Source organism: Streptomyces ardesiacus (assembly GCF_003112575.1).
GTDB classification, from domain to species: Bacteria; Actinomycetota; Actinomycetes; order Streptomycetales; family Streptomycetaceae; genus Streptomyces; species Streptomyces ardesiacus.
This window is the reverse complement of the sequence record NZ_BEWC01000001.1, coordinates 227,427-458,112: the sequence shown is the minus strand read 5'-3', so window position 1 is coordinate 458,112 and position 230,686 is coordinate 227,427. Positions and strand designations below refer to the sequence as shown.

Genomic DNA, 230,686 nt, shown 5'->3' with positions numbered 1-230,686 from the left:
AAGCGCATCAAGAACGTCGTCAACGTCGGCATCGGCGGCTCGGACCTGGGCCCCGCGATGGCCTACGAGGCGCTGCGGGCCTTCACCGACCGCTCGCTCACGGTCCGCTTCGTCTCCAACGTGGACGGCGCCGACCTGCACGAGGCGGTCCGCGACCTCGACCCCGCCGAGACGCTGTTCGTCATCGCCTCCAAGACCTTCACCACCATCGAGACGATCACCAACGCCACCTCGGCGCGCTCGTGGCTGCTGGCCGGTCTCGGGGGCGACGAGAAGGCCGTGGCCAAGCACTTCGTGGCGCTGTCGACCAACGCCGAGAAGGTCGCGGACTTCGGCATCGACACGGCCAACATGTTCGAGTTCTGGGACTGGGTCGGCGGCCGGTACTCGTTCGACTCGGCCATCGGCCTGTCCCTGATGATCGCCATCGGCCCGGACCGCTTCCGCGAGATGCTCGACGGCTTCCGCATCGTCGACGAACACTTCCGCAACGCCGAGGCCCCGGCCAACGCACCGCTGATCCTCGGCCTGCTCGGCGTCTGGTACGGCGACTTCCTGGGCGCGCAGTCCCACGCGGTGCTGCCGTACTCGCACTACCTGTCGAAGTTCACGGCGTACCTCCAGCAGCTCGACATGGAGTCCAACGGCAAGTCGGTGGACCGCGAGGGCAATGCGGTGCACTGGCAGACCGGGCCGGTGGTCTGGGGGACGCCCGGCACCAACGGGCAGCACGCCTACTACCAGTTGATCCACCAGGGCACGAAGCTGATCCCGGCGGACTTCATCGGCTTCGCGCGGCCCGTGGACGAACTGGGCGACGGGCTCAAGGCCCAGCACGACCTGCTGATGGCCAACTTCTTCGCGCAGACCCAGGCCCTCGCCTTCGGCAAGACCCCCGACGAGGTGCGCGCCGAAGGGGTGCCCGAGGAACTGGTCCCGCACAAGACCTTCCGCGGCAACCACCCCACCACCACCGTCCTGGCCGCCGAGCTGACCCCGTCCGTCCTCGGCCAGCTCATCGCGCTCTACGAACACAAGGTGTTCGTCCAGGGCGCGATCTGGAACATCGACTCCTTCGACCAGTGGGGCGTCGAGCTCGGCAAGGTGCTCGCCAAGCGCGTCGAACCGGCCCTCACCGAGGGCGCCGACGTGCCCGGCCTCGATCCGTCCACGGCCGCGCTGGTGGCCGCCTACCGTGAACTGAAGGAAGTGCGCTGACATGCAGATCGGTCTTGTGGGTCTCGGCAAGATGGGCGGCAACATGCGCGAGCGTCTGCGCAACGCCGGCCACACCGTCGTCGGATACGACACCAATCCCGAGCGGGCCGACGTGGACAGTCTGGTCGAGCTGGTCGACCGCCTGGAGCGGCCGCGCGCGGTCTGGGTGATGGTCCCGGCCGGCGCCGCCACCCAGCACGTCGTCGACCAGCTGGCGACGCTGCTCAAGCCCGGTGACACCGTCATCGACGGCGGCAACTCGCGCTGGACGGACGACGAGAAGCACGCCGCGGAGCTGGGCAAGCGCGGCATCAACTTCGTCGACGCGGGCGTCTCGGGCGGCGTGTGGGGTCTGAAGAACGGTTACGCGCTGATGGTCGGCGGCGAGAAGGAGCACGTCGACGACCTCAAGCCGATCTTCGACGCCCTCAAGCCCGACGGCCCCTACGGCTACGTCCACGCGGGCAAGGTCGGTGCCGGGCACTTCTCCAAGATGGTCCACAACGGCATCGAGTACGCCATGATGCAGGCCTACGCCGAGGGCTGGGAGCTGCTGGAGAAGGTCGACTCCGTGGACAACGTCCGCGAGGTCTTCCGCTCCTGGCAGGAGGGCACGGTGATCCGCTCCTGGCTCCTCGACCTCGCGGTCAACGCCCTGGACGAGGACCAGCACCTCGAGAAGCTGCGCGGTTACGCCGACGACTCCGGCGAGGGACGCTGGACGGTGGAGGCGGCGATCGACAACGCCGTGCCGCTGCCCGCGATCACGGCCTCCCTCTTCGCGCGGTTCGCGTCCCGGCAGGACGACTCGCCGCAGATGAAGATGATCGCCGCGCTGCGCAACCAGTTCGGCGGCCACGCCGTGGAGTCGGCCAAGAAGTAGGCGGCGCCCGAAGCGCGTCCACGTGATCGGCCGGCGTCAGGCCGCGGCCCTCCCCGGTGGGGTCCGACGGCCCGGCGCCGGCCGATCCGTGTCGCCGTCCTCCCCCCCCTCGTCCGTCATGTTCCACGTCTCGTCGCGGGTCCTGTACGTGTCCTGTCGCAGGTCCTGATCCCCACGCGCCCGGGTTCCGAGGGCGCGTGCGCGGGGTATGCCAGAACCGCCCCGAAGGACGATCAAGGAGAACGATGGCGATGCCACCCCTGCGACAGGAGGTCGACGCGGGCGCGGCCGGGCTGGACCCCGAGGCGCTGGACCGGCTCGACGGGCACTTCGCCCGGCAGGTCGACGCGGGCCTGTTGCCCGGATTCCTCGTCGCGGTCGCGCGCGGCGGCCGGGTCGCCCATCTGACCGTGCACGGAATGCGGGACGTCGCGGCCGGGCTCCCGGTGACGGCCGACACGCTGTGGCGGATCTACTCCATGACCAAACCGGTCACCTCCGTGGCCGTGCTGATGCTGGTGGAGGAGGGACGGCTGGCGCTGGACGACCCGGTGGACCGGTACCTTCCGGCCTTCGCGGAGCCCCGGGTGTACGTCGAGGGCACCGGGGAGGACGTCGTCACCCGCCCGGCCGCCGGTCCGGTCCGCGTCCGGCACCTGATGACCCACACGGCCGGGCTGACGTTCGGCTTCTACCACGCCCACCCCGTCGACGCGCTGTACCGGGCGGCCGGTGTCGAGTCGTCCGTGCTGCCGGGCGCCGGCCTGGCCGAGACGGTCGACCTGTACGCGCGGCTGCCCCTGCAGTTCGAGCCGGGCACCCGGTGGAACTACTCGGTGGCCAGCAACGTGCTGGGACGGCTCGTGGAGGTGGTGTCCGGGCAGCCGCTGGACGTGTTCTGCGCCGGGCGGATCTTCGGGCCGCTCGGCATGACGGACACCGGGTTCCACGTCACCGACGCCCAGGCGGACCGGCTGGCCGAGCTGTACGGCGAGACGGAGGACGGCGGCATCGTCCCGGTCCCCGGGCTGCCGCTGCGGGGCCGCCCGCGGTTCCTGTCGGGCAGCGGCGGCCTGGTCTCCAGCGCCCACGACGTGCACCGCTTCGCGGAGTTGCTGCGGCGGCGCGGCGAACTCGACGGCGTCCGGCTGCTCGCCCCGCACACGGTGGACCTCATGACCCGCAACCACCTCCCCGGCGGTGCCGACCTGCGCGCCCTCGGCAGCCGCCCCGCGCACGACACGCCCGCCAACGACGGCGTGGGCTTCGGCCTCGGCGTCTCCGTGGTGACCGACCCGGCCCGCACCCAGTCGCCCTCGGGGCTCGGGACGTACGGCTGGAGCGGGGTGGCGACGACCACCTTCTGGGTCGACCCGGGCCGTGACCTGAGCGTCCAGTTCATGACCCAGGTGCGGCCCAGGTCCTCCCACACGGTCTACCCGGACCTGAAGCGGCTGGTGCACCAGGCCCTCAGGGACTGATCCGCACCGGCCGTCCCGGCCCTCACGACGGCGCGTGCGCCATCGCGTCGAGGTGGGGCAGGTGGTGGTCGAGCCGCTCCCGCTTGGTGCGCAGGTAGGTGATGTTGGACTCGCACGGCGGTATCAGCAGCGGCACCTGCTCGGCGACCCGGATGCCGTGCCGCACCAACGCCTCCCGTTTGCGCGGGTTGTTGGACATCAGCCGTACGGAGCGCACCCCGAGGTCGTCGAGGATGCGGGCGGCGGCGCCGTAGTCGCGGGCGTCCACGGGCAGGCCGAGGGCGAGGTTCGCCTCCACGGTGTCCAGTCCCTCGGCCTGCAGCGCCATCGCGCGCAGCTTGGCGAGCAGCCCGATGCCGCGCCCCTCGTGGCCGCGCAGGTAGACCACGACGCCGCTGCCGGCGTCGGCCACCTGCCGCAGGGCGGTGGCCAGTTGGGCGCCGCACTCGCAGTGCCGGGAGCCGAAGGCGTCGCCGGTCAGGCACTCGGAGTGGAGCCGGGTGAGCACGCCCTCGGCCTCCAGGTCGCCGTGGACGAGGGCCACTTGTTCGTCGCCGCGCTCGTGGTCGAGATAGCCGTACGCCCGGAACTTCCCGTACACGGTGGGCAGCGGTGTTTCCACGATCCGCTCCACGTCCGTGCGCCGGGACGTCTTCTTGCCGAGTACACCGACTTTTTCTGTCATGATTCTCGCGTTTCCCAACTGATTGCTCACCAGACTGTTCAACGGAACCGCTGGACAGGCGGTTCGGCCGACAGTTCAACCGACATGAAAGGCCGTGCGGGAATGGATGTCTCACTGGTGCCGGCGGACACGAGCGAAGACGTGCGGGAACGGGGTCACAAGGTCGCGGTCCTGCCGGTCGGGAGCTACGAACAGCATGGCCCGTACCTGCCGTTGGCGACCGACACGCTCGTCGCGTGCGCCGTCGCCCGGGAGGTGGCCGACGCCTACCCGGTGCACCTGCTGCCGCCGGTGACGATCGGCTGCTCGCACGAGCACGCCGGCTGGCCGGGGACCGTGAGCATCTCGGCGGTGACCCTGCACGCGGTGGTGCGGGACATAGCGGACTCCCTGCGCCGCTCGGGCGTCGAGGCCCTGGTCGTGGTCAACGGGCACGGCGGGAACTACGTCCTGGGCAACGTCGTCCAGGAGTCCTCGGCACGCGGTGAGCGGCTGGCGCTGTTCCCGGCCGCGGAGGACTGGGAAACGGCGCGGCGACGGGCGGGGGTGGTCACCTCGCTGCTCACCGACATGCATGCCGGGGAAATAGAGACCTCCATTCTGCTGCACGCCCACCCCGAATGGGTGCGGCCCGGTTACGAGGCCGCCGATTGCGTCGCGGACGACCGGCGTCATCTGCTCTCCCTCGGTATGTCCGGCTATACCGCTTCGGGTGTCATCGGGCGCCCCTCACTGGGATCGGCGGAAAAGGGGAAGGAACTGCTGGCGAGCCTCGCGGATTCGTTCGCGGAATGTTTCGCGCTGCTGACCGGAGTGACGGTCACCGTGTCCGACGAGGCGGGCGGGGACGCGTAGCGGCCGGTGTGCCGGCGGGCGACGAGGACGACGGCGCCGGGCAGGCTCGCCGCGAGGCCGAGCACGCCGTACACCACGGCGACGCCGAGCCCGGTGCCCGCGCCGAGCCCCGCCGCGCCGAACGCCCAGGCGGTGACGCCCTCCCGGGGGCCCCAGCCGCCGACGTTCAGCGGCAGCGCCATGGCGAGCAGGGCCAGCACGGCCAGCGGCACCAGCACGGCGACGGAGGCAGGGCTGCCGGCCACGCGGGCGGCGAGCACGAACATCGTGAGGTGTCCGGCCAGGACGACGACGGAGGAGCCCGCGACGCCCGGCAGGTTCCGCCGGGACAGCAGCCCTTCCCGCGCCTCGCCGAGCACCGCCCGCAGGGCCCGTCCGCGGTGCGGGGGCGTCCGGCGGGTGGAGGTCGTCCGGCGTGCGGAGGTCGTCCGGCGTGCGGTGGTCGTCCGGCGTGCGGGCGGCCGGTTCCTGCGCAGGGCGAGCAGAACGGCGAGCGCGCCGAGCAGGGCCAGCGCCACGAGGGGCGCGAGATGCCGGGCCGCCCCCCTCACCGGGGACGGCATCGTGAGCAGCACGGCGGCCCCGGCACCGGTCAGCGCGAGCTGCCCGGCGACCCGTTCGAGGACGACGGCCCGCACGCCGCGCCCCAGGTCGCCGGCGCTCCGCCCGTGCCGCACGGCGCGGTGCACGTCTCCGAGGACGCCGCCGGGGAGGGCGGCGTTGAGGAAGAGGGCGCGGTAGTAGTCGGCGACCGCCGCTCCGAGCGGCAGCCGGATGCGCAGGCCCCGGGCCACCAGGGCCCAGCGCCAGGCGCTGAACACCGTGGTGACCAGCCCGATCCCCAGCGCGGCCAGCACCGTGACCGCGTCGATCCGGCGCAGCCCGTCCAGGAGGGCGCCGGTGCCGAGCCGCCACAGGAGTACGGCGAGGACGGCGGCGCCCGCGAGGGTGCCCAGCCGGGTGCGCAGCGCGCTCACGAGGTCCCGCCCGTCGGACGGCACAACGCCAGCAGGTCGGTGTGGTGGACGATCACGCGCAACTCGCCGGCCGCGCAGGCCGCGAGGCGCTCGTCCAGGTAGCGGCCGGCCCGCTCGCGCAGCTCCGGGCGCTGTTCGACGGCCGCGCCGACCCAGCCCCGCAGCCACTGGGCGGTGAGTTCGCCCTCGCCGGGGCCCAGCCGCCAGGGGCTGGAGTGCGCCCGCACGGTGGCACCGTGCCCGGCGAAGGCCTCGGCCGCGGTGGTGACCGCGTCGGGGCCGAGCATGCCGGTACGCCGCTGGTGGTCGTTGAACGCCTCGGTGATCTCGGCGTCCAGTGGGTGCGCGGGGGTGAGGCCGACGCGTCCGGCGACGGAGAGGGTCAGCAGTGCCGGGCAGCCGGCGGCGGTACAGGCGGCGGCGAGTCTGCCGACCTCCGCGGCGGTGAGGACGTCGAGCAGCGCGGAGGCGGTCACCAGCGCGGCGCCGGTCAGGGCGTCCGGGGTGAGCCGGGCGAGGTCCCCGCGCCGGGTCTCGACGGTGACACGGCTGCCGTCGGCGGCGGCGCGCGGGGCGGCGACGGCGGCGGCGAAGTGCAGGAGGTAGGGATCGCGGTCGTGCAGCACCCAGTGCTGGGGGCCGTCGAGCAGCGGGGCGAGCCAGCGGCCCATCGACCCGGTTCCGCAGCCCAGGTCGTGCACGACGAGCCCGTCCGCCCGCCCCTTCAGACGGGCGAGCCCGGCCCGCAACGGCTCGATCAGGTCGTGCGCCCGCGCGGCGGCGTCGGCGGGCTCCCGCAGGCGCAGCCACTCGGGGGCGTAGCGCGGGGGGCCGGCGGGGGGCTGGGGCACCGGTGCCTCGCGGAGGCGGACGGTGGGGCGTTCGGCGGCGCCCTCGGACCGCCGGCCCGCAGGCCGGTCGGAGCCCCCGCCGGAAAGGCCGACGGACCGGTCCGAGGGCGCGGCAGGCACAAGAGGACTCGCGGCGTCGCGCGCCTCGCCGAGGCCCGACCGGACCGGCACGGAGCCCGCAGCCGGTGCGGGCCGCTTGCTCGTGCTCATGCCGCCCTCCTCGGTTCGTCCGGCAGCCGGTGGAGTACCCCGGCCAGGCTCCGGGCGGTGCTCGCCCAGCCGTTCAGGGCGGCGCGGCGACCGCGGGCGGCGGCCTTGAGGCGGCGTCGTACGTCCGCCTCGCCGAACCAGCCGCGCAGCTCGGCGGCGAGCGCGGCGGGATCCTCGGGCGGGACGAGGATGCCGGGCACCCCTCCGTCGGGGGCGCGTCCGACCGCTTCCGGGAGGCCGCCGACGTCGGTGGCGAGCACCGGGACGCCGCGCGCGAGGGCCTCGGTCACCGCCATGCCGTAGGTCTCGGCGTAGGAGGTGAGGACCATCAGGTCGGCGGTCGCGTAGGTGGCGTCCAGTTCGGCGCCGGCCCGTGGTCCGGCGAGCACCAGCCGCTCCGCCAGACCGTGCCGCGCGATCAGCGACCGCAACCGGGCGACGTACTCCGGGTCCTGGCCCAGCCCGCCGACGCACACGCAGCTCCACGGCAGGTCGGCCACGGCCGCCAGTACCTCCACCAGCCGGTGCTGTCCCTTGCGGGGCGTGACCGCGGCGACGCACACCAGCCGGGAGACGCCGTCGGTGCCGGGGGCGAGCGGCGCGATGTCGGCGCCGGGGGCGGCGACGTGCACCCGGGCCGGGTCGAGGCCGTGGTGGGAGACGAGGCGGCGCACGGCCCAGTCGCTGGTGGCGACGACGGCCGGGACGGCACGCAGTACCGCGCGTTCGCGGGCGTCGAGGCCGGCGGCGACGGCGGGGTCGAGGCCGGTCTCGTCGCCGAGCGGGAGGTGGACGAGGACGGCCGTGCGCAGCCGTCCGGCCTCCGGAACGACGATCTCCGGCACCCCGCAGGCGACCAGGCCGTCGAGCAGGACGACCGCACCGTCCGGCAACCGCCGGAGGACGCGGGCGAGTTCGGTCCGGGCGGCGGCGTCCGGCCGGGGCCAGTCGCCGGGCACGGGCAGGCTCCGCACCCGCCAGCCGAAGCCGGGCAGGTCGAGCCGTACCCGCCGGTCGTAGGCGTTGCCGCCGCTCGGGGCGGCTGGGTCGTCGACGCCGCCGGGCACGACGAAGTGCACGGAGCGCAGGGACATGGGGACGATCCCCCCGTTCCTCGGGGCAGGGTCGTCGTCCGGCCCGGTCGCCCGGGCGGGAGCGTGGGCGGGCCGGGACCGCCCGCGGACCGCTGCCGTCGCCCCGGAGGTGCCGGTCACAGCGCACGCTCGTAACTCGCCCAGGCGACGTGCGACTCGTGCAGTGTGACGGTGAGGCCCGCCAGGCCCCTGGCCCCCTCGCCGAGCGCGCCCTGGTGCACGCGCTCGGCGAGCCGGTCGGCGACGACCTTCGCCAGGAACTCCGTGGAGGTGTTGACACCGGCGAAGTCGGGTTCGTTGTCGAGGTTGCGGTAGTTCAGCTCGGCGACGACCGCCCCCAGTTCCCGGGTGGCCAGTCCGATGTCGACGACGATGTTGTCCTCGTCCAGCTGCTCGCGCCGGAACGTGGCGTCCACCAGGAACGTCGCTCCGTGCAGGCGCTGGGCGGGCCCGAAGACGTCGCCGCGGAAGCTGTGGGCGACCATGATGTGATCGCGGACGGTGATGCTGAACAACGGACGACCCTCCAGGTGTGGCACGTCTGGTCCCCCGCCGATCGCTGCGCGGGGTGCCGTCTATTACGGCCGGACGCCTTCCCCTGTTCAGTGGGCCGTACGTCTTTCCGCAGGGTCAGGCGACGCCGTGGCCGGCCGCTGCGGTGCCGTCGTCCTCGTACCGGATCCGGTGGCACAGCGCGGGCACGGCGCCGGAGGCCAACGGGGGCATCAGATCCGGGAGTTCGGCGAACGCGGACTCGCCGGTGACGAGTGCGTCCAGGGCGGGATCGGCGAGCAGTTCGAGGGCGAGGGCCATCCGGTCGCCGTAGCCGCGGGTGGCGGCCCGGGCCGGGGAGACGGTGCCGACCTGGCTGCCGCGCAGGGTCAGGCGCCGGGAGTGGAAGGCCTCGCCGAGCGGCAGGGCGACGCGCCGGTCGCCGTACCAGCTCAGTTCCACGACCGTGCCGTCGGGCCGCAGCAGCTCCAGCGACCGCGCGAGCCCGGCCTCGGTCGCACTGGCGTGCACGACGAGGTCGCGGCCGCCGAGCGCGTCGCCCGGGGACGCGAATCCGACGCCGAGCGCCTCGGCGACCCCCGCCCGGCCCGGGTCCACGTCGACCAACTCGACCCGCACCCCGGGGAATCGGGCCAGCAGCGCGGCCACCGAGCAGCCGACCATGCCGCCGCCGACCACGGTGACCCGGTCGCCGATCAGCGGTGCCGCGTCCCACAGCGCGTTGACGGCGGTCTCGACGGTGCCGGCGAGCACGGCCCGCCCGGCGGGGACGGAGGCCGGCACCGGGGTGACGGCGGCGGCCGGGACGACGTACCGCGTCTGGTGCGGGTAGAGACAGAAGACGGTGCGCCCGGCGAGCGGCTCGGGCCCTTCCTCCACCACGCCGACGTTGAGGTAGCCGTACTTCACCGGCCCGGGGAAGTCGCCCTGCTGGAACGGCGCGCGCATGGCGGCGTACTGGTTCGGGGGGACCCGGCCGCCGAACACGAGGGTCTCGGTGCCCCGGCTCACGCCGCTGAAGAGCGTCCGCACGAGCACGTCGTCCGGGCCCGGCGCCGGCAGCTCCTCCTCGCGGATCGCGCCCGCGCCGGGCGCCTCCAGCCAGAACGCGCGTGCCCTGCGTGTCATCGGAACTCCTCCTGAACGATCGGGAAGCCACCCACGTACCGAGAGGTGCACGAGCCGCGCCCACGGCAGCGGCGTTGACCGACTCTGTCACACGGCCGGAGGGTGTTCGGTGGCCCTGAACAACACGTACGACGCCTATGACGTCTGTGCCGCGAGGTCCGTTCAGCAGGAGACCGCGGTGGGGGCGGGGGCGATGCTCCTGCTGCTGGCGCTGCTGGGCACCGCCATCGGCCTGGGCGCGGCGGGCTGGCTGACCGGTGTGGTGTTCGCGTTCGCGAGCTGGGCGGTGCTCTCGCGCGCCCTGCACCGCTCACGGCCGCCGTCGTTCGGCCCGGCCAACCGGGTCACCCTCGGCCGCACCGCCCTGGTCGGCGGCGTCACCGCGCTGGTCGCGGACTCCTTCCGCGGCGCGCCGCCCGTCCCCCTCCTCGTCGGCCTGACGGCCGTGGCCCTGGTCCTGGACGGCGTGGACGGCAGGGTCGCGCGCCGCACCGGCACGTGCACACCGCTGGGCGCGCGCTTCGACATGGAGGTGGACGCGTTCCTCATCCTGGTGCTCAGCGTGTACGTCGCCACGGACCTGGGGCCGTGGGTGCTGCTGATCGGAGCCATGCGGTACGTGTTCGTGGCCGCGGCCCGGGTGTGGCCGTGGCTGACCGCCCCGCTGCCGCCGAGCACGGCCCGCAAGACGGTGGCCGCGCTGCAGGGCGCGCTGCTGCTCCTGGCGGGCGCGGGCCTGCTGCCGCGCGGGGTGAACGCCGGGGTGGTGGCGGTGGCGCTGGGCCTGCTGGTGTGGTCCTTCGGGCGGGACGTGCGGTGGTTGTGGCGGCGGTCGCCCGCGGTTGGCCGGTCCTCTTGAACTCCCCTGGGATTACTGGGCACTTGGTGGTGGGTATGACCCCGTTCCGGACGGGACTCCGGTGAGTGACCGGACGTGGCTCGGAGTTCATGACGGCGGTGGCGCGCGGGGAGGGAGGGTCACGTGGACACCCCGGACTTGGTGGCGGAAGTCCTGCACGTCCTGACCCAGGGGGTCGACGGTGCCGCGTCCGCGGCGGGCGGGATGGCGGCGCAGGCCCTGCTCGGAGCGCTCAGGGAACGGCTGAGGGGTACGGAGGACGACCGTGCCGCGCTGGACGCGTTCGTGGGGAACCCGGGCGATGCGGCGGGCAGGGCCGCGGTGCGGGCGATCCTGGAACGGGAGGTGGCCGCCGACCCCGCCTTCGGCCGTCGTCTCGCGGCCCTTGCCGACGCGGCCGCCGGACCGCCGCCGCAGTCGATCACGGGCAGTGTGGTGGTCGGCGGCGGGGCCCGGGTCCACCGCAACCAGATCTCGCTGGGTCCCCTGACCGTCAACAACAACCGGCAGGGCCGATGGCTGCTCGCCGTGCTCGCCGTCGCCCTCATGATCCTGGTCGCCCTCGCCGGGTACGGCGGCGCCCGCGTGTTCACCGACGGCGACGAGGACGCGAGCCCGGGCACCTCGGACCACGCGACCTCGGACCACGGGGCCTCGAAGCCGCCCGCCGCCGATCCGCTGCCGGCCACCCGGGAGACGGCCGACGCGATCCTGCCCGACCGGGCGGCCCTGGCCGGAACGTCCTTCGAGAGTCTTCCGGGCGCCGCCTTCCCCGACGGCGAGCGCGGCGGCTACGAGGGCACGGTCTGCGGCGAACACCCCGAGCCCTGCGGGAAGCGCGTACGGGCCGGAGCCGTGGCGGGCTACGCCCCCGACGAGACCTCGGAGGAGACGGGGTGGCATGCCGAACTCCAGGTGCTGGTGCACGCGTCCGAGGACGACGCCGAGAAGACCTTCGACGCGCTGGCGGACGCCTTCCGGAACGACGCCTCGTCCGGCTTCCGGCCCGACCCCTCGGCGTACACCCCACCGGACGGGACGCGGCTCGGCGACGAGCTCACCGGCTACCGGGCCGTCTGGGAGGGGCAGGACATCGGGATCATGTGCATGATGCGCCGCGGACCGTACGTCGCGCTGGTCGCACAGGAGAAGGACGGCCCGGGAGCGGTCCTGGACAACGACACGCAAACCGGCCTCAACACCCTGTTGCTGCGCCGCATGGACGAGGCGCTGTCGGGTGCCGCGCCGCACGCGGCACTGCGCGACGTCCGGAGCACCTGAACGGCACCGGGGCCGGCGCGACGGACGCCACGTGCGGGCGCGGCGCCGCGTCAGTGCCCCCGCCGGGGCAGCACTCCCACCGCCACCAGCGGCACCGCGGCCAGCGCCAGCCACGGCACGGCGACCGGCAACCCGGAGTCCAGCAGCAGACCGGTCGCGGAACTGCCGGCCAGCACGACGAGCCCGGAGAACGAGGACAGCGCCCCCGTGTACAGCCCGAGCCGCCCCTCCTCGGCCAGGTCGGGGACCCAGGCACGGGCGACGGGGGCGACGAGCATCTGCCCGAGGGTGAGCAGGACTACGAACCCGGCGGCGGGTACCAGCCCGCCCGTCCCCGTCCACCCCGCGGGCCGCGCCAGCCCGACGACCGCGAACCCGACGGCGATCAGCACGAGGCCGGCCACCATCGACCGGCGCGGCGCCAGCCGGTCCCCCGCCCACCGGGTCACCGGCAGCTGCGCGGTCACCACCAGCAGCGACGAGAGGGCGAACAGCCAGGCCAGCGGCGCCTGTGAACCGGCGGCCCGCTCCACCTCGGCGGGCAGGGCGAGGTAGAGCTGGTTGTAGGCGAGCAGATAGGCACCGTAGGCGCAGCACAGGGCGAGGAAGCGCCGGTTGCGCAGGACGAGCCGTGCCCCGCCCCCGACCCGGACCTGGACCCGCCCGGGGATGCGCTGCGGCAGCAGCCGGGCGTGCCCGGCGAGGACCAGCACGAAGACACCGGCGCCGGCGAGGCAGGCCGTACGGAAGTCGACGGCGAGCAGCAGCGCGCCCAGCAGCGGCCCGACGAAGGCCCCGGCCTGCCCGGCGACGGTGAACAGCGCGAGCACCCGGGTCCGGTCGCCGCCCCCCGACTCCTCCCACGCCACCGCCTGCCGGGCGACCTCGGACTCGACGGCCGGCGAGAAGAGCGCGGCGGCGAATCCGATCAGCAGGACGGCGCCGACGACGGCCCAGGTCCGCCCGGCGAACCCGAGCCAGGCGAACCCGGCGATCCGCAGCACGCACCCGGTGAGCACGACGGGCCGGATGCCGTACCGGTCGGCGAGGGCCCCGCCGACCACGAACAGCCCCTGCTGGCTGAAGGTCCGCAGCCCGAGCACGAAGCCGACCAGCCAGCCCGCCATGCCGACGGACTGCCCCAGGTGCTCGGCGAGGAACGGCAGCACGGCGAAGAAGCCGATGTTGAACGCGAGCTGGGTGAGGATGAGCAGCCGGAGCAGCGGGGAGAGCGTGGCGAGCCGGGCGGTGCGCCGGCCGGACGACGCCGGTGCGGACGAGCGGGTGAACGCGGACGTCATCTCACCGGGCTCCGGCCGGTTCCTTCGCCGCCGCCTCGACGGGCCGCTGACCGGAGCCCGCGGCCCCCTCGGTGACGGCCCGTGAGGGCCGCCGCCGGGCCGGGCGGCGCAGCCCGCCGGCCGCGCCGACGGCCAGCGCGCCGAGCAGGGCGAGTACGGCGGCGGGGGCGAGGACGGCCCAGGGGGCGCGCTCGGCGTAGGGCTGGTTCTCGGCGAGCAGCAGGCCCCACTCGGGAGACGGCGGCTGGGCGCCGAGGCCGAGGAAGCCGAGCGAGGCGAGCGCGAGGGCGACACCGGGCAGCCTCAGCAGTGCGTGCCGCAGGACCGGCGGCAGTACGGCGGGCAGCAGTTCGTACCGCAGCAGGTGGACCCGCCCCGCGCCCAGCCCCTTGGTGGCGGTGATGTGCAGGGTGGCCCGCTCCTGCCGCAGCAGGGAGGAGGTGTGCGCGGCGAGCGGCGCCCAGGCGACGGCGCCCACGGCGAGCGCGGGCGTGGTCGTCCCGCTGCCCGCGACGGCGGTGACGAGGAGGGCGACGAGCACGGGCGGCACCGCGTTGACGGTGTCGACGAGCGGCGCGGAGACGCGGGGCACGAGCCCGAGCAGTACGCCCGCGAGCAGGGCGGCGGCGCTGATGGCGGCGGCCAGCAGCAGCGTGTCCAGCGCCCCGTGGCCGACGCGGGCGAGCAGGTCGCGCCCGAGGGCGTCGGTGCCGAAGGGATGCGCGAGGGAGGGCCCCCGCAGCCGCTCCCCCGTGTCGAGGGCGAGCGGATCGCGGGCCAGCCCGAACCCGACGACGGCGAGCAGGACGGCGCCGTAGAGGAGCGGCAGCAGTCCCCCGGCGGGCGGGGCGGGCCGGTGCAGCGAGGACAGGGCGCCGTCGCGCAGCGCGGGGCCGGTCAGCAGCCGGGCGGCGAGGCGGGTGGCGCCGGTCGCGAGCGCGGCGAGCAGGACGAGGGCGAGGGTGCCGGCCTGGAGGACGGGAAGGTCCTGGGCGAGGGCGGCCTCGAGGGTGGTGCGCCCGAGCCCCGGGATGTCGAAGACCTGCTCGACGGCGACGGCCCCGCCGGTCAGCCCGACGACGAACAGCCCGAGGTTGGGCAGCAGCGCGGGCACGCACCGGCGCAGCGCCTGGCGGGCGACGGACCTCCCGGTCAGTCCGCGCGCCGCGGCGGCCAGCGCCCACGGCTCCCCGAAGGCACCGGGCAAGAGGTCGTCGAGCAGCCGCCCCAGCACCGCACCCGCGGGCAGCCCCAGCGCGAGCGCGGGCAGCACGGTCCACTGGGGCCCGTACCACCCCAGCGCGGGCAGCCATCCCCACTGCACTCCGACGACGGTGGCGAGCACGGAGGCGACGAGGAACTCGGGCAGCGAGGCGAGCACGGCGGACCCGCTCCCGCCACTGCGCCGCCCGCCGAGCCGCCGCCGTGCCCCGAGCCGCAGGGTGCGCAGGCAGATCAGTCCGGCGGTGAGCACGGCGACGAGCAGCGCGGCACCCATGAGCAGCAGCGAGGCACCGAGCGCCTGGAGCACGGCGGGCAGCACATCGCTCCCGGAGATCCACGACTGCCCGGCGTCCCCGCGCACGAGCCCGCCCAGCCAGCCGCCGAGTACGTGCAGGGGCCCGCCGTCGATCCCGAGCTGCCGCCGGATGTCGGCGAGCACCTCGGGGGTGGGTTCGCGCTCGGCGGACCGCGCCTTGAGGACGGTGTACGCGGGATCGGTGCGGGTGAGCCAGGGCAGCAGCCCGACGCCGCCCACGAGCACGCCCGCGAGCACGACCCGCCACACCAGGGTGGCCACGCGCTGCCGCACGGTTCAGCGCCGGGTGCCGGTGCCGACGAGGGTGCGCTCGTACGGGTCGAGGATCACGCCCTGCACGGAGTCGGCGACGCCGGTGATGACGCGCTGGTGCACGAGCGGCACGACGGCGTCGCTGCCGAGGATGCGGGCCTCGGCGGCCATGGCGGCGTCCTGCCGCTTCGCGGTGTCGGCGGTCTTCTCGGCGTCGGCGACGGCGCGGTCGACGCCCTTGTCGCAGAGCTGGGCGATGTTGAACCCGCCGTCGCAGGTGTAGTCGCCGGCGAGCACGGCGACGGGGTCACCGGTGTCGAGGAGGGTGTTGCGGGCGAGCACGAAGGCGTCGAACTTCCCGTCGAGGGCGTCGCCTTCGAGCCGCGAGTACTCCCGCACGGTGAGCTTGACGGTGAACCCTGCCTTCTCCCACTGCTGCTTGACGACCTGGGCGACCTCGGGCAGCTCGGGCCGGTTGTCATAGGTGGCGAGGGTGAGGGTGTCACCGCTCCCGGGCTTCTTGGCCGCCGCCCGCCCGACGGGCGCGGTCCGCTTGCCCTCGGCCCAGGTGACGGCGGGCCCGTAGACCCCGGCCCCGGCGTCGGCGTAGCCCTCGTAGACGTCCTTGGCGAACACGGAGGTGTCCAGGGCGGCACGGGCGGCGGCTCGCAGCCCGGCGTCCTTGAAGGTTCCCGACGAGGCGTTGAGCAGCAGGCTGGTCGTCCGGGTGGTGGCGGTGTCGCGCCGGTTCCTCTCGTCGAGGGAGGCCGCCTGGGCGACGGGAACGGCCTCGGCGATGTCCAGCTCCCCGGTCCGCAGGGCGTTGGCGCGTGCGGTGCCGTCGGCGATGAAGCGGGCGTCGATGCCGGAGGCCTGGGCGCGGCCGCCCCAGTAGTCGTCGAACCGGTCGAGGGAGGCGGAGGTGGCGCCGTTGACCTTGGTCAGCTCGAAGGGTCCGGTGGCGTGCCCGACGGGGTCGACGCGGTTGCCCTTGCCGTAGGCGTCCTTGGACAGGATCGCGAGGCTGGGGCTGGAGAGCCGCAGCGGCAGGACGGGGTCGGGCTCGGTGGTGGTGATCCGGACGACCCGGTCCCCGCCCGCCTCGGCACTGAGGGTGACGCCGGAGAGCGCGGCCGGTGCGGGCTCGGCGCCGGTGGCCCGGGTGAGGGACGCGGCGACGGCGGCCGGGGTCACGTCGCTGCCGTCCTGGAAGGTGGCGTCGCGGAGCGTGAACTCCCAGGTCTTCTCACCGTCCCGCCGCCAGGACTCGGCGAGCGCGGGCGCGGCGGAGCCGTTGGCGTCCAGCGCGGTGAGCCCCTCGGTCACTCCGAGACGGCTGAGCAGGGTGGCGTCGGCGCCGTACGGGGACAGGTTCTCGGCGGGCGGGAAGGCGAGCGCGACGCGAAGCCGGGCCCCGTCGCCGTCACCACCGTCCCCGGACGCGGAGTCACCGCCGCCTCCGGAGGCGAAGCAGCCGGCCATCAACGGGACGAGCAGGAAGGGGGCGAGCAGCCGGGGTCGGCGGAGGGAGCGCATGGTCCTCGGATCGATCGGTTTGGGGGGAGGGAACAGGCGGTCGGGCAGGCGGACGGAGGCGGGCTCGGGGGGGAGTCCCGGAGCACCCGGAATCCTATATGAAAACGATTTTCACGCCTACCCGACCCGGGCCGGCACGGGCAGGGGCACGTCGAAGTGCACGATCCCCTGCCCGCCCCCCACGTCCTCCCGCTCGTCGTGCACGACCTTGGCCAACGACCGCCAGAACGGCTCGGCCCCGGTGACGGCGGGGTCGGTGTGCAGATACACGGCCCGGTATCCCCCGTCGGCGGCGGCGAACGCCAGCAACTCCTCGACAAGCCGACGCGCAAGCCCACGCCGCCGGTGCTCGGGCCGCACGTACACCCTCCGCAGCTGCGCGGTCACACCCGAGGGGAACCGCTCGGCGACGTGCGCGGGGTTCGGCGGGTGCGCGGGACCACGGGAGTCGAGAGCACCGGTCGCCACGACCTCGCCGTCCCCCTCGTCCACGGCGACGAGGAGCGTGTGCCGCTCGGGGGTCAGGTAGGCCCCGGCCAGGTCGATGATGTCGCCGTGCCAGCGGGGGACGTAACCGGTACCGAAGTCGCGGTAGACGGTGTCGAGCATGACGGCTCGGGCGTCGGGGAGGTCGGTGGGGGTTGCTGTCCGGATGCTGTAGTCACTGTGGCGCACTTGCACATGGTACGCATTAAGGGGATTGGCTGGTCCAGGCCCCTGATGGCACGGCCGACCCGCGGCCCAGCCCCCACGCGGGTCAGCGATGACGCCCATGCGGAAGAGCCCGAACACGTCCACATGCCCATGCCTCTCGAGGGACTCGTCCGGTGCGCTCCCGGGTTCAGAGGCCGCGGATCTGCCGCCCGGCCTCGGTCGCCGGATAGAGGATCGCGTCGGCGACACGACCGCCTGAGTCCTTGACCCCGCCGCTGAAGTTGAGGCGGCCGGAGGCCCCGGTCTTGGCGGCGACGCCGTCCCAGTACTTCGCCTCGCGCTCCCAGCGAATGCCGTCGAGGAGCCGGAGCAGGTCGTCCATGCGGAACACGGCCCCCGACTCGCTCCAGGGCATGGTGGGGTGTACGGCGATACCGAGCCCCGCCAGGACTGCCGGAGCGGTGATGGCACCACGCTCGGTGAACTCGCGGGCGTGACGGACGATCACGTCGCCGAGGATGGGGACGACGGCGGCCTCCACCTGCTCGGGGTGGGCGCCCGCCGGCAACTCGTCCTCGTGCACGGACTCGGCGGAACGTGCGAGCCCGCCCCGCCCGTAGAGGGTGGTGACCACGAGTGCGCGCAAAGCGGAGAGGGTGACGACCTCGCGGTCACCGGCGGACAGCTGCCGCTTGCTGACGTTCACGAGCCGGGCGAACGGCACCCGCTGGCCGTCGACGTCGATCCGTACGGAGTCGGCGACCAGATGGGCCAGGCGGGTACCGAAGTCCCGCTGGTCCATGGACATGGCGAGGTTCTTCGCCACGGCGACGCCCTGCACGTTGCGGTCGTAGAAGATCTGCCGCGCGTCCGCCGGAGCCAGGTCGACGTACAGCTCGAACGGGATGCGTACGCGCGAGAGCTGCGAATACGTCAGCCCATACGCCTCCGGGTCATCGTAGAGGTCGTGCCAGGCCGTGGTCTGGGTCTCGCCGTCGATGGCGACGACCATCGTGCCCGGGGCGACGGTCAGGGTACGCAGACCGGTGCCGAGAACCAGTTCCTCACTGAGCGCGGCAAGCGGTCCGGCGTGCCACAGGGTGATCGGCGGCGTGGACCAGGCGGCCCCGAGCTCGCCCTTGATACCGGCGGCGATGTACTCGGCGTACGGACGGACGTTCTTGCCCTTCTGCGAGGACTTCAGCGTGCGCTGGACGGTGGCGCGCAGCTCGGCGTGCCGACGCACCAGGCCCGACGCCGCCTTCAGCTTGCGCGGGTCCTCCTCGGCGCGGGGCGAAGGCACCAACTGGACGAGTGCGGGCACCGCCATCGTCCCCACGACGGCGTCGTCGCGGAACGGCATGACGGTGAGCTGGGTGCCTTCGACGACGGCGGTCGGCATGGTCAGACGCATGGTCTCCCCCTGAAGCGATGCCTGCACGGCATCTGGAGCGGTCCGGTGGGCGCGGCGGTGTCGACACCACCCACGCCGGAAGCCTGACCAGATAAGCAGCAGAACGAAAGCATTGTCAATCGCATTTACGGGCTTGACGCGTGCTGTAGGTTGTTGACTGTCAGCTACCGAGAGGTCCAGGAACCGCCATGCCCCAGCAGTCCACGGCGCAGGTGACGGCAGCCGAGATTTCCCGCATCGCCGGAGTCACACGCGCCACCGTCAGCAACTGGCGCCGCCGGCACGACGACTTCCCCGAGCCCTCCGGCGGCACGGAGAGCAGCCCGCTGTACGACCTGGAGGCAGTGCGCGCGTGGCTGGCCGCGCGCGGTCACGCCTCCGCCGCGAGTCCGGCGGAGGAACTCCGCACGATGCTCCGCCTGCACGGACGTGCCGGCAGCGGTGCCGCGGGCGACTCCGCCGAGTTGCTGCTCCTCGTCTTGGCAGCAGCCCGCCGCTCCCCAGCCGAGCTGGCGGCGACCGCCGGCCTGTCCGACGCAGACCTCGCTTCCGAGGCCGAGCGCGACAGAACGACCGTCGCCAAGGCCGTCCCGGGGACGGGTGACGGTGCCGTCCGCTTCACGGCCAAGGACGCGCCGGTCCTCCGCGCGCTGTACGCGTGTGTACGCGAGTCAGGCGGCCAGGCCACACTGGGCGTCCTCGCGGAGTGGGAGCTGGAGGACAGTGCGGCGAGTGGCGCCTACCGGACGCCCGAGCCGCTCACGGACCTCATCGCCCGGTTGGTCCCGGGTACTGCGTCCAGCGTCCTCGACCCGGCCTGCGGCAGCGGTTCCCTCCTCGCGGCGGCCTCCCGGCACGGCGCTCGCGAGTTGTACGGCCAGGACGTGTTGCCCGTTCAGGCCCGCCGAAGCGCCGTCAGCCTGATGCTGACCGCACCGGATGCCACTGTCACCGTCCGCGCCGAGGACAGTCTCCGCGCGGACGCTTTCCCGGACCTGCTCGCCGATGCCGTACTGTCCAACCCGCCCTACGGCATCCGGGACTGGGGCCACGACGAACTGGCCTATGACCCGCGCTGGGCGTACGGCGTCCCGGCCCGCGCGGAGTCGGAACTGGCCTGGGTACAGCACGCGCTCGCCCACCTGGTGCCCGGCGGCTACGCGGTCCTGCTGCTGCCCCCGGCCACGGCCGGGCGAGCGTCTGGGCGGCGCGTACGAGCGGAGCTCGTACGCAGCGGAGCCCTGCGCGCGGTGATCGCGCTGCCGGTCGGCGCGTCGGTGCCGCTGCACGTGGGCCTTCAGGTGTGGGTGTTGCAGCGCCCCGAGCCGGGGGGCGCGGCGCGCAAGTCCGTACTGTTCGTGGACACGGCGGCGGAGACACCGACGACGGCGACCGGGCGTGGTGCGGCGACAGCGCCGTCGCGGACGCGGGGTACCGGCCGTTCGACGTCCGTGGACTGGGCAGCGGTAACAGCGCGGGCGCTGGAGGCGTGGGAGGCGTTCACGGCGGACCCGGACGCCTTCGAAGGCGAGCCGGGTGTCGCACACGCGGTCGGTGTGGTGGACCTGTTGGACGACGTGGTGGATCTGACCCCCGCGCGGCTCGTGCGGGCGTCACGGGCGGAGGTCGATCCGGCGAAACTGTCGGCCGAGGTGGATGCCACGCGACAGGACCTCGTGAAGGCCGCGAAGGCCCTCGCGCGGACGGCCGGTCGCGAAGGATGGAGTGCCGCGGGTGCCGACTCCCGGGAGTGGCGGACGGCGACGGCCTCCGATCTCTCGCGGGGCGGAGCGCTCACTCTCCTCCGCCTGGTGCCGGACAGCGCGCGTACACGGGCACACGTCGCGAACGGTGAGCATGGGAGCCAGGTTGCACGGGCGGTACTCACCGGCTCGGACATCGCGACCGGGTCGGGTCCCACGGGAGAGCCGACGGAGCTGTACGACGACACGTCGCCCGTGATCGCCGTGGGGGACGTCCTCGTACGTGCGGTCGCGAGCGTGGAAGGCGCCATGGCCCGGGTCGCGGGCGAGGGAGACGCCGGCGCTCTGCCCGGCCCGCACGTCCACCTCTTCCGCCCGGACCCGGCACGCTTGGACGCCTGGTTCCTCGCCGGGTTCCTGGGGGCGGAGGAGAACATCGCGGGCGCCTCGACGGGCAGCACGACCCTTACCGTCAACCCGGGCCGACTGCGCGTACCGCTGCTGCCGCTGGAGGAGCAGCGGCGGTACGGGGAGGCATTCCGGCACGTGCACGGACTCCGGGCGGAGGCTCAGCGGGCGACGCGGCTGGCGGAGGAGACGGCGCGGTTGCTGGTAAGCGGGCTCACGGGCGGACAGTTGCTGCCAACGCCAGGAGACGGCTGAGTCAGGCGGCCGGAGGTACGCGGCCGGGTGGCGATTCGTCCCATTCGGCATGCAGGCCTTCACACATAGACCACAATTGGCAGACCGCTCCGGTCGACCGCTCAACGCGGCTCGGCTCGGGCGGTGGGGTTGGGACATTTCGGAAGGAATCCGGGGATCCAGTTGAACAGCAGTAAGCACACGGAGTTGGCGAACCACGCGTGGTCCGTCGCCGACCTCCTGCGGGGGGACTACAAGCAGTCCGACTACGGCAAGGTCATCCTGCCGTTCACGGTGCTGCGGCGGCTGGAGTGCGTGCTGGCCCCTACGCGCGAGAAGGTCGCGGAGATCGCGGAGCAGCACAAGGACAGCGGCATCGACCCGGACCGCTTCCTGCGACGGGCCTCGGGCCACTCCTTCTACAACCGGTCGCGTCTGACCCTGAAGAAGATCGCGGCGGACCCCCAGAACGCGGCGCAGAACCTGATGGTCTACGTGGGTGCCTTCTCGGACAACGCGCGCGGCGTGCTGGAGCGCTTCGAGTTCGCCCAGCAGATCAAGCGGCTCGACAGCGCCGGACTCCTCTACAAGGTCATCGGCGCGTTCACGGACCTGGACCTGCGTCCCGAGATCGTGCCCAACCACAACATGGGCTACATCTTCGAGGAGCTGATCCGCCGCTTCGCCGAGCAGTCCAACGAGACGGCCGGTGAGCACTTCACGCCGCGTGAGGTCATTCAGCTCATGGTGCGGCTGCTGGTCGCCCCGGACGGCGACGCGCTCCAGCTTCCGGGCGCGGTGCGCACGGTGCTCGACCCGGCCTGCGGCACGGGCGGCATGCTCTCCGCGATGGACGACCTGATCACGGAGCTGAACCCGGACGCCACGGTGGAGGTGTACGGGCAGGAGCTGAACCCCGAGTCGTGGGCGATCTGCCGGTCCGACCTCATGATCAAGGGCCAGGATCCGGAGAACATCGCCTTCGGCAACTCCTTCTCCGACGACGGCCACGCCCGCAAGACCTTCGACTACATGCTGGCCAACCCGCCGTTCGGGGTGGAGTGGAAGAAGGTCAAGGACGAGGTCGAGCACGAGCACAAGGCGCTCGGCGAGGCCGGCCGTTTCGGTGCGGGTCTCCCGCGTATCAACGACGGCTCTCTGCTGTTCCTCCAGCACATGATCTCCAAGATGAAGCCGGTGGATGTGAGCGGCGGGGGCGGATCGCGTCTGGCGATCGTCTTCAACGGCTCGCCGCTGTTCACGGGTGCGGCCGGCTCGGGCGAGTCGGAAATCCGCCGCTGGATCCTGGAGAACGACTGGCTGGAGGGCATCGTCGCCCTGCCGGATCAGCTCTTCTACAACACCGGCATCTCGACGTACTTCTGGATCCTGACGAACAGGAAGAGCCCGGACCACAAGGGCAAGGTCGTCCTGCTGGACGCGCGCGACCAGTGGCAGAAGATGCGGAAGTCGCTCGGCGACAAGCGCAAGCAGCTGGGCTCGGACCACATCGCGACGGTGGTCAAGCTGTACGGCGAAGCGCTGGCCGTGGCGGACAACGCAGAGCACCCGCTGCACAGCAAGGTGAAGGTCTTCCGCAACGAGGACTTCGGCTACCAGCGCATCACGGTGGAGCGCCCGCTGAAGCTGCGCTTCGAGGTGACGGAGGAGACGCTAACGGCACTGGAGGCGTCCAAGCCGATCCAGAAGCTGCCGCAGGCCGCGGCTCTCGCGGACGCCTTCAAGTCCCTGATGGGCGCGACCTGGGGCACGAAGCAGGAGGCTTGGCTCGCCCTGAAGGACGCGGTGGTGCAGGCCGGCGGTACGTGGCCTACGGGGGCACCGTTCAACAAGGCTCTGCGCGACGTCATCGGGGTGCGGGACCCGGAGGGCGAGGTTCAGCTCGTCAAGGGCCGACCCGAGCCGGACGCGGAGCTGCGGGACTTCGAGAACGTGCCGCAGAGTGAGGACATCGAAGCATACGTGGAGCGGGACGTCCGCCCCCACGTGCCGGAGGCGTGGATCGACAACAGCAAGACCAAGATTGGGTACGAGATTCCGTTTACGCGGCATTTCTATGTGTACGAGCCACCGAGACCATTGGCGGAAATCGACGCGGATTTGAAAGCGCTGGAGGCTGAAATTCAGGGACTCCTGGGAGAGATCACCAAATGACTCATACCGTGAGCAGAACAGTTTCCCTAAGGTGGGTGCTGAACCTCCGCAGCGGCACTTCCTGCGAGGAACGGGTGGACGAGGGTGGATTCCCCCTCATGGGAGCCTCCGGGGTGATCGGGCGTGCCGCCCGCTGTAACACCATGGCTGGTTCGGCGATCATCGGCCGGGTCGGCACAGTCGGCGCCGTGAGCCTTGCGCACACGAACTGCTGGGCATCCGACAATACTATCGTGGCGACCGCTGGCCCTACTCTCGACCCGGCCTATATGTACTACCTCCTTGTGGGGGCCCGGCTCGCCGAGTTGGCATCGAAGACAGCGCAACCCCTGCTCACCGCCGGCACGATCGGAGCTCAGCGCTTCCCAGTCCCGGGTTTGGCGGAGCAGCACCGCGCCGCCGCTTTCCTCGACGACCGGACGAGTTCCCTGGATGCCCTGACGGGGAAACGCAAAGCGCAACTGGAACTTCTGCGACTGAAGCGGTTCAGCACGGTCAGGGATGTGCTCACACGCGGGCTTCACGGAGCGAACACCAAAAAGACCGGATTGGCCTGGCTTCCCAAAATACCTGCGGACTGGAATCTCGTCCCACTCCGGTATCTGACCATATGCCTCGACGGCAAACGAGTCCCCTTGAGTTCGTCCGAGCGATCGGAACGCCAGGGGCCATACCCCTACTACGGAGCCAGCCGCGTCGTCGACCATGTGGACGACTACCTCTTCGACGAGCCGCTCGTATTGCTGGGAGAGGACGGGGCTCAGCTCGGTAACCCGAATCTGGAAGTCTCCTTTTACGTTGAGGGAAAGGTATGGGTGAACAATCATGCCCACGTCTTGAGACCTGCGGGAATTAACGGCCGATTCCTCACGGAGGTCCTGAACGTTTTCGACCGTAACCTCTACATGTCTGGGGCGACCCGAGAAAAAATTACCCAAGACGAGATGAACCGCATCCTTGTACCGGTTCCTCCTGTTTCACAGCAGGAGGAACTAGTCCGCTGGATCTTGGCGGCACGCAGCGAGCACGTAAAGCTGGAAAACGCGTTGCGCAGCCAGATGCACTTGCTCGGCGAACGCCGTCAAGCCCTAATCACCGCGGTCGTAACCGGCCAGTTCGACGTATCCACCGCCGACGGGCGCAACGTAACCGAAGGAGTCTCCGCATGAGCCCCGTGCACGACGAGTCGTCCTTCGGGTCTGCCATCGTCGCCGCCCTGTGCGAGCGAGGCTGGCGGGAGGCGAGCCCCGAGGACTTTCAGGCCGACCTCGGTCTCGACACCAACGAGCTGTTCACCTTCATCGGCGCCGCCCAGCCCGATGAGTGGAACGATCTGCTCACCGTCTACGGCGGCAACCCCAACGAGGCACAACGAGGCTTCGCCCAACGCCTCGACCGGGCCATCGCCGATGACGGGCTGCTGCACGTCCTCCGGAACGGTGTGAAGGACCGCGGGGTCCGACTCCGCGTCGCCTACTTCAAGCCCAACCTCATCTCCGCCGACTCCGTACTCAACGGCTACCGGGCCAACCGCCTCACCGTCGTCCGCGAACTCCCCTACGCCACCAAGCAGGCCGACTGGGGTCATCGGCTCGACCTGGCCCTGTTCCTCAACGGCATCCCCGTCGCCACCGCCGAGCTGAAGAACCCGCTCACCGGGCAGGGCGTCGAGCAGGCCAAGGAGCAGTACCGGACCGACCGTGACCCGACCGAGCTGATCTTCACGCGGCGCGTCATCGCCAACTTCGCCGTCGACCCGGACCTGGTCTTCGTCACCACGCAGCTGCGGGGCAAGAGCACCCAGTTCCTGCCGTTCAACACCGGATCGAACGGCCCCGGCCAGCCCGGCGGCGCCGGCAACCCGGCGCCCACGGCGCAGGGCAAGTACGCCACCTCCTACCTCTGGGAAGAGGTCTGGCAGCGGGACAACTGGCTCGACCTCCTCCAGCGCTTTGTGCACCAGCAGAAGGAGAAGACGCCCGGCGGCGGTGTCACCAAGAAGACGATCTTCCCTCGGTTCCATCAGTGGGACGTGGTCCGAAAGCTCACCGCGCACGCCTCCGTCCACGGCGCCGGCCAGAACTACCTGGTCATGGCCTCCGCCGGGTCCGGCAAGTCGAACACCATCGGTTGGCTGGCCCACCGCCTCAGCGACCTGCACGCACGCATGGACCCGGCTGTTCTCCCACCCGACGCCCTGGCCGAAGGTCGCATCAAGCCCGGCGAACCCGTCTTCGACAAGGTCATCGTCATCACGGACCGACGCAACCTGGACGCCCAGCTCCGGGAGACCGTTGGCAGCTTCAGCCAGACCGACGGCCTGGTCGTCAAGGTCGACGAGAAGCACGGCGCGAAGAGCGAACAGCTCGCCCGCGCCCTCTCCCGGGACACCGGGAAGATCGTCACCGTCACCCTGCACTCGTTCCCGGCCCTGCTGGACTACATCAAGCGCAACCCCACCGAGATCAAGGGCACCCGTTTCGCGATCATCGTCGACGAGGCGCACTCCTCCCAGTCCGGCGACGCCGCCACCGCCGTGAAGTCCGCACTGCGTGACCTCGGCCTGGATTCCGACTCGGACGACGAGGGCGCGACCACGGTCACGGTGGACAACAAGCTCAAGGCGAAGGCGGTCGAGCGCTCGCACGCCGCCAACCTCTCCTACTTCGCCTTCACCGCAACGCCCAAGTCCAAGACTCTGGAACTCTTCGGCTCGGAAGTCGTGGAGAACGGCAAGTCCGTCTACCGGCCCTTCCACACCTACTCCATGCGCCAGGCCATCGAGGAAGGCTTCATCCTCGACCCACTGCGCAACTACGTCACGTACAACACGTACTGGAAGCTCGCGAACCTCAACCGCGACGAGAAGGAGGTCGACCCCTCCAAGGCGAACAGCCTGCTCGCCCGGTTCGCGCTCATGCACGAGCACACGGTGTCCCAGCACGCCCAGGTGATCGTCGAGCACTTCGTCGCCCACACCCGCGGCCGGCTCGGCGGCCGGGCCAAGGCCATGGTGGTCACGGCCTCCCGCCACTCCGCCGTACAGATGGCCCGTGCCATCAAGAGCTACATCGCCGACCGCGACTACGACACCAAGTACCCGGACCTCGGTGTCCTGGTCGCGATCTCCGGCTCCCTCACCATCGAAGGTGAAGAGACCACCGAGGTGAAGGAGAACGGCGGTCTGTCCGAGAGCGCACTGCCCAAGGCCTTCGCCTACACCCGCGCCGACGACAAGGCCGTGAAGGCCGGCGGCAAGGGGCAGCAGGAATATCGGATCCTGGTCGTCGCCGAGAAGTACCAGACCGGCTTCGACCAGCCGCTCCTCACGACGATGTACGTGAACAAGACGCTGACCGGCATCGCCGCGGTGCAGACTCTCTCCCGCCTCAACCGCACCGCCGAGCGCAAGACCCAGGCCGACCTGGCCGTCCTGGACTTCGTCAACGAGGCCGAGGACATCCAGGACGCCTTCCGCCCGTACTTCGAGGAGGCGCACACCCTGCCCTCCGACCCGAACCTCCTCTATACGGCCCAGAGCCGCGTCATGTCCGCGCCGATCATCTCGGAGCAGGACATGGACGAGTTCGTCGCCGCGTACTTCGAGGCGCAGGAGAAGGCGGGCGGCTCCCAGTCCAAGTGGGAGAAGCTGCACGCCGAGCTGTACCGGCTCCTCTCCCCCGCCGTCACTCGCTTCACCGCCCTCCTGGAGAGCGAGGAGGAGGACGACGTCGAGACGGCAGAGGAGTTCCGGGCCAACCTCAACGACTACGTCCGCAAGTACGGCTTCCTCGCGCAGATCGTTCCGTACCGCGACGCCGAGTTGGAGCGCCTGTACCTCTACGGGCGCTACCTGCTCAACCGTCTTCCCCGCATCGCCGACGGCGGAGTCGACATAGGCGAGGTCGACCTCAGCCATCTGCGCGTCGAGAAGACCGGCGAGCACGACGTGTCCCTCAACCCCGAGGGTGCCGCCGAGCTCAAGGGCTTCGGTGACGGGGTCGGTGGTGCCACCGACGCCGAGAAGTCACTGCTTTCTGCGCTGATCGAGAAGTTCAACGCCAAGTTCGGCACGGAGTTCACCGAGGAGGACGTCCTCCCGGCCTTCAACGCGACGAAGGACGACCCGAAGGTCCGCGCCGCCGCCGTCGTCAACGACGAAGAGAACTTCGGCATCGTCTTCGACAAGAAGTTCGAGGAGAACATGATGGATCATGTCTCCACGATCGACACGCTCGGAAAGCGGTACTTCGGCACCGACCGGGACTTCAAGTCCAACCTCGACCGCAGCGCCCGCCGCGCGGCCTGGCGGATGATCCGCCGGGAGGAAGGGCTGGACGACATCTGACGCGATCGGGGCGCGGTGCGCACCTCGCGCATCGCGCCCCGCCGGTCTTCGATCAGTTCAGCGCCCTGCGGTCATCCGCACGAACCCGTCCCAGGCCTCAGAGCCGAAGGCGATCCTTGCTACTGCGGGTCGCTTCGAGTCCCTGACGAGAATGGCTCCGGAGACTGCGGCGACCTCGACGCATTCACCACCGTTGCCCGTGCTGTAGCTGCTCTTGATCCAAGCGGCCTCGGGCACAGCCGCCTTGCTGTGCTGCACGCTCATGTGTCTCCCATCAGTTGCTCAATGAACGCCACTGACTCGCTCGGTGTCAGCGCCTGTGATCGGAGGATGCCATAGCGCGCTTCCAGGGTGCGCACATAGGCAGCGTCGGTGTAGAGCCGGCTGTGGTCCTGAACCTCCGCGTAGGCAAGGCGCTTTCCGTTGTCGGTGTCGATCAGCGAGAAGGGGCCGCCCAATGCCGCGTTGTCCTCTCGGTCGATCGGCATGACTTGCACCTCGACGTTCCTCGACTGGCCCGTGAGGAGGACTTGTTCCAGCGTCTCACGCATGACCTTCCGGCCGCCGATCGGCCTGCGCAGCACCGCTTCTTCGATCACGAAGCTCATCAACGGAGCAGGACGCCGACGAAAGATCTCCTGCCGCACCATACGCGCCTCGAGCCGCTGTTCGATCACATCGTCCTCCAGCAGCGGCCGCTGCATGTGGAATACGGCTCGGGCGTAGTCCTCCGTCTGCAACAGACCCGGCACTGCGTACAGGGCGTACACGTTCAACGCTGTCGCTCTCGCCTCAAGCCGAGCCATGTCCCGGAAGAACGCCGGATACTGAGCCCGCCCCACCTCCTCCTTCAGCGCCGTGAGCACACCCCCCGCCCCCAACACCTCGTCCGCCTTCTCGATGAACCGAGCCTGCGGGATTCGCCGCCCCTGCTCGATCGACGCCACCGTGTCCGCCGAGTAGCCGAGCCTCTTGCCGAACTCGGCCCGCTCCAGTCCCGCCCGCACGCGCAGCAGCTTCAGCTGCCGTCCGAACGCGGTCACCACGCCCGTCCCCGGCTCGTCCTCCGGCCGCTGCTGCCGCTGCGCCGCCGGCTCCTCGTCCCTCACGGTCACCGCCCCGCCTCCTGTCCTCTCCGCGCGTACCACCACGTACAGCGCCCGCGTCCGCTCCGTACGACGACCCGACGTCAGCGCGTCACCACTGGTCACGCTAGGCCACCAAGGGCCACCGTGAGTGCATGACCGCAACACAACCACCCCTGACGGTGCACAGGTTCGCGATGTGCTTCAGCTCCACCCCGCGGGGCGCCCGCCTGGCCCGGCGCCTGTGCGCGCACCGTCTGGACGCCTGGGGGATTCCGTACGGCACCGACGTGCACGACGTCGTCACGCTCATCGCGTCGGAGCTGTGCGCGAACGCCGTACGGCACGGGCACGTCGCCGGCCGGGACTTCCACCTCTCGCTCACTGCCGACCCGGCCACCGGCACCGTACGCATCGAGGTCACCGACACGCGGGGCGAGCGTCTCCCCCGTCTCCCGGCCGCCGTACCCGAGGACGACGGCGGGCGGGGACTGCTTCTCGTCGAGGCGCTGGCCGACCGCTGGGGATGCTCGCCCCGTGCCGAGGGCGGCCCCGGCAAGACCGTGTGGGCGGAGTGCGCCGCGCCCGGCCTGACCTGATCGTGCAGCTTCCCGGCGACCTGGCTGGACGCACGCAGGCACGCCCGCGAGACTGATCCCTTCGGACACTCGACGGGGCGGGAGCGGGGACCAGGTGCCGGACGTACGACGGGTCGCGGGGCGTTACGAGCTGCTGGAGCAGTTCAACAACGGGGGCATGGGGGACGTCTGGCGCGGTTACGACGCCGTACTGGACCGGCCGGTCGCCGTGAAGCTCATCCGCCCGCAGGCCGTGACGTCGCCGCACCTGGCGGAGGAGTTCGAGAAGCGGTTCCGGCGCGAGGCGCGGGTCACCGCCCGGATCCAGCACCCGGGCGTACCGCAGGTGTACGACGCGGTGCTGGACGAGTCGTACGAGCAGCTGTTCCTGGTGATGGAGCTGGTCGACGGCGTTCCGCTCACCGCGTACGTGCACCCGGACCACCCGCTCCCCGTCAGCTGGGCGGTGGCCGTGGCGGCGCAGGTGGCGACCGTCCTCTCGTACGCGCACGACGTGCCCGTCGTCCACCGTGACCTGAAGCCGGGCAACATCCTCGTCGCCCGGGACGGCACGGTGAAGGTGCTGGACTTCGGCATCGCGGCGATCCTCCAGACGGACGTCACCAAGCTGACCGCGACGGGCAGCCCGATCGGCACGCACCAGTACATGGCGCCGGAGCAGGTGCGCGGCGCGCGGGTCACGCCGCGCACCGACCTGTACGCCCTGGGGTGCGTGCTGCACGAACTGCTCTGCGGAAGGACGTTGTTCAGCGGGGACAGCGAGTGGCAGCTGATGACCCAGCACGTCAACGCGACCCCGACCCCGCTGCGGCAACTGCGCGACGATGTACCGGCGGGTCTGGAGGAGCTCGTCCTGCACCTGCTCCTGAAGGCACCCGAGGCGCGTCCGGCGGACGTGCAGGAGGTGTACGAGCGACTGCAGCCCTTCCTGCCGGGGCCTGGCGACGAGTCCGCGGCGGAGGAGCCAGGGCCCGCCGGGGTACCCGACCCGACGGGAATCTTCCGTCGGCCGTACGCGCCCCGCTCGCGCGCCGGTGCCGCGGGCGGCGCGCGGGCCGCCGCCCCCGTCGTCGGCCCGGACGCACCGCCCGTCGTGCCCGCGGCCGAGCGGGAGGCGTTGCGGGAGCAGATCCGTGAGGTCCACGCGCACTACGTGGCGCTGATGGAGGAGGAACGGTACGCACAGGCCGCCGACGTGGTGGGTGAGCTGATCGAGCCGGCCGCACGGTCCCTCGGCTCGGAGAGCAGGGCGGTGCTGCGGCTGCGTTCGTGGCAGGCGGTCAGCCGGCAGTTGGCCGGTGACCACCGGGCCGCGTTGCCGGAGTTCGAAGCGCTGGCCGACGCCTACGGACGGGTGAGTGGGACGAACAGCGAAGAGGCACTGTGGTGCCGGGCTCAGGCGGCGCGCTGTCGCGGCAAACTCGGCCAGGTGACCGAGGCGCTGGACGGGCTGAACGGCGTCCTCGAGACCGTCCGCGCCATCGACGGAGACGTCAGCGAGAACGCGGTGGAACTTCGCCACGACATCGGCATGCTGCTCCTCGCGCAGCAGCGTGCTGCCGAGGCCTTCGGCGTCCTGGAGCCCCTGCACCAGGATCTGTGCGTGGTGTTCGGCCCCAACCACGAGCTGACCGCCGAGGTGGCCGAGACTCTGGCGGTGATCCGTCTCGATCTCGACGAGGACGACGGCGAGGGTACCGGTCCGTCGGCCTGACCTGGCCTTTGCTCGTATCGCAGGTCGGCCGGGGCACTAGGATCTCCGCATGCCGCAGCTCGCCTTCGACATCGGTTTCTTCGCCGAGCTTCCCAAGCTCCAGCCCCCGGTCAGGAAGGGCGTCCTCGACGCCTGGGAGAAGTTCAACCGGCTCACTCTCGACCAGCTCTTCAAGGGTCAGGGGCTGAAGCTGGAGAGCCTCGTGAAGGCGAAGGACAAGCAGATCCGGACGATCCGCATCGACCAGTTCTGGCGCGGTGTGGTGCTCGCGCCGCCCACCGGGGACACCTTCGTCCTGCTGCGGGTGATGCAGCACGACAAGGCCATCGCCTGGGCGATGAAGCAGAAGTCCAGCATCAACGAGGTGACGCGGGCCGTTGAGATCCGGGACGCGGCGACCCTCGACGAGATCACGCCCGCCTACGAACGGGTCGCGGACCACTCGTCGAAGGTACGGCTCTTCGCGAAGTTCTCCGACGGGGACCTCAAAGCGCTGGGCATCGACGACGAGACGCTCCGGCAGGCACGCTCGCTCGTCGACCAGGAACAGCTGGACGTCTTCGCGCCGCTGCTGCCGCAGGACCAGCGTGAGGTGCTGCAGTACCTGGCCTCGGGCTGCACGGTGGAGGAGGTCTGGCAGGACATCGTGGCGCCGGCGCTCCACGCGTCCACGCAGCCGGTGGACACGCGGGACTACGAGACCGCGATCCAGCACACCCGGGCACGGATCGCTCTGGTGACGGCTCCCGAGGAGCTGCGGGACATCCTGGAGAAGCCCTTCGCCGCTTGGCGGGTCTTCTTGCACCCTTCGCAGCGGAAGGTGGCCTACCGGGCGTCCTACTCCGGCCCCGCGCAGGTCACGGGCGGGCCTGGCACCGGGAAGACCGTGGTCGCGCTGCATCGGGTCAAGCACCTGCTCGGGCACCTGCGGGACGGCGACCGCATCCTGCTCACGACGTACACCAACGCGCTCGTCAACGCCCTCCGTTCGGGTCTGGAGTCCCTGGTGGAGGATCCGGAGCTGCGCGAGCGGGTCGACATCTCGACCGTGGACGGCTTCGCGGGCCGGGTCGTCGCGGAGGCTCCGGGCGCGGTGACGCTGCGGCCGCTGATGAGCAACGAGGAGGTCAGCCGCTGGGGCAAGGCCGCCAAGGCGACGGGCTTCACGGGCAGCGCGCAGTTCCTGGCGCAGGAGTACCGGCATGTCGTCCTGGCCCAGGGCATCGGCAGCCTGGCCGAGTACGAGGCGGCTGACCGGCGGGGCCGGGGCAGCAGGCTGACGGCGGCCGAACGGCCGCTGGTATGGGAGACGGTGGAACGGTTCACGGCCGGTCTCGCGGCGGACGGGTGCCGGACCTGGCTGCAGACGTGCGTGGAGGCGGCGGGGCTGTTGGAGGCGAAGGGGCCGCCGTACCGGCATGTGGTGGTGGACGAGGCGCAGGACCTGCATCCGGCGCAGTGGCGGCTGCTGCGCGCGGCCGTTCCGGCCCGCCCTGACGACTTGTTCATCGCGGGCGACCCGCATCAGCGTATCTACGACTCGAAGGTGTCGCTCAAGTCGCTCGGCATCAGGGTGGCAGGGCGGTCGGTGAAGCTGCGGAAGAACTACCGCAGTACGCAGGAGATCCTGCGCTGGTCCACGGCCCTGCTGATCGGCCGGCCGGTCGCCCAGCTCGAGGACGAGGGCCGCAACGAGACCTTGCTCGGCTACCGCTCCGCTCTCCACGGCGACGGGCCCGCCGTACGGGGCGCGGTAAGTGAAGAGGCCGAACTGGACGCTCTGGTCGGTCAGGTGCGGGCGTGGATGGACGCGGGTGTGGGTGCCGGGGAGATCGGGGTGAGCGCCCGGTTCAACAAGACGTGCGCGAAGGCCGTGGCGCACCTGAAGGACGCGGGTGTCCCCGCAGTGTCCTTGCGCAACGCTTCCGGCGACTCCGCGGCGGGCGAGGAGGGGGCTGTGCGGGTCGGAACCATGCACTCGTTCAAGGGGCTGGAGTTCCGCTGCGTCGCGGTCATCGGTGTCAATGACGAGGCGCTGCCGTTCCCGAAGGCGGTCACGCCGCCCGACGTGGACCCCAAGCAGTACGAGACGGACATGATGTCCGAGCGCTGCCTGCTGTTCGTGGCCTGCACGCGTGCGCGGGACAGTCTCTCCGTTTCCTGGTCAGGTGCGCCGAGCCCCTTCCTGACCGAAGCCGGCATCACCACCGTCTAACGCTTCTAAGCTCGGAACATCCACCTGCAATCACTGCACGGCTGCGATGAATTGATTGACGCTGCTTTCATGGACGTGGTTGAGTACTCATGCTTCCGGTGATGCCTGGGGGGACATCGCCGGAAGCACCTGACCCGCATGCCCGGAGGTCGGTCGGCGTCTCGCCGCCCCGGTTGCTCCGCATCGTCACTCTCCAGGATGACCATGAAGATCAAGCGCGTTCGTATCGAGAACTTCTGCTGTCTGCGCAGCCTCGACGTCTCCTTCGACTCCATCACCTCGCTCATCGGGCCGACGGGTGTCGGCAAGTCCACCGTGCTGCGTGCGCTGGACTGGTTCTTCAATGGTGAGAAAGGCGGCGTCCTCAGCGAGGAGGACGTGCACTCCGCAGCGGAGACGAAGCGGATCCGTGTGGAGGTCGAGTTCGACGGACTCACCGCTTCCGACCGTTCCATGCTCGGCCACTACGCGCCTGACGGGATGAACACGCTGAGTATCTGGCGCACCTGGGAGAACGGAGAGGACCGGATCACGGGCAAGGCCCTGGCCTATCCACCCTTCGAGCGGATCCGGGACTGCGGCGGCAGCCGGGAGAAAACGGCCGCGTACAAGGCCTTACGCGACCAGGACCCGGCACTCGGCCTGCCCGCCGTCCGTAGCTGGGACGCCGCCGAGACGGAGATGCGGTCCTGGGAGGCGAGGAACCGCGACCGACTCGCCGAGGCCGAGGTGGAGGGTACTCACTTCTTCGGCTTCGCCGGCCAGGGACTGCTCGGCAAGCTCATCGACTTCGTCTTCATCTCGGCCGATCTGCGGGCGTACGAGGAGACCGACGACAACAAGACGACCGTGGTGGGGCGGATCCTTGAGCACGCCGTCGACCGCTCGGAGGCTGAGGCCCAGTTCACGGCCATCGACGAGGACGCCCAGGCGGCCCGCGAGAGGGTGCACAGGGAGATCTACGAGCCGGTGCTCGCGAGGCTGTCCGGCGCCCTCTCCATGGAGGTCGGCCGATTCACCACTGGTCGGGACGTCGTCGTCACACCGATGGCACAGGTCCCCAAGCGGACCAAGACCGCGTTCGCGGTCAACATCCGTGACGGGGCGGCTCTGACACCGGTCCGTCGTCAGGGGCACGGATTCCAGCGTGCGCTGATCATCGCGGCGCTCAGGTACCTGTCGGAGTGTCGCCGCCCCGAGAACGGCACGCGCTCGCTGTGCCTGGCGATCGAGGAGCCCGAACTGTTCCAGCACCCGGCGCAGACCCGGGTCTTCGCGCAGGTGTTGCGCAGCCTGGTCGCGTCCGCCGAGGGCCAGACACAGGTGATGTACGCGACGCACAGCCCGGTGTTCATCGACCCGAGCGACTACCAGCAGGTCCGCAGGCTGTATCGGGTCAGCGGTGGCGAGCATCCGGAGGTGAGCCTGCGCGCCCTCACCGAAACGGAGCTTCGGCAGTCCCTTGAGGACCACGTGTCGGAGAAGTCCATCGCACGTCGAGGCGCCACGCGGTACGTCAAGGAGCTTGCCGAGGCACTGTTCGCCGACGTCGCCGTCCTGGTCGAGGGCGCCACGGACGAGAGCGTCCTCCTGGCCTTCGCCGAGCGCCAGGGCTTGAGCCTCGGTGCCGAAGGCATCTGTGTGGTGAACGCCGAGGGCAAGGGCAACATGATCCTCTGCCACGCCATCCTCACCGGGTTCGGCGTACGCTGCCACCTGGTCTTCGACGCGGACACCGGGCCGAGGAAGGTGGCCGACGCGGACACCGACAAGAAGGCGGCGACCCTTCGGGAGAGCATCGCGAAGAACGCGAAAATCCTCAACTATCTGCGGGGCACCGCCGAAGCCCGCCCCGCGAGCGCGGGCGAGGAGACGCACACCGTCTTCGAGGACAACCTCGACAGCTACCTCAAGGACGACTGGCCCGCCTGGAACGCCCGCCGCCTCGAACTGATCGCGCGGGGCGAGGGCTACGTGGACGGCAAGCACGGGCCGACGTATGCGGAGGCCGCACGCACCGCAAGTGGTGAACCGAAACTGCTGCACGCGCTGCTGGAGAACGTGAGGGCCATGGCGGGGCAGTCGACGCCTCACGCCTAGCACGTACACACAAGGTTCGTGCTCTGCGGGTCGACCCCCGACCGTAGGCTGTCGCAGGAGAAAAAGGGGAGACGATGACTGACGACCGCAAGGGAATCGTTCCGGTGTGGACGCTGGCGACCGGAGATGTCCGGGTGCCCGCATTGACCGGGGACGGGCCGATGACGGCCGGGCGCCTGGACGAACTGCGCGGGGCACTGGCCGCCCTGGCCGACGAGCCGATCGCCACACTGGAAGCACATCCGCTGCCCGACAGCCTCGACCGCGGCCGGGGCATCCCGCTCGATGCCGCGAGCCCCTTGGCGCAGCACCTGTCGCAGCTCATCACCCAATCAGCGCGGAGTTCCTCCTCGGCGGCTACGGCGACGGCTACCGGCGAAGGCCTGTACCGCATGGTGATTCCGGCCAAGCTCGCCGCCCAGGTCGGTCAGGGCTGCCTTCGCCCGATGACGGCGAAGGGCACATCCGGTGCCATCCGTAGTGCGCTCGTGGACTCTTCGGGGAAAATCGCCGGTGCCTCGACGTTCGTGCCGGTCGGTCAAGCGGCAACGGCGGGCGCGGTCGGTGGAGCCGGTGCGACGGCGGGCGTGGCGGTCGGTGGCAGTGCGATGCTCACCGTGGCCGCGCCGCTCGTGCTCATGGCCGTGGCGGTGGGGGTGAGCGCGCACGCCGACGGCAAGCGTCAGCAGGCCATCGAGCACATCACGGAAATGCTGGAGCAACTGCAGGAGCAGGAGCTCGAACAAGAGCACAGCACACTCGACGGCTGCCGGGACGCCATCGACAAGGCCACCGCCATCCTGCTCGACCAGGGCAGGCCCGGGGTCTCGCTGGGTCTGGACTCGGCGGTGCACGCCATCAACTCCGCGCTGGGCGCCGTCGATCGCCGCCTTGCCAAGTGGCAGAGCGCACTCGACAAACTGCCCGAGGGCCAGACCGTCGATCTCGGCACGCTGACCAAGTCGTTCCCCGGAATCGACGACCAGGGGGGCGTCTTCCGCGCCCACCTGGAACTCGCCGCCCTCGCCATCGCGTTGAAGCGGCGAGTCGTCGTCCTGCAGGCCGTCGAGCACGCCCAGGGCGATCCCGACAACCTGTTCCAGAGCTTCACCCGTGTCCTCAAGCGCGACCAGCAACGCCTCGACGCCCTGGAGTCTGGCCTTGCCGGCGTACTGGTCCGCCTGTCGACGCTGGAGCTGGCGCGCCCGAGCGGATTGCGGCCCGTCTTCACGACCGCGGAGGTTGATCGTCTGATGCGCGCGGCCCACCGGATTCGCCAACTGGGTGACGGCGTCGTGGTCGACAGTCGACCGACGGATGTGGCGATCGAAATCGCCCGCGAGGAGAACGGCTCGGTGATCGTGTTCCCCGCGCTTCCCGCGTAGGCATGGGCGTACTCGCACCGCTCATTTTGAGCAGCGGTGCGAGGCAGCCAGAACTGGCCGAGCGTCTCGGGTCGGCGGGCAACCGGCTCGGCGAGCCGGACCCTCGCCCGACGGACCCAGGCCATGGCTCCTCCGAGCCGCAGCGAAGACGTCTTCGTCCGACAGGGGGCTGTTCGCCGCCCCGGACTACGGCCTGGAGCCCGCCTTGTCCCTACGTACCGCTCGGGTCCGACTTGCCGCTCTTCTCCTGGCGGCTGTTTCGGTGGTCTCGGTGCTCACCGGCTGCACGCTGATGGGTCTCGCCCGGGACTGCGAAGGGACCGACGCCGAGGTCGAGGAGATGGCAGCGCTCGGCATCCTCGACTCCCGGCCCGACGGGGCCGCCGTCGCCCGGGGCTTCGAGGAGGTCGACGCCGGCTGCTGGTCCGACAGCGGTGACGTCATGGTGTACGCCGAGCGGACGTACGCCTTTCCCGGTACACGGGCCGAAGTGGCGGAGCACTACCGGACAGCCGCCCGACGGGACGGATGGAGCCCGGACCCCGAGGCCGCGCCCGACGACGTGAGTTTCGTCAAGGGGACCACGAGTCTGGAGATCGTCTTCCTCACCGCCGAACTCCTCGCGGAAGAGGGCCGTGGAAACCGCCCCGGCCTCAGCACCGGCGCCGGTTACTCGATCACCGTCGGCTCCTACGCGTAGGGCCACCGGGCGGGCTGCCGGGGGCGGGCACCGTGTCACCGCTGTGCGGCGGGGAGAGCAGACGGCATGGCACCGTCTGCTCCTTGACCTCGCCGTCTCCGTCCGGCTCCACCCGATACAACCGGGCCTCGGGTGTGCGCGTCACGGCGTCCGTCAGACGGCCGTCGGTGAAGAAGGCGCCGACGCCGTCCTCCAGGGCCCAACCGGAAGGAAGGGCACGCTCTGCCACGGCCTCGCGGTAGGACGATCCCCGTCCCGGCTCACTGCCGTAGTGGGGACAGACCGAGCCCGGCAGCTGGCCCAGCCCGTCGGCGAGGGGCGTCAGCGGCCCGAAGGAGTCGGTGTGCGAGCCCTCGGCCCAGCAGTTGGCGCCCGCGCTGATACCGCAGAGCAGGGTCCCGCGGGCGAATGCCTCGCGCAGGAGCCGGTCCACTCCGTGCGCGCGCCAGACGGCCAGCAGGTTCACCGTGCTGCCGCCGCCGACGTAGATCACGTCCTGGCTGAGCAGGAACGTGCGCAAGGCGTCGTCGTCGAGTTCCCGGCGGAACAGGGACAGGACGCCGGGCTCGCACGGACGTGGACGGAAGGCGTCGAGGAAGCGCTCCGCATAGGCGGGAGCGTCGCCGCTCGCCGTCGGAACGAAGCACACCTTGGGCCGGGGAACCCGCACGTGATCGAGCAGCCAGTCGTCCAGCAGGCCGTCCTCGCGTCGGAGAAGCCGCCGCGGAGGAGGGCCAGTCGGGTTTCCGGAACGGCGGTCACGAGGGGGCCTCCTCGGGTCGTGGAGCGGGAGTGGGCGGGAAGGAGCGGGAGGGGGGCGGGCTCGGACGCGGACGATACTCCGTACGGTGCCGCGCGTTCGGCTCAGGGAGAGCGCAGCCAGGCCAGCCGCTCCTCGGCGGCCCTGAGACGGGGGTGTCCGGGGCCGTGCAACCGGCGGTAGTCGTGTACGCAGCGGTCGAGCAGTTCGGCGGCCTCCGCGTGGTGGCCCGCGTCGATCAGTACGTTGGCGAGGTTGTCCCGGGTGACGACCGTGATCGGATGGTCGTCACCGTGGAGCGCGGCACGCCCGGCCAGGATCGCGCGCAGGACCGGCACGGCGTCCTCGTAGCGCTCCTGGGCGTGCAGGACGGCCGCGAGATTGTTGCGCGCGGTGAACGTGGTGTCGTGGTCCGGCCCCAACGTCGCCTCCGTGGACCGCACGACGGCACGGATCTGCTCCTCCGCCTCGGCGTGGCGGTCCAGCCGGACCAGGACGGCGCCGAGGTTGCTCCGGGCCGCGATCGTCTTCTCGTGGTCGCGCCCGTACCGGTCCTCCAGACGGGGCACGAGGGAGCGCAGGATGCGCTCGGCCTCCTGGTGACGGCCGCACTTGAGCAGGGCGGCGGCGTGCGCGTTGGTGGTGGACAGCACGTCGGGGTGGTCACGGCCGAGCTGCCGGACGCGGCGTGCCAGGACGTCCCCGACGAGCGGCTCGGCCTCGGGAGCCCGGCCGAGGTCCTGCAGTACCGCCGCGAGCCGGGTGGCGCTGCGCAGCGTGTCCGGGTGGTCCCGGCCGAGCGTTTCCGCCTGGGCGCGGAAGGTGTCACGCCAGGCCGTCTCCGCGAGGCTCAGCTGGCCGGTGGTGTGGAGGGCGCCGGCCAACTCCGCGGAGGTGCGCAGGGTTTCCTCGTGCCGCTCGCCGAGCGTGGTCCATTGGGTGCGGGCCACGTGCTGGTACAGCTCGACGGCTTCCGCGCCCCGTCCGGGCACCGACAGCAGGGCCTCGGCGAGTTCGCGCAGGGCGACGAGGGTGTCCGGGTGCTCGGGGCCCAGGGTGTCGATGGCGGACCGGGCCCGCATCGTGCGGATCTCCTCGGCGGAGAGCTGCACGCTGATGATCTCCTGCTCCGGCTGTCCCTCCGTGACGTCCGTGAGGGTGAGGCGTCCCCCCGACAGCCGTCGCGCGTTCCCGGAACCGTGCGCGGGCTCCTGCGCGTCCGGGCCCGGTTGCGGCGGTCCGGGCGGGCGGTCCCCGTACTCGTGCCCGGGCTCGTGCCGGTGTTCCCGCCCGTCTTCGTGCTCCTGTCGGGACCGCGGCGGCTCGGCACCCACGGCCTCGCCGTCTTCCGCGGCTCGTCGCCGCCACCATCGGGCCATCGTGACCGCCTCCTCGTCTCTGCCGGGTTCGTGGCTGCCGGTGTCGTCGCTGCCGTGTCGTCGCTGCCGTGTCGCGCCGGCCTTCTCGTCAGGCGCCCGCGTGCACGTGTGCCGCCCACAGACTGGGACTGGCAGCGAAGGCGGCGCGGCACCCGAGGACCGCTCGGTGCAGGGCGTGGGCCGTCCTGGTGTCGTCCAGCTCCGGACGGCCGCCGGCTCCTTCGGTGCGCAGCTCCCGGTAGAGGAGGCGTGCGACACGGACGGCCACCGCGTCGTGCACGGGCCAGAGCGTCCCGACGGCGTTGGGGTACCCCGCGAGCTGGAAGGCGGAGGTGATGTGGATGGATTCGTCGGCCAGTTCGCCGCCTCCCCGCGCCGTTTCGCACGCGGACATCACCGCGAGCCGTGCCGCCGGCAGGTCCAGGCGGGAGATCGCGCGGACCGTCAGCGGGCGGGTCGCGTGGTCGTGGACCAGGAGACGGCCGTTCGAGGGGTCGGCGGGTTCGCTGACGCCGTGGCAGGCGAAGTGCACGCACGCGTGACGGGGCAGAGCGTTCATCACCTTCTCGAAGGTGGCGTGTTCATCGGCCAGCACCTCCGTGGGCAGGAGGCCGCGCAGGACCTCCGCCTCGCGCCGTGCGCCGCGGAGCGGCCGGGCACCGGGTGTGTCCGGAAGGGACACGGCGAGCACCGGGCCGCCCGGGCGGGGAGCGGCGGCCCGGGCCCGGGCGTACCGGAGGGCGGCGACGGTCGGCGTGTACGAGGAGACCACCCGGTCCAGTACCGTCCGTGGGCCCGGCCCTGCCGCCGTTCCTGCCGCCGGTGCCGTCCCCGTTCCTGCCGCCGTTGCTGCTGTCGTTGCCGTCCCCGTTCCTGCCGCGGTTGCTGCTGTCGTTGCCGCCACCTGTCCGCCGTCCGGTGCGGCGCCCCGGGCATCGTCGTGGTGACCGGCCGCGTGGAGGGGCAGCGAGGCCAGTGCGCCGCCCGGTGACCACCAGATCCGGTGCCACCCGCCCTCGGGCGCGGGTCCGTGCATACCGAGCCGGTCGAGCACGGGCCCGGTGACGTGGTCCCACGTCCAGGCCAGTACCTCGCTGACGTCCTGCTGGGCCGCCCGGTCACGGGCGGGGTCGGCCGCGTCGGCGAGCGCCCGCTCGAGCCGGTCCGCCTGTTCGCCGACGGCCTGCGGGGTGGCGTACGGCAGGGGGACGAGGAGGACTTCCCCGTCCCGCAGGACCAGGGCGTCACTGCGGAACTCGCTGCAGTAGGCGAGCACCACCGGGCCCTCGTCGGCGCAGTCCAGCACCGCCCGCAGCGTCGGTGCGCCGAGGAAGTCGGAGAAGCCGCGGCGGGTGCGGATCTCGGCGACCACGTGCTCCATCTCGGCCGCGAGGGCGTGCCGCAGGTCGGTGGTGCGGGGCGGCAGCCCGCCCCGGGCGGTGTCAGCGGCGTCCGCTGCGTCGGAGGCGTCGGCGGCCTCCAGCGTGTCGAGTCGTTCCCGCAGGCGGGAGAAGCGGTCGGCGAGGTCCGGGTGGGTGCCGCGCAGCCGTCCGAGCCCGTCGCGGGTGGCCATCGTCCGGCCCAGCAGGACACCCCGGCCCTGTTCCAGCAACAGCACCGCGTGCTCCGGCCGGCCGGCGTTGACCGCGCAGGCGGCGGCTTCGGCGGCCAGGCCCCGCACCCGGGACAGGCCGCGTTCCTGGTCGCCGCGGACCAGTCGGCCAGAGGCGGCGAACGGGAGGAGACTCAGGGCGAGTTCGTAGCCCGGCAGGGCGTCGTGCCAGCGGTGGTCGTCTCCGGCGGCGGCGCCCCATTCCCAGGCCGCGAGGGCCCGTTCGTGGGCGGGCAGGGCCCCGGTGCCGGCGGCCTGCCGGTAGGCGTCCTCGGCGGCACGGAGCACTCCCGGATCACCGTCCCGGTGGTGCAGGGCGCGCAGCGCGTCGCCGTACGACTTCAGGTAGGCGCCGTGGGTCGAGGTGCCCTCGACGACGGCCCATACGGCACGGCCGAGTTCGCTGACGGCCTGCTCCAACTCGCCGGGGGCGCCGGTGGCGTGGTGCTTGGCGAGTCGGGCGGAGCCGAGGTTGGAGAGGATCACGGCGAGCGACGGATCGCCGTAGGGGACCTGCTGGGCGGCTTCCTCCAGCAGGCCGACGGCCTCGTCGAGGTCGGCGACGTCGGCGGTGGACGTGTACCGGGCCCGCAGGGCGTTGGCGAGGTGGTTCAGCCGGTCGGCGCGCGGCTGACCGGTCGCGGGTGTCAGCTTCAGTGCCCGGCGGGCGACGTCGATCGCCTCGTCGGCGGCTGTGGTGTCGCCGGTCGCGCCGTGCCAGCTCTGCAGGACCACACCCAGATTGCCGAGGCGTCCGGCCTGGAGGACCGGTGGGTTCCGTGATGCGTGGAGCGCTTCCCTGGCCAGTCGGGAAGCCTCTCGCAAGGAGGTCAGGTCGCCGGTCTGAAGGGCGCGCTCGTGCAGGGTGACGGCGAGGTTGGCCAGGGTCCCGGCGTACGCGTCCGTGCCGGGCTCCTCCTCGGCGAGGGCGGTCCGCAAGGTGGTGACGGCCTCGTCCAGCACCGCCGCGGCACCGGTCATCTGTGCCAGCCTGTGCAAGGTGTTCCCGAGGCTGTTCAGCCTCCTGGCGCGTTGCGGGGTGCCGGGGCGGAACGACGGCAGGGCCTCGCGCAGCACCGCTGCGGACTCCTCGAGCAGCGCCTCCTCGTCGGTGTCCTCGGCGGCCAGACGCAGGGCGATGCCGAGGCCGGCGAGCAGTTCGGCGCGGTCCGGGTGGCCGGGCGGGCATTCCTCCAGGGCCGTGCGGTGGATCCGCAGCATCCGCGTCCGGTGGGCCTCGTCCGGGGCGTGCTCGTACCACTCCCGCAGGGCCTGGGTGAGGTTGCGCAGGACCAGCAGGCGGACCGGCTCGCCGGGCGGCACGGATTCCAGTGCGGTGCTCCACAGGTCGAGGGCCTCGCGCAGGGCGCCGAGATCGCCCTCGAGCAGATACGCGTCGTGGCGCATCACCCCCAGGTTGCTCAGGTAGCCGAGTCGGTCGTCGGACCCGGCCGGCAGCACGTGGAGCGCGTGTCGTTGGACGTCCGTCGCGCGTTGGAGGTCCGTGGGGGCGGGAGCGGGAGCGGCGGAGTCCGACAGCCCACGGTGCGTGGTGAGGGGGTCGGCCCGGGGCGTGCCGCGGTCGACGGCGATCTTGTGCCGCGTGTGCAGCACCTCCGCGAGTGCGCCGAGCGACTGCGCCGCGGTCTCGGGCTCCTGGGGGAGGCGGGCGGCCCGGTCGAAGGTGTCCACCGCTCGGTCGAGGTCGTCCGGCCGCCCGTACTGCGCGAACCTCTGCTGGTAGGCGAGGCCCAGGAGCCGTACGTCCTGGGCGTTCACCGGTTCGCACGCCGCCTGTTCACGGCCCAGGTCGACCAGGGCCTCCAGGTCGTCCGGGTGTCCCAGCAGTTGGTAACGGGTCTGGAGGGCGACCATCAGGTTGGCGGCGGCCCTCGCGGCAGTCCGTCCGGCGTGCGGCTCCGTCGAGGTGAGTAACCGCTGGTAGAGCGCGATCGCCTGGTCGAGGGCGGTCCGGTCGCCCGTCCTGAGGTGGTGGGAGAGCAGCCGATCGGCGCGCGCTTCCCCGTCCCGTCCGTCCGCCGCTCGAGCGCGACCCGCGTCGAACACGCCCACCCCCGGTGTCACATCGCCGGACCGGGCCTCTCGGCGTTGCGCGGCCCCTGCTCACGATAGCGAACGGACCGTGGGTGCGGTGGCGTACGGCGGACCAGGTCGTCGTACGGCTCCCGAGCCGGTCAGCGGTACGACGTGGTCAGCGGTACGACGTGGTCCCCCGACGTACAATCGCCGCCGACCGGCATCCGGCGTCCGAGGGGGAACGGTGGGGATCGACACTGACGGGCGGGGCACGCCGCGAGCCGGACACGCCCGGCTGGGTGAGTTGTGCCTGCGGCTGACGGACACGGCGGGGCCACTGGCGCTCGGAGAACACGGCCTGCGGCTCGTGGAGTTCATCACCTCCGAGCTGCGTGCGGGCCGGGCTCCGGCGGAACTCGACGACGCGTTCGACGAGTTGGAGGAGGAGTTGCTCGCGGCCGGGCACAGCGCCGGCCTGGGTTCCTACCGCACCACCCCGACTCCCCTCACGCCCGGCTTCCAGCCACTCCCGGTCGCCGGGCAGGGGCGTCCCTCCCTCCACGTGCTCGCCTGCCCGCGGGGTCACTGCGGGCGGGTGGAGGCACCGGACGACGACGCCCCGCACCCCGCCTGCCGGATCTTCGACCAGCCGCTGCGCACGGTGCCCCTCCGGTGACCAGCGGCTTCCTCAGCGCGCTGGGCGGCCGGATCGCCGAACGGTGGCTGGCCGCGCTGGCGCTGCCGGGGCTGCTCTTCCTCTCTGCCGTCACCACGGCCGTGGTACTCGGCCATGAGCACTGGTCCGACATCGACCGGCTGCGGGCCTGGCTCGACACGCTCGCCCACTCCCCCGCGTCCCGCAGCGCCGGCACCGTCGTCCTCGTGGCGGCGGGTGTGCTGGCGGGTGCCGCAGTGACCGGGGCTGCGGCCCAGTCCCTGGGCACGGGTGTGGAGCTTCTCTGGTGCGCGCAGGCGCACGGGCCGGTGCTGCGGTATCTGGCCGACCGCCGGTCGCGCCGCTGGCGTGCGGCCGACGCGTCCTTCCGCACGGCGCTGGTGACGGCGGGCCGGGCCCGCATCGAAGGAACGGACCACGCCGACCGGCTCGCCGACATCGCCGAACGCCGTTGCGCCGACCGGGACCGCATCGCCTCGGCACCGCCCCGCCACCCCTTCTGGACGGGCGACCGCCTGGCCGCACCGGCACAACGCCTTTGGCGCGCCCAGCGGTTGGATCTGGCAGCCGCCTGGCCTCACCTGTGGCTCCTGGCTGCCGACGGCACGCGTGCCGAACTGCAGGCTGCCCGCCTCAGGCTGACGGCAGCGGCCCGCCTGTGCGCGTGGGGTGCGGGGTACCTGGTGCTGGCGCTGTGGTGGTGGCCCGCGGGACTGGCCGGGGTCGTCGCCGTCGCCTCGGGCGTGCGGCGTGGCCGCGCTGCGGCGGACGCCTTCGCCGAGCTCACCGAGGCCCTGGCCGACCTTCACGTACGCGACGTGGCGACCGCGCTGGGCGTCGAATGCGTGGGCGTCGACGACCGGGTGCTCGGCGAACGCCTCACCCGGCTGCTGCGCAAGGAGAGGCGAGAGGCGTAGGACGACGGCGCGGGTGCCGCGGGGCCGAGCGAAGGCCGGTCTGCGGGAGGCGCCTCGCCGCTCCGCCGATGGACGCGGTCCGCCTCCGCCCTGAGCGACCTGCCGGCGGACAACGGAGGCCGCGGAGAACCCTGTACGGGCGAGGACGCCCGTCGGAGTGACTGACGTCCACCGATGATTTCGGAGCGGGCCGGCCGTCGTTGAGGGCAAGAGAGCAAGGAGACTGCCATGTCCGTGCAACGACCGTCCGCCGCGCACCCCACGACCGAACTCGACGCCAGATACAGCTCGGCGCTCCATCCACGTCCGGGCGCCGACGACGTCACCGCCGTTCCGTGGGCCGAGGCCCAGCGGCGGCTGCGGGCCGCCGAGATCTTCTGGGCGGTCACGATGCGTCCCGGTGGCGGGCCGCACATCACGCCCGTGATCGCAGCGTGGCACGACGGGGTGCTGTACTTCTCCACCGGGCCGGGTGAGCAAAAGGCCCGGAACCTGGCACACAACGCGCACTGCGCCTTGATCACGGGCGGGAATTCACTGACTGAGGGGTTCGATCTCGTGGTCGAGGGCGAGGCCGAACGGGTGAGTGATCCCGCGGTGCTGGAGGAGGTGATCGGGGCGCACGAGGCGAAGTACGGGGCCCACATCACGTCGTCCGAGGGCACCTTCCACGGTATGGGGGACTCCCTGCGGAGCGGAGACGCGGTGATGTTCGCGGTGGCCCCGGTCACCGCGTACGGGTTCGGACGGGACGACGGGGTCTACAGCCACACGCGGTGGAGGTTCTGAGCCGCCGTGCACGGCGACGGGCTCCGTGTCCCGGCATCCATGCGGGTCACCTGCCGTCGACACCCAACGCCCCCAGCAGCATCGGCAGTGACGCGTGCAGTTCGCGTTCCCAGTATGCCCAGCCATGGGTTCCCGGACCGTAGAAGTTGGTCGTGACGTGGCGCGCGCCCACGCGCTCCAGTTCGGCCGCGAGCGCATGGTTCTGGCGGTTGAAGTCGGCCTCCAGGGCGCTCGTGGCGCCGGGCGGGTCGAGGGGGCCGGTGGTGCCGTCGCCGCAGGAGAGGTAGACGGGGAGGGACCTCAGGCGTTTCGCGAGGTGGAAGGGGTCGTGGGCCTGCCAGATCCGGCGTTGGGCGACCGGGTCGCCCCAGACGCGGAGCGGGTCGTTGTCCTGCCCGGCGAAGAAGCCCATGATGCGGGCGGTCGACTCGTCGTTCAGGAGGGGGTGTGCGGAGCCGGAGTACGACGCCGTGGCCTTGAACATCCCGGGGTGCCGGGCGGCGTACAGCAGGGCGCCCTGGCCGCCCATGGAGAGGCCGGCGACCACGCGGTCGGGGCCGGCGCCCCAGTCGCGTTCCAGGAGCCGGCGCAGCTCCTTCGTGTGGAAGGTCTCCCATGCCGGGTCGCCGCCCCGGCCGTGGTTCCACCAGTCGCTGTACCAGCCGTTCCAGCCGGCCTCGGGCATCACGACCAGGACGTCGCGGAGGCTCTCCGTCTGTGCCACGTCCGTCATGCTCGTCCACGACGTGTAGTCGCCGCAGCAGCCGTGCAGGAGCCAGAGGGTGGGCCAGTGCCGCCGGTGGTGCCGGTCGTGCGGGGCCCATCCGTCGGGGGTGAGGAGGCGGACCTTGACCGTGCGGCCTCCCAGGGCCGTCGACCGTACCGACAGGTCGACCTGCCGATCCGCGACCTGGGTGACGTCGACCACCTGAGCGCCGGGGTGGGTGGCCCGCTGTTCCGCCGCGGCCAGCGCCGGAGCGGTCGGGGTGAGGACGGCCAGGAGCAGGGCGAGGACCAGAAGGACTCTGGCTCGCAGGGGGTTCAGGGCGGTGGGCATGTTCGCGAACACGGCGGCTCCCTGGATGGGTTGCTGGTCGTACTGCCGACACCCGTGGCACGGAGTCTCTTCTCCTCTGCCCCGCCTCGCGTCGACCACGGACACCGACCGACACATGCTGCGCACAAGTATCGGCCGGTTCGCTCTCGCGTCAAGGTCGCCCGGGGACCCGGGACGGCCCTCCGTACCGCTCGGACCGCTCGGACGACCCGAGCCGCTCAGGGGACCCGCGCCACGCCCACGTAGAAGCCGCTGCGTTCCTGGACCGGCGCCGGTTCCTCGCGGTACCACTCCGTCGCGAACACCAGGCCGGGGTCGACGAGTTCGAGACCCGCGAAGAAGGGCTCGACCTCGCTGCGGGTACGCATCCGCAGCGGGATCGCCCCCTTCTTGTACGCGGCCTCGGTCTCCTGCTGCAGCTCCGGGTGCTGGTCGGCGGTGCCGTGCGACAGGATCAGGGAACTGCCGGAGGGGAGGGCTTCGACGAGGGTGCGCACGAGACGGTAGGGGTCCTCGTCGTCGGGCAGGAAGTGCAGGAGCGCGATCAGGGAGAGGGCGATCGGCCGGTCGAAGTCCAGTACCTCGCGGGCGCGTTCGAGAATCGTCCCGGGCTGTCGTACGTCCGCGAGGAGGAAATCGGTGGCGCCCTCGGGTCTGCTGGTCAGCAGCGCTTCCGCGTGCCGGAGGACGATCGGGTCGTTGTCGACGTAGACGATCCGGGCTTCGGGCCGCAGGGCCTGCACGATCTGGTGGAGGTTGGGTTCGGTGGGGATGCCGGTGCCGATGTCCAGGAACTGGTCGACGCCGTCCTTGGCCAGCCAGGCCGCCGCGCGGTGCATGAACGCCCGGTTCCGTGCCGCGTTGCCCCGTGCCTCTTCCGGGAGGGTCTCGCCGACCTGCTGGTCGACGGGGTAGTTGTCCTTGCCGCCCAGCAACCAGTCGTAGACCCGGGCTGGGTGCGGCTTGCTCGTGTCGATGCGGGGTCGGGGTATACCGGCGGTCACAAGACACTCCTCCGTACGCGGAACGGCATCGTCAGGCCGTCAGACTAGCCGGTTCCGCCGCTGGTCACAGGGCGTTGCCAGTGGTCGCCGACAGGTTCGATCGCGTTCCGCCGAGACGGCGCGAACGCCCCCTTTCGCATGCAACGGCGGTGCGCCGGTGGCGGAGCCGGTGCTGCCGGTCCGTCACCCCGAGAGTGCGGCGGCAAGGGCGGCGGTGCCGGCGGGCGTCTGAGGGTGGCGGCGGGTTCCGGAGCGGACGGAGCCCGCCGACGCCCGCCGTTGCCCGCCGACACCGCCGGCGTCCGCTCTCGTGCCAGGATGATGGTCCGACAGGCACTCGTCCGGGTGCCGACCGCGCTGGTGCCACAGGTGGCCCACAAGGTGAGGAGGAGCCGGTCCGCATGACCTCCCTGAGCGGCGGCGGGAACGCCGCCCACCCCGACCGGATCGACACGAGCAGGCCCCATCCCGCCCGGATGTACGACTACTTCCTGGGCGGCAAGGACAACTACGAGGTCGACCAGCGGGCCGCCGAGCAGTTCATGAAGGCGGCGCCCGAGGTGCGGGAGGGTGTCCTCGCCAACCGGCACTTCATGCACCGCGCCGTGCGGCACGTGGTGGCCGAGGGCGGCGTCCGCCAGATACTCGACGTGGGCACGGGGCTGCCCACCGAGCCCAACGTGCACCAGGTCGCCCGGTCCCTCGCCCCGGAGACCCGTGTCGCGTACGTCGACAACGACCCCATCGTCGCCGCCCATTCGCGGGTGCTGTCGGACGACCCGGACACCACCGTCGTCCTGGCCGACCTGCGCGACCCCCGTGCGATCCTCGACCACCCCCAGGTGCGCGCGGTCATCGACTTCGACCGGCCGGTGGCGCTGATGCTGGTGGCCGTCGTGCACTTCGTCGCCGACGCGGAGGACCCTGCGGGTGTCGTCGCCACGCTGCGCGACGCACTGCCGGTGGGCTCCTACCTCGTCCTGTCGCACGCGACGGGCGACGTCCACGAGGACCGGCGCGAGGGCGCGGCGGCCGTCTACGACAACGCCAGCGCCTCCCTCCACCTGCGTCCGCACGCGGCGGTCCGCGACCTGTTCGGCGACTTCACGATGGTCGAGCCGGGGTTGGTCCGGGTCACGGACTGGCGCCCCGAGGAAGAGCGCCGTCCCGACGCCCCGCCGATCGGCATCTACGGCGGGGTGGCCAGGAAGGACGCCTGAGCACAGGGCGGCCCGGCGGCACGGCGCCCCCCTGCAGAGCGGACGGCGCCGCGCAGGGGCGGCCGGGGCGCTCAGGCGGCCTCGCGTCCCCTCCCCCGGGCCCGGCCGATGAGGTCCGCGTAGTGGTGTCCGCTGCCCTTGACCGTGCGCACCTGCGTGGCGTAGTCGACGTGGACCAGGCCGAAGCGCTTGTCGTAGCCGTACGCCCACTCGAAGTTGTCCAGCAGCGACCACGCGAAGTAGCCGGCCAGCGGGGCTCCCCTGCGGGCGGCGGAGGCGCAGGCCGCGAGGTGGGCCGTCAGGTACTCCCGGCGCTCGTGGTCGTCGATCGTGCCGTCGGGACGGAGCACGTCGGGGAAGGCGGAGCCGTTCTCGGTGACGTACAGCTTGCGCGCCCCGTACTCCTCGGTCAGGCGCAGCAGCAGGTCCTCGATGCCGCCGGCGTCGATCTCCCAGTCCATGCCGGTGCGCGGGACGCCGGCGCGGCGGACGGTGCGCGCGTGCGGGGCGGGCCCGGTGGGGTCGTCGGCGACGGTCTGGGGGAAGTAGTAGTTCAGGCCCAGCCAGTCCAGGGGGGCACCGATGAGCCTCATGTCGCCCGGCTGCTCGGGGAGTTCGACGCCGTAGACCTCACGCATGTCCTCGGGGAAGCCGCGGCCGTGGACCGGGTCCAGCCACCAGCGGTTGGTGTGGCCGTCCATGCGGCGGGCGGCGGCCAGGTCCTCGTCGCGGTCGGTGGCGGCGTGGATGGTGGAGAGGTTGTTGACGATGCCCACCCGGGCGTCCGGGGCCGCCGCGCGGATGGCCTCCGTCGCCAGGCCGTGGCCGAGGAGCAGGTGGTAGGAGGCGCGGACGGCCGCGGTCAGGTCTTCCCAGCCGGGGGCCATCTTGCCCTCAAGGTGGCCGATCCAGGCCGAGCACAGCGGTTCGTTGAGGGTGGCCCAGTGGCCGACGCGGTCACCGAGGCGTTCGGCGACGACGGAGGCGTACGACGCGAAGTGCTCGGCGGTGGCGCGCTCGGGCCAGCCGCCCCGGTCCTGGAGCGCCTGGGGCAGGTCCCAGTGGTAGAGAGTGACGGCAGGGATGATGCCGGCGGCCAGCAGGTCGTCGACGAGCCGGTCGTAGAAGGCCAGGCCCTTGGCGTTGACCGGGCCGTCGCCGCCCGGCACGACCCGCGGCCAGGCGACGGAGAAGCGGTAGGCGTTGGTGCCGAGGCGCCGCATGAGCGCGATGTCCTCGGCGGTGCGGTGGTAGTGGTCGCAGGCGACGTCGCCGTGGTCGCCGTTGTCGGTCTTCCCGGGGGTGTGAGAGAAGGTGTCCCAGATCGACGGCGAACGTCCGTCCTCCGCCACGGCTCCCTCGATCTGGTACGCCGATGTGGCCGTGCCCCACAGGAAGTCGTCCGGGAGTGCGGCGAAGTCGATGGTCACGAAGGTCCCTTCGGGTCGGGGGTGTACGGGCTGGGGCGTGCCGGTCACTTGACGGCTCCGGCCGTCAGGCCCGCCACCAGGTAGCGCTGGAGGAGCAGGAAGCCCGCGACCACGGGCACGCTCACGACCAGCGAGGCCGCCATGATCTGGTTCCAGTAGACGTCGTTCAGCGTCGAGTAGGCCTGGAGTCCGATCGCGAGGGTGCGGGTGGCGTCGTTGGTCATGACGGAGGCGAACAGGACCTCGCCCCAGGCGGTCATGAAGGCGTAGACGGCGACCGCGACGATGCCGGGGACCGCGGCGGGTACGACGACCCTGAACAGGGCGCGCAGCGGCCCACACCCGTCCACGAGGGCCGCCTCGTCCAGGTCCCGGGGCACCGAGTCGAAGTACCCGATCAGCATCCAGATGGAGAAGGGCAGGGAGAAGGTCAGGTAGGTGAGGACGAGGCCGCCGCGGGAGCCGAACAGGGCGACGCCGGTGGCGTTGCCGATGTTCACGTAGATGAGGAAGAGGGGCAGCAGGAAGAGGATGCCCGGGAACATCTGTGTGGACAGGACGGTCACCGAGAAGACGCGCTTGCCGCGGAACTCGTAGCGGCTGACCGCGTAGGCGGCGAACACGGCGATCACGACGGAGCAGACGGTCGCGGTGCCGGCCACGATCAGCGAGTTCACGAAGTACTTCGCCAGCGGGACCGTCGACCAGATGTCGATGTACGGGCGGATGGTCAGATCGCCCGGCAGCCAGTGGAACCGGCCGGAGACGTCTTCGAGCGGCTTCAGCGAGCTGGAGACCATGACGTAGACCGGCAGCAGGACGAAGCCGGTCAGCAGGGTGAGGAAGACCCGGCGGGTCCACGTGAAGGAGCGCGGCGCCGCCATCGGGGACCTAGCCATCGGCCGTCTTCCTTTCCGAAGTATTCCGTCGCGTCCGGGGGGCGCCGGTGGCCCGGGAGGCCCTGGTGGCCCGGGAGGTCAGGAACAGGTACGCACCCGTCACCAGCAGCAGGAAGAGCAGCAGCAGGACCGACATCGCGGAGCCGGTGCCGAAGTTCCAGGTGACGAACGACGACTGGTAGATGTGGACGGAGATCAGGTCGGCGGCCTCGGGGGCCGCCTTGCCGAACAGGACGAAGGGCGTGTTGAAGTCGTTGAACGTCCACAGGAACAGCACCAGGACGAGGACCTGGTTGACGGGACGCAGCGACGGCAGGGTGATGCGGCGGATCTGCTGCCGGACGCCGGCACCGTCCAGGGCGGCGGCCTCGTACAGCTCCTTGGGGATGTTCTGCAGGCCGGCCATGACGATGAGGAAGGCGAACGGCCAGCCCTTCCACACCGAGACGACGAGCAGCGCGACGAAGCTGTTGTCGCCGATGAGCCAGAAGGAGGGCTTGTCGGTGAGGCCGAGCTGGTCGTGCAGGACGTGGTTCACCAGGCCGTTGTCGTGCTGGAACATGAACGCCCAGGTGATGACGGCCGCGTAGACCGGCAGGGCGTACGGCACCAGGAAGAGCGCGCGGAGCAGGCCCCGGCCGCGGAAGGCGTCCTGCATGCAGATCGCGGCGGCGGTGCCGATCAGCCAGCACAGTCCGACGGAGAGGACCGTGAAGGCACAGGTGATCAGGAAGGAGTGGAGCAGCGCCTCGCCGACGGGGGCGTCGAAGTCCACCGACAGGGTGAAGTTGTCGAGGCCGTTCCACGGGGCGGCGGTCCAGTCGCGGAGGGAGAACTGGGTGAGTTCCTTGAAGCTCATCGCGATGCCGAGAACCATCGGCACCAGGTGGACGAGGAGTTCGAGGAGCAGGGCGGGCAGGAGCAGCAGGTAGGGCAGGCCGATGCGGCGGATCCGTCCGGGGCGGCGGCGGGGTCCGCGCGCCGTCCCGGGGGAGCTCCTGCCGTCCGTCCGCTCGCCGGGCTGCGCCGAGGCGGTCGTGGTGGTCATGGCGAGGTCCGTGTCCGTGTCGGAGTCGGTGGGGCCGGTGCGGGGCCCAAGGCCGGGGCGCTCACTTGTGGGGCATCTGCTGCTGCGCCTTGGCGAGCTTCTCCGCGACGGACCCGGTGGTCACCTCGCGTCCGTTCGCGGCGTCGGCGAACAGTTCCTTGACGGCCGTGCCGACCGCGGTCTCGAACTGCGACTCGTCGGGCACCTGGGGCAGGGCCGCGGCACTGGTGGCGAGGGTCTCGCGCAGGACGGAGGTGCCCCGGGTGTGGAACGCCGGGTCGGACTGGGCGCCCTTGACCGGCGGGATGGAGCCGTAGGCCTTGTTGAGGATCCTCTGCTCGGCGTCACTGGTCATGAACTTCACGAACTCGGTGGCGCCGTCGAGGTTGTCGGTGTTCTTGAAGACGGCCATGTTGATGCCGGCGACCATGGAGTTGGTCGCCCTGCCGGCGCCCGGGGTGCCGGACGGGACGGGGGCGGGCGCGACGCCCCACTCGTCGTCCTTCATGCCCATGGACGCGAAGGTGGCCGAGGCGGTCTGCCACAGCACCATGGCGGTCCTGCCCTTGGCGAAGTCGCTCAGGGACTGGTTCTGCGCGTACTCGGCGTTGCCGGGCGCGACGACCTTGTCCCGGGCCATCAGGTCGACGTACTGCTTGACGGCCGCGACGGCGCCGTCGGAGGTGAAGTCGGGCTTGCCGTCGGCGGTGAAGAAGTCGGCGCCGTGCTGCTTGGCGAGGACGAAGACCTGGTGGATGTTGTTGGACGGGTTGGAACCCTCGGCGCCCAGGCCCCACTTGCCGTCCTTGGAGATCCTCTTGCCCACTTCCACCAGCTCGTCCCAGGTGGCCGGGGGCTCGGTGACGCCGGCGTCGGCGAACATCCGCTTGTTGTAGTAGAGCGCGTAGGCCATCGAGTACAGCGGGACCGCGGCCGGGTCCTGGCCCTGGGCGCCGGTCGAGCCCAGGGCGGAGGCGACGAAGCGGTCCTTGCCGCCGATCTTCTCGAAGTTCTGCGCGTCCCAGGGCAGCAGTGCGCCGGTGGCCTGCAGGGAGGCGCTCCAGGTGTTGCCGATGTTCAGCACGTCGGGGCCCTGGCCCGAGGTGGTGGCGGTGAGGATCCGGTTCAGCAGGTCGGACCAGGGCACCACCTCCAGCTTGACCTTGATGCCGGTCTCCTTCTCGAACTTGTCGAGTTCGGGCTGGAGGACCTTCTTGTCGACCTCCACGCCGGCGCCCTGGTTGGAGGCCCAGTACGTGAGTTCCTTCGGCGAGTCGTTGGAGCCGCCGCCCGAGGAGGAGCCTCCTCCGCAGGCCGTGGCGGCGAGTGCGAGAGACAGGACGACGGCGCCTACGGCCGCGGCTCGGATGCTGCGCATGGCTCCTGGGTTCCTTCCGGGAGTCGGTCGGGACGTGTCCCGACGGCGGCCTCGGTCGTTCCCTCACGAGACCCCTCAGGGCTTAATTTATGACGTGAGTTAAATCCCGAGAGATAGACTCGTCAAGGTCTCGCGCACGTTCGGAAAGGAGCGCGGGAACGGGAGAGGAAGGGGCCCGATGGCCAGGCACGGCGGGCGCACGGTACGTGACCTGCGACGGGAGAACCGCAGCGCCGTTCTGCAACGGTTGTATTTCGACGGGCCGATGAGCCGGCTCGCGCTGGGCTCGGCGGCGGGCCTGAGTTCGGGATCCGTCAGCAACGTGGTCGCCGAACTGCTGGCCGACGGCCTGGTGGAGGAGGCGGGCAGCCTCGGCGCGGACGGCGGCCGGCCGCGCACCCTGCTGCGCGTCGCGGCCGGCCGGGGACGCCTCGTGGGCGTCGACGTCGGAGAGACCCGGGTACGCGTCGAGCTGTTCGACCTTGCCATGTCCGAACTGGCGCGCACGGAACGCGCGTTGCCCGGCCACGGCTCGCGCTCCTACGACGTCGGCGTCGTCGCCGGGCACATCCTCGACGGCATCACGGAGGTGCTCGGCGCGGACGGCGCCGCACCGGACGCACGGGGCCCCGGTGAGCTGCTGGGCGTCGGCATCGGTGTCCCCGGCATCGTCGAGCACACCGCCGCGGGCACCCTGGTGCACGGCCAGACCGTCGGCTGGGACGCGGTCCCCCTGGAGGCCCTGCTGCGCGGCTCGTCCCAACTGCCCGCGCACGTACCGCTGTTCATCGAGAACGGCGCCAGGACGCTGGGACAGGCCGAGATGTGGTTCGGCGGCGGACGCGGCGCCCGCAACGCGGTGGTCGTGCTCTTCGGCTCCGGGGTCGGCGCGTGCGTCGTCACCGACGAGGTGGAGCAGGGGCGTGCGGTGGAGTGGGGTCATCTGACCGTTCAGGTGCGGGGGCGCCGGTGCCGGTGCGGGGCACGGGGGTGTCTGGAGGCGTACGCCGGTGCGGAGGCGATGCTCGCGCGGTGGCGTGAGGCGGGCGGTCAGCCGCCGCCCGGCACCGACGAGGAGGCCGCGCTCACCGCCCTGGTGTCCGCCGCCCGGCCCGGCGACGGGGGCGAGGCCGACCCGGTGGCGGCGGAGGTCCTGGCGGAGACCGCCGAGTACCTGGGCGCGGGGCTCGCCGACCTCGTCAACCTCTTCCAGCCCGAGCGGATCCTGGTGGGCGGCTGGGCCGGGCTCCAGCTCGGCCCGGCCTTCCTGGACTCCGTGCGGACCCACACGCTGGCCCACGCCCTGCGGCATCCCGCCGCACGGGTGGGCATCGCGCTGGGCCGTCTCGGCCCCGACGCGGTGACCGTGGGCGCGGCGATCCTGCCCCTGGCGGCGTTCTTCGCCCGCGGCGGCCACCGGGCACCGGTCGACTCACCCACACCGGTACCCGCCTGGCAGGCAGCGCTCGGAGGACGACTCGCGGAGCAACGGGGCGGAGGGTGACCGCGAGCCCGGCACCCCCGCCCCGACGGCGTTCCCCGCCTCCGGCGGGAGAACCCGGCGCGGCACCGCCGGCTCGTAGTCCTGGCCCCCTCGCCGGTCACCTCCCGGGGCGGATCGGACGCCGTCGGTGCCGGAGAGCTGCCGGGGAGCACGACAGGGTAGGGAGCAGCTCAGGGCCGTTGTGCCGGCCACCGCCCCGGACCGCTCCCCCACCCGGACCCGCCCGGGCCCACCCGGCCCGCATCGAGGCGCGCCCCTCTGACGCGGGCCACGGGGCTGCTGCGCCGGCTCCCGCGCCGCCGGTTCCGGGCCGGAGATCACCGAGGTGGGTTCGGTGCGCGCGCCCTTGATGTGGTCGTCGGGCAGGCGTGCCATCGCGGCCGCCCTCTCCTCGACCGGCTGCCGGACCGTGGTCGGCGGGGCCGGCAGGTCGGCCCCGTACAACGCCCCCACTGCTCCTACTTGTTGAACACGGCGCACCGGAAACCGTCGCCACTCTTGACGTGTCCGCGCGGATGGATGAAGAGTGCACCCCCAGAGAGCGCTCCCCCCACCTCCACTGTGTTCATTTCCCGAACAAGGAGAGCCGCCCCAGATGCCCCCTTCCTCCCCGCACTCCCCCCTGCCCGACCACCCCGGACCGCGCCGCCGCAGCCTCCTCGGAGCGGCCGCGGCGGCGCCCGTCCTGGCCTCCCTGGCCGGCGCGGGCTCCGCCTCCGCCGCGCCCGCCCCGGCGTCCGACGGTGCCGCCGCCGGGCGCCGCGCGCTGCCCGGCGGCGGTGACCTCGGGCCCAACGTCATCGTCTTCGACCCGTCCACGCCGAACATCCAGGGCCGGCTGGACGAGATCTTCAAGCAGCAGGAGTCGGCCCAGTTCGGCACCGGCCGCTACGCGCTGCTGTTCAAGCCCGGCACCTACCACGGGCTCAACGCCCAGCTCGGCTTCTACACCTCGGTCGCGGGCCTCGGGCTCTTGCCGGACGACACCACCATCAACGGCGACGTCACGGTCGACGCCGGATGGTTCGACGGCAACGCCACGCAGAACTTCTGGCGTTCGGCGGAGAACCTCGCCCTGGTCCCGGTCAGCGGCACCAACCGCTGGGCCGTCTCGCAGGCGGCGCCCTTCCGGCGCATGCACGTGCGCGGCGGTCTCAACCTCGCCCCCGACGGCTACGGCTGGGCCAGCGGCGGTTACATCGCCGACAGCCGGATCGACGGGCAGGTCGGCCCGTACTCGCAGCAGCAGTGGTACACCCGCGACAGCTCGGTCGGCGGCTGGCTCAACGCCGTGTGGAACATGGTGTTCTCCGGCGTCGAGGGCGCGCCCGCGCAGAGCTTCCCCGAACCGCCGTACACCACGCTGGAGAGCACACCCGTCTCCCGCGAGAAGCCGTTCCTGTACCTGGAGGGCGACGAGTACCGGGTCTTCCTCCCGGAGAAGCGCACCGACGCCCGAGGCGTCTCCTGGGGCAACGGCACCCCGCGCGGCACCTCGCTCCCCCTGTCCGGTTTCTACGTCGCCAAGCCCGGAGACTCGGCCGCCGTCCTCAACCAGGCGCTGGAGGAAGGGCTGCACCTGCTGCTGACGCCGGGCGTCTACCACGTCGACCAGACCGTCGACGTCAGGCGCGCGGGCACGGTCGTCCTCGGCCTCGGCTACGCCACGCTCGTCCCCGACAACGGCGTCACCGCGCTGAGGGTCGCCGACGTGGACGGCGTACGACTGGCCGGGTTCCTCGTGGACGCCGGTCCCGTCAACTCCGCGACCCTGGTGGAGGTCGGCCCCGAGGGCGCGTCCGCGGACCACTCGGCCAACCCGACCACCGTGCAGGACGTGTTCGTCCGGATCGGCGGCGCGGGCCCCGGCAGGGCGACCACCAGCCTCGTCGTCAACAGCCGGCACACCATCGTCGACCACACCTGGGTGTGGCGCGCCGACCACGGAGAAGGCGTCGGCTGGGAGACCAACCGCGCCGACTACGGCGTGGTCGTGAACGGCGACGACGTGCTGATCACCGGCTTGTTCGTCGAGCACTTCAACAAGTACGACGTGCAGTGGAACGGCGAGCGTGGCCGCACGGTCTTCTTCCAGAACGAGAAGGCGTACGACGCCCCCGGGCAGGCCGCGATCCAGAACGGCTCGGTCAAGGGCTACGCCGCCTACAAGGTCGCCGACGACGTCACCGAGCACGAGGGCTGGGGCCTGGGCAGCTACTGCTACTACAACGTGGACCCGTCCATCGTGCAGCACCACGGTTTCGCCGCCCCGAACCGTTCCGGAGTGCGCTTCCACGGCCTGCTCGTGGTCTCGCTCGGCGGCAACGGGCAGTACGAGTGCGTCATCAACGACACGGGGTCGCCCACCTCTGGGACGGACACCGTGCCGTCGAAGGTGGCGCAGTACCCCTGAGTGCGGGGGTTGCCCCCGTCCGACGGGTCGGGGGCAGCCCGGGCGCTCCTATCGCGCGGTCACCGCCGGCGCCGGCGCGTAGCCGGTGGGCCGGGCGGTGAACGTGCCCCGGCCCTGGGTGCGGCTGCGCAGCCGGGTCGCGTAGCCGAACAGCTCGGCCAGCGGCACGGTGGCGGTGACCTGCGCCGTGCCGCCCCGGGCGGCGGAGCCGGTGACCCGGCCGCGGCGCGCCGCGAGGTCACCGAGCACGCCGCCGACCGCGTCCTCGGGCACCGTCACCGTGACCTCCACGACCGGTTCGAGCAGGACCATCTCCGAGGCGCGCAGGGCGTCCCGGAGACCGAACCGGCCGGCGGTGCGGAAGGCCGTGTCCGAGGAGTCCTTCACATGGGTCTGGCCGTCGGTGAGCGTGACCCTCAGACCGGTCACCGGGTGCCCGCCGAGCGGGCCCTCGGCGAGGGCGTCCCGGCAGCCCGCCTCGACGGCACGGACGTACTCCTGCGGCACGCGTCCGCCGACGACCGTGGAACGGAACACGAAACCGCCGCCCGCACCGTCCGCGTCCTCCTGCCACGGCTCCACGTCGAGCACGACGTGCGCGAACTGTCCGGCGCCGCCGTCCTGCTTGACGTGCCGGTGGACGAAGCCGGTCACTCCCGTGCCGACCGTCTCCCGGTAGGCCACACCCGGGCGGCCGACGGTGACCTCCAGCCCGTGCTCGCGCCGGACGCGTTCCGTCGCGACCTCCAGGTGCAGTTCGCCCATGCCCGACAGCACGGTCTGCCCGGTCTCCGGGTCGGTCCGCACGGCCAGCGAGGGGTCCTCTTCGGTCAGCCGGGCGAGCGCCGAGGCCAGCCGGTCGGTGTCGGTGGCACGCCGGGTCTCCACGGCCACGTGCACCACCGGTTCGGCCACGCCCGGGGGCTCCAGGAGCAGGGGGGCGCCCGGCGCGCACAGGGTCGACCCGGCACGGGCCGACTTCAGTCCGACCACGGCGACGATGTCCCCGGCGACCGCGCGCTCCAGCGGGTCGTGCCGGTCGGCCCTTACCCGCAGGATGCGGCCGACGCGCTCGGTGCGGCGCGTGCCCGCGTCCCACACGGTGTCCCCCTTCTCGATCGTGCCCGAGTAGACCCTCAGGTACGTCAGCCGTCCCGTCGGGGTCGCGTTCACCTTGAACGCCAGTGCCGCCATCGGTGCCGCCGGGTCGGCGGGCCGTTCCTGCCGGGTGCCGTCGTGGGTGCCGTGCACCGGGGGTACGTCCAGCGGTGAGGGCAGGTACGTCACCACGGCGTCGAGCAGCGGTTCGACGCCGCGGTTGCGGTAGGCCGAGCCGCACAGCACGACCACGCCGTCGCCGGTGCGCGTCAGGTCGCGCAGGGCCGCGGCGAGGGTGGCCGCGGTGAGCGTCTCCCGGTCGCAGAACTCCTCCAGCGCGGCCGGGTGCCGCTCCGCCACCGCCTCCTCCAGCAGACGGCGCCTGCGTGCCGCCTCCTCGCGCAGGGCGTCGGGCACCGGCCCCTCCTCGGCCGCGTCCGTGCCGTCGGCCCACACGAGGGCGCGCATGCGCAGCAGGTCGACGACGCCGGTGAAGCCGTCCTCCGCACCGATGGGCAGCTGCACGACCAGGGGTACGGGGTGCAGCCGTTCGCGGACGGAGGCGACGGCGGTGTCAAGGTCGGCGCCCGCCCGGTCCATCTTGTTGACGAACGCGATCCGGGGCACGCCGTGCCGGTCGGCCTGCCGCCACACGGACTCGCTCTGCGGCTCCACGCCCGCGACCGCGTCGAACACGGCGACCGCGCCGTCCAGCACGCGCAGCGAGCGCTCGACCTCGTCGGCGAAGTCGACGTGGCCCGGGGTGTCGATCAGGTTGATCCGGTGGCCGTCCCACGAGCAGGTGACGGCCGCGGCGAAGATGGTGATGCCGCGATCGCGCTCCTGTGCGTCGAAGTCGGTGACGGTGGTGCCGTCGTGGACCTCGCCGCGCTTGTGCGTGGTGCCGGTCGTGTAGAGGATCCGCTCGGTGACGGTGGTCTTGCCTGCGTCGACGTGGGCGAGGATGCCCAGGTTGCGGACGCCGGTGAGCGGGTTGGTACGGGAGTCGACGTGGGTGCGCACGGCCTGCGGCCTTTCACTGCGGGGTCAGAACGACCTGTGAACGGGGCGGCGCGATTCCCGGGACGGGTGCGTGAACGGGGCCACGGCCCGACGAACACGGGCGGGAGTGGCGGTGCGTCAGATGCCGGTCGCGGGCATCCGGTGCCGGCCGCGCAGCGGACACCGGACGGCCGAAGACACCAGGATCACCTCGTACCGGGACGGGGGGACGACGGGTGCGGTGCGGATGCGCACGGCCCTGCTCCCCTCGCTCGGTCTGGTCTCGGTGCCGTGGCGAGTGTAGGGAGGGCCGGGCCGACGGCGCACCGGGTTTTTCGCGCGTGACGGATCACGCCGGCCTCGTCCCGACCCGCTCGCCACCCGGACCGTGGCAGGCGTATCCACCCGGTCACGCAGCGTGGCGGGCGGAGCCCTCGGCCGCCGGCAGTCGGCAGTCGGCAGTCGGCAGTCGGCAGTCGGCAGTCGGCAGTCGGGCACGCGGTATCTGCCGGAACACGTGCCCGTCAAAGCAAAAGACCCCTGGTCAACAGGGGTCTTGTTGGTGTCCGAGGGGGGACTTGAACCCCCACGCCCGATAAAGGGCACTAGCACCTCAAGCTAGCGCGTCTGCCATTCCGCCACCCGGACCAGGTGTCTGTCGCTGTGCGGGGTGTTCCCCGCGGCGACATGGACAACCATACCAAGGTTTCGCGGTGCCTTTCACCTGCGTTTCCTTCCCCCCACGCACCTCTGGGCGGCGTGCCTGGCACGGGCCGGGCGGAGGCGGTGGACCGCGCGCCCGGCCCGTCTCGTCACGGCATGAGGTGGTGGTCCGGGAAGTTCCCGGGGAGCCGCTCCCCCGCCGGGCCGCGCGTCACCGCGCGCACCAGCAGCTCGCCGCCCACGAAGGCGCCGCGCCAGGAGGCGCCGTGCCCGCCGAACAGCTCCGCGCGGTCGCCGCGGGAGCGGGGCACGCCGTGGCCGACCTTGAACGCCCGGATCTGCGGCGCCAGCCTCGCGTACGTCGCCGGGTCGTCCGTGGACAGGGTGGCCACCAGGGCGCCGTTGGAGGCGTTCATCGCGGCGAGCAGCTCGGCCTCGGTGTCGACCAGGACGATGGTGTCGACCGGCCCGAAGGGTTCCGCGTGGTGCAGCGGCGAGGACCGGGGCGGGTTGAGCAGCGTGACCGGCTGGACGTAGGCAGAGGTGTCCTGGCCGGGCAGGAACCGGGCGTCGGCGGCGCTGCCGCGGTGCAGCGGGACGGCGCCGCGGTCGACGGCCTCGGCGACCTGGTCCTGGAGCTCCTTGGCCTTGGCCGCGTGGATCACCGGCCCGAAGTCGAGCAGCGGATACGGGTCGTCCGGCGCCGTGACGGCGAGGGGGTGGCCGACGCGCAGGGTGCGGACCGCCGGGAGGTACGCCGCCAGGAACGCGTCGAACGACTCCCGCTGGACGACGAAGCGCGGATAGGCGGTGCAGCGCTGCTTGCCGTAGTCGAAGAGCTTGGGGATCACCTGGGCGAGCGCGGCCCAGTCCGTGAAGTTCCAGATGCCCCAGGTGTTGAGTCCCTCCTGTTCGAGGATGTGCCGTTTGCCGAGGTCGGCGAGGGCGGTGGCGACGGCGGCGCCCGTGTCCCGGCCGCCGACGAAGGAGACGCAGCCGATCTCGGGCGCCCGCACCAGCGCCTGGGACAGCTCGCCGCCGCTGCCGCTGACGAGGGTGACGGGAAGTCCCTCGCGGGCGGCGAGCGCGCAGGCCAGGGTCAGGCAGGCGACGCCGCCGTCGGTCGGGGTCTTGGCGATGACCGCGTTGCCCGCCAGTGCCTGGACCAGCATGGCGTGAACGAGCACGCTCATCGGGTAGTTCCAGCTCGCGATGTTGGACACCGGGCCGTCCAGCGGGGCGCGCCCGTCGAGCATGCCGTCGATGCCGTCGACGTACCAGCGCACACCGTCGAGGGCCCGGTCGACGTCGGCCCGCGCCGACCGCCAGGGCTTGCCGATCTCCCAGACGAGCAGCAGCGCGAGCAGGTCGCGGTGCTGGGCGAGGGCGTCGAGGGTGGCCGCGACGCGGGCGCGGCGTTCGGGCAGGGGGACGTGGCGCCAGGCCCGGTGCTGGTCGAGCGAGGCGCGTACGGCGTGGTGGGCCGTCGCGGCGTCGAGCCGGGGCGGTCCTGCGATCGGGGTGCCGTCGACCGGGCTGGCGGCGGGCAGGACGCGGCCGTCCGCCCGCCAGCCGGCGTCCCAGAGGTTGAGGACGCGGTCGTCGCGGAACGCCTCGGGCGCGACGGCGCGGCAGCGGCGCCAGGCCTCGGTCCAGGAGGTGCCGGACTTGAGGGTGAGGGCCGCGGCGCCGGTGGTGGCGCCGGCCGCCGTCACGCGCGGGCTCCGTCGCGGGCCGCGCCGTCGGGCGCCGGGCTGCCGAGTGCGTCGAGCGCGTGCCGTGCGGTCTCGGTCGGTGTGCTGCCGACCCGTACGCCGGCCGCCTCCAGTGCCTCCTGCTTCGCCCGTGCCGTGCCGGACGAGCCGGACACGATCGCGCCCGCGTGGCCCATGGTCTTGCCCTCGGGCGCGGTGAATCCGGCGATGTAGCCGACGACCGGCTTGGTGACGTGCTCGCGGATGTAGGCGGCCGCGCGTTCCTCCGCGTCGCCGCCGATCTCGCCGATGAGGACGATCAGTTCGGTGTCGGGATCCTCCTGGAAGGCGGCGAGGCAGTCGACGTGACTGGTGCCGACGACCGGGTCGCCGCCGATGCCGACGCAGGTCGAGAAGCCGATGTCGCGCAGTTCGTGCATGAGCTGGTAGGTGAGCGTGCCCGACTTGGAGACCAGGCCGATGCGGCCGGGTTTGGCGATGTCGGGCGGGATGATGCCCGCGTTGGACTGGCCGGGCGTGATCAGGCCGGGGCAGTTGGGGCCGATGACGCGGGTGCCCGTGGTCCTGGCGTGGGCGGTGAAGGCGACGGCGTCGTGGACCGGGATGCCCTCGGTGATGACGACGGCGAGGCCGATGCCCGCGTCGGCGGCCTCGACGACCGCGGCCCGGGCGAAGGCGGGCGGCACGAAGACCACGCTGACGTCGGCGCCGGTGTGCTCGACGCCCTCGCGGACCGAGCCGAAGACCGGTACGGCACGGTCGTCGAAGTCGACGGTGCGGCCGGCCTTGCGGGGGTTGACACCGCCGACGACGTCGGTGCCGGCGGCCAGCATGCGGCGGGTGTGCTTCATGCCCTCGGCGCCGGTCATGCCCTGGACGAGGACCTTGCTCTCCTTGGTGAGGTAGATCGCCATGTCGTCCTGTCTCCTTATCCGGCGGTGGCTGCCGCGGTGGCGAGCCGCGCGGCCCGGCGGGCGGCTCCGTCCATGGTGGTGGCCTGTTCGACCAGGGGGTGCGCGCGTGCGTCGAGCAGGGCCCGGCCCCGGTCGGCGCTGTTGCCGTCGAGACGGACGACGAGCGGCTTGGTCGGCCGCACCTCGTCGAGGGCGCGGACGATGCCGTCGGCGACGGCGTCGCACGCGGTGATGCCGCCGAAGACGTTGACGAGGACGGACTTCACGTCGGGGTCGGAGAGGACGACGGACAGCCCGTCGGCCATGACGCGGGCGGAGGCGCCGCCGCCGATGTCGAGGAAGTTGGCGGGGCGGGCGCCGCACCCGGCGACGACGTCGAGGGTCGACATGACCAGTCCGGCGCCGTTGCCGATGACGCCGACCTCGCCGTCGAGCTTGACGTAGTTGAGGCCCTTGGCGGCGGCCCGTTCCTCCGGGGCGTCGCCGGACACCGGCTTCTCCTCGCCCCGACGGGACTGGCGGAAGCGGGCGTTGTCGTCCAGGGTGACCTTGCCGTCGAGGGCCACGATCCGGCCCTCGGCCGTCCTGACCAGCGGGTTGACCTCGACCAGGAGGGCATCCTCGCGGACCAGGACCTTCCACAGCCGCACCAGGGTGTCGACGGTCTGCGGGGGCAGTCCGGCGGCGTCGGCGATGCGCACCGCGGTGGCCGTGTGCACGCCCGCGGCGGGGTCGACGGGGATGCGCGCCACGGCCTCGGGCCGCGTGGCGGCGACCTCCTCGATGTCCATGCCCCCTTCCGCGGAGGCGATGGCGACGAAGCCGCCGCAGGCGCGGTCGAGGACGTAGGAGACGTAGAACTCCCGCTCGACGGCGCAGGGTTCGGCGAGCATGACGGCGCCGACCGTGTGTCCCTTGATGTCCATGCCGAGGATGTGCCGGGCCGCCTCCTCGGCCTCGGCCGGGTCGGCGGCGAGGCGTACTCCGCCCGCCTTGCCGCGCCCGCCGGTCTTCACCTGCGCCTTGACGACGGCGCGTCCGCCGAGCGCGCGGGCGATCTCCCGGGCCCGTTGGGGCGAGTCGGTGACCTCGGCCCTCGGTACGACGATGCCGTGTTCTGCGAAGAGTTCCCTTGCCTGGTGTTCGTACAGGTCCATCTCGGCTCCTGACTGAAAGTGCCGCACGCCCCCTGGACACCACCCACCGGATGCGGGATAACAAGCTTCATACAGTATTCGTCGACTGTATGCAATGTACCGCGAGAGCGCCCCAACCCCTCGTGAAGGGACAGGACTTCGCCATGCCCGACGACACCCAGGACGTCATCTCCGGCGGCCACCTCGTTGCCAAGGCACTCAAGGCCGAGGGGGTCGACCGCATCTACACGCTGTGCGGCGGCCACATCATCGACATCTACGACGGCTGCGTCGACGAGGGCATCGAGGTCGTCGACGTACGCCACGAGCAGGTCGCCGCGCACGCCGCCGACGGATACGCCCGAATCACCGGTAAGCCCGGCTGCGCGGTGGTCACCGCGGGCCCCGGCACCACCGACGCCGTCACCGGGGTCGCCAACGCCTTCCGCGCCGAGTCGCCCATGCTGCTGATCGGCGGCCAGGGCGCCCACACCCAGCACAAGATGGGCTCGCTCCAGGACCTGCCGCACGTCGACATGATGACGCCGATCACCAAGTTCGCGGCGACCGTGCCGGACACCGCGCGCGCCGCGGACATGGTGTCGATGGCGTTCCGCGAGTGCTACCACGGCGCTCCGGGGCCGTCCTTCCTGGAGATCCCGCGCGACGTGCTGGACGCCAAGGTGCCGGCGGAGAAGGCGCGGGTGCCCAGGGCCGGGGCCTACCGTGCCTCCACCCGGTCGGCCGGGGACCCCGAGGCCGTCGAGAGGCTCGCCGACCTGCTGGTGCACGCCGAGAAGCCCGCCATCCTGCTCGGCAGCCAGGTGTGGACGACCCGCGCGACCGGGGCCGCCGTCGAGCTGGTCCGCACGCTCAACGTCCCGGCCTACATGAACGGCGCCGGCCGGGGCACGCTGCCGCCCGGCGACCCGCACCACTTCCAGCTCTCGCGCCGCTACGCCTTCTCCCACGCCGACGTGATCGTGATCGTGGGCACGCCCTTCGACTTCCGCATGGGCTACGGCAAGCGGCTCTCCCCGGACGCGACCGTCGTCCAGATCGACCTCGACTACCGCACCGTCGGCAAGAACCGCGACATCGACCTCGGCATCGTCGGCGACGCGGGACTGGTCCTGAAGTCGGTGACCGAGGCGGCGTCCGGGCGGATCAACGGGGGCGCGGCGAAGCGCAAGGAGTGGCTGGACGAGCTGCGCGCGGCCGAGCGGACGGCGCTGGACAAGCGGCTGCCGCAGCTCAGGTCGGACGCCTCCCCCATCCACCCGTACCGGCTGGTCAGCGAGATCAACGACTTCCTCACCGAGGACTCGGTCTACATCGGGGACGGCGGCGACATCGTCACCTTCTCCGGGCAGGTCGTGCAGCCCAAGTCACCGGGCCACTGGATGGACCCGGGACCGCTGGGCACGCTCGGTGTCGGCGTCCCCTTCGTGCTGGCCGCCAAGCAGGCCCGGCCCGACAAGGAGGTCGTCGCCCTCTTCGGCGACGGCGCCTTCTCCCTCACCGGCTGGGACTTCGAGACCCTGGTCCGCTACGACCTCCCCTTCGTCGGCATCGTCGGCAACAACTCCTCGATGAACCAGATCCGCTACGGCCAGGCCGTCAAGTACGGCAAGGAGCGCGAGCGGGTCGGCAACACGCTCGGCGACGTGCCCTACGACCGGTTCGCCCGGATGCTGGGCGGCCACGGCGAGGAGGTCCGCGACCCCGCCGACATCGGCCCCGCACTGCGGCGGGCCCGTGAGTCCGGCAAGCCGTCCCTGATCAACGTCTGGGTGGACCCAGACGCGTACGCCCCCGGAACCATGAACCAGACGATGTACAAGTGAGGTGAACGCCCATGACAGCGAAGGCTCTTGAGGGCATCCGCGTCCTGGACATGACGCACGTGCAGTCCGGGCCCTCGGCGACCCAGCTGCTCGCCTGGCTCGGTGCGGACGTCGTGAAGCTGGAGGCGCCGAGCGGCGACATCACGCGGGGGCAGCTCCGCGATCTGCCGGACGTCGACTCCCTCTACTTCACGATGCTCAACTGCAACAAGCGGAGCATCACCCTCAACACCAAGACCGAGCGCGGCAAGGAGATCCTCACCGAGCTGATCCGGCGCTCGGACGTCATGGTCGAGAACTTCGGGCCGGGCGCGGTGGACCGGATGGGGTTCACCTGGGACCGCATCAAGGAGATCAATCCACGGATCGTCTACGCCTCCATCAAGGGGTTCGGCGAGGGCCCGTACACCGCGTTCAAGGCGTACGAGGTCGTCGCGCAGGCCATGGGCGGATCGATGTCCACCACCGGTTTCGAGGACGGGCCGCCGCTGGCGACGGGGGCCCAGATCGGGGACTCGGGCACGGGTGTCCACGCCGTGGCGGGCATCCTCGCCGCCCTCTTCCAGCGGGAGCACACCGGACGCGGTCAGCGGGTGAACGTGGCCATGCAGCACGCGGTGCTCAACCTCTGCCGGGTGAAGCTGCGCGACCAGCAGCGCCTGACCCGTGGTCCACTCGCCGAATATCCCAACGAGGACTTCGGCGACGAGGTTCCCCGGTCCGGCAACGCGTCCGGTGGCGGGCAGCCGGGGTGGGCGGTCAAGTGCGCGCCGGGCGGCCCCAACGACTACGTGTACGTGATCGTCCAGCCGGTCGGCTGGCGGCCGCTGAGCGGGCTGATCGGCCGGCCCGAGCTGGCGGACGACCCCGAGTGGGCGACCCCGCAGGCCAGGCTGCCGAAGCTGAACAAGATGTTCCAGCTGATCGAGGAGTGGTCGTCCACCCTGCCCAAGTGGGAGGTGCTGGAGCGGCTCAACGCCCACAACATCCCGTGCGGGCCGATCCTGTCCACGAAGGAGATCATCGAGGACGCCTCGCTGGCCGCCAACGAGATGGTCGTCACCGTCCCCCACCCCGAACGCGGGGAGTTCGTGACCGTCGGCAGCCCGCTGAAGCTCTCGGACTCACCCGTGCGGGTGACCAGTTCGCCGCTGCTGGGCGAGCACAACGAGGAGGTCTACGTCGGCGAGCTGGGCCTCGGCGACGAGGAACTGCGGCTGCTCAAGTCGAACGGGGTGATCTGACGTGATGGCCGAGGACCGGCGCGCGCGGGTGCGCGCGCTCCTGGACGCCGTACGGGCCGAGGGGCGCACGGCGCTCACCGCGCCCGAGGGCAAGGTGCTCGCCGACGCCTACGGCATCGCCGTACCCGGCGAGGAGCTGGCGCGGGACGTGGACGAAGCGGTGGCGTGCGCGGCGCGGTTCGGCGGACCGGTGGTGATGAAGATCGTCTCGCCGGACATCCTGCACAAGACCGACGCCGGCGGTGTGGTCGTCGGGGTGGAGGGCGCGGCGGACGTACGGGCGGCGTTCTGCCGGATCGTCGCCAACGCGCGCGCGTACGACGCCTCCGCCCGGATCGAGGGTGTCCAGGTCCAGGAGCTGCTGCCAAAGGGGCAGGAGGTCATCGTCGGGGCGGTCACCGATCCGACGTTCGGGAAGGTGGTGGCGTTCGGGCTCGGCGGCGTGCTCGTCGAGGTCCTCAAGGACGTCACCTTCCGGCTGGCCCCCGTGGACGCCGACGAGGCGCTGTCGATGCTGGACTCGATCCGGGCGGCGGAGGTGCTGCGCGGGGTGCGCGGGCAGGCCGGGGTGGACCGGTGGGCGGTGGCGGAGCAGATCCGCCGGGTCTCCGAACTGGTCGCCGACTTCCCGGAGATCGCCGAGGTGGACCTCAACCCGGTGATCGCCACGCCCGAGGGCGCGGTCGCGGCCGACATCCGGGTGATCCTGGCGGCCGGCGCGCCGAAGGAACGGCGCCGGTACACGCGCGAGGAGATCCTCACCTCGATGCGCCGCCTGATGCAGCCCTCCTCGGTCGCGGTGATCGGCGCGTCGGGCGAGCCCGGGAAGATCGGCAACTCGGTGATGCGCAACCTCGTCGACGGCGGTTTCGCGGGCGAGATCCACCCGGTGAACCCCAAGGCCGATGACATCTTGGGCCGCAAGGCGTACAAGAGTGTCACCGACGTTCCCGGTGAGGTGGATGTGGCGGTCTTCGCGATCCCCGCGCGGTTCGTGGCGGCGGCCCTGGAGGAGGTGGGGCGCAAGCGGATCCCCAACGCCGTCCTCATCCCCTCCGGCTTCGCCGAGACCGGTGAGCAGGCGCTCCAGGACGAGATCGTGGCGGTCGCCGAACGGCACGGCATCCGGCTGCTGGGCCCGAACATCTACGGCTACTACTCGACCTGGCAGGACCTGTGCGCCACGTTCTGCACGCCGTACGACGTCAAGGGCGGCGTCGCGCTGACCTCGCAGTCGGGCGGCATCGGCATGGCCATCCTGGGGTTCGCGCGGACGACGAAGACCGGTGTGTCGGCGATCGTGGGCCTCGGCAACAAGTCGGACCTGGACGAGGACGACCTGCTGACCTGGTTCGGCGAGGACCCGCACACCGAGTGCATCGCGATGCACCTGGAGGACCTCAAGGACGGCCGCTCCTTCGTCGAGGCCGCGCGGGCCACCGTGCCGAAGAAGCCGGTCGTGGTGCTCAAGGCGGGCCGTACGGCGGCGGGCGCCAAGGCGGCCGGGTCGCACACCGGCGCGCTCGCCGGGGACGACGCCGTGTACGACGACATCCTGCGGCAGGCCGGGGTCATCCGGGCGCCGGGACTGAACGAGATGCTGGAGTACGCGCGCGCGTTGCCGGTGCTGCCCACCCCGAAGGGCGACAACGTGGTGATCATCACCGGGGCGGGCGGCAGCGGGGTGCTGCTCTCCGACGCGGTGACGGACAACGGGCTGTCGCTGATGGAGATACCGCCGGACCTGGACCGGGGTTTCCGCGCCTTCATCCCGCCGTTCGGCGCGGCGGGCAACCCGGTGGACATCACGGGGGGCGAGCCGCCGACGACGTACGAGGCGACGATCCGGCTCGGTCTGGAGGACCCGCGCATCCACGCGCTGGTCCTCGGCTACTGGCACACCATCGTGACGCCTCCCATGGTGTTCGCCGAACTCACCGCGCGCGTGGTGGCCGAGTTCCGCGAACGGGGCGTCGAGAAGCCGGTGGTGGCCTCCCTCGCGGGTGACGTGGAGGTCGAGGAGGCGTGCCAGTACCTCTTCGAGCGCGGGGTCGTGGCGTACCCGTACACGACCGAGAAGCCGGTGGCCGTCCTCGGGGCCAAGTACCGGTGGGCGCGGGCCGCGGGGTTGTTGGGGGGCGGTTCATGACGTGAGACGGCGAGGGGCCGGGCGACGGGTGCGCGTCGGCCGGCCCCGGGGACCCGCGCGCGCACGAAAGGCATTGGACAGGGGGCGCTGGCCAGAACTTTCGACGCTAGGGGTGCAATCGACATGACAACCACCGATGTCACACGGGTCGCCGGCTACCGGGAGGTGACCGACAGGAACGGGCGCGTCTACCGCGTGGGCGAGTCCGACATCGACATCATGGGGCGCAAGCGCAAGTGGATGGTGATCCTGCCCTGGATCGGCATGATGGGCATCTCCTCCGCCGAGTACGCGTTCGCGTCCGCCGAGGACACGCTGCACGAGGCCCACCACTGGTCCAGCGGCAGCATCTACTGGATGATGACCGCCTGGGTGTTCTGCCAGGCGGCGGTGGCGTTTCCGGCCGGGCGGCTGCGTGAGAGCGGCAGGCTTCCCGCGCGGTGGGCGATGATGCTGGGGTCGGGCGGCACGCTGCTCGGCTACCTCTCGCTGGCGTTCGCGCCGCACGTCGCCCTCGCCTTCATCGGATTCGGCGTGTTCAGCGGCATGGGCGCCGGCATGGTGTACGCGACCTGCGTCAACATGGTCGGCAAGTGGTATCCGGAGCGCAGGGGCGGCAAGACCGGCTTCGTCAACGGCGGTTTCGCCTACGGTTCGGTGCCGTTCGTCTTCATCTTCCACGGCTACATGGACGGCTCCAACTTCCGCTGGGTGCTGGTCTCGGCGGGCGTCTTCCTCGCGGCGACGGTGGCGATCGCCGGCTTCTACTTCCGGGACCCGCCGAAGAACTGGTGGCCGGCCGCGATCGACCCGCTGAACCCGCCGGAGGACCCGCGGGCCCGGCGTTCCCTGGACAAGAACCCCCCGGCCGTCAAGCAGTACTCCCCGCTGGAGGCCTGGAAGACCGGCCGGGTGGCGCTGATGTGGTTCTGCCTCGCCTGCACCTCCGGTGTGAACATCTTCGGGATCGCCTTCCAGGTCGACATCGGCGAGGAGGCGGGCTTCGCGGCCGGTGTGGTGGCCACCGCGATGTCGCTGAAGGCGATCGTCAACGGCACCGGCCGCGGTGTCATCGGCTGGCTCTCCGACCTGTACGGCCGCAAGCAGTGCCTGCTCTACGTGTGCGCGATCCTGGGCCTCGCCCAGTTCGGCATCATCCTGGCGGCCGAGATCAAGAACCTGCCCCTGTTCCTGCTGTTCTCCGCGATCTCCGGCTTCGGCGGCGGGGCCATCTTCCCGATGTTCGCGGCGCTGACAGCGGACTACTTCGGTGAGAACAACAACGCCGCCAACTACGGGATGGTCTACAGCTCCAAGCTCGTCTCCGGCCTCGGCGCGGGCATGGGGTCCGTGGTCGTCGGTGTCTGGGGCTACAACGGCGCCTACACCCTCGCGGGGTCCATCTCGATCTTCGCCGGGATCGTGGCACTGTCGCTGCGGCCGCCGGGGCGCCCGAGGAACAAGCACGTCACGCCCAACCCGCAGCCGCTCGGCGAGGGATGAGGCGAGGAACGGCCCGACACGCCTCCCTCGCACGGACCGGGCGGCCCCTCCCGCGTACGGGGAGGGGCCGCCCGGTCCGTGTCGTGGTGCCGGGGGTCAGCGCCGCTTGCGCAGGGCCGCCAGGCCGTCGTAGCTGATCTTTGCCTCCCGCAGCGACTGGGAGGGATCGGTGGCGCTCGGGGAGTTGTCGTCCTCGACCATCGGGTTGTGGTAGTTCCGCAGGCCGACCCGGGAGAAGAACGTCGTGTAGTCGATGACGCCCGTCCCGAAGGGCACCATGTCGTAGCCCATGCCGTTGGTGGTGCTCACGACACCGTCCTTGGCGTGGAACAGCGGGTAACGCCGGTTGTAACGGACCACGAGGCCGGCCGGGTCGAAGACGTTCTTCCTGGTGGAGCCGTCGTGGGCGGTGTACTCGTGGAACTTGTACTGGGCGACGTGCGCCCAGAAGATGTCCATTTCCAGCCAGACGACCTTCGGGTCGGTGACCTTGAGGAAGTACTCCAGCTTCCGGATGCCCGAACTGCGGGTCGGCCTGCCCTGGTCGTCCAGCGGCCCGCCGTCGAGCAGGAAGCCGTAGGCGCTGTCGTGGTTGTGGGTGTAGAGCTTGATGCCCTCGCGGTGGGCGATGGCGCCGAGGGCGTTCCACTTGTCGGCGGCCACGTCCCAGTCGGCGCGGTAGGAGCTGCCGGTGGGGTCGCCGCCGGTGCCCATGTGGTCCATGCCGAGGATGTTGGCGATCTCCAGGTGCTTCTTGAAGGTGTCCTTGTCCGCCGCGGTCAGCGGCCAGGAGGACGGGATGAAGCCGTGGTTGCCCTGGGCGCGCAGACCGTAGTCGTCGAGCCAGGAGCGCAGCAGCCGGGCGCCCTTGACGGACTCCAGGCTCGCGCCGCCCGGCGCGTTGGCGTGCTGGTTGTATCCGGCGAACTCGACCTGGCGGTAGCCGTGCCGGGACAGCTGCTTGAAGACCTCGCGGAAGCCGGAGGGCAGGTCGGAGGCGAGGGGGTCGCGGGCGGTGGCGTCACGGACGGTGTAGAGGATGATGCCGCGCTTGTCCGCCGGGACGAGGATCTGGCCCTGGCCCTGGCCCTGACCGTGGTCGTGGTCTCTGTCCCGGCCGTGGGCGAGGGCCGGGGAGGCTCCGAAGACGGGGGCCGCGACGGCGCCGGCCGCCACGGCGGTGCAGGTGCTGAGGAAGCGGCGCCGGTTCACGCCGAGGGAGCGGCGCAGGCTCTCGCCCGGGCCGTCGGCGGACGGGTCGGTGCCGGCGTCGGAGCGGGAGGGGTCGGTGAACGGGGTCACGGGTGCCTGCCTTTTGGGTCGTGGCCTGCTCCGATGCGGATCGGACGGGCCGTTGTCAGTGCCGTGTGTTTCACTCTCAGTAGTCGGATGTGGCGGGCGTTCCGGGCGGAGCGTCAGCCGAGTCCGGCGAGCCGGAGCAGGAGTTGTTTCACGTCGGTGGCCGCGACGCGGTCTCCGACAGCGCGGGGGGTGGAGCAGATGAGGAGCGGACCGTCGTCGTCGCTCGCGGGGAGGCGGCCGTGGCTGCCTCGAATAGGTGAGGCGTCCAGGGGCACGACCGCCATGCGGTAGCGCATGCCGAGCTTCTTGCGGGCCAGGGCGCCGGCCGCCTTGACCTTGACGTAGGGGTCGTGGGGGTCCATGAACAGCTCGACCGGGTCGTAGCCGGGTTTGCGGTGGATCTCGACGAGCTGCGCGAAGTCGGGCGCGCGGTCGTCGTCGAGCCAGTAGTAGTACGTGAACCAGGCGTCCGGCTCCGCCACGGCGACGAGTTCGCCGGCGCGCGGGTGGTCCAGGTGCTGGGCCTTCTTGCCCTCGTCGTCGAGGAGTTCGGCGATGCCAGGAAGTCCGTCCAGGGCGGCGCGGGTCGCGTCGAGGTCCTCGGGGCGGCGGACGTACACGTGGGCGATCTGGTGGTCGGCGACCGCGAAGGCGCGGGAGGCCATCGGGTCGAGGTACTCCATGCCGTCCTGCGTGTGCACCTCGAGGAGTCCGGCGCGGCGCAGGGCCCGGTTGATGTCCACGGGCCGGCTGACCGGGGTGATGCCGTACTCGGACAGCGCGACGACGGTGCGGCCCTCGGCGCGGGCGTCGTCGAGGAGCGGGGCCAGCGCCCGGTCCAGGTCGGCGGCGGCCTTCAGGGAGCGCGGGTCGTCGGGGCCGAAGCGCTGCAGGTCGTAGTCGAGATGCGGGAGGTAGCAAAGAGTCAGGTCGGGGTGCCGGGTGGCCATGATGTGACGGGTGGCGTCGATGATCCACTGGCTGGAGACCAGGTCCGCGCCGGGGCCCCAGAAGTGGAAGAGGGGGAAGGTGCCGAGCTTGCCGGTGAGTTCGTCGTGCAGGGCCGGGGGGCGGGTGTAGCAGTCGGGTTCCTTGCGGCCGTCGGCGTAGTACACGGGACGGGGGGTGACGGTGTAGTCGGTGTCGGCGCCCATGGCGTACCACCAGCAGATGTTGGCGACGGTGTAGCCGGGGTGGGCGCGGCGGGCGGCGTCCCAGAGCTTGTCGCCGGAGACGAGTCCGTTGTGCTGGCGCCACAGCAGGACGTCGCCGAGTTCGCGGAAGTACCAGCCGTTGCCGACGATGCCGTGCTCGGAGGGCATGGTGCCGGTGAGGAAGGTGGACTGGGCGGCGCAGGTGACGGCGGGCAGGACGGTGCCGAGCGGGGCGCGGGACCCGGACTGGCCGAGCTGCTTGAGGTGGGGCATGTGGTCGAGGAGACGGGGGGTGAGGCCGACGACGTCCAGGACGAGGAGGGGGGTGGGTCCGCCGGAGGGGGTGGTGGAGGTCATGGCAGTTCCTTCAGGCCGAGGTCCGTCAACAGGTCGCGGGCGAGGGTCAGCTCGGCGGCGATGCCGTCGGTGAGCTGGGCGCGGGCGCGGGGCCGCAGCTCGGGCGGGAGGGCCTGCCAGGTGTAGGTCTCGACCTCCAGATGACGGGTGACGGGGTGCGGACCGCCGACGAGCCGGGCCAGGGCGGCCTTGAGTACGGGAAGGGTGGAGGTGAGGGGCGCGGCGGGGGCCGCGTGCAGCGGGACGTGGAAGTGGGCGCGCCAGGGCGCGGTGGCGGGCAGCGGGCCGCCGTCCGCGAGGGCCTCGTCGAGGTCGTCGGTGCCCTGCCGGCCGCCGGAGGGGGTGGTGGTGCGGGTCTGGTGCAGGAAGCGCGGCTCGGCGAAGGCGCCGAGGGCTTCGCGGACCGCGGGGTCGGCGGGGTGTTCGGCGTGCAGCGCGGCGGAGAGCTGGGACTTGACGACGGGGATGCGGGCGGCCGTGAGGGCGTCCAGGGCGGTGTGCGGATCTTCGAAGGAGGTGGCGAGGTGGCAGGTGTCGACGCAGACGCCGATGCGTTCGTGGGCGATCGCGGTCAGCGGTGCGATGGCGTCGTGGGTGGTCTCGACGACGCAGCCGGGTTCCGGTTCCAGGCCGATGCGGATGGAGCGGCCGGTCAGTTCGTGGAGGGCGTCGAGACGTTCGGCGAGGGTGACCAGGGCGGCGCGGGCCTTGTCGGCGCGGGTCTCGTCGTAGGCGGTGCGCCAGGCGAGCGGCAGGGTGGAGATGGTGCCGTCGGTGACGTCGTCGGGCAGCAGTCCGGCGAGCAGCCGGGCGAGGGAGGTGGTGTGCTCCAGGCGTTCGAGGTCGGCCCAGTCCGGCTTGTAGACGCGGTACTTGACCTCCTCGGCGCCGAATCCCTCGTAGGGGAAGCCGTTGAGGGTGACGACCTCCAGGCCGCGCCGGTCGAGTTCGGTGCGCAGGCCGCGCAGTGCCGCCGGGTCGGTGACCAGGGCGTGGGCCGCGTCGCGGGCGAGCCACAGCCCGATGCCGAGCCGGTCGCGGCCGAGGCGGCGGCGGACCGGCTCGCAGTGGTCGCGGAGCTGGGCGAGGACGCCGTCGAGGGTCTCGGCGGGGTGGACGTTGGTGCAGTAGGCGAGGTGGATGGTGGAGCCGTCGGGGTGCCGAAAGCGCATGGATCACTCCCCGCCGCGCAGGATGGAGTTGCCCTCGTGGGTGGCCTCGCCCGAGGCCACGTCCAGCTCGAGGCGTCCGCTGAGTCCGTAGAAGGCGACGGGGTTGCGCCACAGCACCCGGTCCACGTCGTCCTCGGTGAAGCCCTCGGCGAGCATCAGGTCGCCGACCTTGCGGGTCTTGAGCGGGTCGCTCCTGCCCCAGTCCGCCGCCGAGTTGACCAGGACCCGGTCCGGGCCGTACTCACGCAGCAGGGCGACCATCCGGACCTCGTCCATCTTGGTGTCCGGATAGACGGAGAAGCCGAGCCAGGCGCCGCTGTCCTTGGCCTCCTTGACGGTGGTCTCGTTGAGGTGGTCGACCAGCACCCGGTCCGTGGGCAGGGCGGACTCGCGGACCACGTCGAGGGTGCGGCGCAGGCCGGCGAGCTTGTCGCGGTGCGGGGTGTGCACGAGGGCGGGCAGCCCGTGGTCGGCGGCGAGCTGGAGCTGGGTGGCCAGCGCGGTGTCCTCGGCGGGCGTCATCGCGTCGTAGCCGATCTCACCGACCGCCACCACCCTGTCCTTGACGAGATAGCGGGGCAGTTCGTCGAGGACGGGCAGGCAGCGCGGGTCGTTGGCCTCCTTGGGGTTGAGGGCGATCGTGCAGTGGTGGGCGATGCCGTACTGGGCGGCGCGGAAGGGTTCCCAGCCCAGCAGGGCGTCGAAGTAGTCGAGGAAGGAAGCGGCCGAGGTGCGGGGCTGGCCCAGCCAGAAGGAGGGTTCGACGACGGCGCGGACACCGGCGGCGTGCATGGCCTCGTAGTCGTCGGTGGTCCGGGAGGTCATGTGGATGTGGGGGTCGAAGATGCGCATCAGGACTCCTTGCCGTGGGGGTCGGCCGTGCCGGGCGCGGGGCGCCCGGGCTCGGTCAGGGCCAGGACGCGGTGCAGGTCTTCGGGGACGGTGCGGTCCGCGGCGGTGCGTTCGGCGGCGTAGTCGGCGAGCATCCGGGCGAGTTCGTCGTCGCCCCGGGCCCGGCGGGCGAGGTCCGCCACGCTGTCGACGGGGACACCGGTGAACAGGCACTTCAGTACGGCGTGCCGCCACTGGTGCGGGTCGAGGTGACGGGCGGCGTAGGGGCCGAGGGCGGCGGCGACGAGGCGGGTGTCGTTGGTGCGCAGGGCGTCCTCGACGAGCGGCAGGGCGTCCGGTCCCGGCACCAGGTGCGGCAGGGCGTGCAGGACGGCGCGGCGTTCGTCGGCGGTGCCCTGGGAGTAGACCCGGGTCAGGGCGTCCGTGTCGGCGCGGGCGGCGTGCAGCACGAGGACGCGGGCGGCGTCGGCGTGGGCGGGCCCGCACCGGCGGCCGGCCTCGGCGAGGCGCAGTTCCCACACCGAGATGGGGCCGTGGGTGCCGGGGTGGGCGGCGGCCTCGTCCAGGGCCTGGTCCAGCCAGGCGCGGGCGGCTCCGCCGAGCCGGGCGGCCAGGGCTGCGCGCAGCGCGGCGGGCGGGACGTGGGCGGGGGTGGTGCCCTGGTCCTGTCCGGCGGGTCCGGCGGTGGTGCCGTCCGCGTCCTGGGTGTCGGGGGTGACGTGGGCGGCGTGTGGCTGCGTCATGGGGTGGCTCCCTTCAGTGGGTGGCGGAGGGCTCGCCCGAGCGGCTGGTGCGGGGCGGCGGCGCGGGTGCGGCGCGCCGCAGGAACGGGAGGGAGCGTTCGGCGTGGTGGGGGCCCGCGTGGGAGTGGCGGGGCAGTTCGACGACGGTCAGGCCCTGGTAGCCGGTGGCGGCGAGGGCCTCGAGGACGGGCGGGAAGTCGATCTCGCCGTCACCGAAGGGGAGGTGTTCGTGGACGCCGCGGCGCATGTCCTCGATCTGCACGTGGCGCAGCCAGGGGGCGGCGGCGCGCACGCAGTCGGCGGGAGGGAGCGGTTCGAGGCACTGGCAGTGGCCGATGTCCAGGGTGAGACCGAGGGGTTCGGGGTCGCCGAGGGTGCGGCGCAGGATGTGGAAGTCGGCGAGGGTGGACAGGAGGTGCCCGGGTTCGGGCTCCACGGCGAGGGGGACGCCCGCGGTGGCGGCGGCGTCCAGGACCGGGGTGAGGGACTCGGCCAGCCGCTTCCACGCGGTGTCCTCGTCGGTGCCCGACGGGGTGACGCCGCTGAAGCAGTGCACGGCGTGGGCCCCGAGGTCGGCGGCGACGCCGACGGCGCGGACGAGGAGGTCGGTGCGGCGGGCGCGGTCCTCCGGGTCCGGGTCGAGCAGGGAGGGACCGTGCTTGCGACGCGGGTCGAGCACGTAGCGGGCGCCCGTCTCCACGGTGACGCCCAGACCGAGGGCGTCCAGCCGCGCGGCGACCCGGCGGGTGCGGGCGGCGAGGCCGTCGGCGAGCGGGTCGAGATGCATGTGGTCGAGCGTCAGGCCGACGCCGTCGTACCCCAGGTCGGCGAGGAGGGCGAGTGCGTCGTCGAGACGGAGGTCGGTGAGGCCGTTGGTGCCGTACCCGAAGCGGAGCGGGGGCGCAGCGCCATCGTCCACGGGCCGGTCCGGTCCGTGGAGCGGGGGCACGGCACCGCCGTCCACGGGCCGGTCCGGTCCCTGGATCCGCCCCCGTTCCGGTCCGGGGTAGGGCCCTTGAACCGGTCCGTGGTCCGGCCCCTGGCCCGGTCCGTAGTGCGACGACCCCTGAAACGGCCCGGGGTGCGACCCCTGAACCGGTCCGGGGTACGGCCCCTGTACCGGTCCGTGGTGCGGCTGACCCGCCGGTCCGTGCTCGGGCCCCCAGGCCGGTCCGAATTGCGGCTCCTGGTCCTGGTCCCGCTCCGGACTCCGGCCCGGCCCCTGGTTCGGCTCCCGGCTCATGTGATGCTCACCTTCCTCATCGCCGCCCTCTTCGCGAACCACCGGCCGGCCGGGGCGAGGGCCGCGATCGTGAGGGACGCGGCTCCCGCGCCCGAGCGGGCGGCGAGCGCGGCCTGGAGGGGGATCGTGGCCCGGATGCCACCGCCGACGGCGCGTTGGGTCAGCGGGGGTGAGGGGTTGAGCACGGCGTGGAAGTAGGGGCGGGCTGCCGTGGCGGCGTAGGCCGCGCCCAGAGCGGCGGTGAGGGCGCGGGTGACCGGGGACGCCGGGCTGGAGCCCGGCAGGCCGGGGGCGGCTGCTGCCCGCCGGCCTGCCGGGAGTCGGGTGCGGCGGGAGGTGACCAGGCCGGTCAGTGCCCCCGTCGTGGCGAGCGCGGCCAGCGGGGCCAGGGCCGAGCCGCCGGTGGTCTCCCGCCGGGAGACGGCCGTGACCGCGAGGGTGTGGCCGCCGAGCAGCGCGGCCGAGGGCAGCGCGGCCCGGGCGCCCCCGGCGGTGGCGGCCGCGCCCAGGAGGAGGTCGAGTCCGCGAGCCGCCGCCATGGCCGCCGGACCGGCCGGCGTGTGCTTCAGGGCGAGGTCGTAGGACCAGACGGTGGCCGCCAGGGGCGCGGCGACGCCGAGGGCGGGCCGTCCCGCGCCGGCCGCGAGCGCCAGCCCGGCGCCGGTGAGGGCACCGGCGGCCACGAGGGCGGCGGCGGGACGGACGCGGCCGGACGGGAGGGGGCGGTGCGGGCGCTCCACGGCGTCCTCCGCCCGGTCGGCCCAGTCGTTGAGGGCCATGCCGGCCTCGTAGAGGCACAGGGAGGAGCCGATGGCGAGCAGGGTGCGGGGCCCGGGCCGGGCGCCGGCCGCCGCCGCGCCCGCCAGGGCGTCGCCGGGGACGGTGAACAGGGCGGGCAGGCGGAGGAGTTCGGCCCAGGCGGCGAGGCGGGCGGCCCCGGGGGTGCCTTCGGCGGCCGGGGGCGGCGGTCCGGGGGTCCCGGAGGCGGCCCCCGGCGACCCCGGAGCACCGGCCGGCATCCGCGACGACCCCGCCGACGCGCCCGGCCCTCCCGTCGGCACGGCCGTGAGCCTCGCCGCGGCGACGGCGCGGCTCATCGTCCGGCCCCGCCTTCGAGGGCGCCGCCGTCGGACCCGGCGGCGGCAGAGGCCCCGGCCGACCCCGCGGACCCCGCGGACCCCGCGGACCCGGCCTCCTCACCCCGCAGTCGCCCGGCGAACCGTTTCAGCTCGGCGTACTGCTCGGCCAGCGAGGAGGGCCCTTCCCCCACCGGGTCCTTGAAGAAGAAGCCCAGTTCGCCCAGGGGACCGGACAGGCCCCGCTCGTGGGCCCGGGCGGCCAGGCGGGCCAGGTCGAGGACGAGCGGCGCGGCCAGCGACGAGTCGCAGCCCTGCCAGGTGGTCTGGAGGAACATCCGCGCGCCGAGGAAGCCGTCGAAGGCGATGTGGTCCCAGGCCGTCTTCCAGTCGCCGAGCGCGGGGACGTCGTCGATGTGGACCTCGCCCTCGACGGGAGCCCCGAGGGTGTCGGCGAGGACGCGTTCCTTGCCGGCGTTCTTCGCCGCGGCCGCCGCCGGGTCGGCCAGCGCCGCGCCGTCGCCGCCGCCGAGCAGGTTCGTGCCCGACCAGGCGCGCACCGCCAGCGCCCGCTGCGCGAACATCGGGCCCAGCACCGAGCGCAGCAGGGTCTGCCCGGTCTTGCCGTCCCGGCCCGCGTACGGCAGGCCGCTCGCCTCGGCCGGTGCGGCCAGCGCGGGGTGGTGCAGGCCGGTGGACGGGGTGAAGTTGACGTACGGGCAGCCGGCGCGCAGGGCGGCGGCCGCGTAGAGGGAGCTGGCGGGCAGGACTCCCTCGGCGGGCGCGGGCTCGGTGGAGGCGACGTTCACGACCACCGTCCGCTCCGCTCCCGTGCGCCGGGTGAAGTCGGTGATGTCCGCGGCGAACGCGGCGATCAGTTCCCGCTCGTCGCGGGTGTCGCCCGGCAGCGGGCCGCCGGGACGGATCTCCCGGTCGGCCGCGGCCAGTTCGGCGCCCACGGCCGAGGGCAGTCCGTGCGGCAGCACGCCCCCGTCGGCCAGCGCCTCCGCCCGCTTGGGCAGGGGGCAGTCCACGGTGTCGTGGCCGCCGAAGACGAGGGACGGGAGCGCGGGGAGTCCGGCGCCGGCGAAGTCGGGGGTCTCGGTGACCATGCCGGTCGCGGGGTGCAGTCCCGCGGTCACGGCGGCGCAGCCCGCCACCACCGTGGTGGCGACGGAGCCGCGGGCTCCGATCAGCCAGACACCGGTGCGGGAGCCGTGGGAGGGAGCAGAGGGGGACGCGGACATGGGCAGCCTCCTTGTCGAGCGCGTCGGGCACACACGAGCGGTGGTACGGCCGGGGGTGGTGGTCGGGGTGACGGCGGGCGGAGGTCCGGCGTCCTCCGCCCGCCGCCGTTCCGGTTGCCCCCGGGGGGCGGGGCGCCCCTGGGAGAGGTCACCCCTCGGGGGCGGGTCGCCCTAGGAGGGCAGTTCCTTGAGCTGGATGTTGCGGAAGGAGACATGGTCGTCGGCGCCGTGGTTCTGCAGGCCGATGTAGCCGTCCGTCAGGCTCCGCTCGGGGTCCTTGTTGGTGAAGTCGTTGATCTTGACTCCGTTGAGGAACACCTGGAGGCGTTCGCCCTGGACCTTGATCTCGTAGGAGTTCCACTGCCCGGGCGGCCGCAGTACCTGGTCACGGGCCTTGATGTTCGCCGCCTTGAAGGTGTAGATCGCACCCGTGGTGCGGTCCACGGCGTCCGTGGCGTCGATCTGGATCTCGTAGCCCTTGTTCACGGCGGACCAGGGGTCGTCGGAGGCCGGGAAGCCCACGAAGACTCCGGAGTTGTCGTCGCCCCGCATCTTCCAGTCGAGCTTGAGGGAGTACGACTTCAGCTCCTTGGCCTGGTACCAGAGCAGGCCCATGCCGCCCTCGGACTCCAGAACGCCGTCCTTGACGGTGAACTTGCCGGGGCCGGCCTGCTTCCAGCCGTCCAGGGTCTGGCCGTTGAAGATGTCCCGGTAGCCCTTGCCGGGCTTGCAGTCGGCCTTGGCCTGGCCGGTGGCGTACTGCATGCCGCCGAGCAGGTGCTTGCGGAAAGCCTCGTCGGCGTAGGACTCCTTGGTGTGGCCCATGCCGGTGTAGAAGGAGCGGCCGCCGCCGTAGGTCTGGCACCAGGCGATCGGGTGGTCGCCCTTCATGTTCCCGCCCTGGTAGGTGGTCTCGTCCAGGGTGGCGAGGACCTTGGCCTGCTCACGCGGGTTGGTGCGGTAGTTGTACCACTCGTCGGTGCGCTCCCAGGCGTCGTCCAGGTGCGCGGTGGCGGGGTGGTCGTGGTCCTCGACGCGGACGGTGGCCTTCTGGATGGCCGGGTGCGAGTCGAAGTAGGCGCCGACGAGGCCGCCGTAGAACTCCCAGTCGTACTCGGTGTCGGCGGCGGCGTGGATGCCCAGGTAGCCGCCGCCGTTCTTGACGTAGTTCTCGAACGCCTTCTGCTGGTCGGCGTTGAGGACGTCACCGGTGGTGGACAGGAAGGCGACCGCGTCGTACTTGGCGAGGTTGGCCGTGGTGAACTGCCCGGCCTCCTCGGTCGCGGTGACCGTGATGCCCGCCGGGGTGCCCAGCTCCTTCAGGGCGGCGATGCCCTCGGGGATGGAGTCGTGGCGGAAGCCGGCGGTCTTGGAGAAGACCAGGACCTTCTTCCCGTTCTTGAAGGGCTCCTTGGAGAACTCGAAGTCGTCGATGTCGAACAGCGCGCCCTCGCCGCCCTTGAAGACCAGGTAGATGTCCGTGGTCTTCTTCGGCAGGGACCGCAGCGGCACGTCGACGTTCTGGAAGGTCTCCCAGCCGCCGGTCGGCGGGATGTACGCGGAGCCGTGCAGCTTGCCGGTGGGCGAGCCGGTGCGCACCTCGACGAAGCCGCCGGCGCCGCCGGAGGAGGCCCGGACGGTCAGCTTCTGCTGCCCGTCGAACTTGTAGGGGCTGAAGGAGATCCAGTCGCCGTCGTTGATGTCGCCGACGGTCTTGCCGCCGTTGGCGCCGGTCTTGTCGATCGGCGACACACCCTGCTGGGTGGTGAAGTGCTCCGCCTGGCGGTGCGGGGGCTGGATCACGGTGCGGGCGGTGCCGGTCAGGGCCTCCTGGCCGTTGGCCCCGCCGTCGGTGTAGCTGGCGCCGACGACGCCGTAGATGTTGGCGTTGGGGTCGTGCCCGCCGTCACCGGGCGGCGGGTTGAGGGTGCCCTCGCAGCCCATCTCGCTGGTCAGCTCGTGGGCGTGGGAGTCGTGGCCGAGGCTGTAGGCGACCTTGACCTTGGAGCAGTCGATGCTCTCCTCGGGGTCGGTGACCTTCACCTTGAAGGGGACGGGCTCCCCCATCGGGAGCAGGGTGCCGTTGCCGGGGGTCTCGATGGTCACCGTGGGCTCGGTGTTGCCGACCACGATGCGGACGCTGGCGTTGCCGGTGTTGCCCTCGGGGTCCTTGGCGGTGAAGGTCGCGGTGTAGGTGCCGACCTTCTTGTACTTGTGGGTGGGCGTGAGGCCCTCGCCCGTGGTGCCGTCGCCGAAGTCCCAGGCGTAGGTGAGGTCCGGGGAGTCGGCGTCCTTGGCGCTGGCCGTGAACGCGACCTTCAGGCCGGCCGCGCCCGAGGTCCTGTCGGCGCTCACCTCGGCGATCGGGGAGAAGCCGTCCGCGGCGTTCTCGATGCGGTACAGCGCCGAGTCCTTGTCGCCCTGGAACCAGGACAGGCCGTAGTCGAGGACGTAGAGCGCGCCGTCGGGGCCGAACTCCATGTCCATGATCTGGGTGCCGGTCCACGGGAAGTCGTTGATCTTCGCGACCGAGCCGTCCTCGTTCTGCTCGATCCGCTTGATCCAGCGGCGGCCGAACTCACCGGCGAAGAAGTCCCCGTCGTACTCCTCGGGGAACTTCACCTTGGAGTCGAGGTCGGGGTCGTAGCGGTAGACCGGGCCGCCCATCGGGGACTCGGAGCCGCTGCCGAACTCGGGCACGGAGCCGTCGTCGTACGGGATCCACGCGGCCTGCGCGGGCGGCAGGTCGGTGAGGCCGGTGTTGTGCGGCGAGGTGTTCTTCGGGGCGGCGCAGTCGAAGGTCTCGCCGGAGGTGCCGGTGGCGAAGTCGTAGTCGACGTAGGGGTCGTTGTCGCCGGTGCAGAAGGGCCAGCCGAAGTTGGCCGCCTTGGTGACCTTGGCGAACTCGACCTGCCCGGCCGGGCCGCGCTTCGGGTCGGCGGCGCCCGCGTCGGGGCCGTAGTCGCCGACATAGACCGTGCCGGTCTTCTTGTCGACGCTGATCCGGAAGGGGTTGCGGAAGCCCATCGCGTAGATCTCGGGGCGGGTCTTCTCGGTGCCCGGCTCGAAGAGGTTGCCCTCCGGGACGGTGTACGAGCCGTCCTCGGCGACCTTGATGCGCAGGATCTTGCCCCGCAGGTCGTTGGTGTTGCCGGCGCTGCGGCGGGCGTCGAAGGCCGGGTTGCGGTCCGGGCGCTCGTCGATCGGCGTGTAGCCGTCCGAGGCGAACGGGTTGGTGTCGTCGCCGGTGGAGAGGTAGAGGTTGCCCTCGGCGTCGAACGCGATGTCGCCGCCGACGTGGCAGCAGGTGCCGCGGGAGGCCGCGACGTCCAGGACCTTCTTCTCGCTGGCCATGTCCAGCGTGCCGTTGGCGTTCAGGACGAAGCGGGAGAGGCGGTTGACGCCGTCGAACTTCTTGAAGTCCTCGGCGGTGCCGTTCTCCGGGGCGTCGCCGGCGGGGGTGTCGAGCGGCGGGGCGTAGTAGAGGTAGATCGCCCGGTTGTTCTCGAAGTCCGGGTCGATGCCGACGCCCTGCAGGCCCTCCTCGTCGTGGTTGTAGACGGGGATCTTGCCGGCGACCTTGGTGACGCCGCCCTGGTCGGTCAGGCGCAGTGTGCCGTCGCGGGCGGTGTGCAGGACGCTGCGGTCGGGGAGTACGGCGAGCGACATCGGCTCGCCCATCTCGGGCTCGCCCTTGGCGAGCGGCACCTGCTGGAACTGCCCCTCGGCGACGGCTGCCGTCTCGTCGTGCTCGGGGTGGCCGGGGTGGGCGCCGGCGACGGTCGCGGGGGTGCCGACGGCCAGCAGCAGGCCGGTGAAGAGGGCGAGGCCGGTGCGGAGCCTGGGGCGCCTTGTGGTCCTGGTGCCTTTGAGTCTGGTTCTGTGCACGAAGTCCCTCCGGGAACGGGTGGGCCGTACTGGGATGGGTGCGAGGACGTGCGATGCGGGCGCCGGGGTGCGCCGTCACCCCGGAGAGGTGAGTGTCCTGAACACTTCAGGGACCTGCAGGGACCGTAACCGCGTTCTTCCGGGGCGAACACCCCTTGGACCGTGGCTGGTTTAACTTTTTCCCAACTCAGGACAAAGCAGGATTCGGGCAGCCCTGACCGGGCACCGGCGGGTGTGCCGGTCCCCGGTCCTGACCTGCGGTCGGGGCTGCGGTCAGCTGTTGAAGGCCGCGTCGAAGGACGCGCTGGGCGGCTCGAAGTCGAAGGACTTCAGCCGGGTGAGCGCCTCCGGGGCGCCCTGCAGCCGGTCCATGCCGGCGTCCTCCCACTCGACGGAGACGGGTCCCTGGTAGCCGATGGAGCGCAGCATGCGGAACACGTCCTCCCACGGGACGTCGCCGTGCCCGGCCGACACGAAGTCCCAGCCGCGCCGCGGGTCGCCCCACGGCAGGTGGGAGCCGAGCCGTCCGTTGCGGCCGTCGAGGCGCTTGCGGGCCTCCTTGCAGTCGACGTGGTAGATGCGGTCGCGGAAGTCCCACAGGAAGCCGACGGGGTCGAGGTCCTGCCACACGAAGTGCGAGGGGTCGAAGTTGAGGCCGAAGGCCTCGCGGTGCCCGACCGCCTCCAGGGCGCGCTGGGTGGTCCAGTAGTCGTAGGCGATCTCGCTGGGGTGCACCTCGTGCGCGAACCGGACGCCCTCGGCGTCGAAGACGTCGAGGATCGGGTTCCAGCGGTCCGCGAAGTCCTGGTAGCCGCGCTCGATCATGGACTCGGGGGCGGGCGGGAACATGGCGACCAGGTGCCAGATCGCCGACCCGGTGAAGCCGATGACGGTGTCGACGCCGAGACGGGCGGCGGCCCGTGCGGTGTCCTTCATCTCGGCGGCGGCGCGCCGGCGCACGCCCTCCGCGTCGCCGTCGCCCCAGATGCGGGCCGGCAGGATGGCCTCGTGCCGCTCGTCGATGATGGCGTCGCAGACGGCCTGACCGACCAGGTGGTTGGAGACGGCCCAGCACTTCAGGCCGTACTTGTCGAGCAGCTGGTGGCGGGAGTCCACGTAGGAGGGGTCGGCCAGGGCCTTGTCGACCTCGAAGTGGTCGCCCCAGCAGGCGAGTTCCAGCCCGTCGTAGCCGAAGTCGCGGGCGAGGCGGCAGACCTCCTCCAGCGGCAGGTCCGCCCACTGTCCGGTGAAGAGCGTGAAGTTGCGTGGCATGTCGCTGCCGGCCTCCTCAGAGTGCGATGGGGGCGATCGGGGTGTAGACGCTGTTCTTCTCGGCGCTCTCCTCCACGGCCGCGAGCACGCGCTGCACCTGCAGCCCGTCGGCGAAGGAGGGTTCGGGGCCGTGCCCCTCGGCGACCGCGTGGACGAGGTCGCGCGCCTGGTGCACGAAGGTGTGCTCGTAGCCGAGTCCGTGGCCCGGCGGCCACCAGGCGTCCAGGTAGGGGTGCTCGGGTTCCGTGACGAGGATGCGGCGGAAGCCCGCGTGCTCCCCCGGCTCGGTGCCGTCGTGGTACTCCAGCTCGTTGAGCCGTTCCAGGTCGAAGGCGAGCGAGCCGCGCTCCCCGTTGAGTTCGATGCGCAGGGCGTTCTTGCGGCCGGTGGCGTACCGGGTGGCCTCGAAGGAGACCAGTGCGCCGGAGGTGAGGCGCCCGGTGAACACGGCGGCGTCGTCCACCGTCACCTGCCCGGTCACGCCGTCCTTCGAGCCGGCCGACAGGCCCCGGGGGGCGCCGTCGGGCAGCGGGCGTTCCCGTACGAAGGTCTCGGTGAGCGCGGAGACGCCCGCGATCCGCTCCCCCGACAGGTACTGCGCGAGGTCGACGATGTGGGCGCCGAGGTCGCCGAGCGCACCCGATCCGGCCAGTTCCTTGCGCAGCCGCCAGGTGAGCGGAGCCTTCGGGTCCACCAGCCAGTCCTGGAGGTAGGTCACCCGCAGGTGCCGCAGCCTGCCCACGCGGCCTTCGGCGACCATCCGCCGGGCCAGCGCGGTGGCCGGGACGCGGCGGTAGTTGAACCCGACCATCGCGAGCTGTCCGCGCGCCCCGGCCTGCTCGGCGGCGCGGGTCATCGCCTGCGCCTCCTCGACGGTGTTGGCCAGCGGCTTCTCGCACAGGACGTGTTTGCCTGCGGCGAGCGCGGCCAGCGCGATCTCGGCGTGGCTGTCGCCGGGGGTGCAGATGTCGACGAGGTCGATGTCGTCCCGTTCGACCAGGGTCCGCCAGTCGGTTTCGGTGCTCGCCCAGCCGTACCGGTCGGCCGCGAGACGGACGGCGTCGGCGTCCCGCCCGCAGATCGCGGCCAGGACGGGGTTCAGCGGCAGGTCGAAGACGCGGCCCGCGGTGCGCCAGCCCTGGGAGTGGGCGGCACCCATGAAGGCGTAGCCGACCATCCCGACGCGCAGGGGTGGTCTGGTCGCGGACGCCCCCGTCGCGGCCCCGGTCCCGGCGGCGGTCCCGGTGCCGGTCCCGCTGTCGGATCCGGCGGCTGCCTCCTCGGCGCCGGCCCCCTCGGGCTGCTGCGGCTGTCCCATGCGGATGTCCTCCTCGTCGTGGTGGCGCGGTGGGGGGTGGGCCCCGCCCCGGCGGCGGCTGGTCGGGCCGTCCCCGGGGCGGCGCCCCTCACTTGAAGCCCGTGGACATGTACTGGTCGACGTTGTCCTTGTCGACGACGGCCGAGTAGCACGTGACGGTCGAGGGGATCTCGAACTCGGCGAGGCCGCCGATGCCCTTGCCCTGCCCGAGGGCACGGGCCAGGTCGATCGCGGAGGCGGCCATGGTCGGCGGGTAGAGCACCGTCGCCTTCAGGACGCCGCGGTCGGCCTTGATCGCCTCGAACGCGGACAGCGCGCCCGCGCCGCCGACCATCAGGAAGTCGTCGCGTCCGGCCTGCTCGATGGCGCGCAGGGCGCCGACGCCCTGGTCGTCGTCGTGGTTCCACAGGGCGTCGAAGTCCGACTGGGCCTGGAGCAGTTGGGCCATCTTGGCCTGGCCGGACTCGACGGTGAACTCGGCGGCCTGGCGGGCCACCTTCTTGATGTTGGGGTAGTTCTTCAGACCGTCGTCGAAGCCCTGGGTGCGCTGCTGGGTCAGTTCCAGGTTGTCGATGCCGGCCAGCTCGATGACCTTGGCGTTCGGCTTGTCCTTGAGCTTCTCGCCGATGTAGTGGGCGGCGTTGAGACCCATGCCGTAGTTGTCGCCGCCGACCCAGCAGCGGTAGGCCTGGGGGCTGTTGAAGATCCGGTCAAGGTTGATGACGGGGATGCCCGCCCGCATCGCCTTCAGGCCGATCTGGGTGAGGGCCTTGCCGTCGGCCGGCAGGATGACCAGGACGTCGACCTTCTTGTTGATGAGGGTCTCGATCTGGCCGATCTGCTGCGCGGTGTCGTTGGAGCCCTCGGTGATCTCCATGGTGATCTCGGAGTACTTCTCGGCGCGCTTCTTGGCCTGTTCGTTGACGGCGTTGAGCCAGCCGTGGTCGGCCTGCGGGCCGGCGTAGCCGATGGTGACCGGCTTGCCGGGCTTGTCGTCGGCGGCCGGCTGCGTGTCCGCGGCGGGCTTGTCGTCGCCGCCGTCGGGGTCGTTGCTGGTGCACCCCGTGAGGACGGCACCGGCGGACACGGCGGCGGCTCCGAAGAGCAGCCCTCTGCGACTCGTGAGCTTCGTCATGACGGTGAACCCTTTCCTCAATGCGTGCTTGCGGTACGGCGCTGGACCAGCACGGCGGCGACGATGATCGCGCCCTTGGCGATCTGCTGGACGTCGCTCTGCAGGTTGTTCAGGGCGAAGATGTTGGTGATCGTGGTGAAGATCAGGACGCCGAGCACGGAGCCGAGGATGTGGCCCCGTCCGCCGGTCAGCAGCGTTCCGCCGATGATCGCGGCGGCGATGGCGTCGAGTTCGTAGAGGTTGCCGTTGGTGTTCTGGCCGGAGCCGGCGAGGGCCACCAGCAGGAAGGCGGCGATGCCGCAGCACAGCCCGGACAGCAGGTAGAGGTAGAGGCGCTGGCGGCGGACGTCGATGCCGGCCAGCCGGGCGGCCTCGGCGTTGCCGCCGACGGCGACGGTGCGGCGGCCGAAGGTGGTCCGGTTGAGCACCAGCCAGCCGATGACCGTGACGGCCGCGAAGACCAGGACCAGCGGCGGTATGCCGAGCACGTACGAGTCCCGCTCGGCGAGGTCGAGGACACTCGGGACCGTGACGACCTGGGTGCGGCCGTCGGTGATCTGGAGGGCGAGGCCGCGCGCCGAGGCCAGCATGGCGAGGGTGGCGATGAACGGGACCATCTGCCCGAAGGCGATCAGCACCCCGTTGACCAGTCCGCAGCCCACTCCCACCACGATCGCAGTGAAGAGGATGCCGGCGAACCCGAACTCCTGGGTGGCGACCGTGGTCGCCCACACGGAGGCGAGGGCGACGATGGCGCCGACGGACAGGTCGATGCCGCCGGAGATGATGACGAAGGTCACTCCGACGGTGACGACGCCGATCACGGACGCCTGGGTGAGCACCAGTTGGAGGTTGCGGGTGTCGAGGAACGCGTCGGGCTGGGTGATGCCGCCGATGAGGACCAGGGCGGCGAGCACGCCGAGCAGGGTGAGGGTGCGGACGTCGGCGCGGCCCAGCCGGACCCGCCAGGCGGGCGGCCCTTCCACCGCTGCCGCTTTGTCGGTGCCGCCCCGTGGCGGGGACACGTGCTGCGTCATGACGCCGGGCTTCCTTCCATCACGAGGTCGAGTACGCGGTGTTCGTCGAGTTCGCGGGCGGGGGCCTCGTGCACGACCCGGCCCTCGCGCAGCACCAGCACGCGGTCGGCCAGGCCCAGCACCTCGGGCACCTCGCTGGAGACCAGCAGCACGGCCAGGCCCTCGTCGGCCAGGCGCCGGATGACGGCGTACAGCTCGGCACGGGCGCCCACGTCGACGCCGCGGGTGGGTTCGTCGAGCAGCAGGACCCGGCAGCCGCGCAGCAGCCAGCGGGCGAGCACCGCCTTCTGCTGGTTGCCGCCGGAGAGGGTGCGCACGGGCACGGCGGGGTTGTCGGGCCGCAGCGACAGCTCTCGGGTGGCCGTGCGGGCCGCGCCGAGTTCGGCGCCGCGGTCGATCCAGCCGCCGCGCGAGAAACGGGACATGGCGGAGACGGACACGTTGCGGGTGACGGACTCCAGCATCAGCAGGGCCTGGGCCTTGCGTTCCTCGGGGGCGAGCCCGAGCCCGGCGCGGACGGCCGCGCGCACACTGCCGGACCTCAGCGGCTGTCCGCCGACGAGGACCCGGCCGGAGTGCGCCTTGCGGGCGCCGTAGACCGTCTCCAGGATCTCCGAGCGGCCGGAGCCGACGAGCCCCGCGAGGCCGACGATCTCGCCGGGCCGCACCTCGAGGTCGAGGGGTGCGAACTCGCCCTGGCGGGAGAGCCCTTCGACCTTCAGCACGGGTTCGGCCGCGGGCGGCCCGGGCGGCCTCTCGGGGAAGACGTACTCGACGTTGCGGCCCGTCATCAGCGCCACCACCTCGCGGGTCGGCGTCGACTCGGCGGGGAGCCCGCCCGCGACGGCCCGGCCGTCCTTGAGGACGGTGACCCGGTCGCCGATGCGGCGGATCTCCTCCAGGCGGTGCGAGATGTAGACGACGGCGACACCGTCGGCGGTGAGGTCGGCGACGATGCGGAAGAGGTTGTCGACCTCGTCCGGGTCGAGCGCGGCGGACGGCTCGTCCATCACGATCAGCCGTACGTCGTGCGAGAGCGCCCGCGCCATGGACACGATCTGCTGCTGCGCCGCCGACAGGTCCCCGACCAGCCGCCCGGGGTCGACCTCGGGATGGCCGAGCCGCTTGAGCAGCGCGGCCGTCGACGCCTTGGCCGCCCGTCCCCGTACGACGAAGCCGGCGGCCGTCGGTTCGTGGCCGAGGTGGACGTTCTCGGCGACCGACAGGTGCTCCACCAGGTCGAGTTCCTGGTAGATGGTGGCGATGCCCAGGCGCATGGCGGCGATGGGCGAGCGCAGGGTGACGTCCTCCCCGCGCCAGCGGATGGTGCCGGTGTCGGGCTGATGGGCGCCGGCCAGCACCTTGATGAGGGTGGACTTCCCGGCGCCGTTCTGGCCGAGGAGGCAGTGCACCTCACCGGCCTGGACCTCGAGGTCGACGCCGTCGAGGGCCCGGACTCCGGGGAACGACTTGGTGATGCCGGACATGCTGAGCAGCGGTGGTTCTGGTGCCATGTGAGGTCCCCTCGGCGGGCGTGCGGGCCGGTGTCAGGGCAGAGCAGAGCAGGGCGGTGCGGAGCGGGGTGGGCGGAACACGGAGCAGGATCGGGCGGTACGGGGCATAGCGGGGTGGAGCGCTGTGCTGGACGGACCTGTGGAGCCGTGGAGTCCGGGGATGCGAAACGGTGTCTACGCGGGTGAGAACAGGTGGTCGCTGATCAGCCGGGCCGCGCCGATGACTCCGGCGGTGGGGCCCAGCTCCCCCAGGACGATGGGCAGGTTGCCGGTCGCCAGGGGCAGCGACTGGCGGTAGACCTGGGTACGGATGGCGGCGAGCAGGTTGTGGCCGAGGCCGGTCACCCCGCCGCCGATCACCACCAGGCCCGGGTTGAAGAAGCTGACCAGGCCGGCGATGACCTGGCCGGTGCTGCGGCCGCCCTCCCTGATCAGGTCGAGCGCCGTGGTGTCGCCCGCCGCGGCCGCGGCGGCGACGTCGGCGGCGCTGAGGCCCCCGCTCGCCGCCAGCCGGTTCGCGAGCTCGGCCGACCGGCCCTGCTGGGCGGCCTCCGTGGCGTCGCGGGCCAGGGCCGCGCCGCTGAAGTGGGCCTCCAGGCAGCCCCGGTTGCCGCAGGCGCACTGGCGTCCGTCGGGCACGGCCTGGATGTGCCCGATGTCGCCCGCGCTGCCCGTGGTCCCCCGGTAGACCTCCCCGCCGACCACGATGCCGCAGCCGATGCCGGTACCGATCTTGACGACGAGGAAGTCGTGCTGGGTGCGGGCGACGCCCGCGTGCTGCTCCCCCAGCGCCATCAGGTTCACGTCGTTGTCGACCATGACGGGGCAGCCGAGCTCCTGGCTGAGTGCCTCCCGCACGGGGAAGCCGTCCCAGCCCGGCATGATCGGCGGGGCCACCGGCACGCCCTCGGGGAAGCGGACCGGTCCCGGGACGCCGATGCCGGCGCCGTCGAAGCCCTCCGCGAGCCCGGAGGCCCGCAGCTTGGCGGCCATCGACAGCACCTGCTCGAAGACCGCGACCGGCCCCTCGCGGACGTCCAGCGGCTGGTTGATGTGCCCGAGGATCTCCAGCTCGGCGTTGGTGACGGCGACGTCGACCGAGGTCGCGCCGATGTCGACGCCGAGGAAACGCAGTTCCGGGTTGAGGCGGACGTTGTGGCTGCGGCGCCCGCCGCGGGAGGCGGCGAGTCCGTCGGCCACGACGAGACCGGTCTCGAGCAGCCGGTCCACCTCGACGGCCAGCTTCGACCGGGAGAGGTCGACCTGGTCACCGAGCTGGGCACGGGAGTTGGGCCCGCCGTCGCGCAGGAGCTGGAGCAGTCGCGCTTGGTGGGCGTTCGCGGGTCGTGCGGTCATGCGTCTCACGAGCCCCTCCCCGCCTCAATCGGCTGTGAATGTGCCGGACTTCCGGCCTCGTCCAGTGGCTTGCTTTCGGAGGGAACGTAGCAGTGGGCGCCGGGTGTGGGAAGAAGTCACGCATGAATTGCTGCGAACTTTCTCCACTGAGTGGACAAAGAAGAGTCCGGCCCAGGACCGCCCCGGACACGACGAGGCCGCCCGGTCGATCCGCCGGGCGGCCTGGGGACGTGCTCCGAAGGGGCTGTGACCTCACGCTTTCTCGCGCGCGTGGTACGAGCGCCGGGTGTGTTCGGTGTGTTCGCGCATCAGCCGGGTCGCCGACTGCTCGTCCCGCTCCGTGATCGCGGCGATCAGCTTGCGGTGCTCGATCCAGGACTGCCGGCCGCGCTGCCGGGCGACCGGCGTGTAGTACCAGCGGACCCGGCGGTCGACCTGCGCCGCGAGTTCGGCGAGGACGGCGTTGCCCGCCAGCTCCATGACCTTGCGGTGGAAGCGGGCGTTGAAGGCGACGGCGGCGTCCACGTCCTCGGCGGCGACGGCCCGCTCCCCCTCCGCGCACAGCTCCTCCAGCGCGGCGACGCCGGCACGGGAGGCGTTGGCCGCGGCGAGCCGTGCCGCCTCGGCCTCCAGGAGTGTGCGCACCGTCAGGAGCTGGTCGGCCTCCTCCTCGGTCGGCTCGTGCACGAAGGCGCCCTGCGCGGGCCGCAGATCGACCCAGCCCTCGGTGTTGAGCCGCTGCAGCGCCTCGCGCACCGGCTGCCGCGACACCCCGAGGTGACCGGCGAGTTCGCTCTCGACGAGGTGCTGGCCCGGCTGGAGGGCCCGCGTGGTGATGAGTTCGAGCAGCGCCTCGTAGACCCGGTCCCGCAACGGGCCGGGCCGTTCCAGCTTGGGCACCGCGCCCTGCGGCAGTCCTGCGGACAACATCGGTCCCCCCTCGACGGCCGGCACACAATCGCCACGCGCAACACCGGTCAGCGCAACACCGGTAAGCGCAGTATCGATTGTCTTTCGTCTACAGTCTACGGCGCACCGGCGACGCGGGGCCGGGTGTGTAGGGCACGTCACACCGGGGGGCGGGGCGGCGTTCAGGGGCAGCGGACGACCTGACCCGCGTAGGAGAGGTTGCCGCCGAAGCCGAAGAGCAGCACCGGGTCGCCGCTGGTGATCTCGCCCCGCTCCGCCAGCTTGGACAGGGCGAGCGGGATGCTCGCCGCCGAGGTGTTGCCGGACTCGACGACGTCGCGGGCGACCACGGCGTTGACGGCGCCGATCCTCGCGGCGAGGGGTTCGATGATGCGCAGGTTGGCCTGGTGCAGGACGACCGCGGCGAGGTCGGCCGGCGCGAGCCCGGACCGCTCGCAGGCCCTGCGCGCGATGGCGGGCAGCCGCGTGGTCGCCCAGCGGTACACGCTCTGCCCCTCCTGCGCGAACCGCGGCGGCGTCCCCTCGATGCGGACCGCGTTGCCCATCTCGGGCACCGAACCCCACAGCACGGGCCCGATCCCCGCCTCCTCGTCCGGCGCGCAGGCCTCGACGACGGCGGCCCCCGCCCCGTCGCCGACCAGCACACAGGTGGTGCGGTCGGTCCAGTCGACGACCTCGGACATCTTGTCGGCGCCGACGACCAGCGCCCGGCTCGCGGACTCGGCGCGCACGGCGTGGTCGGCGGTGGCCAGGGCGTGGGTGAAGCCCGCGCACACGACGTTGAGGTCCAGGGCGGCGGGGCCGGGGACGCCGAGGCGGGCCGCGACGCGGGCGGCGGTGTTCGGCGAGCGGTCGATCGCGGTGGAGGTGGCGACCACGATCAGGTCCACGTCGGCGGGGGTCAGCCCGGCCGAGGCCAGCGCCTTCGCGGCGGCGTGGGCGGCCAGCTCGTCGACCGGTTCGTCGGGTCCGGCGATCCGGCGCGTACGAATGCCCACCCGGCTCCTGATCCACTCGTCGCTGGTGTCGACCATGCCCGCCAGGTCCTCGTTGGTGAGAACCTGGGCGGGCTGGTAGTGGCCGACGGCGGTGATGCGGGAGCCGTGATGCATGGGTGGAGTCCTCGCTGCCTCGGGGGTACGGGATCCACCAGTGTGATGAGTGACCGACGGGTACGACGGCAGGTGATACGACAGGAAACGGGCGCCCTGCTTGTCGGCTTCGGTCAGCATCCTCCGCCGCCCGGGCGGTCCCGGTCCCCTGCCCCGCGCCCTCACCCGGTGAAGAGCTGGGTCGCCTTCCGCACGAGTTCGTACAGCCCGTAGGCGAGCGGCGCGCCCACCCAGAGCCAGGTGAAGGCGATCAGCGGCCGCCGGTCGGGCGGGCCGGCCGCCTCAGGCGGACTCTGGCTGAGGTCGGACGACATCGTTGCCCTCCTTCGGCGCGGGGGTGGCTGCGGGTTCGTGGTGCCGGGCGTGCACGGGCCGGATCAGTTCGTTGGCGACGAAGCCGACGACCAGCAGTCCGATCATGATGAGGAAGGACGTCCCGTACAGCGCCGAGCCGTGCCGGCCGGCCTCCTCCTGGTGGTCGGCGATCCAGTTCACGATGAGCGGCCCGAGGACGCCGGCCAGCGACCAGGCGGTGAGCAGCCGTCCGTGGATCGCGCCGACCTGATAGGTGCCGAAGAGGTCCTTGAGATAGGCGGGGGCGGTGGAGAAGCCGCCGCCGTAGAAGGACAGGACGACCAGGGCGCACAGGACGAACAGCGGCTTGGAGGAGTCGCCGAACAGCGCGATCAGGGCGTACATGAGGGCGCCCACGCCCAGGTACACGCGGTAGATGTTCTTGCGTCCGATCAGGTCGGAGGCGGAGGACCAGCCCAGGCGGCCCGCCATGTTGGCCGCCGACAGCAGCGCCACGAAGCCGGCCGCGGCGGTGGCCGACACCGGCGTGGAGGTGTCGGCGAAGAAGTCGCGGATCATCGGCGCGGCCTTCTCCAGGATGCCGATGCCGGCCGTGACGTTCATGCAGAGCACGAGCCACAGCAGCCAGAACTGCGGGGTGCGCAGGGCCGAGCGCGCCGAGACCTGGACGCCTTCGAGCGGCGCGGGCCGCCCGTCCGCCCGCTCCTTGGGCCGCGGCACCCGCACCAGCAGCACGCCGAGCAGCATGAAGACGGCGTACGTCAGTCCGTGGACGAGGAAGGCGAGAGCGATACCGGAGTTGTCGGAGCCGAAGGACTTGAGCATCTGCGCCGACCAGGGCGAGGCGATGAGCGCGCCGCCGCCGAAGCCCATGATGGCGATGCCGGTGGCCATGCCGGGCCGGTCCGGGAACCACTTGATCAGCGTCGAGACCGGCGAGATGTAGCCGATGCCGAGGCCGATCCCGCCGACGAAGCCGTAGCCCAGGACGATCAGCCAGTACTGCCCCACGGCCGCGCCGAGCGCGGAGAGCAGGAAGCCGGACGAGAAGCAGACCAGGGCGACGGTCATCGCCCAGCGCGGCCCGTGCCGTTCCACGAGCGTGCCGCCGAACGCGGCCGAGAGACCGAGCATGACGATGCCGAGCTGGAAGGGCAGCGCGCTCTGCGTCCCGCTGAGGCCGAGCGCGGATTCCAGGGGCGGTTTGAACACGGACCAGGCGTAGGCCTGCCCGATGGAGAGGTGGACCGAGAGAGCGGCCGGGGGAACGAGCCAGCGGCTCCAGCCCGGCGGTGCGACGGGGGGACTCATGGGTCCCCAACCGTAGGCATCGGGAAAGCGCTTGAGAAGACTGTTGAGCACACAACTACAGACCACCACTACTGCCACCACTCCTGCTGCACAAAGTCTTGCCGCCCCAACCTCCATACTGTAGACAATATTTCGTCGACATCATCGGCACTTCGTTGATCCCCTCCCCCAGTTCCTCGGTATCCCTCGACCGGACGGAGCTCCCCCGCCATGAAAGTCGCAGTCCTCGGCGCCGGGGCGATCGGCGCCTACGTCGGCGCCGCGCTCCACCGTGCGGGCGCCGACGTGCACCTCATCGCCCGTGGACCGCATCTGGCGGCCATGAGGCAGTACGGAGTACGGGTGCGCAGCCCGCGCGGCGACTTCACCGCGCGCCCGCACGCCACCGACGACCCGGCCGAAGTCGGCCCGGCGGACTACGTGTTCCTGGGCCTGAAGGCCCACTCGTACGCGGCGTGCGGGCCGCTGATCGAGCCGCTCCTGCACGACTCGACGGCGGTCGTGGCCGCCCAGAACGGCATCCCCTGGTGGTACTTCCACCGGCACGGCGGCCCCTACGACGGGCGTCGCCTCGAAAGCGTGGACCCGGCCGGCGCGGTCAGTGCGGTGCTCGCGCCCGAACGGGCCGTCGGCTGCGTGGTGTACGCGGCCACCGAACTGGAACAGCCGGGCGTCGTACGGCACGTGGAAGGCACCCGGTTCTCGATCGGCGAGCCCGGCCGGGAGGTCTCGGCGCGCTGTCTGGCGTTCAGCGAGGCGATGCGGGCGGGCGGACTGAAGTGCCCGGTCGAGCCCGACCTGCGCGGCGACATCTGGCTGAAGCTGCTGGGCAACATCTCCTTCAACCCCATCAGCGCCCTGGCGCGCGCCACCATGCGGCAGATGTGCCTGCACGGCGGCACCAGGGAGGTCATCGAGACGATGATGACCGAGACGCTGGCGGTCGCCGCCGCTCTCGGCTGCGAGGTCGGCGTCTCCGTCGAACGCCGGCTCGCGGGCGCCGAGAAGGTCGGCGACCACCGCACCTCCACGCTCCAGGACCTGGAGCGCGGCAAGCCGCTCGAACTCGACGTGCTGCTCGCGGCCGTCGTCGAGCTGGCGGCGATCACCGGCGTCCCGGTGCCCACGCTGCGCACCGTGCACGCCCTGTCGGACCTGCTCGCGCTGAGGAGCGCCGCATGAGGAAACGCGACCGAACCCCCAAGACCTACACCCGTCTCACCCACCCCCTGGTCCGGGACTCGCGCGACGAACCCTTCCGCCGGGCGACCTGGGAGGAGGCCCTGGACCGCACGGCCCGGGGGCTGGCGGCGGCGCGCGGCGCGTTCGGGATGTTCTCCTGCGCCCGGGCGACCAACGAGATGAACTACGTGGCGCAGAAGTTCGCCCGGGTGGTCATGGGCACCCACAACGTGGACTCCTGCAACCGCACCTGCCACGCACCGAGCGTGGCGGGCCTGTCGGCGGCCTTCGGGTCGGGCGGCGGCACCTCCTCCTACGAGGAGATCGAGCACACCGACGTCATCGTGATGTGGGGCTCCAACGCCCGCTTCGCGCACCCGATCTTCTTCCAGCACGTACTGAAGGGCCTGCGCAACGGCGCCCGCATGTACGTGGTCGACCCGCGCCGCACCTCCACCGCCGAGTGGGCGGAGAGCTGGCTCGGTCCGAACGTCGGCACGGACATCCCGCTGGCGCACGCGGTGGGCCGCGAGATCATCCACGCGGGGCTGGCCAACGAGGCGTTCATCGCCCGTGCGACGACGGGCTACGACGACTACCGGGCCCTGGTGGAACCCTGGACCCTCTCCCTCGCCGAGAAGGTGACGGGCGTACCGGCCGCCGCCGTCCGCGACCTGGCGCACGCCTACGCCCGCGCCGAGCGCGCCCAGTTGTGCTGGACCCTCGGCATCACCGAGCACCACAACGGCACGGACAACGTGCGTGCGCTGATCAACCTCTCCCTGCTCACCGGCCACGTCGGCCGCTACGGCTCCGGACTGCAGCCCCTGCGCGGCCAGAACAACGTGCAGGGCGGCGGCGACATGGGCGCCATCCCCAACCGGCTCCCCGGCTTCCAGGACGTCCTCGACCCGGAGGTGCGCCGGAAGTTCGAGACGGCCTGGGACACGGTGGTCGAGCCGCGCCACGGCCTCACCCTGACGGAGATGTTCGAGGCGATGGACGACGGCACGCTCCGCGCCGTCTACTGCATCGGCGAGAACCCGGCCCAGTCGGAGGCGGACGCCGACCAGGCGGTGCGCCGCCTGCGCGCCCTGGACTTCCTGGTGGTCCAGGACATCTTCCTCACCAGGACCGCCGAACTGGCCGACGTGGTCCTCCCGGCGACCGCCGGCTGGGCGGAGACCGAGGGCACCACGACCAACAGCGAACGGCGCGTCCAGCGCGTGCGGCGGGCCGTGACCCCGCCGGGGGAGGCCCGGGAGGACATCGACATCCTCTGCGACCTCGCGGCCCGCCTCGGCCACGACTGGAAGTACGCCGACGCGGAGGCCGTCTGGAACGAACTGCGCTCCCTCTCCCCCGACCACCACGGCATGACGTACGCCCGTCTGGAGGAGCACCAGGGCATCCAGTGGCCGTGCCCGAGCACGGACGGGCTGGAACCGCCGTACCTGCACGGCAGGCTGTGGTCCCCGGACCCGGCCCACCGCGGCCGCCGGGCCCCCTTCGGCATCGTCCGGCACGACCCGCCCGTGGACCTCACCGACGAGCGCTACCCCATCCGCCTGACCACGGGGCGCCGTCTCGACTCCTACAACACGGGCGTGCAGAGCGGCGGTTACTCCTCCCCCCTGCGTCGCGGCGAGTCCGTGGAACTCTGCCCGGAGGACGCCGAACGCTACGGCGTGCGGGTCGGCGAGGAGGTCCGGGTCGTCTCGCGGCGCGGCTCGTTGCTCGCCCCCGTCTGGGTCGACACGGCCCTGCGCCCCGGCCTGGCGTTCATGAGCTTCCACTTCCCGGACGAGGTGGACACCAACAAGCTGACCATCGAGGCCAACTGTCCGATCGCCGGGACGGCGGAGTTCAAGGCCTCGGCGATCCGGATCGAGAAGGTGAGCACCGGTGGACCTGCGCTTCGGTGACGGCAAACCCACGGACGAGGAACGCGCGGCCGTCGACGCCCTGCTCGGCCCGCCCGAGTCCTCCTGGGAGGGCGCCGACCGCTCCGACGCCGACCTGCGGTGGGCCCGGGGCGGCCGGGAGGCCCGGGACCGCCGCGACCAGCTCCTCCCGGCCCTGCACGCGCTCAACGACCGCGTCGGCTGGATCAGCGAGGGCGCCCTGGACTACGTGTGCCGCCGCCTGACCGTCCCTCCGGCCGAGGCGTACGGGGTGGCCACCTTCTACGCCATGTTCTCCGTCCGCCCCCGCCCGGCGACCGTCCTCCACGTCTGCACGGACCTGGCGTGCACGACGGCGGGCGCGAGCCGCCTGTGCGCGGCGGTGGAGTCACGCCTGGGTCCGGAGAGCGGCGTGAAGGTCGAACGGTCGCCGTGCCTGGGCCTGTGCGAACGGGCCCCGGCGGCCTTGGTTGTCCGGGCGGGCGCCCCGGCCGGTCCGGCGCAGGAAGACCTCCCAGCCCGTCCGGCGTCCGAGGACGAGGCCGTCCAGGCCGGCAGCGGGAGTCCGGGGGCGGCAGCCCCCGGGGACGGGACCGGGAAGGGGCCGCGGGGGCGGAACACCCTCCACGCGACGGCCGTATGCGCCCCCGCGACCCCGGACACGGCAGTCCAGACCGCCACCGCCCCCGAATCGGCCCCCACCGAGCCCGCCCCCGCCCTGGCGGTCCCCCAGGCCGGCGACCCCGCCCTCGTCCTCCTCGAACGCATCGGCACCACCGACCCCGCCTCCCTCGACGACTACCGCGCCCACGGCGGCTACACCGCCCTCCGCCGCGCCTTCGACCTCGGCCCCGCCGCCGTCATCCGCGAGGTCACCGACGCCGGCCTGGTCGGCCGCGGCGGCGCCGCCTTCCCCACCGGCCGCAAGTGGCAGGCGACGGCCGCCCAGCCCGACCACCCGCACTACCTCGTCTGCAACGCCGACGAATCCGAACCCGGCACCTTCAAGGACCGCGTCCTCATGGAGGGCGACCCGTACGCCCTGATCGAGGCGATGACGATCGCGGGCTACGCGACCGGCGCCCACCGGGGCTACCTCTACCTCCGCGGCGAGTACCCCCGCGCCCTCGCCCGCCTCACCCACGCCGTCGCGCAGGCCCGCACCCGCGGCCTCCTCGGCGACGACGTCCTCGGCCAGGGCTACGCCTTCGACATCGAGATCCGGCGCGGCGCCGGCGCGTACGTCTGCGGCGAGGAGACGGCCCTGTTCAACTCCATCGAGGGCCACCGCGGCGAGCCCCGCTCCAAACCGCCGTTCCCCGTCGAGAAGGGCCTGTTCGGCAGGCCCACGGTCGAGAACAACGTGGAGACCCTGGTCAACGTCCTCCCCATCCTGACCAGGGGCGCCCCGGCGTACGCCGCGATCGGCACGCCGACGTCCACCGGCCCGAAGCTGTTCTGCGTGTCCGGCAGCGTGGCCCGCCCCGGCGTCTACGAACTCCCCTTCGGCGCCACGCTCGGCGAGCTGCTCGCCCTCGCCGGGGTCCGCGACCACCTCCGCGCGGTCCTGCTCGGCGGCGCCGCGGGCGGTTTCGTCCGCCCCGACGAGCTGGACATTCCGCTCACCTTCGAGGGCACCCGCGAGGCGGGCACGACGCTCGGCTCCGGTGTCGTCATGGCCTTCGACGACACGGTGCCGCTCCCCCGCCTGCTCCTGCGCATCGCGGAGTTCTTCCGCGACGAGTCGTGCGGCCAGTGCGTGCCGTGCCGGGTCGGGACCGTACGCCAGGAGGAGGCCCTCCACCGGCTCGTCGGCCGCACCGGCGCCGACGCCGCCGACGACATCACCCTCCTGCGCGAGGTCGGCCGCGCGATGCGGGACGCCTCGATCTGCGGTCTGGGGCAGACCGCCTGGAACGCCGTGGAATCCGCCATCGACCGTCTGGGGGCCTACGAATGACCGCGATACCGCTCGGAGTGCCGCGCCGCCTGGTGGAGTTCACCCTGGACGGGCAGGAGGCCAGGGTCCCCGAGGGGTCCACGATCCTCGACGCCTGCCGGGCCGCCGGCAAGGACGTCCCGACGCTGTGCGAGGGCGACACGCTCACCCCGAAGAACGCCTGCCGGGTCTGCGTCGTGGACGTCGAGGGCGCCAGGACCCTCGCGCCCGCCTGCTCGCGGCGGGCCGAGCCGGGCATGGTGGTGCGCACGGACACCGAGCGCGCCCGGCACAGCCGCAAGGTCGTCCTCGAACTCCTCGCCTCCTCCGTCGACCTCTCCACCACCCCCGCCGTGGCCGGGTGGATCAAGGAGTACGAGGCGAAGCCCGACCGCTTCGGCCCGGACGCGGCCCGCGTCGAGGAGGAGCCCCGCGTCGACAACGACCTCTACGTGCGCGACTACGGCAAATGCATTCTGTGCTACAAGTGCGTGGACGCCTGCGGCGAGCAGTGGCAGAACAGCTTCGCCATCTCGGTGTCCGGCCGCGGCTTCGACGCCCGGATCTCGGTCGAGCACGACGGCCCGCTGCCCGACTCGGCGTGCGTGTACTGCGGCAACTGCATCGAGGTGTGTCCCACGGGCGCCCTGTCCTTCAAGTCGGAGTACGACATGCGGGCGGCGGGCACCTGGGACGAGGAGCGGCAGACACGGACGACGACCGTGTGCGCCTACTGCGGTGTGGGCTGCAACCTCACGCTCCACGTGCAGGACAATGACATCGTGAAGGTCACCTCTCCGCACGACAATCCGGTGACCCACGGCAACCTGTGCATCAAGGGCCGCTTCGGCTACCAGCACGTACAGAACCGGTACTGACCGGCACACCGACCGGCGCAAGGGGCACGAACATGGGACGAGTCACGGAACGACGCAAGGTGATCCGCGTACGGGACGGTGCGGTGTCCACCCGGCCGGACACGCTCGTCGCCGAGGAACCGCTGGAGATCCGGCTGAACGGCAAGCCCCTCGCGATCACGATGCGCACCCCGGGCGACGACTTCGCGCTCGCGGCCGGTTTCCTGGTCAGCGAGGGCGTCCTCGCCGAACAGGGCGACCTGCAGAACATCGTGTACTGCGCGGGCGCCACCGTCGACGGATCCAACACCTACAACGTGGTCGACGTGCGGACGGCCCCCGGCGTGCGCGTCCCGGACATCGCCCTGGAGCGGAACGTCTACACCACCTCGTCCTGCGGGCTGTGCGGCAAGGCGAGCCTGGACGCGGTGCGCACGACGGCCCGCTGGCCCATCGCCGACACTCCCCCGCTCCGCGTCGCCCCGGAACTGCTGGCCGAGCTGCCCGACCGGCTGCGCGCCTCCCAGCGGGTCTTCGACCGGACCGGCGGGCTGCACGCGGCGGCGCTGTTCACCGAGGACGGCGAGCTGGTGGACGTACGGGAGGACGTGGGCCGGCACAACGCGGTCGACAAGCTGGTCGGGCGCGCCCTGCAGAACGGCGGCCTGCCGTTGTCCCGTTCCGTCCTGCTGGTGTCCGGCCGGGCCTCCTTCGAGCTGGCGCAGAAGGCCGTGATGGCGGGCATCCCGGTGCTGGCCGCCGTGTCCGCGCCGTCCTCGCTGGCGGTGGACCTCGCCGCAGAGACGGGACTGACCCTGGTGGGCTTCCTGCGCGGCAGCTCCATGAACGTGTACGCGGGAGAGGACCGCGTCGCCCTGCGGGCCGCGGCCGTCCGGGGCTGATCCCGTCCCTGCCCGCGACACGGCGGCGGGGCCCCTGCCGGGCGGGGAGCGCCCCCTGCGCCCGAGGGGCCCCGCCTCGACCGCGCCGGGCGTCCGCGGTGCCCGGGGCACCCGGAACGCCCGGGGCGCTCAACCGGACCGGCTCCCGGTGGTGGCCGCCGCCCGCTCCGGGAGGCGCTGCTCCTCGGGCCGGACCGCCTCGGGGTCGTGCGAGCGCCGCTTGGCGATCACCGCGCAGACCATCAGCTGCATCTGGTGGAAGAGCATCAGCGGCAGTACCGCGAGCGAGGCCTGGGCGCCGAACAGGACGCTCGCCATGGGCAGCCCGGCGGCGAGCGACTTCTTGGACCCGGCGAACTGGATCGCGATGCGGTCCTCCCGCCCGAAGCCGAGCCCCTTCGCGCCGTACCAGGTCAGGAGCAGCATCACGGCCAGCAGCACCGCCTCGACGGCCAGCAGCCCGGCGAGGCGCACCGGGCTCACCTGGTGCCAGATGCCCTGGACCATGCCCTCGCTGAACGCGGTGTAGACGACCAGGAGGATCGAGCCGCGGTCGACGAGCCCGAGCACCTTCTTGTGCCGGGCGACGAAGCCGCCGATCCACCGGCGCAGCAGTTGCCCGGCCGCGAACGGCACCAGCAGTTGCAGCACGATCTCCACCAGCGAGTCGGCGGAGAACCCGCCTGCGCCCCCGCCCAGCAGGGCGGCGGCCAGCAGCGGTGTGACGACGATGCCGGCCAGCGAGGAGAAGGAGCCCGCACAGATGGCGGCGGGCACGTTTCCGCGGGCCATGGAGGTGAAGGCGATCGACGACTGGATGGTCGAGGGGACCAGGGTGAGGAAGAGCAGGCCCTGGTACAGGGGGTCGGTCAGGAACACCGGGACCAGACCGCGCGACGCGAGGCCGAGCAGCGGGAAGACGACGAAGGTGCAGGCCAGCACCGTGACGTGGAGCCGCCAGTGCCGTACGCCGTCCATCGCCTCACGGGTGGAGAGCCGGGCGCCGTAGAGGAAGAAGAGGAAGGCGATCGCTCCGGTGGAGGCGCCGGAGGCGACGTCGGCGCCCGTGCCGCGGGCCGGCAGCAGCGCGGCGAGGCCCACCGTGCCGAGCAGCAGCAGGACGTACGGGTCGATCGGCATCCAACGCGGCCGGCTCAGGCGTCTCACGGTGCTCCACTTGCTCGCTGCTCACTCGTTCTCGCTCGGTTCCCGTGGGGTCACGGGTCCCCGCCCCATCGTGCTCCCCCGTCCGGCGATCGGGAATCCGGTATACCGCTCTGACTGTCATCACGATCTCCGATCACCGCTAGTCTGGCGCCATGTACGACCCCTCCCATCTGCGCACGTTCCTGTCGGTGGCGCAGACGCTGAGCTTCACGCAGGCCGCCCGGCGGCTCGGCCTGCGTCAGTCGACGGTGAGCCAGCACGTGCGGCGGCTGGAGGACGCCACCGGACGGCAGCTGTTCAGCCGGGACACGCACTCCGTGGAGCTGACGGAGGACGGGGAGGCGATGCTCGGGTTCGCGCGCCGGATCCTGGAGGTGCACGAGCAGGCGACGGCCTTCTTCACGGGCACCCGGCTGCGCGGACGGCTGCGGTTCGGGGCGTCCGAGGACTTCGTGCTGACCCGGCTGCCGGAGATCCTGGAGGGCTTCCGGCACGACCACCCCGAGGTGGACCTGGAACTGACGGTGGAGCTGTCGGGGACGCTGCACGAGCGGCTCGCGGCCGGGAAGCTGGACCTGGTGCTCGCCAAGCGGCGGCCCGAGGACCCGCGGGGCGAGCCGGTGTGGAGCGACCGGCTGGTGTGGATCGGCGCGGAGCGGCTGCGTCTCGAACCGGACCGCCCGGTGCCGCTCATCGTCTATCCCCCGCCGGGCATCACCCGCGCGCTCGCGCTGGAGGCCCTGCAGCGGGAGGGCCGCGCGTGGCGCGTCGCGTGCACCAGCGGCAGCCTCAACGGCCTGATCGCGGCCGCCCGTGCGGGCCTGGGCGTGATGGCGCACTCGCGCGGCCTCGTTCCGCCCGGTCTCGTGCGGGTGCCGGAGCGGGCCGGGCTGCCGGAGCTGGGCGGCGTCGACTTCGTGCTGGTGCACGGCAGGCACCGCCCTTCGGCGCAGGGCGCCGCCAACGCGCTGGCGGCGGCGGTCCTGGCGGGCGGGGACCGGCTGCACCGGCCTCAGCGCACGGGCCTCGGGTAGGTGAGCTGCTTGACCCGGCGCAGGAACAGCGACGCCTCCACGTGGTGGACGCCCTCCAGGCGGCCGAGCGGACCGCTGAGGTAGGCGTACAGGCCGGCGGTGTTGCGGGCGACCGCGGTGGCGACGATGTTGGACGGGCCCGCGGTGGCGGCGGCGTGGGCGATCTCGTCGTGGGCGGCGAGGGCCTCGCCGACCCGGTGGAGGGCGGCCGGGCTGGTGGTGAGCCACAGGACGGCGGCGGTCGGGTAACCGAGGATCTCCGAGTGGTACTCCACGTCGATGTACACGGCACCGGAGCCGAGCAGCGCGGACAGCCGGCGTTTGACCGCGGACTCGGAGCGCCCGGTCGCGCGTTGCAGCTCGGGGTGGCCGGCCCGCCCGTCGCGTTCCAGGACGGCGAGCAGCGGCTCGTCCTCGGGGTCGATGCGGGCCGGTCCGGGCGGCACGGGGCCGGTGCGGGGGCGCAGGGCCGCGACCTGTTCGTCGGTGAGCACGCCGAACTTGCGGAGCCAGCCGGTGGGTCCGCCGTAGAAGCGGTGCAGGATCTGGTGGGCGTGGATCTCCAGGACCCGCGGAGTGCGCGGCAGTTTGCCCAGGAGCAGGTCGTCCCGGTCGCCGGCGGTGCGCGGCCGGGTGCCGAAGATGATCTCGGTGCCGCCGGCCGCCAGCCCGACCCAGCTCGTGTCGGGCCGTTTGGCGAGGGCGTCCGCGACGGCCAGGGCGCTGTCGGGGACGCAGCGCAGCCGCATCGTCCAGTGGTCCTGGCCGAGGACCCCGGCGTCCCGGACCGCGACCACGCGCAGCCCGCCCTCGGCGCACAGCCTGCGGTAGCGGCGGGCGACGGTCTGGTCGGAGACGCCGAGCACCGCGCCGATGCGGCTGAAGGAGGCGCGGCCGTTCACCTCCAGGGCGTCCAGCAGCCGCAGGTCGAGTTCGTCGAAGGTGTCGGATTCCATCCGCATGCCGGCCACTTCCCTCGGATTCCGCCGCCGCACCGCCGTGAACCGGTGCGATCGGCCGGGCGGTCCCCATCGTACGGAGGGACACAACGACGCAGGACACGGGAGAAGACGGAACATGCGTACATGGGGACCGCTCACGGCGGTGTGCCTGGGGACGTTCATGCTGCTGCTGGACGTGACGATCGCGGTCGTCGCGCTTCCGGACATGGCCAGGGGGCTGCACGCGTCGCTGAGCGACCTGCAGTGGGTGATGGACGGCTACGCGCTGGCGCTGGCCGCGCTGCTGCTGGGGCTGGGGGCCGCGGCCGACGCCCTGGGGCGGCGCCGGGTGCACGTGGCGGGCGTGGTGCTGTTCGCGGTGGCGTCGCTGCTGTGCGGGCTGGCCACGGGGCCGGGGATGCTGGTCGCGGCGCGCGGACTGCAGGGGGTGGGCGCCGCGGCGATGTTCGCGACCACCCTGCCGCTGCTCGGCTCGGTCTACCGGGGCCGCCAGAGGTCGATGGCGCTCGGCGTGTGGGGCGCGGTCAGCGGTGCGGCGGCGGCCGTGGGGCCGGTGCTGGGCGGGCTGCTGACCGACGGGCCGGGCTGGCGGTGGATCTTCTGGGTGAACCTGCCGGTGAGCGTGGTGGCGATCTGGCTGACGCTGCGCGTGGTGCCGGAGTCGCGCGGGGCGGCCGGTCGCCGCGTGGACCGGGCGGGTACGGCGGCCTTCGCGGCGTTCGCCGCAGCGCTGACGTACGGGGCGGTGCGGGCCGGGTCGCACGGCTGGACGGAGCGCGGCACGTCGGCCGCCTTCGTGCTCGCGGTGGTGGCGCTGGGCGCGTTCGTCGTGGTGGAGTGCCGGGTCGCGGATCCGCTGCTCGATCCGCGGTTGTTCCTGCGGCCCGCGTTCTCGGGCGTGATGCTGGGCGCGCTGGCCTTCAACGCGGCGGCGTTCGGGGTGATGGCGTACACCTCCCTGTGGCTGCAGACGCTGCTCGGGATGAGCCCGGTGCGGGGCGGCCTGGTGTTCGTGTGGCTGTCGCTGGCGTCGTTCGTGGTGGCCGCGGCGGGCGGGCGGCTGCTGCACGGGGTGCCGGCGCGGCTGACCATCGGGGGCGGGCTGCTGCTGATCGCGGCCGGGCAGTTCTGCATGGCGTTCCTGGACGCGGGCTCGACCGCGTCGGCCCTGGTGCCGGGGCTGCTGCTGGTGGGGGTCGGGACGGGTCTGGTCTCGCCCGGGATCGCGGGTGCGGCGCTGTCGGCGGTCCCGGCGGAGCGGGCCGGGATGGCCGGGGGCGCGGTCAACACCTTCCGGCAGCTCGGGTACGCGCTCGGCATCGCCGTGTTCGGCACGGTGCTGACCTCGCGGATGGAGGGCACGCTGCCGCACGACGCGGCGCACGGTCTGGCGGGCGGCGCGGCGGGCGCCCTGCGGGGCGTGTTCGGGGAGCACGCGCTGCGGGCCGCGTTCGCCTCCGGGCTGAACGCGGCGGCGGCGACCGCGGGCGCGGTCGCGGCGGTCGCCGGGGTCCTGGTACTCGTCCTGGTCCGGGCCGGGGGCGACGGCCGGGGCACCGGTGCGACACCGTCCGCGGTGCCCGTGCCGAAGGGCGAGGAGGCCGCTCCGGCCGCCTCGTACCGGCGGTAGGCGGGTCGTACAGATTCGGTGGAGATTACGGCACCGAACCTTACTCAACCGTCAGGAAAGTGTCCGACCCTTCCCCATGTGAGCGCATTTCCTCTCGCTGACCAGCGCGGACATGGGCCCTGTTCCCCTTTGCCGCCCCTCCCGCCCCCGCGTCGGGTGGGGTAGCTTTCACCGCCGTGCGGGGGCGTCGTCGGAAAGCGGGGAGTGGGTTTGCGCGAGTTCACCAGTCCTCCGTCGACGTTGGCACCACCGGTGGGCGGTCTGGCCGACGTCGTCTTCCAGCACGCCGAGGAGGATCCCCGGCACATCGCCCTCGGCCGCAAGGACGACGCCGGGCAGTGGCGGGACGTCACCGCGGGCGCCTTCCGCGACGAGGTGCTGGCCCTCGCCAAGGGGCTGCTCGCGCAGGGCGTCCGCTTCGGCGACCGGGTCGCCATCATGTCCCGCACGCGGTACGAGTGGACCCTCTTCGACTTCGCCCTGTGGACGATCGGTGCCCAGGTGGTGCCCGTCTACCCGACCTCGTCGGCCGAGCAGTGCATGTGGATGCTGTACGACGCCGAGGTCACGGCGGCGGTCGTGGAGCACGAGGACCACGCGATGACGATCGCCACGGTCATCGACCGGCTGCCGCACCTGCGCGGGCTGTGGCAGCTCGACGCCGGTGCCGTCCAGGAGCTGTACGACGCGGGCGCGCACCTCAACGACGAGGTGGTCCACCGGCACCGCAAGGCGGTGACGCCGGAGTCGGTCGCCACCGTCATCTACACCTCGGGCACCACCGGCCGGCCCAAGGGCTGCGTCCTGACCCACGGCAACTTCATGTGGGAGGCGGACACCGTCATCGAGCGCTGGGAGCCGGTGTTCCACTCCAGGCGGGGCGAGGAGGTGGCGACGCTGCTGTTCCTGCCGCTCGCGCACGTCTTCGGGCGGATGGTGGAGGTCGCCGCGATCCGCGGCCGGGTCCGCTTCGGCCACCAGCCGCAGCTCAACGCCGCGGCCCTGCTGCCCGACCTGGCGGCCTTCCGGCCGACCTTCATCCTGGCCGTGCCCTACATCTTCGAGAAGGTGTTCAACGCGGCGCGGCGCAAGGCCGAGAAGGAGGGGAAGGCGGGTCCCTTCGAGAAGGCCGTCGACGTGGCCGTGAAGTACGCCGAGGCGGTGGAGGCGAGGGCCTGGGGAACCGGCCCGGGCCCCTCGGCGGGGCTGCGGATGCAGCACCAGCTCTTCGACAAGCTCGTCTACTCCAAGGTGCGGGCGGCGATGGGCGGGCGCATCCGCAACGCCATGTCGGGCGGCTCGGCGATGGACCGGCGCCTCGGGCTGTTCTTCGCGGGCGCGGGTGTGCAGATCTACGAGGGCTACGGCCTGACCGAGTCCACGGCGGCCGCCACCGCCAACCCGCCCGAGCGCACCCGCTACGGCACCGTGGGGCAGCCCGTGCCGGGCGTCACCGTGCACATCGCGGACGACGGCGAGATCTGGCTGAACGGCGACAACGTCTTCGAGGGCTACCTGAACAACCCGAAGGCCACCGACGAGACCCTGCACGACGGCTGGCTGGCCACCGGCGACCTGGGCTCCCTGGACGAGGACGGCTACCTCACCATCACCGGCCGCAAGAAGGAGATCCTGGTGACCTCCGGCGGCAAGAGCGTCTCCCCGGGGCTGCTGGAGGAGCGGGTGCGCGATCATCCGCTGGTCAACCAGTGCATCGTGGTCGGCAACGACCGCCCCTACGTCGCCGCCCTGATCACCCTCGACCACGAGGCGGTCGAGCACTGGCTGACGATGCGCAACAAACCGCGGATGTCCCCGGCCGAGCTGGTGCACGACGCCGACCTGGAGACGGAGGTGCGGCGCGCGGTCGTCGCGGCCAACACGCTGGTCTCCCAGGCCGAGTCGATCCGCACCTTCCGCATCCTCGCCCAGCCGTTCACCGAGGAGCACGGGCTGCTGACGCCCTCGCTGAAGCTCAAGCGCAAGGCCATCGAGAACGCCTACGGCACCGAGGTCGAGGCACTTTACCGAGCGTGATTCCCACGGTCGGGAATGCGCGAGTTCCACGGTCAGGAATGCGCGGGGGCTCGTGATCGTTGACGATGGGAGTAGCACCTGACCACAACCGAAGGATCAAGAGCTCGTGAGCAGCAAGGTCCCCCCGATCATCCTGAACAACGGCGTCGAGATGCCGCAGCTTGGCTTCGGCGTCTGGCAGGTGCCGGACGACGAGGCGGAGACCGCCGTCGCCCAGGCGCTGGAGGCCGGGTACCGCAGCATCGACACAGCGGCGATCTACGGCAATGAAGAGGGCACCGGCAGGGCGATCGCCGCCTCCGGCGTGGCCCGCGAGGACCTCTTCGTCACCACCAAGCTCTGGAACAGCGACCAGGGGTACGACTCCACGCTCCGTGCCTTCGACACCTCGCTGGCGAAGCTGGGCCTGGAGTACCTGGACCTCTACCTGATCCACTGGCCCACGCCGGCCAAGGACACCTACGTCGACACCTACAAGGCGTTCGAGAAGCTGCTCGCCGACGGCCGGGTCCGGGCCATCGGCGTGTCCAACTTCCTGCCGGAGCACCTGGAGCGGCTGACCGCCGAGACGTCGGTGATCCCGGCCGTCAACCAGATCGAGCTGCACCCCCACCTCCAGCAGCACGCCGCCCGCGAGGTGCACGCGGAGAAGGGCATCGCCACCGAGGCCTGGTCCCCGCTCGGTTCCGGCAAGGGCATCCTGGACATCCCCGCGATCGTCGCGATCGCCCAGAAGCACGGGCGCACCCCGGCCCAGGTCGTGCTGCGCTGGCACCTCCAGCTCGGCAACGTGGTGATCCCCAAGTCCGTGACGCCGTCCCGGATCAAGGAGAACATCGACGTGTTCGGCTTCTCCCTGGACACCGAGGACCTCGCGGCGATCAGCGCGCTGAACGAGGACCGGCGGCTCGGTCCCGACCCGGCGGAGTTCAACGCCTGAGCATGCCACCCGCGTAGGGGCCCGGCCGTACGGACGGCCGGGCCCCTACGCACGGTGTCAGTTGGGCTGCCCCAGCGGCCGTACCACCACGGTGTTGACGTCGACCCCGGCGGGCTGTCCCATGGCCCAGACGACCGAGTCGGCGATCTGGTCGGCGGTGAGCAGGTCCCCGGGCGGCAGAGCGCCGTTGCCGTCCCAGAACGGGGTCTCCACCCGGCCGGGCGCGATCAGGGTGACGCCCACGCCCCACTGCGTCACCTCCCGCCGGGTGTTCTCGGCGAGACCGGTCACCGCCCACTTGGTGGCGCCGTAGATGTTGCCCGGCGTGTTCACGAAGCCCGCGACGCTGCCCACCAGCACGATCCGCCCCCGGCTCTCCCGGAGCGCGTCGATGGACGCCCTGATCAGCAGGGCCGGGCCCAGCACGTTGGTCAGCACCATCTCGGTCCAGCCCGCCGGGTCGCCCTCGGCGACCGAGTCGTGGGTGGCGAAGCCGGCGTTGGCGACGACCGTGTCGAGCCGGCCGAACCGCTTCAGCGTGGCCTCGACCGCGGCGGCCACGTCTCCGTGGTCGGCGGCGTTGCCGCGGATCGTCAGGAGGCCCTCCGGGTCACCGAGTTCCGCGCCGAACGCCCGCAGTCGCTCCTGCCCGCGTCCCGTGACGGCCACCCGCTGCCCCGATTCCAGCAGCCGCCGGGCGACGGCCGCCCCGATGCCGCTGCCGCCGCCGGTGATGAGCGTGACCGCTGTGTCGCTCATGATTCCCCCCTGTCTGTACGTGTCTCTCACGGACGGCGGCAGTCCATCACGTGGAGCGCTCTCGAAGTCAAGCGCCGCCCTCAGACCGGTCGCACCGCCGTGTACACGGTGTGCGCCACCAGCACGAACACGTCCGGGCGGCGGTGCACGCCCGCCTCGTCGGCGGGGTCGAGCAGCCGGTCCAGGGTGGTGCGGTCGTCGCCGTCGAGGCTCTCGCCGAGGCGCTCGCGCAGCCGGGACAGGGACGTGGCGACGTAGTCGCGGGTCGCGGCGGTGACGGGCGCGGGCAGGTCGAGCAGGAAGCTGCGGGTGCCGGTGTGCTCGAGTCCGGCGGCGGACAGCATCGCGGGCCAGTCCTCGGTCTCGGCGACGGAGCCCGGCAGGTCCGCGCGCATCGCGGTGAAGGCGTCCTCCTCCACGGCGCGGAGCCTGGCCTGGAACCCGGGACGTCCGATGCCGATGTCGCGGGGCAGGAAGCGGGCGGTCAGTCCGCCCTCCAGGACCGCCAGCGTGCCGCCGGGTGCCAGGTGCCCGCCGAGGGCGGCGAGGGCCGCGCGCTGGTCGGGCAGGTGGTGCACGCTCTGGGCGGCCCACATCAGGTCGGCGGGGTAGTCGAGGTCGGCCAGCGCGCCGGGCAGGTCGCCGGCGAGGGTGCCGAAGCGGTCGGCGAACCCGAGCCGCTCGGCGCGGGCGCGGGCCCGCTCCAGCAGCGGGGCGGCGCCGTCGGCGGCGACGACACGGGCGCCGGGGAAGGTCTCGGCGAACAGGCTGCTGACGACGCCGGGGCCGCTGCCGACGTCCACGACCAGGCCGGGTTCGGTCACCTCCCGGGCCAGCCATGCCAGGGCCTGCCGGTACAGCGGCGCGTACAGCTCCGCCTGCGCCTCCAGGTGCGGGGCCATCTCGGCCCAGTCGATCTCACCGTGGTCGTGTGTCATGCCGGTCAGCCTCCCGTTCGCGGTGCCGTCAGGGTGCGACGACCCGCCGCCCGGGGGCAACCGGTGTTGCCGGTCCCGCAAAAACGGGGGCGGACCACCGGGGCCCGGCGCGCAGGTCCGGGCCCCGGGGCTCACCCGCGCGAGGTGCGCGGGCGTGCGCTCACGACAGGGGCGGGTAGGCGTTCTTCATCAGCTCCTGGAACTGGGCGGAGAACCACTTCCCGGAGATCGGGGCGTCCGGCAGCGCGCCCGAGGGGCTGTTCCCGTTGCGCGCGTTGCCCTCATAGGTGGGGTCGCACATCCGGTCGAAGCCCTTGCCCTCGTCGTTGTCGATCGCCTTGCTGGCGCCGTCGGACTCGCCCGGGGGCTTCATCCAGACGTACGCGTCGATCCCGGCGGCGGGACTGGCCTGCGGACGCTCGCCGAGGCCGGCTCCGGACTGGTTGCACCAGTTGCCGGGGTGGATGCGCCGGTCGAAGCGGCCGCCGTCCACGTAGGCGTCGACGCTGGTCTGCGGACCGGGTCCGGCGGGCCGGGCCGAACCGCCCCAGCCGTTGCGGGAGGTGTCGATCAGCATGCCGATGCCGGAGTCGAAGCCCTTGGAGACCAGCTCGTTGCGGAAGGCCTGGGCGAAGGACAGCTCGTCCACGTACCGGTTCCAGTCGACCCACTTCGACTGGCGCACGGAGGTCCCGTTGACGCTGTCGTCGATGCCGAAGTTCTCCTCCTTCAGCGCGCTGTAGTTGGCGGTGTTGGTGATGAAGCCGTGCACGTCGCCGACGGTGGCGCCCTCGGCGGTGGCGGCCTGCTTGATCACGTCGGCGCTGGCGCCGAAGTTGTCGTCCCAGCCGATCCAGCCGTGGTGGCCGGCGTCGATGTAGTTGTAGACGTTGGGCACGTCGCCCAGTTGGGCCAGGGCGTAGCCGACGCCCTTCACGTAGTTGCCGTTGGCCTTCATGGTGTCGCACGCGGGCACGGCCGTGGGACGGCTGCCGGTGTTGGTCACGAGGTTGGGCAGCGAGTCGATCTCGACGGTGGTGACGATCCGCAGCGAGGCGTACTTGGAGTCGCCGAGGATCTCCTTGATCGGGTCGATGTACTCGGTCTTGTACCGGTCGATCTCGGTCGGGCCCAGCTCACCGTTGGAGGCGAGCGCGGAGCAGTCGCGTCCCGGCAGGTTGTAGATGACGAGTTGGACGACCATCTCGCCGGAGCCCTTCTGCTCCAGCGCCGCGTCCAGGTGGTCGCGCAGGCTCATGCCGCCGTTGACGCCCTCGATGGCGGCGGTCCGGTCGAGCCACACACCGGTCGGCTCGTTCGCGATGCGGTTCCCGCCGGGCTCGGCGGCGGCGTTGGCGGACCACTCGGGGTTCACGTAGACCTTGGCGCCGTCATAGGGGTTGTCCACCCGGGCGGACGGGCCGGTGGGGTCGGTCGGGTCCGTCGGGTCGGTGGGGTCCGTGGGGTCGGTTCCGCCGTCGGTGTTGCAGGTCACGCCGTTGAGGGTGAAGGTGGCCGGGATCGCGTTGCTGCCGCTGTAGGTCCCCTGGAAACCGAAGCTCGCCGAGCCGCCCGTGGACAGGGTGCCGTTGTAGGACTCGTTGGTCACGGTGACGGCGGCGCCGCTCTGACTGATCTTCGCGTTCCAGCCGTTGGTGACCTTCTGACTGCCGGCGTACGTCCACCCCAGGGACCAACTGGACGTGGCGGCACCGTTGTTGGTGACGGTCACGGCAGCGGTGAATCCGCTTCCCCAGTCGTTCTGCACCTGGTAGTCGACGGTGCAGGCGGCGGCCGCGGCTCCGGCGCTCGCGGAATGGGCGGCCAGTGCCGTGCCGGAGGCGCCGGCGACCAGGGTCAGGGCGGCGAGCATCGCGGTTCTGGTACGGATCATGAGTGCGGGTTCCTTCTTTCGTGGGGGAGCTGCTGTCGTCCGGGCCGCACCTGCGCGGCGCGGCCCACTGCCGATCGGCCTGGGGGTGCCGTCTGATCGGAGGTCAGGAACGACCCGCGGGCACGGGGGTACTGCCCGCGGGGTGAGCGATCCGGCCCACGGGCCGGCGAGGCGTCGGACACGTAGCGGCCACGGCTGCGGCAACGGCTAAAAGTCCTGAACGCGGAAGGTGGAACGGGGGGTGGCGCATGAGCGACTCCTTGCAGTTCGGGCGCGCCGTGACGGACGCGTCGACTGGTGGAACCGCTCCCACTGGTGCAGTGAACGTAGCGCCAAGTGACGGCAAAGAACAGAGGAGTTACCGACTTTCTGCCGCCAGGACCTGTCGAATCTTTTCGACTGTTCACACATCTTGACCCCTCCTGGCGCCCTCTCCACTATGGGAGCGCTCCCACTGGTTCAAGGCTTGTTGCTCCTCCTCCCCCCTCCCCGAGCCGCAAGGAGGAACCAGCACCATGCATCCCGGACACCGCCACAGACGCCGCACCGCGCGGCGCTGGTGGACCGCCGCCCTGGCGGCCCTCGCACTTCCCCTCACGATGCTGGGCACCAGCGCGGCCCCCGCCCAGGCGGCCGCGCTCCAGTGCAGCGTGGACTACAGGACCAACGACTGGGGCTCCGGCTTCACCGCCGAGCTGACGCTGACCAACCGGGGCCCCGACGCCATCGACGGCTGGACCCTGACGTACTCCTACACGGGCGACCAGAAGCTGACCAACGGCTGGAGCGGCACCTGGTCGCAGTCCGGCCGGAACGTCACCGTGCGCAACGCGTCGTACAACGCGCGGATCGCCGCCGGGGCCGCCGTCTCCACCGGCGGTCAGTTCACGTACAGCGGCAGCAACGCCGCGCCGACCGACTTCGCGGTCAACGGCACCTCCTGCGCCGGCGCCCACCAGCCGCCGATCACGGTCCTGACCAGCCCGGAGGCCGGCGCGGTCTACTCGCAGGGCGAAGCGGTTCCGCTGGCGGCCACGTCGGCGGCGGCCGACGGCGCCACGATCAGCAAGGTGGAGTTCTACGACGACACCACCCTGCTCGGCACCGACACGAGCGCGCCCTACACGCACGCGGCCACGGGCTTGGCCGTGGGCAGTCATTCCCTGGTGGCGAAGGCCTACGACAGCACGGGCGCCTCCGCGAGCTCCACGCCGGTCGGCATCACCGTCGCCTCGGGACCGACCGTGGTCGCCTCCCCCGGTCAACTGGGCGTCCAGCAGGGCAAGTCGGCGACCTACGACGTCAAGCTCTCACAGCAGCCGACGGCGAACGTGACCGTCACGACCACCCGGGCGAGCGGCAACACGGGCCTCACGCTCACCGGCGGCGCCAGCCTCACCTTCACCCCGTCGAACTGGGACACTGCCCAGCGGGTGACCGTCTCGGCGGACGCCTCCGGCAGCGGCTCGGCGGTCTTCGAGTCGACGGCACCCGGCCACGGCAAGGCCGCGGTCACCGTCACGCAGCTGGCGGCGGCGAAGGACTACGACGCCCGCTTCCTGGAGCTGTACGGCAAGATCACCGATCCGGCGAACGGCTACTTCTCCCCCGAGGGCATCCCGTACCACTCGGTCGAGACGCTGATCGTCGAGGCACCGGACCACGGCCACGAGACCACGTCCGAGGCGTACAGCTACCTGCTGTGGCTCCAGGCCATGTACGGCAAGGTGACCGGCGACTGGGAGAAGTTCAACAACGCCTGGGAGATCATGGAGAAGTACATGATCCCCACCCACGCCGACCAGCCGACCAACTCCTCGTACAACGCCTCCAAGCCGGCGACCTACGCGCCCGAGCTGGACACGCCGAGCGCGTACCCGGCACCGCTGGACGGCACCGTGCCCGTGGGCGCGGACCCGATCGCGGGCGAACTGAAGTCGGCGTACGGCACGGACGACGTGTACGGCATGCACTGGCTCCAGGACGTCGACAACACCTACGGCTACGGCAACTCGCCCGGCAAGTGCGAGGCGGGGCCCTCCGACACCGGCCCGTCGTACATCAACACCTTCCAGCGCGGCGCGCAGGAGTCGGTGTGGGAGACGGTGCCGCAGCCGACCTGCGACGCGTTCAAGTACGGCGGGAAGAACGGCTACCTGGACCTGTTCACCGGTGACGCCTCCTACGCCAAGCAGTGGAAGTTCACCAACGCCCCGGACGCCGACGCGCGCGCCGTGCAGGCCGCGTACTGGGCGGACATCTGGGCCGGCGAGCAGGGCAGGAGCGACGAGATCTCCGCGACCCTCGGCAAGGCCGCGAAGATGGGCGACTACCTGCGCTACGCCATGTTCGACAAGTACTTCAAGAAGGTCGGCGACTGCGTGGGGCCGGCGAACTGCCCGGCCGGCACCGGCAAGGACTCCTCGCACTACCTGCTGTCCTGGTACTACGCCTGGGGCGGCGCGGTCGACACCTCGGCGGGCTGGGCCTGGCGCATCGGCTCCAGCCACACCCACGGCGGCTACCAGAACCCGCTGGCGGCCTACGCGCTGAGTACCGACGCCGACCTGAAGCCCAAGTCGGCGACCGGCGCGTCCGACTGGGCCAAGTCCCTCGACCGGCAGCTGGAGTTCTACCGCTGGCTGCAGTCCGACGAGGGCGCCATCGCGGGCGGCGCGACCAACAGCTGGGCGGGCCGCTACGCGACTCCGCCGGCCGGTACGCCGACCTTCTACGGCATGTACTACGACGAGAAGCCGGTGTACCACGACCCGCCGTCCAACCAGTGGTTCGGCTTCCAGGCGTGGTCCATGGAGCGGGTCGCCGAGTACTACCAGCAGAGCGGTGACGCGGACGCCAAGGCGGTCCTGGACAAGTGGGTCGGCTGGGCGCTGTCCGAGACGACCGTCAACCCGGACGGCACCTTCCGGATCCCCTCGACGCTCCAGTGGTCCGGACAGCCCGACACCTGGAACGCGTCGTCCCCGGGGGACAACGCCGGCCTGCACGTCACGGTCGCGGACTACACCGACGACGTCGGTGTGGCGGCGGCGTACGCCAAGACCCTGACGTACTACGCCGACCGCTCGGGCGACACCGAGGCGGCCTCGACCGCCAAGGCGCTGCTCGACGGCATGTGGGAGAACAACCAGGACGCGCTCGGCATCGCCGTCCCGGAGACCCGCGCCGACTACAACCGCTTCGACGACGGGATCTACGTCCCGAGCGGCTGGAGCGGCACCATGCCGAACGGCGACACGGTCGACGCGTCGTCGACCTTCGCCTCGATCCGGTCCTTCTACCAGGACGACCCGGCCTGGTCGAAGATCGAGAGCTATCTCCAGGGCGGTGCCGCGCCCACGTTCACGTACCACCGGTTCTGGGCCCAGGCGGACATAGCCCTCGCCATGGGTTCGTACGCGGAACTCCTGGAATAGCCCCGCCGGACGTTCCGCGTGCACGGTCCCGTCACCGGACGACGGGACCAACCGACCGGGCGGCACCGGCCACACCGGAGCCGCCCGGTCCTCGCATGTTCTGTTCCTGACGGAAGGACGGTTCCCCACCGTGCGAAGAACCCGGATCCTCACCGCATTGCTGGCCCTCGCGGCCGGGCTGCTCGTGGGCGGCCCGCCCACGGCGCTGGCCGCCGACGCCCCGAAGCCGGCCCTCACCGCCGACAGTTACACCTGGAAGAACGCCCGCATCGACGGCGGCGGCTTCGTCCCCGGCATCGTCTTCAACCGGACCGAGAAGGACCTGGCCTACGCCCGCACCGACATCGGCGGCGCCTACCGCTGGCAGGAGGCGTCCCACACCTGGACGCCGCTGCTCGACCACGTCGGCTGGGACGACTGGGGCCACACCGGCGTGGTCGGCATCGCCTCCGACTCCGTCGATCCCGACCGGGTGTACGCGGCGGTCGGCACCTACACCAACGACTGGGACCCCGGCAACGGCGCGGTGCTGCGCTCGGCCGACCGGGGTGCGACCTGGGCGAAGACGGACCTGCCGTTCAAGCTGGGCGGCAACATGCCGGGCCGCGGGATGGGCGAGCGCCTGGCCGTCGACCCGCACGACAACGACGTGCTCTACCTCGGCGCGCCCAGCGGCCACGGCCTGTGGCGGTCCACCGACGCGGGGGTCACCTGGTCCGAGGTGAAGGCGTTCCCGAACCCGGGCAATTACGCGCAGGACCCGGGCGACACGTCCGGCTACGCCTCCGACAACCAGGGCATCACCTGGGTCACCTTCGACGAGTCGACGGGCGGCGCGGGTCAGGCCACGGGGACGGTCTACGTCGGGGTCGCCGACAAGGAGAACGCGGTCTACCGCTCGACGGACGCGGGCGCGACGTGGGAGCGGCTCGCCGGGCAGCCCACGGGGTACCTGGCCCACAAGGGCGTGCTGGACGCGGAGAACGGCTACCTGTACCTCGCCTACAGCGACACGGGCGGCCCGTACGACGGCGGCAAGGGCCGGCTGTACCGGTACGCGACCGCGACCGGCACCTGGACGGACATCAGCCCGGTCGCGGAGGCGGACACGTACTTCGGCTTCGGCGGCCTGACCGTCGACCGGCAGCACCCGGGGACGGTGATGGCGACGGCGTACAGCTCGTGGTGGCCGGACACGCAGATCTTCCGCTCGACGGACAGCGGCGCCACGTGGACCCAGGCCTGGAGCTACACGTCGTACCCGAACCGCGAGAACCGCTACACGATGGACGTGTCGTCGTCCCCGTGGCTCACCTGGGGCGCGAACCCGACGCCGCCCGAGCAGACGCCGAAGCTGGGCTGGATGACGGAGGCGCTGGAGATCGACCCGTTCGACTCGGACCGGATGATGTACGGGACGGGCGCCACGGTCTACGGCACGGAGAACCTGACCGACTGGGACGAGGAGGGCGGCACCTTCGCCGTCGCGCCGATGGTGCGCGGCCTGGAGGAGACGGCGGTCAACGACCTCGCCTCGCCCCCGTCCGGCGCCCCGCTGCTCAGCGCGCTCGGCGACATCGGCGGTTTCCGGCACACCAGCCTGACCGAGGTCCCGTCGATGATGTACACCTCGCCGAACTTCACCTCCACGACGAGCCTGGACTTCGCGGAGAAGAAGCCCGATGTCGTCGTCCGGGCGGGCGATCTCGACTCCGGTCCGCACATCGCGTTCTCCACGGACAACGGCGCCAACTGGTTCGCCGGCACCGACCCCTCGGGCGTCAGCGGCGGCGGCACGGTCGCGGCGGGCGCGGACGGCGACCGCTTCGTGTGGAGCCCGCAGGGCGCGGGCGTCCAGTACACGACGGGTTTCGGCACGTCCTGGCAGGCGTCGACGGGTATCCCGGCGGGCGCCGTCGTCGAGTCCGACCGGGTGGACCCCGCGACGTTCTACGGCTTCAAGTCCGGCACGTTCTACGTCAGTACGGACGGCGGCGCGACCTTCACCGCGTCGGCGGCGACCGGCCTGCCCACCGGTGACGGCGTCCGCTTCAAGGCGCTGCCGGGCGGGGAGGGCGACGTCTGGCTGGCGGGCGGTGCGGCGGACGGCCCGTACGGGCTGTGGCACTCGACGGACGGCGGCGCGCGCTTCACCAAGCTGGCGAACGTCGACGCGGCGGACACCGTCGGCTTCGGCAAGGCGGCCCCGGGCGCCTCCTACCAGACGCTGTTCACGAGCGCCGAGATCGGCGGCGTCCGCGGCATCTTCCGCTCCACGGACGAGGGCGCGAGCTGGACCCGTGTCAACGACGACGCCCACCAGTGGGGGTGGACCGGCGCCGCCATCACCGGCGATCCGCGGGTCTACGGCCGCGTGTACGTGGCGACCAACGGGCGGGGCGTCGTCTACGGCGACACCTCGGACACCGGCGGCCCCGGTCCGGGCCCCGGCCCCGATCCGGAGCCCACCGGCGCCTGCGAGGTGACGTACACGGTCACGAACCAGTGGTCGGGCGGCTTCCAGGCGGACGTCCGGCTCACCAACACCGGCGCCTCGGCCTGGAACGGCTGGTCCCTGGGCTGGTCGTTCCCCGGCGGCCAGCAGGTGACCCAGATGTGGAACGCCGAGCACACCCAGTCCGGCGCCGCGGTGACGGCGCGCAACGTGGGCTGGAACGCGGGGGTCGCGCCCGGCGCCTCGGTGAGCTTCGGGTTCACGGGGAGCTGGTCGGGGACCAACGCGGAACCGGCCGCGTTCTCGCTGGGCGGGCGGAGCTGCGGGGCCGGCTGAGCGCGGAGGGCGGGTCGGGAATCGCCGGGAGACCGGCCGTGCCCGACCCGCCCCGTGTTCAGGGCGTGTAGACCGACGGCCGCGGGGCCGTGGACATGCCCGCGCCGAGGAAGAAGCTCGGGTGCGGGGGCTGGTTGTATGCGGTGTTCTGCCAGGCCAGGGCGGTGCGGTACTGGGTGTCGTGGAGGAGGGTAGTGATGCGGGTGTCCGTGTCGTGGGGGCTGGAGTAGATGCGCAGGGCCTTGTTGTCCGACGTCCGCCAGACGACCTCCTCGCGCCAGTCGCCGAGGAGGTCCCCGGAGAGGACCGGGGTGGCCTTGGTGCCGTTGTTGGAGGCGACGCCGGAACCGGTGAGCAGACGGGTGTCGCCGGAGGTGCCGTACTTGTCGATGTGGGTGCCGTCGAGGAGTTCGCGGACGGTGTCGCCGTCCCACCAGGACAGGAAGTTGGTGCTGGAGGGCTTGCGGCTGCTCACGACGGTGCCCTTGGGGTCGCGGATGCCGCTCTCGGCGGACGACCAGGACTCGGCGCCCGCGCTGCCCGACCAGATGTCGCCCGAGACACCGCGGCCGTTGTCGCCGCTCGCACCGGTGGACCACAGGACCTGGCCGGTGCGCGCGTCCGCCATGTACGACGAGGGCTTCGAGCCGTCCTCGTCGACCTTGAACTCCTCCAGGCCCGCACGGGACGGGTCGAGGTCGCCGACGTGCATGGCGTCGCCGTGGCCGTTCTTGGTGGTCCACAGGGCGTAGCCGTTGTCGTCGACGGCCATCGCGCCGTACACGATCTCATCCTTGCCGTCGCCGTCGACGTCGGCGACGGAGAGCTGGTGGTTGCCCTGGCCGTCGTAGCCCTTGCCGCTGTTGGTGGAGGAGTTGGTGTCGAAGGTCCAGCGGCGGGTGAACCGGCCGTCGCGCCAGTCCCAGGCGGCGATCACGGTGCGCGTGTAGTAGCCGCGCGCCATGATCACGGAGGGGCGGGAGCCGTCCAGGTAGGCCGTGCCGGCCAGGAAGCGGTCGACGCGGTTGCCGTAGGAGTCGCCCCAGGAGGAGACCGTGCCGCGGGCGGGGACGTAGTCGACGGTGCCCAGGGCCTTGCCGGTGCGGCCGTCGAACATGCTGAGGTACTCGGGGCCCGACAGGACGTAGCCGCTGGAGTTGCGATGGTCGGCCGAGGAACTGCCGATGACCGCGCCGGTGCCGTCCTTGGTGCCGTCGGCCGTCTTCATGGCGACCTCGGCCCGGCCGTCGCCGTCGTAGTCGTACACCTGGAACTGGGTGTAGTGGGCGCCGGAGCGGATGTTGCGGCCCAGGTCGACGCGCCACAGGCGGGTGCCGTCCAGGCGTATGCCGTCGACGATCGTGTTGCCGGTGTAGCCGGACTGGGAGTTGTCCTTGGCGTTGGTCGGCTGCCACTTGAGGACGATGTCGAGGGCGCCGTCGCCGTCGAGGTCGCCGACGGAGGCGTCGTTGGCCTCGTAGGTGTAGGAGACGCCGTCGGGGGTGGTGCCGCCGGAGGGCGGGCCGACCGGCACGTCCTTGTAGCCGGCGCGGAACTGGACGGCGTGGACCGAGTCACCCTGCTCCGTGCCGTTGACGACCGCGCGGACCGTGTAGTCGGCCTGGGCGGGGGCGCCGGAGTGGAAGAAGGTGGTGGAACCGGTGACCGGGCCGGAGTTGACCTTCGTGCCGGCCCGGTAGACGTTGAACGCGACGTTGTCCGGGTCGGTGCCCAGCCAGCGCCAGCTCACCAGGTTCCCGGCGTCGGTGTGGACGCTGACGACACCCCGATCCAGGGCCTCGACCTGGCGCGCGGTGGCGGCCTCGGCGGTGTCCGGGGACAGCGTGGTCAGGCCCGCGCCGAGGAGTCCGGCGGCGGCGAGGGCCGCGGCCGGGGCGAGGGGGCGTCTGCGGTGGGGACGGGGGCGGGTGTGGGGGTGCCTCACGGGACGAACCTCCTGGAGGACGGATGGATTCCGTCTCTCAGTCGCCGCCCGGGGCGGCCGGGTTGCCGCCCCTCCCCCACGGCTTCCGGAACGCCGCGAGGGTGAAGACGGGGTCGGGCCGCGGCCGGTCCTGGTCCGGGAGGGCGGCCAGCCGCGCCGCGAACTCCTCGGCGAGCGGCTCGCCCGGCGGCAGCGTGACGAACCAGCCGCGCCGCAGGTCGGCGACGGTGCGGCGGGGGCTGCGGCCCTGGCCGTGGCCGGTGAAGCGGGCCCCGCCCGCGGGAAGCAGGCCGTGCTCCCGGGCGTGGGCCTCGACCAGGCGGGCGGCGTCGTGCGCGGTGCTGGGCGGGCGGGCGGCGAGGACGGCGTCGATGTCGCTGCCCACGTTGTGCGAGGCGCCCTTGTCCACCGTGGTCACGTACACCCCGCCGGGCCGCAGCACGCGGGCGCACTCGCCGACGATCGCCCGCGTGTTCTCGGCGCCGCCCGCGAGGTGCAGCAGCCACACGCTGGTGACGGCGTCGAACTCGCCGTCCGCGAAGGGCAGTCGGCGGCTGTCGGCGAGCGCGACGGCTCCGGGCAGCCGGGCGGTGGCGCGGCGGGCCATGGCGGGGACGAGGTCGACCCCGGTCACCCGCAGGCCCTCGCGCCCGGCCGCGATCCGCCGGGTGACGATGCCGGTGCCGCAGCCCACGTCGAGCAGGCGGCGGGCCCGTGGCGGCACCAGGCTCAGTACGGCGTGCGCGGCCGCCGCGGCCCGGGGCTCGCCGCCGCGGGACTCGTCGTACCGCTCCGCTTCCTTGTCGTAGTCGAGCACACCGTCAGTGTGCCCCGTGACCGGCGGCCAGGTCCTCCACCCTGCGGGCGAGCTCGATGTCCTTCGCGGTGACGGCGCCGCCCGCGCTGTGGGTGTGCACGGCGAGGGCGACCGTGTCGTAGCCGAGGGTCAGGTCGGAGTGGTGGTCCAGTTCCTCCTGCACCTGCGCGATGTGGACGACCATCGCGGTGGCCGCGAAGTGGGAGCCGAGCCGGTAGGAGCGGGTGAGGCGGCCGGCGTCGAGGGACCAGCCGGGCAGGGCGGCCAGGTGCTCCTCGATCTCCTGCGACGACAGCGGTTCGACGGGCATGTGCTGCGCTCCTTCGCTGGTGGTGCTCGACGGTCGGGTCGGCTTCAGCGTGCCACAGCGCGGCCGCTCCGGCGCGTCCCGCCGTCCACTACGGTTTCGTGCATGACCGCACTCATGTCCGGTACCGCACCCACCGCCGACCGGGGCGTGGGCCCGCTGCTGCGGGCCTGGCGGGAGCGGCGACGGGTCAGCCAGCTCGAGCTGGCGCTGCGCGCCGACTCCTCCGCCCGCCACATCAGCTTCGTCGAGACGGGCCGCTCCCGGCCGAGCGAGGAGATGGTGCTGCGCCTGGCCGAGCACCTGGACGTCCCCGTGCGCGAGCGCAACGCGCTGCTGCTCGCGGCCGGTTACGCCCCGCGCTACCCGGAGACCCCGCTGGAGGACCCCGCGCTCGGCGCCCTGCGCGAGGGCATGGAACGGCTGATCCGGGGATACGAGCCGTATCCGGCGCTGGTCGTCGACGGGACGTACCGGGTGCTGGCGGCCAACCGGGGGATCACGATGCTGATGGACGGTGTCGCGGAGCACCTGCTCGCACCCCCGATGAACGCGATCCGGCTGACGCTGCACCCGGAGGGGCTGGCGCCGCGCATCCGCAACCTGCGCGAGTGGCGCGGGCACCTGCTGGAGCAGATGGGCCGGCAGATCGCCCTGCACCGCTCGCAGCCGCTGCGGGAGCTGTACGACGAGGTGGCGGCGTACCCGGTGCCGGAGAGCGCGCCGGGCGGCGAGCCCCAGGAGCCGGTGCCCTACTTCGCGCTGCCGATGCAGATCGAGCACGAGGGACACGTCCTGTCGTTCATCTCGTCCATCTCCACCTTCAACACCCCGATGGACGTGACGGTCGCCGAGCTGGCCATCGAGACGCTGCTCCCGGCCGACCCGGCGACGGTCAAGTACCTCCACACGCTGACGTCCTGAAGCCGGCCCCGCCGCCGGGCCGGTCGTGCGTCCGGTCCGCGAATGATCCACGAACACCCCTGTGAGACCGGTGGAGGAACATGGCAGACTGCGGTGAGACTTGGGCACGTTGGGGAGGCGTGGCGTGAGTGAGCGGCGGGCCGCACCCACCGTGGGCCAGGTGGTCCTCGGCCGACGGCTTCAGGAACTGCGGGAGACGGCGGGCCTCAAGCGCGAGGAGGCCGCCAAGGTGCTCCGCGTGGCCCCGGCGACCGTACGGCGCATGGAGACGGCCGAGGTCGCGCTGAAAATACCGTACGTCCAGATACTGCTGACGGCGTACGGAGTCGCCGCCGACGAGGTCGCGGCGTTCGTCGCGCTCGCCGAGGAGGCCAACCAGCCGGGCTGGTGGCAGCGGTACCACGACGTGCTGCCGGACTGGTTCAGCCTGTACGTGAGCCTGGAGGGCGCCGCGCGGATCATCCGGTCCTACGAGCCGCACTTCGTGCCGGGCCTGCTGCAGACCGAGGAGTACGCGCGCTCGGTCATGGAGTCCGGGACGATCGGCAACGTGGGCGGGGACGCGGTGGAGCGGCACGTGTCGCTGCGCATGGAGCGCCAGCGGCTGCTGGAGCGGCCGGACCCGCCCCACCTGTGGGTGGTGATGGACGAGACGGTGCTGAAGCGGCCGGTGAGCATCCACGGCCGGGTGATGCGCGAGCAGCTCGACAAGCTGCTGGAGTTCGCCGCCCGGGACCGGGTGACGCTCCAGGTGGCGGAGTTCGAGGACGGGCCGCACCCGGGGACGTACGCGCCGTTCACCCTGTTCCGGTTCGCGGAGCCGGAGCTGCCCGACATGGTCTTCACCGAGTACCTCACGGGCGCCCTGTACCTGGACTCCCGCGCGGAGGTCTCGGCGCACCTGGAGGTCCTCGACCACATGACGGCGCGCGCCGCCTCGACCCAGCGCACCGAGAAGATCCTGCGCGCCTACCGCGAGACCTTCTGACCGGCGACGACCCGGACACGGCCCACGCAGCCACGCAGCCACGCAGCCACGAGGAGACGACACCGCATGACCGGTACCGAGCCCGCGCCCGCCCCCGTCGACACCAGCCGACCGCACCCGGCCCGGGTCTACGACTGGTGGCTGGGCGGCAAGGACAACTACCCGGTGGACGAGGAACTGGCGCGGAAGATCCTCGCGGCGGACAACACGGCGGTGCGCGGGGCGCGTGCCAACCGCCGGTTCATGCACCGGGCGGTCCGCACCCTCGCCGAGGCCGGGATCCGCCAGTTCCTGGACATCGGCACCGGCATCCCCACCGAGCCGAACCTGCACCAGGTGGCCCAGGCGGTGGCGCCCGAGTCGCGGGTGGTCTACGCCGACAACGACCCGATCGTCCTCCGGCACGCCGAGGCGCTGCTGCACGGCTCGGCGCAGGGCGCCACCGACTACGTCCACGCGGACGTCCGGGAGCCGGAGAGGATCCTGCGGCTGGCGGGCGAGTCCCTGGACTTCGGCCGGCCCGTCGCCCTGTCGCTGGTGGCCCTGACCCACTACCTGGGCGACGCGGCCGACGGCGACGACGTGTACGGCCTGCTCGAGCGGTACGCCGACGCGCTCGCACCGGGCAGCTTCCTGGTCCTCTCGCAGGTCACCCCCGACCTGAACCCGGAGGCGGTGGGCAAGGCCGCGGAGCTGTTCGCCCGCGGCGGCACGCCGTTCTTCCCGCGCTCCCTCACCGAGTTCGCCCGCTTCTTCGACGGCCTGGAGCTGCTGGGTCCCGGCGTCATCCCGGTCACCGGCTGGCGGCCGGACCCCGAGGACGTGGCGGCCCAGTCGGAGGGCATCGTGCCGGTGTACGCGGGGGTGGCCCGCAAGCCCTGATCCGGGCGTCCGGCGGCCCGTGCCCTGACCCGTACGGGCGCCGCGAACAGGTGCGCTCCCGCGCCCGGCCCTAGGTTCGGGAACCAGGGCCTGGCGAGCACCCGGGACCGGGTGAGCAAGGGAGCGCACGTGACCGACACGCGGACACCGCCCACCGAGCCGGGCGCTGCGCTGCTGCGCGCGGGCCGGTTCTTCCGGCCGGGCACCCCGGCTCCCGACCTGCACAGCATCGGACTGGTCGGCGGGCGGGAGTCGGACGCCTTCTACCGCGACCGCTGGAGCCACGACAAGGTCGTGACGTCGACGCACGGCGTGAACTGCACGGGTTCGTGCCGGTGGAACGTGTACGTCAAGGACGGCATCATCACCTGGGAGACCCAGGCCACGGACTACCCCTCGGTCGGCCCGGACCGCCCCGAGTACGAGCCGCGCGGCTGCCCCCGGGGTGCGGCGTTCTCCTGGTACACGTACTCGCCGACCCGGGTGCGCTACCCGTACGTGCGGGGCGTGCTGCTGACGATGTACCGCGAGGCGAAGGCCCGGCTGAAGGACCCGGTGCTGGCCTGGGCCGACCTCCAGGGCGACCCGGAGCGGCGCACGCGCTACCAGCGGGCCCGCGGCAAGGGCGGCCTGGTGCGGGCGAGCTGGGACGAGGCGGTGGAGATGGTCGCCGCGGCCCACGTGCACACCATCCGCACCCACGGCCCGGACCGCATCGCGGGCTTCTCCCCCATCCCCGCCATGTCGATGGTGTCGCACGCGGCGGGCGCCCGCTTCCACTCGCTGATCGGCGCGCCGATGCTGTCGTTCTACGACTGGTACGCCGACCTGCCCGTGGCGTCCCCGCAGGTCTTCGGCGACCAGACGGACGTGCCGGAGTCGGGCGACTGGTGGGACGCGGCGTACCTGATCATGTGGGGCACGAACGTGCCGGTGACCCGCACGCCGGATGCGCACTGGATGGCGGAGGCCCGCTACCGGGGCCAGAAGGTGGTCGTGGTCTCGCCCGACTACGCGGACAACACCAAGTTCGCCGACCAGTGGCTGCACCCGCACCCGGGCACGGACGCCGCACTGGCGATGGCGATGGGGCACGTGGTGCTCAAGGAGTTCTTCGTCGACCGCGTCACGCCGTTCTTCGACGACTACGTACGGCGCTTCACCGACCTGCCGTTCCTGGTGACGCTGACCGAGCGGGACGGCGGGTACGTCCCGGGCAAGTTCCTGCGCGCCGCCGACCTGGGCCAGGGCGGCGAGGACGCCGGCTGGAAGACGGTCGTGCTGGACGAGGAGACGGGCCGCGCGGTCGTCCCGAACGGCTCGCTGGGCTTCCGCTGGAACGAGGCCGACCGGGGGAGGTGGAACCTGGACCTGGGTGACGTGCGCCCCCGGCTGAGCCTGCACGGCCACGCGATGGCGTCCGGCGTCCAGGTGCTGCTCCCCCGCTTCGACACCGAGGGCGGCCCGCACGGGCAGGGGCGCGGCGACGTCCTGCGCCGGGGGGTGCCGGCGACGCGGCTGGGCGGGGCGACCGGACCGCTGGTGACGACGGTCTTCGACCTGCTGCTCGCCCAGTACGGCGTGGCCCGGCCGGACCTGCCGGGCCGGTGGCCGGCGTCGTACGAGGACGCGGAGGCGCCCGCCACCCCGGCCTGGCAGGAGACGCACACCTCGGTCCCGGCGTCGGCGTGCGTGCGCATCGCCCGGGAGTTCGCGCGGACGGCGGAGCGTTCCAAGGGCCGCTGCATGATCCTCATGGGCGCGGGCACCAACCACTGGTTCCACTCCGAGACGATCTACCGGGCCTTCCTGGCCCTGCTCCAGCTCACCGGCTGCCAGGGCCGCAACGGCGGCGGGTGGGCGCACTACGTCGGCCAGGAGAAGTGCCGTCCGCTGACCGGCTGGGCGTCGCTGGCCGCCGCGTCGGACTGGTCGCGCCCGCCGCGCCAGGCCATCGGCACCGGGTACTGGTACCTGCACACCGACCAGTGGCGCTACGACCGCTTCCGCGCCGACGTGCTCGCCTCGCCGCTGGGCGAGGGGCGGCTCGCGGGGATGGCGGGCGCGGACTGTCTCGCCCTGTCGGCGCGCACGGGCTGGATGCCCTCGTACCCGACCTTCGACCGCAACCCGCTGGAGCTGGGCGAGTCCTTCGGCGACCCGGTGGCGAACGCGGTGGCCGAACTGGAGGCGGGAACGCTCAAGTTCGCGGGCGAGGACCCGGACGCGCCGGAGAACTGGCCGCGGATCGTGACCCTGTGGCGGGCCAATCTCCTCGGTTCCTCGGGCAAGGGGGCCGAGTACTTCACCAAGCACCTGCTGGGCACCCAGTCCTCGCTGCGGGCCCAGGAGGCGGCGCCCGGCGAGCGGCCCCGGGACGTGGTCTGGCACGAGGAGGCGCCCGAGGGGAAGGTGGACCTGCTGCTGTCCCTCGACTTCCGGCACACCTCCTCGACGCTGCTCTCCGACGTGGTGCTGCCGGCCGCGACCTGGTACGAGAAGCACGACCTGTCCAGCACGGACATGCACCCCTACGTGCACGCCTTCTCCCCGGCGGTGGACCCGCCGTGGCAGGCGCGCACCGACTTCGACACGTTCAAGGTGCTCGCGGAGAAGCTGAGCGAACTGGCGGAGGACCATCTCGGGGTGCGCAAGGACCTGGTGGCGGCTCCTCTCCAGCACGACACCCCCGGCGAGATCGCCCAGCCGGGCGGCGTCGTGCGGGACTGGCGGCGCGGGGAGTGCGCCCCGGAGCCCGGGAGGACCATGCCGAACCTCGTCGTCGTGGAGCGCGACTACACGGCGGTCGGGGCCAGGTTCGCGGCGCTGGGACCGCTGGTGGAGGCCAAGGGCCTGCCCGCCAAGGGCATCACCCTGAAGCCGGACGAGGAGGTGGCCCGGCTGCGGGACCTGAACGGCACGGTGCGCGGCGGCCCGGCCGACGGGCGTCCGGCGCTGGACACGGCGGTGAAGGCGGCCAACACCGTCCTGGCCCTGTCCGGCACCACCAACGGGCGCCTGGCCACGCAGGGCTTCCACACCCTGGAGGCGAAGACCGGGCAGGAGATGGCCCACCTGGCCGCCGAGCACGAGGGCAGGCGGATCACCTATGCCGACACCCAGGCGGCGCCCGTGCCGGTGATCACCTCGCCGGAGTGGTCGGGCAGCGAGGCCGGCGGGCGGCGCTACACGGCGTTCACGCTCAACACCGAGCACCTCAAGCCCTGGCACACCCTCACCGGGCGGCAGCACTTCTTCGTCGACCACGACTGGATGCACGAGCTGGGCGAGGCGCTGCCGGTGTACCGGCCGCCGCTGGACATGCACCGGCTGTTCGGCGAACCGCGCCTCGGTCCCGACGGGCACCGTGAGGTGACGGTCCGCTACCTCACCCCGCACAACAAGTGGTCCATCCACTCCGAGTACCAGGACAACCTGTTCATGCTGGCCCTGTCCCGGGGCGGCCAGACCATCTGGATGTCGGCCGAGGACGCGGCGGCGATCGGGGTCGCGGACGACGACTGGATCGAGGCGGTCAACCGCAACGGCGTGGTGGTGGCCCGCGCGATCGTCTCCCACCGCATGCCGCCGGGCACGGTCTTCATGCACCACGCCCAGGAACGCACGGTCAACGTCCCGCTGACGGAGGCCACCGGCAAGCGCGGCGGCGTCCACAACTCGCTCACCCGCCTGCTCCTCAAGCCGACCCATCTCATCGGCGGCTACGCCCAGTTGTCCTGGGCCTTCAACTATCTGGGCCCCACGGGCAACCAGCGCGACGAGGTGACGGTGATCCGGCGCCGCTCCCAGGAGGTCGAGTACTGATGCGCCCGATGGCCCAGGTCGCGATGGTCATGAACCTCGACAAGTGCATCGGCTGCCACACCTGTTCGGTCACCTGCAAGCAGGCGTGGACCAACCGGCGGGGCATGGAGTACGTCTGGTTCAACAACGTCGAGACCCGCCCCGGGCAGGGCTACCCGCGCCGCTACGAGGACCAGGAGAGGTGGCAGGGCGGCTGGGAGCTGAACCGGCGGGGCGCGCTGAGGCTGAAGGCGGGCGGCCGGTTCAAGAAGCTCGCCGGGATCTTCTCCAACCCGCGGCTCCCGGAGATCAAGGACTACTACGAGCCCTGGACGTACGACTACAAGAACCTCACCGACGCCCCGCTCGGCACCGACTACCCGGTCGCGCGGCCCGTCTCGCAGCTGGACGGCAAACCGATGAAGATCGGCTGGTCCTCGAACTGGGACGACAGCCTGGGCGGCGCCCCCGCCTACGGCGACCTGGACCCCATGGTGGAGCGCACCCGCCAACAGGCCGCGGAGAAGGTGCGGTTCGCCTACGAAGAGACGTTCATGTTCTACCTGCCGCGCATCTGCGAGCACTGCCTCAACCCGTCGTGCGTGGCGTCGTGCCCGTCCGGGGCGCTGTACAAGCGCTCGGAGGACGGGATCGTCCTGGTCGACCAGGACCGCTGCCGGGGCTGGCGGATGTGCGTGACCGGCTGCCCGTACAAGAAGGTGTACTTCAACCACCGCACCGGCAAGGCGGAGAAGTGCACCTTCTGCTATCCGCGCATCGAGGTGGGCCAGCCCACCGTGTGCTCGGAGACCTGCGTGGGCCGGCTCCGGTACCTGGGAGTCGTCCTCTACGACGCCGACCGGGTGACGGAGGCCGCCCAGACGCCGGACGAACGCGATCTGTACGAGGCGCAGTTGGGCGTCTTCCTGGACCCCGAGGACCCCGGGGTGCGGCGGGCGGCCGAGGAGGCGGGGATCCCGTACGACTGGATCGAGGCGGCCCGGCGCTCCCCCGTGCACGCGCTGGTCAGCAGGTACAGGGTCGCCCTGCCGCTGCACCCGGAGTACCGCACGATGCCGATGGTCTGGTACATCCCGCCGCTGTCCCCGGTCGTGGACGCGCTGACGGAGACCGGGCACGACGGCGAGGACGCGGACAACCTGTTCGGCGCCATCGACACGCTGCGCATCCCGCTGGAGTACCTGGCCGAGCTGTTCACGGCCGGGGACACCGGCCCGGTGCGGGCGTCGCTGGAGAAGCTGGCGGCGATGCGCGCCCACATGCGGTCGGTCAACCTCGGCGAGGAGCCCGACCCGGCCGTGTGCGAGGGCGTCGGCATGCGGGCGGCCGAGGTCGAGGAGATGTACCGGCTGCTGGCCCTCGCCAAGTACGAGGAGCGGTACGTGATCCCGACGGCGGCCGTCGGTGACGCGCACCGGCTGGAGGCCTCGGCACTGCCGGACACGTGCAGCCTGGACACCGAGGGCGGGCCCGGCATGGGGGGCGACGGGCCGTTCGGCGGGGACTCGGGACGCAGGCGGCTGCCCCTGGTGCCGGTGGAGAACTTCCACATCCTGCGCAGGCGGCAGACCGCGGACGACGAGAGGGAGGTCTGATCCGATGCCCGGCTTCGAGGTGCTCCACCAGGCGGCGGCGCTCTGTCTGACGTATCCCGACGACGACTTCCGTGCCCGACTGCCCCTGCTGCGCGAGGCGGCCCCGCAACTGCGCGGTTTCACCGACCACGCGGCGGTGACCGGACAGGACGCGCTCCAGGCGCACTACGTGGAGGTCTTCGACTTCAGGAACCGGCACAGCCTGTACCTGAGCTGGTGGACCGACGGCGACACCCGCAACCGGGGAATGTCCCTGGTCCGCTTCAAGGAGCTGTACCGGCGGCACGGCCTGGAGTTCACCGGGGAGGAGCTGCCGGACTTCCTGCCGGCCGTCCTGGAGTTCGCCTCCCGCACCGGGGACCTGACCATGCTCACCGAGCACCGCGACGCCCTGGACCAGCTCCGCTCCCGCCTCACCGCCTTCGGCACGCCCTACGCGTGCGTCCTGGACGCCGTGTGCGCCACCCTGCCGCCCGCACCGACCGGAGCCCGCCGATGAACGTCTTCCTGTGGGGCGTCCTGCCCTACGCCGCCTTCGCGCTGCTGATCGCGGGCCTGGTCTGGCGGCACCGCTACGACCGCTTCGGCTGGACGACCCGCTCCTCGCAGGTCTACGAGTCCAAGCTGCTCAACATCGCCTCGCCGGTCTTCCACTACGGCATCCTCTTCGTGCTCGCCGGCCACCTGATCGGCCTGTTCGTCCCGGCGTCCTGGACGCGGTCGATCGGCATCGACGAGCACGCCTACCACCTGTTCTCGCTCTACGGCGGCACCCTCGCCGGGGTCCTCGCGGTCGCCGGGATCGCCGTCCTGGTCTACCGGCGCCGCACCAACGCACCGGTCTTCCGCGCCACCACGGCCAACGACAAGCTCATGTACGTCTTCCTCCTCGGCGCCCTGCTGCTGGGCATGATCGCCAAGCTCTCCGACACCTCCGGCAACGGCTACGACTACCGCAGCACCATCGCCCCCTGGGCGCGCAGCCTGTTCACGCTGAACCCGCGGACGGACCTGATGGAGGGCGTGCCGGTGCTGTACCACGTGCACGCGGTGGTCGGGATGGTGCTGATCGCCCTGGTGCCCTACACCCGGCTGGTGCACATGTTCAGCGCGCCCCTGCAGTACCTGACCCGCCCGTACGTGGTCTACCGGTCGCGCGACCCCCGGCAGCTGGGGCCGCGCCCGGACCGGCGGGGCTGGGAGCGCGCGGGCTCCTGACCCGCGCGGCTACCGCCCCGCCACCAGTTCCGGCCGCAGCATCAGGGCGCGCAACTGCTCCCGGGTCAGGGGCGGGGTCCGCAGCGGCGGGCCGAGCTGCCCGGGGCCGCGGTAGCCGGCGCTGTCGCGGACGACCAGGACCCGGCCGTCGGGGAGCGCGAGCCGGCCGGTCAGTTCCTCGCCCCACTCCACGCCTCCCTCCTCGTGCTCCCGCGACGGCCGCCACACGGTCAGCACCCGGCCGCCGGCCAGTTCCTCGCGCACGCAGTCCGCGCGCGGGGCCCCGGACCCGGTGCGCGCGCAGAGGTCGGCCGCGGGGTCCTTCTCGTCCGGGAACTTGGCCCCGGCGTACCTCTGGTCGCGCAGGGCGACCCCGAGGTAGCCGACGCCGTCGGGCCGGTGGACGGCGTACTCGCCGTCCAGGGCGCCCCGCGACTCCCCGCTCGTGGCGCCCGCCAGGTCCGCGCCCTTCAGCAGCACGGCCCAGGAGACCTCCTCGACCTCCCCGGCGCCGGCGGGCAGCAGCCCCGCGAGCCTCTCCTCCCGCCCGGAACCGCCGGTCAGCCCGGTGTGCTCCGGAGGGGCGGAAGGGGAGGACAGGGCGGAGGGCCGGTCCGCCTCGCCCGGGGGCAGGGCGGACACGGTGGTCAGCGCCCCGGCCACGAGGGCCAGCACCCCGCCGGCCACCACCGCCCGGCGCCTTCGGCGCACTCGGGACGCCTCGGCGAACACCGCCGCCGCGCCGAACGAGGGAGGGCCGGCCCCCTCGGCGGCCCGGGCGAGCAGGTCGCGCACCTCGTCGTGTCCGGCGTCGCTCATACCAGCTCCTTCCCCACCTGGGCGCGCAGGGCCGCCAGCCCGCGGGCCGTGTGGCTCTTCACCGTGTTCTCCCGCATGCCGAGCACCGCGGCCGTCGCCTCGACGCTCTGGTCCTCCCAGTAGCGCAGCACCAGCACCGCCCGCTGCCGCGGTGTGAGGCGGGCCAGCGCCGCGCGCACCACCATCCCGGTCTCCGAGTCGGACTCGGGGGCGGCCCGGTCGGGCATCTCCCCGTAGGCGTGCTCACGCCGCCAGAACCGGCGCCTGCCCTCGATGAACGTGTTGAACAGCGTCTTGCGGGCGTAGGCCTCGACGTTGTCCAGCCTCCGCAGCCGCCGCCAGCCGAGAACCACCTTGACGAGGGTCGTCTGCACGAGGTCCTCCGCCTCGTCGCGGTTGCCGCACATCAGGAAGGCGCTCCGGAAGAGCGCCAGGCGTCTGTCGCGGACGAAGTCGTGCAACGCGTCCTCACCGCGCTCCACCCCGCCCCCCCCTTTCCCCGTCCGCGCGCGCGGACGGTCTCACCCTTCAAGTGCGCCGGCACGCCCTCCCGGTTGCGGCCCGGACCGGCGGATCGGGCGGCGGAAGTCGCCGGACGCCGCAACGTCCCGCCCCCACCACCTCATTGAGAAGGAGTGCAGACGTCGAACACCGAGAACGCAGCGGGAGAACCCAGCATGAGTGGAGCACGCGCACGCACGACGACCGCCGTCGCGGCCCTGGCCCTGGCCGTGGTCACCGTCTCGGCCGCCACGGCACACGCCGACGCACGGTGGCTGGCCGCGGACCTGACGGGGGTGGGCGACGCCGCGCTCACCGGCGTCACCCGGGTGGACGGCGACACCACCTGGGCCTACGGAGTGGGGGTCGGCGAGGAGGGCAGGACCCGGCCCAGGACGCCGCTGCTGCTGACCCGCGACGACGGTGAGCGGTCCTGGCGCAGGTTGCCGATGCCGGCCTTCGCCGACCGCTCCGGCCAGATCGGCCAGATCAGCGCCGTGTCCCAGGACGACGCCTGGATGGTCGGCCAGTACGAGGAGTCGCGGGGGGCCTTCCTCACCCAGCACTGGGACGGCACCGAGTGGCGGGTGGTCGACGCACCGGCGCCGGAGGGCAAGAGGTTCGCCGGCGCCGGACTGCTGGACGTGTCGGCACGGGCCTTGGACGACGTGTGGGCGGTCGGCTGGCTCATCGTCGTCGACAGCGAGGTGCCCACTCCGGGCAAGCCCGGGGGGACGACCCAGGAGACGCACGCGGAGGCCGTGGTGGAGCACTGGGACGGCGAGGCGTGGCACCTCGTGCCCGTGCCGGACGCCGCCTCGCTGTGGACCTACTCCGTCACCGCCGTCGCCGAGGACGACGTGTGGGTGTCCGGCTACACCTCCGAGGACCGGCCGGCGATGCTGCACTACGACGGCGTCTCCTGGTCCCGCGTGCCGGTTCCCTACGACGGGGTCAACGGCGAACTCGTCGACCTGGAGGCCCGCGGGGCCGACGACGTCTGGGCGGCGGGCCGGAAGCTGGCGGACGACGAGGACCCGGGGCACGCCCTGCTCGCGCACTGGGACGGCCGTTCCTGGAGGCAGGTGCGGACGCCCGCCGGCGCCGGGCGCGTGAACGACCTGACGCTCGCGCCCGCCGGCGTGGTGGTGGCCGGGGAGCGGCCGGACGGCACACCGTACGTGATGCGGCTGCGCCACGGCCGGTGGTCGGAGCTGTCCGTGCCGTCGGGCGGTACGGACAGCGGCCGGTACCTGACCGGGGTGGCCTGGACCCCGGGGGGCGTCACGGCCGTGGGGTACGAGGAGGCGGGCGGCAGCCTGCCCACGCCGGTGCTGCTGACCGGCGGGCGCTGACCTGACGGGACGCCCGTGCCCTCCCGCACACGTTGCGTGCGGGAGGGCACGGGGACGCCGGCGGACGGACCGCCGGGGTCAGGCCAGCTTGGCCGACAGGGTGATGGTCGTGCCGGTCAGGGCCTGGCTGACCGGGCAGTTCTTCTTGGCGTCCTCGGCGGCGGCGACGAACGCGTCGTTGTCGAGGCCGGGGACGGTGCCCTCCACGGTGAGGTGGATGCCCGTGATGCCCTCGCCGGGCTGGAAGGTGACGTCGGCGGAGGTGGTGAGCTTGGTGGGCGGGGTGCCGGCACCGGCCAGGCCGTTCGACAGGGCCATGGAGAAGCAGCTCGAGTGGGCGGCGGCGATCAGCTCTTCGGGGCTGGTCCTGCCGTTCGCCTGCTCGGCGCGCGACGGCCACGACACCGGCTGCTCGCCGATGCCGGACGAGTCGAAGGTGACGACACCGTTGCCCTCGAGCAGGTTGCCTTCCCAGACGGTGTGTGCGGAGCGCGTGGTTGCCACGGCGGGTTCCTCTCGAATTCTCTTGCTGTACTGGGGGGGTGGGAGCCCGCGGCCGGGTTCCCACCCCCCATCCGATCACACTCCGGCCCGGCCCACCCGGAAGACCGGCCCCCGGGCGACGGCGGCCTGCGCGCGGGGGCTCCTCGGGGGACGGGAGGTGACCGGCCAGGGGTGCGCGCCCCTCGTCTCCCCGCGCAGCCGCGTCACGGCGCGGTGGGCGTCTGCGCGCGGCGCCTGCGGGCCGCCATCACCGCGTACACGAGCACACCCGCGAAGAGGAACAGCACGCCCTGGTAGACCGCCGCGTAGCCGGCGCCCGCGACGAGCCACAGGGAGAAGGCCGCCGCGACCGAGGCGATCACGCCGTCCCGCACCAGCCGCGCGCGGTCGACCCGCTCGCCCTGTCCGGACAGCAGGTGGAAGAGCTGGGCGGCCGTGGCCAGCAGGTAGGGCACGGTGGCGGTGAAGGTGGTGACGAGGACGAGGACCTCGAAGACCTTCGCCGAGCCGGACGTGTAGTTGTAGACGGTGAGCAGCGAGGCGAGGACGACGGTGACGCCGACGCCGACGGTGGGGACACCGCGCCGCTTGCGGGCGAACACGACCGGGAAGAGGCCGTCCTTGGCCGCCGCGTACGGGGTCTGGGCGCTGAGCAGGGTCCAGCCGTTGAGGCAGCCGGTCATCGACACCAGGGCGGCCAGCGCGACGGCCCAGCCGCCCCAGGCACCGCCGAACATGGCGTTCACGGCGTCCGAGAAGGGCGCCGAGGAGGTGACCAGGCGGTCGTGGGCGACGGTGCCGAAGACGGAGAGGGTGCCGAGGAGGTAGACGAGGGCGGCGCCCGCGGTGCCGATGACCGTGGCCCGGCCCACGGTGCGGCGGGGGTCCTTGACCTCGCCGGCGCTGACGGCGGCGGACTCCACGCCCAGGTAGGAGAAGAGGAGGATCGCGGCGGCGGCGGAGACGGCGCCGATGCCGCTGCCGCCGGTGGCGTTGAACGGGCCGAGGTTGCCGCTGTCGAAGAAGAACAGCCCGCCGACCGCGACGAGCAGCAGCGGCGCGAACTTCAGCACGGTGGAGACGAGCTGCACGGCGCCCACGTAGCGGGTGCCGGCGAAGTTGGCGAGCGCGGGCAGCCACTGGATGACGAGCGCGGCCAGGCACGCCGTCCAGCGGTGGTCGCCGACCGGGATCAGGACGTCGAGGTAGCCGACGGCGGCGACGGCCAGCGCCGCGTTGGACACCCAGGTGGTGATCCAGTACGCCCAGGCGGCGAGGAACCCGGCGAAGTCGCCGAAGGCCCCGCGGGCGTAGACGTAGGGGCCGCCGGTGCGCGGGTCGCGGGCGGCGAGCCGGCCGAAGACCAGGGCGAGCGCGACGGCGCCGACGGTCAGGACGCCGAAGGCGAGCAGGCTGACGGTGCCGAAGGGGGCGACGGAGGCCGGGAGCAGGAAGATGCCGCCGCCGATGATGTTGCCCATGACCAGGGCGGTGGCGACGGGGAGCCCGAAGCGGCGGGCGTGCCGGGTGCTGCCGGATGCGGGGGCCGCAGGGGTCTCCCGCGGTTCCGGAGCCGGTGGGGGGACGGTCCCGGTGACGTGCATGGGGTGGTGCGCCTCTCATGGAACGGGTCCGGGATCGCCGGACCCGCCCATGGTCGGGCACGGTCCCGCACCCCTCCAAATCAGGCGCTTTTGTCCTGTACGAAGCCGTCGGCGACGGGAAATGGTGCGCCCTTGACGACGTTCGGCCGTGGATCCTCCGCCTCCACCCCCGCCTCGGCCCCCACCGGCACCTGGGGGCCGTTCGACTCGCGCAGCCAGTGGCGGAGCACCCGGTGGACCTGCTCGGCGCCGACGATCTCCTCGCCCCGGCCGGCCGGTGCGGACAGCACGGTCGGGGACAGCAGGAAGGCGTGCGACTGGGCGCCGCCGAGTCCGCCGTGGGAGCCGATCTGCTCCTCGAAGGCGAGGACCTCGCCGTCGGACGGGTCGTGGAAGGAGTTGACCATGATGTCCGCGGTGTGCGGGAAGGTGTGGGTGCGGCGCACGGCGTCGGCGGCGCCGGGGCCGAAGGGGGCGAGCGGCCCGGGGTCCTCGTCGAGCCGGTCCAGGGGCACCTCGGCGCCGTGCGCGCCGAGCACGACACCGCCGTGTTCGGCGCTGCGCACCAGCAGGAAGCCGATGCCGGGGTGGTTGGCGAGGGTCGGCAGCAGGGCGGGGTGGCGGGCGTCGATCTCCTCCCGGGTCATCCGGTGCGGCACGTCCGGGAAGGAGACCAGGCCCAGGTTGCCGGAGGCCAGCACGATCGGCTCGGAGCGGCGGCCGGTGGGGGTGTCGGCGGGCCGCTGCTGCTCGGCTCCCTCCTCGACGGGGCGGTGCAGCGCCGCGCGTACGGTGTTGCGCGCCTCGGCGCCGCTGCGGGTGCGCCGGGCGCTGCGCGGCACCGGCAGTCCGCAGCCGGCCCGCACCAGATCGGCGAGGGTCAGGCCGTAGCGGGAGCGGAAGGTCTCGCCGGGGCTCTGGCCGTGGTCGGACAGGACCACGATCCGGTACGGGCGGGGGGCGTGCTCGGCGACCTTCTCGATCAGGGCGAGGGCCCGGTCGAGCCGCCCGAGGACCTTGGCGGCGTCGCGGCTGCCCGGACCGGAGTGGTGGGCGACCTCGTCGTAGGCCACCAGGTCGGCGTAGACGGCGGTGCGGCCCGCGAGCATGTCGCCCATCACCGCGGCGACGACGACGTCGCGCTCGACGACGGTCGCGAAGGCGCGGACGAAGGGGTAGAGGCCGCCGCGGGAGACGCGCGGGCGCACCTTGTGCAGGCGGGCGCGGGTGGACTGGCCGATCTCCCGGCACACCTCGGCGACGAAGGACATCGCGGTGCGCACGGCGTTGGCCGGGTCGGAGAAGTAGGCGAAGTAGCCGGCCCGGGAGCGGGTCTCGCGGCTGCGGCGGCGGGCGGCTATGGACAGCACGAGGGCCTGCTCGTCGGCGCCGCCGCCGAACAGGTTGCCGCGGCTGGCGCCGTCGAGGCTGAGGAGCCCGCCGTCGCCGGTGCGCCGCACGGCGCGGTACTGGAGTTCGGCGGCGCTGGTCGGGCGGTTGCTGACCATGACCTCGCCGGTGTCCTTCTCGTACCAGCGGAAGGCGGGGACGTCGTGGTTGCTGCCGTGCAGGATGCCGAGCTGGCTGGCGCCGGTCTGGCTGGACCAGTCGGTGCGCCACGGGTCGAGCCGGTGGGTGGCGGACGCGCCGTCGCGGCCGAGCCAGCGGGCGACGGTGGGCATGACGCCGCGGTCGACGGCGTCCCGCAGGACGTCGTGGCCGACGCCGTCCAGTTGCAGGAAGACGGTGCCGGGGGCCGCCGGGCAGGGCGGCCCGGATCTGCGGCGGCGGTCGGCGAGGCGGTAGAGGCGGCGCCGGTAGGCGTCGTCGTCGCGCACGGCCAGGGCGCCGCCGGTGGCGGAGGCGACGGCGGACATGACGGCGGCCACCACGACCGCCGTCTCGGGGGCGACACCGCCGCGTCCGGCCGGGTTGACGTCGATCGCGAGGAGCAGCAGCCCGCCGTTGAGGAAGAAGACCAGCAGGCCGAGGACGAGGGCCGGCACCAGGAGCAGCAGGCGGACCATGAGCGGCCAGACCAGCGCGGAGAGCAGACCGAAGGCGCCGGCGCCGACCGCGGCGGTGATGGCGATGTCGGTGGCGCTGTCGCCGTCGGGCGACTGGAGCCGGAAGTCCGGCAGGATCCCGGCGAGCACGAGCATGGTGAGGGTGGACACGGCCCACACCGCGACACTCCGCCCGATCTGACTGGCGACCCGGCGCCAACGGCCTCCGCTCACGTCCCGCACACCTCACGTCCCCGGCCCGTCGTCCGTGCGGGCCCTCCCCACCCTGCCACAACGCTCAGGAGTGCCCGTTTGTCCCCCCGGGTCCGGTTCACCCCCCGGGCCGTGGTCAGCGGCCGTCGTAGCCGGCCGTCGGCATCGAGAGCCTGCGGTGCACGCACGCCTTCATCCGGGCGTCGTACGACGGCTCCGCCCGGCCCACGGTCTCGACGCGGACGCCGCGCCGCGCGCACTCCGCGGTGAAGTCCTCGACGGAGGACAGCGCGCTCTCCAGCACCCGGCGGCTGGGCGCCACGAACAGGTCCTGCCCGGGGCTCACCCCGTCCCACAGGGCGTCGTGGTCGTGCCGCAGCCGGCGCACCAGGAGCTGCCGGGCGACGACGTAGCCGTGCTCCGCCGCCCAGCGGGCGCACATGGCGTGCTGGCTGCGGGAGTCGACCAGGAAGGGATCGTCGTCCAGTTGTTCCAGTGGCGTCAGACTCGCGATCGCCGTCACCCGCACCGGCCCCATGGGGTCCCCCCTCACCTCCCGTCACCTCCCGTTTTCGCCGCCGACCCTACTCCTGGACGTAGGCTGCGGGGAGTCGCGCGAAGGAGGCAAAGAGGTGCCGGTGGAGCTCACGTGGTGGGGTCACGCCACCTGCACGGTCGAGGACTCGGACGTCCGCGTGCTGACCGATCCCCTGTTCGTACGCCGGCTCGCCCACCTGCGCCGCAGGCGGGGGGCGGTGCCGCCGCCGGAGGCCTGGCGCGCGGACGTGGCGCTCGTGTCCCACCTGCACGCCGACCACCTCCATGTGCCGTCGCTCGCGCGGCTCGCGCCGGGCACGCGCCTGCTCGTGCCCCGGGGCGCACGCCGTGCGGTGCCGGGGCTGCGCCGGCTCGGGCACCTGGAGCTGACCGAGGTGGCGCCGGGTGACGAGACGACCGTCGGCGACCTGCGGGTACGGGCGGTGCCCGCGCGGCACGACGGGCGGCGGCTGCCGGTCGGACGGCACCGCGCCCCCGCGCTCGGGTACGTCGTCGAGGGCGAGGCCCGGACGTACTTCGCGGGGGACACCGGTCTGTTCGACGCCATGGAGAAGGAGGTCGGGCCGGTCGACGCGGCGCTGCTGCCGGTGGGCGGCTGGGGCCCTTACCTGGGCCCGGAGCACCTGGACGCGGGACGGGCGGCCGAGGCGCTGGCCCGGCTGGCGCCGCGCACGGCGGTGCCGGTGCACTACGGCACGTACTGGCCGATCGGGATGGACGCCGTGCGCCCCCACGAGTTCCACACGCCGGGCGAGGAGTTCGTGCGCCTGTCTGCGCTGCGCGCGCCGGGAGTGGCGGTGCACCGGCTGGGGCACGGCGAGAGCGTGCGGGTGGAGGTCGCGCGGTGAGCTGGCTGGCGGCCGCGACGCTGGACATACCCACGGAGCCGACGCAGCAGGCACTCGGCTATCCGTCGCTGTTCCTGCTCGTGCTGATCGGGGCGCTGGTGCCCGTGGTGCCGACGGGCGCGCTGGTCAGTTCGGCGGCGGTGGTGGCGATGCACCAGACGCTGCCGTTCGCCCTGCTGATGGTGTTCGTGACGGCGTCGCTGGCCGCGTTCTGCGGGGACATGGCGCTGTACTGGCTGGGCCGGCGCGGGGTCGGTTCGAAGAACGGCTCGCGCTGGCTGGAGGCGATCCGGTCGCGGGCGCCGCAGGACCGGCTGGAGCAGGCGCAGGAGAAACTCGCCGAGCACGACGTGGCGGTGCTGGTGCTGTCCCGGCTGGTGCCGGCCGGCCGGATTCCGGTGATGCTGGCCTGTCTGCTGGCGAAGTGGCCGCTGCGCCGCTTCGCCCGGGGCAACCTGCCGGCCTGCCTGGCCTGGGCGGTGACGTACCAGCTCATCGGGATCCTCAGCGGCGCGCTGTTCAGCGAGCCGTGGGAGGGCGTGGCCGCGGCGATCGTCCTCACGGTGCTGGTCGGCGCGGCACCGGGGCTGTGGCGGCGCTTGCGGAGGCCGGCGAAGGCGTAGGCCGGCGCGGACCGGCCGGGGGCGTCATTCCAGTACCCGGGAGCCGCCGACGGGCAGGTCCCACAGGCGTTCGCGGGGCAGACCCGCCCGCTGCCAGGCGGCGCGTACCCGGGTGAGGGGTTCCAGGACCGGTTCCGCGGACAGGACGAAGGTGCCCCAGTGCATCGGCGCCATGTGGCGCGCGCCGACGTCCTGGGCGGCCCGTACCGCCTCCTCCGGGTCGCAGTGCACGTCGCGGAGCCACCAGCGGGGGTCGTAGGCGCCGATGGGGAGCAGGGCGAGGTCGATGCCGGGGTAGCGGCGGCCGATGCGGGTGAACCAGTGGCCGTACCCGGTGTCGCCGGCGAAGTAGACGCGTCGGCCGTCGGGGTCGGTGAGCACCCAGCCGCCCCACAGGGTGCGGCACGTGTCGGTGAGGCTGCGCTTGGACCAGTGGTGGGCCGGGACGAAGTCGAACCGGACCCCGTCCAGCTCGGTCGCCTCCCACCAGTCCAGCTCGGTGACCCGGGTGAAGCGGCGGCGGTGGAACCAGCGGCCGAGACCGGCGGGCACGAGCACGGGGGTGTCGCGCGGGAGCCGGCGCAGGGTGGGGGCGTCCAGGTGGTCGTAGTGGTTGTGGCTGATGACGACGGCGTCGACGCGGGGCAGGTCGCCCCACGGGACGCCGACGGGTGTGATCCGGGCCGGGGTGCCGAGGATCCGGCGGGACCAGACCGGGTCGGTGAGCACGGTGAGGCCGCCGATCCGTAGCACCCAGCTCGCGTGTCCGGCCCAGGTGACGGCGACGGTGCGCGCGTCCACGCGGGGCAGCGGGCCGGGGGCGTGGGGCAGCCTCGGGATGTCGGCGAGTCCGGCGGGGCCGGGTCTGACCGCTCCCTCGCGGGCGAATCTGGCGAAGGCCTTGAGGCCGGGCAGCGGCGCGGTCAGCCGGTCGTGGAAGGTCCGCGGCCACACCCGGTGCTCGGCGGGCGGCCGGGGCGCGGCGAGCGGCGGGTGGGCGGGGGCCGTGCCGGTGTTCTCGGCGGACGGGGGGGTGCCCGTGGTCGACCGGGGCTGCTGCGTCATCGAGGGGGCTCCCATCGCTGAGCGTCGCGGAGACCGTCGAAGACCGACTTCAGAGCGGTCAACGCGCGTTGCACGTGTGGCAGTTCCAACGGGTCCGGGGCCAGGAGGTCCTCCGCCCGCCGCTCGTCGGCGCCCGTGCCGAGCAGGGGGCCGGTGGCGAGCCGGACGCGCAGGGCGGGCAGGTCGTCGCCGAAGCGGTGGCCGCCCGGGGCGGGCATGCCGAGCCGGGCGGTGAGGAAGTCCTCCAGTTCCTGGGCGTCGCCGACCCCCTCGGCGCCGAGCGCGTCGCGCAGCGGGCCCAGGTCGGCGTACAGGTGGCGGCCGGCCTGCGGGGGCCGGGCGGTGGCACCGGCGGCGACGACGGTCGCGTGCACGGCGGCGGCCAGGCGCGCGTGCAGGCGTACGGCGGCCGCGCGGCGGGCGGTGACCGGCTCGGGTTCGTCGAGCGCGTACCCGGCCGCGGCGGCGACGGGGGCCGCGACGCGGGCGCCGAGCGCGGTGAGCACGTCGAGCACGCGCGCGTGCAGGCCGTGGCCGGCGGCGCCGGCGGGGAAGCGGGCGACGGCGGCCGGCCAGGCGGGCGGAAGCAGCGCACCGGCCAGGTCGGTGACGACGGTGACCCGCTCGGGCAGCATCTCGGCGGGGCTGAGGATCACGGTGGCGTGCGGGTCGTGCAGGGTGTCGCGCCAGGTCTCGTCGCTGATCAGGTGCAGTCCCTCGGCGGCGGCGGCCTCGACGGTCTCGTGCAGCAGGTCGGGCGGGGCGACGGTGCCGGTGGGGTCGTCGGCGACGGACAGCACGAGCAGGCGGGGATCGCCGCCCTCGGCGCGGACCCGGCGGACGGTCTCCAGGAGGGCGTACGGGTCGGGCACCCCGCCGGACTCGGCCGGCGTCGGTACGTGGAAGACGGGCCGGCCCAGCAGTCGTGCGTACGGCGCCCACCAGGCGGCGCAGGGGCGCGGCACCAGGACGTCGCCGCCCAGGGCGGCGGTCAGCGCGAGCAGCAGGACCCCCGCGCCGGGTGCCGCGGCGAGGTGACCGGGGCCGGTGGCCAGCCCCCGCCGCTCCCAGTAGCCGCCGGCGGCCTCCAGGAGGGCGGCGCCGCCCCCGGCCGGCTCTCCGTGCGCCCGGCCGCCCGCGGCGGCGAGCACGGCCGCCACCTCGGGCAGCACCGGCAGCCCGTCGCCGGGAAAGTCCGGCCCGAACCGCACGGGACCGTGCCCCACGGCGTCGGGACGGCCCGCCCCGGAAGGACCGCCGGGTTCGGCACCCGGGGCCCCGGGGACCGGGGCCGCGCCGTCGTGAGCCGTGGCCGGGCCGCCGGGCTCCCCGCCCCGGTGGCGGGAACCCGGGCCGGGGCCGCCCGGCCCCCCGGCACCCGCGGTGCGGCCGTCGGCGGCCCTCTCCGCGCCGCCGGACCCCTCGCCCCGGCCGTGCGTGCCCGGGACCGGGCCGTCGGGGTCCGTGTGCCGCATGCGTGCCTCCGCGCGGTTCGTGCCGGCTGTCCTTGCCGTGGGCGGTCTCCGGTCCTGTCCCGTCGGGCGCTGGTGCCCGCTCGCGTCGTTGATCCCCGTACCCACCGGGCCGCCCCGTCATGGCTCCGGCTCGGGTTGTGCGTGTCACAGGCGGGGCCGGCCCCCGTGCGGGGTCAGTGCTTCCCGGTCTCCCCGCGCAGGTGCAGCCGCAGCCGGTGCGCGGCCGCGCCGCACGCGCCCGCGATCAGGAGACCGCCGGCGACCAGGGCGGGGACCGAGTCGCCGAAGGTCCCGCCCGTACCGGCCCGCACCCCGTGCTCCGCCGTCCCGCCGCCGCAGGGCGTGCCCCGGGAGGCGGATCCGTCGTGCGGAGCCGCCGTGGGTTCGGGGCAGGCGGGCTTGGTGGGGGCGCAGGGCGTGGCGTGCGTGTCGCCCCCCGCGCGGGGAGCGGTCGTTTCCCGGCACGCCGGCTTCCCGGTCCCGGCGCCGGCACCGGCGCCGCTCTCCTCCGGCACCTTCATCGTCGTGCTCCAGGGGGCGCCGCCCTCGCCGCCCGAGGCGTCCGGGCAGGCTCCGTCGACGGTCCAGTCGTCGGCGGCCCCGGCGGACTCCTCCGGCTCCGCCCAGTCCTCGGTGCCGACGGCGCCCTCCGGGTCCGCGGCGCCCGGGTCGCCCGGCTCGGCCGCGAAGTCCCCGGCGGTGGCCACGCGCGCCGTACCGCGGTAGGTCGGCCCGGACGCGGTCCCCCCGTCGTCCGCCACCTTGCGCAGCGTGACGGTGCCCTCCTCGAAGGCCGCCGAGGTGGCGTCGAGACTGGCCGGCGCGGACCCGCCGGTCGGGCCGCACGAGACCGAGACGGTGACGGTGTCGCCCGGGGCCGCGTCCGCCGGACTGACCCGGGCGGCGGCCTGTCCGGCGGACGGCGGGACGGCCTCCCCGGCGGACGGCGGTGGTACGGCGCCCGCGTCGTCGCCGGCCGACGGCGCCACGGGCTGCCCGGCGTCGGCGGGCGGCGGTGGGACGCCCGGGTCGGCCGCGCCGGTCCCCGCGCAGACACCGAGGGCGGCACTGGCCAGGACGGCGACGGACAGGGCGCGGGCGGTGCGGCGCATGGGACGGGCTCCTTCGAGCGACGGCTTGCGGGGCACTGCACTCGCGCCCCTCGGCCATCACAGCCCGCCCGGCCCGGGGCCGCCCGTCACCGTGCGCCGTTCGCGCGAACGGGGCGTCCGGGCGGGTGAGCCCGGGGTTTCACGCCCCCGGGTCCGGGTCCCGCAGGACCTGCTCCCGCACCCGGTCGCAGCAGCGGCTGATCAGCCGGGAGACGTGCATCTGGGAGATGCCGAGCTGTTCGGCGATGCGGCTCTGCGTCATGTCGTCGAAGAAGCGCATGTAGAGGATGGCGCGTTCGCGCGGCGGCAGGGCGGCCAGCCGGCCCTTGACGGACTCGCGGTCCACGACCGTGTCGAGGGCCGGGTCGGGGCCGCCGAGCGCGTCGCCCAGCGAGTAGCCGTCCTCGCTGCCGGGCAGTTCGGCGTCCAGGGACAGCGCGGTGAAGCTCTCCAGCGCCTCCAGGCCGGTCCGTACGTCCTCCTCGCTGAGTTCGGCGTGCTCGGCGATCTCGGCGACGGTGGGCGCGCGCCCGGAGACGGTCTGGGACAGCTCCTGGCGGGCGAAGCGCACGCGGTTGCGCAGTTCCTGGACCCGGCGCGGTACGTGCAGCGTCCACATGTGGTCGCGGAAGTGGCGCTTGATCTCACCGGTGACGGTCGGCACGGCGTAGCTCTCGAAGGCGTTGCCGAGTTCGGGGTCGTAGCGGTCCACGGCCTTGACCAGGCCGAGGGCGGCGACCTGGCGCAGGTCCTCGTAGCTCTCGCCGCGGCTGCGGAACCGTCCCGCCAGTCGTTCGGCCATGGGCAGCCAGGCCTCGACGATCCGGTCGCGGACCGCGTCGCGCTCGGGACCGTCGGGGAGACTGGCGAGCCGGCGGAAGGCGTCGGCCGTGTCGGGGGCGTCGTCGTGCGGGTGCTTCACACTGGCGTGGATCGGCATGGTGCGTCGCAACTCCTCGGAGCGCGGGGTCCCGCCGTCGCACCGGACGACGGTCCGGTCGGTGTGGTCGGCACGGGAGGCGCCCGGGATGCGGACGGCCTCCGGCACGTGACGCGGGCGGCACCGGTACGACGACGCGGCCCTGGGGTCGGGGCGGTCACCGCGGGAGGACGTCCGGCTCCGCCCCGGACGCGTCCGGGGCGACCATCGCGCCGCTCCCACGGACGTGCCTCCTGTCCGAAGCACTGGACTTGCACCTGCCCCCTGTTCCCCGCGGCAAACACCCGAATTCTCAGCCCTTCTGACGCGGCCGGCCGAAGCGGAGCATGTTGCCGGCCGGGTCGCGGAAGGCGCAGTCGCGGACTCCGTAGGGCTGGTCGAGGGGTTCCTGGAGGACTTCGGCGCCCGCGGCGCGGATGTGCTCGAAGGTGGCGTCGACGTCGTCGGTGGTGAAGACGACGCCGCGCAGATGGCCCTTGGCCAGGAGCCCGGCCATGGCCTCCCGGTCGGCGGCCGACGCGTTGGGGTCGGCGAGCGGGGGTTCGAGGACGATGCCCACGCCGGGCTGGGCCGGGGAGCCCATCGTCACCCAGCGCATCCCTTCGAAGGCGACGTCGTTGCGGACCTCCAGGCCGAGCACGTCCCGGTAGAAGGCGAGCGCCTTGTCGGGGTCGTCGACGGCTATGAAGCACTGCGCGAGAGTGATGTCCATGCGCGTCACGCTACGGGCGGCGGCGCGGGCGGCGCTTCTCCGTTCCTGACCGGCTCGCCACGCGTGACCGCCTCGCCGCCGCGGCCCGGTTCCCCGTTGCGGCCCGGTTCCCCGTTGCGGCCCGGATCCCCGTTGCGGACCGGCCGGGTCCAGACCTTGGCGACGCAGGCCGGGATGGCGGCGCCGGCGGAGTGGTCCCGGTCCCGGTAGGCGCTCGGGCTCTCGCCGACCAGTTCGGTGAAGCGCGAGCTGAAGGACCCGAGCGAGGTACAGCCGACCGCGAAGCAGACCTCGGTGACGCTCATGTCGCCGCGCCGCAGCAGCGCCATGGCGCGCTCGATGCGGCGCGTCATCAGGTAGCTGTACGGCGTCTCCCCGTAGGCGGCGCGGAAGCTGCGGGAGAAGTGGCCCGCCGACATGACGGCGACGCGCGCCAGCGCGGGCACGTCGAGCGGCTCGGCGTACTCGCGGTCCATCAGGTCGCGGGCCCTGCGCAGCCGGGCCAGGTCCTCCAGCGTCGTCATCCGGTCACGATCCCACAGCGCCGGACACCACCGGTAGCGGTTCCGGCGCCGTGGGCCCCCGGCGCCGTCAGGCTCCGACGTAGGCCGCGAGGTGCTGGCCGGTGAGGGTGGAACGGCCGGCGACGAGGTCGGCGGGGGTGCCCTCGAAGACGACCCGGCCGCCGTCGTGACCGGCGCCCGGGCCGAGGTCGATGATCCAGTCGGCGTGCGCCATGACGGCCTGGTGGTGCTCGACGACGACGACCGACTTGCCGGCGTCGACGAGGCGGTCGAGCAGGCCGAGCAGGTGCTGGACGTCGGCGAGGTGCAGTCCGGTGGTGGGCTCGTCGAGGACGTACACGCCGCCCTTGTCGCCCATGTGCGTGGCCAGCTTGAGCCGCTGGCGTTCGCCGCCGGAGAGGGTGGTCAGCGGCTGGCCGAGGGTGAGGTAGCCGAGGCCGACGTCGGAGAGCCGCTGGAGGATCCTGTGCGCGGCCGGGATGCGCGCCTCACCCGCGCCGAAGAACTCCTCGGCCCGGTCCACCGGCATCGCGAGCACCTCGCTGATGTCCCGGCCGCCGAGACGGTACTCCAGCACCGCGGGCTGGAACCGCTTGCCCTCGCAGTCCTCGCAGGGACTGGCCACGCCGGCCATCATGGCCAGGTCGGTGTAGACGACACCGGCGCCGTTGCAGGTGGGGCAGGCGCCCTCGGAGTTGGCGCTGAAGAGGGCCGGCTTGACGCCGTTGGCCTTGGCGAAGGCCTTGCGGATCGGGTCGAGCAGTCCCGTGTAGGTCGCCGGGTTGCTGCGCCGGGAGCCCTTGATGGGGCTCTGGTCGACCGCGACGACGTCGGCGTCGGCGGGGAGCGAGCCGTGGATCAGGGAGCTCTTGCCGGAGCCCGCCACGCCGGTGACCACGCACAGGACGCCGAGCGGGACGTCCACGTCGACGTCCTGGAGGTTGTGGGTGTGGGCGCCGCGGATCTCCAGGGCCCCGGTGGGCCTGCGGACCGTCTCCTTGAGGGCGGCCCGGTCGTCGAGGTGGCGGCCGGTGACGGTGCCGGCGGCGCGCAGTTCCTCGACGGTGCCCTCGAAGCAGACGGTGCCGCCCGCGGTGCCGGCGCCGGGGCCGAGGTCGATCACGTGGTCGGCGACGGCGATCGCCTCCGGCTTGTGCTCGACGACGAGGACCGTGTTGCCCTTGTCGCGCAGGCGCAGCAGCAGGTCGTTCATCCGCTGGATGTCGTGGGGGTGCAGTCCGATGGTGGGCTCGTCGAAGACGTAGGTGGTGTCGGTGAGCGAGGAGCCGAGGTGGCGGATCATCTTGACGCGCTGCGCCTCGCCGCCGGACAGGGTGCCCGCGGGCCGGTCGAGGGAGAGGTAGCCGAGGCCGATCTCCACGAAGGAGTCGAGGGTGTCCCGCAGCGCGGTGAGCAGCGGGGCGACCGAGGGCTCGGCCAGGTCGCGGACCCACTCGGCCAGGTCGCGGATCTCCATGGCGCAGGCGTCGGCGATGCTGATCTTCCCGATCCGCGACGAGCGGGCGCCCTCGCTGAGCCGGGTGCCCTCGCACTCGGGACAGGTGGTGAAGGTGACGGCCCGCTCCACGAAGGCCCTGATGTGCGGCTGCAGGCCCTCCTTGTCCTTGGCCAGGAAGGACTTCTGGATCTTCGGGATGAGCCCTTCGTAGGTGAGGTTGACGCCGTTGACCTTCACCTTGACCGGTTCGCCGTAGAGGAAGTCCCGCAGCTCCTTCTCCGTGTACTCGCGGATCGGCTTGTCCGGGTCGACGAAGCCGGACTGGGCGTAGACCTGCACGGTCCACTGGCTGTCCGACTTCCAGCCGGGGATGGTGAAGGCGCCCTCGGCGAGCGACTTGGAGTCGTCGTAGAGCTGGGTGAGGTCGATGTCGGAGACGGTGCCGCGGCCCTCGCAGTGGGTGCACATGCCGCCGGTGCGCTGGAAGGTCGCCTTCACGGCCTTCTTGCTGCCCCGTTCGACGGTGATGGCGCCGCTGGCCCGGACCGAGGCGGTGTTGAAGGAGTACGCGCTGGGCGGGCCGATGTGCGGGTCGCCGAGGCGGCTGAAGAGGATGCGCAGCATCGCGTTGACGTCGGTGGCGGTGCCGACGGTGGAGCGGGGGTCGGCGCCCATGCGCTGCTGGTCCACGATGATCGCGGTGGTCAGGCCCTCCAGCACGTCCACCTCGGGCCGCGCGAGGGTGGGCATGAAGCCCTGGACGAACGCGCTGTAGGTCTCGTTGATGAGCCGCTGCGACTCGGCGGCGATCGTGTTGAAGACCAGCGAGCTCTTGCCCGAGCCGGAGACTCCGGTGAACACGGTCAGCCGGCGCTTGGGGATCTCGACGCTGACGTCCTTGAGGTTGTTCTCGCGGGCGCCGTGCACACGGATCAGGTCGTGGCTGTCGGCGACGTGCGCTCCGTGCCCCTGCGTGCCCGGCCTCTCGGCGCTGCTCATCGTGTCTCCATCCGTCGGGGGCCCGCTGAAGGGCGACGCCCTCGGTGCCTCGGTGGTCACACGCTAGAGGGGGCACGGCCGCCCGCGCTTCTCGATTCCTGATCCACCGGAAATCGGAACGGACCCGTCCGGGGGAATCCGTGTCGGCCCGCGGTGTCCGGGTACGCGGTCGGCACCCCCTGAGGATGTGGAGGGAGACATGCAGCGAGGCAGCGACCGGATGAGCGTCCACCGCGACGACGAGATGAAGCACGAACTGCAGGGTCTGCTCAGGTCCGGGCACCCCACCCGCAGCGAGGAGTGGAACGACCCGGAGCCGGCCGCCGAGGACGACCCGGACGTCATGTACGGACCGGTGACACCGGGCCGCGGCCCGACCTACCTGGAGGCCCTGCGCCTCGAGCTGGCCCGGAACCTGACCCGGGGCAGCTTCCCCGCGGGACCGCGGGAACTGACCCGCGCGCTGCGTCGCACAAACGCGCCGGACGCCCTCGTGGAAGGGCTCGACCGGCTGCCGCACAAGGCGCGCTACGACAACGTCCAGGAGCTGGCGGTGGCCCTCACCGAGAGCGGCCCGTCCGGTCCGTCCGGTAAATGAACGAAGGGAGTCCGAACTCTATGCGCATCGCATTCCTCACCGCGCCCGAGGGCGTGGAACAGGTCGAACTGACCGAGCCGTGGCAGGCGGCGAAGGACGCTGGGCACGAGCCCGTGCTCGTCTCCACGCAGTCCGGGGAGATCCAGGGCTTCAACCACCTCGACAAGGCGGACACGTTCCCGGTGGACGAGGTGGTGGGTGACACGTCCGCCGACTCCTTCGGCGGCCTGGTCCTGCCCGGCGGGGTGGCCAACCCCGACTTCCTGCGGACGGACGAGAAGGCCGTGGCGTTCGTCAGGGACTTCTTCGAGCAGGGCCGGCCGGTGGCCGCCATCTGCCACGCGCCGTGGACGCTCGTCGAGGCGGACGTCGTGCGCGGCCGCACCCTGACCTCGTGGCCCAGTCTGCGGACCGACCTGCGCAACGCGGGCGCCACCTGGGTCGACGAGCAGGTCAAGGTCTGCGACGGGGGCAGCAACGTCCTGGTCACCAGCCGCAAGCCGGACGACCTCAAGGCGTTCTGCGAGACCTATCTCGCGGAGTTCGCCAAGGCGGCCGGCTGAGGCCGGGACCGCCAGGACGCTGACACGCAGGCGGGCCCGGGAGCACGGACGGACGGGCCACGGCTGGACGGCGGGCCACCGGCGGCGGGCGACCGCCGGTGGCCCGCCGCCTTGCTCAGCCGCCGGGCTCAGCCGCCGGGCTCAGCCTCCAGGCTCAGCCGCCCGGCGCGGCGCTCTGCCCGCAGCCGCGTTCCCGGGCGCCCTCGCGGGTGCGGCCGGCGGCCACCGGGCGCCGGGGGTTGCGGCGCAGCCATTCGCCCTCCAGCCGGGCCATCCGGTCGTTGTGGGCCCGCAGCGCGTCGTTCGACCCGTACAGGAGGGTGTCGTGGCGCGTGCGGTGGATGGTCTCCAGCTCTTTCATCAACTGCTGGTCGTCCAGGCGGCCCGGGTCCACTCCGGTCGTGCTGCCGCCCCGCGTGTCGTGTTCGTTCATGCGTCCCGGGTACCCGCCCCGCAGCACTACCACCCCCGAGCGGCACCCGGGAGGGCAGCCACATGGATCTCGCGTTTCTGCATCCCCTCTACGAGCACCAGGGACCCTGGGCCTCCGTCTACGTCGACCTCTCCCGCCACACGGAGGACACCCCTCACGAGCGCGAGCTGACGGCCGCCGCCGTGGCCCGGGAGCTGGCGGAGCAGGGCGCCGACGAGGCCACCTGCCGGGCGGTGCGGGAGGCGGTGGACGAGCTGCGGCACGCGACCGATCCGCACGGGCGGGCCCTGTTCGCCTGTGCCGGGCAGGTGGTCCTCGATCCGCCGCTGGCCCGGCCGCCGTACGGCGGGACGACCGCCGACTGGGCCCCGCTGCCGCACGTCACGCCGCTGCTCGACCTGGCCGGCGAGGACCCGGTGTGCGTGGTGGCCTACATCGACCGCAAGGGCGCCGACTTCGAGCTGCGCAGCGCGCTGGGCAGCTCCGACGCGGGCGGTGTGACCGGCCGGACCTGGCCGCTGCACCGCACGAGCAGCGCGGACTGGTCGGAGCGCCACTTCCAGCTCCGGGTGGAGAACACCTGGGAGCACAACGCGGCGGAGATCGCGGACGCGCTCGCCGTGTGCCAGGAGGAGACGGGCGCCGACCTGCTGATCCTGGTGGGCGACGACCGGGAGCGGCGGTCGGTGCACGAGCGGCTGCCCGACCGCCTGCAGGAGCGCGTCGCCGAGGCCTCGCGCGGCGCCGGCAGCAGGCTGCTGGACGACGACGTGGAGGGGCTGCGCGAGGAGCACGTCCGCAGCCGCGCCCGGCAGGACCTGGACCGGTTCCTGGCCGCCAGGTCGCCGGACGAGGAGGGCCGGGCCGGCGCGGCGGAGGGCGTTCCCGCGCTGGTCGAGGCGGCCCGGGAGCACCGCATCGACGAGCTGCTGGTGATCCCGGACGCCCCCGACACGCACCGCGAGGTGTGGATCGGCGAGGACGCCGACCAGGTGGCGGTGCGCCGGACCGAGCTGAAGACGCTGGGCGAGCAGAACTCCTGGTCGGCCCGTGCGGACGACGCCCTGCTGCGCTCGGCGGTGATGACCGGCGCCCCCGCGATCTCGGTGACGCCGGTGCAGCCGCCGGAGACCTCCCGGAAGGCGCCGGTGGGCGGCCTGGGGGCGCTGCTGCGCTGGAAGTGACGCGGGCCGGGGCGGGCTCAGCGCGCCCGCTCGACCCGCCGTTCGTCCCAGACCGGTTCCGGCGTCTCGCGCACGCGCCCGTCGCTGCCGAAGACCAGGTACCGGTCGAAGGAGCGGGCGAACCAGCGGTCGTGGGTGACCGCGAGGACCGTGCCCTCGAAGCCCTCCAGGCCCTCCTGGAGGGCTTCGGCCGACTCGAGGTCGAGGTTGTCGGTGGGCTCGTCCAGGAGCAGGGCCGTGACGCCCTGGAGTTCGAGCAGCAGGATCTGGAAGCGGGCCTGCTGGCCGCCGGAGAGCCGGTCGAAGGCCTGCTCGGCCTGCTGGGTCAGTTCGTAGCGGCGCAGCCGGGACATGGCGGCGCCCCGGTCCTGGGAGTGCTCGGTCCACAGGATGTCCAGGAGGGTGCGGCCCAGCAGTTCGGGATGGGCGTGGGTCTGCGCGAAGTGGCCGGGGAGCACGCGCGCCCCCAGCTTCCACTCCCCGGTGTGCGCCACGTCGTCGCCGGCCAGCAGCCGCAGGAAGTGCGACTTGCCGGAGCCGTTGGAGCCGAGGACGGCGACCCGTTCGCCGTAGAAGACCTCCAGGTCGAAGGGTTTCATCAGGCCCGTGAGTTCCAGCCGCCGGCAGGTGACGGCGCGGACACCGGTGCGGCCGCCCTTCAGGCGCATCCTGATGTCCTGCTCGCGCGGCGGCTCGGGCGGCGGGCCCGCCTCCTCGAACTTGCGCAGCCTGGTCTGGGCGGCCCGGTAGCGGGAGGCCATGTCCGGGCTGTTCTCGGCGGCCTGGCGCAGGGTCAGGACGAGCTTCTTGAGCTGGGCGTGCTTCTCGTCCCAGCGGCGGCGCAGTTCCTCGAAGCGGGCGAAGCGTTCCCGGCGTGCCTCGTGGAAGGTGGCGAAGCCGCCGCCGTGCACCCAGGCGTCGGCGCCCGCGGGACCGGGTTCCACGGAGACGATCTTCTGCGCGGTGCGGGCGAGCAGTTCGCGGTCGTGGGAGACGAAGAGCACGGTCTTGCGGGTCTCGGCGAGCCGCTCCTCCAGCCAGCGCTTGCCGGGCACGTCGAGGTAGTTGTCCGGCTCGTCGAGCAGCAGCACCTCGTCGGTGCCGCGCAGCAGTGCCTCCAGGACGAGGCGCTTCTGCTCGCCGCCGGAGAGCGTGCTCACCCGGCGCCACTGGGCCTTCTCATAGGGCACCCCGAGCGCGGCGGTGGTGCAGATGTCCCACAGCGTCTCGGCCTCGTACCCGCGTGCCTCGGCCCAGTCGGCGAGGGCCTGCGCATACGCGAGCTGGGCGGCCTCGTCGTCGACCGTCATGATCGCGTGCTCGGCGGCGTCGACGGCCCGCGCGGCCTCGCGGATGCGGGGCTGTGCCACGGACACCAGCAGGTCGCGCACGGTGGACTCGTCCCGTACGGAGCCGACGAACTGGCGCATGACGCCGAGGCCGCCGCTGACGGTGACGGAGCCGCCGTGCGGCTTCAGCTCGCCGGCCAGCAGGCGCAGCAGGGTGGTCTTGCCCGCGCCGTTGGGTCCGACGAGGGCCACGACGGCCCCCTCCCCCACCCGGAAGGAGACGTCGCCGAGCAGCGCCCTCCCGTCGGGGAGGCAGTACTCCAGGTGCGCGGCTTCGAGGTGACCCATGGGACCGGATTCTGCGGCTCCGGACGGGCCCCGGGCAAACCGTTTTCGGCCGCCCGACGGGGACGCGCGGCACGTGGGGCGCGCCACCGGCAGCAAACGCCGTCCGCAGGGTAGGCGGGACCCATGAGTCCCGACCTAGACCTCACCGCCCCGACGCCCGGCCCGCACCCCCTCCGCGACGGCTTCCTGCGGCTGGACCAGCGCGTCTTCGAGGCCGTCGCCACCCGCGCCTGGCCCGGCGCGGGGCCCCTGCTGCCCCGGTTGAGCCGCAGCGCCAACCACGGAGTGCTGTGGTTCGCGGCGGGCGCCGCGCTGGCCGCGACCCGCACCCCCAGGGCCCGGCGGGCCGCCGCTCGGGGCCTGGCCTCGCTGGGCCTGGCCTCGCTGACGATCAACACCCTCGGCAAGCGTTCGGTGCGCAGGCCCCGGCCGGTCCTCGACCCGGTGCCGCTGGTGCGCCGGCTCAAGCGGCAGCCGATCACGACGTCGTTCCCGTCCGGGCACGCCGCGTCGGCCGCCGCGTTCGCGACCGGCGTCGCGCTGGAGTCCCCGGCGTGGGGTGCGGCGATCGCCCCGGTCGCGGGCGCGGTCGCCCTGTCCCGGGTCTACACCGGCGTCCACTTCCCGAGCGACGTCCTGGCCGGCGCGGCGCTCGGGGCGGGCGCCGCGTTCGCCGTGCGGGGGCTGGTGCCCACGCGGGCCCAGCACGTCCCGCCGGCCCGGCCGCGTGCCGAGGTGCCCGCGCTGCCCGGCGGCGAGGGGCTCGTCATGGTCGCCAACATCGGCTCGGGCACCTCGGACCGGGTGCGGTCCCTGTGCGACGCGCTGCCCGACGCCGAGGTCGTCGAGTGCGAGCCGGGGGACGTGGGGGCCGAGCTGGAGAAGGCGGCCGGGCACGCCCGGGTGCTCGGCGTCTGCGGGGGCGACGGCACCGTGAACGCGGCGGCCGAGGTCGCCCTCCGCCACGGTCTGCCCCTGGCGGTCCTGCCCGGCGGCACGCTCAACCACTTCGCCTACGACCTGGGCGTGGAGGACGTACGGGACCTGTGCGGGGCGCTGGAGCGGGGCGAGGGGGTGCGGGTGGACGTGGGCCGCTTCGCCTCCGGCGGGCGGCGCGGCGTCTTCCTGAACACCTTCAGCCTCGGCGTGTACCCGGAGCTGGTCAACGAGCGGGAGCGCTGGTCGCCGCGGATCGGCGGCTGGCCGGCCGGGGTGCTGGCGGCCGTACGGGTGCTGCGCGCCGACCGGCATCCGCTGGAGGCGGAGGTGCGCGGCCGCAGGCGTCCGCTGTGGATGCTGTTCGCGGGCAACGGCACCTACCACCGCCGGGGGCTCGCCTCGGGACGCCGGCTCGACCTGGCGGACGGCCAGTTGGACGTGCGCGTGGTGCACGGGGGGCGCCGGCCCGCCCTGCGGCTGCTCTCCGCGGCGCTCGCGGGACCGCTGACCCGCTCCCCCGCCCACGCGGCGGTGCAGGTGCCCCGGCTGCGCCTGTCGGGGGTCGCACCCGGGACGCTGATGGCGTACGACGGCGAACTGACCGAGACCGAGGGCGACCTGACGCTGGAGAAGCTGCCCGAGGCGCTGACGGTGTACCGGCCGATGCCCGGCGGCGGCCTCCTGTCCTGACGCTCCGTCAGTCCACATGGCAGAACGGATGTCTCACCATGCGGCTGCCGGGCGTACCGTGACGGCACCGTCCGGAGAGGGGATCCACCATGCCGAAGCCGCAGGAGACCGCCGTCTACACCCACGGGCACCACGAGTCCGTGCTCCGCTCGCACACCTGGCGCACCGCCGAGAACTCCGCCGCCTACCTCCTGGGGTCTCTGCGGCCGCACATGCGGATCCTGGACGTCGGCTGCGGCCCCGGCACCATCACCGCGGACCTCGCGGAACGGGTGCCGGACGGCCACGTCACCGGCGTGGACCGGGCCCCGGAGATCGTGGCGGCGGCCCGGGCCGCGGCCGCGGCGCGCGGCCTGGACAACACCGACTTCGCGGTCGCCGACGTGCACGCGCTGGACTACCCGGACGACACCTTCTGCGTGGTCCACGCGCACCAGGTGCTCCAGCACGTGGGCGACCCGGTGCGGGCGCTGCGGGAGATGAAGCGGGTCGCCCGGCCGAACGGGATCGTCGCCGTGCGGGACTCCGACTACGGCGCCATGACCTGGTTCCCCGCGTCGGCGGGCATGGACGACTGGCTGGACCTGTACCACCGGGTGGCCCGCGCCAACGGGGGCGAGCCGGACGCCGGGCGCCGGCTGAAGGCCTGGGCGCTGGCGGCCGGGTTCACCGACATCACGGCGACCTCGGCCACCTGGACCTTCACCACGCCCGAGGAGCGGGAGTGGTGGAGCGGCCTGTGGGCGGACCGCACCCTGGCGTCGGCGTACGCGGAGCGTGCCACCGAGGGCGGTCATGCGACGCCGGAGCAACTGCGGGCCGTCTCGGCCGCCTGGCGGGAGTGGGGAAAGCGGCCGGAAGGCTGGTTCGGTGTCCTGCACGGGGAGATTCTGTGCCGAAAAGAAGCATGACCGACGCCTGTTCGGAGAATTCCGGGAAACCAGTACGGCAGGAGGTTCAACATTATGGTTCCGCTTCTGCTCGTACTGCTTCTCGCGATCGTCCTTTTCGGTATCGGGTTCGCGGTGAAGGTTCTCTGGTGGATCGCTCTGGCGGTCCTGGTCCTGTGGCTGATCGGTTTCCTGGCCCGCGGGACGAAGACCGGTGGCGGCAGGGGCCGCTGGTACCGGTGGTGAACGACCGGTGACTGACTGACGACGACGGACGGCGACTGACGAACGACACATGACGAGGCTGCTGCCCCGGGAGGCTTCTCACTCCCGGGGCAGCAGCGGTCCCAGCGGCCCGAGGTCCAGGTTCAGGTCCTCGGGCCGCAGTCCGTAGCGGTCGCGCAGTTCGGTCATGCGGTCGTCGAGGAGCATCAGGGTGAGCCCGATCCGCTCCTCCTGGTCCTCGCTGAGGTCGCCCTCGTCGACGCGGCGCAGCGCCTGGCGCTCCATGAGCTGGCGCAGCAGCTCGACGACCGTGAGCACCAGCTTGATCAGGTCGCGCTCGACCGTGTCGGGGTCGAGGTCGAGGCGGCGGTTGCCGGGCTCGGGCGGTTCGGCACGTCCGGTGGGGTGGGTCATGTCAGTCCCCGAACGGCGAGGGGACGTTGCGGTTGACCGAGCTGATCAGCGCGTTCAGGTCGATGCGGACCAGGTCGACGTCCGCGATGCGCAGCGTGACGTCGCCGGTGATGACCACTCCGCCGGCCAGCAGCCGGTCGAGGAGGTCCACCAGGGCGATCTCCCGGCGCTCCACGACGGTCATGAGTCCTCCCCCGCCTTCTTCCCGGCGCCCTCTTCCGTCCCCTCCTGCTCTCCGGCGAAGGAATAGGCCGCCCAGGGGCCGGTGAGTTCCACGCGAATTCCGGGGGCGTCGTCCTTCGTACGGTCCACCATTTCGACGAATTCCTCGGACGCGTCGCGGCCCACCAGATAGGCGGCATTGAGCACGTTCCGTCCCTCGGCCCCGGAAAGGCGGGGATTCTGCGGCGCGTGCAGCCGCGCGTCGTCGGCCCGGCCGGAGAGCGTCCTGTGCAGACCGGTGGCGAACTCCTCGGCCCGGCTCCACAGGTCCTCGTTGGCCCGGGACTGTCTGCGCCGGCGGCGCAGGTAGTCCCGGCCGGACACGGGCCGTTGCTCGGGCTCGGCGGGCGCGGCGGACCGCTCGGAGTCCGCCTGCTCCGTCCGCTCCGGCTCGACGTACACCTTCACGCCCCACTCCACCCGGCCCTCCAGCCGGTCGAGCGTGCGCCGGAAGGCCGACTCGCGTTCCTCCAGCATCACGCGTACGCCGCTGTCGTCCCGGAAGACGGTGGCCAGCCGGAGCGGCAGGGGGGTGGTCACGGCGGTGAGGGCGTCGACGACCTGCTGGTGGGCGCGGGCGGTGGCGGTCAGCCAGTCCAGGTCCTCCAGGTGGGCGCGCAGCGCCTCCTCGCCGAAGTCGGCCTCGGGCACGTGGCTGACCACCGCGACCAGGTCGCCGTGCGGCAGCAGCCGGGGCGGGTCGCCCGCCACCCCGCCGAGCTGGGCCTGCAGGGGTGTGTCGAAGGGCCGGCAGACGGCGTAGACGTAGCGCAGTCCGGTCACGGTGCCTCCCTCGGTACTCGGCCCGGGTCCAGCTCACGCAGGCGTTCGCGCAGCGCCGCGTTCTCCCGGGTGAGTTCGTCGTGCCGGGCGCGCGAGGACAGTGCGGGGTCGCTCTCCCACCAGTCGATGCCCATCTCCTTGGCCTTGTCGACGGAAGCCACGACGAGCCGCAGCTTGATGGTCAGCAGCTCGATGTCGAGCAGGTTGATCTTGATGTCGCCCGCGATCACGACTCCCTTGTCGAGCACCCGTTCCAGGATGTCGGCGAGGTTGGCGCTCTGTCCCTGGCCGTAGGGTTCGGGCAACCGGCTGGGGGTGGTCATCGACGGCTCCCGCCCTCGGCGTCCTCGTACTCCTCACGGGACGCGTACTCGTCCTCCCCGGCTTCCTCGTCCTCCTCCTCGGGCTCCTCGTCGTACTCGTCCTCCGGTTCCTCCTCGTAGCCCTCCTCGGGCTCGTCCTCCGGCTCTTCCTCGTCGTCCTCGCCCCCGGGCTCCTCCTCGTAGCGGTCGTCGCCGGGCTCCTGCTCCTGCTCCCCGTCGTCCTGCCGCTCCTCCCGGTCCTCTTCCTCCTCCGCGACCGCGTCCTCGTGGCTGCGGACGACCTCGCCGTCGCGGATCTCGCCGCGCCAGCCGTCGTCGGCCTCGCCCTTGAACGTGATGTGGCGGACGTAGTTCTTGAGGTCGAGCCGGGCCCGGCGGCCCTGGGCGCGCCAGATGTTGCCGGTCTTCTCGAACAGGCCGCTCGGGTAGTACTCGATGACCAGGACCACGCGGGTGAGGCGGTCGGCGAGCCGGTGGAAACTGACGACTCCCTTGGTCGTGCCCTTGGCGCCCTCCGACGTCCAGGAGATCCGGTCGTCGGGCACCTGCTCGGTGGTCGTCGCCTTCCAGCTCCGGTTGGACCACAGGACCTTGAGCTGCCAGTCGGAGGTCGTGTCGTCGGCGCGGTTCGCGCTCTTGACGCCCTTGGCGAAGGTGCTGAAGTCCTGGTACTGGGTCCACTGGTCGTAGGCCGTGCGCAGCGGTACGCCGACGTCGACGTACTCGATGATGACCGTCGGCTTCTGACCGCCGCCGCCCTTCTTCCCGCCCTTGCCGCCGGCGAGGTTCTTGAACGCGCCGACCACGTTGTCCTTCATCTTGCCCGCGCCGACCTCGAGGGCGGCCCGCATCGGGCTCTTGCCCTCGGCGAGCTTGCGTCCGCCGTCGAGGGCGAGCTTGGCGAATCCCGGGCTGTTGCCCTCGGCGATGTCGTTGAGCCTGCCGGTCGTCTCGCCGAGCTTGGTGCCGAGGCCGGTGAGCAGCCGGGTGGCCTGGGCGGCGAGGTAGTCCTGCACCTCCGCCTTCAGGCGGTCGGCCGCCTCGCTCTGGGCCACGTCGGCCAGCGGGTTCTTCTTCGCGGCGTCTCCTGCCCCGGAGGCCGCCGATCCCAGGGTGCCGCTCATCGCTCACCACCGCCCTTCGGCTGCCGGGCACGGGACGTCTTCTTGGCGGCCGTCTTCTTCGCGGGCTGGGTGCGCTTCGCGGCGGCCTTCTTCGCGGGGGCCTTGGCCGCGGACTTCTTCGCGGGCGCCTTCCGGGCCGTCTTCCGCGCCTCGGCCGGAGCCTTCCCGGCCGGCCGCTCACGCCTCGGCGCGCGCCGCTCGCGCGGCTCCTCGCGCCGCCGCTCCCCGGCCTCGTCGGGCTCCTCGGCCTCCTCGCGCTGCTCCGGCTCCTCGTGCTCGTCGTGCTCGTCGTGCTCGTCGTGCTCGTCCTGCTCCGAGTCCTCCGAGGCCTCGGAGTCGCGGGAGTCGTCGGATCCGGCAGCGGGTGCCCGGGACGCCACGCCGGAGAGCTCGTCGCGCACCTGCGCGGTGCGCCCGTGCAGCCGGTCGGCCAGCGCGCCCATCTGCCGCTCCACCAGCGCGCCCGAGGCCGCCTTGCCCACGCCTCGCAGGTCCGTGCGGAGCTGGTCCCCGATCTCCTTGAACTGCGGGTTGTTCTGCAGTTGCCCGGAGACCAGCTCGGCGACGCCCTTGGGGGTGAGGTTCAACTTCTTGCCGGCCACCATGCTGCCCACGGCGACCGCGAATTTCAGTTTCTTCGTGCGTCCCAGCAGATAGCCGGCCCCTATCGCGAGGCCCAGTCCCATTCGGTTCATGGTGCCGTCCCGTTGCCCAATCCCGCGCTCGTGCGCGTAGCGGTCTCCAGCCGGTCCAGAAGCTCGTCCTCCTGTCGGTCGAACTCCTCCTCGGTGATCTCGCCGGCCTCCAACTGCTCCTCCAGGCGGGCAAGTTCGGCCCGTATCGTGGCGGGGTCGTAGTAGATCCGCTCGGCCTCCGCGAGTACCTGTCTGATGGCCCAGCCACTGCCGCGCGCCGGGGCGAGCGGCAGCAGGAGGATCTCCGAGATGAGTCCCATGCCGTCACCCCGCTCCGGCGCCCGCCCCGCCGGCCGCGGTGCCCGCGGGCTCGGCCGGTCCGGGCTCCACGAAGCTGTACGGCGGCAGCGGACCGTTGACGCGGACCTCGAGATGAGGCATCTCGGCACGGGCCCGCTCGACGGCGGCCAGGAACGCGTCGGCCGCCTCCCGCTTCACCAGGAACGAGACGTTGGCCAGCCAGCCCGTGGACTCGGGCCCCACGCTCACCGCGTCGGCGGCCGGCTCCAGGGCGCGCTCCAGCGTGGTGGCGTCCTCGGCCTCCTTGTCCTTGACCGCGGCCGCGACCATCTCGCCGAGCTGGATCTTCGTCTCGTACGTGCCGCCCCCGGCCTGCCGGTTGGACTCCGCCAGGGCGCGGATCTCGGGGTTCTGGGCCATCACGTGGTGGAGCACGGCCTCTTCGACGTGGGTGGCCTTGATGTTGTACTCCACCCGGCCGTCCAGCGCCTTCAAGCGCTCCCCGTAGTGCTCGGCGCGCTCGGCGAGCACCCCGGTGACCGTCTCGTCGTCCGGGGCGACGCTGCCGAAGCGCATCGGCAGCACACAGCCCTCCGCGCCGATCTCGCTCAGTACGTTCTGGTGGGCGAGCAGTTCCCTGCGCTTGGGGCGCAGGTCCTCGGGCGCGTCGCTGACGACGGCCGCCAGGTCGCCCTCCTTGAGGATCCGCACCTCGCGCGGCGGATCGCCGACTCCGCCCGTGCCCTCGGGAAGCGCGGGATGCGTGGCGGCGGTGATGCCGTAGACGTACGTACTCACTCCTGCTCCTCCTTCCGGCGCGAGGGCGCGGTCTTGCGGGCGCGCGGACGCGATGAGGTCTCGCGCTCGGAGCCGCCCTCGTCACGGGCCTGCTTGAACGCGTCGGAGATGGTCTCGGCCGCGCCGGACAGCGCCCCCTTGGACTTGCCCCGGGCGCCGGACTCGGTCATCTCGCCGACCAGGTCGGGCAGCCCCGGGTCCTTGCGCGGCCCGGCCTCCAGGTCGAGCCGGTTGCACGCCTCGGCGAAGCGCAGATACGTGTCCACGCTGGCGACGACGACACGGACGTCGATCTTCAGGATCTCGATGCCGACCAGGGAGACACGCACGAACGCGTCGATGACGAGCCCCCTGTCCAGAACAAGCTCAAGCACGTCGTAGAGGCCGCTGCTGCCGCCTCCGCCGCCGGTCTGTTGTGCCGGTACGACAGTCATGCCGGGTGTTCCTCCCTCGTGTCGGGGTGTGGTGGGTTCGCGTGTACGGGCGGCGCGCGGTGCGCCGTTCTAGCGGCTGCCCCGGGCGTCGGCCCGGCCGCGCTCGTAGCGCCGTACGCGCCGGTAGCCGGTGAGCTGTCCCTCGGCGTCCAGGTCCACCTGGTAGCTCGCCATCAGGCTCATGGTGTCGGGCACCCGCTCCAGCTCCAGGACCTCGACCTCCAGCGCCCAGCCCTCCTCCGTCTGCTCGAAGGACGACACGGACTCGGGCGTCATGCCGGTGAGCTCCGCCAGCTGGGCTCGCGCCTCGCGCAGAACCTCCATAGGCTTGGGACGATGAGACTTCTGTGGTGTGTGTGACTCGCGGGAGTCCTGTGACTCGCGCGCGTTTCGGTGCGAATCTTGGGATTCGGGCGTCTTCTTGGTGTTCGTCATGGCCACCTCGTCACTCGGGTGGCCGCATGCGGGTGCGCCAAACCTCGCTCGCCCCACCTCGCCGGACCGGACCGGGCCTCGCGGGGCATTCGGCCGCACGGGACGTTCAGCCGCGCAGGGCGTTCAGCCGCCGTCGGGCGGGGCCCAGGGCCCGGGTGCGGGCCGTGAGCCCGGACCAGGGCCGGGTGCGGGCCTGGTCCACGGCGTCCGCGACGGTCCAGCGGCGGGCGTGCAGTCCCGGGTCGTCCAGTTGGTCCCAGGTGAACGGCGTGGCCACGGGGGCGCCGGGCAGGGCGCGCACGGTGAAGGGGGCGACGGCGGTCTGGGCGTAGGCGTTGCGCTGGATGTCGAGGTAGAGCCGGTCGCCGCGGTCCTTCTTGCGGGCCGCGGTGGTGAGCCGGTCCGGGTGGGCGGCGGCCAGGACGTCGGCGACGGCCCGCGCGAACTCCCGTACGTCGTCGAAGTCCTGGCGGCCGTCCAGCGGGACGACGACGTGCAGTCCCCGGGACCCGGTGGTCATCGGCGCCGAGGGCAGCCTCAGCTCGCCGAGCAGTTCCCCCAGCAGCCCGGCCGCGGACCGGACCGTCTCGAAGTCGTCCCCGGCCGGGTCGAGGTCGAAGACCATGCGGTCGGGCCGGTCCAGCCGCCCGGTCCGGGACAGCCAGCGGTGCAGGGTGAGGGCGGCCTGGTCGGCGAGGTGGACGAGGGTGGCGGAGTCGTCGCAGACGGTGTGGCAGACCGTGCCGCCCTCCTTGCCGACCTCGACCCGGCGGATCCAATCCGGGTAGTGCTCGGGCGTGTTCTTCTGCATGAACCGCGGTCCGTCGATCCCGTCCGGGTGCCGCTCCAGCATCAGGGGGCGGCCCCGCAGGTGGGGCAGCATGAACGGGGCGACGGCACGGCAGTAGTCGACGAGATCGCCCTTGGTGTACTCCTCGGCGCCGCCGTCCCCGGCCGGGAACAGCACCTTCTCCGGCCGGTGGACCTCCACGGTGCGCCGGCCGGCCCGTACGGTCCGCGTCCCCGTCCCTCCGCCGCTGCGGCCGCCACTCGCCCTCACGGAACGATCGCCTGCTCCACGAGCATCCGTGCGGCCGCCTCGATGGACTCGGCGTCGATCCCGGCGGCGTGCAGTTCCTCCGCCGGGGACGCCGAGCCCGGCATCGTCGTGACCGCGAGCCGCACCAGCCGGGGCACGGGCCGTCCGTCCGTGAACGCGTCCAGGACGGCGTCGCCGATGCCGCCCTCCCGCCGGTGGTCCTCCACCGTCACCAGGCAGCCGGTCTCCTCTGCGGCCGCCCGCAGGGTAACCCGGTCGACGGGCTTGACCGAGTACAGGTCGATCACCCGGACCGGGATGCCGTCCCGCCCGAGGGCGTCGGCCGCGGCGAGCGCCTCGTGCAGGGTCACCCCCGCCGCGACCACGGTGAGCCGGTCGGCGTCGGAGGAGCGCAGCACCTTGCTGCCGCCGACGGGGAACTCCTCGTCGGGGCCGTAGATCACCTTGCTCTCGCCGCGCGAGGTGCGCAGGTAGCGGATGCCCTCCAGGCCGGCCATCTCGGCGACCAGCCGAGCGGTCTGGTTGGCGTCGCACGGGTAGAGCACGGTCGAGCCGTGCACGGCCCGCATCATCGCGAGGTCCTCCAGGCCCATCTGGCTGGGCCCGTCCTGGCCGATGGCGACGCCCGCGTGGGAGCCGACGAGGTTGATGCCGGAGCCGCTGACGGAGGCCATGCGCACGAAGTCGTGGGCGCGGGTCAGGAAGGCGGCGAACGTGGTGGCGAACGGCACCCAGCCGCGCGCGGCCATCCCCACCGCGGCGGCGACCATCTGCTGCTCGGCGATGTAGCACTCGAAGTAGCGCTCGGGGTGTTCCTTGGCGAAGAACTCGGCCCGCGTGGAGTCGCCGACCTCGCCGTCCAGGGCGACGACGTCGCCGCTCGCGGTGCCGACGGCGGCGAGCGCCTCGCCGAACGCGTTGCGGGTGGCGACCTCGTCGCCCTTGTCGTAGCGCGGCAGCTCGGTCTGTCCGGTGCCCGTCGAGTGCAGGGCCCGCGCGGCCTCGGGCGCGTGCACCCGCACCTCGATGTCGCGGGGGCCGCCGAGTTCGGCCACGGCCTCCTCGGCCTCCGGCAGGGGCTTGCCGTGCTGTCCCTCGCGGTCCTCCACGGCCGCGACGCCCTTGCCCTTGAGGGTGCGGGCGATGATCGCGGTGGGCTGTCCCCTGGTGGACAGGGCCTCGCCGTAGGCACGGTCGACGGCGTCGACGTCGTGGCCGTCGATCTCGATCGTGTGCCATCCGAAGGCCCTGAAACGGCGCGCGTAGGCGTCGAGGTCGTGGCCGTGCCGGGTGGGGCCGCGCTGGCCGAGGCGGTTGACGTCGACGATCACGGTGAGGTTGTCGAGGTGCTCGTGCCCGGCGTGTTCGGCGGCCTCCCACACCGATCCCTCGGCCAGCTCGCTGTCGCCGCACAGCACCCACACGCGGAAGTCGGTGTGCTCGAGCCGCTTGCCGGACAGCGCGATGCCGACGCCCACGGGCAGTCCCTGGCCGAGCGAACCGGTGGCGGTCTCGACCCACGGCAGTCGCTGCGGCGTGGGGTGCCCCTCCAGGCGGCTGCCCAGCTTGCGGAAGGTGAGCAGTTCCTGGTCGTCGATGGCGCCGGCCGCCTTGAAGGCGGAGTACAGCAGGGGCGAGGCGTGTCCCTTGGAGAGCACGAAACGGTCGTTGCCGGGGTGGTCGGGGCGTTCGAAGTCGTAGCGGAGGTGGTTGGCCAGCAGTACGGCCATCAGGTCCGCGGCGGACATCGACGACGTCGGGTGTCCGGAGCCCGCGGCGGCGGACGCCCGTACGCTGTCGACGCGCAACTGCTGTCCGAGGTCGACGAGTTCACCGGTGTTCATGAGTCTCCTTCCTCGGCACGGCCGTCGGTGCGCCTGACGGGGCCGGGGGCGATGTCGGGTCCGGGGGGCGGCTGGTGCGCCGGGGGTTCGGGACCGGGCTCGGTGGGCGGGCCCGCGGAACGGGTCGGTCCGGGCGAGGCCGTGGGCCGCTTGCCGGCGGCGCCCGCGCCGGTCCCGCGCGAGGCCTTCCCCGGCTTGGCGGAGCCGCCCCGGGCGGGACGCGGTCCGGCGGCTTCCACGGCCCGGCGGGGCCTGCCGGACGCGCGGGGCGACCCGGACGGCCCCTTCTTGGCATCCCCTCCGCGCGGCTGGTTCTTGGCGGGTTCGCCGGTGGGCTGGTTCTTGGCCGGTTCACCGCCGGGCTGGTTCTTGGCGGACTCGCCGCCGGGCTGGTTCTTGGCGGGTTCACCGGCGGACTGATTCTTGGCGGACTCACCGGCCTGCTGGCTCTTGGCCGGTTCACCGCCGGGCTGGTTCTTGGCGGGCTCACCACCGGGCCGGCCCTCGGCCGGTTCACCACCGGGCCGGCCCTCGGCCGGCTCGCCGCCGGGCCGCTTCTCCGCCGCCTCGCCGGCCGGTGGTGCCTTCGCCGGTTCGCCGGCTCGTCCGGCGTCCGTGCCGGGCCGCCCCGGACGTCCCGGGACCCGCGCGACCTCGGGCGAGGACGACTCCAGCGGTACGGACCAGGACCGTACGAGGCCGAGCTGCACGGCCTGGCGGGGCAGCACCGCGTCGAGCAGCCAGTCGGCGGCGACCCGGACGCGGTTGCCCGGCATCGCGGCGAGGTGGTAGCCGCGGGTGACCGCGCCGGCGGCCACGCCGGACATCGGCAGGCCCAGCGGGTCGGCGGCGGCCTTGGCGCCCCCGAGGTCCACGACGAACCCCAGGTCACGGTGGCGGTAGGCCCGCCGTTTCCCCCGGCCGAGCGACGCGACGACGTTGTGGGCGCAGACCTTGCCGTGCCGCCAGGCGTGCTGCGCGGTCATCGGCGTGTACTGGCCGGGCCGGTCGAGGTCGGGTACGGCGGCCACGTCGCCGCAGGCGAACAGCTCCGGCCGCCCGGGTACCTGGAGGTGGGGGTCGACGAGCAGCCGGCCCCGTTCCATGGGCAGCCCCAGGGACTCCACCAGCGGGTCGGGCCGTACGCCCACGCACCACACCAGGGTGCGGGTGCCGACGGTCGTCCCGTCGGTGAGCACCACCCCGTCGCGCGTGGCCTCCTTCACGGAGGTCCCCATCCGCACGTCGACGCCCCGCTGCCGCAGGACCCGCTCGGCGGTGCGGGAGAGCCGTTCGTCCATCTCCGGCATGACCCGGGGCGCCACGTCCAGCAGCATCCAGCGGGGCCGCATGCCCGTGCGCATCGGGTGCCTGCGGACCTGCGCGTCGGTGTACATCGCGCCGTGCGCGGCGACCTCGGTGCCCGTGTAGCCCGCGCCGACCACGACGAACGTGCACCGCGCGGCGCACTCGGCCCGGTCGTCCGTCGCCGCGGCCAGCTCCACCTGCCGGGTCACGTGGTCGCGCAGGTAGAGCGCCTCCGGCAGCCCGCGGAAGCCGTGGGCGTGCTCGGCGACACCGGGGACGGGCAGCAGTTTGTTGACGCTGCCCGCGGCGAGCACCAGCCGGTCGTAGGGCAGGGTGCCCTCCTCCCCCTCCGGGCCGGTGTAGTGCACGGTGCGCCCGTCCAGGTCGATGCCGTCGGCCTCGCCGAGCACCAGCCGGACGTGCGGGAGCGTGCCCGACAGGGACACGCTGACCCGGCGCGGTTCCAGGATTCCGGCGGCGACCTGGGGCAACAGGGGCAGGTAGAGGAAGTAGTCGGTCGGGTTGAGCACGGTGATGTCGGCCTGGTGCCGGGTGAGCCGGGACAGGGTGCGGGCCGTCCGGTACCCGGCGAAGCCGGCACCGACGATCACGATGCGGGGTCGGCTCACGGTTCGCCTCCGGGCTGTCGCGTACCTCGTGAGCCTTCCGCGTCCCCTGGGCCGGGGCGCCCAAACGTGCGCGGGGAAGGGGCCCCCTCGGGCGAGGAATCCGCCGCACCGCCGGTTGCCGGCCCCGCGCCCGGGTACCCGGCCCCGGACCCACCCTCTTCCTGTCCGGAGGCACCCTCATGCCCGAGTACGGCTATTTCCTCTCGTGCGAGCAGTACGGTCCCGCGGAGCTGATCGAGCAGGCGCGGATGGCCGAGCAGGCCGGATTCCAGGCGTTGTGGATCTCCGACCACTACCACCCCTGGAACGGCGAACAGGGCCAGAGCCCCTTCGTGTGGTCGGTGATCGGCGCCCTGTCCGACGCCGTGTCCCTGCCGGTCGAGACGGCGGTGACCTGCCCAACCGTGCGCATCCACCCGGCGGTGGTGGCCCAGGCCGCCGCGACCAGCGCGGTGATGACGGGCGGCCGGTTCCGGCTGGGCGTGGGCACCGGCGAGGCGCTGAACGAGCACATCTTCGGCGACGCCTGGCCCGCCGCGCACGTGCGGCTGGAGATGCTGGAGGAGGCCATCCTGATCATGCGCCGGCTGTTCAGCGGCGAGGAGGTCAACCACCACGGCACCCACTACACGGTGGAGAACGCCCGCCTGTACACGGTGCCGGACGAGCCGGTGCCGATCGACATCTCCGGGTTCGGCCCGGCGGCGACGAAGCTGGCGGCCCGGGTCGGCGACGGATACATCACGATGATGCCGGACGCCGCGATGGTGGAGCAGTACCGCAAGGGCGGGGGCGGCGGGAAGCTGGTCAGCGGGGGCACCAAGGTCTGCTACGACACCGACAAGGACGAGGCCGTACGCACGGTGCACCGCCTGTGGGCCAACGAGCAGTTGCCCGGCGAACTGGGCCAGGTGCTGCCCTCGCCCAAGCACTTCGAGCAGGCGCAGACCCTGGTCACCGAGGACATGGTCCGCGACAGCCGGGTGTGCGGCGCGGACGTGGACGAACACGTCGCGGAACTGCGGCGGTTCGCCGACGCCGGCTTCGACCGCGTCTACGTCAACCAGATCGGCCCGGACCTGCGCGGCTTCTTCGACCTCTACCGCACCAAGGTGCTGCCGCAGCTGCAGCAGGCCGTCTGACGCACACGACCGCCGACGGCACAGGGGTGCGCCCCGCACGGACCGTCCGTCCGTGCGGGGCGCACCCCTGTCCGCAGCCGGTCAGCCGCGCCCGCGCCGCGCCTCGGGGTCGATGTCGTCCTGGCGCGGGGCGGCCCGCCCGGTGCCGCCCGGTGCGGGCGTGCCCGCGCCCGGGGCACCGGTCGCGCCGCCCGCGCCGCCGGGTGCGACCGGCGGCACCGGCGGGTACGGCACGCCGAGTCCGCCGGGCGGTGCGGCGGGCGCACCGCCGCCGGCCACGTGCTCCGCACCGGTGCCGTGGGCGGAGCCCGGCCCGGAGGCGTGCGGCCGGGCCGCGCCGCGCAGGAGCTGGGCCACGACGCCCAGGAGGACGGCCGTGCTCAGCGCGGCGGCCCAGCCGGGCAGTACGAGGGCGAGGGCCAGCCCCACGGCGAGGGCGACGGCGGCGCCCGCGTACAGGGCGGCGGTGCCGGACGCGGCGTACAACGCGGCCTTGCGGCGCTGCCTGCGGGTCTGTTCGCGCAGTTCGTCGCGCACGGTCTCGCGTGCCACCTGCGCCAGTTCGTCGACCAGTTGCCTGTCCAGGTGTTCCAAGTGATCCATGCGGTTCATGCGTTGCGGGTACCCGCGGGCCCGGCTTCCATGGCCGGACGGGAGGTGCCCGGCGGGCGGTCCCAACTAGGCTCCTCCGTATGGACATTCTGGGAGCCACACTGCGCATCTACGTCGACGACCTGGACAAGGCGATCCCCTTCTACGAGGGTCTGGCCGGCGGCGAGGCCCTCCGTTTCGAACGCGGCGGCGTCGAAGTCGCCGCCGTCGGCTGCTTCCTGCTGATGAGCGGGCCCGAGTCCCAACTCGAGGTGCTGCGCAAGGTGGCCGCGACGATCGCCGTGACGGACGTCGAGGAGACGCACCGGGTACTCGGCTCACTGGGCGCGGACATCATCGCCGGCCCGGTCGCCACCCCGGCGGGCCGCAACCTGATCGCCCGCCACCCGGACGGGGCGATCTACGAGTACGTGGACCGGCGGCAGCAGTAGGCCGGCCCGGGGACGGCGGGCCGGCCGGGACTCACCCCCGGTCCGGCCGCATCCGGAAGTCGTGGCGGGCCGGGAGCGGTGCGTCGTCGAGCCGTGCCCACAGCGATCCGATGCTCTCGTCGCCCTCCCTCAGGTCGGCGACCTCGAAGCCCTCGTCGAAGACGGCCCGCGCCTCCTCCCGCCGGCCCTCGGCGGCCAGCAGCTCCGCCTCCGTCAGACGGAAGCGGCCCCGGGCCCGGGTCGCGGGGTCCAGCCGCTCCCACACGGCACGGGCGTCGGCGGGCCGCCCGGCCGCGAGCAGCGCCCCGATCGCCTCTCCCCCGAGCGCGGCGGCGACGGCGGCCCACCGTCCGTCCCCGTCCGTGTCCCGCGGGTCGTCCGGGCGGCGTGCGCACAGGTCCGCGAAGGCCTGCGCGTACCGGTCGGCGGCGCGCTCGTGGTGGCCGTCCTCCTGGTCGGCGACGGCGAGGCAGCGCAGCAACGGCCACCGGCCGACGACCGTGACGTGCCCGGCGTCGTCGGCGGCCTCGGCTCTTTCGATGCTCCGGAGGCCGCGTTCCCAGCTCCGCACCGCCTGGGCACGGTCGTCGCCGTGCCACTGGGCGACACCGAGGTGGTACTCGGCCAGGGGCGCGGCGGCCGTGGTCTCCAGCATGTCCCGCCAGGGCCGGGCGACCAGCGTCCCGCCGGGCACTTCGCGGTCCTCCGGCTCGGGCAGCGAGCCGGAGCGCAGCAGCTGCAGCCAGGGCCGCTGCGGCTCGGCGAGGGTGTCCTCGTCGAAGGGCGTGCCGGGCAGTTTCCAGCCGGCCCGCAGCACTTCGAGGGCGCCCCAGCCCGACCCGGTGGCCAGGCGCTCGCCGGGCTCGGCGTCGGCGTGGGGCAGCCAGGCGGCGTGGGCGGCGTCGACGCCGGCCCGCGGCAGGGCGGCCTCGAGCCGGTCCTCCGCCCCGCGCAGGACGGTGTGCCAGTCGCCGTCGGACGGGGTGTCGAGCGGCCCGTACGCCTCCAGCCAGGACACCTCGCTCTCCGCCTCCAGCCTGACGTGTTCGAGCTGGGTGCGGGCCAGCCCGGCCTGGATCTCGCAGTAGCCGCCGGTGCCGGGCTCGGTGAGCCACTCCTGCCAGCGGCGCCCGCCGGGCCCGGTGCCCCACACGAAGAGCTTGCGGCCCCGCAGCACGTCGGTCGAGGTCTGCACCAGCCCCTGCCCGTTCCCGTCGAGCGCGGCGATCCAGCGGCGCCTGCCGTCCGGGACCTCGTAGAAGTAGTCGGCGGCGTAGGTGCTGCGGGTCGGGTACGTCCGGTCGACGCCGTCGTGCTCCGGCACCGGGACCCGGCGCAGGCGGCGCTCGTAGCCGAAGTGCCAGGCCTCGTCCGCGGGGGCGAGGACCCGGCGGTCCTCGGGGACCGCGATGTTGGACCACCAGTAGGTGGGCACTGGACGCTCGTGCGGGTTGCGGATGCGGGCGCCGACGTACAGGAAGTCCGAGCCGTCCGGCAGCCACAGGTCGACCTGGAAGGGCAGGTCGCGCAGCCGCTCCCACTCCCACAGGCGCAGCATCTCGCCGCCGTCGGGGGCGGGGACGGAGGCGGCGTGCACGGGTGAGCAGGACAGGGTGGTGTGGCCGGTGGCGCCGATGTTCCATTCGATGCCGCCGGAGAACCAGGCGCCGTTGAGGGCGAAGTTGGCGGGCTGGAGCACCGGGTTGACGTAGAGCAGTTCGCGGCCGGTCGGTTTGTGGTGGAGGGAGGCTATGCGGCCGCCGAGGGCGGGCAGGACGGTGGCGCGCAGCCGGTCGTTCTCGATGACGAGGGCGTCCAGCGCGCCCGGTTCGCGTTCGCGTCCGTAGCCGTCCCGCACCTGGACGGGCAGCAGGCTGCGCAGGGGCGCGTAGTCCACCTGCCGGGCCATGTCGCGCGGCAGCTCGGCCCGGTCCCGGTCGTCGATGCGGTGGGCCTCGTCCAGGGGGCGCAGCGGCGGCAGGGGGTTGTCCGGCCCCGGCGGCGCGGCGGGCAGCGTCAGTACCTCGCGTCGGATCGTCGTCACGCTTCCCCATGGAAGCCGCTCCCCGGCGCGGTGAACAGGGGCTCCGCCGGGCGGGCCGGGGCGACGTGACTCACGTTTAATCCGCTGGGGCGCGGTACGGGGGCTGCCTTAGGGTCGGGCGGTCGGCCCGCGTACGGAGGCGAAGGCCGAGACGACGGAGGAGAGCGGCACGTGAGTGAGCAGTCCGTGGCCGAGCGGCACACCTACCGGGTGATCGTCCGGGGCACCTGGGACGGTCTGACCGAGGAGGCCCGCGCCCGGTTGCTGGCCGAGGCGGGCGAGCACGGGATGGCGAGCATGCGGTTCACCGAGGAGGGATCGCTGTCCTACGAGCCCGCGCCGCTGAAGCACTTCTCGATGCGTTACGTGGTGGTGTCGGACGCGGCGGACGGCGAGGAGATGGCGGGCGCGATCGCGGAGGACCGGGCGGAGGGCACGCTGCGCGGCCTCGGCTACGGGTTCCGCGATCTGCGGTCCACGGTGACGGACCTGGACACGATGAAGATCAACCGGAAGTCACGGACTCGGCGGTGAGGGCCCAGCGCTGGTGGTCGCGCCAGTCGCCGTCGATGTAGAGCATCCGCGGCGAGAAGCCCTCCAGCCGGAAGCCGCAGGCGCGGGCCAGCGCGATGGAGGCGGCGTTGCCCGGCTGGACGTTGATCTCCAGTCGGTGCAGCCGCATCGGCCCGAAGGCGTACCGCACCACGAGGTCCAGCCCTTCGCGCATCAGCCCGCGGCCCGCCGCGTGCGCGAAGACCCCGTAGCCGAGCGCACCGCTGAGGAACCCGCCCTCGACGATGTTGTTGATGTTCACGAACCCGGCGATGGAGCCGCCGGGCGCGCTCCCCGAGGCCGGGTCCGGGTCCTTCTCGCACACCAGGAACCCGGCCTTGGTGCGGTCCTCGATCAGCCGGCTCGCGTAGGCCTCGTACGCCTGGACGCTGTCCGGCGGGAAGAGCCAGGGGTGGTGCAGGTCCTTGCTCTCCCGTGCCCGGGCGGTGAACTCGGCGGCGTCGTCGTGGGTGAAGTGCCGGATGCCCACACGCGGGCCCTCGGCGAGGTGGCGGGACGGGGTGTGCGGCATGGGGCCAGCCTACGTCGGTCAGCGCAGCGCGGGGTGGTCGAGGATCAAGGTCCCCGCGTCCGCGTCGAGTTGTGCCGGTATGCCGAACGGGACGGTCAGCGCGCCCTCGCAGTGCCCGAACCCGGCGTTCTCGGCGACCGGCACGCCGAGGCCGCCGAGCCGGTCGGCCAGCAGGGGCCGCAGCCGTTCGTAGGGGCCGCACTCCTCCCATGAGCCGAGCAGCACCCCGGCGACCCCGTCGAGCCAGCCGGCGCGCAGCAACTGCGTGAGGTAGCGGTCGACGCGGTACGTCTCCTCCCCCACGTCCTCCAGGCACAGCAGTCCGCCGCGCGCGGAGGGACGGGCGTGCGGGGTGCCGAGTTCGGCGGCGAGCAGGGCCAGGCAGCCGCCCAGCGTGACGCCCCGGGCCCGGCCGGGCACCAGCGGCGTGCCGCCGGAGGCGATCTCGCGGACCGTCTCCGGGGCGAACAGGGTGGCCTTCAGGTGCTCCTGCGCCCGCGCGTTCTTGACGAAGTCGACTCCCGCCGCCATCGGCCCGTGCAGGGTGGCCAGGCCGAGGCGGGTGGCGAACGCCTCGTGCAGCGCGGTGATGTCGCTGAAGCCGACGAACACCTTGGGTCCGGCCGCGCGCATCGCCTCCCAGTCGAGCAGGCCGGCCATGCGCTGGGCGCCGTAGCCGCCGCGGGCGCACAGCACCGCGTCCACGGACGGGTCGCACCAGGCGGCCTGGAGGTCGGCGGCCCGGTCGGCGTCGGCGCCCGCGAGGTAGTCGAGGGTGTCGTGCCGGTCCAGCACGTGCGGAGCCACGACCGGGTCGAGGTCCCAGCCGCGGAGCACGTCCAGGCCCGCCTGGATCCGCTCCTCGGGCACCGGTCCGCTGGGTGCGACGACGGCCACCCGGGCTCCGGGGGCGAGCCGGGCCGGCCGGACCAGCTCCCGCACCCGGCTCACCGGTTCAGCTCCAGGACGGGGACGCCGGGCGGGGTCATCCCGAAGACCTGTGCGTACAGGGAGAGTTCGGCCTCCAGGGCGCGCACCATGGTCTCCGCCCGACGGAACCCGTGTCCCTCGCCCTCGAAGGTGAGGTAGGCGTGCGGCACCCCGCGGCCCGCCATGCGGTCCAGGAACCGCTCGCACTGCACCGGCGGACAGATCACGTCGTCGAGTCCCTGGAGCAGCAGGAACGGGGCGGTGACGCTCTCGGCGTGCTCGGCGGGCGACCGTTCGGTGTAGCGGCCGGGGACCTCGGCGTACGGGCCGATCAGGCTCTCCAGGTACTGCGACTCGAAGTCGTGGGTCTCCCCGGTGCCCCAGCCGGTCAGGTCGAGGATCGGGTAGAGGATCGTGCCGCAGGCGTAGACGTCGGTGGCGGCCAGCGACGCGGCGGAGGTCCAGCCGCCCGCGCTGCCGCCGCGCACGGCGAGCCGCTCCGGGTCGGCGGTGCCTTCCTGGGCGAGGGCGAGGGCGACGGCCGCGCAGTCCTCGACGTCGACGACGCCCCACTGTCCGCGCAGCCGGTTGCGGTACTCCCGGCCGTACCCGGTGGAGCCCCCGTAGTTGACCTCGGCGACGCCGATGCCGCGGGAGGTGAAGTAGGCGATCTCCAGGTCGAGGACGAGCGGGGAGCGGCTGGTGGGGCCGCCGTGCGCCCAGATGACGTACGGCGGCCGTTCGCCCTCCGGGGCCCGGCAGCCGGGGTTGTGCGGCGGGTAGAGGTGGGTGTGGATCTCGCGTCCGCCCGGGCCCCGGAAGGTGCGGATCTGCGGCTTCGGGTAGTACGCCGGGTCGGTGGCGTCCTCGTGCGGGGCGCCGATCACGCGGGCGCGGCCGGTGCGGGTGTCCAGCTCGACGACCTCGTAGCCACTGTGCGCACTGGCACCGACGGCGGCGACCCGCTCGCCGTGCGCGGCGAGGGCCGGCGCGAACTCGGTCCAGGGGCCCGCCGCGTCGACGACCTCGCCGGTCTCTGGGTCGAGTATGCCGAGGGCGGCGGCGCCCCGGCCGTGCAGGACCGCGATCAGGCCGCTGTCCAGGGGCGCGAACCAGCGCTGTCCGAGCTTCCACAGCGGACCGCCGAACTCCTCCTCGCGGGCGCACAGGGGCTGCCCGTCGCGGTAGAGGTTCCACCAGCCGGTGCGGTCGGAGGCGTACAGCAGCGTGCCGTCCGGTGCCCAGTCGGCCTGGGCGATCGACTCCTCGGGCCCGCCCGCGACGGTCCGGACGTCCCGGAACGTGCCCTCGGGGCCGACGTCGGCGACGATCAGCTCGGTGCCGTCCCAGGGCATGCGCGGGTGGTCCCAGGCGAGCCAGGCGACGCGGCTCCCGTCGGGGGAGAGACGGGGGCCGGTGACGAAGCGGTGCCGCTCGGGGGCGAGTTCACGCACCGCGCCGCGGTCGTCGGCCGCCGAGCCGTCCAGCGGCACCGCCACGGGCACGCGGCGCACGTCGGTGGGGCCCTCGCCGGTGAACTCCTCCAGGACGCACCACACTTCGCCGCGCTCGGGGCGCGGGTCCGGTTCGATCCAGCGCAGTCCGCCGCCCACCGCGGACAGCGGGGTCAGCGGACGCGGTGCGCCGCCGCCCGGGGTGAAGGCGTACAGCCGCTGGTCGGAGAAGTGCACGAAGACCACGAGCGGGCCGGTGTCGGCCGGGGCCGCGCCCCAGGGCCTGCCGCCGTACTCGATGACGCGGCTGCGCACGTTCCACGGCGCGGGCAGCAGCGGCTCCTCGGTGCCGTCGGCGTGCCGCCGCACCAGGGTGCGCCGTCCGCCCTCGGCGGGCCGGGGCGCGGTCCACCACACCTCGTCCGCGACGAAGCCGACGTCGTCGGGCCGGCCGTCGTGCGCGGCGGCGAGGGCCGCGTCGACGGGCGAGGGCCACGATCCGTACGAAAGAGTCCGCACTGACTCCTCCACTTCCACTTCTCCTCCAGCTCCTTGTCGCGTGAACGGCTCCGGGTACCGGCGGGTGCCGGGACCCGGCCGCCGGTTCCCGGGTCCCTAGGCCGTACGCAGGAAACGGTCCAGGACGCGGACCCCGAAGTGCAGCGCCTCGACGGGGACCCGTTCGTCCACGCCGTGGAAGAGGGCCTGGTAGTCGAAGCCCTCGGGCAGCTTCAGCGGCGCGAAGCCGTAGCCGGTGATGCCGAGCCGCGAGAACTGCTTGGCGTCCGTGCCCCCGGACATGCAGTACGGCACGACGTGCCCCTCGGGCGCGAACTCCCGGACCGCCGCGCTCATCCGGGCGTAGGTCGGCGAGTCGACCGGCGCCTGGAGCGCCACCTCGCGATGGGCGAACTCCCACTCCACGTCCGGTCCGGTGAGCCGGTCGAGGGTGCTGCGGAACTCGTCCTCGCCGCCGTACAGGAACCGTCCGTCGACGTGGGCGACGGCCTCTCCCGGGATGACGTTGACCTTGTACCCGGCGTCCAGCATGGTCGGGTTGGCGCTGTTGCGGACGGTGGACTCGACCAGTTGTCCGGCCGGGCCGAGCTTGTCGAGCAGCGCGTCGACGTCGCTCAGGTCGGTCTCGATGCCGTAGACGGCGGCGATCTCGGTCAGGGCGGCGCGCACGGTCGGGGTCAGCCGCAGCGGCCACTCGTGGCCGCCGATGCGGGTGATCGCGGCGGCGAGCCGGGTGACCGCGTTCTCCCGGTTCACCTTGGACCCGTGCCCGGCGCGTCCGCGTGCGGTGAGCTTGAGCCAGCCCGTGCCGCGCTCACCGGCGGCGATGGGGTAGAACTGCCGCCCGGCCCCGTCGTGGAAGGTGAACGCGCCCGACTCGCTGACGCCCTCGGTGCAGCCCTCGAACAGCGCCGCGTGCCGGTCGGCGAGGAAGCCGGAGCCGTCCTCGGCGCTGGCCTCCTCGTCCGCGGTGAACGCGATCACCACGTCCCGCCGCGGCCGTACCCCCTGCCGGGCCCAGTCACGGACGACCGCGAGGATCATCGCGTCCATGTTCTTCATGTCGACCGCGCCGCGGCCCCACACGACCCCGTCGCGGATCTCCCCGGAAAAGGGGTGCACGCTCCAGTCGGCGGCCTCGGCGGGCACCACGTCCAGGTGACCGTGGACCAGCAGCGCGTCGGCCGACGGGTCGGTGCCCTCGATGCGGGCCACGACGTTGGTGCGGCCCTCGGTCCGCTCCAGCAGCGTCGGCTCGATCCCGGCCTCGGCGAGCCGCGCGGCGGCGTACTCGGCGGCCGGCCGCTCCCGGCAGTCGCCGCCGCCCCGGTTGGTGGTGTCGATCCGGATCAGCTCGGAGGTGAACCGGACGACCTCGTCCAGCGCCTGCCCGCCGGTCTCCGGTGCGGTGTCCGTGTGCTCAGCCATACTGCTCCTCCACCGCGGCCGAGACGATCGTGGTGACCGCCTTGAACGTCCGGATCGCCTCGAACATCGTGTCGTGCGTGTACGCCACCTTGCGCTCCCCGACCTGCGCCACCCCGGGCACGACGGTCGAGGCCGCGGCGAGGTGCTCGGCGTCGAACTCCAGGGCGAGGGTGAAGGGTCCGCCGCTCACCGGCTCGTGCCGCACCGCGAGCGCCGTCGCCTCCTTGGCGGCGGCCCGGATGTCGGCGGCGGTCCTGGTGGGCGTGCGGCACACGGCCGCGTAGCGCGACACGTGGTCCTTGACGGCGACCTTCCGCGCCTCCGGGGCGTATCCGAGCGCGTCCTCGCAGGCGACGTCGTCCCCGGTGACCAGCACCACCGGCACCCCGTACTCGGCGACCACGTGGGCGTTGAGCAGGCCCTCGCTGGCCCGCACGTCGTTCAGCCAGACGCCGGTGAGCTGGTTGGCGAGGTAGGTGTGGGCGAGGACGCCCTCCATGCCGGCGCCCGCGTGATAGCCGACGAACGCGATGCCGTCCACGTCCCCGTGCTGGACGCCCTCCACCATGGACAGCGCCTTGTGCCGCCCGGTGAGCATCTCGGTCCGCTCGTCGAGCCGCTCCAGGAGCAGGTTGCGCATGCTCCAGTGCGCCTCGTTGACCAGTACGTCGTCGGCGCCGCCGTCGAAGAATCCCAGCACGGCCGCGTTCACGTCCGAGGTGAACATCGACCGGCACCGCTCCCACTGCGGAGTCCCCGGCAGCACGTCGGCCGGCCAGGTGACACCGGTGGCGCCTTCCATGTCGGCACTGATGAGGATCTTCATGTGGCGTCACGTTACGCGGTCCCGCCGAGCCTGAGCCAGGCCTGTGGATAACTCTCACCGGTCCAGACCAGTAGTCCGTCGGTCCTGGTCAGGCGCCGCCTCACGCGCTCCGGCCCGCCACCACCCAGGTCGACGGCAGCTCGATCCGGGTGCCGTCCGGCGTGTACTCCACGGTGGTCAGCGGGAGTTCGCCGCTCGCCAGGACGGTGAGGCCGGCCGCGCGCAGGTACCCGGGCACCGCCTCCTCGGGAACGGTGGCGGGGGTCAGCCCGTGGCGGAGGACGGGGGCGATCTTCGCGGGCGGTCCGGCGGGACCCCGGGCCAGTTCCGCCAGGACGGTCCGGGCCGCCGGGGACGGCTCCACCAGGAAGACGCGGCCGTGGTCGCCGAGGAGGACGGCGAGGGCGTCGGCCAGGGACCGGCGGTCGTCGGGCTCGCACTGGTGCAGCACGCCGCGGACGTACAGGTTGGCGTCGCCCAGCTCGGCGTGCAGGGCCTCCGCCTCGGCCTTGTCGGTGGCGTCGACCCGCCGGTAGGCGGCCGTCCCGGCGGGGTCGGCGCGGCGGGCGTGTTCGAGGGCGGCGGCGGAGAGGTCGGCGCCGACGACGTGCGGGAAGCGTTCGGCGAGGTAGCGGGTCTGGGTTCCGTTGCCGCAGCCCAGGTCGATCAGCGGCAGGGCGGGGTCGGTCAGGTGCGGTTCGAAGTGGGCCAGGTGGCGCCCGGCGGTCAGGGCCGGCTCCGCGTCCCAGAACACCGTCCCCTGATCCCCCGCGACCTCGTTCCAGAAGCTCTCCCAGGCGTCCCGGTACCGACTCGTCACGCTCATGCCCGACTCCCCAGGTGCGACGGCGCGGGGCCCGTCGGGGACGACGGGCCCGTACGGTGTACCGCGCCCGGCGCACGGCCACAAGCGCCGGGCGCGTTCCTTCACCGGCCGTCCGGCGCGGACGGCCGGTGAAGGAACGCGCCCGCCTGTCCGCACCGGCGTTGCCCCGCGGGCGGGGCCGGTGCGGACCGGGCGGCGGCGGCCGGTCTCAGTCCTCGTGTCCGAGCTGCAGGTCGCGTTCGGTGCGGCCGCCGCCCGCCACCTGGAGGACGGTCGCGACGGGCGGGTATCCGGCCGCGATGACGGTGTACTCGCCGGACGACAGGTCGACGAACCGGAAGGTGCCGTCGGGCCCGGTGGTCAGGGTGTCCACCACGTTGCCCGCGGCGTCCAGCAGCGTGACGCGCGCGTCCTCGACGACCCGGCCGCCACTGGCCCGTACGGTGCCGCGCAGCACCGCGCCACCGGCCAGTTCGACGTCCTGGCGGGTCTCCCGGGCGGCCTGGACGCTGACCGGCAGCGCGGCCGGGCGGAAGGCGGGGGCACTGGCGGCGAGGGTGTACTCGCCCGCCACCAGCTCGGTGATGACGTAGCCGCCCTCACGGCCGCTGCGGGTGGTGGCGACGACCTCGCCGTGGACGTTGGTGAGGGTGACGGTCGCGTCGCGCACGGGGCTGCCGTCGGCGGTCATGACGCTGCCGGCCAGGCGTCCGGCACCGCCGAGGACCACGTCCAGTTCCACCGGGCGTTCGCCGACGGTCACGGAGACCGCCTGCGGCTGGTGGCCGCCGGCCGCGGCGATCAGGACGTACGCGCCGGAGCCGGGCGTGGCCAGGGCGTACCGCCCGTCGTCGCCGCTGGCGCCCCGGCCGATCTGCTGTCCGCCGACGTCGATGAGGGTGAGCGCCGCGCGGGGCACGACGGTGCCGTCGGGGTGCTGCACCGTGCCGCACACGGGGATGCCGCCGGCGTAGGGCGACCGGGCCGGCGGGACCTGGCTCGCGGGCTGCGCCTGCTGCGCGTACTGCGGCTGCTGGGCGGTCTCCGGCTCGGTGACGGGGGCGTTGTGGGACACCAGGGGTTTCTCCTTGAGGAAGAGGGCGATGAGGAGCCCGAGGACGAGCACCGGCACCAGGTAGAGGAAGATCCGGGGCATGGCGTCGGCGTACGCCCCGATGTAGGCGTCGCGCAGCGCCGGGGGCAGGGAGTGGACGAGCTGGGGGGTGATGGCCTCGGCGTCGGGCAGGCGGTCCCCCGCCGAGGCCGGGATCCGGTCGGCCAGGGCGTCGGTGAGCCGGCCCGCGAAGAGCGTGCCGAAGACGGCCGCGCCGACGCTGCCGCCGATCTGCCGGAAGTAGTTGTTGGCGCTGGTGGCGGTGCCGAGGTCGGCCGGGCGCACGGAGTTCTGGACGGCGAGGACGAGGACGGGCATCACCATGCCGATGCCGGCGCCGAGGACGGCCATCCAGATGCTGTAGTGCAGCCGGGGCGTGTCGGTGTCGAGGCGGGAGAGCAGCCACATGCCGACGACGGACAGCGCGCTGCCGAGGATCGGGTGGACGCGGTAGTGACCGGTGCGGCTGATGAGCTGTCCGGAAATGATCGAGGCGACGACGACGCCGCCCATCATCGGCAGCATCAGCAGGCCGGACTCGGTGGCACTGGCGCCGTCGACCATCTGGAGGAAGGTCGGCAGGTAGCTGGCGGCTCCGAACAGGGCGACGCCGATGACGAGCCCGACCAGGGCGGTGACGTTGAAGATGGAGTCGCGGAACAGGCGCAGCGGGATCAGCGGCTCGGGGGCGAAGCGCTCGGCGACCAGGAAGAGCAGGGTGGCGCCGACCGCTCCGGCGGCGAGTCCGAGGATCGTCCCCGACCCCCACGCGTACTCCGTCCCGCCCCAACTGGTGAGCAGCACCAGGCAGGTGGAGGCGGCGGCGAGCAGCAGGGCGCCCAGGACGTCGAGGCGGGGCTTGACCCGCGGCCTGGGCAGCTTGAGGACGACGGCGACGACGGCCATGGTGACCAGGCCGAAGGGCACGTTGATGTAGAAGCACCAGCGCCAGGAGAGGTGGTCGGTGAAGTAGCCGCCCAGCAACGGGCCCGCGACCGAGGCGAGTCCGAAGGCGGCGCCGATCAGGCCCATGAAGCGGCCGCGCGCGCGGGGCGGCACGATGTCCGCGATGATCGCCTGCACGCCGATCATCAGGCCGCCCGCGCCGACGCCCTGCACCGCGCGGAAGGCGATCAGCTGGTCCATGCTCTGCGCGCGTCCGGCGAGCGCGGAGCCGACGACGAAGACCAGGATGGCGAACTGGAAGACGCCCTTGCGCCCGAAGAGGTCGCCGAGCTTGCCGTAGATCGGCAGTCCGACGGTCGAGGTGAGCAGGTACGCGGTGATGGCCCAGGACATCCGCTCCAGGCCGTGCAGCTCGCCGACGATCTTCGGCAGGGCCGTGGCGACGATCATCTGCTCCAGGGCGGCGAGCAGCAGCGCCAGCATCAGCCCGACGAACACCAGCCGCACCCGGCGCGGGCTCAGCCCGGCGTCCGGCTCCCGCTCCTCCCGCTGCCGGTCCGGCTCCGGGCCCGGTCCGGCGGCCGGGGGGCCGGGTGGCGCCTGGTCCGCGACGACCGGCCCGTCCTGCACCGGATCCTGCACCAGAGTGATCCCGCCCACGTACCGCTCCCCTCGTCACACCTGCTCACATTTGCCACCTGAGGCGACAACTGCGAACAAGTGCGACGAGTTACGGAAGTACGACAGGTTCGCGCGGAGATCACTCGAACCGGTGAGGCGCCCAACAGGCGCCGCACGCTTGCTCCTTGGCTACTTCTCGACCTCGGCGGCGAGCTTGGTGAGCATCGCGTCGTAGATCCGGGCGAGGCCCTTGGGCGCGAAGGTCTTCTCGAAGAAGCCGCCGACACCGCCGGCGCCCTGCCAGGTGGTGACCACGACGACCCGGGACCTGCCCTCGCCCGCCGGGGTGACCCGCCAGGTGGTGACCATGGAGGAGTTGCGGTCCTTCTCGACCAGCTCGCCGTCGGTGGGCTCGGTGACCTCCAGCAGGCAGTCACGGATGCGCTTGCTGGTGGCCTGCAGCTTCCAGTGCACGAGGGTGCCCTCGCCGTCGCCGCCCTCGCGGACCTCGTACTCGCTGAAGTGCTCGGGGAGCAGCTTCTCGCGGGTGCCGCTGTAGTCGGCGAGGGTGTCGAACACCGTCTCCGCGTCCGCTGCGACGATCCGCTCCGTCGTCGCCTCGACCTGCGCCATCGGGTTCCTCCAGGGCCTGGTTCTCGGGTTCGGGGCAAGCCAACCACCCCGCCGCGCGGCCACCAAATCGGGGGGCGCGAAGCGGCCCCGCGCGACGCGCCCGCACGATCAAGGGAACAAGTGTTCTATTGTGGCGGCCAGTACTGCCGAGGAGGCCGCAATGCGCTGGGAGAACCTCACGGACTCCGACCACGCCCGGGCGGCGGACACCGCGCTGTTCGGCGCGGACGCCGTCACCACCCGTACGTTCGACACGCCCGAGTTCAGAGGCGTCACCTTCCACGAGGTGCGGGCCCGCTCGATCCTGAACCGGGTGCCGGGGGCCTCCCGCATGCCGTTCGAGTGGACGGTCAACCCCTACCGGGGCTGCACGCACGCGTGCGTGTACTGCTTCGCACGCAAGACGCACAGCTACCTCGACCTCGACACGGGGCTCGGATTCGACTCCCAGATCGTCGTCAAGGTGAACGCTCCCGAGCTGCTGCGCCGCCAGCTGGCCTCGCGCCGCTGGCAGGGCGAGCACGTGGCGATGGGCACCAACGTCGACTGCTACCAGCGCGCGGAGGGCCGCTACCGGCTGATGCCGGGCATCATCGAGGCCCTGACCGAGCGGGCGAACCCCTTCTCGATCCTGACCAAGGGCACGCTGATCCTGCGCGACCTGGACCTGCTGGCGCGGGCGGCCCGGGTGACCGACGTGGGGGCGTCGGTCTCGGTCGGCTTCACCGACCCGGACCTGTGGCGCACCGTGGAACCGGGCACCCCGGCACCGGAACGCCGGCTGGAGGTCGTACGGGCCCTCGGCGAGCGCGGCATCGGCTGCGGGGTGCTGATGGCCCCGGTCATCCCCTTCCTCGGCGACGAACCGGCCCAGCTCAGGGCCACCGTGCGCGCCATCGCCGCGGCCGGCGCCACCTCGGTGACGCCCCTGGTGCTGCATCTGCGGCCGGGGGCCCGCGAGTGGTTCATGGCCTGGCTCGGCCGTCACCACCCGCACCTGGTCCGCCGGTACGAGCGGCTGTACGCGGACGGCGCCTACGCCCCGAAGTGGTACCAGCGCCGGATCACCCGCCAGGTGCACGATCTGGCCCGCGAGTACGGCATCGGTCCCGCGCGCGCGGGGACCCCCCGCCGGATCGCCCCGCCGGCACCTCCGCGGCCGGCCGAGGACCCGGCCGGGGAGCCGGTGCAGCTCTCGCTCATCTGACGGGGCGTCCGTGGGCTTCGGAGGGCGTTGGAGGACACGGGAGGGCATTGGAGGGCATCCTGCGGCCCAACCGGGTCATGTATCGACGGCCCGCGTTCTTCCGGTGCCGCTCCCCGGGACGATCCGGCGAGGACCGCGCCCCGCGCGGACCTCGGCCACTCCGTCCCGCGAGTCCTGGGAGAACGCCATGAGACAACGCGCAGCCGTGCTGTGCGGCGCCGCCGTCATCGCCGCCGGGACCGTCACGGCCGTCCCCGCCGAGGCCGGCGCCCCGCCGCACACGCAGCCCGCGCCCGCCGCGGGCCCGCACTGGAAGAAGTGCGCCACGGAGGACTACCCGACGCTCCAGTGCGCCTCCCTGGAGGTCCCCCTCGACCACGCGCGTCCGCGCGGGAAGCGGATCACGCTGGCCCTGTCCCGCGTGCCGCACACCGCCGACACGTTCCAGGGCCCCCTGCTGGTGAACCCCGGCGGCCCCGGCGGCAGCGGGCTGACGCTCGCCGGGTTCGTGGCGTCCTCGCTGCCGGCGAAGGTGGCCGCCCAGTACGACGTCATCGGCTTCGACCCGCGCGGGGTCGGCAGGAGCAGTCCGGCGCTGGACTGCCTGCCGGGGCACTTCGACCCCGTGCGCCCCGACTCCCTGCCGGACACGCCGGGCGCCGAGCGGGCCAACCTCGAGCGCGCCGAGTCCTTCGCCGACGCCTGCGGCGACACGTACGCGGACGTCCTGCCGCACATCGACACGGTGAGCACCGCGCGGGACGTGGACGCGATCCGCGCGGCGCTCGGTGCCGAGAAGCTCAACTACTTCGGCTACTCGTACGGCACCTATCTGGGCGCCGTCTACGCCAAGCTCTACCCGCAGCGGGTGCGGCGGCTGGTCCTGGACTCCGTCGTCGGCCCGGACGACGTCTGGTACGACGCCAACCTCGGCCAGGACCTCGCCTTCAACGACCGCCACCGCGCGTTCCTGGCCTGGATCGCCGAGCACGACACGGCGTACGGGCTGGGCACCGACCCGGAGCGGATCGAGACCGCGTGGTACGCCATGCGCGCGGCGCTGGCGAAGAAGCCCGCGGGAGGGAAGGTCGGCGCCGCCGAGCTGGAGGACACGTACATGCCCGGCGGGTACTACAACGGCTACTGGCCCTACCTGGCCGAGGCGTTCGCCGCGTACGTCAACGACGAGGACAGCGGCCCGCTCGTCGAGGCGTACGAGAACTTCGGCGCCCTGGACGCCTCCGGCGACAACGGGTACAGCGTCTACACCGCCGTCGAGTGCCGCGACGCGAGCTGGCCGCGCGACTGGGACGAGTGGCGCGACGACAACTGGGACCTGTACGAGAAGGCGCCCTTCATGGTGTGGAACAACGCCTGGTACAACGCACCGTGCGCCTTCTGGCCCACGAAGTCCCGGCAGCCGGTGGACGTGGCCAACGGCGAACTGCCCCCGGCACTGCTGTTCCAGGCGACGGGCGACGCCGCCACCCCGTACGAGGGCGGCGTCACCGCGCACCGTCTGCTGCGCGGCTCCGCTCTCGTCGTCGAGGAGGGCGGCGGCAACCACGGCATCACGCTGAGCGGCAACGACTGCCTGGACGAGCACCTCGCCGCCTACCTGGCCGACGGCACCGTGCCGCACGGCGACGGCGGCGAGGCGGACGCGGTGTGCCCGGCACTGCCCGACCCGGAGCCGCTGGAGTCGAAGGCGGCCTCGACGTCCTCGCGCGGCTCCACCCTGCACGGACTGCTCGGCTTCCGCGGCTAGCGTCCCGTCCCGCACCCCGTCGGGGGCGTTGTCGGTGCCGTGGTCCACGATGGACGTATGAGTGAGCTGACCAGGATCCCCGCCCCCGAGGGCGTCGCGCCCGCCGCGCAGTACACCCATGTCGTCCTCGGCACCGGGCGGTTCGTGGCCGTCTCGGGCCAGCTCGCCCTGGACGAGGACGGCAGGGTGGTCGGCGAGGGCGACCCCGCGGCCCAGGCCCGCCAGGTCTTCGAGAACCTGCGCCGGTGCCTGGCCTCGGCCGGTGCGGCCTTCGACGACGTGGTGAAGCTGACCTACTTCGTCACGGACATGGCGCACATGGGCGCGATCCGCGCGGCCCGCGCCGAGCACATACCGGACGACCGGCTGCCGGCCGCCTCGGCGGTGCAGGTGGGCGCGCTGGTGCGGCCGGAGTTCCTCATGGAGATCGAGGCGTTCGCGGTCGTGGCGCCGTGAGCGGCCCCTCGGCGCGGGTGCGGGTGCGGGAGATGACCCTCGCGGACTGCGAGCGCGTGTCCCGGATCCGCGTCCGGGGCTGGCAGACCGCGTACCGCGGCCTGATGCCGCAGCACCACCTCGACGCGATGGACCCGGCGGCCGACGCCGAGCGGCGCCGCGCCCTGTTCGCCTCGGCCGCGCCGGACGTGGTGAACCTGGTCGCCGAGGACGACGGCGGCGAGGTCGTCGGCTGGGCCTGCCACGGCCCCTACCGGGACGGTGAGGTGCGCACCGCGGACGCCGAGCTGTACGCGCTCTACGTCGACGACGGACGGCTCGGCACGGGCGTCGGACGGGCCCTGCTCCGGGAGTCGGTGCGCCGGTGCGAGACCGCCGGGCACCCGCGCATGCTCCTGTGGGTGCTCAGGGGCAACGCCCGCGCCCGGCGCTTCTACGAGCGGGCGGGGTTCGTCCCCGACGGCGCGGAGGAGCCCTTCGAGGTGGAGGGTGTCGCGGTGCCGGAGGTGCGGTACGCGCGTCCGCTCGGCGGCTGACGGCCCGTCAGCACACCGCTTCCCGGCGGGGACGCGTCACCGCTGCCCCGGGATGCGCCCCAGGGCCCGCACCGCCGCCTCGGCCAGCGCCGGGTGGGCGAGGGCCTCCTTCAGGACGGGGACGGCACGGTCGTCGCCGAGGGTGCCGAGGCCCTCGACGCAGGCGAGCGCGACGCGCCGGTACGGATCGTGCGGGCGCAGCCTCCTGCGCAGCGTGGTGATCAGCGCGGGCACCGCCTCCGGCGCCCGCAGTTCGACCAGCAGCCGCACCGGGTGCAGGGCGTAGGCGACGCGCAGCTCGTTGGTGGCGAGCGCCGCGGCGGCGCGGGCGGTGCGCGGGTCGCCGAGGCGGGCCAGGGCGTGGGCGGCCGAGGCGCAGCGCGGCGGGTCGCGGTGGTTCAGCAGCAGCACGAGCGACTCGAAGGCCCGCCGGTCCCCCGCCACCCCCAGCCGGAAGGCGGCCAGTTCCCGGGCCCACAGCGGGTGTCCCGGTGCGGTGAGCACTCCGGCCAGCTCGTCGTGGTCCGCGGTCGCCACGAGGCGGTCGTACGGCGCCGGGGCGCCCGGAACTCCGGACGCCGCCGACTCGGCCCGTAAGCGCTCCGTGAGCACGCGCAACTCTTCGTCCATGACACCGAGGTTAGGCGCGTCACTCCGCCTGTGGGACCTGCATCACGAACACCGGGGGCTGGCGCGCTCGTTACCCGCGGGTTAACCTCAGACGAGCGAGTCATCCACTCGCAGCACCTCCTCACGGTGGTCTGGTGACGCAACCACCGCGAGAGCAGACGGTCCGGTACCTCGGGTACCGCATCAGGACCCGGCCCCGGGACAGGGCCGGTCACAGGCCGCCGGGCGGGCGTGTGCGCCCTCCGCGGCGGCACCGGGCGTGTGCGCCGTTCGAGCCCGGCACCACCCGCACTCCTTCCCTTCCCACGCACCCGGTGCGCCGTGCCACGCATCCGGGCGCGTTTCCGTCGTCACCCCTCATTCCTGGAGTCCCGCGATGGCCACTCCCCTGTCCGACACCCCCCTGTCCCCGCTGCGGACCGTCGCCGTCGTCGGCCTCGGCACCATGGGCACCGGCATCGCCGAGGTCCTCGCCGTGGCCGGCCGCGACGTCATCGGCATCGACGTCGGCGAGGCGCAGGCCGTCACGGCCGTCGCCGCGCTGGAGTCCTCCACCGCCCGGGCCGTCGAGCGCGGGCGCCTGACCGGCGAGGAGCGCGCCGCCGCCCTGGGCCGCGTCCGCGTCTCCACCGACCTGCGGGCGGCCGCCGACGCCGACCTGGTGATCGAGGTGACCCCGGAGTCGTACGAGATCAAGCAGCGGGTCTTCCGGGAGCTGGACGGGATCGTGCGCCCGGAGGCGGTCCTGGCGACCGGCACCAACGCGCTGTCCGTCACGCGTCTGGCCGCGGACTCCGCGCGCCCGGAGCGGGTGCTCGGCCTGCACTTCTTCAACCCGGCCCCGGCGATGAAGCTGGTGGAGGTCGTCTCCTCGGTGCTGACCGCGCCGGCCGCCGTCACGGCCGTCACCGACCTCGCCCTGGACCTCGGCAAGGAGCCGGTCGCGGTCGGGGACCGGCCCGGTTTCGTCGCGGACGGGCTGCTGTTCGGCTACCTCAACCAGGCCGCCGCGATGTACGAGGCGAAGTACGCCTCCCGCGAGGACATCGACGCGGCGATGCGTCTGGGCTGCGGCCTGCCGATGGGTCCCCTGGCCCTGCTCGACCTCGTGGGCGTGGACACCGCGCGCACGGTCCTGGAGGCCATGTACGCCGCCTCCCGCGACCGGCTGCACGCCCCCGCGCCGATCCTCCGGCAGCTCAGCGAGGCCGGACTGACGGGACGCAAGGCGGGGCGCGGCTTCTACACCTACGAGGCGCCCGGCAGCGCGGTCGTCGTGCCGGACGCGCTGACCCCGGGCAGGGGCGGCACCGCGGTCGCCGGGCGGCCGGTCCGCGCGGTGGGGGTGGCCGGTTCGGGCACCATGGCGTCCGGCATCGCGGAGGTGTTCGCCAAGGCCGGCTACGAGGTGGTGCTGGCCGCCCGCAGCGCGGAGAAGGCCCGGACGGCCAAGGCCCGGATCGGGAAGTCCCTGTCCCGGTCGGTGGACAAGGGGCGCATGACCGCGGAGGCCGCCGCGCGGACGCTGGAACTGATCACTCCGACGGACACGTACGACGACTTCGCCGGCGTCGACCTGGCCGTGGAGGCCGTCGCCGAGGACCTGGAGGTCAAGCGGCAGCTCTTCGGCACGCTGGACAAGGTCTGCAGGCCGGGCGCGGTGCTGGCCACCACCACCTCCTCGCTGCCGGTCGTGGCCTGCGCCCGCGCCACCTCGCGTCCGCAGGACGTGATCGGCATGCACTTCTTCAACCCGGCCCCGGCGATGAAGCTGGTCGAGGTGGTCCGCACGGTGCTGACCGCCGACGACGTGCACGCCACCGTCCACGAGGTCTGCGCCGGGGTGCGCAAGCACGCCGTGGACTGCGGCGACCGGGCCGGTTTCATCGTCAACGCGCTGCTGTTCCCGTACCTCAACAACGCGGTCAAGATGGTGCAGGAGCACTACGCGACGCTCGACGACGTCGACGCGGCGATGAAGCTGGGCGGCGGGTACCCGATGGGCCCCTTCGAACTGCTCGACGTGGTCGGCCTCGACGTGTCGCTGGCCATCGAGAAGGTCCTGCACCGGGAGTTCCGCGACCCGGGGCTGGCCCCCGCGCCGCTCCTGGAGCACCTGGTGGCCGCGGGCTGCCTCGGCCGCAAGACGGGCCGCGGCTTCCGCGAGCATGCCCGCCGCTGAACGGCCGGGCGACCGGCCCCGGTCCGAGGAGGACTGGGGCGGCCTGCTGGATCCGGCCGGGTCTCCCCCGCCCCGTGCGGGCGGGGGAACCCCCGGTCACGCGCATGATTGCGCCCGCATGCAGTACGTTCGGGTCATGTCCCAGCCCGCCAAGTCCTCACGTACCTCAGCCACGTCCGACGCTCCGGAGAGCACGGCCGGCAGCCGTGCCGCCGCCCAGCGGCTCAAAATGCGCCGGGAACTGGCGGCGGCGGCGATGGAGCTGTTCGCGACCAAGGGGTACGAGGCGACCACCGTCGACGAGATCGCGGCGCGCGCCGGGGTCGCCCGCCGCACCTTCTTCCGCCACTTCCGCTCCAAGGAGGAGGCGATCTTCCCGGACCACGACGACACCCTGGTGCGCGCCGAGGCGGTCCTCAACGCGGCGCCCGCGCACGAACATCCGCTCGACACGGTGTGCCGCGGCATCAAGGAAGTCATGAAGATGTACGCGGCCCGGCCGGAGATCTCGGTCGCGCGCTACAAGCTGACGCGCGAGGTGCCCACGCTGCGCGAGGCGGAGATCGCGTCGGTGGCCCGTTACGAGCGCCTCTTCACCCGTTATCTGCTCGGCCACTTCGACGAGCACGCCCACGACGACGACGCCAACGACGACCCGCTGCTCGCGGAGGTCGCCGCGTCCGCCGTGGTCACCGCGCACAACCACGTGCTGCGGCGCTGGCTGCGGGCCGACGGGCGGGGCGACGTGGAGGCCGAGCTGGACCACGCCTTCGCGATCGTGCGGAGGACCTTCGGCACGGGCATCGGGGCGGGGCGCACCCCCTCCGCCGTGGGGCCGGCGGGCTCCTCGGCCCCCGGGGCCTCCGCGGCCTCCGTGCAGGGCGAGGTGCTCGTGACCGTGGCGCGCACCGACGCTCCCCTGCACGACGTCATGCGCACCATCGAGCAGGCGCTCAAGGAGCGCTGACCGTCCCTTCCGCACTGTGACGACGGCCACCCACCGGGTGGCCGTTTTTGCATGTCAGCGCCCCTTTTTCGCCCTGGGCCCACTGCCCGGGAGAGGCGTTTCGATCGATCATCGCTCATCTGAAGCGTAAAGATTTCATCTGAGATCAGCTTCTGGCACTCAGTGCCTTGCGAGGTGACACGCGGTGTCATACGTTGAAGGTGTTCGGGCTGTCCCCGCACCTCATCCCCTGCGCGCCCCGAACGCCTGCGTCACAGGCACACACCCTCACCTCAGCAGCACCGACGTACCCCTCAGCGCCCCTCCCTCAGGGCGCTCACCGCCGGAGGCAACACCGTGACCGTGAAGGACATCCTGGACGCGATCCAGTCGCCCGACTCCACCAAGGCCGACATCGCCGCGCTGCCGCTCCCCGAGTCGTACCGCGCGATCACCGTGCACAAGGACGAGACGGAGATGTTCGCGGGCCTCGCAACCCGCGACAAGGACCCCCGCAAGTCGATCCACCTGGACGAGGTGCCCGTGCCGGAGCTGGGCCCGGGCGAGGCCCTGGTGGCCGTCATGGCCTCCTCGGTCAACTACAACTCGGTGTGGACCTCGATCTTCGAGCCGCTGTCCACCTTCGGGTTCCTGGAGCGCTACGGCCGCACCAACGAGCTGGCCAGGCGCCACGACCTGCCGTACCACGTCATCGGCTCCGATCTCGCGGGCGTGGTGCTGCGCACCGGCCCGGGCGTCAACGCCTGGCAGCCGGGCGACGAGGTCGTCGCGCACTGCCTCTCCGTCGAACTGGAGTCGTCCGACGGCCACAACGACACGATGCTCGACCCCGAGCAGCGCATCTGGGGCTTCGAGACGAACTTCGGCGGCCTGGCGGAGATCGCGCTGGTCAAGTCCAACCAGCTGATGCCGAAGCCGGACCACCTCAGCTGGGAGGAGGCCGCCGCGCCCGGGCTGGTCAACTCCACCGCCTACCGCCAGCTCGTCTCCCGCAACGGCGCCGGCATGAAGCAGGGCGACAACGTCCTCATCTGGGGCGCCAGCGGCGGACTCGGTTCGTACGCCACGCAGTTCGCCCTGGCCGGCGGCGCCAACCCGATCTGTGTCGTCTCCTCGCCGCAGAAGGCGGAGATCTGCCGCTCGATGGGCGCCGAGGCGATCATCGACCGCAACGCCGAGGGCTACAGGTTCTGGAAGGACGAGCAGACCCAGGACCCGAAGGAGTGGAAGCGCTTCGGCAAGCGCATCCGGGAACTCACCGGCGGCGAGGACATCGACATCGTCTTCGAACACCCCGGGCGCGAGACCTTCGGCGCCTCCGTCTTCGTCACCCGCAAGGGCGGCACCATCACCACCTGCGCCTCGACCTCGGGCTACATGCACGAGTACGACAACCGCTACCTGTGGATGTCCCTGAAGCGCATCATCGGCTCCCACTTCGCCAACTACCGCGAGGCCTGGGAGGCCAACCGCCTCGTCGCCAAGGGCAGGATCCACCCCACGCTCTCCAAGGTGTACTCCCTGGAGGACACCGGCCAGGCCGCCTACGACGTCCACCGCAACCTCCACCAGGGCAAGGTCGGCGTGCTGTGCCTGGCGCCCGAGGAGGGCCTGGGCGTGCGCGACCGGGACAAGCGCGCGCAGCACCTCGACGCCATCAACCGCTTCCGGAACGTCTGAGGAGCACCGGATGAGTGAGCGTCAGAAGGACCGGCCGTGGCTCATGCGCACCTACGCCGGTCACTCCACGGCCGAGGCGTCCAACGAGCTGTACCGGCGCAACCTCGCCAAGGGACAGACGGGTCTGTCGGTCGCCTTCGACCTGCCGACCCAGACCGGCTACGACTCCGACCACGTCCTCGCCCGCGGCGAGGTCGGCCGGGTCGGCGTGCCGGTCGCGCACCTCGGCGACATGCGCCGGCTCTTCCAGGACATCCCCCTGGAGCAGATGAACACCTCGATGACCATCAACGCCACGGCCATGTGGCTGCTGGCGCTCTACCAGGTCGTCGCCGAGGAGCAGGGCGCGGACATCACCAAGCTCCAGGGCACGACCCAGAACGACATCGTCAAGGAGTACCTGTCCCGGGGGACGCACGTCTTCCCGCCGGGCCCGTCGCTCCGTCTGACGACGGACATGATCGCGTACACGGTCTCCCACCTGCCGAAGTGGAACCCGATCAACATCTGCAGCTACCACCTGCAGGAGGCGGGCGCCACGCCGGTGCAGGAGATCGCGTACGCGATGTCCACCGCGATCGCCGTGCTCGACGCGGTGCGCGACAGCGGCCAGGTGCCGCAGGAGCGCATGGGCGACGTGGTCGGCCGGATCTCCTTCTTCGTGAACGCGGGCGTCCGCTTCATCGAGGAGATGTGCAAGATGCGCGCCTTCGGCCGCATCTGGGACCGCGTCACCCGCGAGCGCTACGGCATCGAGGACCCCAAGCACCGCCGCTTCCGCTACGGCGTCCAGGTCAACTCCCTCGGCCTGACCGAGGCGCAGCCGGAGAACAACGTCCAGCGGATCGTGCTGGAGATGCTGGCGGTCACCCTCTCCAAGGACGCACGCGCGCGTGCCGTGCAGTTGCCGGCCTGGAACGAGGCGCTGGGCCTGCCCCGCCCCTGGGACCAGCAGTGGTCGCTGCGCATCCAGCAGGTGCTGGCGCACGAGAGCGACCTGCTGGAGTACGAGGACATCTTCGAGGGCTCGAAGGTGATCGGGGCGAAGGTCGACGAGCTGGTCGAGGCGGCGTCCGCGGAGATCGAGCGCATCCAGGAGATGGGCGGCGCGATGGCCGCCGTCGAGTCCGGCTACCTCAAGTCGCAGCTCGTCGCCTCGCACGCCGCACGCCGGGCCCGGATCGAGTCCGGCGAGGAGAAGATCATCGGGGTCAACGCCTTCGAGGGCACCGAGCCCAACCCGCTCACCGCCGACCTGGACACCGCGATCCAGACGGTCGACCCGGCGGTGGAGGCCCGCGTGATCGCCTCGCTGCGCGCCTGGCGGGACACCCGCTACCAGCCGCCCTTCAACCACCCGCGGCCCTGCAAGGCGCTGGAGAAGCTGAAGGAGGCCGCGCGCGGCACCGGCAACCTCATGGAGGCCACCCTGGAGTGCGCCCGCGCCGGCGCCACGACCGGCGAGTGGGCCGGGGCGCTGCGCGAGGTCTTCGGCGAGTTCCGGGCGCCGACCGGAGTGTCCTCGGCGCCGGTGGCGGTCACCGCCGAGGAGGGCTCGGCCCTGTCGGAGGTGCGCCGCAAGGTGGAGCTGACGGCCAAGGAGATGGGCGTCGGCAAGCTCCGCTTCCTGGTCGGCAAGCCCGGCCTGGACGGCCACTCCAACGGCGCCGAGCAGATCGCCGTGCGGGCCCGCGACGCCGGGTTCGAGGTGGTGTACCAGGGCATCCGGCTCACTCCGGAGCAGATCGTGGACGCCGCGCTCGCGGAGGACGTGCACGCGGTGGGCCTGTCCATCCTGTCGGGCTCGCACGCCCAACTGGTGCCGGACGTGCTCGAACGGCTCCGTGTGGCCGGTGCCACAGATATACCGGTGATCGCCGGTGGCATCATCCCGAACGGTGACGCCGAGGAACTGCGGGCCGCGGGAGTGGCCGCGGTCTTCACCCCGAAGGACTTCGACATCACCGGCATCATCGGCCGGATCGTCGACGAGATCCGGAACGCGAACAAGCTCGACCCCCTGGAGGTCCCCGCATGACGACCGTCAACCGGCTTCGCCCCCGCCGCTCCTGCCTGGCGGTCCCGGGAAGCAACCCCCGCTTCCTGGAGAAGGCCCAGGGCCTCCCGGCGGACCAGGTCTTCCTCGACCTGGAGGACGCCTGCGCTCCGCTCGCCAAGCCGGAGGCGCGGCACACCATCGTCAAGTTCCTCAACGAGGGCGACTGGACCGGCAAGACCCGCGTCGTGCGCGTCAACGACTGGACGACCGAGTGGACGTACCGGGACGTCGTGACGGTGGTCGAGGGCGCGGGCCAGAACCTGGACTGCATCATGCTGCCGAAGGTCCAGGACGCCCAGCAGGTCGTCGCGCTCGACCTCCTCCTCACCCAGATCGAGAAGACGATGGGCTTCGAGGTCGGCCGGATCGGCATCGAGGCGCAGATCGAGAACGCGCAGGGTCTCAACAACGTCAACGAGATCGCCCAGGCGAGCCCGCGCGTGGAGACCATCATCTTCGGCCCGGCCGACTTCATGGCGTCCATCAACATGAAGTCTCTGGTGGTGGGCGAGCAGCCGCCCGGCTACCCGGCCGACGCCTACCACTACATCCTGATGAAGATCCTGATGGCCGCCCGCGCCAACAACCTCCAGGCGATCGACGGCCCCTACCTCCAGATCCGCAACGTCGACGGCTACCGCGAGGTCGCGCGGCGCGCCGCCGCCCTCGGCTTCGACGGCAAGTGGGTCCTGCACCCCGGCCAGGTGGAGGCGTCCAACGAGATCTTCTCGCCCTCCCAGGAGGACTACGACCACGCCGAGCTGATCCTGGACGCGTACGACTACTACACGTCCGAGGCGGGCGGCAAGAAGGGCTCGGCGATGCTCGGCGACGAGATGATCGACGAGGCCAGCCGCAAGATGGCGCTGGTCGTCTCCGGCAAGGGGCGCGCGGCCGGCATGCGGCGCACGTCGAAGTTCGAGATCCCGGAGGGCTGAGCGCCATGCAGTTCGGACGCACCTACGAGGAGTTCGAGGTCGGGGCGACGTACAAGCACTGGCCGGGCAAGACGGTCACGGAGTACGACGACCACCTGTTCTGTCTCCTGACGATGAACCACCACCCGCTCCACATGGACGCCAACTACGCCGAGCGGACGACGGACTTCGGCAAGAACGTGGTGGTGGGCAACTACATCTACTCGCTCCTGCTCGGCATGTCCGTCCCGGACGTCTCCGGCAAGGCGATCGCCAACCTGGAGATCGAGTCGCTCAGGCACGTGGCTCCGACCTTCCACGGCGACACGCTCTACGGCCAGACGACGGTGCTCGACAAGTGGCCGTCCAGGTCGAAGGACGACCGCGGCATCGTCCACGTCGAGACCAAGGGCTACAAGCAGGACGGCACGCTCGTGTGCGTCTTCCGCCGCAAGGTGATGGTGCCGACCGAGACGTACACCAAGGAGCGCGGCGGCGAGCAGCCGGGCCGCCCCGAGCTGAAGGAACAGGGGAAGTAGATGAGCCGTCTCGCCCAGACCCACGGCCTCACGGACGTCCAGCGGGAGATCCTCTCCACCGTCCGGGACTTCGTGGACAAGGAGATCATCCCGGTCGCCACCGAGCTGGAGCACCGGGACGAGTACCCGCAGGACATCGTCGACGGGCTCAGGGAACTCGGGCTGTTCGGGCTGATGATCCCCGAGGAGTACGGGGGCCTGGGCGAGTCGCTCCTGACGTACGCCCTGTGCGTGGAGGAGATCGCCCGCGGCTGGATGTCGGTGTCCGGCATCATCAACACGCACTTCATCGTGGCCTACATGCTCAAGCAGCACGGCACGCAGGAACAGAAGGACCACTTCCTGCCCCGCATGGCCGCGGGCGACGTCCGGGGCGCCTTCTCGATGTCCGAGCCGGCGCTGGGCTCCGACGTCTCGGCGATCTCCTCGAAGGCGGTGCGGGACGGCGAGGAGTACGTCCTGAACGGCCAGAAGATGTGGCTGACGAACGGCGGCACGTCGTCGCTGGTCGCCGTCCTGGTGCGGAGTGACGAAGGTCACCCGGAGGGGACCGCTCCCCACAAGTCGATGACGACCTTCCTGGTGGAGAAGGAGCCCGGCTTCGGCGAGGTCCGGCCGGGCCTGACCATCCCCGGCAAGATCGACAAGATGGGGTACAAGGGCGTCGACACGACCGAACTCGTCATGGACGGCCTGCGCATTCCGGCCAATCGCGTCCTCGGCGGTGTCACGGGCCGAGGTTTTTACCAAATGATGGACGGCGTGGAGGTGGGCCGCGTGAATGTGGCGGCGCGTGGCTGCGGCGTCGCTCAGCGTGCCTTCGAGCTGGGCGTCCGGTACGCCCAGCAACGCCACACTTTCGGCAAGCAGATCGCCCGGCACCAGGCCATCCAGTTCAAGCTCGCGGAGATGGCTACCAAGGTCGAGGCGGCGCATGCGATGATGGTGAACGCTGCACGCAAAAAGGACTCGGGCGAACGAAACGACCTGGAAGCGGGGATGGCCAAGTACCTCGCCTCCGAGTACTGCAAGGAGGTCGTGGAGGACGCCTTCCGGATCCACGGCGGGTACGGCTTCTCCAAGGAGTACGAGATCGAGCGTCTCTACCGCGAGGCGCCGATGCTGCTCATCGGTGAAGGCACCGCCGAGATCCAGAAAATGATCATCGGCCGCCGACTGCTCGAAGAGTATCGATTCCAGGGTTAGATGTCCGGATACGGGGTGTTTTCTTGGAGAAGAAGGTCACACCCCGTAGGCACTGTTCGGCCGCCGACTCGGCTTCCTGGCTTACCCAGTTGCGGCAGGAAGCCGCTACGATCGCCGGAAAGCCGCCGTCCCCCGTCAGAGCGCGGCATCATCCGCTACGAAGGTCATCCATGCCCCACAGCCAAACCTCTGCACCTCGCGACAGCCTGGCCGGCGTACGCCTCGCGCGCGGAGCATCGCCGTGGCTTCTGCCGACCGTCGCCACCGCAGCCGTCAGCCTCCTGCGGGCCCGCCGTTCCGGGACCGCCAAGGCCGTCGCCGTCCCCGCCACCGCGCTCGCGGCGGGGATGCTGTGGTTCTTCCGCGACCCCGAGCGCGAGATCACCCGGGGCCGGGTCATCTCGCCCGCCGACGGTGTGGTGCAGAGCATCATGCCGTGGAAGGACGGCCGCACCCGCGTCGCGATCTTCATGAGCCCGCTCAACGTCCACGTCAACCGTGCCCCGCTGGCCGGCACGGTGACGTCGGTCGAGCACGTGCCGGGCGGCTTCGTTCCCGCTTTCAACAAGGAGAGCGAGAACAACGAGCGCGTCGTGTGGCACTTCGACACCGAGCTCGGCGACATCGAAATGATCCAGATCGCCGGCGCGGTGGCCCGCCGCATCGTCCCGTACGTGCCGCAGGGCACCAAGGTCGAGCAGGGCGAGAGGGTCGGTCTGATCCGCTTCGGCTCCCGCGTCGACCTGTACCTGCCGGAGGGCGTCGAGGTGGACGTCGAGGTGGGCCAGAAGACGGTGGCTGGGGTGACTCGAATTGACCGTGATTGATCCACAGACCCAGGCCGGATGGGTGCCGGAGGCCGACGAGGCGGACGACGAGGAGGAGATGCCGCTCTCGCTCCGCCTGTCGATAGCGGACACGCTCACGCTCGGCAACGCGACGTGCGGCTTCATGGCGGTGTACTTCACCACCACCGGCATCCTGATCCCGCACCTCATGGGCAGCGACGAGTCGGGCATGGCCCGGCACAGCGCGGCCACCGCGGTGATCCTGATGCTGTGCGCGGCGATCTTCGACCTGTTCGACGGTCTGGTCGCCCGCAAGCTGCGCAGCTCGCCGATGGGCGCGGAGCTGGACAACCTCTCCGACCTCATCAGCTTCGGACTCGCTCCGGCGTACTTCGTCCTCGTCTACGGCATGGTCGCGGACGACGCCTACCAGCGCGTGGCGGCGGTGGGGGCGATCGTGGTGCTGCTGGCGGTGGTGCTGCGGCTCGCGCGGTTCTCCTGCGTCACCGTCAAGGACGGCACCTTCCAGGGCATGCCCTCGCCGTTCGGGGCACTGACGGTGGTGTCGATCGTGCTGCTGGAGCTGCCGTTCGTGGCGACGCTGCTCGCGATCCTGGGCACGGCCTGGCTGATGGTGAGCCGGGTCGAGTACCCGAAGCCGCGGGGGCGGCTCGCGGTGGCGATGCTGTCGTGGATCGTCCTGTCGATGGGTCTGCTGGCCGGCTGGGCCTTCGACGCGCCGAGCGGGCAGTTGCTGCTGCAGACGGGGTGTGCGCTGCAGCTGGTGATGGGGGCGGTGATCCCCCTGTTCGCCACCGCTCGCCGGGTGAACAACTTCCGCGACAACCGGCGGGAGGCACGGGCGGCACAGCTTCCGTGACGTGTGAACGTCGGTAGGGCCCCGGACCCGGGTCGGGTTCGGGGCCCTACTGTTTGTGCCGGCCCGGCGTCGGTGCGGTCCGCGCCGGGGGCTCCGCCCCCGGGCCCCCGGCCTGTCTCCACCCACCACCCGACCCGGTCGGGACACGGGCGGGCCGTGTCCGGCCCGTCCGGTGTGTGAGGACGAGGCCCGTTCAGGGCGGAAACGGGGACTGGGGGCAGAGCCCCCAGGGGCGAGATCCCCTACGCGACGAAGTCCCGGGCGATGCCCTCCGCCACCCGCTCCAGGATCGGCCCCGCGTCCGCGATGCACTTCGCGACGTCCGGCTCCACGTCCGTCAGCGGATACGCCCGCCGGATCCCCGCCCGCCCCAGCGTCTCCGCCGGCAGCGCGAGGCGCCCGCACACCGCGACGACCTCCTTGCCCGCGGCCCGTGCCGCCGCCGCGACGCCCGCCGGGGCCTTGCCGTGCAGGGTCTGCTCGTCCAGCGAGCCCTCCCCGGTGATCACCAGCTCCGCCCGCTCCAGCGCCGGCGCGAATCCCAGTACGTCCAGCATCACCTCGATGCCGGGCCGGAACCGCGCCCCCAGCAGCATCGCGCCGAAGCCGATGCCGCCCGCCGCCCCCGCGCCCGGGGACGCGGCGTACTCGGCGGCCCGCGCGCCCACGCCCTCCGTCTGCTCCAGCACCTTCGCGAAGTGTGCGAGGGCCGCGTCCAGGGCCGTCACGTCCTCCGGCGTGGCACCCTTCTGCGGGCCGTAGACCGCCGGGGCGCCCTTCGGTCCCGTCAGCGGGTTGTCGACGTCGCTGGCGAGCACCAGCTCCACCTCGGACAGGCGCGGGTCGAGACCGGACAGGTCGGCCGAGGCCAGCGCGGCGAGGCCGCCGCCGCCCGGCGCGACGGGCGCCCCGGCCGCGTCCAGGAAGCGCGCGCCCAGCGCGGCCAGCATCCCGGCGCCGCCGTCCGTGGTGGCGCTGCCGCCGACCCCGAACACGATCGTCCGCGCCCCCGCGTCCAGCGCGGCCCGCAGCAGTTCGCCCGAGCCGTACGTGGACGCCGTCAGCGGCGCGAGGACCCCGTCCGGGAGCCGCTGGAGGCCACTGGCCTCGGCCATCTCCACCACCGCGGTGCCCTCGCGCAGCGCGTACGCCGCCGTCACCGCGTCGCCGAGGGGCCCGGCGACCCGTGTCTCCCGGCGCTCGAACCCGGCCGCGACCGCGGCGGCCACCGTGCCGTCGCCGCCGTCGGCGACGGGCAGTGCCTCGACCTGGAGGTCCGGCACCACCCGGCGCAGGCCGGCCGTGACGCGCTCGGCGACCTCGACGGCCGTCAGCGAGCCCTTGAACTTGTCCGCGGCCACGAGGACCCGGCGGGTCCCGTCCACAGCAGCGTCAGCCACCTTGATCTCCCCTTGCTCTCCGAGCCTTGCGCACGTCAAGGCAGTCGCGCCGCTGCGACCCTAACCGCAGGACACCCGCGCCGTCATGCCCTGCCCACACCATGGAACCGGCCGTGTGCCCGCGCCGGGAGTGCTCCGGGCCCGGACACGGGCTCGTTACGCTGTCGGGATGGCCACTGCTGACTACGCCGCCTACATCGCGGGGCTCCCCCGTGTCCTCGCCGGTGCCGCCGTCGTCTTCCGGGACGCCGGAGGGCGGGTGCTCCTCGTCGAGCCGAACTACCGCGAGGGGTGGACGTTGCCGGGCGGGACGGTCGAGTCCGACGACGGGGAGACACCGCGTCGGGGCGCGTGGCGGGAGACGCTGGAGGAGATCGGCCTGGACGTGCGGATCGGCCGGCTGCTCGCGGTGGACTGGGCGCACGGGCCGGGCAGGCCGCCGATCGTGGCCTACCTGTACGACGGCGGGGTCCTGACGGAGGACGACCTCGGGGCGATCCGGCTGCAGGAGGACGAGCTGCTGTCCTGGCGGCTGGTGCCGCACGGGGAACTCGGCGGTTATTTGCTGGGCTCCCTGCACGGCCGGGTGCTGGCCGCGCTGGACGTGCTGGCGGACGGCTCGGGCACGGCCGAGCTGGAGAACGGCGTGCGGGTCGACCGGTAAAGCGATCGCCGACGACTCCCCGGCGCCCTACCCTCGACGGCATGACCGGCAAGCCCCTCGTCGCCGTCCTCAGCGGCGCCGGTGTCTCGACCGACTCCGGCATCCCCGACTACCGCGGTCCGAACGGACTGTGGCGGCGCGACCCGGAGGCCGAGAAGCTCGTCACGTACGCGTCCTACATGGGCGATCCGGAGATCAGGCGGCGCTCCTGGCGGATGCGGCGCGACACCGCGGCACTGGGCGCCGGGCCGAACGCGGCGCACCGCGCGGTGGCCGAGCTGGAGCGGCGCGGGGTGCCGGTGCGCGTGCTCACCCAGAACGTGGACGGCCTGCACCAGCTCGCCGGGGTCCCCGCCCGCAAGGTCCTCGAACTGCACGGCACCGCCCGCGCCTACGTGTGCACCGGCTGCCGGGCCCGGGGGCCGATGGCGGACGCCCTCGCCCGGATCGACGCGGGCGAGGACGACCCGCCGTGCCGGGAGTGCGGCGGCGTCCTGAAGCCGGCGACCGTCATGTTCGGCGAGAGCCTCGACCCGGTGGTGCTGGGCGAGGCGGTCGCCGTCAGCAAGGCGTGCGAGGTCTTCGTCGCCGTCGGCACCAGCCTCCAGGTGCAGCCCGCCGCCGGGCTGGCCGGTGTCGCCGTCGACCACGGGGCGCGGCTGATCGTCGTCAACGCCGAGCCCACGCCGTACGACGACCTGGCCGACGAGGTCGTCCGGGAGCCGATCGGCACCGCCCTGCCCGAGCTGCTGCGCGGGCTGGGCTGAGCCTCGGCGGCCGGCGGCGCGGTGGTCCGGAAGCGTCCGTCCTTGGAGCCCGGTGCGCCGGGCAGCCCGGGAACCCTCAGAACAGGGAGTCGGGCCCCGCGCCGCCGCGTTCGAAGTCCAGCAGGCGCCGCTTGCGTTCCAGGCCGCCGCCATAGCCGGTCAGGCCGCCGCTCGCGCCGATGACACGGTGGCAGGGGACGATGATGCCGACCGGGTTGCGGCCGTTGGCGAGGCCCACGGCGCGGGAGGCGGCCGGGTTGCCGAGGGCGGCGGCGAGTTCGCCGTAGGTGCGGGTCTCGCCGTAGGGGATCTTCCGGAGCTGTTCCCAGACCGTGCGCTGGAACGGGGTGCCGTTCAGGCGCAGGCCGAGGGTGAAGTCCTTCAGCCCGCCGGTGAAGTAGGCCTCCAGTTGTTCCTCGGCCTCGGCGAAGGGGCGGGCGTCGCGGGCGCCGAAGGTCTCCTCCGACGGGCGGTGGCGCTGGTCGGTCATGTAGAGGCCGCACAGGGCGCCGTCCTCGGCGACGAGGGTGAGCGCGCCGTAGGGGCTGTCGATCACGGTGTGCGTTTTCACGGCGAATCCTCGCAGGGCTCATACGGGCAGGAAGTTGATCGGGTGGTCGTCGGTCGCCCACAGGTACTGGACGGCGTACGCCCGCCAGGGCCGCCAGGCCGCCGCGCGGGCGGTGAGCGCGGCCGGGGTGGAGGGCAGGCCCAGTCCGCCCGCGGCGCGGCGGATGCCGAGGTCGGTGGGGAGGAAGGCGTCGGGGTCGCCGAGGGCGCGCATGGCGATGACGTCGGCGGTCCAGGGGCCGAAGCCGGGCAGGCCGAGCAGCCGGGCCCGGGTCTCGGCCCAGTCGCACTCGACGCCCAGGTTGACCGAGCCGTCGGCCAGGCGGGCGACCAGGGTGGTCAGGGTGGTGCGGCGGGTGCGCGGCATCGCCAGGGTCTCCGGGTCCACCGCCGCCAGCGCCCCGGTGGACGGGAAGAGGTGGGTCAGGCCGCCCTCGGGGTCGTCCACCGGATCGCCGTGCGCGGTGACCAGGCGGGCGGCGTGGGTGCGGGCGGCGGCGGTGGAGACCTGCTGGCCGAGCACCGCCCGCACGGCGAACTCCGCCTCGTCCACGGTGCGGGGCACCCGTCTGCCGGGTGCCTTGTCGACCAGCGGGGCGAGCTGCGGGTCGGCGCGCAGCGCGTCGTCGACGGCCACCGGGTCGGCGTCGAGGTCGAGCAGGCGCCGGCAGCGGCTGATGGCGACGGTCAGGTCGCGCGGGTCGCCGAGGGAGAGGCGGCAGGCGATGTGGTCGGGGCGCGGGGTGAGGGCCACGATGCCGTGACCGTGCGGGAGGCGCAGCGTGCGCCGGTACGCGCCGTCCCGCCACTCCTCCACGCCGGGTACGGCGGTGGCGGCGAGGTGGCCGAAGAGGTTGTCGGGGTTGAGCGGGGCGCGGAAGGGGAGGCGCAGGGACAGGGTGCCGGGGGTGGTGGGCGTCGGGCGGTTCCCGGGGGCACGGCTGCGCAGTTCGCTCGGGGAGAGCGCGTAGACCTCGCGGACGGTGTCGTTGAAGGTGCGCACGGAGGAGAATCCGGCCGCGAAGGCGACGTCCGCCATGGGCAGCGGGGTGGTCTCGATCAGCAGCCGGGCCGTCTGTGCGCGCTGCGCGCGGGCGAGGGCGAGGGGGCCCGCGCCCAGTTCGGCCCGGAGCTGGCGCTCGATCTGCCGCGTGCTGTAGCCGAGGCGGGCGGCGAGGCCCGGCACGCCCTCGCGGTCCACGACGCCGTCGGCGATCAGGCGCATGGCGCGGGCCGTGACGTCGGCGCGCAGGTTCCACTCGGGCGAGCCGGGGCTGGTGTCCGGACGGCAGCGCTTGCACGCCCTGAACCCGGCCTGCTGGCAGGCCGCCGCGCTCGGGTAGAAGGTCATGTTCCGGGGCTTGGGCGGCACCACCGGGCAACTGGGCCGGCAGTAGATGCGGGTCGTCAGGACGGCCGTGAAGAACCAGCCGTCGAAGCGCGCGTCCTTCGACCGGACGGCGCGCACGCAGCGCTCGGTGTCGTGGTGCATTCCCCTCTGCATGCGTCCAGGATGGCCCCCGAAGCGGGTGCGGGCTGGCGGGAATCCGACATGGACGTGGCGCGTGCTGGGCCCGCGCGGTTCACTCCGGGCGCCACGCCCGCTCGCGCAGCAGGCGCAGTCCGTTCAGGCCGACCAGCACGGTCGAGCCCTCGTGACCCGCGACGCCGAGGGGCAGCGGCAGGTGCCCGATCAGGTCCCACAGGACGAGGACGGTGATGAAGGCACCGGCGACGACCAGGTTCTGCACGACCAGCCGGCGTGCGCGCCGGGAGAGCCGTACGACGGCGGGCACGGCCGTCAGCTCGTCGCGCACGACCACGGCGTCGGCGGTCTCCAGGGCCAGGTCGGACCCGGCCCGGCCCATGGCGACACCGGCGTGCGCGGCGGCCAGCGCGGGGGCGTCGTTGACGCCGTCGCCGACGAAGAGCACCTTGCGCCCGGCCCGCTCCCGCTCCCGTACGGCCTCGGCCTTGTCCTCGGGGAGCAGTCCGGCGCGGACGTCGGTGAGGCCGGTCGCGTCGGCCACGCGGGCGGCGGCGGCCTCGTGGTCGCCGGTCAGCAGGGCGGGCGCGGTCCCGGTGAGGGCGGTGAGCGCGGCGGTGGCCGGGGCGGCGTCGGCGCGGAGACGGTCGGTGAGGGCGAGGGTGCCGAGGAGGGTGCCGTCGCGGGTGACGCGGACGGTGGTCTCGGCGCCCTCGGGGGTCTCGGCACGGCCGACGTGCACCGTGTGTCCGTCGACCACTGCCGTCACCCCGCGGCCGGGAACCGCCGTGAAGTCCTCCGCGGGCGCGACGCGCAGGCCCCGGGCGCGGGCGGCGCTCACGATCGCGCGGGCCAGCGGGTGCTCGCTGGGGTGCTCGGCCGCGGCGGCGAGGGCGAGCAGGGCGTCCTCGCCGACACCGCGGCCGGCGGCGGGGCGTACGGCGGTGACCTCGGGGGTCCCCTCGGTGAGGGTGCCGGTCTTGTCGAGGGCGGCGGCGTCGATCTCGCCGAGGCGCTCCATGGCGACCGCCGACTTGACCAGGACCCCGTGCCGGCCGGCGTTGGCGACGGCGGACAGCAGGGGCGGCATGGTCGCGAGGACGACCGCGCACGGCGAGGCGACGATCATGAAGGTCATGGCGCGCAGCAGGGCGTCGGTGAGGTCGGCGCCGAAGGCGAGCGGGACGCCGAAGACCGCGAGGGTGGCGACGACCACGCCGACCGAGTAGCGCTGCTCGATCTTCTCGACGAACAACTGCGTCGGCGCCTTGGTGCGGGACGCCTCCTCGACCAGGGTGACGATCCGGGCGATGACCGAGTCGGCCGGGTCGCGCCCGACGCGGACGCGCAGGGCGCCGGTGCCGTTGAGCGTGCCGGCGAAGACGTCGTCGCCGGGGCGCTTGAGGGCGGGCACGGACTCGCCGGTGATGGTGGCCTGGTCGACGTCTCCGGTCCCCTCGACCACCGTGCCGTCGGCGCCGATGCGCTCCCCCGGGCGGACCAGGACCAGGTCGCCGACGGCGAGGTCGGCGGTGGGGACCGTCTCCTCGCCGCCGTCGCGCACGCGGGTCGCGGTGGTGGGCGCGAGGTCGAGCAGGCCGCGCACGGAGTCTGCGGTACGGGCGGTGGCCAGGGCCTCCAGGGCGCCGGAGGTGGCGAAGATGACGATCAGCAGGGCGCCGTCGAGGACCTGCCCGATGGCGGCGGCGCCCAGCGCCGCGACGATCATCAGCAGGTCGACGTCGAGGGTCTTCTCGCGCAGCGCCCGCAGCCCTGCGAGCGCGGGCTCCCAGCCGCCGGCGGCGTAGGCCGCCGCGTACAGCGGGCCGTACGTCCAGGCGGGCGCGCCGCCGAGGTCGAGCGGCAGGGCCGCGAGGAAGGCGAGCAGGGACACGAGAGCCCAGCGCGCCTCGGGCAGGGCGAGGACGCGGGTGCGGCGGCGGGGCGGCACCGGCACGGCGGGCGCGGCCTGCGGAGCGGGGGCGAGGGTGGTGGACACACGGCCACCATACAGGAACAAATGAAGACTCGTTCATGTGTTCATGAGCGACGAGTAGGATGAGCGCATGGGTCACGGAGCCGCCACCACCGCACAGGACGCCGCCGCACGCGTGCGCCTGGACGCGGACAACGTCGCCAAGGTCGCCACGACGCTCCAGGCCCTGTCCACCCCCTCCCGGCTGCTGATCCTGGCCCGCCTGCGCGAAGGCCCGCTGCCCGCCACCGAGTTGGCCGCGGAGGTCGGCATGGAGCAGTCCGCCTGCTCGCACCAACTGCGGCTGCTGCGGAACCTGGGTCTGGTGGTGGGTGAGCGGCGCGGCCGGTCGGTGGTGTACGCGCTGCACGACGACCACGTCGCCGAGCTGCTCGACCAGGCGGTGTTCCACGTGGAGCACCTGCGGCTCGGGATCAGCGACGCGGCGGAGTGAGCAGCCGGCGCATGGTCTCGGCCGCGCGGACCGCGGCGTCCGCGCAGCAGTTGTTGAACAGGACGTGCAGTTCGTCCGACAGCTCGGCCGCGCGGCGCAGACCGGGCACCCGGGCGGCGAGTTCGCTCACGTCGTAGTCGTACCGGAAGCGGTCCTCCTTGGTGCCCCTCCCCCATGCCCGGCTGCGTCCGTGGAACCGGACGACGGCGAGGGCGGGCCGGGTGACCGGGACGACGGGCGGCAGCGAACCGGGCAGGCCCTGCGCCATGTCGGTGCCGACGGCCGAGGCCCCCAGGGCGGAGAGCAGGGCGTGCGTGGTCTCCGCCCGGCCGGGCTCCCACCAGCCCGGGTGCCGGAACTCCACGGCGAGCGGCCAGCCCTGCGCCCGGCGGACGCACGCGTCCAGGGCCGCCTCCGCCCGGGCTCCGGGGGCGAACCAGGGCGGGAACTGGAACAGCACGGCCCCGAGCCGCCCGGCGGCGCGCAGCGGCTCGACCGCGTCGGCGAACCTCCCCCACACCTCGTCCAGCAGCCCGCCGCTCACCCGCCCGGACGGGATCACCCCGGACCCGGGCCGCCCCGGGCCGCTGCCGCGCAGGTCGGCGGGGAGCGCCTGCGCGCGCGTGGGGTGGCCGGTGAGCAGGGAGAACGCCTTGACGTCGAAGCGGAAGCCCTCCGGTGTCCGCTCCACCCACAGCTCGCTGGTGCGCCGGTTCGGCAACGCGTAGTACCCGGCGTCCACTTCGACGACGGGCAGCCGCGAGGCGTAGTGCCGCAGCCGCCCCTCGGCGTCCCGGCGTCCGCGCGGGTACCAGCCGCTCGCCAGGAGTTGCCGGTCCGTCCACGAACAGGCGCCGACCAGAACCTCACCCATGGGAGCCCGGAGTACCCCGGGCTCCCGGGTTCATCCCCCGCTACTCGGTGGCGGTGCGCCGCCGCGAGGCACGGGTCGCGTCACGGACGTCGGTGAGCGGACGCAGCCGGTAGGTGTAGGCGTAGTCCCGGTCGGCGAAGAGCTTGAACTCGTCGTGGGTGTGCGCACCCCAGCTGTTGTCGCCGCCGACACCCATCTGACGGTGGTTCAGTCGCAGGACGACCTCGTCCCTGGGCGTCAGCTGGTAGTCGTGCCGGACGCCGGCCGACAGGTCCTCCGGCGTGAAGTACGAGGCGTTGGCCTCCAGCAGGGGTTCGCCGGACGCGAGCAGGCCGGATCCGTGGCGGTCGGTGAGGGCGATCCAGCGGACGTCGGTCTTGTTGCCGTTCTCCTGCGGGCGGATGTACGGCGTCCACTGCTCGGCGACGGTCCCGGAGTACAGGCCGACGTCCGTGCCGTCGTTGCGGTCCCAGTGGTTCTCCTCGGGACCGCGGCCGTACCAGTGCACGCGGTCCAGCCGGCGCGGCAGGAAGAGCACGGTGCCGACCTCGGGGAGGTACGGCAGGGTGGCGGCGCCCGGGTGCAGGGTGTGGTCGACCTTGATCTCGCCGTTGCCGAACACCGTGTAGGTGGTGCCGTACGCGGACTCCACCGAGGTGGGCAGGGTGCCGGTGACCTTGATCTCGACGGCCCGGTCACCGAGGGCGCGCACGGTCACACCCGTGACCTTGCGGCGGGCACCGGCGTCGCGCCAGGTCTCGTTGCGGGTGTGCTGGCCGTTGCCCTTGTCGTTGTCGGTGGGCGCGCGCCAGAAGTTGGGCACGGGCCCGGAGGTGATCAGGGCGGCGCCCTTCGCCTCGTAGGAGGTGATCGTGCCGGTGCGCTTGTCAACGGTGACCGAGAAGTCCTTGCCGGTGACCCTGACGTCCTTGTCGCGGTCCTGGTGGCGCAGGGCCGGGACGCTCTCCAGGCGTGCGGCGGCCGGGGCGGGGACGCCGGCCTCGACCGGGAGCTGCTGCCGGGCCACTTCGAAGCCCGCCTTCGCCCAGGGGGTGGACTCCTTGGTGGTGAAGGAGAGCTGGAGGAAGTACTCGGTGCCGGGAGCCGGGTCGCGCGGCAGCTCGACGGGGACGGTGATGTCCTTCTCGGAGCGCGGTGCGACGTCCAGTTGGTCCCGGGTCAGCTTCCCGTGCCGTACGACCTCGCCGTCGGCGACCAGTTCCCACCGGCCGTCGAACTCGCGCAGCGAGGTGAACAGGTACTCGTTGGTGAGGGTGACCGCGCCGGGGCCGCCGCCGGGGGTGCGGGCGGCGTTGACCGCCTGGTAGACGCGCTTGACCTCGGCGGCCTTGCCGGTGTGGCGGCGGTCGGCGGTGACGATGCCGTCCGCGACGAAGGCACCGTCGTTGGGATTGTCGCCCCAGTCGCCGCCGTAGGCGAGGAACGTCTTGTCCCGGGGCCGCTTCGTCCGCGTCTTCACGGTGGCCGCGTCGAACCAGAACCGCACGCCGTCGTCGCCCGGGGCGCGGCCCTCGGAGGCGAGTTCGGCGGCGGTGAGGGCGCGGGCGTAGACGCGGGCCCGGCGGATGGTGCCGCTGAACTCCCGTACCTGGTTGTCGGCGTCGGTGGCGAGGGCGAGGGGTGCGGTGTTGCTGCTGGGGCGCCGGTCGGTGGTGCGGGTGGCGCGCTCGACGCCGTCGACGTACAGGGTCAGGGTCCCGGCGTCCGCGTCGAAGACACCCGCGAGGTGGTGCTCGCGGCCCGTCCAGTCGTCGGGCACGGTCCAGTTCGCGGTGATCCACTGGCCCTGGGAGTGGATGAAGAACTCCAGGGTCCGGCCGTTCTGCTTCAGCGCGTACTGGGTGTCGCCCTTGGCCAGGATCGGCTGGTGGTAGCCCGTCACGTGCGGGGTGACCCACGCCTCCAGGGTCAGTGATCCGGTGAGGTCGAGGCTGTCGTGGCGCTCGAAGACGGTGAGGCCGGACAGGCCCTTCCCGCGGTCGAGGGTGCCGCGGGTGGCGAGGATCTCGCCGCGCAGCCCGGCGGGCCCGGCCTCGGTGAGCAGGGTGCGGGCGGGGACGGGCGTGTGGAGGGACTGGTCGACGAAGTCCCAGATCCAGCCGCCCTGGAGCACGTCGTACGCGCGGACGACGTCCCAGTACTTCTTGAAGTTGCCGGTCGAGTTCCCCATCGAGTGGGCGTACTCGATCATGACGTACGGCCGGGTGTCGGAGGTGTCCTTGGCACGCTGCTCGACGCGCTGCGGGCTGTCGTACATCTCCGAGCGGATGTCGCTGATGCCGGGGCGGTCGTCGCCCTCGTACTGGATGACGCGGGTGTCGTCGTAGGAGCGGATCCAGTCGTGCATGGCGGTGAAGGTGGAGCCGCCGCCCGCCTCGTTGCCGAGCGACCAGATGACGACCGAGGCGTGGTTCTTGTCGCGGTGCACCATGTTCTGGGCGCGGGCCACGCAGGCGGCGGTCCAGTCGGGGTGGTCGCCGGGGTACTCGCCGCGGATGCCGTGCGTCTCCAGGTTGGTCTCGTCGACGAGGTACAGGCCGTACTCGTCGGCCAGTTCCAGCCAGTACGGGTTGTTGGGGTAGTGCGAGGTGCGGACGCTGTTCATGTTCATCCGCTTGATGATCTTGATGTCCTCGACCATGTCCTCGCGGGTGAGCGCGGTGCCTCGGGAGGGATGCATCTCGTGGCGGTTGGTGCCGCGGAAGGACACCGGTTGGCCGTTGATCCGCATCAGGCCGTCCTTGAGCGCGAACTCGCGGAAACCGACCCGGTGGGACAGCGTCTCGGTCACCTTGCCCGCGGGGTCGCGCAGGCGCAGGACGGCCGTGTAGAGGTTCGGGTGCTCGGCCGACCAGAGCGCGGGCTTCGGTACGGCCTTGGCGGCCTTTACGGTGACGTCCTCGCCCGCGCGGGCGGCACCGACGTCGACGGGCTGCTCCAGCGGCCGGGGCCAGACGGCGTGGCCGCGCGCGTCGTAGAGCTGGGTCTCGACGGTGTAGCGGCCCGTGCCGCCCTCGCCGTACGCCCGCACGCTCGCGGTGACGGCCAGCTCGGCGCCCGTGTAGGTGTCGTCCAGCGGGGTGTCCAGCTTGAAGTCGCGCAGGTGGACGGCCGGGGTCGAGTAGAGGTGGACCGAGCGGAAGATGCCGCTCAGCCGGATCATGTCCTGGTCCTCCATCCAGTCGCCGTCGGAGTAGCGGTAGACCTCCACGGCGATCTGGTTGGTGCCCGGCTTGAGGTGGTCGGTGACGTCGTACTCGGACGGGGTGTAGGAGTCCTCGTCGTAGCCGACCAGTTCGCCGTTGATCCACACGTAGTGCGCGGACTTGACGCCCTCGAAGTGGAGGAAGGTGCGGCGGCCCTTCCAGTCGCGGGGGACGGTGAAGGTGCGCCGGTACTGGCCGACCGGGTTGTAGCGGGTCGGTGCGGCGGGCGGCTGCGGTTCCTCGCCGAGGCCGTTGGGGCCCCAGTACGGGTAGGTGATGTTCAGGTAGATGGGGAAGTCGTGGCCGTGGAGCTGCCACACGGAGGGGACCGGGATGGTGTCCCAGTTCCCGTCGTCCACGTCGGTGCGGTGGAAGTCGGCGTCCCGGTCCTCGGGGCGGTCGGCGTAGGCGAACTTCCAGGTGCCGTCCAGGCTCAGGCGGTAGGGCGAGCGGGCGCGGTCGCCGGCGAGGGCCTGCTCGACGTCCTCGTAGGGCGTGAGCGTGGCGTGCGGCGGCTGGGTGCCGAGCCGGAAGACACCGAAGTCGTTCCACTCCGGGGTCTCGTCGGCGGCGGCTCTCCGTCCGGACGCGTGCGCGGCGACGGGCGACGCGGAGAGGGCGAGTGCGCCGAGGACGGCGGCCCCGCCCTCCAGGAGACGGCGGCGGCTGACGATCCGGCGGGGCGGACGGGCCGGGGACGGGGCGGGGATCGCGGGAGAGTGCGGCATGACCGTGGCCTTCCGTGGGCTTCGGGGGCGGCTCAACGCACGGTGCTTGGACGGCAGTTGACGGTGAGGCGGATCTCAACTGCCGGTGACGCGGTGACTACAGGATCAGGGTCACCCTAGGACTCGAACAGAACCGAATCAATTATCCCGTCGGAGTTTGTTCGTTCCTGATCGACAGGGGCGCCTGGCGCACGGACGGTCAGGAAGCCCGGACCCTCGGGGCACCCAGGTCTGCCCCCGAAGCTCCTGACGGCCCCTCGGTCACCACGTAACGTCCTGGCGTGAACCTGTGGACTTCCCTGGAGCCCGCGTCCGCGACCGTGGACCCCGGCAGCACCACGCGCGTACGGCTGCGGGTGCGCAACACCGGTGACGTGGTGGACGAGTACCGCTTCGAGCCCGTCGGGGACATCGCGCCCTGGACGACGGTGGAGCCGCAGAGCCTGCGCCTGTACCCCGGCACGACCGGCACCGTGGAGCTGACCTTCGCTCCGCCGCGTACGCCGGACGCGGTGGCGGGGCCGAATCCGTACGCGGTGCGGATCACGCCGACGGAGCATCCGGACGCGGTGACGGTGCCGGAGGGGAACCTCACGATCACCGCGTTCACCGAGGTGCGGGCGGAGTTGGTGCCGCCGACGGTGAAGGGGCGTTTCCGGGGCCGGCCGCGGCTGGCGGTGGACAACCTGGGGAACACGAAGGTGACGGCGTCGGTCGCGGGCAGCGACACGGGCGACCATCTGTCGTACGAGATCCGGCCGTCGAACGTGCAGATCGAGCCGGGGCGTGCGGCGTTCGTGGAGACGACGCTGAAGCCGAAGCGGATCATCTGGTTCGGCGCGAAGGAGGAACGCCCGTACACGCTCGCGGTACGGCGCTCCGGGGTGGATCCCACCCACGTCGACGGCACGTATGTGCAGCGCGGGTTCCTGCCGCGCTGGCTGGCGACGTTCCTGGGCATCTTCGTCGCGGTCGCGGTGGCGTTCGTGATGATCTGGATCGCGTACAAGCCGCAGGTCCGCACCAGCGCCACCGAGCAGACACAGCAGGCCGGCGCGGCCCTGTCCCCCAGTCCCAGTGCCGCCCCGGAGACCCTGCCCAGCACCGTCGAGTCCGCGCCCGTGGAAGAGCCGAAGGTGCAGCAGCCGGCCCCTCGGGAGCCGCAGGACGACGGGGGCGACGGGGGCGACGGCGGCGACGAGAAGGCACCGGCGCCGAAGAAGTCCCAGAAGGAGAGCTCGGGCGGGGGCGGCCAGGAGAAGCCGGAGGCCGAGGCCCCGGAGACGGTCGCCCCCGGCACGACCATCTACGGCCACGCCTCCAACCGCTGCATCGAGGTGGCGGGCCACAAGTGGCGGGACGGTGCGCCGCTGCAGATCGCCGACTGCACCGGCAAGAACTGGCAGAGGTGGGACTTCCGTCCCGACGGGACGATCCGGTCGCTGGGCCTGTGCATGGACGCGACCTGGGGCGGCACGGCCAACGGGACGGTGGTCCAGGTGGCGGTGTGCAGCGGCAATCCCGCGCAGCAGTTCATCCTGGCCGGGCCCCGGGACCTGGTCAACGTGCAGGCCAACAAGTGCGTGGCCGTCGTCGACGAGAAGACCGGCAACGGCGCGAAGCTCCAGCTCTGGGAGTGCAGCGGCCGGGACAACCAGAAGTGGAGCACCCGCTGATCCGCCCGGGGGCGCGGAGTCAGCTCGTCGTGGCGGCCGGGGGCACCAAGGAGGCCCATTCCACGGTGCGGTCGCACCAGCGGTCCAGGAGGACGCGGTCGTGGCCGACGGCCAGCAGTCCCGCCCCGGTGGCGGCCCGGTAGTCCTCCACCACCCGGACCAGGGCGGCCGTGGTCGAGGCGTCCAGCATCGCGGTCATCTCGTCGCACACCAGCCAGCGCGGGCGCAGCACCAGGGCACGGGCGAGGCAGGCGCGCTGCAGCTGGCCGTCGCTGACCTCGTGCGGCCGCCTGGTCAGCAGGTCGGTGGTCAGCCCCACGGCGCCGGCCAGTTCGGCGACCCGGCCGGCGGCCTCCTCCCGTCGGCCGGTGGCCCGCAGCGGCTCGGCGACCAGGTCGGCGAGGGTCAGGCGGGGGTCGGCGGAGAGGCGGGCCTGCTGGAAGACGACGCCGACGGCGGTGCGCCGGTCCCGGGGAGCGCGGTGCCGCCAGCGCCGGACGGGGGTGCCGTCGAGGAGCAGCGTTCCGGAGTCCGGGCGGTGCAGCAGGGCCGCGACGCGGGCGAGGGTGGACTTGCCGCAGCCGCTCGGGCCGAGCAGCCCGACGGCCTGCCCCGGCGCCACGGACAGGGAGACGTCCCGGAACACGGGAACCTTCCTGTCGTATCCGGCGGTGATGCTGCGCAGTTCAAGCACGGTCGGCGGCCTCCGTGAGCACGGCGTGCGGGTGGTGGCAGGCCACCGTGCCCCGCAGCGGGGGCAGGGCGGCGCAGGCGTCGCTCGCCCGGTCGCAGCGGGCGGCGAAGGCGCAGCCCTCGGGGAGGGCGCCCAGTTCGGGCGGCAGGCCGGGGATGGGGGCGAAGGCGCGGTCGGGCAGCGCGTCGAGCAGGCCGCGGCTGTAGGGGTGGCGTGGGCCCGCGGCGCCGAAGAAGGCGGCGGCGTCGGCGAGTTCGACGATGCGGCCGGCGTACATGACGGCGACGCGGTCGGCGATGCGTTCGGCGGCGGCCAGGTCGTGGGTGATCATCAGCAGGGCACGGCTCCCGCCCTGGTCGACATGTCGCCTCAGTTCGTCGACCGTGCGGTCGACCAGGTCCCGGTCGAGGCCGGTGGTGGGCTCGTCGGCGAGCAGCAGCGGGGCGTCGCCGACGAGGGCGAGGGCGGTGGCGGCGCGCTGGGCCAGGCCGCCGGAGAGTTCGTGCGGGTGGCGGTCGAGGTGGGTGACCGGGAACGCGGCGCGTCCGGCGGCTGCCTCGGCGGCCTCGCGCAGCGCCGTGCGCCCGCGGACCTCGGTCAGTTCCGCGACCGTCTCCTCCAGGTGGGCGCGGATGGTGCGGACCGGGGTGAGGTGGGCGGCCGGGCTCTGCGGGACGAGGCCGATCAGCCGGCCGCGTACGGTGCGGGCGAAGGTCCGCTCGTCGGCGTCGAGCAGGTCGAGGTCGCCGAGGAGGGCGCGGCCCGCGGTCTGCGCGTTGCCGGGCAGCAGGCCGAGCAGGGCGGAGGCGAGGACGGACTTGCCGCAGCCGCTCTCACCGATCAGGGCCAGGCACTCGCCCGGTGCCACGTCGAAGTGGGCGTCGGTGACGGCGGCGACGCGGTGCCCGCCCGGCATGAGGAAGCGCACCGACAGACCGCGTACCGACAGCACGGGGGCTCGCTCGGTCACAGCATCAGCTCCGATCGGCGGCGGGGGTTGATCCGCTCCCGCCAGGCGCCCGCGAGTCCGGCGACGGCGAGGGTGGGCACGATGATGAACAGGCCGGGGAAGAGGGTGGGCCACCAGTGCCCGGCCAGCAGCGAACCGCGGGCTTCCTGGACGAGGTTGCCGAGGCTCGCGGTGTGGGTGGGCAGGCCCAGGCCGAGGAAGGACAGCGCCGACTCGTGCCACATCGCGTGCGGCACCATCAGTACGGCGGCCAGCGCGGCCTGCGGCAGTACGCCCGGCAGCAGGTGCCGCACCGTCACCCGCCACCGGGACGCGCCGCCGGAGACGGCCGCGTCGATGTGGGGGCGGGCGCGCAGGGACAGCACCTCGGCGCGGACGATGCGGGCGGTGGACAGCCAGTGGGTGAGCGCGACGGAGGCCACCACCGGCCAGACGCCCGGCCGGAACATCGCGACGATGAAGATGCCCATCAGCAGGTGGGGCACGGAGGAGAGGGCGTCGACGACCCGCATGACGCTCCGGTCGACCCACCCGCCGAGCGCCCCGGCGGCGGCGCCGACGGCGGTGCCCACGACCGTCGCGGTCAGCGCGGCCGCCACCCCGACGAGCAGCGAGACACGCAAGCCGTACACGCACCGCAGCAGCAGGTCGCGGCCGACGTCGTCGGTGCCGAACGGGTGCGCCCAGGTGGGGGCCTGGAGCTTGGCGGCGAGATCGACGGCCTGCTGGTCGAGCCGCACCAGCGGCGGCACCAGCAGCACGGCGAGCACGGTGAGGGCCAGCAGTGCGACGGAGGTGCGCAGGCGCAGGGTGCGGGTGGAGCGGCGGTCGCCGGCGCGCGAGCGCCACCGGGTGCCGGTCTTCCCGGCCGCGACGTCAGCCATGGACATCACATCTCACTGAGCTTCACCCTCGGGTCGAAGAGTCCGTAGAGCAGGTCGGCCAGCAGGTTGCCGGCGAGGACGGCGGCGGTGGCGAGCGTGGTCAGGGCGGCCAGCAGCGGGAAGTCGACGGCGGTGGCGGCCTCGACGGTGGCGGCGGCGATGCCCGGCCAGCTGAAGACGCTCTCCACCAGCAGGGCACCGGTGATGAGTTCGGGCACGCGGGAGCCGATCAGGGTGAGCACGGGCAGCAGTCCGGAGCGCAGGGCGTGCTTGCCGAGAACGGTGCTCTCCCGCAGCCCGCGGGCACGGGCGCCGCGCACCGGGTCCTCCGCGAGGGCGTCGCCGACGCCCTGGCGCACGTAGAGGGTGAACCAGGGCAGTTGGGAGACGGCGAGCACACCGGCGGGCAGCACGATGTGGCCCGCGACCTGTCCCGGGGTGACCCGTTCGCTGGCGGTGTCGGTGAGACCGCCGGCGGGCAGCACGTCCCACTGGAGGGCGAACAGCCACACGGCGAGCAGCGCGATCCAGAAGACCGGCGCCGCCTCCAGGGTGTACGCGAGGGAGGTGACCGCCCGGTCGAGCACCGAGCCGGGGCGGCGGGCGGCCAGCACGCCGAGGAGGGTGCCGAGGGTGACGGCCACGGCGAAGGCGACGGCGCACAACAGGGCGGACCAGACGAGGCGTTCGCCGATCACCTGCGTCACGGGCTGCCGCAGCACGCTGGAGTGGCCGAGGTCGCCGGTGACGGCGGAGGTCAGCCAGTGCCACCAGCGCACGACGAAGGACTGGTCCACGCCGAGGTTCTCGCGCAGCCGGTCGAGGGTCTCCTGGTCGGCGCCGAGCGCGGCGGTGCCGGCGTACGCCTTGACGGGGTCGAAGGGTGAGGCGGCGGCGATCGCGAACACGCCGAAGGTGACGACGAGGACGACGGGCAGGGCGAACAGCGCCCGCCGCCCCGCCAGTCGTGCCATCGCGCCCCAGGGCAGCCGCCGGGCGGTTCCGGTCACTTCTTGGGCTGCCAGTCCTCAATGTTCCACCAGGGCCCGCTGGCGAAGCCGTGCTCGTGCGGCTCCAGTTGGGTGGTCAGCCCCTCCCAGCGGTCGGCCAGGACGTAGAGGTGGTCGATGTGGGTGAGGAAGGTGTAGCCGGGGTCGTCGACGAGGGCCTGCTGGATCGTGTCGTAGGCGGCCGCGCGCTTGTCCGGGTCCTGGCTGCGGCGCCCGGCGTCGAGCGCCTTGTCGACGGCCGGGTTGTCGTAGTGGGCCATGTTGTTGAAGCCGTCGCCGGCGAGGGTGGAGTGCAGCAGGGTGTAGAGGCCGAAGTCGGGGTCGCCGACGCTGCCGAGGCCCGCGAGCACCGCGTCGGTCTTCATCCGCGGCTCGATGACCTCCCAGGTGGCGCCCTCGACCTTCACCTCGATGCCGGCCTTCTTCGCGTCGGAGGCGTAGGCGAGCGCGTGGTCCTGGCGGACCTTGTCCCCCGAGGGGTAGAAGAGGGTGAACGAGGCGCGCCGTCCGTCCTTGGCGCGGACGCCGTCCGGGCCGGGCTTCCAGCCGGCCTCGTCCAGGATGCGCTGGGCCCCGGCGAGGTCGTGCGGGCGCTCGATGCCGCGCTCGTACCAGGGGTCGTCGACGGGCAGCGGGCCGTACGCCGGCCGGCCCGCGCCGTCGAGGATCCTGTCGACCATGGCCTGGCGGTCCACGGCGGCGTCCAGGGCCCTGCGGACGGCGCGGTCGCCGGTGACCTTGTTCGAGGTGGGCAGGGTGACGGCCCGGAAGTCGTAGGACCTGGCCCGGTAGGTGCGCCTGCCGTCGTCCTTCTCGAAGGTGGCGGCCAGGTTGGGCGGCAGGACCGCGCCGTCGAGGTCGCCGGAGCGCAGCCGGGTGGCGCGTACGGTGTCGTCGGCGATGACGGCCATGGTGAACGACTTCACCGCGGGCTTGTCGCCCCAGTAGTGCGGGTTGGCCTTGAAGGAGAGCTTCTCGCCCTTGCTCCAGTGGGTGAGCACGTACGGACCGGTGCCGACCGGCTCGGTGTTGAAGTCGCCGGTGTTGGGGTCCTGCCCGCCCGCGACGTGCTCGGGGACGACGGGCAGGACGGTGCGGGCGGCGAAGGGCGCGTAGGGGTACTTGAGCCTGAAGACGACGGTGCCGTCCCCGCTCGCGCGGACGTCCTCGACGGCGTCGAGTTCGCTGCGGGCGGTGTTGTTGGTCTTCTCGTCGAGGACGGTGCGGTACGTGTAGACGACGTCCTCGGCCGTCAGGGGTTCGCCGTCGCTGAACTTCACGCCGTCGCGCAGGGTGTACGTGTACGTCCGGCCGCCGTCGGTGACCTTCGGCAGCGCGGCGGCGAGCGCGGGCTTCAGATTCAGGTCGGCGTCGCGGGCGAGCAGCCCGTCGAAGATCTTGGAGTTGCCGTCCTTGCCGTAGCCCAGCAGCGGGCTGAGGGTGTCCGGTTCCGAGGCCACCCCGATCACGACGGACGCGGCGTCCCCGGCGTCGCCGTCCTTGCCGCCGTCCGAGGGCGCGGAGCAGGCGGCCGCACCGGCGGCCAGTGCCACTGCCGCGGCGGCGCTCCGTATCGGAAGGTTCCGGTCGCTCCGGTGGTCCCGGTCGCTCCGGCCGTTCGAACGGGTCCGACGGGTCCAACGGGTCCGACGGGCTGTCATGTCTCCCCCACGCTTGTTGTCGATGCGCTGTTATTGCACATCACTCGCAACAAAGCGTCAAGCCAGGTCGGAGGCCGGTTTCTGGGTTGCTCGCCGGCCCGCGGACTGCCGCCCGGCCGAGCGGTCAGCCGGCGTACGCGGCGAACGCCTCGTGGGCACGGTCGTCGAAGAGGACGAACCTGACCTCCTCGACGGCCGTGTCGGCCTCCCGTACCGTCTCGACCGCGATGCGGGCCGCGTCGTCGAGCGGCCAGCGGTAGACGCCGGTGGAGATGGCCGGGAAGGCGACCGTGCGGGCGCCCAACTCGTCGGCCACGCGCAGGGATGCGCGGTAGCAGGAGGCGAGGAGAGCGGAACGGTCCTCGGAGCCGCTGTACACCGGGCCGACCGTGTGGATCACCCAGCGCGCGTCCAGGTCGCCCGCGGTGGTGGCGACCGCGCGGCCGGTGGGCAGGCCCTTGCCGAGGTGCCCGGCGCGGAGCCTGCGGCACTCCGCGAGGATCGCCGGGCCGCCGCGCCGGTGGATGGCGCCGTCGACGCCGCCTCCGCCGAGGAGCGAGGAGTTGGCGGCGTTCACGATCGCGTCGGCGTGTTCGCGGGTGATGTCGCCCTGGACGAGGGTGAGGGTGGGCATGCGGGTCCTCGCTCGGCTCGGTGCTGGGGTGGCGTCAGGTCCGGCGGAGTCTGCGCCAGACCGCCTTCGCCGCGTTGTGGCCCGACATGCCGTGGACGCCCGGGCCCGGCGGGGTGGCCGACGAGCAGATGAACACGGCCGGGTGCGGGGTCGAGTACGGGAAGAGCGAGAGCTTGGGGCGGAGCAGCACCTGCAGGCCGCTGACCGCGCCGGTGGCGATGTCGCCGCCGACGTAGTTGGCGTTGCGGGCGGCGAGTTCGGGCGGGCCGGCGGTGGCGCGGGCGAGGACGCGGTCGCGGAAGCCGGGGGCGAAGCGCTCCAGCTGGCGTTCGATGACGTCGGTGAGGTCGCCGCTCCAGCCGTGCGGGACGTGGCCGTACGCCCAGAAGACGTGCCGCCCGGCCGGGGCGCGGGTGGGGTCGGCGACGCTGGGCTGCACGGTGATGAGGAAGGGGCGGTCGGGCGCGCGGCCGGTGCCGGAGGCGGCGTGGAGGGCGGCGCCGATCTCCGCGCTGTCGGCGCCGATCTGCACGGTGCCGGCGCCGCGGGGTTCCTCGGCGGTCCACGGGACGGGGCCGTCCAGCGCGTAGTCGACCTTGAAGACGCCGGGGCCGTACCGGTACCCGGCGTAGTGGTTGCCGAGGCCCGCGATCCGGGCCAGGGCCGTGGGCGAGGTGTCGAAGACGTACGCCCGCGCGGGCGGCAGGTCGTCGAGGCGCTTGACCTCGTAGTCGGTGTGGACGGTGCCGCCGAGGTCCGCGAGGTGGGCGGCGAGGGCGTCGGAGATCGACTGGGAGCCGCCGCGGGCCACGGGCCAGCCCCGGGCGTGCGCGGCGAGGGCGAAGACCAGGCCTATGGCACTGGTGGCGAATCCGCCGAGCGGGGCCATGACGTGGGCGACGAGCCCCGCGAAGAGGGTCTTGGCCTTCTCGTCGCGGAAGCGGCGCATCAGCCACGTCGACGGGGGCAGCCCGGCCAGGCCGAACCGGGCGAGGGTGACCGGGTCGCGGGGCAGCGCGGTCAGCGGCAGGGACATGAAGTCCCGGGCGAGCGTGTCCCACCTGGGCAGGAAGGGCTCGACGAGCCTGCGGTACGCGCCCGCGTCGCGCGCCCCGAAGGAGGCGGCCGTCTCGCCGACCGACCGGGACAGCACGGCGGCCGAGCCGTCCGGGAAGGGGTGCGCCATGGGCAGCGGGGGGTGCAGCCACTCCAGCCCGTACCGCTCCAGGGGGAGGTCGCGGAAGGCCGGGGAGTTGATGCCGAGCGGGTGCGCGGCCGAGCAGGGGTCGTGCCGGAAGCCGGGCAGCGTCAGCTCTTCGGTGCGGGCTCCGCCGCCGACGGTGTCCCGCGCCTCGAACACGGCGACCGAGAAGCCGCGCCGGGCGAGCTCCACGGCAGCGGTCAGTCCGTTCGGCCCCGCACCCACTACGACCGCATCGAGCATCGACGGCACCTTCGGACCCCTTCATCAGCCGATGGCCACTGGGAATCAGGATAGGCCCGGGGTCCGACGGCGCGCGGTCGCGGGGCCCCGCCCCCGGCGGCGCGCGGCGGTCACGCCCCGCCCGACAGCAGCGCCACCACCCGGCGCGCCGTGGCCGCGTCGCGGGCGGCCGTGAACGGCAGGTCGTTGCCCCCGGTGATGCGGAAGGGCTCGCCCGTGCGGGTCAGGTGGGCGCCGCCCGCCTCCTCGACCAGGAGGAGGCCGGCCGCGTGGTCCCAGGCCGCCTCCCAGGAGAAGGCGGTGGCCTCGCACGCGCCCCGGGCGACCGCGAGGTACTCCAGCCCGGCCGAACCGCAGGGGCGGGGGGCCACGCCCGGGGTGCGCAGGGCGAGCAGGTCGCGCTTCTGGTCGTCCGTCGTGTAGTCCGGGTGGGAGGTGGCGATCCGCAGCTCCCGCCCGGGCTCGGGCGGTCCGGCGTACAGCCGCTCGCCGTCCAGGAAGGCGCCCCTGCCCCGTACGGCCGTGGCGAGCCGGTCGTCGGCGGGGGCGTAGGTCCAGGAGGCGTGCACGACGCCGTGGTGGGCGAGGGCCACCAGCGTGCAGAAGCCTTCCTCGCCGCGCACGAACTGCCGGGTCCCGTCGACCGGGTCGACGATCCACACCGGCGCCCGGCCGCGCAGCGCGTCGTACGACGCGGGGTTCGCGTGCACCGCCTCCTCGCCGACCACCACGGAGCCCGGCAGCAGGCCGGCCAGGACCTCCGTGAGATACAGCTCGGCCCTGCGGTCGGCGTCCGTCACCAGGTCGTGCGGGCCCGTCTTCTGGTCGACCTCGTGGGCCGCGAGCCGGCGCCAGCGCGGCATGATCTCCTGGGCCGCGGCCTTGCGGACGGCTTCTTCCACGTCGTCGGTGTGCCGGGCGAGAAACTCGTCGATGGTTTCGTTGTTCTCGATCATGGCTCCATGAGAGCACGCGCCACTGACAATCCCCACCCGGGTGGTGAACTCCGGGTGGAATCGCGACGAACACCCGGTGCGGGGACCGACGGCGGCGCGCCGGCGGCGGTGGGTCAGCGGCGGCGCGTCAGCGGCCGACCGCGTAGCCCTGCATGCCGCGCGGGTTCGCCGCCGCCGACAGCACGCCCGTCTCCGGGTCCCGCGCGACGGCGCACAGCCGGCCCTCCGACCACGCCTCCCCCACCGTCACGTCGTGCCCGCGGCGCCGCAGCCCCTCGACGACCTCCGCGGGCATGCGGGACTCCACCGTGACCGAGCCCGCCCGCATGCCGCGGGGGAAGAAGGAGCCGGGGAAGCTGTCATTGTGCCAGTTCGGTGCATCGATCGCCCCCTGGAGGTCGAGTCCGCCGCGCACCCGCGCACGCAGGGCGACGGCGAGGAAGAAGTGCGTCTGCCACTGGTCCTGCTGGTCGCCGCCGGGGGTGCCGAAGGCCATGACCGGCACCCCGTCGCGCAGCGCGACCGACGGCGTGAGCGTGGTGCGCGGGCGGCGGCCCGGCGTGAGCGAGTTGGGCAGGCCCTCCTCCAGCCAGGTCATCTGGAGCCGGGTGCCGAGCGGGAAGCCCAGTTCGGGCACGACGGGGTTGGACTGGAGCCAGCCGCCGCTGGGGGTGGCCGAGACCATGTTGCCCCAGCGGTCCACGACGTCGAGGTGGCAGGTGTCGCCCCGGGTGCCTCCGTCGGCGGCCACGTCCGGCTCCCCCGGCACCGGGGAGGCCGGGCTCTTGGCGACCGTCGGTTCGCCCACCCCGAGGGCGTCGAGCCCCTCCCCCTCCACGGCGGCGACGAGGGCGTGCGCGCTGAGCCGCGGGGTGCGCCCGCCGGGTGCGCCGGGCCGCAGCTCGAAGGACGCCTTCTCACCGACGAGTTGCCGCCGCCGCGCGTTGTACCGCGGGGACAGCAGCTCGTCGAGCGGCACCCGATCGGCGCCGTCCGCGTCGCCGTACCAGGCCTCCCGGTCGGCCATGGCGAGCTTGCAGCCCTCGACCAGCAGGTGGACGTAGTCGGCGGAGCCGTAGGCGGGGAGTTCGGCCGGCAGCAGCGCCAACTGCTGGAGCAGAACGGGACCTTGGCTCCATGGACCGGCCTTGCACAGGGTCCAGCCGTTCCAGTCGTACGTCGCCGGGGCCTCGTAGTGGGCCGACCAGCCGGCGAGGTCGGCGGCGGTCAGGGTGCCGGTGTGGCGCTCACCGCTCGTGTCCAGGGTGGGCCGCCCGGACTGCCGCACGAGCGCCTCGGCCACGAATCCGCGGCGCCAGACCTCCCGCGCGGCGTCGATCTCCGCTTCCCGGTCCCCCGCGCCCGCGGCCTCGGCGAGCAGCCGCCGCCAGGTCGCGGCGAGGGCGGGGTTGCGCAGCAGCTCGCCGGGGCGGGGCGGCCGGCCGCCCGGCAGGTAGACCTCGGCGGAGGACGTCCATTCCGTCTCGAACAGCTCCCGTACGGTCCCGACGGTCTCCACGACGCGCTCCACGGGCACGTGCCCGTGCTCGGCGTAGCCGATGGCGTACTTCAGCACGTCGGCCAGCGACAGGGTGCCGTGGTCGCGCAGCAGGAGCAGCCAGGCGTCGAAGGCCCCGGGCACGGCGGCGGCGAGCGGGCCGGTGCCCGGGACGAGACCGAGTCCGAGCCCCTTGTAGTGCGCGACGTCCGCCCCGGCCGGCGCCACACCCTGCCCGCACAGCACGCGTACCTCGCCGCCCGCCGGCGCCAGCAGGATCGGCACCTCTCCGGCGGGCCCGTTGAGGTGCGGCTCGACGACGTGGAGCACGAACGCCCCGGCGACGGCGGCGTCGTAGGCGTTGCCCCCGGCCTCCAGCACCGCCATGGCCGACTGCGAGGCCAGCCAGTGGGTGGAGGACACCATGCCGAAGGTGCCGCTCAGGGTGGGGCGCGTCGTGAACTGCATGCCTGACCTCGACTCTTCGCGTGCGGCCACCGGACCGTGCGGGCCCGGAGGGGAACCGTGGGGAGTATGCGGGCAGAACACGGGCGATGGCCATGCGTCCGGGCCGGATCCGCCGGATCCGCCGGAACCGCGGGTCCGTCGGTGCCGTCGCCCGCACGGATCCGGCCGCCCGTCATCCGCAGCGCACCCCGGTCAGTTCCTCGGAGCGTTCCCAGGCCCGGCGGGCCTCCTCCGGGCTGCGGAGGCGGCTGTAGAGCTTCTGCCGGGCCGGTGGGCCGCCCAGGTGGCCGGGGCCGCCGGGGCCGTAGAAGGCGCCGCGTTCGGCCTCCGGCGACGTGGCCGCGTACAGGGCGGGGAGCCCGGCGCTGCGGGCCGTGCCGAGGAGGATGCCGCGGGAGGACAGGGCGCGGATGACGCGTACGCCCGGGGTGTCTTTCACGCGGCCCACTTCGGGGCGGGCGGCGAGCAGGCTCGTGGGGGCGACACCGGGGTGGGACAGGTTGCTGGTGATGCCCCAGTCGCCGGCCGCGCTGCGGCGGTCGAGTTCCACGCCGAAGAGGCCGAGGGCGATCTTCGACTGGCTGTAGGCGCGCATGCCGTCGTAGGAGCGTTCCCAGTTCAGGTCGTCCCAGTTGACGGCGTGCCGGTTCGCCGCGACGCTGAGCTGCGACGTCACCCGCGCCCGGCCGGCCCGCAGCAGCGGCAGCAGGTGGGCGACGAGGGCGAAGTGGCCGAGGTGGTTGGTGCCGAACTGCAGCTCGAAACCGTCCGCGGTCGTCTGCCGCGCGGGCGGTGTCATGACGCCCGCGTTGTTGACGAGCAGGTGGATCGGGCGGTCCTCGGCGAGCAGGGCCCTGCCCAGTGCGGCCACGGACGCGAGCGAGGACAGGTCCAGCGCGCGCGACGAGACGGCCGCGCCGGGCACCCGGGCGCGGACGGCGTCGAGCGCCGCCTCGCCCTTGCGCGGGTTGCGGACCGGCAGCAGCACCTCCGCGCCGGCGGCCGCGAGGCGGGTGGCGATGCCGAGCCCGATCCCGTCGCTGGCGCCGGTGACGACCGCGCGTGTGCCGGACAGGTCGGGGACGGTGATGTCGAAGTCGGTGCGTGGCACTGGTTCGCTCCCTCGCGGTGTCGTTGCGTCACTCGTGGCGTCGTCACTCACCGGTCGCGCGTCGTCCCTTCGGATGTCGCGTCACCGCGCTGCCGCCTCTGGGGCCCTCACGCCGCCGCGGTGTCGTCGCCGTGTCCAGCGTGACCGCGGTCCGCGGCCGGGTGCAGGGCCCGCCGATCCACTGACCGGGAGGGCGCGGATACGGCGTTTCGGCGGTGTCGTCGCAGGCCGGTGCCGCCCTCGCCGGTGGGCCGGGGCGGCGCGGGACGCCGGAGAGGGGGATCGGCGATCCGTGGCTGCGGTGCCGCGAGGGCGGTAGAAAGGGGGCCGGGGGAAGCGGCACGCGAGGAGAGGGACCATGGAGATCGACCGGACCGGGCTCGCCGCCTTCCTCCGGCGCCGCCGGGCGCTGCTGCAGCCCGAGGACGTCGGGCTCCCGCGCGGGCGCCGGCGCCGGACCAGCGGGCTGCGCCGGGAGGAGGTCGCGGCGCTGTGCCACATGTCGGCCGACTACTACGCCCGCCTGGAGCGGGAGCGCGGCCCGCAGCCCTCGGAGCGGATGATCGCCTCCATCGCCCAGGGGCTGCGCCTGTCCCTGGACGAGCGGGACCACCTGTTCCGGCTGGCCGGCCACCAGCCGCCCGTGCGCGGTGCCGCCGGCGAACACGTCGGCCCCGGCCTGCTGCGCATCCTCGACCGCCTGGCGGACACCCCCGCCGAGATCGTCACCGAACTCGGCGAGACCCTGCGCCAGTCCCCGCTCGGGGTGGCCCTGACCGGCGACACCACCCGGTTCCGCGGACCGGAACGGAGCATCGGCTACCGCTGGTTCACCCTGCCGGCCACCCGGGCCCTGTACGCGCCGCAGGACCACGACCTGCTCTCCCGGATGTTCGCGTCCGGACTGCGCCGGGTCGTCACCCTGCGCGGGCAGGACTCCCGCGCCGCCCACTACGCCGGTCTCCTCCTCGAACGCAGCGAGGAGTTCCGGGGCCTGTGGGACATGCACGAGGTGGGCGTCCGGCCCGGCCGGGTCAAGCGCTTCCTCCATCCCGAGGTGGGGGAACTGGAGTTGGACTGCCAGTCCCTCGTCGACCCCGACCAGTCGCACCACCTGCTCGTCTACACCGCCGATCCCGGCTCGGGGAGCCACGAGAAGCTGCGCCTGCTCTCCGTCATCGGCACCCCGGCGGTCGGCTGACGCCCGGCGCGCACGGACTCTGTACGAACTCCGTTTCCCCGTTGTATGACTTCTCCCTATGTGATGGCGGAGGCGTTCACCCCGGAGCGCTCGCTCCGATTGCCGCTTGACAACGTTGTCCACAAGGGAAGGGTCCGTGCTCGTCATGCCCGACAGATCCAAGAGACCGCCGATACGGCAGTCCGGGCCCCGCGCCCTGCGGTCCACGGTCGCCGCGGTGCTCGCCGGGGCGCTCGGCCTCGCCGCGCTCACGGGCGGCGGCAGCGCCGTCGCCGTGCCGGCCGCGAAGCCCTCCCCAGCGGCAGGCGAGGCCTCCGGCGGGACCGACTACACCCGGCTCGTCGACCCCTTCGTGTCCACCGCCGGCGACGACGGCAACGACCTCCCCGGCGCCCAGGCACCGCACGGCCTCGCCAAGGTCAACCCGATGACCACCCCGGACCGCAACCACTCCGGGTACGACTACGACGAGGACCACATCGCCGGGTTCACCGCCACCAACCTGGACGGCGTGGGCGGTTCGGGCGGCGGCGGCGACCTGCTGGTCGTCCCGACCTCGCAGCAGTACGACAGCCGCCCGGCCCCGAGCAGCTACGCGCACCCGTACAGCCACGACGACGAGGCCGCGTCCCCCGGCTCCTACCGGGTGGGGCTCGGCTCCCCCGCCGGCACCATCGCCGCCGAGACGACCGCGACGACCCGCACGGCGCTCCAGCGGTACCGCTTCCCCACGGGTGCGCGGCCCCAGCTCGTCCTCGACCTCGCCAACAACTTCACCAGCCGCACCCGCGCGACCCTGGACGCGACGAAGCTGAAGGACGGGACCACCGCGCTCAGCGGGCTCGTCGCCGGGTCGTTCAACGGCGCCTCGTACCGCCTGTACTACTACGCCACCACCAACGTCCCCGTGACCTCGCTGCGCAGTTGGGGCGACGACGGCGCGCTCGGCGACGCGACCGCGCGCAGCGGCACCGACACCGGCGCCGTCCTGGGCTTCGACCCGGCCGACGGCGACGACGTCGAACTGCGCGTCACCCTGTCGCCGATCAGCGCCGAACAGGCCGCCGTCGACCAGCACAGGGAGGTGGCCGGCCGCGGCTTCGAGGAGGTGCGGGAGCGGACGAGGGCGGACTGGAACCGCACGCTCGGCGCCGTCGCGGTGAAGGCGTCGAAGAAGGCCGACCCGGACGCGACGCTCACCAAGCAGTTCTACACGCACCTGTACCGCATGTACGCGCTGCCGGTGAACGCCACCAGCACCAGCGGCACCTACCGCGGTGCCGACGGCGCCGTGCACGAGGCGAACGGCTTCACGTACTACGACGGCTGGTCCACCTGGGACGACTTCCGCAAGTACTCCGTGGAGGCCTACATCGACCCGGCGACGTACCGGGACATGGTGCAGTCCGCGATCGTCCTCTTCGCCGACGCGCACGCCTCGGGCAAGAGCCTCGGCAGTCTCACCCACTCGGTGCCGACCGTGCGCTGGGAACGCTCGGCGGTGGTGATCGCGGACGCGCTGTCGAAGGGGTTCAAGGACTTCGACCGGCTCGACGAGGCGTACCCCGCGCTGAAGTCGTACACCGGCCACTACACCGGGACCGAGCTGCGGCAGGGGTACGTCACCGGTGATCCCGGCACGACGGTCCAGCGCGGCTACGACCAGTGGGCGCTGTCCGTGATCGCCGACGCGCTCGGCAAGGACGCGGACGCGGACAAGCTGCGCGAGCAGGCGACCATGGCGATCGACCACCTGGTCAGGCCGGGTGCCTGGACGGCGGCCGACGGCACCGGGGTGGGGCTGCTCACGCCGCGCGACGGCAAGGGCGACTGGCAGGACGTCGACTACGAGAAGTTCGAGGAGGCCCGGCTCTACCAGGGCACCCTGTGGCAGTACCACTGGTACGACGCGTACGACATGGGCGGCCTCATCGAGGCCATGGGCGGCGAGAAGGCCGGCCGGGCGGCGATCCGGCACATGTTCGGCGAGGACTCCGACGCCGACGACGGCTCGACGATGCTGCACTCCAACGCGAACGAGATCGACCTCCAGGCCCCCTACCTGTTCAACTACGTCGGCGAGCCCGCACTGACGCAGAAGTGGGTGCGGGCCATCTACACGGGCGAGACCTGGAACCGCTACATCGCCACGGGCTCCACGGACGAAGCCCCCAGCTCCGGCGGCGAGTTCCGGCCGCCGGTGAAGACCAAGGCGTACGAACTGGCACCGGACGGCTTCCTGCCGACCATGGACAACGACGCCGGCACCATGTCGACGATGTTCGTCGCCGCCGCCCTCGGGCTGTTCCCGGTGACCGCGGGCTCCAGCCAGTTCCAGATCGGCAGCCCGTTCTTCGACTCCACGACGATCAGCTACGCCAACGGCGCCACGTTCACCGTGAAGGCCGACGGCGTCTCGCCGCGCGACTACTACGTGCAGCGCGCGACGCTCGACGGCAAGCGGTTCTCGAACACCTGGCTCGACTACGCGCAGATCGTCGCGGGCGGCACCCTGGAGTTCGACATGGGCTCCAAGCCGTCGTCCTGGGGCTCCCGCACCGAGCCCGCCTACTCGCTGAGCACCGACAAGGGCGGCGACGGTGGCGGCTCCGGCCCCGGCAAGGGCACGACCGTCGTCTCCGCCCGCCCGGAGTCCGTGGGCACCGCCGCCGACGGCGCCGTGAAGGCGAGCATCGGGCTGCGCCTGTCCGGCAGGGCGTCGTTCACCGCGCGAACGGGGACCAGCCTCACCGGGACCGGCGCGGCGAGCGTGACCGGCCTCCCGGAGGGGGTCGAGGCCGACCTCCGGGTCACCGGCAGGCGCACGGCGTCGCTGAGGCTCACCGGCACGACGAGGACCGACGCGCGGCTCGGCATCGTCTTCGGCGACCGCGCCTTCCCGCGCGGCGTCCCGGCCTCGACGGTGACCGGCACCGGCGTGTCCGTGACGGACCCGCTGCTGCTCTCGGCCGCGGCGGTGCACCGGGGGACCCTCGGCTCCCTCGTCGACGAGGCGTCCCTCGTCCGGGAGGGCAACTACTCCGACGGCTCCTACGGCCTGTTCCGTACGGCGCTGGAACGCGCCCGGACCGTCCTCGCCGACCCCGACTCGCCCACCGGCACGCTCATGGCGGCGCACGACGCGCTGCGGTCGGCGATCGACGCGCTCACCCTGGACGAGGGCGGTTACGCCGTCCTCCAGGCCGAGGACCCGGACCGGATGGAGGGTCCGAGCCTGGTGAAGGAGGCGTACTACTCGGACGGCGACCTCGGCGGCGTCACCGAGGGCGCCTGGGAGCAGTACACCGGCCTCGACTTCGGCGGGGTCGCCCCGCGCAGCGTGTCCGTGCGCTACGCCAACGCGCAGGCGCCGACCGCGGAACCGAGCAGCGTCGACGTCCACGCCGGTGACGCCGACGGCCCGGTCGTCGCCACCGTCTCCCTGCCGGGGACCGGCGGCTGGCAGTACTACACCACGGTCCGGGCAGCCGTCACCGACCCGCGGGCCCTGCTGGACGCGGCGGGCGCGACGTTCGTGTTCCACGCCCCGTCGGGGCGGCAGTGGGTGTCGAACTTCGACTGGTACCAGTTCTCGCCCGAGGACCTCGCCGCGTCCTCCCCGGTCACGACCCTGGCCACCCTCACCACGGCCAACGCCACGGCGACCGGCGACGGTTCGCTGCCCCTGAAGCTCTCGGGCGGCGTCTTCGAGAACGTGACGAACGGTGCCTGGGCCGAGTGGCGGGACACCGACCTCGGCGACGGCGCCGACACCGTCTCCGTCAGCTACGACAAGCCCCGCTCCCGCGCGGCGCAGGACTCGCACATCGAGCTGCGCCTGGGAGCGAAGGACGGTCCGACGGCGGTGGACATCCCCCTCGCGTACACCGGCTCGGGCTGGGGCACCGTGGCCACCACGAGCGTACGGATCGACCCGGGCGTCTTCGGCGGCGCCCAGGACGTGTTCGCCGTCTTCGCCTCGAGCACCCAGACCGACGCCCAGCCCTACGTCGCCAACGTCCACTCGCTCGCCCTGACGCGGCAGGCGGACGCCCCCGTGGTGTTCGACGCCACCGCGTTCCGGGGCAGCAGCGGGGGCGGGCTCAAGAGCGAGCCGGCCACCTGGACCGGCGCGGGGTCGGCCACGAGCCTCGGCGGCACCTACGACGGCGCCTGGCTCGACTACGGGGACGTCGACTTCGGCGACTCCCCCAAGAACACGCTCACCCTCACCTACGTCAACAACTCCGCCCGGTGCGGCACCGGTTCCGCCGTCCAGCTCTACCTGGACTCCTTCGACGCGGACGACCCCGGCACGCCGTACGCGACCGTTCCCCTTCCGGTCACGGGCAGTTCGTGGTCGTCGGGAGGGACGACCAGCCTCACCCTGCCGGAGCCGGTCACCGGTACGCACGCCGTGCACCTGCGGCTGACGACCCGCGCGGACTCCTCGCACCCCTACGTCGCCAACCTCGGCCAGGTCACCTTCGCCGACGTCCGGGCGCCCGCGGAGACGGACCTGTCCGCCCTGCGGAAGGCGGTCGAGCAGTACGCGGGGCTGTCCGAGGACGCGGACCGGTACGGCACCGTCGACTTCGGCGTGTTCCGGCGCGAACTGGCCGCCGCCCGCGACCTGCTCGCCGCCGGGGACGCCACGCAGCTCGAAGCGGACCTGCGGACGCGGAGCCTGACCCTGGCCGCCAACCAGTTGGTCCCCCTGCCGCGGCTGCGGCTGGAGAACCTCGTGGCCACCGCCTCCGCCCTCACCGACGAGCGCTACACGCAGGCATCCTGGACGGCGTTCACCACCGCGCTCACCGCGGCGAGGACGACCGTGGCGGACGACGCGGCCACGGACGGGACGCTCACCGCGCGCCACGCGGCCCTCGACGACGCCATGAGGGCGCTCACCACGAAGCGCAGGACCGTGCCGGCCGCGCCCGGTGCCGTGTCGGCGACCTCCTCCGGCACCAGTGTGAAGGTCACCTGGTCCGCGCCCGGGGACGACGGAGGTTCGCCGGTCACCGGCTACGAGGTCACGCTCGGCGACGGCCACCAGGTCGAGATCGCCGACCCGGACAGCCGCAGCACGGTCTTCGCCCGGCTGAAGGACGGCACGTCGTACACGGCGCGGGTCCGCGCGGTCAACGCCCTCGGCGACTCCCCCTGGAGCGCGCCGACGCAGCCCGCCGTCGCGGGTGACAACAGGCCCCAGGCGCCGACCGTGACCGGCGTGGTCACCGACGGCAAGCGGGTCCGGGTGAGCTGGCGGCCGGCCGGGGACGGCGGCTTCCCGGTGATCGGCTACACCGTGGCGCTCGACGACGGAACCACCACGCACGTGCCCGGCACGTCCGGCACGGCGCTGCTCACCACCGCGGGCCGGGCGAAGGCCCACACCGCCACCGTGACCGCGGTGACCCTGGCCGGCGTCTCCGGCTCCGGTGGCTCCCCCGGCCCGAGGACCGCGGCCGCGGCCGCCTCCGGCCCCGCCGAGTACGAGCCGTCCCCCTTCCCGGACGACGTGCTCGACGCCGCCTACCCGTCGGACGCGTGGCCCGCCACCGACGACGGGAGCGACTGGTTCACCCGGCTCCTCAGCGGCTTCGACGACCTGGGCCCGGGCACCCTGGGCGCCAACACGAAGTACACCGAGGGTACTTCGCCCACGGCGGAGAACGACACGATCACCGTCGGCATCAACAACGCGGCGACGCGGGAGCAGGTCGACCGGGCCGAGGTGGACGCGTCCCACAGCGCCACCGTCACGATGGCCGACGGACTCGGCTCCCGGCTCGGTCCGCTGTACGGCGCCGCCCTCGAGGACGGCCTGCTGCCCAAGACCAAGGCCTTGTTCTCCCGCGTCACCGAGAACCTCGACACCCACGACACGGCGAAGAACCACTACCAGTACCTGCGCCCGTACGTGCGACTCGGCTTCGCCGGGGACGGCGGCGCGGTCTACGAGTCGCAGGACAGCTCGTACAGCGGCCTCGCCGGGCAGGGCTCCTACCCGAGCGGCCACACCTACGGCGGCTACGAGGCCGGGACGATCCTCGCCACGCTGCTGCCCGACCTGGCACCGTCGATCCTCGCCCGCACCTCGGAGTACGGGGACAACCGGATCGTCCTCGGGTTCCACTACCCGCTCGACGTCATGGGCGGCCGGATCACCGCGCAGGCGACGGTGGCGCACCGCTGGGCCGACCCCGCGTTCGCGGAACTGCTGCGGCAGGCGCACACCGAGATCGAGAGCGTACTGCTCGCGCGGTGCGAGGAGGAGGGCTACGGCGACACGCTCACCGCCTGCGCGGGCGAACCCTACGCCGGGCTGAGCACCGCGCAGGACGTGGACCTGTACACGCGGCGTCTGACCTACGGGTTCTCCCGGACCGGCGCGGGCGGACAGGCCCTCGACGTGCCGGCCGACGCGGCGGCGCTGCTGATCACGGCCTTCCCGGACCTCACCGCCGAGCAGCGCGCCCAGGTCCTGGAGCAGACCGCGACGGACTCCGGGTACCCGCTCGACCTCACCGCGTCCGGCGGGCCGGGCTGGCAGCGGATCAACCTCGCGGCGGCGATGGCGGCCGACGTGCGGGTGAACGCCGACGGGTCGGTCACCGTGACCGACGTCCCGGACGCCACGAGGGCGAGCCGGGCCGACGCCTCCGCGATCACCGTGGGCGGGGTCCCGCTGGAGGGGTTCGACCCGGACGTGAGCACGTACGTCGTGGACTGGCCGCGGCACGGGAGGGTCCCGTCCGTCGGCGCCGAGGCGGCCGGGCCGGGCGCGCGGGTGAAGGTCACCGACGGCAGTGACACGCTCTCGTCGTCCCGCTCCCGGCTGACCACCCGCACGATCACGGTGACCTCGGCCAACGGCGCGTACACCCGGACGTACACGGTCGGCTTCCGGTGGACGACGGACCGCCTCCCCCCGTGGTGGACCGCCTCCGACGGGCACGGCGGTGACGGCGGCACGGGCGGCGGCCTGTGGTCGTCGGCCCGGGAGTGGGAGGCGGCGCGCGGTGGCATGCCCCGGGCCCAGGGGGTGAGGTGACCGCACCGGCCCTCCGCTGATCGCACCCCCCTTGACCCGTGGCACCGGTCGAGGGGGGTGTCCGGGGGCGGCCGAAATGGGTGCCGGAACCGATGGACTGCGTG

181 protein-coding genes, 1 tRNA gene and 2 pseudogenes (1 of these 184 running past the window's edge) are annotated in these 230,686 nt (G+C 72.8%); 75 read left to right on the top strand and 109 right to left on the bottom strand.

Features of this window, described 5'->3' with window-relative positions; genetic code table 11:
- The 3 genes from pgi to Sdi02f_RS01855 form a co-directional block, all read left to right on the top strand.
- On the top strand, positions 1-1,218 hold the 3' portion of the coding sequence (pgi, locus tag Sdi02f_RS01865) for a glucose-6-phosphate isomerase (RefSeq protein ID WP_108932575.1). The gene continues 435 nt to the left of window position 1, outside the view; 1,218 of the gene's 1,653 nt are visible here — the last part of the coding sequence; its start codon lies off the left edge, out of view; it ends in the stop codon at positions 1,216-1,218.
- A gap of 1 nt (position 1,219) precedes the next feature.
- Positions 1,220-2,101 carry a phosphogluconate dehydrogenase (NAD(+)-dependent, decarboxylating) gene (gene gnd / locus Sdi02f_RS01860; RefSeq protein ID WP_108932574.1) on the top strand — a complete coding sequence of 294 codons (882 nt, stop codon included), beginning with the start codon at positions 1,220-1,222 and terminating at the stop codon, positions 2,099-2,101.
- 251 nt (positions 2,102-2,352) lie between these two features.
- The gene (locus Sdi02f_RS01855; RefSeq protein WP_030401068.1) at positions 2,353-3,582 is read left to right on the top strand and encodes a serine hydrolase domain-containing protein; all 1,230 of its coding nucleotides are present in this window, start codon (positions 2,353-2,355) and stop codon (positions 3,580-3,582) included.
- A 22-nt stretch (positions 3,583-3,604) separates the two neighbouring features.
- Here the strand turns inward: Sdi02f_RS01855 and ribA are convergent, their stop codons facing one another.
- Positions 3,605-4,267, bottom strand: coding sequence for a GTP cyclohydrolase II (ribA, locus tag Sdi02f_RS01850; RefSeq protein ID WP_108932573.1), 663 nt, complete (start codon positions 4,265-4,267; stop codon positions 3,605-3,607).
- 102 nt (positions 4,268-4,369) lie between these two features.
- On the opposite strand from ribA, the gene Sdi02f_RS01845 reads away from it, so the two are divergent.
- Complete coding sequence (locus tag Sdi02f_RS01845) at positions 4,370-5,122, top strand: creatininase family protein (RefSeq protein WP_350891963.1); 753 nt, start codon at positions 4,370-4,372, stop codon at positions 5,120-5,122.
- A gap of 113 nt (positions 5,123-5,235) precedes the next feature.
- On the opposite strand, the pseudogene Sdi02f_RS36195 reads toward Sdi02f_RS01845, so the two are convergent.
- The 5 genes and pseudogenes from Sdi02f_RS36195 to Sdi02f_RS01820 form a co-directional block, all read right to left on the bottom strand.
- Positions 5,236-6,099 (bottom strand): annotated as a pseudogene (locus Sdi02f_RS36195) (lysylphosphatidylglycerol synthase transmembrane domain-containing protein); the annotation flags it as partial.
- Positions 6,096-7,160, bottom strand: coding sequence for a hypothetical protein (locus tag Sdi02f_RS01835; protein WP_159107625.1), 1,065 nt, complete (start codon positions 7,158-7,160; stop codon positions 6,096-6,098). The pseudogene Sdi02f_RS36195 and the gene Sdi02f_RS01835, both read right to left, overlap by 4 nt.
- Complete coding sequence (locus Sdi02f_RS01830; RefSeq protein ID WP_438363731.1) at positions 7,157-8,374, bottom strand: glycosyltransferase family 4 protein; 1,218 nt, start codon at positions 8,372-8,374, stop codon at positions 7,157-7,159. Before Sdi02f_RS01830 ends, Sdi02f_RS01835 begins: the two co-directional genes overlap by 4 nt.
- Complete coding sequence (locus Sdi02f_RS01825; protein ID WP_030401063.1) at positions 8,371-8,769, bottom strand: 6-pyruvoyl trahydropterin synthase family protein; 399 nt, start codon at positions 8,767-8,769, stop codon at positions 8,371-8,373. The genes Sdi02f_RS01830 and Sdi02f_RS01825 overlap by 4 nt, the downstream gene beginning before the upstream one ends.
- A gap of 115 nt (positions 8,770-8,884) precedes the next feature.
- Entirely contained in the window at positions 8,885-9,895 is a 1,011-nt protein-coding gene (locus Sdi02f_RS01820; RefSeq protein ID WP_167458103.1) for a zinc-dependent alcohol dehydrogenase, read from the bottom strand.
- Positions 9,896-10,004: 109 nt separating this feature from the next.
- Here Sdi02f_RS01820 and Sdi02f_RS01810 point away from each other — a divergent pair, with 109 nt between their 5' ends.
- Positions 10,005-10,754 carry a CDP-alcohol phosphatidyltransferase family protein gene (locus Sdi02f_RS01810; protein WP_108932569.1) on the top strand — a complete coding sequence of 250 codons (750 nt, stop codon included), beginning with the start codon at positions 10,005-10,007 and terminating at the stop codon, positions 10,752-10,754.
- A gap of 123 nt (positions 10,755-10,877) precedes the next feature.
- Complete coding sequence (locus Sdi02f_RS01805) at positions 10,878-12,035, top strand: hypothetical protein (protein WP_108932568.1); 1,158 nt, start codon at positions 10,878-10,880, stop codon at positions 12,033-12,035.
- Positions 12,036-12,085: 50 nt separating this feature from the next.
- On the opposite strand, the gene Sdi02f_RS01800 is transcribed toward Sdi02f_RS01805, so the two are convergent.
- From Sdi02f_RS01800 to Sdi02f_RS01780, 5 genes are all read right to left on the bottom strand, one after another.
- On the bottom strand, positions 12,086-13,336 hold the full coding sequence (locus Sdi02f_RS01800) for an MDR family MFS transporter (protein ID WP_108932567.1): 1,251 nt from the start codon (positions 13,334-13,336) through the stop codon (positions 12,086-12,088).
- 1 nt (position 13,337) lies between these two features.
- Positions 13,338-15,149 (bottom strand): ABC transporter permease subunit, encoded by a 1,812-nt coding sequence (locus Sdi02f_RS01795; RefSeq protein WP_030401058.1) that lies wholly within the window; start codon positions 15,147-15,149, stop codon positions 13,338-13,340.
- Between the two features lie 3 nt (positions 15,150-15,152).
- Positions 15,153-16,664: an ABC transporter substrate-binding protein gene (locus Sdi02f_RS01790; RefSeq protein WP_031082979.1), complete on the bottom strand. Its 1,512-nt coding sequence runs from the start codon at positions 16,662-16,664 to the stop codon at positions 15,153-15,155.
- A 117-nt stretch (positions 16,665-16,781) separates the two neighbouring features.
- Positions 16,782-17,339 carry a GNAT family N-acetyltransferase gene (locus Sdi02f_RS01785; protein WP_030401056.1) on the bottom strand — a complete coding sequence of 186 codons (558 nt, stop codon included), beginning with the start codon at positions 17,337-17,339 and terminating at the stop codon, positions 16,782-16,784.
- A gap of 166 nt (positions 17,340-17,505) precedes the next feature.
- Complete coding sequence (locus Sdi02f_RS01780) at positions 17,506-18,732, bottom strand: DNA sulfur modification protein DndB (protein ID WP_108932566.1); 1,227 nt, start codon at positions 18,730-18,732, stop codon at positions 17,506-17,508.
- Between the two features lie 188 nt (positions 18,733-18,920).
- Here Sdi02f_RS01780 and Sdi02f_RS01775 point away from each other — a divergent pair, with 188 nt between their 5' ends.
- The 4 genes from Sdi02f_RS01775 (at position 18,921) to Sdi02f_RS01760 (ending at position 27,600) form a co-directional block, all read left to right on the top strand.
- Positions 18,921-21,098 (top strand): N-6 DNA methylase, encoded by a 2,178-nt coding sequence (locus tag Sdi02f_RS01775; protein ID WP_174843295.1) that lies wholly within the window; start codon positions 18,921-18,923, stop codon positions 21,096-21,098.
- 162 nt (positions 21,099-21,260) lie between these two features.
- The gene (locus Sdi02f_RS01770) at positions 21,261-23,252 is read left to right on the top strand and encodes a type I restriction-modification system subunit M (protein WP_108932565.1); all 1,992 of its coding nucleotides are present in this window, start codon (positions 21,261-21,263) and stop codon (positions 23,250-23,252) included.
- A 35-nt stretch (positions 23,253-23,287) separates the two neighbouring features.
- Positions 23,288-24,421 carry a restriction endonuclease subunit S gene (locus Sdi02f_RS01765; RefSeq protein WP_159107624.1) on the top strand — a complete coding sequence of 378 codons (1,134 nt, stop codon included), beginning with the start codon at positions 23,288-23,290 and terminating at the stop codon, positions 24,419-24,421.
- Positions 24,418-27,600, top strand: coding sequence for a type I restriction endonuclease subunit R (locus Sdi02f_RS01760; RefSeq protein WP_031185999.1), 3,183 nt, complete (start codon positions 24,418-24,420; stop codon positions 27,598-27,600). The genes Sdi02f_RS01765 and Sdi02f_RS01760 overlap by 4 nt, the downstream gene beginning before the upstream one ends.
- A gap of 57 nt (positions 27,601-27,657) precedes the next feature.
- Here the strand turns inward: Sdi02f_RS01760 and Sdi02f_RS01755 are convergent, their stop codons facing one another.
- On the bottom strand, positions 27,658-27,864 hold the full coding sequence (locus Sdi02f_RS01755) for a DUF397 domain-containing protein (protein ID WP_031185998.1): 207 nt from the start codon (positions 27,862-27,864) through the stop codon (positions 27,658-27,660).
- A complete protein-coding gene (locus Sdi02f_RS01750; protein WP_051909066.1) occupies positions 27,861-28,715 on the bottom strand; it encodes a helix-turn-helix domain-containing protein in 855 nt (284 codons plus the stop codon). The genes Sdi02f_RS01755 and Sdi02f_RS01750 overlap by 4 nt, the downstream gene beginning before the upstream one ends.
- A 125-nt stretch (positions 28,716-28,840) precedes the next feature.
- On the opposite strand from Sdi02f_RS01750, the gene Sdi02f_RS01745 reads away from it, so the two are divergent.
- The 6 genes from Sdi02f_RS01745 (at position 28,841) to Sdi02f_RS01720 (ending at position 37,398) form a co-directional block, all read left to right on the top strand.
- The gene (locus tag Sdi02f_RS01745) at positions 28,841-29,284 is read left to right on the top strand and encodes an ATP-binding protein (protein ID WP_037800453.1); all 444 of its coding nucleotides are present in this window, start codon (positions 28,841-28,843) and stop codon (positions 29,282-29,284) included.
- Positions 29,285-29,441: 157 nt separating this feature from the next.
- A complete protein-coding gene (locus tag Sdi02f_RS01740; protein WP_438363736.1) occupies positions 29,442-30,998 on the top strand; it encodes a serine/threonine-protein kinase in 1,557 nt (518 codons plus the stop codon).
- A gap of 49 nt (positions 30,999-31,047) precedes the next feature.
- On the top strand, positions 31,048-33,213 hold the full coding sequence (locus Sdi02f_RS01735) for a UvrD-helicase domain-containing protein (protein ID WP_108932562.1): 2,166 nt from the start codon (positions 31,048-31,050) through the stop codon (positions 33,211-33,213).
- Between the two features lie 198 nt (positions 33,214-33,411).
- A complete protein-coding gene (locus Sdi02f_RS01730) occupies positions 33,412-35,313 on the top strand; it encodes an ATP-dependent nuclease (RefSeq protein WP_245962122.1) in 1,902 nt (633 codons plus the stop codon).
- A 74-nt stretch (positions 35,314-35,387) separates the two neighbouring features.
- The gene (locus tag Sdi02f_RS01725; RefSeq protein ID WP_031185992.1) at positions 35,388-36,698 is read left to right on the top strand and encodes a hypothetical protein; all 1,311 of its coding nucleotides are present in this window, start codon (positions 35,388-35,390) and stop codon (positions 36,696-36,698) included.
- 271 nt (positions 36,699-36,969) lie between these two features.
- A complete protein-coding gene (locus tag Sdi02f_RS01720) occupies positions 36,970-37,398 on the top strand; it encodes a hypothetical protein (protein WP_245962121.1) in 429 nt (142 codons plus the stop codon).
- Here the strand turns inward: Sdi02f_RS01720 and Sdi02f_RS01715 are convergent.
- The 3 genes and pseudogenes from Sdi02f_RS01715 to Sdi02f_RS01705 all read right to left on the bottom strand — a co-directional run bounded on the left by Sdi02f_RS01715 (position 37,376) and on the right by Sdi02f_RS01705 (position 43,216).
- A pseudogene (locus Sdi02f_RS01715) lies at positions 37,376-38,160 on the bottom strand (Type 1 glutamine amidotransferase-like domain-containing protein). The gene Sdi02f_RS01720 and the pseudogene Sdi02f_RS01715 sit on opposite strands and share 23 nt — an antisense overlap.
- Before the next feature lie 102 nt (positions 38,161-38,262).
- The gene (locus Sdi02f_RS01710) at positions 38,263-39,537 is read right to left on the bottom strand and encodes a tetratricopeptide repeat protein (protein WP_108932558.1); all 1,275 of its coding nucleotides are present in this window, start codon (positions 39,535-39,537) and stop codon (positions 38,263-38,265) included.
- Positions 39,538-39,625: 88 nt separating this feature from the next.
- Positions 39,626-43,216 (bottom strand): CHAT domain-containing tetratricopeptide repeat protein, encoded by a 3,591-nt coding sequence (locus Sdi02f_RS01705; protein ID WP_108932911.1) that lies wholly within the window; start codon positions 43,214-43,216, stop codon positions 39,626-39,628.
- 214 nt (positions 43,217-43,430) lie between these two features.
- Here Sdi02f_RS01705 and Sdi02f_RS01700 point away from each other — a divergent pair, with 214 nt between their 5' ends.
- The 3 genes from Sdi02f_RS01700 (at position 43,431) to Sdi02f_RS01690 (ending at position 45,568) form a co-directional block, all read left to right on the top strand.
- On the top strand, positions 43,431-43,862 hold the full coding sequence (locus Sdi02f_RS01700) for a hypothetical protein (RefSeq protein ID WP_245962120.1): 432 nt from the start codon (positions 43,431-43,433) through the stop codon (positions 43,860-43,862).
- Positions 43,859-44,779 carry a hypothetical protein gene (locus Sdi02f_RS01695; protein ID WP_108932557.1) on the top strand — a complete coding sequence of 307 codons (921 nt, stop codon included), beginning with the start codon at positions 43,859-43,861 and terminating at the stop codon, positions 44,777-44,779. Before Sdi02f_RS01700 ends, Sdi02f_RS01695 begins: the two co-directional genes overlap by 4 nt.
- 228 nt (positions 44,780-45,007) lie before the next feature.
- A complete protein-coding gene (locus tag Sdi02f_RS01690) occupies positions 45,008-45,568 on the top strand; it encodes a pyridoxamine 5'-phosphate oxidase family protein (RefSeq protein ID WP_108932556.1) in 561 nt (186 codons plus the stop codon).
- Positions 45,569-45,614: 46 nt separating this feature from the next.
- On the opposite strand, the gene Sdi02f_RS01685 is transcribed toward Sdi02f_RS01690, so the two are convergent.
- The gene (locus Sdi02f_RS01685; protein WP_108932555.1) at positions 45,615-46,637 is read right to left on the bottom strand and encodes an alpha/beta hydrolase; all 1,023 of its coding nucleotides are present in this window, start codon (positions 46,635-46,637) and stop codon (positions 45,615-45,617) included.
- Positions 46,638-46,843: 206 nt separating this feature from the next.
- Entirely contained in the window at positions 46,844-47,629 is a 786-nt protein-coding gene (locus tag Sdi02f_RS01680; protein WP_031083015.1) for an SAM-dependent methyltransferase, read from the bottom strand.
- Positions 47,630-48,030: 401 nt separating this feature from the next.
- On the opposite strand from Sdi02f_RS01680, the gene Sdi02f_RS01675 reads away from it, so the two are divergent.
- On the top strand, positions 48,031-48,849 hold the full coding sequence (locus tag Sdi02f_RS01675; RefSeq protein ID WP_031083018.1) for an SAM-dependent methyltransferase: 819 nt from the start codon (positions 48,031-48,033) through the stop codon (positions 48,847-48,849).
- 71 nt (positions 48,850-48,920) lie between these two features.
- Here Sdi02f_RS01675 and Sdi02f_RS01670 read toward each other — a convergent pair whose 3' ends face one another.
- The 4 genes from Sdi02f_RS01670 to Sdi02f_RS01655 form a co-directional block, all read right to left on the bottom strand.
- A complete protein-coding gene (locus Sdi02f_RS01670) occupies positions 48,921-50,279 on the bottom strand; it encodes a GH1 family beta-glucosidase (protein ID WP_108932909.1) in 1,359 nt (452 codons plus the stop codon).
- Between the two features lie 44 nt (positions 50,280-50,323).
- Complete coding sequence (locus tag Sdi02f_RS01665) at positions 50,324-51,163, bottom strand: carbohydrate ABC transporter permease (RefSeq protein ID WP_031083022.1); 840 nt, start codon at positions 51,161-51,163, stop codon at positions 50,324-50,326.
- Between the two features lie 7 nt (positions 51,164-51,170).
- Entirely contained in the window at positions 51,171-52,226 is a 1,056-nt protein-coding gene (locus Sdi02f_RS01660) for a carbohydrate ABC transporter permease (protein ID WP_030401032.1), read from the bottom strand.
- Between the two features lie 61 nt (positions 52,227-52,287).
- Positions 52,288-53,604, bottom strand: coding sequence for an ABC transporter substrate-binding protein (locus Sdi02f_RS01655; protein WP_108932554.1), 1,317 nt, complete (start codon positions 53,602-53,604; stop codon positions 52,288-52,290).
- Positions 53,605-53,782: 178 nt separating this feature from the next.
- Here Sdi02f_RS01655 and Sdi02f_RS01650 point away from each other — a divergent pair, with 178 nt between their 5' ends.
- Together Sdi02f_RS01650 and Sdi02f_RS01640 are read left to right on the top strand one after the other, a co-directional pair.
- The gene (locus tag Sdi02f_RS01650) at positions 53,783-55,108 is read left to right on the top strand and encodes an ROK family transcriptional regulator (protein ID WP_055469230.1); all 1,326 of its coding nucleotides are present in this window, start codon (positions 53,783-53,785) and stop codon (positions 55,106-55,108) included.
- Positions 55,109-55,703: 595 nt separating this feature from the next.
- Entirely contained in the window at positions 55,704-57,521 is a 1,818-nt protein-coding gene (locus tag Sdi02f_RS01640) for a pectate lyase-like domain-containing protein (RefSeq protein WP_055469229.1), read from the top strand.
- A gap of 48 nt (positions 57,522-57,569) precedes the next feature.
- Here Sdi02f_RS01640 and fusA read toward each other — a convergent pair whose 3' ends face one another.
- The 5 genes from fusA to sucC all read right to left on the bottom strand — a co-directional run bounded on the left by fusA (position 57,570) and on the right by sucC (position 64,070).
- Positions 57,570-59,642: an elongation factor G gene (gene fusA, locus Sdi02f_RS01635; protein ID WP_108932553.1), complete on the bottom strand. Its 2,073-nt coding sequence runs from the start codon at positions 59,640-59,642 to the stop codon at positions 57,570-57,572.
- Between the two features lie 539 nt (positions 59,643-60,181).
- Positions 60,182-60,269, bottom strand: a tRNA-Leu gene (locus tag Sdi02f_RS01630).
- Between the two features lie 164 nt (positions 60,270-60,433).
- The gene (locus Sdi02f_RS01625; protein ID WP_053639735.1) at positions 60,434-61,999 is read right to left on the bottom strand and encodes an aldehyde dehydrogenase family protein; all 1,566 of its coding nucleotides are present in this window, start codon (positions 61,997-61,999) and stop codon (positions 60,434-60,436) included.
- Entirely contained in the window at positions 61,996-62,913 is a 918-nt protein-coding gene (gene sucD, locus Sdi02f_RS01620; RefSeq protein WP_031083033.1) for a succinate--CoA ligase subunit alpha, read from the bottom strand. The genes Sdi02f_RS01625 and sucD overlap by 4 nt, the downstream gene beginning before the upstream one ends.
- A gap of 14 nt (positions 62,914-62,927) precedes the next feature.
- Entirely contained in the window at positions 62,928-64,070 is a 1,143-nt protein-coding gene (sucC, locus tag Sdi02f_RS01615) for an ADP-forming succinate--CoA ligase subunit beta (RefSeq protein WP_108932552.1), read from the bottom strand.
- A 143-nt stretch (positions 64,071-64,213) separates the two neighbouring features.
- Between sucC and Sdi02f_RS01610 the strand changes: the two genes are divergently transcribed.
- The 4 genes from Sdi02f_RS01610 (at position 64,214) to Sdi02f_RS01595 (ending at position 70,792) form a co-directional block, all read left to right on the top strand.
- A complete protein-coding gene (locus tag Sdi02f_RS01610; RefSeq protein WP_053639733.1) occupies positions 64,214-65,896 on the top strand; it encodes a thiamine pyrophosphate-binding protein in 1,683 nt (560 codons plus the stop codon).
- A gap of 11 nt (positions 65,897-65,907) precedes the next feature.
- Positions 65,908-67,140, top strand: coding sequence for a formyl-CoA transferase (gene frc / locus Sdi02f_RS01605; RefSeq protein WP_031083040.1), 1,233 nt, complete (start codon positions 65,908-65,910; stop codon positions 67,138-67,140).
- A gap of 4 nt (positions 67,141-67,144) precedes the next feature.
- Entirely contained in the window at positions 67,145-69,289 is a 2,145-nt protein-coding gene (locus Sdi02f_RS01600; protein ID WP_055469345.1) for an acetate--CoA ligase family protein, read from the top strand.
- 123 nt (positions 69,290-69,412) lie between these two features.
- Positions 69,413-70,792: an OFA family MFS transporter gene (locus tag Sdi02f_RS01595; RefSeq protein ID WP_167458102.1), complete on the top strand. Its 1,380-nt coding sequence runs from the start codon at positions 69,413-69,415 to the stop codon at positions 70,790-70,792.
- 96 nt (positions 70,793-70,888) lie between these two features.
- Here Sdi02f_RS01595 and Sdi02f_RS01590 read toward each other — a convergent pair whose 3' ends face one another.
- From Sdi02f_RS01590 to Sdi02f_RS01505, 19 genes are all read right to left on the bottom strand, one after another.
- The gene (locus Sdi02f_RS01590; RefSeq protein ID WP_108932550.1) at positions 70,889-72,094 is read right to left on the bottom strand and encodes a sugar phosphate isomerase/epimerase family protein; all 1,206 of its coding nucleotides are present in this window, start codon (positions 72,092-72,094) and stop codon (positions 70,889-70,891) included.
- Between the two features lie 113 nt (positions 72,095-72,207).
- Positions 72,208-73,605: an alkaline phosphatase family protein gene (locus Sdi02f_RS01585; RefSeq protein WP_031083047.1), complete on the bottom strand. Its 1,398-nt coding sequence runs from the start codon at positions 73,603-73,605 to the stop codon at positions 72,208-72,210.
- Complete coding sequence (gene eboE / locus Sdi02f_RS01580) at positions 73,602-74,777, bottom strand: metabolite traffic protein EboE (RefSeq protein WP_108932549.1); 1,176 nt, start codon at positions 74,775-74,777, stop codon at positions 73,602-73,604. The genes Sdi02f_RS01585 and eboE overlap by 4 nt, the downstream gene beginning before the upstream one ends.
- 3 nt (positions 74,778-74,780) lie before the next feature.
- Positions 74,781-75,629: a TatD family hydrolase gene (locus tag Sdi02f_RS01575; protein ID WP_031083051.1), complete on the bottom strand. Its 849-nt coding sequence runs from the start codon at positions 75,627-75,629 to the stop codon at positions 74,781-74,783.
- Positions 75,629-76,372: an EboA domain-containing protein gene (locus tag Sdi02f_RS01570; protein WP_108932548.1), complete on the bottom strand. Its 744-nt coding sequence runs from the start codon at positions 76,370-76,372 to the stop codon at positions 75,629-75,631. Before Sdi02f_RS01570 ends, Sdi02f_RS01575 begins: the two co-directional genes overlap by 1 nt.
- 13 nt (positions 76,373-76,385) lie before the next feature.
- Positions 76,386-77,291, bottom strand: a complete 906-nt coding sequence (locus Sdi02f_RS01565) for a sugar phosphate isomerase/epimerase family protein (protein ID WP_053639753.1) — start codon at positions 77,289-77,291, stop codon at positions 76,386-76,388.
- Positions 77,292-77,611: 320 nt separating this feature from the next.
- Positions 77,612-78,712 carry an SCO3242 family prenyltransferase gene (locus tag Sdi02f_RS01560; protein ID WP_030401014.1) on the bottom strand — a complete coding sequence of 367 codons (1,101 nt, stop codon included), beginning with the start codon at positions 78,710-78,712 and terminating at the stop codon, positions 77,612-77,614.
- Positions 78,709-79,938, bottom strand: coding sequence for an inositol-3-phosphate synthase (locus Sdi02f_RS01555; protein WP_108932547.1), 1,230 nt, complete (start codon positions 79,936-79,938; stop codon positions 78,709-78,711). The genes Sdi02f_RS01560 and Sdi02f_RS01555 overlap by 4 nt, the downstream gene beginning before the upstream one ends.
- A gap of 171 nt (positions 79,939-80,109) precedes the next feature.
- Positions 80,110-83,826 (bottom strand): ThuA domain-containing protein, encoded by a 3,717-nt coding sequence (locus Sdi02f_RS01550; RefSeq protein ID WP_031083061.1) that lies wholly within the window; start codon positions 83,824-83,826, stop codon positions 80,110-80,112.
- 273 nt (positions 83,827-84,099) lie between these two features.
- On the bottom strand, positions 84,100-85,098 hold the full coding sequence (locus Sdi02f_RS01545) for a sugar phosphate isomerase/epimerase family protein (protein ID WP_030401011.1): 999 nt from the start codon (positions 85,096-85,098) through the stop codon (positions 84,100-84,102).
- A gap of 16 nt (positions 85,099-85,114) precedes the next feature.
- A complete protein-coding gene (locus Sdi02f_RS01540) occupies positions 85,115-86,416 on the bottom strand; it encodes a Gfo/Idh/MocA family protein (RefSeq protein WP_030401010.1) in 1,302 nt (433 codons plus the stop codon).
- Positions 86,417-86,504: 88 nt separating this feature from the next.
- The gene (locus tag Sdi02f_RS01535; protein ID WP_030401009.1) at positions 86,505-87,551 is read right to left on the bottom strand and encodes a substrate-binding domain-containing protein; all 1,047 of its coding nucleotides are present in this window, start codon (positions 87,549-87,551) and stop codon (positions 86,505-86,507) included.
- A 17-nt stretch (positions 87,552-87,568) separates the two neighbouring features.
- Complete coding sequence (locus Sdi02f_RS01530) at positions 87,569-88,588, bottom strand: ABC transporter permease (protein WP_030401008.1); 1,020 nt, start codon at positions 88,586-88,588, stop codon at positions 87,569-87,571.
- Positions 88,585-90,102, bottom strand: a complete 1,518-nt coding sequence (locus tag Sdi02f_RS01525) for a sugar ABC transporter ATP-binding protein (protein ID WP_030401007.1) — start codon at positions 90,100-90,102, stop codon at positions 88,585-88,587. Before Sdi02f_RS01525 ends, Sdi02f_RS01530 begins: the two co-directional genes overlap by 4 nt.
- Positions 90,103-90,276: 174 nt before the next feature.
- Positions 90,277-91,458, bottom strand: a complete 1,182-nt coding sequence (locus tag Sdi02f_RS01520) for an ROK family transcriptional regulator (RefSeq protein WP_030401006.1) — start codon at positions 91,456-91,458, stop codon at positions 90,277-90,279.
- A gap of 252 nt (positions 91,459-91,710) precedes the next feature.
- Positions 91,711-92,388 (bottom strand): GntR family transcriptional regulator, encoded by a 678-nt coding sequence (locus Sdi02f_RS01515; RefSeq protein WP_031083066.1) that lies wholly within the window; start codon positions 92,386-92,388, stop codon positions 91,711-91,713.
- A 161-nt stretch (positions 92,389-92,549) separates the two neighbouring features.
- Positions 92,550-93,500, bottom strand: a complete 951-nt coding sequence (locus Sdi02f_RS01510; protein ID WP_055469217.1) for a beta-ketoacyl-ACP synthase III — start codon at positions 93,498-93,500, stop codon at positions 92,550-92,552.
- Between the two features lie 161 nt (positions 93,501-93,661).
- The gene (locus tag Sdi02f_RS35795) at positions 93,662-93,814 is read right to left on the bottom strand and encodes an MFS transporter small subunit (RefSeq protein ID WP_167458101.1); all 153 of its coding nucleotides are present in this window, start codon (positions 93,812-93,814) and stop codon (positions 93,662-93,664) included.
- The gene (locus Sdi02f_RS01505) at positions 93,783-95,126 is read right to left on the bottom strand and encodes an OFA family MFS transporter (RefSeq protein ID WP_053639727.1); all 1,344 of its coding nucleotides are present in this window, start codon (positions 95,124-95,126) and stop codon (positions 93,783-93,785) included. The genes Sdi02f_RS35795 and Sdi02f_RS01505 overlap by 32 nt, the downstream gene beginning before the upstream one ends.
- A gap of 210 nt (positions 95,127-95,336) precedes the next feature.
- Between Sdi02f_RS01505 and Sdi02f_RS01500 the strand changes: the two genes are divergently transcribed.
- The 5 genes from Sdi02f_RS01500 to fdhD are packed head-to-tail and all read left to right on the top strand — an operon-like array spanning position 95,337 to position 101,910.
- Entirely contained in the window at positions 95,337-96,308 is a 972-nt protein-coding gene (locus Sdi02f_RS01500) for a 2-dehydropantoate 2-reductase (RefSeq protein WP_030401002.1), read from the top strand.
- Positions 96,305-98,233: a molybdopterin oxidoreductase family protein gene (locus tag Sdi02f_RS01495; RefSeq protein ID WP_108932546.1), complete on the top strand. Its 1,929-nt coding sequence runs from the start codon at positions 96,305-96,307 to the stop codon at positions 98,231-98,233. The genes Sdi02f_RS01500 and Sdi02f_RS01495 overlap by 4 nt, the downstream gene beginning before the upstream one ends.
- Positions 98,214-100,172, top strand: a complete 1,959-nt coding sequence (locus tag Sdi02f_RS01490) for an NAD(P)H-dependent oxidoreductase subunit E (protein ID WP_108932545.1) — start codon at positions 98,214-98,216, stop codon at positions 100,170-100,172. The genes Sdi02f_RS01495 and Sdi02f_RS01490 overlap by 20 nt, the downstream gene beginning before the upstream one ends.
- Entirely contained in the window at positions 100,169-101,029 is an 861-nt protein-coding gene (locus tag Sdi02f_RS01485) for a 2Fe-2S iron-sulfur cluster-binding protein (protein ID WP_108932544.1), read from the top strand. Before Sdi02f_RS01490 ends, Sdi02f_RS01485 begins: the two co-directional genes overlap by 4 nt.
- 32 nt (positions 101,030-101,061) lie before the next feature.
- Positions 101,062-101,910, top strand: a complete 849-nt coding sequence (gene fdhD, locus Sdi02f_RS01480; protein ID WP_108932543.1) for a formate dehydrogenase accessory sulfurtransferase FdhD — start codon at positions 101,062-101,064, stop codon at positions 101,908-101,910.
- Positions 101,911-102,039: 129 nt separating this feature from the next.
- On the opposite strand, the gene Sdi02f_RS01475 is transcribed toward fdhD, so the two are convergent.
- Complete coding sequence (locus tag Sdi02f_RS01475; protein WP_031083075.1) at positions 102,040-103,050, bottom strand: bile acid:sodium symporter family protein; 1,011 nt, start codon at positions 103,048-103,050, stop codon at positions 102,040-102,042.
- Positions 103,051-103,229: 179 nt separating this feature from the next.
- Here Sdi02f_RS01475 and Sdi02f_RS01470 point away from each other — a divergent pair, with 179 nt between their 5' ends.
- Entirely contained in the window at positions 103,230-104,111 is an 882-nt protein-coding gene (locus Sdi02f_RS01470) for a LysR substrate-binding domain-containing protein (RefSeq protein WP_030400996.1), read from the top strand.
- Here Sdi02f_RS01470 and Sdi02f_RS01465 read toward each other — a convergent pair.
- A complete protein-coding gene (locus tag Sdi02f_RS01465) occupies positions 104,090-105,073 on the bottom strand; it encodes an Lrp/AsnC family transcriptional regulator (RefSeq protein ID WP_031185981.1) in 984 nt (327 codons plus the stop codon). The genes Sdi02f_RS01470 and Sdi02f_RS01465 overlap by 22 nt on opposite strands.
- Positions 105,074-105,188: 115 nt before the next feature.
- Here Sdi02f_RS01465 and Sdi02f_RS01460 point away from each other — a divergent pair, with 115 nt between their 5' ends.
- The 3 genes from Sdi02f_RS01460 to Sdi02f_RS01450 all read left to right on the top strand — a co-directional run bounded on the left by Sdi02f_RS01460 (position 105,189) and on the right by Sdi02f_RS01450 (position 109,680).
- Complete coding sequence (locus Sdi02f_RS01460; protein WP_108932542.1) at positions 105,189-106,703, top strand: MFS transporter; 1,515 nt, start codon at positions 105,189-105,191, stop codon at positions 106,701-106,703.
- 210 nt (positions 106,704-106,913) lie between these two features.
- A complete protein-coding gene (locus Sdi02f_RS01455) occupies positions 106,914-108,740 on the top strand; it encodes an AMP-dependent synthetase/ligase (RefSeq protein WP_108932541.1) in 1,827 nt (608 codons plus the stop codon).
- A gap of 106 nt (positions 108,741-108,846) precedes the next feature.
- Positions 108,847-109,680 carry an aldo/keto reductase gene (locus Sdi02f_RS01450; protein WP_031083084.1) on the top strand — a complete coding sequence of 278 codons (834 nt, stop codon included), beginning with the start codon at positions 108,847-108,849 and terminating at the stop codon, positions 109,678-109,680.
- Positions 109,681-109,737: 57 nt separating this feature from the next.
- Here the strand turns inward: Sdi02f_RS01450 and Sdi02f_RS01445 are convergent, their stop codons facing one another.
- From Sdi02f_RS01445 to Sdi02f_RS01435, 3 genes are all read right to left on the bottom strand, one after another.
- Positions 109,738-110,439 carry an SDR family oxidoreductase gene (locus tag Sdi02f_RS01445; protein ID WP_030400991.1) on the bottom strand — a complete coding sequence of 234 codons (702 nt, stop codon included), beginning with the start codon at positions 110,437-110,439 and terminating at the stop codon, positions 109,738-109,740.
- A gap of 80 nt (positions 110,440-110,519) precedes the next feature.
- Positions 110,520-111,377 (bottom strand): class I SAM-dependent methyltransferase, encoded by an 858-nt coding sequence (locus Sdi02f_RS01440; protein ID WP_078889130.1) that lies wholly within the window; start codon positions 111,375-111,377, stop codon positions 110,520-110,522.
- 160 nt (positions 111,378-111,537) lie between these two features.
- Complete coding sequence (locus Sdi02f_RS01435; protein ID WP_030400990.1) at positions 111,538-113,271, bottom strand: glycoside hydrolase family 6 protein; 1,734 nt, start codon at positions 113,269-113,271, stop codon at positions 111,538-111,540.
- 515 nt (positions 113,272-113,786) lie between these two features.
- Here Sdi02f_RS01435 and Sdi02f_RS01425 point away from each other — a divergent pair.
- Entirely contained in the window at positions 113,787-116,708 is a 2,922-nt protein-coding gene (locus Sdi02f_RS01425) for a glycoside hydrolase family 48 protein (RefSeq protein WP_031083087.1), read from the top strand.
- A 130-nt stretch (positions 116,709-116,838) separates the two neighbouring features.
- The gene (locus tag Sdi02f_RS01420; protein ID WP_108932540.1) at positions 116,839-119,499 is read left to right on the top strand and encodes a cellulose binding domain-containing protein; all 2,661 of its coding nucleotides are present in this window, start codon (positions 116,839-116,841) and stop codon (positions 119,497-119,499) included.
- A gap of 58 nt (positions 119,500-119,557) precedes the next feature.
- Here the strand turns inward: Sdi02f_RS01420 and Sdi02f_RS01415 are convergent, their stop codons facing one another.
- Genes Sdi02f_RS01415 through Sdi02f_RS01405 form a run of 3 tightly spaced genes read right to left on the bottom strand, consistent with a single transcriptional unit; the run spans position 119,558 to position 122,571 of the window.
- The gene (locus Sdi02f_RS01415; RefSeq protein WP_108932539.1) at positions 119,558-121,444 is read right to left on the bottom strand and encodes a rhamnogalacturonan lyase; all 1,887 of its coding nucleotides are present in this window, start codon (positions 121,442-121,444) and stop codon (positions 119,558-119,560) included.
- Between the two features lie 37 nt (positions 121,445-121,481).
- A complete protein-coding gene (locus Sdi02f_RS01410; RefSeq protein WP_108932538.1) occupies positions 121,482-122,261 on the bottom strand; it encodes a class I SAM-dependent methyltransferase in 780 nt (259 codons plus the stop codon).
- 4 nt (positions 122,262-122,265) lie between these two features.
- The gene (locus Sdi02f_RS01405) at positions 122,266-122,571 is read right to left on the bottom strand and encodes a 4a-hydroxytetrahydrobiopterin dehydratase (protein WP_030400985.1); all 306 of its coding nucleotides are present in this window, start codon (positions 122,569-122,571) and stop codon (positions 122,266-122,268) included.
- A 102-nt stretch (positions 122,572-122,673) separates the two neighbouring features.
- On the opposite strand from Sdi02f_RS01405, the gene Sdi02f_RS01400 reads away from it, so the two are divergent.
- From Sdi02f_RS01400 to narI, 7 genes are all read left to right on the top strand, one after another.
- On the top strand, positions 122,674-123,492 hold the full coding sequence (locus Sdi02f_RS01400; RefSeq protein ID WP_030400984.1) for a helix-turn-helix domain-containing protein: 819 nt from the start codon (positions 122,674-122,676) through the stop codon (positions 123,490-123,492).
- A gap of 124 nt (positions 123,493-123,616) precedes the next feature.
- Entirely contained in the window at positions 123,617-124,480 is an 864-nt protein-coding gene (locus Sdi02f_RS01395; protein ID WP_030400983.1) for a Sco1979 family transcriptional regulator, read from the top strand.
- Between the two features lie 66 nt (positions 124,481-124,546).
- The gene (locus Sdi02f_RS01390) at positions 124,547-125,362 is read left to right on the top strand and encodes an SAM-dependent methyltransferase (RefSeq protein WP_108932537.1); all 816 of its coding nucleotides are present in this window, start codon (positions 124,547-124,549) and stop codon (positions 125,360-125,362) included.
- 129 nt (positions 125,363-125,491) lie between these two features.
- Positions 125,492-129,187, top strand: a complete 3,696-nt coding sequence (locus tag Sdi02f_RS01385) for a nitrate reductase subunit alpha (protein WP_108932536.1) — start codon at positions 125,492-125,494, stop codon at positions 129,185-129,187.
- Entirely contained in the window at positions 129,187-130,782 is a 1,596-nt protein-coding gene (narH, locus tag Sdi02f_RS01380) for a nitrate reductase subunit beta (protein WP_030400980.1), read from the top strand. Before Sdi02f_RS01385 ends, narH begins: the two co-directional genes overlap by 1 nt.
- A 4-nt stretch (positions 130,783-130,786) precedes the next feature.
- Positions 130,787-131,281, top strand: coding sequence for a nitrate reductase molybdenum cofactor assembly chaperone (gene narJ, locus Sdi02f_RS01375; RefSeq protein WP_030400979.1), 495 nt, complete (start codon positions 130,787-130,789; stop codon positions 131,279-131,281).
- Positions 131,278-132,000: a respiratory nitrate reductase subunit gamma gene (gene narI, locus Sdi02f_RS01370; RefSeq protein ID WP_030400978.1), complete on the top strand. Its 723-nt coding sequence runs from the start codon at positions 131,278-131,280 to the stop codon at positions 131,998-132,000. The genes narJ and narI overlap by 4 nt, the downstream gene beginning before the upstream one ends.
- A gap of 9 nt (positions 132,001-132,009) precedes the next feature.
- Here the strand turns inward: narI and Sdi02f_RS01365 are convergent, their stop codons facing one another.
- Entirely contained in the window at positions 132,010-132,819 is an 810-nt protein-coding gene (locus Sdi02f_RS01365; protein WP_108932535.1) for a hypothetical protein, read from the bottom strand.
- The gene (locus tag Sdi02f_RS01360; protein WP_030400976.1) at positions 132,816-133,301 is read right to left on the bottom strand and encodes a SigE family RNA polymerase sigma factor; all 486 of its coding nucleotides are present in this window, start codon (positions 133,299-133,301) and stop codon (positions 132,816-132,818) included. The genes Sdi02f_RS01365 and Sdi02f_RS01360 overlap by 4 nt, the downstream gene beginning before the upstream one ends.
- Positions 133,302-133,496: 195 nt before the next feature.
- On the opposite strand from Sdi02f_RS01360, the gene Sdi02f_RS01355 reads away from it, so the two are divergent.
- Positions 133,497-134,675, top strand: a complete 1,179-nt coding sequence (locus Sdi02f_RS01355; protein WP_108932534.1) for a hypothetical protein — start codon at positions 133,497-133,499, stop codon at positions 134,673-134,675.
- 78 nt (positions 134,676-134,753) lie between these two features.
- Here Sdi02f_RS01355 and Sdi02f_RS01350 read toward each other — a convergent pair whose 3' ends face one another.
- From Sdi02f_RS01350 to Sdi02f_RS01335, 4 genes are all read right to left on the bottom strand, one after another.
- The gene (locus Sdi02f_RS01350; RefSeq protein ID WP_030400974.1) at positions 134,754-135,179 is read right to left on the bottom strand and encodes an OsmC family protein; all 426 of its coding nucleotides are present in this window, start codon (positions 135,177-135,179) and stop codon (positions 134,754-134,756) included.
- 203 nt (positions 135,180-135,382) lie between these two features.
- Positions 135,383-136,783, bottom strand: coding sequence for an amino acid permease (locus Sdi02f_RS01345; protein ID WP_031083094.1), 1,401 nt, complete (start codon positions 136,781-136,783; stop codon positions 135,383-135,385).
- 80 nt (positions 136,784-136,863) lie between these two features.
- Positions 136,864-139,023, bottom strand: a complete 2,160-nt coding sequence (locus tag Sdi02f_RS01340; protein WP_234334089.1) for a phage holin family protein — start codon at positions 139,021-139,023, stop codon at positions 136,864-136,866.
- 115 nt (positions 139,024-139,138) lie between these two features.
- On the bottom strand, positions 139,139-139,540 hold the full coding sequence (locus tag Sdi02f_RS01335) for a hypothetical protein (protein ID WP_030400971.1): 402 nt from the start codon (positions 139,538-139,540) through the stop codon (positions 139,139-139,141).
- A 94-nt stretch (positions 139,541-139,634) separates the two neighbouring features.
- Between Sdi02f_RS01335 and Sdi02f_RS01330 the strand changes: the two genes are divergently transcribed.
- Together Sdi02f_RS01330 and Sdi02f_RS01325 are read left to right on the top strand one after the other, a co-directional pair.
- The gene (locus Sdi02f_RS01330; protein WP_167458100.1) at positions 139,635-140,408 is read left to right on the top strand and encodes an MBL fold metallo-hydrolase; all 774 of its coding nucleotides are present in this window, start codon (positions 139,635-139,637) and stop codon (positions 140,406-140,408) included.
- Positions 140,405-141,031, top strand: a complete 627-nt coding sequence (locus tag Sdi02f_RS01325) for a DedA family protein (protein WP_030400969.1) — start codon at positions 140,405-140,407, stop codon at positions 141,029-141,031. Before Sdi02f_RS01330 ends, Sdi02f_RS01325 begins: the two co-directional genes overlap by 4 nt.
- Before the next feature lie 24 nt (positions 141,032-141,055).
- Here Sdi02f_RS01325 and Sdi02f_RS01320 read toward each other — a convergent pair whose 3' ends face one another.
- From Sdi02f_RS01320 to Sdi02f_RS01290, 7 genes are all read right to left on the bottom strand, one after another.
- The gene (locus tag Sdi02f_RS01320) at positions 141,056-142,096 is read right to left on the bottom strand and encodes an MBL fold metallo-hydrolase (RefSeq protein ID WP_030400968.1); all 1,041 of its coding nucleotides are present in this window, start codon (positions 142,094-142,096) and stop codon (positions 141,056-141,058) included.
- On the bottom strand, positions 142,093-143,571 hold the full coding sequence (locus Sdi02f_RS01315) for an aminotransferase class I/II-fold pyridoxal phosphate-dependent enzyme (protein WP_108932533.1): 1,479 nt from the start codon (positions 143,569-143,571) through the stop codon (positions 142,093-142,095). Before Sdi02f_RS01315 ends, Sdi02f_RS01320 begins: the two co-directional genes overlap by 4 nt.
- A 173-nt stretch (positions 143,572-143,744) precedes the next feature.
- On the bottom strand, positions 143,745-144,683 hold the full coding sequence (locus Sdi02f_RS01310; protein ID WP_108932532.1) for a hypothetical protein: 939 nt from the start codon (positions 144,681-144,683) through the stop codon (positions 143,745-143,747).
- Between the two features lie 139 nt (positions 144,684-144,822).
- The gene (locus tag Sdi02f_RS01305; protein ID WP_030400965.1) at positions 144,823-145,623 is read right to left on the bottom strand and encodes an RNA polymerase sigma factor SigF; all 801 of its coding nucleotides are present in this window, start codon (positions 145,621-145,623) and stop codon (positions 144,823-144,825) included.
- 292 nt (positions 145,624-145,915) lie between these two features.
- The gene (locus Sdi02f_RS01300; RefSeq protein WP_108932907.1) at positions 145,916-146,335 is read right to left on the bottom strand and encodes a VOC family protein; all 420 of its coding nucleotides are present in this window, start codon (positions 146,333-146,335) and stop codon (positions 145,916-145,918) included.
- Between the two features lie 5 nt (positions 146,336-146,340).
- Positions 146,341-146,859 carry a helix-turn-helix transcriptional regulator gene (locus tag Sdi02f_RS01295; RefSeq protein ID WP_108932531.1) on the bottom strand — a complete coding sequence of 173 codons (519 nt, stop codon included), beginning with the start codon at positions 146,857-146,859 and terminating at the stop codon, positions 146,341-146,343.
- 67 nt (positions 146,860-146,926) lie between these two features.
- Positions 146,927-149,317: an ATP-binding cassette domain-containing protein gene (locus Sdi02f_RS01290; protein ID WP_108932530.1), complete on the bottom strand. Its 2,391-nt coding sequence runs from the start codon at positions 149,315-149,317 to the stop codon at positions 146,927-146,929.
- A gap of 199 nt (positions 149,318-149,516) precedes the next feature.
- Here Sdi02f_RS01290 and Sdi02f_RS01285 point away from each other — a divergent pair, with 199 nt between their 5' ends.
- Positions 149,517-149,915, top strand: a complete 399-nt coding sequence (locus Sdi02f_RS01285) for a DUF2795 domain-containing protein (RefSeq protein ID WP_031083109.1) — start codon at positions 149,517-149,519, stop codon at positions 149,913-149,915.
- A 20-nt stretch (positions 149,916-149,935) separates the two neighbouring features.
- The gene (locus tag Sdi02f_RS01280; protein WP_030400960.1) at positions 149,936-150,478 is read left to right on the top strand and encodes a type 1 glutamine amidotransferase domain-containing protein; all 543 of its coding nucleotides are present in this window, start codon (positions 149,936-149,938) and stop codon (positions 150,476-150,478) included.
- A 154-nt stretch (positions 150,479-150,632) separates the two neighbouring features.
- Here the strand turns inward: Sdi02f_RS01280 and Sdi02f_RS01275 are convergent, their stop codons facing one another.
- Positions 150,633-150,911, bottom strand: a complete 279-nt coding sequence (locus Sdi02f_RS01275) for a DUF6158 family protein (RefSeq protein ID WP_030400959.1) — start codon at positions 150,909-150,911, stop codon at positions 150,633-150,635.
- Between the two features lie 62 nt (positions 150,912-150,973).
- Here Sdi02f_RS01275 and Sdi02f_RS01270 point away from each other — a divergent pair, with 62 nt between their 5' ends.
- A complete protein-coding gene (locus Sdi02f_RS01270) occupies positions 150,974-152,095 on the top strand; it encodes a baeRF2 domain-containing protein (protein WP_030400958.1) in 1,122 nt (373 codons plus the stop codon).
- 17 nt (positions 152,096-152,112) lie between these two features.
- On the opposite strand, the gene Sdi02f_RS01265 is transcribed toward Sdi02f_RS01270, so the two are convergent.
- Positions 152,113-153,732 (bottom strand): ABC-F family ATP-binding cassette domain-containing protein, encoded by a 1,620-nt coding sequence (locus tag Sdi02f_RS01265; RefSeq protein WP_030400957.1) that lies wholly within the window; start codon positions 153,730-153,732, stop codon positions 152,113-152,115.
- A gap of 123 nt (positions 153,733-153,855) precedes the next feature.
- Between Sdi02f_RS01265 and Sdi02f_RS01260 the strand changes: the two genes are divergently transcribed.
- The 3 genes from Sdi02f_RS01260 to Sdi02f_RS01250 all read left to right on the top strand — a co-directional run bounded on the left by Sdi02f_RS01260 (position 153,856) and on the right by Sdi02f_RS01250 (position 156,497).
- A complete protein-coding gene (locus tag Sdi02f_RS01260) occupies positions 153,856-155,361 on the top strand; it encodes a bifunctional phosphatase PAP2/diacylglycerol kinase family protein (protein WP_030400956.1) in 1,506 nt (501 codons plus the stop codon).
- Between the two features lie 89 nt (positions 155,362-155,450).
- Positions 155,451-156,272, top strand: a complete 822-nt coding sequence (locus Sdi02f_RS01255) for a class I SAM-dependent methyltransferase (RefSeq protein WP_030400955.1) — start codon at positions 155,451-155,453, stop codon at positions 156,270-156,272.
- A gap of 54 nt (positions 156,273-156,326) precedes the next feature.
- Positions 156,327-156,497: a hypothetical protein gene (locus Sdi02f_RS01250; protein WP_030400954.1), complete on the top strand. Its 171-nt coding sequence runs from the start codon at positions 156,327-156,329 to the stop codon at positions 156,495-156,497.
- Positions 156,498-156,575: 78 nt separating this feature from the next.
- Here the strand turns inward: Sdi02f_RS01250 and Sdi02f_RS01245 are convergent, their stop codons facing one another.
- From Sdi02f_RS01245 to Sdi02f_RS01185, 13 genes are all read right to left on the bottom strand, one after another.
- Positions 156,576-156,890: a gas vesicle protein K gene (locus Sdi02f_RS01245; protein ID WP_030400953.1), complete on the bottom strand. Its 315-nt coding sequence runs from the start codon at positions 156,888-156,890 to the stop codon at positions 156,576-156,578.
- Position 156,891: 1 nt separating this feature from the next.
- Positions 156,892-157,074, bottom strand: coding sequence for a gas vesicle protein (locus Sdi02f_RS01240; RefSeq protein ID WP_003972471.1), 183 nt, complete (start codon positions 157,072-157,074; stop codon positions 156,892-156,894).
- Positions 157,071-157,895 carry a GvpL/GvpF family gas vesicle protein gene (locus tag Sdi02f_RS01235; protein WP_030400952.1) on the bottom strand — a complete coding sequence of 275 codons (825 nt, stop codon included), beginning with the start codon at positions 157,893-157,895 and terminating at the stop codon, positions 157,071-157,073. The genes Sdi02f_RS01240 and Sdi02f_RS01235 overlap by 4 nt, the downstream gene beginning before the upstream one ends.
- Positions 157,892-158,218 (bottom strand): gas vesicle protein, encoded by a 327-nt coding sequence (locus Sdi02f_RS01230; RefSeq protein WP_030400951.1) that lies wholly within the window; start codon positions 158,216-158,218, stop codon positions 157,892-157,894. Before Sdi02f_RS01230 ends, Sdi02f_RS01235 begins: the two co-directional genes overlap by 4 nt.
- A complete protein-coding gene (locus Sdi02f_RS01225; RefSeq protein ID WP_030400950.1) occupies positions 158,215-159,342 on the bottom strand; it encodes an SRPBCC family protein in 1,128 nt (375 codons plus the stop codon). Before Sdi02f_RS01225 ends, Sdi02f_RS01230 begins: the two co-directional genes overlap by 4 nt.
- Positions 159,339-160,037, bottom strand: a complete 699-nt coding sequence (locus tag Sdi02f_RS01220) for a hypothetical protein (protein ID WP_030400949.1) — start codon at positions 160,035-160,037, stop codon at positions 159,339-159,341. Before Sdi02f_RS01220 ends, Sdi02f_RS01225 begins: the two co-directional genes overlap by 4 nt.
- Positions 160,034-160,297 (bottom strand): gas vesicle protein GvpG, encoded by a 264-nt coding sequence (locus Sdi02f_RS01215; protein WP_030400948.1) that lies wholly within the window; start codon positions 160,295-160,297, stop codon positions 160,034-160,036. The genes Sdi02f_RS01220 and Sdi02f_RS01215 overlap by 4 nt, the downstream gene beginning before the upstream one ends.
- A 4-nt stretch (positions 160,298-160,301) precedes the next feature.
- Positions 160,302-161,075 (bottom strand): GvpL/GvpF family gas vesicle protein, encoded by a 774-nt coding sequence (locus Sdi02f_RS01210; RefSeq protein WP_030400947.1) that lies wholly within the window; start codon positions 161,073-161,075, stop codon positions 160,302-160,304.
- Complete coding sequence (locus tag Sdi02f_RS01205; protein ID WP_030400946.1) at positions 161,072-161,509, bottom strand: gas vesicle structural protein GvpA; 438 nt, start codon at positions 161,507-161,509, stop codon at positions 161,072-161,074. The genes Sdi02f_RS01210 and Sdi02f_RS01205 overlap by 4 nt, the downstream gene beginning before the upstream one ends.
- A gap of 69 nt (positions 161,510-161,578) precedes the next feature.
- On the bottom strand, positions 161,579-161,944 hold the full coding sequence (locus Sdi02f_RS01200) for a gas vesicle protein GvpO (RefSeq protein WP_078869388.1): 366 nt from the start codon (positions 161,942-161,944) through the stop codon (positions 161,579-161,581).
- A gap of 106 nt (positions 161,945-162,050) precedes the next feature.
- Complete coding sequence (gene ligD, locus Sdi02f_RS01195; protein ID WP_108932529.1) at positions 162,051-163,004, bottom strand: non-homologous end-joining DNA ligase; 954 nt, start codon at positions 163,002-163,004, stop codon at positions 162,051-162,053.
- Positions 163,001-164,848: a transketolase gene (locus Sdi02f_RS01190; RefSeq protein WP_108932528.1), complete on the bottom strand. Its 1,848-nt coding sequence runs from the start codon at positions 164,846-164,848 to the stop codon at positions 163,001-163,003. The genes ligD and Sdi02f_RS01190 overlap by 4 nt, the downstream gene beginning before the upstream one ends.
- Complete coding sequence (locus Sdi02f_RS01185) at positions 164,845-166,785, bottom strand: FAD-dependent oxidoreductase (protein ID WP_108932527.1); 1,941 nt, start codon at positions 166,783-166,785, stop codon at positions 164,845-164,847. The genes Sdi02f_RS01190 and Sdi02f_RS01185 overlap by 4 nt, the downstream gene beginning before the upstream one ends.
- A gap of 179 nt (positions 166,786-166,964) precedes the next feature.
- On the opposite strand from Sdi02f_RS01185, the gene Sdi02f_RS01180 reads away from it, so the two are divergent.
- A complete protein-coding gene (locus Sdi02f_RS01180; protein WP_030400941.1) occupies positions 166,965-167,927 on the top strand; it encodes an LLM class F420-dependent oxidoreductase in 963 nt (320 codons plus the stop codon).
- An 81-nt stretch (positions 167,928-168,008) separates the two neighbouring features.
- On the opposite strand, the gene Sdi02f_RS01175 is transcribed toward Sdi02f_RS01180, so the two are convergent.
- The gene (locus tag Sdi02f_RS01175) at positions 168,009-168,539 is read right to left on the bottom strand and encodes a phage holin family protein (protein WP_030400940.1); all 531 of its coding nucleotides are present in this window, start codon (positions 168,537-168,539) and stop codon (positions 168,009-168,011) included.
- Between the two features lie 80 nt (positions 168,540-168,619).
- Here Sdi02f_RS01175 and Sdi02f_RS01170 point away from each other — a divergent pair, with 80 nt between their 5' ends.
- Entirely contained in the window at positions 168,620-168,970 is a 351-nt protein-coding gene (locus Sdi02f_RS01170; RefSeq protein ID WP_030400939.1) for a VOC family protein, read from the top strand.
- A gap of 31 nt (positions 168,971-169,001) precedes the next feature.
- Here Sdi02f_RS01170 and Sdi02f_RS01165 read toward each other — a convergent pair whose 3' ends face one another.
- Entirely contained in the window at positions 169,002-171,014 is a 2,013-nt protein-coding gene (locus tag Sdi02f_RS01165) for a DUF5107 domain-containing protein (protein WP_108932526.1), read from the bottom strand.
- Between the two features lie 186 nt (positions 171,015-171,200).
- Between Sdi02f_RS01165 and Sdi02f_RS01160 the strand changes: the two genes are divergently transcribed.
- Positions 171,201-171,548: a DUF6204 family protein gene (locus Sdi02f_RS01160; protein ID WP_030400937.1), complete on the top strand. Its 348-nt coding sequence runs from the start codon at positions 171,201-171,203 to the stop codon at positions 171,546-171,548.
- Here Sdi02f_RS01160 and Sdi02f_RS01155 read toward each other — a convergent pair.
- The 8 genes from Sdi02f_RS01155 to Sdi02f_RS01120 form a co-directional block, all read right to left on the bottom strand.
- Positions 171,520-172,098 carry a GNAT family N-acetyltransferase gene (locus tag Sdi02f_RS01155; protein ID WP_030400936.1) on the bottom strand — a complete coding sequence of 193 codons (579 nt, stop codon included), beginning with the start codon at positions 172,096-172,098 and terminating at the stop codon, positions 171,520-171,522. The genes Sdi02f_RS01160 and Sdi02f_RS01155 overlap by 29 nt on opposite strands.
- An 18-nt stretch (positions 172,099-172,116) precedes the next feature.
- A complete protein-coding gene (locus Sdi02f_RS01150; RefSeq protein WP_031083131.1) occupies positions 172,117-173,040 on the bottom strand; it encodes a S66 peptidase family protein in 924 nt (307 codons plus the stop codon).
- Between the two features lie 5 nt (positions 173,041-173,045).
- The gene (locus tag Sdi02f_RS01145; RefSeq protein WP_108932906.1) at positions 173,046-175,013 is read right to left on the bottom strand and encodes a dipeptidyl-peptidase 5; all 1,968 of its coding nucleotides are present in this window, start codon (positions 175,011-175,013) and stop codon (positions 173,046-173,048) included.
- A gap of 84 nt (positions 175,014-175,097) precedes the next feature.
- On the bottom strand, positions 175,098-176,429 hold the full coding sequence (locus Sdi02f_RS01140; protein WP_030400933.1) for a M20/M25/M40 family metallo-hydrolase: 1,332 nt from the start codon (positions 176,427-176,429) through the stop codon (positions 175,098-175,100).
- Positions 176,422-177,255, bottom strand: coding sequence for a M55 family metallopeptidase (locus tag Sdi02f_RS01135; RefSeq protein ID WP_030400932.1), 834 nt, complete (start codon positions 177,253-177,255; stop codon positions 176,422-176,424). Before Sdi02f_RS01135 ends, Sdi02f_RS01140 begins: the two co-directional genes overlap by 8 nt.
- 100 nt (positions 177,256-177,355) lie before the next feature.
- Positions 177,356-178,081 carry a class I SAM-dependent methyltransferase gene (locus Sdi02f_RS01130; protein ID WP_108932525.1) on the bottom strand — a complete coding sequence of 242 codons (726 nt, stop codon included), beginning with the start codon at positions 178,079-178,081 and terminating at the stop codon, positions 177,356-177,358.
- Positions 178,082-178,289: 208 nt separating this feature from the next.
- On the bottom strand, positions 178,290-180,761 hold the full coding sequence (locus tag Sdi02f_RS01125; RefSeq protein ID WP_030400930.1) for an MFS transporter: 2,472 nt from the start codon (positions 180,759-180,761) through the stop codon (positions 178,290-178,292).
- Between the two features lie 150 nt (positions 180,762-180,911).
- Positions 180,912-181,355, bottom strand: a complete 444-nt coding sequence (locus Sdi02f_RS01120) for an SRPBCC family protein (protein ID WP_030400929.1) — start codon at positions 181,353-181,355, stop codon at positions 180,912-180,914.
- A 160-nt stretch (positions 181,356-181,515) separates the two neighbouring features.
- Between Sdi02f_RS01120 and Sdi02f_RS01115 the strand changes: the two genes are divergently transcribed.
- The 4 genes from Sdi02f_RS01115 to Sdi02f_RS01100 all read left to right on the top strand — a co-directional run bounded on the left by Sdi02f_RS01115 (position 181,516) and on the right by Sdi02f_RS01100 (position 185,322).
- Positions 181,516-182,562: an Rv2578c family radical SAM protein gene (locus tag Sdi02f_RS01115; protein WP_053639702.1), complete on the top strand. Its 1,047-nt coding sequence runs from the start codon at positions 181,516-181,518 to the stop codon at positions 182,560-182,562.
- A 187-nt stretch (positions 182,563-182,749) separates the two neighbouring features.
- Complete coding sequence (locus Sdi02f_RS01110) at positions 182,750-184,330, top strand: alpha/beta hydrolase (protein WP_031083137.1); 1,581 nt, start codon at positions 182,750-182,752, stop codon at positions 184,328-184,330.
- Positions 184,331-184,387: 57 nt separating this feature from the next.
- Complete coding sequence (locus Sdi02f_RS01105) at positions 184,388-184,786, top strand: RidA family protein (RefSeq protein WP_030400926.1); 399 nt, start codon at positions 184,388-184,390, stop codon at positions 184,784-184,786.
- On the top strand, positions 184,783-185,322 hold the full coding sequence (locus tag Sdi02f_RS01100) for a GNAT family N-acetyltransferase (protein ID WP_030400925.1): 540 nt from the start codon (positions 184,783-184,785) through the stop codon (positions 185,320-185,322). Before Sdi02f_RS01105 ends, Sdi02f_RS01100 begins: the two co-directional genes overlap by 4 nt.
- 36 nt (positions 185,323-185,358) lie before the next feature.
- On the opposite strand, the gene Sdi02f_RS01095 is transcribed toward Sdi02f_RS01100, so the two are convergent.
- A complete protein-coding gene (locus Sdi02f_RS01095) occupies positions 185,359-185,952 on the bottom strand; it encodes an adenylosuccinate lyase (protein ID WP_030400924.1) in 594 nt (197 codons plus the stop codon).
- 376 nt (positions 185,953-186,328) lie between these two features.
- Between Sdi02f_RS01095 and Sdi02f_RS01090 the strand changes: the two genes are divergently transcribed.
- The 9 genes from Sdi02f_RS01090 (at position 186,329) to pssA (ending at position 197,170) form a co-directional block, all read left to right on the top strand.
- On the top strand, positions 186,329-188,134 hold the full coding sequence (locus tag Sdi02f_RS01090) for a 3-hydroxyacyl-CoA dehydrogenase family protein (protein WP_108932524.1): 1,806 nt from the start codon (positions 186,329-186,331) through the stop codon (positions 188,132-188,134).
- A 136-nt stretch (positions 188,135-188,270) separates the two neighbouring features.
- Positions 188,271-189,101, top strand: coding sequence for a TetR family transcriptional regulator (locus Sdi02f_RS01085; RefSeq protein WP_037824733.1), 831 nt, complete (start codon positions 188,271-188,273; stop codon positions 189,099-189,101).
- 342 nt (positions 189,102-189,443) lie between these two features.
- Positions 189,444-190,781 carry a crotonyl-CoA carboxylase/reductase gene (ccrA, locus tag Sdi02f_RS01080; protein ID WP_030400921.1) on the top strand — a complete coding sequence of 446 codons (1,338 nt, stop codon included), beginning with the start codon at positions 189,444-189,446 and terminating at the stop codon, positions 190,779-190,781.
- A 10-nt stretch (positions 190,782-190,791) separates the two neighbouring features.
- Positions 190,792-192,819, top strand: coding sequence for a protein meaA (locus Sdi02f_RS01075; protein WP_030400920.1), 2,028 nt, complete (start codon positions 190,792-190,794; stop codon positions 192,817-192,819).
- Positions 192,816-193,778: an HpcH/HpaI aldolase/citrate lyase family protein gene (locus Sdi02f_RS01070; protein ID WP_031083142.1), complete on the top strand. Its 963-nt coding sequence runs from the start codon at positions 192,816-192,818 to the stop codon at positions 193,776-193,778. Before Sdi02f_RS01075 ends, Sdi02f_RS01070 begins: the two co-directional genes overlap by 4 nt.
- A gap of 5 nt (positions 193,779-193,783) precedes the next feature.
- Entirely contained in the window at positions 193,784-194,296 is a 513-nt protein-coding gene (locus Sdi02f_RS01065) for a MaoC family dehydratase (RefSeq protein ID WP_030400918.1), read from the top strand.
- Positions 194,297-195,502 (top strand): acyl-CoA dehydrogenase family protein, encoded by a 1,206-nt coding sequence (locus Sdi02f_RS01060; RefSeq protein ID WP_030400917.1) that lies wholly within the window; start codon positions 194,297-194,299, stop codon positions 195,500-195,502. It begins immediately after the preceding gene.
- Between the two features lie 170 nt (positions 195,503-195,672).
- A complete protein-coding gene (locus Sdi02f_RS01055; RefSeq protein WP_030400916.1) occupies positions 195,673-196,329 on the top strand; it encodes a phosphatidylserine decarboxylase in 657 nt (218 codons plus the stop codon).
- A gap of 58 nt (positions 196,330-196,387) precedes the next feature.
- Positions 196,388-197,170, top strand: a complete 783-nt coding sequence (pssA, locus tag Sdi02f_RS01050; RefSeq protein ID WP_003972511.1) for a CDP-diacylglycerol--serine O-phosphatidyltransferase — start codon at positions 196,388-196,390, stop codon at positions 197,168-197,170.
- A 242-nt stretch (positions 197,171-197,412) separates the two neighbouring features.
- Here the strand turns inward: pssA and Sdi02f_RS01045 are convergent, their stop codons facing one another.
- A complete protein-coding gene (locus tag Sdi02f_RS01045; RefSeq protein WP_108932523.1) occupies positions 197,413-198,555 on the bottom strand; it encodes a glycerate kinase in 1,143 nt (380 codons plus the stop codon).
- Between the two features lie 184 nt (positions 198,556-198,739).
- Between Sdi02f_RS01045 and Sdi02f_RS01040 the strand changes: the two genes are divergently transcribed.
- Positions 198,740-199,234: an NUDIX domain-containing protein gene (locus tag Sdi02f_RS01040; RefSeq protein WP_053639698.1), complete on the top strand. Its 495-nt coding sequence runs from the start codon at positions 198,740-198,742 to the stop codon at positions 199,232-199,234.
- 41 nt (positions 199,235-199,275) lie between these two features.
- Complete coding sequence (locus Sdi02f_RS01035) at positions 199,276-200,001, top strand: SIR2 family NAD-dependent protein deacylase (RefSeq protein ID WP_053639697.1); 726 nt, start codon at positions 199,276-199,278, stop codon at positions 199,999-200,001.
- Between the two features lie 76 nt (positions 200,002-200,077).
- Here the strand turns inward: Sdi02f_RS01035 and Sdi02f_RS01030 are convergent, their stop codons facing one another.
- The 3 genes from Sdi02f_RS01030 to Sdi02f_RS01020 all read right to left on the bottom strand — a co-directional run bounded on the left by Sdi02f_RS01030 (position 200,078) and on the right by Sdi02f_RS01020 (position 204,056).
- Entirely contained in the window at positions 200,078-200,572 is a 495-nt protein-coding gene (locus tag Sdi02f_RS01030) for a methylated-DNA--[protein]-cysteine S-methyltransferase (protein WP_053639696.1), read from the bottom strand.
- 18 nt (positions 200,573-200,590) lie between these two features.
- Positions 200,591-202,075 (bottom strand): AlkA N-terminal domain-containing protein, encoded by a 1,485-nt coding sequence (locus tag Sdi02f_RS01025; protein ID WP_275404388.1) that lies wholly within the window; start codon positions 202,073-202,075, stop codon positions 200,591-200,593.
- A gap of 79 nt (positions 202,076-202,154) precedes the next feature.
- The gene (locus Sdi02f_RS01020; RefSeq protein WP_108932522.1) at positions 202,155-204,056 is read right to left on the bottom strand and encodes a heavy metal translocating P-type ATPase; all 1,902 of its coding nucleotides are present in this window, start codon (positions 204,054-204,056) and stop codon (positions 202,155-202,157) included.
- A gap of 67 nt (positions 204,057-204,123) precedes the next feature.
- On the opposite strand from Sdi02f_RS01020, the gene Sdi02f_RS01015 reads away from it, so the two are divergent.
- Positions 204,124-204,486: an ArsR/SmtB family transcription factor gene (locus Sdi02f_RS01015; RefSeq protein ID WP_030400908.1), complete on the top strand. Its 363-nt coding sequence runs from the start codon at positions 204,124-204,126 to the stop codon at positions 204,484-204,486.
- On the opposite strand, the gene Sdi02f_RS01010 is transcribed toward Sdi02f_RS01015, so the two are convergent.
- Both Sdi02f_RS01010 and Sdi02f_RS01005 read right to left on the bottom strand, forming a co-directional pair.
- Positions 204,467-205,360, bottom strand: a complete 894-nt coding sequence (locus Sdi02f_RS01010; protein WP_031083155.1) for a DUF72 domain-containing protein — start codon at positions 205,358-205,360, stop codon at positions 204,467-204,469. The genes Sdi02f_RS01015 and Sdi02f_RS01010 overlap by 20 nt on opposite strands.
- 40 nt (positions 205,361-205,400) lie before the next feature.
- A complete protein-coding gene (locus tag Sdi02f_RS01005) occupies positions 205,401-209,315 on the bottom strand; it encodes a glycoside hydrolase family 2 TIM barrel-domain containing protein (RefSeq protein WP_053639694.1) in 3,915 nt (1,304 codons plus the stop codon).
- Between the two features lie 281 nt (positions 209,316-209,596).
- On the opposite strand from Sdi02f_RS01005, the gene Sdi02f_RS01000 reads away from it, so the two are divergent.
- A complete protein-coding gene (locus Sdi02f_RS01000; RefSeq protein ID WP_108932521.1) occupies positions 209,597-210,991 on the top strand; it encodes an RICIN domain-containing protein in 1,395 nt (464 codons plus the stop codon).
- Between the two features lie 19 nt (positions 210,992-211,010).
- Here the strand turns inward: Sdi02f_RS01000 and Sdi02f_RS00995 are convergent, their stop codons facing one another.
- The 10 genes from Sdi02f_RS00995 to Sdi02f_RS00950 form a co-directional block, all read right to left on the bottom strand.
- Positions 211,011-211,685, bottom strand: a complete 675-nt coding sequence (locus Sdi02f_RS00995) for an ABC transporter ATP-binding protein (protein ID WP_108932520.1) — start codon at positions 211,683-211,685, stop codon at positions 211,011-211,013.
- Positions 211,678-212,655, bottom strand: coding sequence for an ABC transporter ATP-binding protein (locus Sdi02f_RS00990; protein ID WP_108932519.1), 978 nt, complete (start codon positions 212,653-212,655; stop codon positions 211,678-211,680). The genes Sdi02f_RS00995 and Sdi02f_RS00990 overlap by 8 nt, the downstream gene beginning before the upstream one ends.
- Entirely contained in the window at positions 212,652-213,539 is an 888-nt protein-coding gene (locus tag Sdi02f_RS00985) for an ABC transporter permease (protein WP_030404598.1), read from the bottom strand. The genes Sdi02f_RS00990 and Sdi02f_RS00985 overlap by 4 nt, the downstream gene beginning before the upstream one ends.
- Positions 213,540-213,544: 5 nt before the next feature.
- Positions 213,545-214,513 carry an ABC transporter permease gene (locus Sdi02f_RS00980; protein ID WP_031084518.1) on the bottom strand — a complete coding sequence of 323 codons (969 nt, stop codon included), beginning with the start codon at positions 214,511-214,513 and terminating at the stop codon, positions 213,545-213,547.
- Between the two features lie 32 nt (positions 214,514-214,545).
- Positions 214,546-216,210, bottom strand: a complete 1,665-nt coding sequence (locus Sdi02f_RS00975) for an ABC transporter substrate-binding protein (RefSeq protein WP_108932518.1) — start codon at positions 216,208-216,210, stop codon at positions 214,546-214,548.
- Positions 216,211-216,334: 124 nt separating this feature from the next.
- A complete protein-coding gene (locus tag Sdi02f_RS00970) occupies positions 216,335-216,844 on the bottom strand; it encodes an O-acetyl-ADP-ribose deacetylase (protein ID WP_108932517.1) in 510 nt (169 codons plus the stop codon).
- Between the two features lie 34 nt (positions 216,845-216,878).
- Positions 216,879-218,288, bottom strand: a complete 1,410-nt coding sequence (locus tag Sdi02f_RS00965) for a phytoene desaturase family protein (RefSeq protein WP_030404594.1) — start codon at positions 218,286-218,288, stop codon at positions 216,879-216,881.
- Between the two features lie 110 nt (positions 218,289-218,398).
- The gene (locus Sdi02f_RS00960; RefSeq protein WP_030404593.1) at positions 218,399-219,244 is read right to left on the bottom strand and encodes an inositol monophosphatase family protein; all 846 of its coding nucleotides are present in this window, start codon (positions 219,242-219,244) and stop codon (positions 218,399-218,401) included.
- 127 nt (positions 219,245-219,371) lie between these two features.
- A complete protein-coding gene (locus tag Sdi02f_RS00955; protein WP_108932516.1) occupies positions 219,372-221,210 on the bottom strand; it encodes a gamma-glutamyltransferase family protein in 1,839 nt (612 codons plus the stop codon).
- Positions 221,211-221,382: 172 nt separating this feature from the next.
- The gene (locus Sdi02f_RS00950; RefSeq protein WP_108932515.1) at positions 221,383-222,321 is read right to left on the bottom strand and encodes an SDR family oxidoreductase; all 939 of its coding nucleotides are present in this window, start codon (positions 222,319-222,321) and stop codon (positions 221,383-221,385) included.
- A 358-nt stretch (positions 222,322-222,679) separates the two neighbouring features.
- On the opposite strand from Sdi02f_RS00950, the gene Sdi02f_RS00945 reads away from it, so the two are divergent.
- Together Sdi02f_RS00945 and Sdi02f_RS00940 are read left to right on the top strand one after the other, a co-directional pair.
- Positions 222,680-223,522, top strand: a complete 843-nt coding sequence (locus Sdi02f_RS00945) for a helix-turn-helix transcriptional regulator (RefSeq protein ID WP_108932514.1) — start codon at positions 222,680-222,682, stop codon at positions 223,520-223,522.
- Positions 223,523-223,667: 145 nt separating this feature from the next.
- On the top strand, positions 223,668-230,582 hold the full coding sequence (locus Sdi02f_RS00940; RefSeq protein WP_108932905.1) for a glycoside hydrolase domain-containing protein: 6,915 nt from the start codon (positions 223,668-223,670) through the stop codon (positions 230,580-230,582).
- Positions 230,583-230,686 lie beyond the last annotated feature (104 nt).

Bases quoted from the DNA above. Each gene is read 5' to 3' on its own strand.
- gnd (WP_108932574.1), top strand. From the start codon at position 1,220: ATGCAGATCGGTCTTGTGGGTCTCGGCAAGATGGGCGGCAACATGCGC.
- Sdi02f_RS01855 (WP_030401068.1), top strand. From the start codon at position 2,353: ATGCCACCCCTGCGACAGGAGGTCGACGCGGGCGCGGCCGGGCTGGAC.
- ribA (WP_108932573.1), bottom strand. From the start codon at position 4,267: ATGACAGAAAAAGTCGGTGTACTCGGCAAGAAGACGTCCCGGCGCACG.
- Sdi02f_RS01845 (WP_350891963.1), top strand. From the start codon at position 4,370: ATGGATGTCTCACTGGTGCCGGCGGACACGAGCGAAGACGTGCGGGAA.
- Sdi02f_RS01835 (WP_159107625.1), bottom strand. From the start codon at position 7,160: ATGAGCACGAGCAAGCGGCCCGCACCGGCTGCGGGCTCCGTGCCGGTC.
- Sdi02f_RS01820 (WP_167458103.1), bottom strand. From the start codon at position 9,895: ATGACACGCAGGGCACGCGCGTTCTGGCTGGAGGCGCCCGGCGCGGGC.
- Sdi02f_RS01800 (WP_108932567.1), bottom strand. From the start codon at position 13,336: ATGACGTCCGCGTTCACCCGCTCGTCCGCACCGGCGTCGTCCGGCCGG.
- Sdi02f_RS01790 (WP_031082979.1), bottom strand. From the start codon at position 16,664: ATGCGCTCCCTCCGCCGACCCCGGCTGCTCGCCCCCTTCCTGCTCGTC.
- Sdi02f_RS01780 (WP_108932566.1), bottom strand. From the start codon at position 18,732: ATGCGTCTGACCATGCCGACCGCCGTCGTCGAAGGCACCCAGCTCACC.
- Sdi02f_RS01775 (WP_174843295.1), top strand. From the start codon at position 18,921: ATGCCCCAGCAGTCCACGGCGCAGGTGACGGCAGCCGAGATTTCCCGC.
- Sdi02f_RS01760 (WP_031185999.1), top strand. From the start codon at position 24,418: ATGAGCCCCGTGCACGACGAGTCGTCCTTCGGGTCTGCCATCGTCGCC.
- Sdi02f_RS01755 (WP_031185998.1), bottom strand. From the start codon at position 27,864: ATGAGCGTGCAGCACAGCAAGGCGGCTGTGCCCGAGGCCGCTTGGATC.
- Sdi02f_RS01745 (WP_037800453.1), top strand. From the start codon at position 28,841: ATGACCGCAACACAACCACCCCTGACGGTGCACAGGTTCGCGATGTGC.
- Sdi02f_RS01740 (WP_438363736.1), top strand. From the start codon at position 29,442: ATGGGGGACGTCTGGCGCGGTTACGACGCCGTACTGGACCGGCCGGTC.
- Sdi02f_RS01735 (WP_108932562.1), top strand. From the start codon at position 31,048: ATGCCGCAGCTCGCCTTCGACATCGGTTTCTTCGCCGAGCTTCCCAAG.
- Sdi02f_RS01730 (WP_245962122.1), top strand. From the start codon at position 33,412: ATGACCATGAAGATCAAGCGCGTTCGTATCGAGAACTTCTGCTGTCTG.
- Sdi02f_RS01725 (WP_031185992.1), top strand. From the start codon at position 35,388: ATGACTGACGACCGCAAGGGAATCGTTCCGGTGTGGACGCTGGCGACC.
- Sdi02f_RS01710 (WP_108932558.1), bottom strand. From the start codon at position 39,537: ATGGCCCGATGGTGGCGGCGACGAGCCGCGGAAGACGGCGAGGCCGTG.
- Sdi02f_RS01690 (WP_108932556.1), top strand. From the start codon at position 45,008: ATGTCCGTGCAACGACCGTCCGCCGCGCACCCCACGACCGAACTCGAC.
- Sdi02f_RS01675 (WP_031083018.1), top strand. From the start codon at position 48,031: ATGACCTCCCTGAGCGGCGGCGGGAACGCCGCCCACCCCGACCGGATC.
- Sdi02f_RS01665 (WP_031083022.1), bottom strand. From the start codon at position 51,163: ATGGCGGCGCCGCGCTCCTTCACGTGGACCCGCCGGGTCTTCCTCACC.
- Sdi02f_RS01660 (WP_030401032.1), bottom strand. From the start codon at position 52,226: ATGACCACCACGACCGCCTCGGCGCAGCCCGGCGAGCGGACGGACGGC.
- Sdi02f_RS01655 (WP_108932554.1), bottom strand. From the start codon at position 53,604: ATGCGCAGCATCCGAGCCGCGGCCGTAGGCGCCGTCGTCCTGTCTCTC.
- Sdi02f_RS01650 (WP_055469230.1), top strand. From the start codon at position 53,783: ATGGCCAGGCACGGCGGGCGCACGGTACGTGACCTGCGACGGGAGAAC.
- Sdi02f_RS01640 (WP_055469229.1), top strand. From the start codon at position 55,704: ATGCCCCCTTCCTCCCCGCACTCCCCCCTGCCCGACCACCCCGGACCG.
- sucD (WP_031083033.1), bottom strand. From the start codon at position 62,913: ATGGCGATCTACCTCACCAAGGAGAGCAAGGTCCTCGTCCAGGGCATG.
- sucC (WP_108932552.1), bottom strand. From the start codon at position 64,070: ATGGACCTGTACGAACACCAGGCAAGGGAACTCTTCGCAGAACACGGC.
- Sdi02f_RS01610 (WP_053639733.1), top strand. From the start codon at position 64,214: ATGCCCGACGACACCCAGGACGTCATCTCCGGCGGCCACCTCGTTGCC.
- frc (WP_031083040.1), top strand. From the start codon at position 65,908: ATGACAGCGAAGGCTCTTGAGGGCATCCGCGTCCTGGACATGACGCAC.
- Sdi02f_RS01600 (WP_055469345.1), top strand. From the start codon at position 67,145: ATGGCCGAGGACCGGCGCGCGCGGGTGCGCGCGCTCCTGGACGCCGTA.
- Sdi02f_RS01595 (WP_167458102.1), top strand. From the start codon at position 69,413: ATGACAACCACCGATGTCACACGGGTCGCCGGCTACCGGGAGGTGACC.
- Sdi02f_RS01585 (WP_031083047.1), bottom strand. From the start codon at position 73,605: ATGACCTCCACCACCCCCTCCGGCGGACCCACCCCCCTCCTCGTCCTG.
- eboE (WP_108932549.1), bottom strand. From the start codon at position 74,777: ATGCGCTTTCGGCACCCCGACGGCTCCACCATCCACCTCGCCTACTGC.
- Sdi02f_RS01575 (WP_031083051.1), bottom strand. From the start codon at position 75,629: ATGCGCATCTTCGACCCCCACATCCACATGACCTCCCGGACCACCGAC.
- Sdi02f_RS01570 (WP_108932548.1), bottom strand. From the start codon at position 76,372: ATGACGCAGCCACACGCCGCCCACGTCACCCCCGACACCCAGGACGCG.
- Sdi02f_RS01560 (WP_030401014.1), bottom strand. From the start codon at position 78,712: ATGAGCCGCGCCGTCGCCGCGGCGAGGCTCACGGCCGTGCCGACGGGA.
- Sdi02f_RS01555 (WP_108932547.1), bottom strand. From the start codon at position 79,938: ATGTCCGCGTCCCCCTCTGCTCCCTCCCACGGCTCCCGCACCGGTGTC.
- Sdi02f_RS01545 (WP_030401011.1), bottom strand. From the start codon at position 85,098: ATGCCACGCAACTTCACGCTCTTCACCGGACAGTGGGCGGACCTGCCG.
- Sdi02f_RS01540 (WP_030401010.1), bottom strand. From the start codon at position 86,416: ATGGGACAGCCGCAGCAGCCCGAGGGGGCCGGCGCCGAGGAGGCAGCC.
- Sdi02f_RS01535 (WP_030401009.1), bottom strand. From the start codon at position 87,551: ATGACGAAGCTCACGAGTCGCAGAGGGCTGCTCTTCGGAGCCGCCGCC.
- Sdi02f_RS01530 (WP_030401008.1), bottom strand. From the start codon at position 88,588: ATGACGCAGCACGTGTCCCCGCCACGGGGCGGCACCGACAAAGCGGCA.
- Sdi02f_RS01525 (WP_030401007.1), bottom strand. From the start codon at position 90,102: ATGGCACCAGAACCACCGCTGCTCAGCATGTCCGGCATCACCAAGTCG.
- Sdi02f_RS01520 (WP_030401006.1), bottom strand. From the start codon at position 91,458: ATGACCGCACGACCCGCGAACGCCCACCAAGCGCGACTGCTCCAGCTC.
- Sdi02f_RS01515 (WP_031083066.1), bottom strand. From the start codon at position 92,388: ATGTTGTCCGCAGGACTGCCGCAGGGCGCGGTGCCCAAGCTGGAACGG.
- Sdi02f_RS01510 (WP_055469217.1), bottom strand. From the start codon at position 93,500: ATGCATCACGGCTCCCGCATCACCGCCGTCGGCCACTACCAGCCCGCC.
- Sdi02f_RS35795 (WP_167458101.1), bottom strand. From the start codon at position 93,814: ATGTCGTCCGACCTCAGCCAGAGTCCGCCTGAGGCGGCCGGCCCGCCC.
- Sdi02f_RS01505 (WP_053639727.1), bottom strand. From the start codon at position 95,126: ATGAGTCCCCCCGTCGCACCGCCGGGCTGGAGCCGCTGGCTCGTTCCC.
- Sdi02f_RS01500 (WP_030401002.1), top strand. From the start codon at position 95,337: ATGAAAGTCGCAGTCCTCGGCGCCGGGGCGATCGGCGCCTACGTCGGC.
- Sdi02f_RS01495 (WP_108932546.1), top strand. From the start codon at position 96,305: ATGAGGAAACGCGACCGAACCCCCAAGACCTACACCCGTCTCACCCAC.
- Sdi02f_RS01485 (WP_108932544.1), top strand. From the start codon at position 100,169: ATGACCGCGATACCGCTCGGAGTGCCGCGCCGCCTGGTGGAGTTCACC.
- fdhD (WP_108932543.1), top strand. From the start codon at position 101,062: ATGGGACGAGTCACGGAACGACGCAAGGTGATCCGCGTACGGGACGGT.
- Sdi02f_RS01475 (WP_031083075.1), bottom strand. From the start codon at position 103,050: ATGCCGATCGACCCGTACGTCCTGCTGCTGCTCGGCACGGTGGGCCTC.
- Sdi02f_RS01470 (WP_030400996.1), top strand. From the start codon at position 103,230: ATGTACGACCCCTCCCATCTGCGCACGTTCCTGTCGGTGGCGCAGACG.
- Sdi02f_RS01465 (WP_031185981.1), bottom strand. From the start codon at position 105,073: ATGCGGATGGAATCCGACACCTTCGACGAACTCGACCTGCGGCTGCTG.
- Sdi02f_RS01460 (WP_108932542.1), top strand. From the start codon at position 105,189: ATGCGTACATGGGGACCGCTCACGGCGGTGTGCCTGGGGACGTTCATG.
- Sdi02f_RS01445 (WP_030400991.1), bottom strand. From the start codon at position 110,439: ATGAGCGACACAGCGGTCACGCTCATCACCGGCGGCGGCAGCGGCATC.
- Sdi02f_RS01440 (WP_078889130.1), bottom strand. From the start codon at position 111,377: ATGACACACGACCACGGTGAGATCGACTGGGCCGAGATGGCCCCGCAC.
- Sdi02f_RS01435 (WP_030400990.1), bottom strand. From the start codon at position 113,271: ATGATCCGTACCAGAACCGCGATGCTCGCCGCCCTGACCCTGGTCGCC.
- Sdi02f_RS01425 (WP_031083087.1), top strand. From the start codon at position 113,787: ATGCATCCCGGACACCGCCACAGACGCCGCACCGCGCGGCGCTGGTGG.
- Sdi02f_RS01405 (WP_030400985.1), bottom strand. From the start codon at position 122,571: ATGCCCGTCGAACCGCTGTCGTCGCAGGAGATCGAGGAGCACCTGGCC.
- Sdi02f_RS01400 (WP_030400984.1), top strand. From the start codon at position 122,674: ATGACCGCACTCATGTCCGGTACCGCACCCACCGCCGACCGGGGCGTG.
- Sdi02f_RS01390 (WP_108932537.1), top strand. From the start codon at position 124,547: ATGACCGGTACCGAGCCCGCGCCCGCCCCCGTCGACACCAGCCGACCG.
- narH (WP_030400980.1), top strand. From the start codon at position 129,187: ATGCGCCCGATGGCCCAGGTCGCGATGGTCATGAACCTCGACAAGTGC.
- narJ (WP_030400979.1), top strand. From the start codon at position 130,787: ATGCCCGGCTTCGAGGTGCTCCACCAGGCGGCGGCGCTCTGTCTGACG.
- narI (WP_030400978.1), top strand. From the start codon at position 131,278: ATGAACGTCTTCCTGTGGGGCGTCCTGCCCTACGCCGCCTTCGCGCTG.
- Sdi02f_RS01365 (WP_108932535.1), bottom strand. From the start codon at position 132,819: ATGAGCGACGCCGGACACGACGAGGTGCGCGACCTGCTCGCCCGGGCC.
- Sdi02f_RS01355 (WP_108932534.1), top strand. From the start codon at position 133,497: ATGAGTGGAGCACGCGCACGCACGACGACCGCCGTCGCGGCCCTGGCC.
- Sdi02f_RS01345 (WP_031083094.1), bottom strand. From the start codon at position 136,783: ATGCACGTCACCGGGACCGTCCCCCCACCGGCTCCGGAACCGCGGGAG.
- Sdi02f_RS01335 (WP_030400971.1), bottom strand. From the start codon at position 139,540: ATGGGGCCGGTGCGGGTGACGGCGATCGCGAGTCTGACGCCACTGGAA.
- Sdi02f_RS01320 (WP_030400968.1), bottom strand. From the start codon at position 142,096: ATGACGCAGCAGCCCCGGTCGACCACGGGCACCCCCCCGTCCGCCGAG.
- Sdi02f_RS01315 (WP_108932533.1), bottom strand. From the start codon at position 143,571: ATGCGGCACACGGACCCCGACGGCCCGGTCCCGGGCACGCACGGCCGG.
- Sdi02f_RS01310 (WP_108932532.1), bottom strand. From the start codon at position 144,683: ATGCGCCGCACCGCCCGCGCCCTGTCCGTCGCCGTCCTGGCCAGTGCC.
- Sdi02f_RS01305 (WP_030400965.1), bottom strand. From the start codon at position 145,623: ATGCCGATCCACGCCAGTGTGAAGCACCCGCACGACGACGCCCCCGAC.
- Sdi02f_RS01300 (WP_108932907.1), bottom strand. From the start codon at position 146,335: ATGGACATCACTCTCGCGCAGTGCTTCATAGCCGTCGACGACCCCGAC.
- Sdi02f_RS01295 (WP_108932531.1), bottom strand. From the start codon at position 146,859: ATGACGACGCTGGAGGACCTGGCCCGGCTGCGCAGGGCCCGCGACCTG.
- Sdi02f_RS01290 (WP_108932530.1), bottom strand. From the start codon at position 149,317: ATGAGCAGCGCCGAGAGGCCGGGCACGCAGGGGCACGGAGCGCACGTC.
- Sdi02f_RS01285 (WP_031083109.1), top strand. From the start codon at position 149,517: ATGCAGCGAGGCAGCGACCGGATGAGCGTCCACCGCGACGACGAGATG.
- Sdi02f_RS01280 (WP_030400960.1), top strand. From the start codon at position 149,936: ATGCGCATCGCATTCCTCACCGCGCCCGAGGGCGTGGAACAGGTCGAA.
- Sdi02f_RS01275 (WP_030400959.1), bottom strand. From the start codon at position 150,911: ATGAACGAACACGACACGCGGGGCGGCAGCACGACCGGAGTGGACCCG.
- Sdi02f_RS01270 (WP_030400958.1), top strand. From the start codon at position 150,974: ATGGATCTCGCGTTTCTGCATCCCCTCTACGAGCACCAGGGACCCTGG.
- Sdi02f_RS01265 (WP_030400957.1), bottom strand. From the start codon at position 153,732: ATGGGTCACCTCGAAGCCGCGCACCTGGAGTACTGCCTCCCCGACGGG.
- Sdi02f_RS01260 (WP_030400956.1), top strand. From the start codon at position 153,856: ATGAGTCCCGACCTAGACCTCACCGCCCCGACGCCCGGCCCGCACCCC.
- Sdi02f_RS01255 (WP_030400955.1), top strand. From the start codon at position 155,451: ATGCCGAAGCCGCAGGAGACCGCCGTCTACACCCACGGGCACCACGAG.
- Sdi02f_RS01250 (WP_030400954.1), top strand. From the start codon at position 156,327: ATGGTTCCGCTTCTGCTCGTACTGCTTCTCGCGATCGTCCTTTTCGGT.
- Sdi02f_RS01245 (WP_030400953.1), bottom strand. From the start codon at position 156,890: ATGACCCACCCCACCGGACGTGCCGAACCGCCCGAGCCCGGCAACCGC.
- Sdi02f_RS01240 (WP_003972471.1), bottom strand. From the start codon at position 157,074: ATGACCGTCGTGGAGCGCCGGGAGATCGCCCTGGTGGACCTCCTCGAC.
- Sdi02f_RS01230 (WP_030400951.1), bottom strand. From the start codon at position 158,218: ATGACCACCCCCAGCCGGTTGCCCGAACCCTACGGCCAGGGACAGAGC.
- Sdi02f_RS01225 (WP_030400950.1), bottom strand. From the start codon at position 159,342: ATGAGCGGCACCCTGGGATCGGCGGCCTCCGGGGCAGGAGACGCCGCG.
- Sdi02f_RS01220 (WP_030400949.1), bottom strand. From the start codon at position 160,037: ATGAACCGAATGGGACTGGGCCTCGCGATAGGGGCCGGCTATCTGCTG.
- Sdi02f_RS01215 (WP_030400948.1), bottom strand. From the start codon at position 160,297: ATGGGACTCATCTCGGAGATCCTCCTGCTGCCGCTCGCCCCGGCGCGC.
- Sdi02f_RS01205 (WP_030400946.1), bottom strand. From the start codon at position 161,509: ATGACTGTCGTACCGGCACAACAGACCGGCGGCGGAGGCGGCAGCAGC.
- Sdi02f_RS01200 (WP_078869388.1), bottom strand. From the start codon at position 161,944: ATGACGAACACCAAGAAGACGCCCGAATCCCAAGATTCGCACCGAAAC.
- Sdi02f_RS01190 (WP_108932528.1), bottom strand. From the start codon at position 164,848: ATGAACACCGGTGAACTCGTCGACCTCGGACAGCAGTTGCGCGTCGAC.
- Sdi02f_RS01180 (WP_030400941.1), top strand. From the start codon at position 166,965: ATGCCCGAGTACGGCTATTTCCTCTCGTGCGAGCAGTACGGTCCCGCG.
- Sdi02f_RS01175 (WP_030400940.1), bottom strand. From the start codon at position 168,539: ATGAACCGCATGGATCACTTGGAACACCTGGACAGGCAACTGGTCGAC.
- Sdi02f_RS01170 (WP_030400939.1), top strand. From the start codon at position 168,620: ATGGACATTCTGGGAGCCACACTGCGCATCTACGTCGACGACCTGGAC.
- Sdi02f_RS01155 (WP_030400936.1), bottom strand. From the start codon at position 172,098: ATGCCGCACACCCCGTCCCGCCACCTCGCCGAGGGCCCGCGTGTGGGC.
- Sdi02f_RS01140 (WP_030400933.1), bottom strand. From the start codon at position 176,429: ATGGCTGAGCACACGGACACCGCACCGGAGACCGGCGGGCAGGCGCTG.
- Sdi02f_RS01135 (WP_030400932.1), bottom strand. From the start codon at position 177,255: ATGAAGATCCTCATCAGTGCCGACATGGAAGGCGCCACCGGTGTCACC.
- Sdi02f_RS01130 (WP_108932525.1), bottom strand. From the start codon at position 178,081: ATGAGCGTGACGAGTCGGTACCGGGACGCCTGGGAGAGCTTCTGGAAC.
- Sdi02f_RS01120 (WP_030400929.1), bottom strand. From the start codon at position 181,355: ATGGCGCAGGTCGAGGCGACGACGGAGCGGATCGTCGCAGCGGACGCG.
- Sdi02f_RS01115 (WP_053639702.1), top strand. From the start codon at position 181,516: ATGCGCTGGGAGAACCTCACGGACTCCGACCACGCCCGGGCGGCGGAC.
- Sdi02f_RS01110 (WP_031083137.1), top strand. From the start codon at position 182,750: ATGAGACAACGCGCAGCCGTGCTGTGCGGCGCCGCCGTCATCGCCGCC.
- Sdi02f_RS01105 (WP_030400926.1), top strand. From the start codon at position 184,388: ATGAGTGAGCTGACCAGGATCCCCGCCCCCGAGGGCGTCGCGCCCGCC.
- Sdi02f_RS01095 (WP_030400924.1), bottom strand. From the start codon at position 185,952: ATGGACGAAGAGTTGCGCGTGCTCACGGAGCGCTTACGGGCCGAGTCG.
- Sdi02f_RS01090 (WP_108932524.1), top strand. From the start codon at position 186,329: ATGGCCACTCCCCTGTCCGACACCCCCCTGTCCCCGCTGCGGACCGTC.
- Sdi02f_RS01085 (WP_037824733.1), top strand. From the start codon at position 188,271: ATGTCCCAGCCCGCCAAGTCCTCACGTACCTCAGCCACGTCCGACGCT.
- Sdi02f_RS01075 (WP_030400920.1), top strand. From the start codon at position 190,792: ATGAGTGAGCGTCAGAAGGACCGGCCGTGGCTCATGCGCACCTACGCC.
- Sdi02f_RS01070 (WP_031083142.1), top strand. From the start codon at position 192,816: ATGACGACCGTCAACCGGCTTCGCCCCCGCCGCTCCTGCCTGGCGGTC.
- Sdi02f_RS01065 (WP_030400918.1), top strand. From the start codon at position 193,784: ATGCAGTTCGGACGCACCTACGAGGAGTTCGAGGTCGGGGCGACGTAC.
- Sdi02f_RS01060 (WP_030400917.1), top strand. From the start codon at position 194,297: ATGAGCCGTCTCGCCCAGACCCACGGCCTCACGGACGTCCAGCGGGAG.
- Sdi02f_RS01055 (WP_030400916.1), top strand. From the start codon at position 195,673: ATGCCCCACAGCCAAACCTCTGCACCTCGCGACAGCCTGGCCGGCGTA.
- pssA (WP_003972511.1), top strand. From the start codon at position 196,388: ATGCCGCTCTCGCTCCGCCTGTCGATAGCGGACACGCTCACGCTCGGC.
- Sdi02f_RS01040 (WP_053639698.1), top strand. From the start codon at position 198,740: ATGGCCACTGCTGACTACGCCGCCTACATCGCGGGGCTCCCCCGTGTC.
- Sdi02f_RS01035 (WP_053639697.1), top strand. From the start codon at position 199,276: ATGACCGGCAAGCCCCTCGTCGCCGTCCTCAGCGGCGCCGGTGTCTCG.
- Sdi02f_RS01025 (WP_275404388.1), bottom strand. From the start codon at position 202,075: ATGCAGAGGGGAATGCACCACGACACCGAGCGCTGCGTGCGCGCCGTC.
- Sdi02f_RS01015 (WP_030400908.1), top strand. From the start codon at position 204,124: ATGGGTCACGGAGCCGCCACCACCGCACAGGACGCCGCCGCACGCGTG.
- Sdi02f_RS01010 (WP_031083155.1), bottom strand. From the start codon at position 205,360: ATGGGTGAGGTTCTGGTCGGCGCCTGTTCGTGGACGGACCGGCAACTC.
- Sdi02f_RS01005 (WP_053639694.1), bottom strand. From the start codon at position 209,315: ATGCCGCACTCTCCCGCGATCCCCGCCCCGTCCCCGGCCCGTCCGCCC.
- Sdi02f_RS00985 (WP_030404598.1), bottom strand. From the start codon at position 213,539: ATGGCTGACGTCGCGGCCGGGAAGACCGGCACCCGGTGGCGCTCGCGC.
- Sdi02f_RS00980 (WP_031084518.1), bottom strand. From the start codon at position 214,513: ATGGCACGACTGGCGGGGCGGCGGGCGCTGTTCGCCCTGCCCGTCGTC.
- Sdi02f_RS00975 (WP_108932518.1), bottom strand. From the start codon at position 216,210: ATGACAGCCCGTCGGACCCGTTGGACCCGTCGGACCCGTTCGAACGGC.
- Sdi02f_RS00970 (WP_108932517.1), bottom strand. From the start codon at position 216,844: ATGCCCACCCTCACCCTCGTCCAGGGCGACATCACCCGCGAACACGCC.
- Sdi02f_RS00965 (WP_030404594.1), bottom strand. From the start codon at position 218,288: ATGCTCGATGCGGTCGTAGTGGGTGCGGGGCCGAACGGACTGACCGCT.
- Sdi02f_RS00960 (WP_030404593.1), bottom strand. From the start codon at position 219,244: ATGATCGAGAACAACGAAACCATCGACGAGTTTCTCGCCCGGCACACC.
- Sdi02f_RS00955 (WP_108932516.1), bottom strand. From the start codon at position 221,210: ATGCAGTTCACGACGCGCCCCACCCTGAGCGGCACCTTCGGCATGGTG.
- Sdi02f_RS00945 (WP_108932514.1), top strand. From the start codon at position 222,680: ATGGAGATCGACCGGACCGGGCTCGCCGCCTTCCTCCGGCGCCGCCGG.
- Sdi02f_RS00940 (WP_108932905.1), top strand. From the start codon at position 223,668: ATGCCCGACAGATCCAAGAGACCGCCGATACGGCAGTCCGGGCCCCGC.